At 41.5% G+C, this 230,686-nt stretch carries 199 protein-coding genes, 26 tRNA genes, 1 other RNA gene and 1 pseudogene; 93 read left to right on the forward strand and 134 right to left on the reverse strand.

Annotation, left to right across the window (positions count from 1 at the left end; genetic code table 11):
* The first annotated feature begins 494 nt into the window (after positions 1–494).
* The gene (locus tag L3V41_RS08790; RefSeq protein ID WP_237115123.1) at positions 495–1,913 is read left to right on the forward strand and encodes a sodium:alanine symporter family protein; all 1,419 of its coding nucleotides are present in this window, start codon (positions 495–497) and stop codon (positions 1,911–1,913) included.
* A gap of 194 nt (positions 1,914–2,107) precedes the next feature.
* On the opposite strand, the gene L3V41_RS08795 is transcribed toward L3V41_RS08790, so the two are convergent.
* From L3V41_RS08795 to L3V41_RS08855, 13 genes are all read right to left on the reverse strand, one after another.
* Entirely contained in the window at positions 2,108–2,377 is a 270-nt protein-coding gene (locus tag L3V41_RS08795) for a hypothetical protein (RefSeq protein ID WP_237127604.1), read from the reverse strand.
* 134 nt (positions 2,378–2,511) lie between these two features.
* Positions 2,512–2,598: transfer RNA gene (locus L3V41_RS08800), tRNA-Leu, on the reverse strand.
* A 35-nt stretch (positions 2,599–2,633) separates the two neighbouring features.
* A tRNA-Cys gene (locus tag L3V41_RS08805) sits at positions 2,634–2,707 on the reverse strand.
* Between the two features lie 18 nt (positions 2,708–2,725).
* Positions 2,726–2,801 (reverse strand) — tRNA-Gly (locus L3V41_RS08810).
* Between the two features lie 290 nt (positions 2,802–3,091).
* Positions 3,092–3,178, reverse strand: a tRNA-Leu gene (locus tag L3V41_RS08815).
* Between the two features lie 39 nt (positions 3,179–3,217).
* A tRNA-Gly gene (locus tag L3V41_RS08820) sits at positions 3,218–3,293 on the reverse strand.
* Between the two features lie 69 nt (positions 3,294–3,362).
* Positions 3,363–3,449 (reverse strand) — tRNA-Leu (locus L3V41_RS08825).
* Between the two features lie 34 nt (positions 3,450–3,483).
* Positions 3,484–3,557: transfer RNA gene (locus L3V41_RS08830), tRNA-Cys, on the reverse strand.
* 12 nt (positions 3,558–3,569) lie between these two features.
* Positions 3,570–3,645 (reverse strand) — tRNA-Gly (locus L3V41_RS08835).
* A 139-nt stretch (positions 3,646–3,784) separates the two neighbouring features.
* On the reverse strand, positions 3,785–4,330 hold the full coding sequence (pgsA, locus tag L3V41_RS08840; RefSeq protein ID WP_062570777.1) for a CDP-diacylglycerol--glycerol-3-phosphate 3-phosphatidyltransferase: 546 nt from the start codon (positions 4,328–4,330) through the stop codon (positions 3,785–3,787).
* 41 nt (positions 4,331–4,371) lie between these two features.
* The gene (gene uvrC / locus L3V41_RS08845) at positions 4,372–6,195 is read right to left on the reverse strand and encodes an excinuclease ABC subunit UvrC (RefSeq protein WP_062570776.1); all 1,824 of its coding nucleotides are present in this window, start codon (positions 6,193–6,195) and stop codon (positions 4,372–4,374) included.
* Positions 6,196–6,203: 8 nt separating this feature from the next.
* The gene (uvrY, locus tag L3V41_RS08850; protein WP_062570775.1) at positions 6,204–6,854 is read right to left on the reverse strand and encodes a UvrY/SirA/GacA family response regulator transcription factor; all 651 of its coding nucleotides are present in this window, start codon (positions 6,852–6,854) and stop codon (positions 6,204–6,206) included.
* A 107-nt stretch (positions 6,855–6,961) separates the two neighbouring features.
* Entirely contained in the window at positions 6,962–8,113 is a 1,152-nt protein-coding gene (locus L3V41_RS08855; RefSeq protein ID WP_062570812.1) for a dicarboxylate/amino acid:cation symporter, read from the reverse strand.
* Between the two features lie 410 nt (positions 8,114–8,523).
* On the opposite strand from L3V41_RS08855, the gene cysK reads away from it, so the two are divergent.
* Together cysK and L3V41_RS08865 are read left to right on the forward strand one after the other, a co-directional pair.
* Positions 8,524–9,492, forward strand: coding sequence for a cysteine synthase A (gene cysK / locus L3V41_RS08860; protein WP_062570774.1), 969 nt, complete (start codon positions 8,524–8,526; stop codon positions 9,490–9,492).
* A 148-nt stretch (positions 9,493–9,640) separates the two neighbouring features.
* A complete protein-coding gene (locus tag L3V41_RS08865) occupies positions 9,641–10,081 on the forward strand; it encodes a hypothetical protein (protein ID WP_130151447.1) in 441 nt (146 codons plus the stop codon).
* Between the two features lie 46 nt (positions 10,082–10,127).
* Here L3V41_RS08865 and L3V41_RS08870 read toward each other — a convergent pair whose 3' ends face one another.
* Complete coding sequence (locus L3V41_RS08870) at positions 10,128–12,407, reverse strand: acyl-CoA dehydrogenase (protein WP_237127605.1); 2,280 nt, start codon at positions 12,405–12,407, stop codon at positions 10,128–10,130.
* 168 nt (positions 12,408–12,575) lie between these two features.
* Between L3V41_RS08870 and L3V41_RS08875 the strand changes: the two genes are divergently transcribed.
* A complete protein-coding gene (locus tag L3V41_RS08875; protein ID WP_237115120.1) occupies positions 12,576–14,426 on the forward strand; it encodes a M2 family metallopeptidase in 1,851 nt (616 codons plus the stop codon).
* Positions 14,427–14,483: 57 nt separating this feature from the next.
* On the opposite strand, the gene L3V41_RS08880 is transcribed toward L3V41_RS08875, so the two are convergent.
* The 11 genes from L3V41_RS08880 to L3V41_RS08930 all read right to left on the reverse strand — a co-directional run bounded on the left by L3V41_RS08880 (position 14,484) and on the right by L3V41_RS08930 (position 25,032).
* Positions 14,484–15,278 carry a putative porin gene (locus L3V41_RS08880; protein ID WP_062570770.1) on the reverse strand — a complete coding sequence of 265 codons (795 nt, stop codon included), beginning with the start codon at positions 15,276–15,278 and terminating at the stop codon, positions 14,484–14,486.
* A 218-nt stretch (positions 15,279–15,496) separates the two neighbouring features.
* Complete coding sequence (locus tag L3V41_RS08885) at positions 15,497–15,871, reverse strand: PH domain-containing protein (RefSeq protein WP_062570769.1); 375 nt, start codon at positions 15,869–15,871, stop codon at positions 15,497–15,499.
* Between the two features lie 2 nt (positions 15,872–15,873).
* Entirely contained in the window at positions 15,874–16,782 is a 909-nt protein-coding gene (locus L3V41_RS08890) for an ABC transporter ATP-binding protein (protein WP_237127606.1), read from the reverse strand.
* Positions 16,779–17,597 carry an ABC transporter permease subunit gene (locus L3V41_RS08895; protein ID WP_062570767.1) on the reverse strand — a complete coding sequence of 273 codons (819 nt, stop codon included), beginning with the start codon at positions 17,595–17,597 and terminating at the stop codon, positions 16,779–16,781. The genes L3V41_RS08890 and L3V41_RS08895 overlap by 4 nt, the downstream gene beginning before the upstream one ends.
* A gap of 115 nt (positions 17,598–17,712) precedes the next feature.
* The gene (locus L3V41_RS08900) at positions 17,713–18,891 is read right to left on the reverse strand and encodes a cystathionine beta-lyase (RefSeq protein ID WP_193988671.1); all 1,179 of its coding nucleotides are present in this window, start codon (positions 18,889–18,891) and stop codon (positions 17,713–17,715) included.
* Positions 18,892–18,908: 17 nt separating this feature from the next.
* On the reverse strand, positions 18,909–19,826 hold the full coding sequence (gene nudC / locus L3V41_RS08905; RefSeq protein ID WP_062570765.1) for an NAD(+) diphosphatase: 918 nt from the start codon (positions 19,824–19,826) through the stop codon (positions 18,909–18,911).
* A gap of 113 nt (positions 19,827–19,939) precedes the next feature.
* Entirely contained in the window at positions 19,940–20,734 is a 795-nt protein-coding gene (nagB, locus tag L3V41_RS08910) for a glucosamine-6-phosphate deaminase (RefSeq protein WP_062570764.1), read from the reverse strand.
* Between the two features lie 203 nt (positions 20,735–20,937).
* Positions 20,938–22,068, reverse strand: a complete 1,131-nt coding sequence (locus tag L3V41_RS08915; protein WP_062570763.1) for a DUF5009 domain-containing protein — start codon at positions 22,066–22,068, stop codon at positions 20,938–20,940.
* A 60-nt stretch (positions 22,069–22,128) separates the two neighbouring features.
* Positions 22,129–23,241: an N-acetylglucosamine-6-phosphate deacetylase gene (gene nagA / locus L3V41_RS08920; protein WP_062570762.1), complete on the reverse strand. Its 1,113-nt coding sequence runs from the start codon at positions 23,239–23,241 to the stop codon at positions 22,129–22,131.
* Positions 23,241–24,155 (reverse strand): BadF/BadG/BcrA/BcrD ATPase family protein, encoded by a 915-nt coding sequence (locus L3V41_RS08925; protein WP_062570761.1) that lies wholly within the window; start codon positions 24,153–24,155, stop codon positions 23,241–23,243. Before L3V41_RS08925 ends, nagA begins: the two co-directional genes overlap by 1 nt.
* A 373-nt stretch (positions 24,156–24,528) precedes the next feature.
* Positions 24,529–25,032 carry an NYN domain-containing protein gene (locus L3V41_RS08930; RefSeq protein WP_062570760.1) on the reverse strand — a complete coding sequence of 168 codons (504 nt, stop codon included), beginning with the start codon at positions 25,030–25,032 and terminating at the stop codon, positions 24,529–24,531.
* Positions 25,033–25,185: 153 nt separating this feature from the next.
* Between L3V41_RS08930 and L3V41_RS08935 the strand changes: the two genes are divergently transcribed.
* Both L3V41_RS08935 and L3V41_RS08940 read left to right on the forward strand, forming a co-directional pair.
* On the forward strand, positions 25,186–25,803 hold the full coding sequence (locus L3V41_RS08935) for a hypothetical protein (RefSeq protein ID WP_193988667.1): 618 nt from the start codon (positions 25,186–25,188) through the stop codon (positions 25,801–25,803).
* Positions 25,800–26,549, forward strand: coding sequence for a DUF3307 domain-containing protein (locus L3V41_RS08940; protein WP_062570758.1), 750 nt, complete (start codon positions 25,800–25,802; stop codon positions 26,547–26,549). Before L3V41_RS08935 ends, L3V41_RS08940 begins: the two co-directional genes overlap by 4 nt.
* 1 nt (position 26,550) lies before the next feature.
* On the opposite strand, the gene L3V41_RS08945 is transcribed toward L3V41_RS08940, so the two are convergent.
* From L3V41_RS08945 to dapB, 5 genes are all read right to left on the reverse strand, one after another.
* The gene (locus tag L3V41_RS08945) at positions 26,551–27,594 is read right to left on the reverse strand and encodes a S66 peptidase family protein (RefSeq protein ID WP_062570757.1); all 1,044 of its coding nucleotides are present in this window, start codon (positions 27,592–27,594) and stop codon (positions 26,551–26,553) included.
* A gap of 119 nt (positions 27,595–27,713) precedes the next feature.
* On the reverse strand, positions 27,714–28,190 hold the full coding sequence (greA, locus tag L3V41_RS08950) for a transcription elongation factor GreA (RefSeq protein WP_062570756.1): 477 nt from the start codon (positions 28,188–28,190) through the stop codon (positions 27,714–27,716).
* Positions 28,191–28,241: 51 nt separating this feature from the next.
* Positions 28,242–31,460: a carbamoyl-phosphate synthase large subunit gene (gene carB, locus L3V41_RS08955; RefSeq protein ID WP_062570755.1), complete on the reverse strand. Its 3,219-nt coding sequence runs from the start codon at positions 31,458–31,460 to the stop codon at positions 28,242–28,244.
* A 16-nt stretch (positions 31,461–31,476) separates the two neighbouring features.
* The gene (gene carA, locus L3V41_RS08960; protein WP_055020805.1) at positions 31,477–32,613 is read right to left on the reverse strand and encodes a glutamine-hydrolyzing carbamoyl-phosphate synthase small subunit; all 1,137 of its coding nucleotides are present in this window, start codon (positions 32,611–32,613) and stop codon (positions 31,477–31,479) included.
* Between the two features lie 207 nt (positions 32,614–32,820).
* On the reverse strand, positions 32,821–33,618 hold the full coding sequence (gene dapB, locus L3V41_RS08965; RefSeq protein ID WP_237115117.1) for a 4-hydroxy-tetrahydrodipicolinate reductase: 798 nt from the start codon (positions 33,616–33,618) through the stop codon (positions 32,821–32,823).
* A 293-nt stretch (positions 33,619–33,911) separates the two neighbouring features.
* Between dapB and L3V41_RS08970 the strand changes: the two genes are divergently transcribed.
* Complete coding sequence (locus L3V41_RS08970) at positions 33,912–35,225, forward strand: Na+/H+ antiporter NhaC family protein (protein ID WP_062570753.1); 1,314 nt, start codon at positions 33,912–33,914, stop codon at positions 35,223–35,225.
* A gap of 355 nt (positions 35,226–35,580) precedes the next feature.
* Complete coding sequence (locus L3V41_RS08975) at positions 35,581–36,363, forward strand: nucleoside-binding protein (protein ID WP_193988665.1); 783 nt, start codon at positions 35,581–35,583, stop codon at positions 36,361–36,363.
* A gap of 70 nt (positions 36,364–36,433) precedes the next feature.
* Here the strand turns inward: L3V41_RS08975 and L3V41_RS08980 are convergent, their stop codons facing one another.
* The gene (locus tag L3V41_RS08980) at positions 36,434–37,231 is read right to left on the reverse strand and encodes a M48 family metallopeptidase (RefSeq protein WP_062570751.1); all 798 of its coding nucleotides are present in this window, start codon (positions 37,229–37,231) and stop codon (positions 36,434–36,436) included.
* Positions 37,232–37,423: 192 nt separating this feature from the next.
* On the opposite strand from L3V41_RS08980, the gene L3V41_RS08985 reads away from it, so the two are divergent.
* Complete coding sequence (locus L3V41_RS08985; protein WP_237127607.1) at positions 37,424–38,614, forward strand: Bcr/CflA family efflux MFS transporter; 1,191 nt, start codon at positions 37,424–37,426, stop codon at positions 38,612–38,614.
* A gap of 88 nt (positions 38,615–38,702) precedes the next feature.
* On the opposite strand, the gene grpE is transcribed toward L3V41_RS08985, so the two are convergent.
* Positions 38,703–39,311 carry a nucleotide exchange factor GrpE gene (gene grpE / locus L3V41_RS08990; protein WP_062570750.1) on the reverse strand — a complete coding sequence of 203 codons (609 nt, stop codon included), beginning with the start codon at positions 39,309–39,311 and terminating at the stop codon, positions 38,703–38,705.
* A gap of 58 nt (positions 39,312–39,369) precedes the next feature.
* Positions 39,370–40,314 (reverse strand): HrcA family transcriptional regulator, encoded by a 945-nt coding sequence (locus L3V41_RS08995; protein ID WP_193988944.1) that lies wholly within the window; start codon positions 40,312–40,314, stop codon positions 39,370–39,372.
* A 122-nt stretch (positions 40,315–40,436) separates the two neighbouring features.
* Here L3V41_RS08995 and nadK point away from each other — a divergent pair, with 122 nt between their 5' ends.
* The 4 genes from nadK (at position 40,437) to L3V41_RS09015 (ending at position 44,174) form a co-directional block, all read left to right on the forward strand.
* Entirely contained in the window at positions 40,437–41,321 is an 885-nt protein-coding gene (nadK, locus tag L3V41_RS09000; RefSeq protein WP_062570748.1) for an NAD(+) kinase, read from the forward strand.
* A gap of 95 nt (positions 41,322–41,416) precedes the next feature.
* Positions 41,417–41,974 carry a hypothetical protein gene (locus L3V41_RS09005; RefSeq protein ID WP_193988664.1) on the forward strand — a complete coding sequence of 186 codons (558 nt, stop codon included), beginning with the start codon at positions 41,417–41,419 and terminating at the stop codon, positions 41,972–41,974.
* A 73-nt stretch (positions 41,975–42,047) separates the two neighbouring features.
* Positions 42,048–43,721, forward strand: a complete 1,674-nt coding sequence (gene recN, locus L3V41_RS09010) for a DNA repair protein RecN (RefSeq protein ID WP_193988663.1) — start codon at positions 42,048–42,050, stop codon at positions 43,719–43,721.
* 54 nt (positions 43,722–43,775) lie between these two features.
* Positions 43,776–44,174 (forward strand): hypothetical protein, encoded by a 399-nt coding sequence (locus L3V41_RS09015; RefSeq protein ID WP_237115114.1) that lies wholly within the window; start codon positions 43,776–43,778, stop codon positions 44,172–44,174.
* An 87-nt stretch (positions 44,175–44,261) separates the two neighbouring features.
* On the opposite strand, the gene L3V41_RS09020 is transcribed toward L3V41_RS09015, so the two are convergent.
* Positions 44,262–45,677 (reverse strand): FAD-dependent oxidoreductase, encoded by a 1,416-nt coding sequence (locus L3V41_RS09020; RefSeq protein WP_237127608.1) that lies wholly within the window; start codon positions 45,675–45,677, stop codon positions 44,262–44,264.
* An 8-nt stretch (positions 45,678–45,685) separates the two neighbouring features.
* Positions 45,686–50,143: a glutamate synthase large subunit gene (gltB, locus tag L3V41_RS09025; RefSeq protein WP_062570743.1), complete on the reverse strand. Its 4,458-nt coding sequence runs from the start codon at positions 50,141–50,143 to the stop codon at positions 45,686–45,688.
* 680 nt (positions 50,144–50,823) lie between these two features.
* Here gltB and L3V41_RS09030 point away from each other — a divergent pair.
* The 6 genes from L3V41_RS09030 (at position 50,824) to L3V41_RS09055 (ending at position 58,027) form a co-directional block, all read left to right on the forward strand.
* Positions 50,824–52,077 carry an HlyD family efflux transporter periplasmic adaptor subunit gene (locus L3V41_RS09030; protein WP_237127609.1) on the forward strand — a complete coding sequence of 418 codons (1,254 nt, stop codon included), beginning with the start codon at positions 50,824–50,826 and terminating at the stop codon, positions 52,075–52,077.
* Between the two features lie 18 nt (positions 52,078–52,095).
* Positions 52,096–52,803, forward strand: a complete 708-nt coding sequence (locus L3V41_RS09035; RefSeq protein ID WP_062570741.1) for an ABC transporter ATP-binding protein — start codon at positions 52,096–52,098, stop codon at positions 52,801–52,803.
* Between the two features lie 2 nt (positions 52,804–52,805).
* On the forward strand, positions 52,806–54,119 hold the full coding sequence (locus tag L3V41_RS09040) for an ABC transporter permease (protein ID WP_237127610.1): 1,314 nt from the start codon (positions 52,806–52,808) through the stop codon (positions 54,117–54,119).
* Between the two features lie 10 nt (positions 54,120–54,129).
* A complete protein-coding gene (locus L3V41_RS09045) occupies positions 54,130–55,335 on the forward strand; it encodes an FtsX-like permease family protein (RefSeq protein ID WP_062570739.1) in 1,206 nt (401 codons plus the stop codon).
* Positions 55,336–55,415: 80 nt separating this feature from the next.
* Positions 55,416–56,744, forward strand: a complete 1,329-nt coding sequence (locus tag L3V41_RS09050; RefSeq protein WP_193988660.1) for a sigma-54 dependent transcriptional regulator — start codon at positions 55,416–55,418, stop codon at positions 56,742–56,744.
* Positions 56,744–58,027 carry an ATP-binding protein gene (locus tag L3V41_RS09055; RefSeq protein ID WP_062570737.1) on the forward strand — a complete coding sequence of 428 codons (1,284 nt, stop codon included), beginning with the start codon at positions 56,744–56,746 and terminating at the stop codon, positions 58,025–58,027. The genes L3V41_RS09050 and L3V41_RS09055 overlap by 1 nt, the downstream gene beginning before the upstream one ends.
* Positions 58,028–58,082: 55 nt before the next feature.
* Here the strand turns inward: L3V41_RS09055 and L3V41_RS09060 are convergent, their stop codons facing one another.
* Positions 58,083–58,421, reverse strand: coding sequence for a Grx4 family monothiol glutaredoxin (locus tag L3V41_RS09060; protein WP_062570736.1), 339 nt, complete (start codon positions 58,419–58,421; stop codon positions 58,083–58,085).
* Between the two features lie 260 nt (positions 58,422–58,681).
* On the opposite strand from L3V41_RS09060, the gene L3V41_RS09065 reads away from it, so the two are divergent.
* From L3V41_RS09065 to L3V41_RS09080, 4 genes are all read left to right on the forward strand, one after another.
* The gene (locus L3V41_RS09065) at positions 58,682–59,263 is read left to right on the forward strand and encodes a Fe-Mn family superoxide dismutase (RefSeq protein ID WP_036967613.1); all 582 of its coding nucleotides are present in this window, start codon (positions 58,682–58,684) and stop codon (positions 59,261–59,263) included.
* Between the two features lie 238 nt (positions 59,264–59,501).
* A complete protein-coding gene (locus tag L3V41_RS09070; protein ID WP_237127611.1) occupies positions 59,502–61,424 on the forward strand; it encodes a PrkA family serine protein kinase in 1,923 nt (640 codons plus the stop codon).
* A 26-nt stretch (positions 61,425–61,450) separates the two neighbouring features.
* Positions 61,451–62,737 carry a YeaH/YhbH family protein gene (locus tag L3V41_RS09075; protein WP_237127612.1) on the forward strand — a complete coding sequence of 429 codons (1,287 nt, stop codon included), beginning with the start codon at positions 61,451–61,453 and terminating at the stop codon, positions 62,735–62,737.
* Positions 62,738–62,757: 20 nt separating this feature from the next.
* Positions 62,758–64,272 carry a SpoVR family protein gene (locus tag L3V41_RS09080; protein ID WP_062570733.1) on the forward strand — a complete coding sequence of 505 codons (1,515 nt, stop codon included), beginning with the start codon at positions 62,758–62,760 and terminating at the stop codon, positions 64,270–64,272.
* Between the two features lie 35 nt (positions 64,273–64,307).
* On the opposite strand, the gene L3V41_RS09085 is transcribed toward L3V41_RS09080, so the two are convergent.
* On the reverse strand, positions 64,308–65,276 hold the full coding sequence (locus tag L3V41_RS09085) for a diguanylate cyclase (protein WP_130151412.1): 969 nt from the start codon (positions 65,274–65,276) through the stop codon (positions 64,308–64,310).
* A gap of 4 nt (positions 65,277–65,280) precedes the next feature.
* Positions 65,281–66,285: a response regulator gene (locus L3V41_RS09090; RefSeq protein WP_062570731.1), complete on the reverse strand. Its 1,005-nt coding sequence runs from the start codon at positions 66,283–66,285 to the stop codon at positions 65,281–65,283.
* Between the two features lie 205 nt (positions 66,286–66,490).
* On the opposite strand from L3V41_RS09090, the gene tpx reads away from it, so the two are divergent.
* Positions 66,491–67,072 carry a thiol peroxidase gene (gene tpx / locus L3V41_RS09095; protein ID WP_062570730.1) on the forward strand — a complete coding sequence of 194 codons (582 nt, stop codon included), beginning with the start codon at positions 66,491–66,493 and terminating at the stop codon, positions 67,070–67,072.
* A gap of 63 nt (positions 67,073–67,135) precedes the next feature.
* Here tpx and adk read toward each other — a convergent pair whose 3' ends face one another.
* From adk to L3V41_RS09140, 10 genes are all read right to left on the reverse strand, one after another.
* On the reverse strand, positions 67,136–67,780 hold the full coding sequence (gene adk, locus L3V41_RS09100; protein ID WP_058585238.1) for an adenylate kinase: 645 nt from the start codon (positions 67,778–67,780) through the stop codon (positions 67,136–67,138).
* Between the two features lie 179 nt (positions 67,781–67,959).
* Complete coding sequence (gene htpG, locus L3V41_RS09105; protein ID WP_062570729.1) at positions 67,960–69,873, reverse strand: molecular chaperone HtpG; 1,914 nt, start codon at positions 69,871–69,873, stop codon at positions 67,960–67,962.
* A gap of 152 nt (positions 69,874–70,025) precedes the next feature.
* Positions 70,026–70,634: a recombination mediator RecR gene (gene recR, locus L3V41_RS09110; protein ID WP_062570725.1), complete on the reverse strand. Its 609-nt coding sequence runs from the start codon at positions 70,632–70,634 to the stop codon at positions 70,026–70,028.
* Positions 70,635–70,644: 10 nt separating this feature from the next.
* Positions 70,645–70,971 carry a YbaB/EbfC family nucleoid-associated protein gene (locus tag L3V41_RS09115; protein WP_016707773.1) on the reverse strand — a complete coding sequence of 109 codons (327 nt, stop codon included), beginning with the start codon at positions 70,969–70,971 and terminating at the stop codon, positions 70,645–70,647.
* 60 nt (positions 70,972–71,031) lie between these two features.
* Positions 71,032–73,485: a DNA polymerase III subunit gamma/tau gene (gene dnaX, locus L3V41_RS09120; RefSeq protein ID WP_237127613.1), complete on the reverse strand. Its 2,454-nt coding sequence runs from the start codon at positions 73,483–73,485 to the stop codon at positions 71,032–71,034.
* A gap of 3 nt (positions 73,486–73,488) precedes the next feature.
* Positions 73,489–74,034 (reverse strand): adenine phosphoribosyltransferase, encoded by a 546-nt coding sequence (gene apt, locus L3V41_RS09125; RefSeq protein WP_062570723.1) that lies wholly within the window; start codon positions 74,032–74,034, stop codon positions 73,489–73,491.
* A gap of 160 nt (positions 74,035–74,194) precedes the next feature.
* The gene (locus L3V41_RS19925) at positions 74,195–74,317 is read right to left on the reverse strand and encodes a hypothetical protein (protein WP_256213662.1); all 123 of its coding nucleotides are present in this window, start codon (positions 74,315–74,317) and stop codon (positions 74,195–74,197) included.
* Positions 74,318–74,402: 85 nt separating this feature from the next.
* A complete protein-coding gene (locus L3V41_RS09130; RefSeq protein ID WP_276325285.1) occupies positions 74,403–75,161 on the reverse strand; it encodes a putative DNA-binding domain-containing protein in 759 nt (252 codons plus the stop codon).
* On the reverse strand, positions 75,154–76,002 hold the full coding sequence (locus L3V41_RS09135) for a DUF692 domain-containing protein (RefSeq protein ID WP_062570722.1): 849 nt from the start codon (positions 76,000–76,002) through the stop codon (positions 75,154–75,156). The genes L3V41_RS09130 and L3V41_RS09135 overlap by 8 nt, the downstream gene beginning before the upstream one ends.
* Before the next feature lie 54 nt (positions 76,003–76,056).
* Positions 76,057–76,545, reverse strand: a complete 489-nt coding sequence (locus tag L3V41_RS09140; RefSeq protein ID WP_062570721.1) for a hypothetical protein — start codon at positions 76,543–76,545, stop codon at positions 76,057–76,059.
* Between the two features lie 167 nt (positions 76,546–76,712).
* Here L3V41_RS09140 and L3V41_RS09145 point away from each other — a divergent pair, with 167 nt between their 5' ends.
* Both L3V41_RS09145 and L3V41_RS09150 read left to right on the forward strand, forming a co-directional pair.
* A complete protein-coding gene (locus L3V41_RS09145) occupies positions 76,713–77,690 on the forward strand; it encodes a tRNA-dihydrouridine synthase (protein WP_062570720.1) in 978 nt (325 codons plus the stop codon).
* A 52-nt stretch (positions 77,691–77,742) separates the two neighbouring features.
* Positions 77,743–78,078 (forward strand): TraR/DksA C4-type zinc finger protein, encoded by a 336-nt coding sequence (locus L3V41_RS09150; RefSeq protein ID WP_062570809.1) that lies wholly within the window; start codon positions 77,743–77,745, stop codon positions 78,076–78,078.
* Here L3V41_RS09150 and L3V41_RS09155 read toward each other — a convergent pair.
* The 10 genes from L3V41_RS09155 to pyrC form a co-directional block, all read right to left on the reverse strand.
* Positions 78,075–79,100, reverse strand: a complete 1,026-nt coding sequence (locus L3V41_RS09155) for a hypothetical protein (RefSeq protein ID WP_237127614.1) — start codon at positions 79,098–79,100, stop codon at positions 78,075–78,077. The genes L3V41_RS09150 and L3V41_RS09155 overlap by 4 nt on opposite strands.
* 56 nt (positions 79,101–79,156) lie before the next feature.
* Positions 79,157–80,416: a tetratricopeptide repeat protein gene (locus L3V41_RS09160; protein ID WP_062570718.1), complete on the reverse strand. Its 1,260-nt coding sequence runs from the start codon at positions 80,414–80,416 to the stop codon at positions 79,157–79,159.
* 11 nt (positions 80,417–80,427) lie between these two features.
* Complete coding sequence (locus L3V41_RS09165; protein ID WP_062570717.1) at positions 80,428–81,045, reverse strand: energy transducer TonB; 618 nt, start codon at positions 81,043–81,045, stop codon at positions 80,428–80,430.
* On the reverse strand, positions 81,045–81,449 hold the full coding sequence (locus L3V41_RS09170; protein WP_058585247.1) for a biopolymer transporter ExbD: 405 nt from the start codon (positions 81,447–81,449) through the stop codon (positions 81,045–81,047). The genes L3V41_RS09165 and L3V41_RS09170 overlap by 1 nt, the downstream gene beginning before the upstream one ends.
* Before the next feature lie 14 nt (positions 81,450–81,463).
* Positions 81,464–81,988, reverse strand: a complete 525-nt coding sequence (locus L3V41_RS09175; protein ID WP_062570716.1) for a MotA/TolQ/ExbB proton channel family protein — start codon at positions 81,986–81,988, stop codon at positions 81,464–81,466.
* The gene (locus tag L3V41_RS09180; RefSeq protein ID WP_062570715.1) at positions 81,988–83,352 is read right to left on the reverse strand and encodes a MotA/TolQ/ExbB proton channel family protein; all 1,365 of its coding nucleotides are present in this window, start codon (positions 83,350–83,352) and stop codon (positions 81,988–81,990) included. Before L3V41_RS09180 ends, L3V41_RS09175 begins: the two co-directional genes overlap by 1 nt.
* Positions 83,353–83,358: 6 nt before the next feature.
* The gene (locus L3V41_RS09185; RefSeq protein ID WP_062570714.1) at positions 83,359–84,129 is read right to left on the reverse strand and encodes a DUF3450 domain-containing protein; all 771 of its coding nucleotides are present in this window, start codon (positions 84,127–84,129) and stop codon (positions 83,359–83,361) included.
* Between the two features lie 473 nt (positions 84,130–84,602).
* Positions 84,603–85,217, reverse strand: coding sequence for a response regulator transcription factor (locus tag L3V41_RS09190; RefSeq protein WP_062570713.1), 615 nt, complete (start codon positions 85,215–85,217; stop codon positions 84,603–84,605).
* A gap of 398 nt (positions 85,218–85,615) precedes the next feature.
* Positions 85,616–85,825: a cold-shock protein gene (locus L3V41_RS09195; RefSeq protein WP_036967526.1), complete on the reverse strand. Its 210-nt coding sequence runs from the start codon at positions 85,823–85,825 to the stop codon at positions 85,616–85,618.
* A gap of 334 nt (positions 85,826–86,159) precedes the next feature.
* Positions 86,160–87,206, reverse strand: a complete 1,047-nt coding sequence (gene pyrC, locus L3V41_RS09200) for a dihydroorotase (RefSeq protein ID WP_062570712.1) — start codon at positions 87,204–87,206, stop codon at positions 86,160–86,162.
* Positions 87,207–87,397: 191 nt separating this feature from the next.
* Here pyrC and L3V41_RS09205 point away from each other — a divergent pair, with 191 nt between their 5' ends.
* Positions 87,398–89,767 carry an EAL domain-containing protein gene (locus L3V41_RS09205; protein ID WP_237127615.1) on the forward strand — a complete coding sequence of 790 codons (2,370 nt, stop codon included), beginning with the start codon at positions 87,398–87,400 and terminating at the stop codon, positions 89,765–89,767.
* Positions 89,768–89,804: 37 nt separating this feature from the next.
* Here L3V41_RS09205 and metE read toward each other — a convergent pair whose 3' ends face one another.
* On the reverse strand, positions 89,805–92,078 hold the full coding sequence (gene metE, locus L3V41_RS09210) for a 5-methyltetrahydropteroyltriglutamate--homocysteine S-methyltransferase (RefSeq protein WP_237127616.1): 2,274 nt from the start codon (positions 92,076–92,078) through the stop codon (positions 89,805–89,807).
* Positions 92,079–92,365: 287 nt separating this feature from the next.
* Between metE and L3V41_RS09215 the strand changes: the two genes are divergently transcribed.
* Positions 92,366–93,253 (forward strand): LysR substrate-binding domain-containing protein, encoded by an 888-nt coding sequence (locus L3V41_RS09215; protein WP_062570709.1) that lies wholly within the window; start codon positions 92,366–92,368, stop codon positions 93,251–93,253.
* 120 nt (positions 93,254–93,373) lie between these two features.
* On the opposite strand, the gene L3V41_RS09220 is transcribed toward L3V41_RS09215, so the two are convergent.
* Entirely contained in the window at positions 93,374–94,126 is a 753-nt protein-coding gene (locus L3V41_RS09220; protein ID WP_237127617.1) for a Nif3-like dinuclear metal center hexameric protein, read from the reverse strand.
* Positions 94,127–94,275: 149 nt separating this feature from the next.
* Between L3V41_RS09220 and L3V41_RS09225 the strand changes: the two genes are divergently transcribed.
* Positions 94,276–94,653, forward strand: coding sequence for a hypothetical protein (locus tag L3V41_RS09225; protein ID WP_062570707.1), 378 nt, complete (start codon positions 94,276–94,278; stop codon positions 94,651–94,653).
* 30 nt (positions 94,654–94,683) lie between these two features.
* On the opposite strand, the gene L3V41_RS09230 is transcribed toward L3V41_RS09225, so the two are convergent.
* Positions 94,684–95,160, reverse strand: coding sequence for an HPP family protein (locus L3V41_RS09230; RefSeq protein WP_062570706.1), 477 nt, complete (start codon positions 95,158–95,160; stop codon positions 94,684–94,686).
* A 100-nt stretch (positions 95,161–95,260) separates the two neighbouring features.
* Between L3V41_RS09230 and L3V41_RS09235 the strand changes: the two genes are divergently transcribed.
* Positions 95,261–95,803, forward strand: coding sequence for a TetR/AcrR family transcriptional regulator (locus L3V41_RS09235; RefSeq protein ID WP_193988647.1), 543 nt, complete (start codon positions 95,261–95,263; stop codon positions 95,801–95,803).
* 54 nt (positions 95,804–95,857) lie between these two features.
* Here the strand turns inward: L3V41_RS09235 and L3V41_RS09240 are convergent, their stop codons facing one another.
* The 7 genes from L3V41_RS09240 to L3V41_RS09270 form a co-directional block, all read right to left on the reverse strand.
* The gene (locus tag L3V41_RS09240) at positions 95,858–99,043 is read right to left on the reverse strand and encodes an amidohydrolase family protein (protein ID WP_237127618.1); all 3,186 of its coding nucleotides are present in this window, start codon (positions 99,041–99,043) and stop codon (positions 95,858–95,860) included.
* Between the two features lie 99 nt (positions 99,044–99,142).
* On the reverse strand, positions 99,143–99,967 hold the full coding sequence (locus tag L3V41_RS09245; protein ID WP_193988645.1) for a M90 family metallopeptidase: 825 nt from the start codon (positions 99,965–99,967) through the stop codon (positions 99,143–99,145).
* 114 nt (positions 99,968–100,081) lie between these two features.
* Positions 100,082–101,293: an elastinolytic metalloprotease pseudoalterin gene (locus tag L3V41_RS09250; protein WP_237127619.1), complete on the reverse strand. Its 1,212-nt coding sequence runs from the start codon at positions 101,291–101,293 to the stop codon at positions 100,082–100,084.
* Between the two features lie 193 nt (positions 101,294–101,486).
* Complete coding sequence (locus L3V41_RS09255; RefSeq protein WP_237127620.1) at positions 101,487–104,378, reverse strand: ligand-binding sensor domain-containing diguanylate cyclase; 2,892 nt, start codon at positions 104,376–104,378, stop codon at positions 101,487–101,489.
* A gap of 130 nt (positions 104,379–104,508) precedes the next feature.
* Positions 104,509–105,165 carry a CatA-like O-acetyltransferase gene (locus L3V41_RS09260; protein WP_237127621.1) on the reverse strand — a complete coding sequence of 219 codons (657 nt, stop codon included), beginning with the start codon at positions 105,163–105,165 and terminating at the stop codon, positions 104,509–104,511.
* 136 nt (positions 105,166–105,301) lie between these two features.
* Positions 105,302–106,342, reverse strand: a complete 1,041-nt coding sequence (locus L3V41_RS09265) for a Glu/Leu/Phe/Val dehydrogenase (protein ID WP_062570699.1) — start codon at positions 106,340–106,342, stop codon at positions 105,302–105,304.
* Positions 106,343–106,745: 403 nt separating this feature from the next.
* Positions 106,746–108,272, reverse strand: a complete 1,527-nt coding sequence (locus L3V41_RS09270) for a fumarate hydratase (protein ID WP_062570698.1) — start codon at positions 108,270–108,272, stop codon at positions 106,746–106,748.
* A gap of 181 nt (positions 108,273–108,453) precedes the next feature.
* On the opposite strand from L3V41_RS09270, the gene pabB reads away from it, so the two are divergent.
* From pabB to L3V41_RS09285, 3 genes are all read left to right on the forward strand, one after another.
* The gene (gene pabB / locus L3V41_RS09275) at positions 108,454–109,797 is read left to right on the forward strand and encodes an aminodeoxychorismate synthase component I (protein ID WP_237127622.1); all 1,344 of its coding nucleotides are present in this window, start codon (positions 108,454–108,456) and stop codon (positions 109,795–109,797) included.
* Positions 109,798–109,814: 17 nt separating this feature from the next.
* Positions 109,815–110,393 (forward strand): CoA pyrophosphatase, encoded by a 579-nt coding sequence (locus tag L3V41_RS09280; RefSeq protein WP_062570696.1) that lies wholly within the window; start codon positions 109,815–109,817, stop codon positions 110,391–110,393.
* 101 nt (positions 110,394–110,494) lie between these two features.
* Positions 110,495–111,871, forward strand: coding sequence for an L-serine ammonia-lyase (locus L3V41_RS09285; protein WP_237127623.1), 1,377 nt, complete (start codon positions 110,495–110,497; stop codon positions 111,869–111,871).
* 46 nt (positions 111,872–111,917) lie between these two features.
* Here L3V41_RS09285 and cysB read toward each other — a convergent pair whose 3' ends face one another.
* Positions 111,918–112,895: an HTH-type transcriptional regulator CysB gene (gene cysB, locus L3V41_RS09290; RefSeq protein WP_062570695.1), complete on the reverse strand. Its 978-nt coding sequence runs from the start codon at positions 112,893–112,895 to the stop codon at positions 111,918–111,920.
* Between the two features lie 320 nt (positions 112,896–113,215).
* Between cysB and L3V41_RS09295 the strand changes: the two genes are divergently transcribed.
* Positions 113,216–113,974 carry a hypothetical protein gene (locus tag L3V41_RS09295; protein WP_062570694.1) on the forward strand — a complete coding sequence of 253 codons (759 nt, stop codon included), beginning with the start codon at positions 113,216–113,218 and terminating at the stop codon, positions 113,972–113,974.
* 39 nt (positions 113,975–114,013) lie between these two features.
* Here L3V41_RS09295 and L3V41_RS09300 read toward each other — a convergent pair whose 3' ends face one another.
* The gene (locus tag L3V41_RS09300; protein ID WP_062570693.1) at positions 114,014–115,306 is read right to left on the reverse strand and encodes an NCS2 family permease; all 1,293 of its coding nucleotides are present in this window, start codon (positions 115,304–115,306) and stop codon (positions 114,014–114,016) included.
* A 121-nt stretch (positions 115,307–115,427) separates the two neighbouring features.
* Between L3V41_RS09300 and L3V41_RS09305 the strand changes: the two genes are divergently transcribed.
* Positions 115,428–115,892 (forward strand): sel1 repeat family protein, encoded by a 465-nt coding sequence (locus L3V41_RS09305; protein ID WP_237127624.1) that lies wholly within the window; start codon positions 115,428–115,430, stop codon positions 115,890–115,892.
* A 235-nt stretch (positions 115,893–116,127) separates the two neighbouring features.
* Here L3V41_RS09305 and L3V41_RS09310 read toward each other — a convergent pair.
* From L3V41_RS09310 to dnaQ, 9 genes are all read right to left on the reverse strand, one after another.
* Positions 116,128–116,204: transfer RNA gene (locus tag L3V41_RS09310), tRNA-Asp, on the reverse strand.
* 50 nt (positions 116,205–116,254) lie between these two features.
* A tRNA-Asp gene (locus tag L3V41_RS09315) sits at positions 116,255–116,331 on the reverse strand.
* Between the two features lie 31 nt (positions 116,332–116,362).
* Positions 116,363–116,439: transfer RNA gene (locus L3V41_RS09320), tRNA-Asp, on the reverse strand.
* Positions 116,440–116,476: 37 nt separating this feature from the next.
* Positions 116,477–116,553: transfer RNA gene (locus L3V41_RS09325), tRNA-Asp, on the reverse strand.
* Between the two features lie 31 nt (positions 116,554–116,584).
* A tRNA-Asp gene (locus L3V41_RS09330) sits at positions 116,585–116,661 on the reverse strand.
* Positions 116,662–116,702: 41 nt separating this feature from the next.
* Positions 116,703–116,779, reverse strand: a tRNA-Asp gene (locus tag L3V41_RS09335).
* A gap of 27 nt (positions 116,780–116,806) precedes the next feature.
* Positions 116,807–116,883: transfer RNA gene (locus L3V41_RS09340), tRNA-Asp, on the reverse strand.
* A 98-nt stretch (positions 116,884–116,981) separates the two neighbouring features.
* On the reverse strand, positions 116,982–118,310 hold the full coding sequence (locus tag L3V41_RS09345) for a TIGR03503 family protein (RefSeq protein ID WP_237127777.1): 1,329 nt from the start codon (positions 118,308–118,310) through the stop codon (positions 116,982–116,984).
* Between the two features lie 54 nt (positions 118,311–118,364).
* The gene (dnaQ, locus tag L3V41_RS09350) at positions 118,365–119,075 is read right to left on the reverse strand and encodes a DNA polymerase III subunit epsilon (RefSeq protein WP_193988638.1); all 711 of its coding nucleotides are present in this window, start codon (positions 119,073–119,075) and stop codon (positions 118,365–118,367) included.
* A 68-nt stretch (positions 119,076–119,143) separates the two neighbouring features.
* Here dnaQ and rnhA point away from each other — a divergent pair, with 68 nt between their 5' ends.
* Both rnhA and L3V41_RS09360 read left to right on the forward strand, forming a co-directional pair.
* Positions 119,144–119,611 (forward strand): ribonuclease HI, encoded by a 468-nt coding sequence (gene rnhA, locus L3V41_RS09355; protein ID WP_062570689.1) that lies wholly within the window; start codon positions 119,144–119,146, stop codon positions 119,609–119,611.
* Positions 119,612–119,701: 90 nt separating this feature from the next.
* Complete coding sequence (locus tag L3V41_RS09360; protein WP_237127625.1) at positions 119,702–120,565, forward strand: MBL fold metallo-hydrolase; 864 nt, start codon at positions 119,702–119,704, stop codon at positions 120,563–120,565.
* Here L3V41_RS09360 and L3V41_RS09365 read toward each other — a convergent pair.
* Positions 120,536–121,294, reverse strand: a complete 759-nt coding sequence (locus L3V41_RS09365; RefSeq protein ID WP_062570687.1) for a class I SAM-dependent methyltransferase — start codon at positions 121,292–121,294, stop codon at positions 120,536–120,538. The two genes, L3V41_RS09360 and L3V41_RS09365, sit on opposite strands and share 30 nt — an antisense overlap.
* 53 nt (positions 121,295–121,347) lie before the next feature.
* Here L3V41_RS09365 and gloB point away from each other — a divergent pair, with 53 nt between their 5' ends.
* Positions 121,348–122,121 (forward strand): hydroxyacylglutathione hydrolase, encoded by a 774-nt coding sequence (gene gloB, locus L3V41_RS09370; RefSeq protein WP_062570686.1) that lies wholly within the window; start codon positions 121,348–121,350, stop codon positions 122,119–122,121.
* Positions 122,122–122,268: 147 nt separating this feature from the next.
* Complete coding sequence (locus L3V41_RS09375) at positions 122,269–123,855, forward strand: LysM peptidoglycan-binding domain-containing protein (protein ID WP_237115095.1); 1,587 nt, start codon at positions 122,269–122,271, stop codon at positions 123,853–123,855.
* A gap of 55 nt (positions 123,856–123,910) precedes the next feature.
* On the opposite strand, the gene speB is transcribed toward L3V41_RS09375, so the two are convergent.
* The 3 genes from speB to L3V41_RS09390 form a co-directional block, all read right to left on the reverse strand.
* Positions 123,911–124,834: an agmatinase gene (speB, locus tag L3V41_RS09380; protein ID WP_063706052.1), complete on the reverse strand. Its 924-nt coding sequence runs from the start codon at positions 124,832–124,834 to the stop codon at positions 123,911–123,913.
* A 3-nt stretch (positions 124,835–124,837) separates the two neighbouring features.
* Positions 124,838–126,751: a biosynthetic arginine decarboxylase gene (gene speA, locus L3V41_RS09385; protein ID WP_193988634.1), complete on the reverse strand. Its 1,914-nt coding sequence runs from the start codon at positions 126,749–126,751 to the stop codon at positions 124,838–124,840.
* Positions 126,752–126,943: 192 nt separating this feature from the next.
* Complete coding sequence (locus L3V41_RS09390) at positions 126,944–127,405, reverse strand: GNAT family N-acetyltransferase (protein WP_062570682.1); 462 nt, start codon at positions 127,403–127,405, stop codon at positions 126,944–126,946.
* Between the two features lie 237 nt (positions 127,406–127,642).
* Between L3V41_RS09390 and cysZ the strand changes: the two genes are divergently transcribed.
* Positions 127,643–128,371 carry a sulfate transporter CysZ gene (gene cysZ / locus L3V41_RS09395; protein ID WP_062570681.1) on the forward strand — a complete coding sequence of 243 codons (729 nt, stop codon included), beginning with the start codon at positions 127,643–127,645 and terminating at the stop codon, positions 128,369–128,371.
* 30 nt (positions 128,372–128,401) lie between these two features.
* On the opposite strand, the gene L3V41_RS09400 is transcribed toward cysZ, so the two are convergent.
* The 14 genes from L3V41_RS09400 to hemA all read right to left on the reverse strand — a co-directional run bounded on the left by L3V41_RS09400 (position 128,402) and on the right by hemA (position 143,320).
* On the reverse strand, positions 128,402–128,902 hold the full coding sequence (locus tag L3V41_RS09400) for a hypothetical protein (protein ID WP_062570680.1): 501 nt from the start codon (positions 128,900–128,902) through the stop codon (positions 128,402–128,404).
* Entirely contained in the window at positions 128,899–131,934 is a 3,036-nt protein-coding gene (locus tag L3V41_RS09405; RefSeq protein ID WP_237127626.1) for an Ig-like domain-containing protein, read from the reverse strand. Before L3V41_RS09405 ends, L3V41_RS09400 begins: the two co-directional genes overlap by 4 nt.
* Positions 131,935–131,948: 14 nt before the next feature.
* Complete coding sequence (gene rlmM / locus L3V41_RS09410; RefSeq protein WP_062570678.1) at positions 131,949–133,034, reverse strand: 23S rRNA (cytidine(2498)-2'-O)-methyltransferase RlmM; 1,086 nt, start codon at positions 133,032–133,034, stop codon at positions 131,949–131,951.
* Positions 133,035–133,043: 9 nt separating this feature from the next.
* Positions 133,044–133,412 (reverse strand): DUF423 domain-containing protein, encoded by a 369-nt coding sequence (locus L3V41_RS09415; RefSeq protein WP_062570677.1) that lies wholly within the window; start codon positions 133,410–133,412, stop codon positions 133,044–133,046.
* A complete protein-coding gene (locus tag L3V41_RS09420; RefSeq protein ID WP_062570676.1) occupies positions 133,409–134,053 on the reverse strand; it encodes an alpha/beta family hydrolase in 645 nt (214 codons plus the stop codon). Before L3V41_RS09420 ends, L3V41_RS09415 begins: the two co-directional genes overlap by 4 nt.
* Before the next feature lies 1 nt (position 134,054).
* Complete coding sequence (locus L3V41_RS09425) at positions 134,055–134,951, reverse strand: transcriptional regulator GcvA (RefSeq protein ID WP_062570675.1); 897 nt, start codon at positions 134,949–134,951, stop codon at positions 134,055–134,057.
* A gap of 98 nt (positions 134,952–135,049) precedes the next feature.
* The gene (gene kdsA, locus L3V41_RS09430) at positions 135,050–135,904 is read right to left on the reverse strand and encodes a 3-deoxy-8-phosphooctulonate synthase (protein WP_237127627.1); all 855 of its coding nucleotides are present in this window, start codon (positions 135,902–135,904) and stop codon (positions 135,050–135,052) included.
* Positions 135,905–135,913: 9 nt separating this feature from the next.
* A complete protein-coding gene (locus tag L3V41_RS09435; protein WP_193988630.1) occupies positions 135,914–137,167 on the reverse strand; it encodes a DUF819 family protein in 1,254 nt (417 codons plus the stop codon).
* Positions 137,168–137,182: 15 nt separating this feature from the next.
* A complete protein-coding gene (locus L3V41_RS09440) occupies positions 137,183–138,010 on the reverse strand; it encodes a tetratricopeptide repeat protein (protein ID WP_062570672.1) in 828 nt (275 codons plus the stop codon).
* Between the two features lie 132 nt (positions 138,011–138,142).
* The gene (locus tag L3V41_RS09445; RefSeq protein ID WP_062570671.1) at positions 138,143–138,517 is read right to left on the reverse strand and encodes a SirB2 family protein; all 375 of its coding nucleotides are present in this window, start codon (positions 138,515–138,517) and stop codon (positions 138,143–138,145) included.
* Positions 138,518–138,541: 24 nt separating this feature from the next.
* Complete coding sequence (locus tag L3V41_RS09450) at positions 138,542–140,080, reverse strand: response regulator (RefSeq protein WP_193988629.1); 1,539 nt, start codon at positions 140,078–140,080, stop codon at positions 138,542–138,544.
* Between the two features lie 42 nt (positions 140,081–140,122).
* A complete protein-coding gene (gene prmC, locus L3V41_RS09455; protein WP_062570669.1) occupies positions 140,123–140,968 on the reverse strand; it encodes a peptide chain release factor N(5)-glutamine methyltransferase in 846 nt (281 codons plus the stop codon).
* A 2-nt stretch (positions 140,969–140,970) separates the two neighbouring features.
* Positions 140,971–142,056, reverse strand: a complete 1,086-nt coding sequence (prfA, locus tag L3V41_RS09460) for a peptide chain release factor 1 (RefSeq protein ID WP_237127628.1) — start codon at positions 142,054–142,056, stop codon at positions 140,971–140,973.
* Between the two features lie 7 nt (positions 142,057–142,063).
* The gene (gene hemA, locus L3V41_RS09465; RefSeq protein ID WP_062570667.1) at positions 142,064–143,320 is read right to left on the reverse strand and encodes a glutamyl-tRNA reductase; all 1,257 of its coding nucleotides are present in this window, start codon (positions 143,318–143,320) and stop codon (positions 142,064–142,066) included.
* An 83-nt stretch (positions 143,321–143,403) separates the two neighbouring features.
* Between hemA and lolB the strand changes: the two genes are divergently transcribed.
* From lolB to L3V41_RS09545, 16 genes are all read left to right on the forward strand, one after another.
* On the forward strand, positions 143,404–143,991 hold the full coding sequence (gene lolB, locus L3V41_RS09470) for a lipoprotein insertase outer membrane protein LolB (protein WP_083515373.1): 588 nt from the start codon (positions 143,404–143,406) through the stop codon (positions 143,989–143,991).
* A gap of 2 nt (positions 143,992–143,993) precedes the next feature.
* Entirely contained in the window at positions 143,994–144,860 is an 867-nt protein-coding gene (gene ispE / locus L3V41_RS09475) for a 4-(cytidine 5'-diphospho)-2-C-methyl-D-erythritol kinase (RefSeq protein WP_062570665.1), read from the forward strand.
* Between the two features lie 79 nt (positions 144,861–144,939).
* Positions 144,940–145,887 carry a ribose-phosphate pyrophosphokinase gene (locus L3V41_RS09480; RefSeq protein ID WP_062570664.1) on the forward strand — a complete coding sequence of 316 codons (948 nt, stop codon included), beginning with the start codon at positions 144,940–144,942 and terminating at the stop codon, positions 145,885–145,887.
* A gap of 150 nt (positions 145,888–146,037) precedes the next feature.
* Entirely contained in the window at positions 146,038–146,646 is a 609-nt protein-coding gene (locus L3V41_RS09485) for a 50S ribosomal protein L25/general stress protein Ctc (RefSeq protein ID WP_062570663.1), read from the forward strand.
* Positions 146,647–146,665: 19 nt separating this feature from the next.
* Positions 146,666–147,250, forward strand: a complete 585-nt coding sequence (pth, locus tag L3V41_RS09490) for an aminoacyl-tRNA hydrolase (RefSeq protein WP_062570662.1) — start codon at positions 146,666–146,668, stop codon at positions 147,248–147,250.
* Between the two features lie 34 nt (positions 147,251–147,284).
* Complete coding sequence (gene ychF, locus L3V41_RS09495; protein WP_062570661.1) at positions 147,285–148,376, forward strand: redox-regulated ATPase YchF; 1,092 nt, start codon at positions 147,285–147,287, stop codon at positions 148,374–148,376.
* Positions 148,377–148,817: 441 nt separating this feature from the next.
* Positions 148,818–148,894: transfer RNA gene (locus L3V41_RS09500), tRNA-Met, on the forward strand.
* A gap of 137 nt (positions 148,895–149,031) precedes the next feature.
* Positions 149,032–149,116 (forward strand) — tRNA-Leu (locus tag L3V41_RS09505).
* Positions 149,117–149,152: 36 nt separating this feature from the next.
* A tRNA-Gln gene (locus L3V41_RS09510) sits at positions 149,153–149,227 on the forward strand.
* Between the two features lie 4 nt (positions 149,228–149,231).
* Positions 149,232–149,308, forward strand: a tRNA-Met gene (locus L3V41_RS09515).
* 163 nt (positions 149,309–149,471) lie between these two features.
* Positions 149,472–149,556 (forward strand) — tRNA-Leu (locus L3V41_RS09520).
* Positions 149,557–149,596: 40 nt separating this feature from the next.
* Positions 149,597–149,671 (forward strand) — tRNA-Gln (locus tag L3V41_RS09525).
* A 71-nt stretch (positions 149,672–149,742) separates the two neighbouring features.
* A tRNA-Leu gene (locus tag L3V41_RS09530) sits at positions 149,743–149,827 on the forward strand.
* A 40-nt stretch (positions 149,828–149,867) separates the two neighbouring features.
* Positions 149,868–149,942: transfer RNA gene (locus L3V41_RS09535), tRNA-Gln, on the forward strand.
* Between the two features lie 67 nt (positions 149,943–150,009).
* Positions 150,010–150,094: transfer RNA gene (locus L3V41_RS09540), tRNA-Leu, on the forward strand.
* Positions 150,095–150,132: 38 nt separating this feature from the next.
* Positions 150,133–150,207, forward strand: a tRNA-Gln gene (locus tag L3V41_RS09545).
* 140 nt (positions 150,208–150,347) lie between these two features.
* Here the strand turns inward: L3V41_RS09545 and L3V41_RS09550 are convergent.
* Positions 150,348–151,517 carry an FAD-dependent oxidoreductase gene (locus tag L3V41_RS09550; protein WP_237127629.1) on the reverse strand — a complete coding sequence of 390 codons (1,170 nt, stop codon included), beginning with the start codon at positions 151,515–151,517 and terminating at the stop codon, positions 150,348–150,350.
* 258 nt (positions 151,518–151,775) lie between these two features.
* On the opposite strand from L3V41_RS09550, the gene miaB reads away from it, so the two are divergent.
* Genes miaB through lnt form a run of 5 tightly spaced genes read left to right on the forward strand, consistent with a single transcriptional unit; the run spans position 151,776 to position 157,210 of the window.
* Positions 151,776–153,221 carry a tRNA (N6-isopentenyl adenosine(37)-C2)-methylthiotransferase MiaB gene (gene miaB / locus L3V41_RS09555; protein ID WP_062570659.1) on the forward strand — a complete coding sequence of 482 codons (1,446 nt, stop codon included), beginning with the start codon at positions 151,776–151,778 and terminating at the stop codon, positions 153,219–153,221.
* Between the two features lie 49 nt (positions 153,222–153,270).
* Positions 153,271–154,323, forward strand: a complete 1,053-nt coding sequence (locus tag L3V41_RS09560; RefSeq protein ID WP_062570658.1) for a PhoH family protein — start codon at positions 153,271–153,273, stop codon at positions 154,321–154,323.
* Complete coding sequence (ybeY, locus tag L3V41_RS09565) at positions 154,320–154,775, forward strand: rRNA maturation RNase YbeY (protein ID WP_062570657.1); 456 nt, start codon at positions 154,320–154,322, stop codon at positions 154,773–154,775. The genes L3V41_RS09560 and ybeY overlap by 4 nt, the downstream gene beginning before the upstream one ends.
* Before the next feature lie 22 nt (positions 154,776–154,797).
* Positions 154,798–155,682: a CNNM family magnesium/cobalt transport protein CorC gene (gene corC / locus L3V41_RS09570; RefSeq protein WP_062570656.1), complete on the forward strand. Its 885-nt coding sequence runs from the start codon at positions 154,798–154,800 to the stop codon at positions 155,680–155,682.
* Positions 155,663–157,210, forward strand: coding sequence for an apolipoprotein N-acyltransferase (lnt, locus tag L3V41_RS09575; RefSeq protein WP_237127630.1), 1,548 nt, complete (start codon positions 155,663–155,665; stop codon positions 157,208–157,210). The genes corC and lnt overlap by 20 nt, the downstream gene beginning before the upstream one ends.
* 40 nt (positions 157,211–157,250) lie before the next feature.
* On the opposite strand, the gene L3V41_RS09580 is transcribed toward lnt, so the two are convergent.
* The 3 genes from L3V41_RS09580 to L3V41_RS09590 form a co-directional block, all read right to left on the reverse strand.
* A complete protein-coding gene (locus L3V41_RS09580) occupies positions 157,251–157,727 on the reverse strand; it encodes an FKBP-type peptidyl-prolyl cis-trans isomerase (RefSeq protein ID WP_237115086.1) in 477 nt (158 codons plus the stop codon).
* Complete coding sequence (locus tag L3V41_RS09585; protein WP_062570653.1) at positions 157,724–160,126, reverse strand: ATP-binding protein; 2,403 nt, start codon at positions 160,124–160,126, stop codon at positions 157,724–157,726. The genes L3V41_RS09580 and L3V41_RS09585 overlap by 4 nt, the downstream gene beginning before the upstream one ends.
* 69 nt (positions 160,127–160,195) lie before the next feature.
* Complete coding sequence (locus L3V41_RS09590) at positions 160,196–160,654, reverse strand: zinc ribbon-containing protein (RefSeq protein WP_062570652.1); 459 nt, start codon at positions 160,652–160,654, stop codon at positions 160,196–160,198.
* A 176-nt stretch (positions 160,655–160,830) separates the two neighbouring features.
* On the opposite strand from L3V41_RS09590, the gene leuS reads away from it, so the two are divergent.
* From leuS to lipA, 13 genes are all read left to right on the forward strand, one after another.
* Positions 160,831–163,419 carry a leucine--tRNA ligase gene (gene leuS / locus L3V41_RS09595; RefSeq protein WP_062570651.1) on the forward strand — a complete coding sequence of 863 codons (2,589 nt, stop codon included), beginning with the start codon at positions 160,831–160,833 and terminating at the stop codon, positions 163,417–163,419.
* A 1-nt stretch (position 163,420) separates the two neighbouring features.
* Positions 163,421–163,912: an LPS assembly lipoprotein LptE gene (gene lptE / locus L3V41_RS09600; protein ID WP_062570650.1), complete on the forward strand. Its 492-nt coding sequence runs from the start codon at positions 163,421–163,423 to the stop codon at positions 163,910–163,912.
* Entirely contained in the window at positions 163,912–164,952 is a 1,041-nt protein-coding gene (gene holA / locus L3V41_RS09605; protein WP_062570649.1) for a DNA polymerase III subunit delta, read from the forward strand. The genes lptE and holA overlap by 1 nt, the downstream gene beginning before the upstream one ends.
* A gap of 12 nt (positions 164,953–164,964) precedes the next feature.
* Positions 164,965–165,600 (forward strand): nicotinate-nucleotide adenylyltransferase, encoded by a 636-nt coding sequence (nadD, locus tag L3V41_RS09610; protein ID WP_062570648.1) that lies wholly within the window; start codon positions 164,965–164,967, stop codon positions 165,598–165,600.
* Between the two features lie 56 nt (positions 165,601–165,656).
* Positions 165,657–165,974: a ribosome silencing factor gene (gene rsfS, locus L3V41_RS09615; protein WP_062570647.1), complete on the forward strand. Its 318-nt coding sequence runs from the start codon at positions 165,657–165,659 to the stop codon at positions 165,972–165,974.
* A 27-nt stretch (positions 165,975–166,001) separates the two neighbouring features.
* Positions 166,002–166,472 (forward strand): 23S rRNA (pseudouridine(1915)-N(3))-methyltransferase RlmH, encoded by a 471-nt coding sequence (rlmH, locus tag L3V41_RS09620; protein WP_062570646.1) that lies wholly within the window; start codon positions 166,002–166,004, stop codon positions 166,470–166,472.
* 8 nt (positions 166,473–166,480) lie between these two features.
* A complete protein-coding gene (mrdA, locus tag L3V41_RS09625; protein WP_237127631.1) occupies positions 166,481–168,361 on the forward strand; it encodes a penicillin-binding protein 2 in 1,881 nt (626 codons plus the stop codon).
* Positions 168,358–169,464, forward strand: a complete 1,107-nt coding sequence (gene rodA / locus L3V41_RS09630) for a rod shape-determining protein RodA (RefSeq protein WP_062570644.1) — start codon at positions 168,358–168,360, stop codon at positions 169,462–169,464. Before mrdA ends, rodA begins: the two co-directional genes overlap by 4 nt.
* Complete coding sequence (locus tag L3V41_RS09635) at positions 169,464–170,231, forward strand: septal ring lytic transglycosylase RlpA family protein (protein ID WP_062570643.1); 768 nt, start codon at positions 169,464–169,466, stop codon at positions 170,229–170,231. Before rodA ends, L3V41_RS09635 begins: the two co-directional genes overlap by 1 nt.
* A 54-nt stretch (positions 170,232–170,285) precedes the next feature.
* Positions 170,286–171,446 carry a serine hydrolase gene (locus L3V41_RS09640; RefSeq protein WP_062570808.1) on the forward strand — a complete coding sequence of 387 codons (1,161 nt, stop codon included), beginning with the start codon at positions 170,286–170,288 and terminating at the stop codon, positions 171,444–171,446.
* Positions 171,447–171,628: 182 nt separating this feature from the next.
* Positions 171,629–171,907: a DUF493 family protein YbeD gene (ybeD, locus tag L3V41_RS09645; protein ID WP_062570642.1), complete on the forward strand. Its 279-nt coding sequence runs from the start codon at positions 171,629–171,631 to the stop codon at positions 171,905–171,907.
* Positions 171,908–171,926: 19 nt separating this feature from the next.
* A complete protein-coding gene (lipB, locus tag L3V41_RS09650; protein WP_083515365.1) occupies positions 171,927–172,580 on the forward strand; it encodes a lipoyl(octanoyl) transferase LipB in 654 nt (217 codons plus the stop codon).
* Positions 172,577–173,542, forward strand: coding sequence for a lipoyl synthase (gene lipA, locus L3V41_RS09655; protein ID WP_193988618.1), 966 nt, complete (start codon positions 172,577–172,579; stop codon positions 173,540–173,542). The genes lipB and lipA overlap by 4 nt, the downstream gene beginning before the upstream one ends.
* 36 nt (positions 173,543–173,578) lie before the next feature.
* Here lipA and L3V41_RS09660 read toward each other — a convergent pair whose 3' ends face one another.
* Positions 173,579–174,085, reverse strand: coding sequence for a YdcF family protein (locus tag L3V41_RS09660; RefSeq protein WP_062570640.1), 507 nt, complete (start codon positions 174,083–174,085; stop codon positions 173,579–173,581).
* 9 nt (positions 174,086–174,094) lie between these two features.
* A complete protein-coding gene (locus L3V41_RS09665) occupies positions 174,095–174,688 on the reverse strand; it encodes a TetR/AcrR family transcriptional regulator (protein ID WP_193988616.1) in 594 nt (197 codons plus the stop codon).
* Between the two features lie 400 nt (positions 174,689–175,088).
* Here L3V41_RS09665 and L3V41_RS09670 point away from each other — a divergent pair, with 400 nt between their 5' ends.
* Complete coding sequence (locus tag L3V41_RS09670) at positions 175,089–176,711, forward strand: M28 family metallopeptidase (protein ID WP_237127778.1); 1,623 nt, start codon at positions 175,089–175,091, stop codon at positions 176,709–176,711.
* A gap of 81 nt (positions 176,712–176,792) precedes the next feature.
* Here the strand turns inward: L3V41_RS09670 and L3V41_RS09675 are convergent, their stop codons facing one another.
* From L3V41_RS09675 to fabB, 6 genes are all read right to left on the reverse strand, one after another.
* The gene (locus L3V41_RS09675; RefSeq protein ID WP_062570638.1) at positions 176,793–177,224 is read right to left on the reverse strand and encodes a hypothetical protein; all 432 of its coding nucleotides are present in this window, start codon (positions 177,222–177,224) and stop codon (positions 176,793–176,795) included.
* A 129-nt stretch (positions 177,225–177,353) separates the two neighbouring features.
* Complete coding sequence (locus tag L3V41_RS09680) at positions 177,354–178,319, reverse strand: alpha/beta hydrolase (protein ID WP_062570637.1); 966 nt, start codon at positions 178,317–178,319, stop codon at positions 177,354–177,356.
* A 344-nt stretch (positions 178,320–178,663) separates the two neighbouring features.
* Positions 178,664–182,935, reverse strand: a complete 4,272-nt coding sequence (locus tag L3V41_RS09685) for a FimV/HubP family polar landmark protein (protein WP_237127632.1) — start codon at positions 182,933–182,935, stop codon at positions 178,664–178,666.
* 322 nt (positions 182,936–183,257) lie between these two features.
* Positions 183,258–184,274, reverse strand: coding sequence for an aspartate-semialdehyde dehydrogenase (locus L3V41_RS09690; RefSeq protein WP_062570635.1), 1,017 nt, complete (start codon positions 184,272–184,274; stop codon positions 183,258–183,260).
* Positions 184,275–184,305: 31 nt separating this feature from the next.
* Entirely contained in the window at positions 184,306–185,427 is a 1,122-nt protein-coding gene (locus L3V41_RS09695; protein ID WP_237115076.1) for a 4-phosphoerythronate dehydrogenase, read from the reverse strand.
* Between the two features lie 161 nt (positions 185,428–185,588).
* The gene (fabB, locus tag L3V41_RS09700; protein WP_237127633.1) at positions 185,589–186,803 is read right to left on the reverse strand and encodes a beta-ketoacyl-ACP synthase I; all 1,215 of its coding nucleotides are present in this window, start codon (positions 186,801–186,803) and stop codon (positions 185,589–185,591) included.
* 180 nt (positions 186,804–186,983) lie between these two features.
* Between fabB and mnmC the strand changes: the two genes are divergently transcribed.
* Positions 186,984–189,017, forward strand: a complete 2,034-nt coding sequence (gene mnmC, locus L3V41_RS09705) for a bifunctional tRNA (5-methylaminomethyl-2-thiouridine)(34)-methyltransferase MnmD/FAD-dependent 5-carboxymethylaminomethyl-2-thiouridine(34) oxidoreductase MnmC (protein ID WP_237127634.1) — start codon at positions 186,984–186,986, stop codon at positions 189,015–189,017.
* Between the two features lie 27 nt (positions 189,018–189,044).
* Here the strand turns inward: mnmC and L3V41_RS09710 are convergent, their stop codons facing one another.
* Positions 189,045–190,502, reverse strand: coding sequence for an OmpA family protein (locus L3V41_RS09710; RefSeq protein WP_237127635.1), 1,458 nt, complete (start codon positions 190,500–190,502; stop codon positions 189,045–189,047).
* Between the two features lie 156 nt (positions 190,503–190,658).
* Here L3V41_RS09710 and L3V41_RS09715 point away from each other — a divergent pair, with 156 nt between their 5' ends.
* A complete protein-coding gene (locus L3V41_RS09715; RefSeq protein WP_237127636.1) occupies positions 190,659–191,297 on the forward strand; it encodes an SDR family oxidoreductase in 639 nt (212 codons plus the stop codon).
* On the opposite strand, the gene L3V41_RS09720 is transcribed toward L3V41_RS09715, so the two are convergent.
* Complete coding sequence (locus L3V41_RS09720) at positions 191,290–192,054, reverse strand: sulfite exporter TauE/SafE family protein (protein ID WP_193988940.1); 765 nt, start codon at positions 192,052–192,054, stop codon at positions 191,290–191,292. The two genes, L3V41_RS09715 and L3V41_RS09720, sit on opposite strands and share 8 nt — an antisense overlap.
* A 208-nt stretch (positions 192,055–192,262) precedes the next feature.
* Here L3V41_RS09720 and L3V41_RS09725 point away from each other — a divergent pair, with 208 nt between their 5' ends.
* Entirely contained in the window at positions 192,263–192,970 is a 708-nt protein-coding gene (locus tag L3V41_RS09725; protein ID WP_237127637.1) for an enoyl-CoA hydratase/isomerase family protein, read from the forward strand.
* A gap of 87 nt (positions 192,971–193,057) precedes the next feature.
* Here L3V41_RS09725 and ssrA read toward each other — a convergent pair.
* Positions 193,058–193,415, reverse strand: a transfer-messenger RNA (tmRNA) gene (gene ssrA, locus L3V41_RS09730).
* Positions 193,416–193,692: 277 nt separating this feature from the next.
* Between ssrA and L3V41_RS09735 the strand changes: the two genes are divergently transcribed.
* Positions 193,693–195,318: a FapA family protein gene (locus L3V41_RS09735; RefSeq protein WP_062570588.1), complete on the forward strand. Its 1,626-nt coding sequence runs from the start codon at positions 193,693–193,695 to the stop codon at positions 195,316–195,318.
* Here L3V41_RS09735 and rnt read toward each other — a convergent pair.
* On the reverse strand, positions 195,302–195,973 hold the full coding sequence (rnt, locus tag L3V41_RS09740) for a ribonuclease T (RefSeq protein WP_237115056.1): 672 nt from the start codon (positions 195,971–195,973) through the stop codon (positions 195,302–195,304). The genes L3V41_RS09735 and rnt overlap by 17 nt on opposite strands.
* A gap of 216 nt (positions 195,974–196,189) precedes the next feature.
* Between rnt and L3V41_RS09745 the strand changes: the two genes are divergently transcribed.
* On the forward strand, positions 196,190–197,068 hold the full coding sequence (locus tag L3V41_RS09745; protein WP_237115243.1) for an OmpA family protein: 879 nt from the start codon (positions 196,190–196,192) through the stop codon (positions 197,066–197,068).
* A gap of 25 nt (positions 197,069–197,093) precedes the next feature.
* On the opposite strand, the gene L3V41_RS09750 is transcribed toward L3V41_RS09745, so the two are convergent.
* Positions 197,094–197,999, reverse strand: a complete 906-nt coding sequence (locus L3V41_RS09750) for a DMT family transporter (protein ID WP_237127638.1) — start codon at positions 197,997–197,999, stop codon at positions 197,094–197,096.
* A 399-nt stretch (positions 198,000–198,398) separates the two neighbouring features.
* Between L3V41_RS09750 and L3V41_RS09755 the strand changes: the two genes are divergently transcribed.
* The gene (locus L3V41_RS09755) at positions 198,399–199,601 is read left to right on the forward strand and encodes an aromatic amino acid transport family protein (RefSeq protein ID WP_193988599.1); all 1,203 of its coding nucleotides are present in this window, start codon (positions 198,399–198,401) and stop codon (positions 199,599–199,601) included.
* Positions 199,602–199,671: 70 nt separating this feature from the next.
* Here the strand turns inward: L3V41_RS09755 and ggt are convergent, their stop codons facing one another.
* Positions 199,672–201,330, reverse strand: a complete 1,659-nt coding sequence (gene ggt, locus L3V41_RS09760; RefSeq protein WP_237127639.1) for a gamma-glutamyltransferase — start codon at positions 201,328–201,330, stop codon at positions 199,672–199,674.
* A 55-nt stretch (positions 201,331–201,385) separates the two neighbouring features.
* Positions 201,386–201,949, reverse strand: a complete 564-nt coding sequence (locus L3V41_RS09765) for a GNAT family N-acetyltransferase (protein ID WP_062570583.1) — start codon at positions 201,947–201,949, stop codon at positions 201,386–201,388.
* Between the two features lie 50 nt (positions 201,950–201,999).
* Between L3V41_RS09765 and L3V41_RS09770 the strand changes: the two genes are divergently transcribed.
* The gene (locus L3V41_RS09770) at positions 202,000–202,368 is read left to right on the forward strand and encodes a hypothetical protein (protein ID WP_062570582.1); all 369 of its coding nucleotides are present in this window, start codon (positions 202,000–202,002) and stop codon (positions 202,366–202,368) included.
* Between the two features lie 46 nt (positions 202,369–202,414).
* Here L3V41_RS09770 and L3V41_RS09775 read toward each other — a convergent pair whose 3' ends face one another.
* Positions 202,415–204,637: a TonB-dependent receptor gene (locus L3V41_RS09775; RefSeq protein WP_237127640.1), complete on the reverse strand. Its 2,223-nt coding sequence runs from the start codon at positions 204,635–204,637 to the stop codon at positions 202,415–202,417.
* Positions 204,638–205,146: 509 nt separating this feature from the next.
* Between L3V41_RS09775 and L3V41_RS09780 the strand changes: the two genes are divergently transcribed.
* Positions 205,147–205,737, forward strand: coding sequence for a LuxR C-terminal-related transcriptional regulator (locus L3V41_RS09780; protein ID WP_083515360.1), 591 nt, complete (start codon positions 205,147–205,149; stop codon positions 205,735–205,737).
* Here the strand turns inward: L3V41_RS09780 and L3V41_RS09785 are convergent.
* From L3V41_RS09785 to rlmE, 14 genes and pseudogenes are all read right to left on the reverse strand, one after another.
* On the reverse strand, positions 205,718–206,566 hold the full coding sequence (locus tag L3V41_RS09785) for a hypothetical protein (RefSeq protein WP_237127641.1): 849 nt from the start codon (positions 206,564–206,566) through the stop codon (positions 205,718–205,720). The two genes, L3V41_RS09780 and L3V41_RS09785, sit on opposite strands and share 20 nt — an antisense overlap.
* Positions 206,556–208,955: a fimbria/pilus outer membrane usher protein gene (locus L3V41_RS09790; RefSeq protein ID WP_237127642.1), complete on the reverse strand. Its 2,400-nt coding sequence runs from the start codon at positions 208,953–208,955 to the stop codon at positions 206,556–206,558. Before L3V41_RS09790 ends, L3V41_RS09785 begins: the two co-directional genes overlap by 11 nt.
* Before the next feature lies 1 nt (position 208,956).
* A complete protein-coding gene (locus L3V41_RS09795; RefSeq protein WP_237127643.1) occupies positions 208,957–209,655 on the reverse strand; it encodes a hypothetical protein in 699 nt (232 codons plus the stop codon).
* Positions 209,655–210,353 carry a fimbria/pilus periplasmic chaperone gene (locus L3V41_RS09800; protein WP_062570803.1) on the reverse strand — a complete coding sequence of 233 codons (699 nt, stop codon included), beginning with the start codon at positions 210,351–210,353 and terminating at the stop codon, positions 209,655–209,657. Before L3V41_RS09800 ends, L3V41_RS09795 begins: the two co-directional genes overlap by 1 nt.
* A gap of 51 nt (positions 210,354–210,404) precedes the next feature.
* Entirely contained in the window at positions 210,405–210,881 is a 477-nt protein-coding gene (locus tag L3V41_RS09805; protein WP_062570576.1) for a hypothetical protein, read from the reverse strand.
* 46 nt (positions 210,882–210,927) lie between these two features.
* Positions 210,928–211,287, reverse strand: a complete 360-nt coding sequence (locus L3V41_RS09810) for a hypothetical protein (RefSeq protein WP_228074440.1) — start codon at positions 211,285–211,287, stop codon at positions 210,928–210,930.
* 429 nt (positions 211,288–211,716) lie between these two features.
* Positions 211,717–212,295, reverse strand: a pseudogene (locus tag L3V41_RS09815) (general glycosylation pathway protein); the annotation flags it as partial.
* 531 nt (positions 212,296–212,826) lie between these two features.
* A tRNA-Leu gene (locus tag L3V41_RS09820) sits at positions 212,827–212,911 on the reverse strand.
* Positions 212,912–212,987: 76 nt separating this feature from the next.
* The gene (secG, locus tag L3V41_RS09825) at positions 212,988–213,335 is read right to left on the reverse strand and encodes a preprotein translocase subunit SecG (RefSeq protein ID WP_062570574.1); all 348 of its coding nucleotides are present in this window, start codon (positions 213,333–213,335) and stop codon (positions 212,988–212,990) included.
* A 1-nt stretch (position 213,336) separates the two neighbouring features.
* The gene (gene tpiA / locus L3V41_RS09830) at positions 213,337–214,086 is read right to left on the reverse strand and encodes a triose-phosphate isomerase (protein ID WP_062570573.1); all 750 of its coding nucleotides are present in this window, start codon (positions 214,084–214,086) and stop codon (positions 213,337–213,339) included.
* A 69-nt stretch (positions 214,087–214,155) separates the two neighbouring features.
* A complete protein-coding gene (glmM, locus tag L3V41_RS09835) occupies positions 214,156–215,511 on the reverse strand; it encodes a phosphoglucosamine mutase (protein WP_062570572.1) in 1,356 nt (451 codons plus the stop codon).
* Complete coding sequence (gene folP, locus L3V41_RS09840) at positions 215,504–216,352, reverse strand: dihydropteroate synthase (protein ID WP_193988592.1); 849 nt, start codon at positions 216,350–216,352, stop codon at positions 215,504–215,506. The genes glmM and folP overlap by 8 nt, the downstream gene beginning before the upstream one ends.
* A 156-nt stretch (positions 216,353–216,508) precedes the next feature.
* Positions 216,509–218,458 (reverse strand): ATP-dependent zinc metalloprotease FtsH, encoded by a 1,950-nt coding sequence (gene ftsH, locus L3V41_RS09845; protein ID WP_193988591.1) that lies wholly within the window; start codon positions 218,456–218,458, stop codon positions 216,509–216,511.
* A gap of 57 nt (positions 218,459–218,515) precedes the next feature.
* Positions 218,516–219,145, reverse strand: a complete 630-nt coding sequence (gene rlmE, locus L3V41_RS09850) for a 23S rRNA (uridine(2552)-2'-O)-methyltransferase RlmE (protein ID WP_062570569.1) — start codon at positions 219,143–219,145, stop codon at positions 218,516–218,518.
* Positions 219,146–219,234: 89 nt separating this feature from the next.
* Here rlmE and yhbY point away from each other — a divergent pair, with 89 nt between their 5' ends.
* Positions 219,235–219,531 carry a ribosome assembly RNA-binding protein YhbY gene (gene yhbY / locus L3V41_RS09855; RefSeq protein WP_062570568.1) on the forward strand — a complete coding sequence of 99 codons (297 nt, stop codon included), beginning with the start codon at positions 219,235–219,237 and terminating at the stop codon, positions 219,529–219,531.
* A 67-nt stretch (positions 219,532–219,598) separates the two neighbouring features.
* On the opposite strand, the gene L3V41_RS09860 is transcribed toward yhbY, so the two are convergent.
* Complete coding sequence (locus L3V41_RS09860; protein WP_193988589.1) at positions 219,599–220,756, reverse strand: serine hydrolase domain-containing protein; 1,158 nt, start codon at positions 220,754–220,756, stop codon at positions 219,599–219,601.
* A gap of 115 nt (positions 220,757–220,871) precedes the next feature.
* Here L3V41_RS09860 and L3V41_RS09865 point away from each other — a divergent pair, with 115 nt between their 5' ends.
* The 6 genes from L3V41_RS09865 (at position 220,872) to L3V41_RS09890 (ending at position 226,620) form a co-directional block, all read left to right on the forward strand.
* Positions 220,872–221,678, forward strand: coding sequence for a hypothetical protein (locus L3V41_RS09865; RefSeq protein ID WP_062570566.1), 807 nt, complete (start codon positions 220,872–220,874; stop codon positions 221,676–221,678).
* 177 nt (positions 221,679–221,855) lie between these two features.
* Positions 221,856–222,695 (forward strand): MipA/OmpV family protein, encoded by an 840-nt coding sequence (locus L3V41_RS09870; RefSeq protein ID WP_237127644.1) that lies wholly within the window; start codon positions 221,856–221,858, stop codon positions 222,693–222,695.
* Positions 222,685–223,068: a DUF3019 domain-containing protein gene (locus L3V41_RS09875; protein ID WP_062570564.1), complete on the forward strand. Its 384-nt coding sequence runs from the start codon at positions 222,685–222,687 to the stop codon at positions 223,066–223,068. Before L3V41_RS09870 ends, L3V41_RS09875 begins: the two co-directional genes overlap by 11 nt.
* Before the next feature lie 16 nt (positions 223,069–223,084).
* Positions 223,085–223,792 (forward strand): response regulator transcription factor, encoded by a 708-nt coding sequence (locus L3V41_RS09880; RefSeq protein WP_237127645.1) that lies wholly within the window; start codon positions 223,085–223,087, stop codon positions 223,790–223,792.
* Between the two features lie 12 nt (positions 223,793–223,804).
* Positions 223,805–225,094 (forward strand): ATP-binding protein, encoded by a 1,290-nt coding sequence (locus L3V41_RS09885; protein ID WP_237127646.1) that lies wholly within the window; start codon positions 223,805–223,807, stop codon positions 225,092–225,094.
* A gap of 173 nt (positions 225,095–225,267) precedes the next feature.
* Positions 225,268–226,620, forward strand: a complete 1,353-nt coding sequence (locus L3V41_RS09890) for a sodium-dependent transporter (RefSeq protein WP_237127647.1) — start codon at positions 225,268–225,270, stop codon at positions 226,618–226,620.
* 31 nt (positions 226,621–226,651) lie between these two features.
* Here L3V41_RS09890 and L3V41_RS09895 read toward each other — a convergent pair whose 3' ends face one another.
* Positions 226,652–227,089, reverse strand: a complete 438-nt coding sequence (locus L3V41_RS09895) for a GNAT family N-acetyltransferase (RefSeq protein ID WP_062570560.1) — start codon at positions 227,087–227,089, stop codon at positions 226,652–226,654.
* Between the two features lie 68 nt (positions 227,090–227,157).
* Positions 227,158–227,901 (reverse strand): sporulation protein, encoded by a 744-nt coding sequence (locus L3V41_RS09900; protein ID WP_062570559.1) that lies wholly within the window; start codon positions 227,899–227,901, stop codon positions 227,158–227,160.
* 222 nt (positions 227,902–228,123) lie between these two features.
* Between L3V41_RS09900 and L3V41_RS09905 the strand changes: the two genes are divergently transcribed.
* From L3V41_RS09905 to L3V41_RS09915, 3 genes are all read left to right on the forward strand, one after another.
* Positions 228,124–229,695, forward strand: a complete 1,572-nt coding sequence (locus L3V41_RS09905) for a cation:proton antiporter family protein (RefSeq protein WP_193988584.1) — start codon at positions 228,124–228,126, stop codon at positions 229,693–229,695.
* Positions 229,696–229,980: 285 nt separating this feature from the next.
* The gene (locus tag L3V41_RS09910) at positions 229,981–230,262 is read left to right on the forward strand and encodes a hypothetical protein (RefSeq protein ID WP_062570557.1); all 282 of its coding nucleotides are present in this window, start codon (positions 229,981–229,983) and stop codon (positions 230,260–230,262) included.
* A 146-nt stretch (positions 230,263–230,408) separates the two neighbouring features.
* Positions 230,409–230,624 (forward strand): DUF3820 family protein, encoded by a 216-nt coding sequence (locus L3V41_RS09915; protein WP_062570556.1) that lies wholly within the window; start codon positions 230,409–230,411, stop codon positions 230,622–230,624.
* The last annotated feature ends 62 nt before the right edge of the window (positions 230,625–230,686 follow it).

Genomic DNA, 230,686 nt, shown 5'->3' on the forward strand with positions numbered 1-230,686 from the left:
ATAGTCACTCATAAGAAATTGAGACTCTAAATTTGTTTGCGTCATCTAGCGAACTAGACTCTGCTGTTAGAACTCAATCTGTACGAGTGCCCACACAGATGATTGCTTTATATTGTTAAAGAACGTTGCGACGTTGTCGCTAGGGATGCGTATAATACATCCTTAATTTTTCGAGTCAACACTTAATTTCAAACTTTCTTTTTAGACCGTTTTAAACCGAAGTTTTACTTAACTCTCTGTCACCTTGTTCAGCGCCTTTCGTTGCTGCCCGCCGTGTCAGTGGATGCGCATTATAGGGAGATGGATTTTTTACGCAAGCACTTTTCGCAGGTTTTTTTGATTATTTTTAAATTAACCAGATACCCACCAAATGCAAACAAGTTACACACAGCAAGCTGTGGATAACGTGAGTTTTTTAACAGAATAACTAAACTCTCCTCTCTTGTTATGGTAAGTTTCGCCGCAGATTCCACTCGCTCACAAGGCAAGAAAAAATGACAGATATTATAAATAGTATAAGTGGCCTTCTCTGGGGCCACATTCTGGTTTACCTATTAATAGCCGCGGGGCTATTTTTTACACTTCGACTTGGCTTTATACAATTCACCCAATTTCCTCATATGGTCAAAGTGATGTTCCAAAGTCGCAAAGGATGTGGTGAAGGTATTTCTTCATTTCAAGCATTTTGTACTTCCCTAGCAGCACGAGTTGGTACGGGTAATATGGCAGGCGTGGCCGTTGCACTTTATTTAGGTGGCGCTGGGGCTATATTTTGGATGTGGTTGATTGCGCTAATAGGAATGGCGACCAGTTTTGCCGAAAGTACACTTGCACAAGCCTATAAAACCGTCGATGAAGAGGGTAACTTTCGAGGTGGCCCTGCTTATTATATGGAATACGGTTTAGGCAAACGCTGGATGGGCGTTATTTTTTCACTTTGCTTAATTTTAGCTTTCGGTCTTGTCTTTAATGCTGTTCAATCAAACTCTATTGCAGCAGCCTTTGAAGTTGCATTTGGAGTTCCTAATTATATAGTTGGTATCTCGCTTGTTCTTGGCTCCGGTATCATTATCTTCGGCGGGTTAAGAACAATCTCTCGATTTGCAGAAATGGTTGTTCCATTCATGGCTCTAGCCTACTTCCTCGTAGCTCTTTATGTTTGTATAAGTAACTACAATTTACTACCTGATGTATTTATGCATGTAATAAATAGTGCGTTTGGCATTGAGCAAGCTGGCGCTGGTGCTATTGGTTATGGTGTAATGCAGGCCATGATCCAAGGTATTAAACGTGGTCTGTTTTCTAATGAAGCCGGTATGGGTAGTGCAGCAAACGCCGCAGCGACAGCTACACCCAACCCTCCTCACCCAGCTTCTCAAGGTTACGTACAAATGCTAGGTGTATTTGTTGATACCATCATCATATGTAGCGCGACTGCGGCACTGATTTTATTATCACAACAATTGGTACCTGATTCAGGCGTGACTGGTATTGCATTAACACAAGCAGCACTAGAGGAGCATGTTGGCAGTTGGGGCGCAACTTTTATTGCGGTGGCAATTTTGTTTTTTGCATTTACCTCTATTGTTGCAAATTATTCTTACGCTGAAACTAATTTATTATTCTTAGAACATAATCATGCAGCTGGTATGTTAGTTTTTAGATTACTTGTTCTTGGTATGGTCATGTTTGGTGCACTTGGCGAGTTGCCAATCGTGTGGACTCTTGCGGATATTTCAATGGGGCTAATGGCTATTGTAAATGTAATAGCCCTATTCATGTTGTCTGGCGTCGTCATTTGGTTAGCTAAGGATTACAACACTCAACGCAAAGCGGGTAAGTTACCTACTTTTGATCCTTCGCAAAACAAAAAACTGAATCAAACAATTCCTAAAGGCGCGTGGCGCAAATAATCTAGTTTAATAAGTACTTAATTGGGGAGCGCTTGCGCTCCCTTTTTTGTATTTGCTAACTTTTCAAAGACAGACAATATGAATGTCGTCTGCTGCTCGTTGAGTTTATCTTTAAGTTGATGTGCAAGCTGTTCTTTAATTTGCTCTTTTAATACTTATTTTTGCTCAAAGGATAATAATCACTGTGTTTGTTGCTAATAAGATTGTACGGCAGTCAGCATATCCATCACTACGTCATTATCAAAGTCGATCAACGCTGTTTTAGCATCACCAATAGCCTGTTCTGATTTATCGAAAACAGTCGAAACTTTTTCAACTAACACATTAACTTCATGAATTTTAAGTACGTCATTAATGTTCGACATATTAATTGCGATAGGAATAAGCACTAATGAAATTGCTAAGCAAACCCCAAACACTGCACCAACCCAAAACTGATTTAAGCCCCGTTTAAATTGCTCCATTATCTTTCCTTGATCCTATTTATTGAATCAGTAGAACTTAAAAAAGACTTAGGAAACTATAGAGCTATTTTGGCAATAAAAAAATAATTAGATGAGATTGTTAAAAGAAATATAAAAGAGGTATTTTATATAAATGGTGCCCGGGGCCGGACTTGAACCGGCACGTCCTTACGAACGAGGGATTTTAAATCCCTTGTGTCTACCAATTCCACCACCCGGGCATCGGGTTGCTCATATGAGCGTGTGGAGTATTATATGGAGGCGGAACCCGGAGTCGAACCGAGGTAGACGGATTTGCAATCCGCTGCATGGCCACTCTGCCATTCCGCCTTATCGCTTCCAAATAATTGGAGCGGCACACGAGGCTCGAACTCGTGACCTCAACCTTGGCAAGGTTGCGCTCTACCAACTGAGCTAGTGCCGCAAATTTTTTCTGTCAGTATTTCGTCCGTTGGTGCACAACCTTGAGGTTGCAGTAATAACGTTCTGGCAACTGAGCTAGTGCCGCAAATTTTTTCTGTCAGTATTTCGTCCGTTGGTGCACAACCTTGAGGTTGCAGTAATAACGTTCTGGCAACTGAGCTAGTGCCGCAAATTTTTTTCTGTCAGTATTTCGTCCGTTTGTGCATAACCTTGAGGTTGCGGTAATAACGTTCTGGCAACTGAGCTAGTGCCGCAAATTTTTTCTTCATCCATAAACTATTTAAGTTTAAATGGTGCCCGGGGCCGGACTTGAACCGGCACGTCCTTACGAACGAGGGATTTTAAATCCCTTGTGTCTACCAATTCCACCACCCGGGCATCGGGTTTGCTATTTAAAGCAAGTGGATAAAGCTAATATGGAGCGGCACACGAGGCTCGAACTCGTGACCTCAACCTTGGCAAGGTTGCGCTCTACCAACTGAGCTAGTGCCGCATCATATTAACTCTAAGGTTAAATCTAAAAAATTTTAAAACTACACTTGGTGTTGCAGTTAACCACAAATGGTGCCCGGGGCCGGACTTGAACCGGCACGTCCTTACGAACGAGGGATTTTAAATCCCTTGTGTCTACCAATTCCACCACCCGGGCATCGGGTTGCTCTTAGAGCGCGTGGAGTGTTGAATGGAGGCGGAACCCGGAGTCGAACCGAGGTGGACGGATTTGCAATCCGCTGCATGGCCACTCTGCCATTCCGCCAAGCTAGATAATTGGAGCGGCACACGAGGCTCGAACTCGTGACCTCAACCTTGGCAAGGTTGCGCTCTACCAACTGAGCTAGTGCCGCTTTCTTTATCTTGGGGGCTATGCCCTCTCAACACGGACGCATTCTACAGAGATTATTAAACGCGTCAATATAAAAAATGCCAGTTTTGAACTGTTTGCTTATTTTTTATCTAAAACGGTGTGTAATTAGACGTTTAGGATCAATTTTTGGTCAACTCTGACCACGCAGCCATCAAATATTGCAACATAGAACTAAGCGTTAACAGTGTCGCAATATATAAAAGCCCATAACTTAAGTAGATCATCCAAGTGTCAAATTGCCAAATTAAGCCAATAATCGCTAGCATTTGTGCGGCGGTCTTGAATTTGCCCATATTTGATACGGCCACGTTGTCGCGTTTACCCTGCTCGGCCATCCATTCACGCAGTGCAGAAATAACAATTTCACGACTGATAATAACAAGTGCAGGTATTGTCATATATAAGCTCTGATAGTGACTAGAAAGCGCTACAAGTGCTGCGCAAACCATTACTTTATCGGCAACAGGATCTAAGAAAGCACCAAAGGGTGTTGACTGATCAAGTCGACGAGCTAAGTAGCCATCAAGAATATCAGTGATTGACGCAAGCCAGAATACAAATGCCGCTGCGAAAAACGCCCATGAGAATGGCAAATAAAAAATCACCAAAAAAATAGGGATTAGAAAAAGTCTAAAGGTTGTGAGTGTGTTTGGAATATTCCACATAACTACTTGGAGATGTCTTTTTTTCTATATTCGCATGAAGGCTACGCCTTGTCATGCAAATGATTAAATATCTTCTCAGCCATTTCAGGGCTGATCCCAGGAACTTGTTTTAATTGTTCTATATTAGCAGCTTTTACCCCTTGCATGCCCCCTAAATATTTTAAAATTGATTGACGACGCTTTTGCCCTACCCCAGAAATCTCTTCGAGTAGTGATTGAGTTCGCTGTTTTTGTCTTTTATTACGGTGACCTGCAATAGCAAAACGGTGTGATTCATCACGAATATGTTGAATTAAATGAAGAGCTGGCGCATCTGAATCAAGTGGAATTGTTTTGCGTCCTCCATCTATGAGTAAAGTTTCTAACCCTGGTTTTCGGCTAGTCCCTTTTGCGACACCCACTAACAGTGGCATTTTATTATGCGGCCACGTTTCAAAATACTGTTCAGCACGAGACAGTTGACCTTTACCACCATCGATGAAAATAACATCGGGTATTTTTTCTTCGTCGACTACTTTGTTGTAGCGCTTATTTAATGCGAACTCCATGGCGGCATAGTCATCTCCACCAGTAATCCCCGTAACATTAAAACGGCGATACTCTTTATTATTAGGTCCTTGCGAATCAAACACAACACAACTAGCAACCGTGTTTTCACCCATTGTATGACTGATATCAAAACATTCCATGCGATTAATATCATCAAGACGTAGCGTTTCTTTTAATTGCGCATAGCGTTTATTAATTGAGTCTTGGGTACTTTGTTTTACACTGATGCTATTTAATGCATTTTTGTTAGCTAGCTTTAGATACTGTGCCCGCTCACCTCGATTAGCAACTTTTAAACTGACTTTACGCTCTGAAATAGCCGTAAGTGCCTCACTTAAAGGCTCACCCTCTTCAATACTAAACGGTAATATAATTTCTTTGGCGATACGCCCTGTTGCACCGGGCGCTAAATAATACTGGCCTAAGAAAGAAGTCAAAATTTCTTCTTGCCCTGAATCCTTTGGCACTTTCGGAAAGTAGGTTTTACTGCCCAGCACTTTATGGTCGCGGATCATTAATAAGTGAACTGCATTTAAACCATTCAGATGAGCAAAGCCCACAACATCCATTTCAGCATGATTACCTGAAATAGATTGTTGTTCCTGCATTTTTCTAAGTAGCATTATTTGATCGCGCACTTTTGCAGCTAATTCAAATTTCAGCTCTTTACTGGCTTGCTCCATCTTGGCAATTAAATCAGCAATAACTTCATGTGATTTACCCAGTAAGAATTTACGAACAAAATCAACTTCTTGCTTGTATTCTTCATCTGAAACTTTATTGACACAGGGTGCAGAACAACGCTTCAATTGGTATTGAAGGCAAGGACGACTTCTAGCTCGATAATAAGCATCTTCACATTGGCGAACAGGGAAGATCTTTTGCATTAACCGCAAGCTTTCGGATACGGCACCTGCACTGGGAAAAGGCCCAAAATACTCACCTTTAATTTTGCGACTACCGCGGTGAAAAGCTAAGCGTGGATGTTTATGATCAGTCAGTAAAATATATGGATATGATTTATCATCTCGCAGTAAAATATTGTAGCGAGGCTGGTATTTTTTTATTAGATTATTTTCAAGTAATAGAGCTTCGGTTTCGGTATTAGTTAGAGTGACTTCAATACCACAAATATTACTTACTAAGACACGGGTTTTACTATCAGTAACATTACTGCGGAAATAACTACTGACACGCTTTTTTAGGCTTTTAGCCTTCCCTACATAAATTACTTGCCCTTCATTATCAAGCATCCTGTAGACACCAGGTTCGCTTGATAATGTTTTAAGAAAGCGGGCAGAATCGAAATCAGACATTGAGCAAATTAATGCGAACTATCAATATCGATCATTTTATGGCGGATCGCTAAATGAGTTAGCTCTACATCACCACCCACATTGAGCTTTTCAAACATGCGGTAGCGATAACTATTCACTGTTTTTGAACTGAGGTTAAGACGGTCAGCGATATCTTGCGCTTTTTCACCTTTAGTGATCATTAACATAATCTGTAACTCACGCTCAGATAAACTCTGAAACGGGTTTTCATCTGTTCGACCACTAACCTGTGCAAGTGCAATTTGCTGTGCTATTTCTGGTGCAATATAACGTTGACCTGCATTTACAGCACGAATCGCATTCACCATTTCATCTGAGCCTGCCCCTTTGGTTAGATAACCATGAGCACCTATCTGCATCACTTTGCTAGGAAATGGGTCTTCGCAATGCACAGTAAGCACGATTATTTTTACATCTGGGCAATAACGACAGATTTTCTTCGTTGCTTCTAACCCGCCTATACCTGGCATATTCATGTCCATTAACACTATATCAGGTGAATTTTGACGGCAAAACTGTACTGCTTCTTCACCGGTTTTAGCTTCACCAACCACTTTAAAACCACGAACATCATCAAGTATACGTCTGATCCCTGTCCGTACAAGTTCATGGTCATCAACTAAAAGTACATTAATCAATGGAACACCCTCGAATAACCCAAATATATGCTTTCGCACAATTTAATGTGCCACATTAGCACAGAAACAGCGAAACGATAAATCAAATATCGTCTCGCAAATTAATTTTATGACGAGGCTTTCTCGCTAAAGCGATCAACCCACAATGCAATAATACCATCGCCTGTAACATTACAAGCAGTACCAAAGCTATCTTGCGCTAAATATAGTGCAATCATTAATGCAACAGCGCCTTCATTGAAGCCAAGCATACTGGTTAAAAGCCCCAATGCTGACATAACTGCGCCACCAGGTGCACCCGGTGCTGCAATCATGACGACACCTAACATCATAATAAATGGCAACATGCCGAATAATGATGGCACATCCATATTTGGTGACAAAAACATAACGGCTAATGCGCAAGTAACTATCGTAATAGTTGAGCCTGATAAATGGATGGTTGCACATAATGGTACAGTAAAGTTTGCAACATCTTCTTTTACATTATTTGCTTTGCTCGCACGTAATGAAACTGGGATCGTTGCAGCACTCGACATTGTCCCTAAAGCAGTAAAATAAGCTGGAAGCATATTTTTTACAAGTTCTATTGGATTACGTTTTAATAAAAGACCCGTACTAACATATAAAACTGTTAACCATAACCAGTGCATAATCAGTGCAGCAAGTAAGACAATACCAAACGTTTGTAGTGTATCAACGACTGTGCCTGCAACGGTCATTTCAGCAAAAACACCTGCAATATAAAAAGGAAGCGCAGGGATAATAACTTTTGCTAACAAGCCATCAATTACATCGCGTCCTTGGTCCGACACTTTTTTTAATGTATCAAGTTGCAGTTGACTCATGCCAATACCAAACACAAATGCTGTAGCCAAGGCTGTCATAACCCCCATAAGAGGAGGAATTTCTAAATCGATAAAGCTTCCTACTTCAGTCGCAATTTCAGCTTCGTAGGTTAAGCCACCGTCAAACAACGGGATAATCGTACTAACCAGTAAGAAAGCAAGTGTGCCCGCAATAATAGTCGAGCCATAAGCAAACCCTACTGTTTTACCAAGCAAGTGACCTGAGCCCTTTGGTAAGCCTGCAATACCTGATGCAATAAAGAATAAAATGATCAACGGTATCGTAAAGGTAATCAACTGACCTATTATTTCTTTTATTGTATAAAGGAGTTCAACACCTGTTAATGGCACATATAGTCCCACTAAGATACCAGCAACAATGCCAGCAATTAACTTTAGAATTAAATTCATAACGATCACTTCAATTTTTAGGTGGTAATCTTTTACCACGTTTTGATTTACTTTTGTTATAAAACAGCCAAATTTACGTTTGATTGCGCAATTTACCATCACAACTGACAAGAATCTAATTTGAAAATTGATCTCAGTTATAATGATTGCATTAAATACATGCCGAGTGATTACCTTTTTGAAGAAGCCGAACACATCACTCACTTAATTCTTTAAGCGTAAAAACTCCCCCGACTATGTGGCAGCTCTGATGATTTTTGGCTTATTCCTAAAAGCTATAAGCCTATTCGCTATATGTTATAGCCAAACTTTACTTTCGTTTTTTATTTGGCGAAGTAAAGTGTGACTATTACAGATCGGTAGCCTAAGCTATTTGATCACGATTGATAAATTGCTTCCAAGGGAACACTATGTCTAACATTTTTGAAGATAATTCATTAACGATTGGCAATACGCCAATTGTAAAGCTTAATCGCGTTACCTCAGGTAATGTTTTCGCTAAAGTAGAATCTCGTAACCCAAGCTTCAGTGTTAAATGCCGCATTGGCGCTTCAATGATCTGGGAAGCAGAAAAGTCAGGTGTTTTAACGAAAGAAAAAGAGTTAATCGAACCAACATCTGGTAACACAGGTATTGCTCTTGCCTTTGTTGCAGCTTCTCGTGGTTATAAATTGACACTGACTATGCCCAATACGATGAGCTTAGAGCGTCGTAAACTATTAAAAGCTTTAGGCGCCAACTTAGTCTTAACAGATGGCGCTAAAGGCATGAATGGCGCTATTGAAAAAGCAAAAGAAATTCAAGCAAGTGAGCCTGAAAAATACATTCTTTTACAACAATTCGAAAACCCAGCTAACCCGAAAATTCACTTTGAAACAACGGGTCCTGAAATCTTCGAAGCAATGGATGGTAAAATCGACATTTTCGTAGCTGGTGTAGGCACGGGCGGTACTATTACAGGTGTAAGCCGCTACCTTAAACTAGAAAAAGGTTTAAATGTTCAATCTGTTGCTGTTGAGCCAACAAACTCACCTGTTATTAGCCAAACTCTAGCAGGTGAAGAAATCAAACCAGGTCCTCACAAAATTCAAGGTATCGGTGCCGGCTTTATCCCAGGTAACTTAGACCTAGAAGTTGTTGACGCTGCTGAGCAAGTATCAAATGAAGATGCGATTGCAATGGCGCATGAGTTAATGAAAAATGAAGGTATCTTGGTAGGTATTTCATCTGGTGCAGCAGTTGTTGCGGCAAAACGACTTGCAGAAAAACCTGAAAATGCAGGTAAGAATATTGTGGTAATTTTACCAAGTGCGACAGAGCGTTATTTATCAAGCCCATTATTTGCTGAAGAATTCAGTGACAAAGAGCTTGTTCAATAAATAGCTTAATTAAGATAAAAAAGGATGCATATTGCATCCTTTTTTATTATAAAATAAAAATAAACCAACCTAAAACACCTAACCACCTTTACAAGAAAGTTATTTAGTCACACACTAAAGGCAAATTATATTTTCTAAACCATGAACAATGAAAAAAATACTTTTTATTTGTGCCCTACTAAGCAGTGTTCTACTGCTCGGATGCGGACCTGAAGATGCCCCGAAAGGTGAAAAGAATACCCCAGGAGTAACGGCGACGCTCTTCTTTGACGCTTTATATAATAAACAAGATTTAAACTTAGCGACCCAATATGCAACGCCAAAGATGGCGCGAATTATGAAATCTTATGGTACCGCTAACCAGTTTGCCCGTAATTTGGTTAATATGCAGTACGATGAAGTCGTGATCGAAGTCGACATGACGAATATGAGTTTGCGAGAGCAGTACGGTGATAAAGCCAATATCAATCTTATTTTTACTGGCTACTTCAATGGCAAAAAAATTGATGATATGCGTAGCGTTAAAATGATACGTAAAAAAGGTGATTGGTATATTGAAAAAATTAACCCCGACCCTTTTGCTAGATAAGTGAAGACAAAAAAGCCTTGCTAAGCAAGGCTTTTTAATGCGTTGATTAGAGTTCACCAGGCGCGAAATTATCCACAGCGATTGCTTGCTTACGTAGCGCATTCGCTTCACTCATACGCTCAGCGACGGTTGCATTAATTAAGTTTTTCTCAGCAGCTTCAACGATAGCATCCTCAAGCTCTAGATTACGGGAAATCGAGCCTTCTTTTTGCCATTTTCGTAATTGTTTAAAGTCTTCCTGCGTATCTATCATGGCTAAGAAAGCATTTTCCATTACACCAGTTCCCGCTTTATCGTCTACGTAGCATAAATGGGTCAATCTGTCCCTAAATACACCAGGGTTAGTCATGTGCTCACACATAGTCTGTGCTAGCTCATCACTTGGGCGATGGTAATGGTTACCCAATGGGAAAACGATACGCTTCAGTAAAAAGTTAACAATCGGGTTCGAAAAGTTTTTGAAAAAGCCGTCAAATGCTTGGCCAATACTATAAAGCGAATGTTCTACTGCATATTGAACAAACGGTAAATCGGCTTGTTGACGCCCTTCATCCTCGTAGCGTTTCAGAACGCATGAGGCAAGATATAAGTGGCTCAGCACATCGCCTAAACGCGCCGAAATCATCTCTTTGCGTTTTAACTCGCCACCTAATACCAACATAGCAACATCAGTACAAAATGCTAAGCCTCGACTCATTCGGCTCAACTGTTTGTAATAGTGACTTGTCACTCCACACACTGGAGATTTAGCAAAGTAACTGCGTGTTAAACCATGTACAAAAGCCATACCCGCATTGCTTGTTGCAAACAAAATATGCTGTAGCAGTAATGAGTCAAACTCTTTCAGTGCAAGGTCATGATCTTCCATTGCAGCGGCTGCCATTTCTTTTAAAACAAATGGGTGGCAACGAGTCGCACCTTGACCAAAAATCATCAAATTACGAGTAAGAATATTTGCCCCTTCAACGGTGATCGATACAGGGATCCCCATGTAACCATGGGCAAGATAGTTATTAGGACCTACTTGAATGCCCTTACCTGAATGAATATCCATGGCATCATTCATTACAGTGCGACCCATTTCTGTCATATGGTACTTAGCAATGGCTGTCACTACTGATGGACTCAGCTTTAAATCTATGGCGCCAGCGGTCATTAACCTTGCAGATTCAAGGGTGTATGTTAACCCACCGATACGCGCAAGCGCTTCTTGCACGCCTTCGAATTGGCCAATTGACACACCGAATTGTTGCCTTACCGTCGCATACGCCGATGTCATACGTGATGCAAGATGGCCTGTTGCAGTGCTGAGTGCCGGTAGCGAAATACCACGACCAGCGCTTAAGCATTCAACCAGCATGCGCCAACCTCGACCAGCCCCCTTTTCGCCACCAATGATCCAATCAAGCGGAATAAACACATCTTTACCATAGGTTGTGCCATTCATAAATGCCATATTGAGAGGATAATGACGCTCACCCGTTTGCACACCTTCGTGATCAGTCGGAATAAGCGCACAGGTAATACCTAACTCTTTTTTATCGCCCAACAGACCATCAGGATCGTACATCTTAAATGCAAGACCTAGCACTGTAGCAATTGGTGCAAGGGTAATGTAGCGTTTTGACCAATTAAGCTTTAAACCGATTACTTCTTCACCATTATGCATGCCCATGCAAACAACGCCAGTATCGGGAATACTACCGGCATCCGACCCTGCCTCTGGACCTGTTAACGCAAAACAAGGGACATCATCACCTTTAGCTAAGCTTGGTAACCAACGCTCTTGTTGCTCTTTAGTTCCGTAATGAAGCAGTAGCTCACCAGGGCCTAAACTGTTTGGTACCATTACGGTGACCGCAGCAGTTAAACTTTTGGTGGCAATTTTTGATACGATGGTCGAATTAGCAATGGCTGAAAATTCACGACCACCAAATTCTTCAGGAATGATTAACGCAAAAAAGCCTTCTTTCTTTAAATATTCCCAGACTTCGTTTGGTAGGTCTTTATCTTTTTGGACAATTTGATAATCATCAAGCATAGCAAGTAACGTCTCAACCTGCTTACTCATAAATGCGCGCTCTTTATCACTGAGTTCAGGTTTAGGAAAACTATGTAGTTTCTGCCAGTCAGGGTTGCCACTAAATAGCTCACCATCCCACCACACGTCGCCCGCTTCCATGGCTTCACGTTCTGTTTGTGATAAGGGTGGCAATACTTTTTTAAACATACTAAACGTTGGTCGAGTGATCAGATTAATGCGAATATCTTTTACAGCAAAAATCACAATCACAGCAACCAGTAACAGAATGATTACGGTCGTCATTATGCAATCCTTTTATTTAAATTAACTGTCTTCAAGTATGACTGATCGTGCAATAAATACAACGTAAGCCACATCTCGTAAATTGTTCTCATCTACATAGTTTGTTGTTTATCAAGACGCTGCTATTATGCAGGGGCAATAAATAACAATAAACTTCTAGGGAATGTTATGAAAAAGACTCCATTTAAACTCAGTATGAGCGCTCTCATGGTGGCCAGTGCACTTGCACTTTCAGGCTGTAATGATGACGCTACAAATACCAAAACAGCTACGGCTGAAATCAAAAAAAGTCAGGTGACACCGCAAGATGCTGCTAAATTTATCGCCGATACAGAAAAAGAGTTAAGTGCGCTTTATTTAGAAGCAAGTCGCGCTGAGTGGATTTATGCCAACTTCATCACGCACGATACTGCAGAGTTATCAGCTGAGGTTAATCGTAAGATGACCGAAGCTGTTGTTCGTCTTGCTAATGAAGCTGCAAAATTCGATAGTTTAGAACTGGATTACGATGCGCGTCGTAAGCTAGACAAGCTAAAACTAGCGCTAACTTTGCCTGCCCCACAGGATGCTGAAAAAACAGCAAAACTCTCACAGTTAGTTGCTGAACTAGGTGGTATTTATGGTAAAGGTAAGTACTGTAAAGAAGATGGTAGCTGCTTAAGCCTTGGCGAGATGACCGCGAAAATGGCGACAAGCCGCGACTACAATGAACTACTGGATTTATGGCAAGGTTGGCGCCAAGTTTCCAAACCGATGCGCCCACTTTATGAGCAGCAAGTTGCACTGACTAACGAAGGTGCTAAAGAGCTTGGCTATGCAGATACTGGTGCTATGTGGCGTAGTAAATACGATATGCCAGCGGATGATTTTGCAAAAGAGCTTGACCGTATTTGGGGTCAAGTTAAACCGCTTTATGATTCATTACATTGCCATGTTCGTGCCAAGCTCGGTGAAAAGTATGGCGAAGATAAGGTCCCTCAAGACCAACCAATTCCTGCGCATCTGTTAGGTAATATGTGGGCACAAACTTGGGGGAATATCTACGATGTAGTTGCGCCGGAAAATGCAGATCCTGGCTACGACGTAACAGAGTTATTAGCAAAACATGATTACGACGAACTGAAAATGGTGCGTGGCGCCGAGAAGTTCTTTACTTCAATGGGTTTTGCGCCATTACCAGACACTTTCTATGAACGCTCACTATTCACTAAACCACAAGATCGTGACGTACAGTGTCACGCTTCAGCATGGAATATAGATAGCAAAGATGACCTACGTATCAAGATGTGTATTCAGCGTACCGGTGAGGAATTTTCTGTTATTCACCACGAGTTAGGCCATAACTTCTACCAGCGCGCCTACAACACGCAACCTATTTATTATCAAGAAAGTGCGAACGATGGTTTCCATGAAGCCATTGGTGACACTATTGCGCTGTCTGTTACACCTGACTACTTAAAAGAAATTGGTTTATTAGACGAAGTGCCTGATGAATCAAAAGATATCGGTCTATTAATGAAAATGGCACTGGATAAAGTCGCCTTTATCCCATTTGGCTTATTAGTTGACCAATGGCGCTGGAAAGTATTCTCAGGTGAAGTAACACCCGAAAATTACAACAAAGCCTGGTGGGAACTACGTGAAAAATATCAAGGCGTTCAAGCGCCTATCGCACGTAGCGAAGCAGACTTCGATCCAGGTGCTAAGTATCACGTACCGGGTAACACCCCTTACACGCGTTATTTCTTAGCGCATATTTTACAATTCGACTTCCACAGAAGTTTATGTGAAATTGCTGGTAACAAAGAAGCGATTCATCGCTGTTCAGTGTATAACTCAAAAGAGGCTGGTGAAAAGCTGAATGCGATGTTAGCAATGGGTTCAAGTCGCCCATGGCAAGAAGCCCTTGCTACAATAACGGGGAAAGAAGAAATGGATGCAACAGCAATCTTAGATTACTTTGCGCCATTACAAAAATACCTTGATGAGCAAAATAAAGACCGTCAGTGCGGATGGTAAGATACTAAAAACTAAAAAGCCCGCATGATGCGGGCTTTTTTACAATCAAATTAATGATTAGAACTGTAAGCTTACGTTAGCAAAGTATGCATCGTAATCTGAGTCATCCCAGTTGTTACCGTAACCCGCTTTTAAGCCAACGTTTTTATTGAAGAAGTGTTGAGCACCAAAGCTGTAATCATCTTCTTTGTTAAACGTTACAAATACTGACGTTGCTTTAGAGAAATAGTAGTTAGAACCTAACTCCCATGAGCTACCGTTATCATCTGTATCAGAGATTGTACCTTCAACTGTAAGGTAGTTACCTTGTTGCAGATCTACGAAGTATTTAGCATTTACTGCGCGGTAATCAAACTCGTCATCAGCAGTTAAAGTAAAACCAATGTAATCAGTGCTGTTTAACTGGTGGTTATACTTAAGATCAAACATCACTGAGTTGTCACCGTCTTCAACGTCAACGAAAGTCGCTTTTAATAATAAGTTTGGATTGAAGAAGTAACCAGCAGAAACGTTAAATACATCTGTGCTTGAACCAAAATCTGAGTCATAGTTGTTGTAACCAGCGCCGAATACAAAATCTTCTACAAAGTACTCACCACCTAAGCCTAATACATCACCAAAATCATCGTCTGAATAAGCACCATAAACGTTAGTCGTTTTGTTGATGTACTCAAACTGGTCGTAAGGACCCATAGTGTTCTTTGGTGCAAAGTAATAAATTGAATCAACACTTACTGTGTCATTGCCATCGGTGTCCGTATACCCTAAGTGGCTGATTGATTGATAACTGTCCGCAGCAGTCGCGGCAGTTGAAAGAAGCATACTCGAAATAATAACTGCTAACTTTTTCATAAACAGATTTCCCTATAAACATTGTTTTAATTGCTACAAAACTAGCCAAATGGCTAAGTTGGGCACATGCTAACGCGAGAAAACTGAACGGGAACTTAACTAACTCCTTGTTTTTAATCAACTAATTGTAATAAATTGTCGGCAAATGTAAAGAAAAAGTTGGCCCGAATTTTCAATTCAACACCAACTATATTATAAATCACTTTATTTTCAATGCATTATAATGAAAACTCACTAATTATTCTATAAACCTCATTAATGTTATCACCTGCTTTGAAGTCTTTGCTGATCGGAGTAGGATCTGACCCTACCCAGATTTTCAGCTCTGCATCTAAATCAAAATGCCCCGCGCTTTCTTTACTAAATTTAGTAATTTTTGAGTAAGCAATACTTAGCATTTCCACTTTAGACCCCGTAACACCTTGTTTATCAATAATAATCAATCTTTTATTGGTGAAGATAAACATATCACGGATAACCTTATAGGCCTTTTGCACTGTTTCACCCGCGATAAGCGTGTTGGCAAGTAATTCTTCTAGATCATCATTATCAACTTCGCTAGCATTACCCATTAATCCACTTAGTAAACCCATAACTAACTCTCCTTATGAAAAATTTGGTTTTCGAGTGTGTGACCATTCACTAGTTGACGATACTGCCAACCTTGTTGATAACAAAACTGTAATAGATTGATATCAAATGGTTCGACAGTCTGCTCAAATTCAATGACATATTCTTTTGCCTGGCTCATATAAACATGATGCACCTGGGCAAGACTTGCAAGCTTAGCTTCTACATCATCATAACGTTGATTCAATTGTAGTGTTATATAATGCTTATTATCTTGTGTGCTAGAACGCGCTTGATGCTCACTCAATACCCCTTTATCTAGGTGTAATACTTGCGAACATAAACGCTCAAGTTCGGTTAGATCATGGGAGCTTAAAATAAATGTGGCTTCATTGCTTAAAGAGCTCACAAGCTCACGAACCTCACGCGCGTGGATAGGGTCCAGACCTGCAGTCGCCTCATCAAGCATTACAATTTCAGGTTCACCTATAAGTGCTTGCGCAATTGTGACTCGCTTACGCATCCCGTGAGAAAGATCGTCTGAGCGCTGTTTAGCCACTTCAGATAAACCCACAAGTTCCAGAACACGTGCTGTTTCTTTTTTACGAACCGTGCCACTTAAACCTTGCAGTTGACCATAAAAATTTAATTGATGCGCAATACTAAAACGCGGATCAAGCTGTGCATCTTGTGGTAATGCCGTAAGCTTACCAAATAAAGCCGCACTACCTGGGGCGTGGCCCAACACTGATAACTGCCCCGAACTTGGTAAAATATAACCGCATAACAAACTAAATAAGGTTGTTTTACCAGCACCATTAGGGCCAACAAGTGCAACTGGCGCTCCTTTATTTATTTCAAAGCTGACATTATCAAGCGCTCGCTTAGCTCCATAGTTTTTTGATAAACCTTGTGCCTGAATTAATACTGTCATAGTGAGCTCCTTGCAAAAATTCGTTCACCCACCGCAAGCAGCACAACTGTTTGTAAAACAGGTAAACCGACCCCTAACATCATGCCTGCTCTTTGTCCCGCGACTACATCGATTTGGTAGCCAGGAAATAAATAATATAGAACGTCAAGTAAAGGCAGCTGCCAAGTAAGCAAACCAATAATAATATTGCCGCCAGCAAAAAATAAAATAGCTAACACAAATGCAAGACGAGATGAGCGCGCAAACGTATTTAGAAAACTCATTAAAGCAATAAACGGCATTACAGTAATTAGCAGAAACACTAAGAGTGTCAGGCTTCTTGAAAAACCAGAAAGAAATAAACTTGGCTCACGATACGTCAACATAGCAAGCGTTGCCATCAGAGTAACAAATAACAATGCTGCTAAGATTAATAATTGCCCTAAAAAGCGGCCAATTATAATCTCTGAACGGGTTGCCCGTAGTGACAAAAAGCGTAGCGTACCACGCTGTCGGTCTCCAACAGTTTGGTCACTACATAAAAACAAGCAAAAGCAAGGGAAGCTATATAAAGCGATTAGCCAGTACATCGCTAGCTCTGATTCAGGCCAATCTAGCAACCGGCTGATACCGATAGCACCAAACGCCTGCCTAGCAAAGTCAGCAAACTCAGGGGAGCTAATCAAATTCACAGATTCAGCTATGGGATAGCGTAAAATAAGTAACCAACAAATGGCGAATGCAGCAACCGCTAGCAAACCACGTTTGGTCAAAAATAGTCGTACAAGTTCAAATTGAGCAATTTGCGCAAGACGTTTAGGGTGTAACTGCGTCACTCACAATCCTTAATGAATATTATTATTGGAATTACACTAAGGTGAAACAGCTTGAATTACCAGAAAAAAAAGAGCCGCATTGCGGCTCTTATGTAACAAAGTATAAACTTTTGAACTACAAATGGTTCTCGTAAACACCAAGAGCTTGATCTAGATCGGCTAGCAAATCTGTTACATCTTCCAAGCCTATATGCAAGCGGATCACTGGGCCTTGCGTCCAACCTGTTTCAGAGCGGAGCCCTTTCATCGTTAAATTTGCAGTAACTAAACTTTCGTATCCGCCCCAAGAAAAGCCCATTTTAAAATGCTGCAAACTATCTAAAAACGCATCTATCGCTTGTTGATTTCCTTGCTTCATTACAAACGAAAATAAGCCATTACTCCCGTCAAAGTCACGTTTAAAGAACTCATGACCAGGACAGCTCGCAAAGGCCGGATGGCGAATATGATCAACCAATGGGTGTGTTTCAAGCCATTTAGCAACTTCAATGGCGGCTTGCTCGTGCTGTTTTAAACGCACAGCCATAGTGCGTAAGCCACGTAATGCTAAATATGCATCATCAGCAGACGTACATTGGCCTAATAGATATGAGTTTTCTCTCAGTGTTGACCAGTATTTTTTGTTAGCAACCGCCACTCCCATCATTACATCGGAATGGCCAACAATATATTTAGTCGCAGCTTGGATACTAATGTCCACCCCATGCTCAAGCGGTCTAAAATGCAGACCATTACCCCAAGTATTATCTAGCATCGTCATGACACCACGCTCATTCGCTTTAGCGACCATAGCGGGTACATCTTGCACTTCCATGGTAATCGAGCCTGGTGATTCTAAAAATAATACACGGGTATTTTCTTTTATTAACTCATCAATGCCTGCACCGATACCTGGTGGGTAATAGGTTGTTTCAATTCCAAGGCCTGCTAATATTTTGTCACAAAAATCACGAGTTGGTTCGTAAGCCGTATCAACCATCAAAATATGATCGCCCGTTTTCACAAACGATAACAACGCATTGCTTATTGCAGCCGCACCCGATGGATAAAGTGCGCAACCTTCACCGCCCTCAAGTTCAGCAATGGCTTCTTGTAGTGCGAAGTGTGTGGTGGTACCACGGCGACCATAAAAAAGCGTTTTATCACCCCGTTTTTTAGCGGCTTCTTTTAACTCAGAAACCGAGTCGAAAACCACGGTTGATGCGCGCTGTACGACCGGATTCACCACGCCTTGGGTATATGCTTTTTTACGCCCTGCACTCACTATTTGAGTATTTTTATTTGTCTTTGTCATCGTTATTCCAATCTAGTTTACAGGTTGCGCCAATGCTCAACCAAGAATCGAGAAATAGAGTCTTGTCGGGTTAATTTTAGGTGACTGCCCTGTTCATGCCATTGGCCAAATTGATTAAGATCATCACGACTAAACCACCTAGCATCATCTAATTCATCTTTATCAACCTGAATGTCTTCTGACACTGCTGTTGCCATAAAACCGAACATGATTGAAGATGGAAAAGGCCAAGGTTGTGAAGCTATATACTGAATATCAGTGACAGCAATACCAGCTTCTTCCATGACTTCTCGGGCGACAGCTTGCTCGAGTGTTTCACCTGGGTCAACAAACCCCGCCAATGTTGAAAATACGCCCTCAGGCCAGCTTGCTTGACGACCGAGTAAACAGCGCTCAATCCCATCTGAAAAAGTTTTTTTCACTATCATAATGACGGCAGGATCAGTGCGAGGAAACGTTTGATGCTGACACGTTTGGTTCTCACATAGGCGAGAGTGCCCTGCTTCAACCATATTATTTTCATGGCCACATCGACCACAAAAACGATGGGTTGCATGCCAAAAACAAAGACCACGAGCAAGTGCAGCAATCGAGCCTTGCTTTAGTTCAACTTGAGGGCCTAACTTGCGTATATCAACAAACTCAGTACCATCAAGAACAGGGTCAATAAGTGAATCAGGCACATTGCTTACATCTAACGCAAAATGAGCAATTCCTTGCTCGTCAAGGCCAAGTAAAATACCTTTCGATAAATCAAGATGATCAACCTGAGATAGGCGCAAGTAACACACCTCAGGGCACCCTTTAACAAATAGACTCTGATTATTTTTAACAAGTAACCAGCGACTCTGAGAATTAATTTTCGCCTTTAGCCACTTAGGATCTTTTCGATGATTAGAGGCACGGTCCAGTGGCATTTGAGAGTAATTCAGCATGGCGTTCCTTTGAAATTATTTACCCCCTAAAACTACCATAAGCTGATGATAAACCCAATTTATAACAGGCATAAAAAAAGCCCAAATGGGCTTTTTTGCTCTCTCTCACAATTTTACAAGGTCGCTAGGTGCGCTTGTAGTTTTTGGTTCTCAGCTTCAATGTGCTGGTAGAACGCTAAATCTTCTAATTTACTTGCAGCTGCTTTATCAATGATAATGACAGCATCTTTATGCATTTGTAATGCAGAGGCTGGGCACTTTGCCATGAGCGGACCTTCAACCATTGCCTGTACCGCATCAGCTTTACTTTCACCCGTCGCTAATAGCACTACTTTTTTGGCTTCTAAGATAGTCCCAATCCCCATAGTGATTGATAAATGCGGTTGATATTCGCCTTCGTCAAAGAATCGTGCGTTATCATCAATGGTTGCTTTGGTAAGTGTTTTTACCCGAGTGCGCGAGGTAAGACCTGAAGACGGCTCGTTAAAACCTATATGACCGTTACGGCCAATACCAAGTAATTGCACATCAACCCCTCCTGATGCTGCAATTTTTTGCTCATATTCATTGCACGCAACTAACGGGTTGATTGCATCTCCAGGCGGAACATGCGTGTTATCTTTGTTAATATCAACGTGATTAAATAATTGCTCATTCATAAAGTATCGATAACTTTGCGGATGCTCACCTGTAAGACCTAAGTATTCATCTAAATTAAATGTTGTCGCTTGGCTAAATGAAATATCACCCGCTTTATTTTTTGCGATAAGCTCTTGGTATAACGCAACAGGTGTTGAGCCAGTTGCCAAGCCAAGTACTGATGCTGGTTTTTTTATAAGTTGTTTAGCAAAGATGTTAGCCCCGTAGGCTGCCACTTGTGCGGCATCATCAAGAATGACTATTTGCATATTGATTAGCTCTAATTATAAATTGAAAAAAAATGGGATCTAAAACCCGACCCCACGTGCAATCGAATCGAGTTTTAGATCAAACCACTGCCAGGATACGGTACAGTAGTTATAACCATTATGACAACGCTGTCATTATCACTTTTCGATTTGACTTTGTAAAGTAAAAGTGAATAAAAAATAACGTTTTCAATCAGCGTTAACTAAACACTGACAAAGATTTTTCTACGGTACATCCAATGCAACACAAGCATTTGTACAGCAAGTAATGCTACCACGGCTATTAATGGCTGCCATAAATCAGGAACCGCGCGAATAACACCACCAAAAACACTTTGGCTTACATAACCCCAGTTCACTAAGCTCGAGGCTAGGTAGATAATGATCGAATTAGCACCTATAATAACAAATGGATACGCAACTCGCTGCCCTGGCAATATATCAACCAAAGCATAAAACACGGCTAATAAAATGGCGCTCCACCCTACGGTCACCAATACAAAAGAGCTCGTCCATAACTCTTTATTTACCGGAAACTGTAAATCCCAGAGCCAACCCAAGCTTACGCTAACAATGCCTGAAATAAATAACACACCAGACATTTTCCATTCACCAATTTGTTGTGCTCGTGCAATAAGCTGTCCTGCAAACACCCCCATAAGTGCGTTAACAATCGCTGGCACATTAGACAACACGCCTTCAGGGTCTACAACGCGATTTTGATAACTAATCCCTGGTAGTAAATACTTATCGAACCATGCATTCCAACTTCCAGCAGCAGATAAGTCTCCGGCACTGCCTCCTGGTACAGGCACAAAGCTAAGCAGTAACCAGTAGCCAAGTAAAATAGATACCGCTGTTATGACTTGGGTTCTTAAGCTTGTATGCCAAACCAACATGGCACAGAAAAACCACGCAATGGCTATTCGAGCTAATACACTGGCGTAGCGTATCTCATCAAACGCCATCGGCATGCCTGTACCCCAGCCGTGATTATATAAAATACCTAAAAAACAAAGCAGTAATAAGCGCTTAATAGCTTTGCGATAATACACTTTACGCTCATCCCAACTTAAGTGATCAATGCGTTTTGGTGCAAGCCCCATCGCAACGCCAGATAGGAAAATAAATAGCGGGAATATTAAGTCGTAAAAAGTAAAACCGTGCCATTCACTGTGCACTGTATGTGCTTCAAATAGCTTCCAGCCTGTCCAGCCTGTTAGCACAAAAAGTGCTGCAAATATTGACTGACCACCTAAGATCCAAAACATATCCATGCCGCGTAATGCATCTAGAGAAGCTAAACGTTTTTTTGTAGGTTGTGTTGTTGTCATTTTATTACCTTTAATACAAAAAGCCCCGCGATACAACGGCGGGGTTTTTACAGGGAAGTTCTAAACTGCGTTACCTGCAATATAAGTTGCTTTTACATACTGATGCTCATCAAGTACAACAAAATCAGCATCGAAGCCATTTACCAGACGGCCCTTTTTGTTCAAACCAAGATATTGTGCAGGATACAAAGACGCCATTCTCAAGCTTTCAGCTAAACTCACATCCAATGTATTAACGGTATTGCGTACAGCACTTGCCATATCAAGCACACTGCCCGCAAGTTCGCCTGTTGTCGAATTTAAACGGTCACCGGTACGAATAACTTTTCGACCGTCAAAGAAATCAAACTCCATATCGTCAGTGCCCACAGGAGGCATTGCATCAGTTACTAACATAACTTTACCGCGTTGCTTAGTACGAATCGCTAATTTGGCTGACGATGGGTGAACATGATGACCATCAACAATTAAGCCACACCAGCTGTTATCATCCCAAAGGGCAGAGCCAACTACACCAGGCTCTCGCGAGGTAAATGCCGACATTGCATTAAATAAATGTGTAAAACCATCAGCGCCTGCGGCCAATGCTTTATTAGTCGTTGCAAAATCAGCGTTAGTGTGGCCAATACTTACTTTCACGCCACATTCAACTAATCGCGTTATATCTTCTGATCTGACATTTTCAGGTGCCAGCGTCACCATTTTTATGCCCAAGTCTTGACGTGCATAGATCGCAAACTCTTGTTCTGAAATAGGCCTTATAAACTGTTCACTATGAGTACCTTTTTTAGGTAAGGATAAATGTGGGCCTTCAAAATGAATACCTAACACACCTGGCACTGCTTGGGCAATTGCCTCTGCCGTTGCATCAGCAGCTTGCGCCATCACCTCTACTTTATCAGTAATGAGAGTTGGCATTATCGCAGTTGAACCAAATCGACCATGCGCTTTCGCAATATTGTGCAAACATTGTGGGGTTTGCTCTGCATTAAAAAATGCACCACCACCACCATTTACTTGCACATCAATAAAACCAGGCACCACGAGCCCATCTAGCTTAACCGCATCGGTACTTGCTTCAGTTAAGGTGAATACCCCATTATCTACACTAAAATAACGATCGTTTAAAAATTCTTCGCCGGTAAATAGTGACTGAGCATGAAAAATCGTCATTAAATTGCTACCTCTTGGCTTTGTTCTAACACAGACTGTTGTGCGAAATATACCGCTCCCATTTCAGGTGGTTGAATTGGGTTTTCTACAAGCTTAGCGATATCAGGGTCTAGCCATTTATTTAACGGCTCTGCTAAACCACCTATCATAGACAAACGTGGTGGTTTGTTCTCTAATAAACGGTGTGCAAGTTTACTCACATACTCTGCACCGTCTTTAACAATAGCAAGTGCCACCGCATCTTGCTCATTTGCTGCATTAAACACATAGCGAGCAAGTTTTGCATAACTACTAGATGGTTGACCTGACATTTGCTCAACAATAGCCATTGCGTTATCAGCCGAGAAATGTTCAGTAATGACTTTAGTTAAACAGGTCTTTGAGCCTAACCCATCTAAATCCAACAGCGTTGCTTTTATCGCTTCAAGTCCCATCCAAGCACCGCTGCCTTTGTCACCTAATGCAAAACCATGGCCACCAAAATTGCTGGTTTGCCCATTCACACAAGAAAAGCCACATGAGCCAGTGCCTGTGATGATGACTGCACCGTCACTGCCTTCATGAGCGCCTATACAAGCCGTATGTAAGTCAGTCGTTAAAAACATTTGTTTGAACGGGTGCTCCCACTCCATAATTTTATCGTAAAGGCTCGGCAAGTTAACACCTGCAAGGCCTAAACCTGCATAGAGTTGGTGTACCGTCTCTAACGGTAACCCAGCATCACGCAACGCTAATTGAGTTGAGACCATTATAGATTCAAGTGTGCGCTCCAAACCATGTAGTGGATTTGCCGGACCGCCTAAGCCTGTCCCTAATACGCCATGTTTTACAGAGTAAATGGTTGCTCGGCACTTTGTTCCGCCACCATCGATACCAATAAACAATTGGTCCTCACTCACACTCTTCGCCATCATTTAACGACCCCTAACCTTCGTTTAGTTTTTGTATAAATCGCACTATTTTTTCTTATCAGAATGCGAAATCATCTCAACCCATGTTGATTTAATGTTACACAATAAATGACAGCGTTGTCATTACATTTTTCATAAAAATTCGTATAACTTTCATAATTATTTCTAATTTGTTGAATTAAAAAGCTTTATTAACAGAAAAGAAATTTGAAACAGACCTAGCAATTACTTGGTATGTCTTGTTCTTATTGTTTATTTGAATTAAAAGAGCCATTCCAAGCGCATATTACTGTAACTATGAACGAGTCTAGTTCATATTAGCTTAGCCGAAATAATACTTTAGTTAAACAATTTATTTAAATAGGAATATTTATTGCTATTCTCTGCGGTTATTAAGTAACAATCCGTCGTCGATACAGTAAAAATTCTCAGCCGCATTTTTTAGTACATCAGCAGTCAAGTGTTCTGCCCCATACACATCACAAGAAATTTGATAGTTGTGTGCTAGATGCCCTAATAACAATGCAAAGTCACCATCGCCAGACAGCAACACCATTTTGTCTACTTTACGTGCATTTTCAAGCATATCAATAGTAATACCCACATCCCAATCCCCTTTTGCACTGCCATCCCGGCGCTGAATAAATGGCTTAAGTTTTACCTCAAAGCCTATTGCTCGCAAAATATTTTGAAATTGTGATTGCTTTTCATCGCCACGATAAATTGCATAGGCAATAGCACTATCAATTGTATACAGCTCCTGCATCCTTGCCCAAAAGGCGTTGTAATCGAAGTTTTTTCCATAACTTTCTTTACAGGTGTAATAAATATTCTGTACGTCGACAAAAATAGCAATTCTCGGCTTTTCAATTGTTTGCATAATACACCTTGTATAATTTATATCTTGCTACTGGAGCACGACTTACTTGTAATTCACTCAAAAGTAACCTAAATTGGTTACATGAACAACAGTAACCAAATTTGGTTACATCTGGACAAGTAACTAGTTTTAGTTACAGTAAGAGGATGCGCTATGATAGCAGTGATCACTGGGGATTTAATTAAATCACAAAGAATCCCACAACAAGAATATGATGCAATGCTATACCAACTCGATCAAAGCTTACGTTTTATTACTCAACGCTTTGAAAGTAGTTTTAGTATTTATCGTGGTGATGCTTTGCAATTACAGCTACAAACACCTGAATCTGTCTGTCATGTAGCAATACTCTTATATTTACAAATGAAAGCAGCTAACTATGAATTACGTCAAAGTATGGCCATTGGCACAGTCGAGAATCCTCGCGCCGATATTAAAACAGCCACAGGAAGTGCGTATACGTTATCCGGTCAAGGCTTAGATAATATGACTCATCAGCTATTAACAATAAAAGTGGAAAATAATCATCTCGATGAAGGATTTTTACTCAATATTGCCTTCATAGAGGTATTGCTAGAAAAAATGAGCCAAAAACAAGCGAATGCTTTATTTAATTACCTTACAGCAAGCAATAATAGTCACGCAGAACTAGCAAAAGAGCTCAATACAAGCAGAGAAAATGTGACCAAATTACTAAACCTTGCTCAGTACCAATTAGTCGAACGTTTTATCAAGTACAGCCATACAATACTCAAAGGATTGATAGCATGAGCTTTACCTTATTACTTATCGCCCTATTTTTAGCGCACTTAGTTGCTGACTTTTATCTACAGCCAATGAGCTGGGTTAATGAGCGAAACAGCCGACACTTTCGCGCGACAAAACTGTATTTGCATGTTTTAACGCACGGCATTGTTTCGTTTATCATTTTAGCTCTTTGGGAGTTTAATTATGGCTGGAGTGAGCTTGCACGTGTTGTCTACGCAACACTGCTAATTATGCTTAGTCACTTCCTCATTGATTTAGCAAAATCCTATTCCAATAAAGGGGTCATTCCTTTTCTGCTTGATCAACTTGCACATAGTATTGTGCTGGTGATGCTAGCTGTGTGGTTAACCGATTATGATGAATTTTATGCGCTTATTTGGCAAAAACTGATTGCTATAGATACGCTTTTTGTTATCTGTGCTTACATACTCGTATTAAATCCAAGCTCAGTATTTATTCGCATGATGCTTGAAAAAATAACACAAGGCTTTGCTACATCTGGCAGCATCCCTGCGGCAGGCCACAGTATAGGCCTTTTAGAGCGAGGACTGATGTTAAGCTTTATACTTATGGGGGAATACGCAGGAGTAGGATTCCTACTCGCTGCAAAGTCAATTTTTCGCTTTGGTGATTTAAAAGCGAGCGAAGAAAAACAGCTCACTGAGTATGTCATGCTTGGCACTTTATTGAGCGTTTCTGTGACATTACTCATTGGTATGAGTACTGTTTATTTAGTTAAACTCTTTTGAGTTAACTTAACACCGTGTCTATTTGAACATTCGTCGCCATACCTTCACAAAGATCTGCGGTTATGGTGGCGAATGCACCATTGATCAACGCAAGGTTTGGTGCAACATGGCCAATATCAGCATCGGTCAAAACAGGGAATAAGTTACCTTGAAATGCTAACTCAATTGCCTGATATTCATCAAAGTAACAGTCGTTATTAATTGCTGGGCTACGGCCAAATATAACGGCATTGACATCAGTAAACACATCATTAAGTTTTAAAGATAATAAACACCGTGCTAACGCCATCGGACTCAGTTCTGCATTTTCTAAATAAAGAATTAATCCCTCCGGTGCATACTGCTTTTTAAACTCATGCAATGCATAGTAATTTGAAGGCAGTAATAAGCCTAGTGTGTCAATACAGCCGCCAATCAAACGACCTGATACTTCTATTTGTCGCTTATCTTTATAGTTAATACAACGCCATTGGCTTTCAGCTGTGTAGTTGAATTTCGCATCAGGTTTAGTTGCGTAATCAATCTGATCTTGCTGATAAAAAGGCGCAGCAAGTTGCTTAAAGGATGCTGTTTCTTCAAGACCCATGGCGGTAAATAAAGCCGCTAGGTGTGGATCTTTATCATCGGGATGAATCTGCATTAAATTGGCACCATGCAGTGTAGCCCAGCCACATCGCGTAGTGAGTGCGCAAGCAAACGTACTGATATCGGAAAAACCGACTAACCACTTAGGTTTTGCGTTACTGATAGCGCTAAAATCTAACAAAGGTAAAATCTCCATGGTAAGATCCCCTCCCCAAGGCGGCATAATCGCAGCAATCGAGTCATCGGTTAAAAACTGCATCAATTCGGCCGCACGCTCCTTTGCACTATTGTGTTGTTGACGTAAGCAGTCTCCTTCAACAACATTAAAACCCTTCGCACTTAACCCTTCGAGTACAACATCTAATCTTTTATGATATGCCTTATCGACACCAGAAGAAAAAGCACAAATGGCGATGCTATCGCCTAAAGATAGCGCTTTAGGATATTGAATTTTCACCACTATTACCTCTTCTTGTAAAGAACCTAGCAGCCAACGTACCGAATAATATACCAGAAGTAAACAGGCATAAAAAAACCGCAGTATAAAACTGCGGTTTTCATCAATGCTTGGTTAAGCTACTAAATATACTCAACTTCAATGATTTCGTACTCTACTTCACCATTTGGCGTTTTAATGGTAACGGCATCATCGACCTCTTTACCAATTAAACCACGCGCGATTGGCGAATTAACAGAGATCAAGTTGTTTTTGATATCTGCTTCATCATCACCCACAATTTGGTATTTAACCTCAGCGTCAGTGTCAACATTAACGATAGTCACTGTCGTACCAAAAATAACTTTACCAGTTTTTGGCATCTTAGTTACATCGATGATTTGTACATTTGAAAGCTTTGCTTCAATTTCTTGAATACGGCCTTCGCAAAAACCTTGTTGCTCACGAGCAGCATGGTATTCTGCGTTTTCCTTCAAATCACCGTGCTCACGTGCTTCAGCGATATCAGCAACGATTTTAGGACGGGTAACTGTTTTTAATTCGTTAAGTTCTTCGCGCAGTAATGCTGCACCACGAACCGTCATCGGAATTGATTGCATATTATTCTCACTTAATCCCAAGGGCGATTGCCTCGCCCTTGGCACATTTCCTTAGTTCATTCGCTGATGTAGTTCCTGAACTGACGTCACCTTGCTACGGTCGTCTGCTTGGTTTGCAGTACAGTTAGCAAATGCCGCGTTCAGTGTCGTTGTGTAGTTAGTTTTGTGCTGTAACGCACCACGACGTAACACCTTCGAATCTTCAATCGCTTGGCGACCTTCAGTAGTGTTTACAATGTAGCTGTATTCACCATTTTTAATTCTATCAAGAATATGAGGACGGCCTTCGTATACTTTGTTCACGCGACGAACTGCAATACCCGCTTCTTCTAGCGCTTTTGCAGTGCCACCCGTTGCATCTAGCTCAAAACCTAAAGCTGTCATGGTTTTAGCTAATTCAACGATACGTGGTTTGTCACTGTTGCGTACCGATAGTAACGCGCGACCACCGCGTGGTAAAGTGTTGCTTGCACCTAATTGTGCTTTAGCGAATGCTTCGGCGAAAGTTTCACCAACACCCATTACCTCACCCGTTGAGCGCATTTCTGGGCCACGGATTGGGTCAACACCTTGGAACTTAGCAAATGGCAGAACCACTTCTTTTACGCTGTAGTAAGGAGGAATTACTTCTTTTGTAATACCTTGGCTTGCCAGCGACTGGCCCGCCATACAACGTGCCGCTACTTTAGCAAGTGCGATACCTGTCGCTTTTGAAACGAACGGTACTGTACGCGCAGCACGCGGGTTTACTTCGATTAAGTAAACTTTACCGTCTTTCACAGCAAACTGCGTATTCATCAGACCGACTACGCCAAGCTCTAGTGCCATATCAGTCACTTGCTTACGCATTATGTCTTGTACTTCAGCAGTTAGTGAGTGAGCTGGTAATGAACACGCTGAGTCTCCTGAGTGAACACCGGCTTGTTCGATATGCTCCATGATACCACCGATAATTACTTGCTCACCGTCACAGATAGCGTCAACGTCAACTTCGATTGCGTTATCTAAGAAGTGATCAAGTAGTACTGGCGCTTCATTTGACGCGGATACTGCTTCTGTCATGTAACGACGTAAATCGTCTTCATCGTAAACCACTTCCATCGCACGACCGCCTAGTACGTACGAAGGACGTACAACCAGTGGGAAGCCAATTTCAGCAGACTTAACAATCGCTTCTTCTAAAGAAGTAACCGTTGCATTCTCTGGTTGAAGAAGGTTTAAACGCTCAACAAGCTGTTGGAAACGCTCACGGTCTTCTGCACGGTCGATTGCATCTGGTGAAGTACCAATAACTGGCACGCCATTCGCTTCAAGCTCACGAGCAAGTTTCAGTGGTGTTTGACCACCGTACTGAACGATAACACCTTTTGGCTTTTCAACACGTACGATTTCTAATACATCTTCTAGCGTGATTGGCTCGAAGAATAAACGATCAGATGTGTCGTAGTCAGTTGAAACTGTTTCAGGGTTACAGTTAACCATAATTGTTTCATAGCCGTCTTCACGTAAAGCTAATGCTGCGTGAACACAACAGTAATCGAATTCGATACCTTGACCGATACGATTAGGACCACCACCGATTACCATGATTTTATCTTTGTCAGATGGATTCGCTTCACACTCTTCATCGTAAGATGAGTACATGTAAGCTGTATCTGAACTAAACTCTGCAGCACAGGTATCAACGCGCTTGTATACTGGCACGATATCTAACTGATGACGCTTCTTACGAATTTCTGCTTCAGAAACACCGGCAATTTCTGCGATACGCGCATCAGCAAATCCTTTACGCTTAAGCTTACGTAAGAACTCAGCATTTAAACCAGCCATACCTACTTCGCTGATTGTTGCTTCGTCTTTTAAGATGTCTTCGATTTGCACTAGATACCAAGGATCAATCTTCGTTAGTTCGAAAACGTCTTCAACGCTCATACCGTGACGCATTGCATCAGCAACGTACCAAATACGCTCAGCACCTGGCTCACGTAATTCACGGATGATTTTTTCTTTTGCTTTGGGATCATCAAGAGCAACAATTGGGTTAAAGCCCGTTGCGCCAACTTCAAGACCTCGTAATGCTTTATGCAATGACTCTTGTTGGTTACGACCAATTGCCATAACTTCACCCACAGATTTCATCTGTGTTGTTAGGCGGTCGTTTGAACCTGCGAATTTTTCGAAGTTAAAACGTGGGATCTTAGTAACAACGTAGTCGATTGATGGCTCGAAAGACGCTGGTGTTTTGCCACCAGTGATATCGTTTTGTAACTCGTCAAGCGTGTAGCCTACAGCTAGTTTCGCTGCGATTTTCGCAATTGGGAAACCGGTTGCTTTTGATGCAAGTGCAGATGAACGCGATACACGTGGGTTCATCTCGATGATAACCATTCGGCCATCAACTGGGTTCACACCAAACTGTACGTTTGAGCCACCTGTTTCAACACCAATTTCACGAAGTACCGCCATCGATGCATTACGCATGATTTGGTATTCTTTATCAGTCAGAGTTTGCGCTGGTGCAACCGTGATTGAGTCACCCGTGTGAACACCCATAGGGTCAAAGTTTTCGATAGAACATACGATGATACAGTTGTCGTTTTTGTCACGAACAACTTCCATTTCGTATTCTTTCCAACCGATTAATGATTCATCGATTAAAAGTTCATTTGTTGGTGATAAGTCTAAACCACGCTCACAAATTTCATCAAATTCTTCTTGGTTGTATGCAACACCACCACCGGTACCACCCATAGTGAATGATGGACGAATGATACATGGGAAACCGATGCGGCTCAGCACGTCATGCGCTTCTTCCATTGAGTGAGCGATTTCTGCACGCGGACACTCAAGGCCAATGTTTTTCATTGCTACGTCAAAACGCTCACGGTTTTCAGCTTTATCGATTGCATCAGCAGTTGCACCGATTAACTCAACACCGTGTTTTGCCAGTACGCCGTGCTTATCTAAATCAAGCGCACAGTTCAATGCTGTTTGACCACCCATAGTAGGCAGTACTGCATCAGGCTTTTCTTTTTCAATGATTTTCTCTACCACTTCCCAGTGAATTGGCTCGATGTACGTCGCATCCGCCATTTCAGGGTCAGTCATGATAGTTGCAGGGTTCGAGTTGACAAGAATTACTCGAAAGCCTTCTTCTCGTAGTGCTTTACACGCTTGTGCACCAGAGTAGTCAAATTCACAAGCTTGACCGATTACGATCGGGCCTGCGCCTAAGATAAGAATGCTTTTTATGTCGGTACGTTTTGGCATTGTTACTCCGGTTAAATTAGTTAGAACGTGCTTGCATCAGGTCGATGAAGTGGTCAAATAATGGTGCCGCATCATGTGGGCCTGGGCTTGCTTCAGGGTGACCTTGGAAGCTAAATGCAGGCTTATCTGTGCGGTGAATACCTTGTAGCGTGCCATCGAATAATGAAACGTGAGTTGCACGTAAATTCGCTGGTAATGTTGCTTCGTCAGCTGCGAAACCGTGGTTTTGCGCTGTGATCATCACAACATTGCGGTCAAGGTCTTTAACTGGGTGGTTACCACCGTGGTGACCAAACTTCATTTTCACCGTTTGTGCACCTGAGGCAAGTGCAAGTAATTGGTGACCTAAACAGATACCAAAGATTGGCGTGTCTGTTTCTAGGAAAGTTTTGATTGCTTCAATCGCGTAAGTACACGGCTCAGGGTCGCCTGGGCCATTTGATAAGAAGATACCGTCTGGGTTTAATGCCAGTACGTCTTCTGCAGATGTTTGTGCAGGAACGACGGTTAATTTACAACCACGGTCAACTAACATACGTAAGATGTTACGTTTAACACCGAAGTCATAAGCAACAACGTGGAACTTCTCGTCTGCTGCTTCTAGCGTTTTAAAGCCTGAACCTAACGTCCAGCTTGATTCGCGCCACTCAAAATTTTCCTTGGTTGAGACAACTTTTGCTAAATCCATGCCTTTTAAGCCTGGGAAGGCTTGCGCAGCTTCAAGCGCTTTATTCTCATCTAACTCGTCGCCTGCAATGATACAACCATTTTGAGCGCCTTTATCACGTAAGATACGTGTTAATTTACGAGTGTCGATGTCAGCAATACCTAAGATATTGCGTTCTTTTAAGTAATCACTTAACGATTGCTCGTTACGGAAATTACTTGCTAGCAGTGGCAAATCACGGATCACTAGGCCTTTAGCCCAGATTTGACCCGCTTCTTCGTCTTCGCTGTTAGTACCCGTATTACCGATATGTGGGTACGTCAAAGTTACGATTTGTTCCGCGTATGAAGGGTCAGTCAAAATTTCTTGATAACCAGTCATAGACGTATTGAATACTACTTCACCGACTGACATGCCGTCAGCGCCGATTGCAGTACCGCGAAACACTGTGCCGTCTTCTAGGACTAACAGAGCGGATTTAGTCAAGTTAACCTCCTAACAGTAAAAAACGGGAGTAAAGTCATTTGCTCTACTGCCCGTTTAAAGCGATTGGAAACACGCATTTATGAATTTTTGGCAAATTGGCGCTATTCTACAGTAAATTAGCTTTTAGATCTAACCTTAATTAATAAAATAGTGAAAATAAGCGTTATTAACGAAAAATTCACTGAAACTGCCAAAAAAGAAACTAAACTACTTCAAGTCAAGCACATCTTGCATGTCATAAAGTCCAGCTGGTTTATTTTTCAACCAGCCCGCAGCTCTTACTGCACCTAACGCGAAGGTCATTCTTGAACTTGCTTTATGAGTTAATTCTAGCCTTTCGCCAGAAGTTGCGAAATATGCGGTGTGTTCACCTACTATATCTCCACCCCTCATGACCGAATAACCGATTTCATTTTGCGATTTTGCGTGTTCGTCATCGCTTCTATCAAAACGCGCGACTTCATCGTGCTGCCAGCCTTTTGCCTCGGCAATCGCTTCACCAATTGCCAATGCAGTCCCTGATGGCGCATCGATTTTGTGGCGATGATGAGCCTCAAATATTTCGATATCCATGTCATCGCCAAACTTCACAGCCGCAGTCTGCACTAAGTTAAGCAGTAAATTCACACCTACGCTATAGTTGCGAGCAAAAACAATCGGAATGTGCTTCGCCGCTTCATTTAGGGCGTCAATGTCATCTTGATTAAGTCCCGTGGTACCTATGACCATGGCGATATTTTTTTCGAGCGCTGTTTTTAGGTGCTTGCGCATTCCTGCTGGTAAAGTGAAATCAATCAATACATCAGCATCTTTTACGTCTGTTTCTTTACTAAATAATACATCCACTGATGCAGCGCTGTTTAATTGATTAACCGCTATATCTATAAGTGGCGAAGTATTACGCACGTACGCGCCGGTTAATGTTGCGTCATCTTTTTTTGAGACAGCTTCTAAAAGTGCAAGTCCCATGCGGCCATTTGCGCCAAATACACCTATGCGGTTCATGTAATTACCTTATCTATTCTTCTTAGCTGGCTGGATTTTATCGAAAACTCATGTAATAGTCAGGTTAGCTTATAAAAAATACAGAGCTAATTTTAGATTTTATTAAATAACAACAATAATAACAGATAGTCTTTGCATTTAGCCATCTATACATTTAAACTTCTTCCTTTGCGCCGATTTGGTCTTTGGCTTGCGGGCGCTGTTGCACAGCATTGTCTTTTCATAATGCGGGCAACTAAATACAGCTAAAAGAAGTATTTGGCTGTGTTATTGGTTATCTAACGAGGAATATGATGCAGCCATCATTTAATAAAACAAAAGCAAAACTGTCTTTGCTGCCGCTTTTGGTGTTTGTCGGCTTATTTTTAGGCGCTGGCTTATACTTACAATCTCAAGGTGTCGATTACGCCTTCTATCAATTGCCTGCTCCAGTGGCTATTTTACCTGCCATCATGCTGGCATTTATTTTAAATAAAAATACCATCAACCACAGTGTTGAAACATTTATTAAAGGTGCTGGCCATAGCAACATCATCACTATGTGTTTGATTTATCTGCTTGCCGGTGCGTTTTCTGCCGTTGCCGGTGCAACGGGTGGTGTCGATGCAGTTGTTAATGCAGGCTTATCACTTATTCCACCTGCTTTATTACTCCCCGGGTTATTTTTAATTGCTGCGGTTGTATCGACTGCGATGGGTACTTCAATGGGGACTATCGGTGCCATTGGCCCGATTGCTTATGCAGTTGCGCAAAAAACGGGGATTGATCCATCACTGATGGCTGGTACGATTGTATCGGGTGCCATGTTTGGTGATAACTTATCAATCATCTCTGACACAACCATTGCTGCAACCCGCACGCAAGGCTGTGAAATGAAAGATAAATTCCGTGAGAACTTAAAAATCGCCTTACCCGCTGCGGCATTAACTATCGGTTTATTATTCTTCTTAACGCCTGCTGCAGAAGCTGTAGAGACGCAAGACTTCGACATTTTATTAGTGTTACCTTATGCCTTTATCTTAGTGCTAGCAGTTATGGGCTTTAATGTCTTTGTGGTGCTGTTTAGCGGTATTATCTTCGCTGCACTCATGGGCTTTACTGGCAGCTATGAAGGTGCAAGTTTTGTTAAAGATATCTATAAAGGCTTCACAGATATGCAGGAAATTTTCTTGCTATCGATGTTTATTGGTGGTCTTTCTGAGTTTATCCGCATTAATGGTGGCCTTGATTACATTGCTAACAAAATTCAAGCAATCACTAAAATCATTGCAAAGTGGCACCGTAAAGTTGCGGATCAATTAGGGATTGCTGCTCTCGTTATGACTAGTAACTTATGTATTGCCAATAATACAGTATCAATCATTGTAGCAGGCCCGATTGCGAAAAAATTAGCGGATGATGGCGACATTACAGGAAAGCGCTCAGCTAGCTTACTTGATATTTTTGCTTGCGTAACACAAGGTTCGCTACCGTATGGCGCACAAGCGCTTTTACTCGGCGCTACTTTCAAAATTAGCCCATGGCAAGTATCTACCTCATCTTACTACTGCTTTATTCTTGCTTTCACTGCGATAGCAGTCATTTGCTTACGCCGAAATAAAGCATAAGTTAAATAATTTTTCTCTCGATACGCCCAAATATGGGCGTATCTGCTATAATCCTCTTGTATATACCCAAACCACCTCAAAGTGCGAGTTTCAGTTGGAATTAAAAGCGATTTAGGCAAGGCATTGATTGCAAGTAATAGTGGTTCTATTGTTAAAATCAATAACGCAGTATAAATCGCTTTTAAACCAACCCTTTGGGCGCTTCACAGGCACTCACTCTCATCGTTGTTACTTCTTAAAAGGGACTGCCATTCTTGCAAAGTAACGCCTTGATATTAAGCGCCTGTGAAACGCTGAATTCTGCATCTTGAGGTGGCTTGGGTATATAACCCCTTTACACCATCAAAATTGAGATATGAACTTGAAAAAGATCCTTTCTTTTGCTGCGCTTTGTGCAGTAAGTACTTCGAGCTATGCCGCTAACTGGAGCTCTACACAATTACACATTAATAACGGCGATCAAAAAAACCCGTTCACACTAGCCGAATCAAATACCACTGTGGTATCGCTACAGCATGCATCAGGCTATGACTACGGCGATAACTTCTTTTTTATCGACTACAGTGATGATGGCTTACAAGACGGCTATCAAGATAAAGATTTTTATGGTGAGTGGTATTCAACCTTCAGTTTATCAAAAATATCAGGTAGTGACTTTTCCTATGGCGCAATCAGTGATGTGGGTTTAACGGCAGGTTTTAACGCTGCAGGTGACTCAAAAGTTCTAAAGTATTTACCTGGTGTAAAACTTAGCTGGCAAGCACCTGGGTTTAGTTTTTTATCTACTTTGTTTACCGCTTACATTGATGACAGTGAAGGCGCAGCACGTGGTGGTGCACCGACTGAAACAAACAGCTGGATGATTGATGTTGCATGGGGCTACCCATTTACTATCGGCTCACAAAAGTTCAACGTAACGGGCCATGTTGAATACATTGCTGAGCGTGAAAATGAATTTGGCGAAGACGTTAAAGCGTGGATATTAGCACAGCCAATCATCACGTGGGATTTAGGTCATGCAATGAGCATGAAAGAAAACACCCTACTGTTGGGCCTTGAGTGGCAATACTGGCACAACAAGTTAGGTACAAATACAACTGAATCAGTCCCACAGCTGCACGTTGAGTGGACGTTTTAATTAGCTAGCAATTACAGAATAACAAAAGCCTGCTGTAATCATTAACAGCAGGCTTTTTTAATTATTTCGATTACAGTTTACACTGAGGAGTTTTGCCTTTTGCTCTAGCCGTTTGTTGGGCTTTTAACGCATCTGGCATATGCTTTTGCAACTCTTTAATACGGTTACCAGGAGACGGGTGAGTCGACATAAACTCTGGTGTACCACTGCCCCCTGCTGCACTCATGTTTTGCCATAAAGATACCGACTGCTCAGGGTTAAAGCCCGCTTCTGCCATTAAATCTAAGCCAACAATATCCGCCTCTGATTCATGTGAGCGACTAAATGGTAGTACCACACCGTATTGCGCTCCTAATCCCAAGGCTTGCATGATTTCACCTCGATACTGCACATTACCCATATCAAGTGCTGCGCCACCGACTTGCAGGCCCGTTTGTAAAAGAGAGTTTTGCGATACACGTTCATTTGAGTGCTCAGCGATAACGTGCGCGACTTCGTGGCCAAGTACCGTCGCTAATTGATCTTGATTAGTTGCGACTTTTAATAAACCGGTATGCACACCTATGTAACCCCCTGGTAATGCAAATGCATTTGCAGAGTCCTCTTCAAATACAACCACCTCCCATGACTGGTTAGCATATTCTTGAGGTAGTACCGCAATGACATCATTGGCAATACATTTCACGTAATTATTTACACGAGGATCGGAGTTAATCGGCTGTGTTTTTTTCATTTCTGCAAAGCTTGCTTGACCCATTTGACTCATTTGCTGGTCTGAATAAAGTGCAATTTGCGTACGTCCCGTTGGAGATGTTTTACAGCCAGCTAAAATAGTCGTAGCGAGCACTGCCATAACTAACTTTTTCATACTAATCCTTCAAATACTTAGTGTAATTTTGATTAATATAGCAAAGCATTGCTTAATTTTATATGAAAATGAACAATCACCCACTCAGTTGTTATTATTTAGTTAATTCTTTTACTTAGCAGGCAAACTAAGTTCACCCCTGCGTTCGACGCTGCTACAATAGTGACCTATTAAATGATTAATGAGTATGCAATGCCTTCCCCTGACTCGATAAATAAACGCATTTTATTACCTTTACTCGCAAGTATTGTTGCTATTACACCACTGGCGATTGATTTGTATTTACCTGCAATGCTTGTTATTGCTAACGATTTACAGACCACGATGCCAAATGTGCAGATATCTCTAAGTATCTATTTGGCAGGCTATGCTTTAGGTATGTTATTTTTTGGGCCTATTGCAGATGAGCTGGGCAGGCGGCTACTTGCAAAAGTGGGGTTAGTGCTATTTGGAATAACATCATTGGCCTTAGCTTTTTGTGATGATATTGAGTTGTTTTGGACGCTCAGAGCCATACAAGCATTTACAGGTGCAGCTGCAACAGTGGTTGTTCCTGGTATTATTCGCCATATCTACCGTGAGCATACAGCCAAAGGTATGTCATATGTTTCAATGATCATGATGGTTGCACCACTTATCGCACCAACCTTGGGTTCTTTGATCATGGGAATTTCAACGTGGCAAGTGATTTTTATTGCTTTAGCGTCATACAGCTTTGCGATTTTAGCCTTAGTACAAATATACTTAATAGATATCCCCATTTTTAAAAGTCAACAACGTGGTTTTGCACTATTTTTTAATAGTTATAAAACCGTGTTTTCACGTAAAAGTGCATTAGCAGATATTGCCAGCTCGATGTTTGCTTCGTTTGCGTTCTTCTGCTTTTTAACATCAGTACCTTATGTCTACCTCGATTTTTTTAACGTTGATGAGCAGCTATTCGGTGTGCTGTTTGCGTTTAATGTCTTAGCATTAATGTTTGGTAACTTTATGAATACCCGTTTGGTACCACGCTTAGGTTCTCGTAAGCTATTATTTATCGGCCTTGGTATTGGTTTTGTTTCTGGTGGGGCATTGCTGTTATTCAGTGTGATGCATTTATCACTTTACTTTATCGTTGCGGCAATAGCGCCACTAATGATGAGTTTAGGTATTGTAGCAAGTAATGCAGACTCATTAATATTGATGCAATTTGAAGAAAAGTCAGGTACGGCAACGGCGGTGATTGGTACACTTCGATTTGGCAGTGGTGCTTTAGTCGGCCCTATCCTTGCGTTTGTTCATCCACAAAGTGCCATTCCATTTTCTGCGATGATGTTCAGTGCACTGATACTTATCTTACTCGTACAGCTGTGGCACAGAAAACGATACCAATCGACTTAAATATTTAATCATTCTAGGAGCTAAATGGTTGGTAACTTATCAAAAAAAATGCCTGTGATTAACAGGCATTTTTTATATATTTTAAAGCTTATTCAGCTTCTTTCGATACCATCACCATCGCAGGGCGAAGTAAACGACCGTTTAGTGTGTAACCTTTTTGCATCACAGCTAATACCGTATTAGGTGCAACATCGTTACTTGGCTGGATTGACATCGCTTGATGGAACTCTGGGTTAAATTGCTCGCCCTGTGGGTTGACAATTTCAACACCAAACTTAGCAACTGCGTCATTAAAGCTCTTAACTGTCATCTCAATGCCTTCAAGTACAGGCTTAAGCTCTTCATTTTCTTTATCAGAAAATTCAATTGCACGCTCTAAATTATCAATCACTGGAAGTAACTCATTAGCAAACTTCTCTAGTGCAAATTTATGTGCTTTTTCTACATCTTGAGCAGCGCGACGACGCATGTTCTCAACGTCTGCGGCAGCACGTACAACACTGTCTTTTTGATCATTAATAGTCTGTTTTGCAGCTTCAAGTTCACTATGCAGTAATGCAATTTCTGCTTCAGGGCTCATTTCTTCGCCTTCCATTTGCTCTGCTGCTTCTACAGCTGCATCAACGTCCGCTTGCATCTGTTCAAATTCTTCGTTTAATTCAACTTCTTGCTCTGGTGATTTTGTCTGCTCTGACATAGCTTAAATGCTCCAATTCTTTACAACTGCGGTAATTATGGGGATAGAATCAAAAGATTCAAGAGGCACGTGACCCGATTGACTTAAATTCTTGGATGATTGCTTCAATTTGTGCTGATTTTGGACAAATAACACAAAATCTACTTTGATATTGTTGGTTATTAAAGTACGGCACACTTAATACCATTAACTCATCACAGTCAGTGAAAGGTAATTGCTCGGTATTTAATACCGATAAGCCATTTCTGAACGCCAGCTTATCTTCAACATAGTCCAAAAACGAGACCCCGATGTTTAAGCTCGTTTGGCAATCAACTTGACGATATAAATAATTTTCCCCGACCACTATGCTGTTATCAGAACCGAGCTTCTGACTCAACTCTCGTGTCCATTGCGTTAAAGAGTCATGGCAGTTATAGGGAGCGGTATTCGCCATCGCTTGCATACGATACAAACCTTCCATAAGCGTTTGTTGACTAAACACCGTATTCAACCAAGTAGCAAATTGGTAGCGAACCGTATCGCTGGCATCTTGTGGCTTAGAAATGCATATATTGTTACTTTGTCCTGCACGGTCTATTAATAGAATAAGCCAATTAGAGCCGTCAAAATCTAACACTTCAACTCGAAATACTAACTGCGAACTGACCTGAGGTAACCCAACACAACAGCACACCTTGTAACGCTGACTTAAACCATGTGCAAGCTCAACTAACTGAGATTGTTCAGGCTGCCAATATGCTGCCACTTCTGACAATGCAAAAAACTCCGACAACCAGTAATCGAAGCCCGCATTCGTTGGCACCCGACCTGCCGATGTGTGAGGAGAATAAAGTAACCCTTCTTTTTCGAGTCTCGACATTGCATTTCGTATCGTTGCAGAACACACTGCCATGCCTTTTTGTTTTGCAATGCGCGTAGATGCTACCGGTTGGCCTTCACCATTACAGTAGAGGCTCATCACAGCTGAAAAAATTTGTTGGTCGCGAGGGTTTAATTTCATAAATTCATACATCTTATCTCTTGCCAGTTAATATCTGGGCATAGCATGTTTATTTCAAGGTATTTTCAAAGCTTTAATTTTTAATGTACTCTATCCGTATGACATCGCTAAGTGCACACAATATGGATTCTCCGTTCAAAACTATCGGCTTAATCGGCAAGCCAAACCACTCAGGTGCAGCCAACACACTACAACGCCTTCATACTTTTTTGCTCGCATTAGGTTTTGAAGTGCTTGTTGAACAACGTACAGGAAGACAACTTGAAGATGTGCCCAGTGAGCAATTAGTCAAGCTAGTCGATTTAGGCGAACGGGCAGATTTAGCCATTGTAGTAGGTGGTGATGGAAATATGCTGGGTGCGGCAAGAGTTTTAGCACGCTTTGATGTTGCTGTTATTGGCGTTAACCGTGGCAATTTAGGCTTTCTAACAGACCTCAACCCAGAAGGCTTTGAAGCCAGCTTAGAACAAGTTCTTAGTGGGCAATATATTGAAGAAAAACGCTTTCTGTTAGAAGTAGAAGTGTATCGCCACGCTGAGTTAAAAAGCGCAAATTCAGCCGTAAACGAAGCGGTGCTTCATGCTGATAAAGTCGCTCATATGATAGAGTTTGAGGCCTTTATTAATAACGATTTCGTTTTTTCACAGCGTTCAGATGGTTTAATCGTGTCAACCCCTACTGGATCGACGGCATACTCTCTTTCTGGAGGCGGGCCAATTTTAACCCCTGAGCTGAACGCAATATCACTTGTGCCTATGTTTCCTCATACTCTTTCAAGTCGCCCTTTGGTTGTTGATGCCGATAACGAAGTTCGTTTGAAACTGAGCCTTGAAAACACAGACAGTTTACAAGTTAGTTGTGACAGTCATGTGGTGCTGGCAGTATTACCTGGTGATGAAGTGGTGATAAAAAAAGCAGATAAACGTTTACGGCTAATCCACCCTAAAGACTATTCTTACTACAATGTTCTGAGAAAAAAACTGAATTGGGGAAGTCGGTTATTTTAAAACACATTTTTTGCTTTAAATAATTGCCAAGTCAAAGTGATTAGCGCAAAATATTCAGACTTAAAGCTGTAATTATTTAAGGAATCTAATCCGAAATGGGCTATATCGTTTTTCTTGCTCTACTGTTGCTGATCACCTTGCTAGGTTGTTACTGGATCATCGAAAGTAATCGTCAAAAAGCAATCGAAGCAGAAAAAAAGCGCTTCAATCAACGCGTAAAAGAAATCAACAATGACTTCAAAATCAAGTTAATTGAATTTAGTGAAGCCAAGCTCATTCGCCCTAAAAATATAGGCAGCTTACATCAAATAACAAGTAACTATTTCGTCGTGCAAGCACATAACGAAGAGAATTTGAACCAGCTCGAATATATCAGTGATCTATTTATCAATACGGTCATTGCAGAAGCAAGTCGTTTACAGAGTGAAGCTGAACACGACCAACTTGCAGACCGTTTACAGTATTTTATGGCGCAACTGCCCCGTAATGGTATCGAGTTTAATAAAACCTTTTATCAAGAAACATTCCCTTCATTGGTTGAGACTATCAAGTTCTACCCTTCTATAGAATCAATTGATGATCACCAGCAAAGTATTGCCCCCCAAGAGATTGAAGATTTAAACCGACAAGAACAGCTCACAGAATTAACCTAAAATACAAATTTAGTTTGCAAAACCCAAAAACACTGTATAAATTAACAGTTAATTAGCTGGATGGATAAACAGTATGTTAATTGGGTTAGAAATTAAAAACTTTGCCATTGTGAGTAGTTTAAGTACGGAATGGCATCATGGTATGACAGCCATTACCGGTGAAACAGGTGCCGGTAAATCAATTGCAATAGATGCACTCTCATTGTGTTTAGGTGAACGAGCCGATGCAACAGCCGTTCGCCCTGGCACTGACCGTGCAGAAATTTGTGCGCAGTTTGATATTTCAACGCTTCCTTTAGCGCAGCAATTCCTAGAGCATCATTTGTTATCGAATGCTGATGGCGAATGTCTATTACGTCGTGTGATTTGCAAAAATGGTCGTAGTAAAAGCTACATCAATGGCAGCACAGTGACTGCTGCACAACTCAAAGAGCTTGGCCAGTACTTAATATCGATTCATGGTCAACATGCCCACCAGCATCTATTAAAATCTGATCATCAACTGCATTTACTCGATGCGTATGCTGGTCACACGACATTGCTTGCTGATGTTAAAGAGCGCTACAAAGCCTATCAAGCATTATTAAAAGAGTTTAACCAGCTTGAGCAACAACAACAGCAACAAGCTGCGCAAAAGCAGTTACTTGAGTATCAAGTTGCCGAATTAGATGAGTTTGCTTTACTACCTGGTGAGTTTGAAGAAATAGAAGCCGAGCATCACAAATTAAGCCACAGCCAAACTATTTTAGAATCATGCCAGCGTGAATTACAGCATTTATATGAAGCTGATGAACAAAGTGCATGCTCACTGCTACAGCACAGTGCACAGCAATTTATTGAACTTGCAGGGTATGATGAGAGCCTCACGGGTATCGCCACGCTTTTAAATGAAGCCGCAGTGCAAGTCGAAGAAGCTAGCCGAGAGATCCGTGGTTATGTTGACATGACAGATCTAGACCCAGCCCGTTTAGACGATGTAGAAACTCGTTTAACAGGCATCATGGACTTGGCGCGTAAGCATCACATTAAGCCTGAAGAACTTGTTGAGTTCCATCAATCAATCGCAGAAGAATTAGCATCAATTAGTTATAACAGCGACCGCCTTGGCGCACTTGAAAGCGAAATTAGCGACGCGCTTGAACAATACAAGCAAGCGGCTCAATTATTAAGTGAAAGTCGCCATCGTTATGCTGATACACTTAATCAGCTAATTAGCGATAGCATGGCTAATTTATCAATGGAAAATGGCAAGTTTGCGATTGATATACAACAAACACCCGACAAAACACCTAGCGCAATGGGTTTTGACACAGTCTCGTTTTTGGTATCGACTAACCCAGGTCAACCTTTACAAGCTCTATCAAAAGTTGCATCCGGTGGTGAATTATCGCGTATTAGTTTAGCTATTCAAGTGATTATTGCAGAGCGCGTGACCACGCCAACTTTAATTTTTGATGAAGTGGATGTGGGTATTTCAGGCCCGACAGCATCCGCCGTAGGAAAGCTGCTGCGCCAACTTGGGAAATCAACCCAGGTTATATGCGTTACACATTTACCTCAAGTTGCCAGCTCTGGACATCAACAGTTTTTTGTTGCCAAAGAAATTGCTCATGGCGAAACCTTTACGCAAATGAATACACTATCAAAAGATGGCCGTATAGACGAAATTGCACGTCTACTGGGTGGCGATAATATTAGCAAAACAGCAAGAGCAAATGCGAAAGAGTTAATAAGCGCACATGCATAATTTGTTAAGAGAAGTAATGGGCGCTTAAGCGCTCATAAATTGGACATTAAAATAATGATATTTCGCAAATTAGCTATATTTGTGACAGGTTCAATAGCGATGACATCAACCCCAGTAAGTGCATCACAGTCTATGGATACAGCAAGCCCTTTTATATCTGTTTGGCTGTATTTAGTCGAAGTATTGGTGATTGCTTTGCCTATTGTTGCTTTACTTTTACTGGTATTTAGTCGCTGGAAACACTTAAAATTTAAATTACAGCTACAAGCTGTTCTAAATGTGTCTGCTTTTTTGATGATCGCATTGGGCGGTATTTTAGGCTACTTTAGCCAAGCATTATCGACCATGATTTGGCTGTTTATGGGTAGCCACCTTATTGTAGTTGGCACAGCCTATTTACTCCTAAAACGTCATAAAATGAAAGTAAGGAATGCCTTGATTGGATGTTGGTAATGACCAATAGCGTAATAAATAAAACAACTAGCCTAAAGTAAAAAAGCAAGCTAAGCGCTTGCTTTTTTACTAACTAAGACAGCTTAATTAAACCTCTAGGTAATCCATAATACCTTCAGCAGCATTACGGCCTTCAAATATAGCAGTCACGACTAAGTCTGAGCCTCGTACGATGTCACCACCAGCAAATATTTTCGGATTAGTTGTTTGATGCGTAAACTCGCCTTTTTCTGGTGCGTTAATGCCGCCCCAATGGTTTATTTCAACACCATAAGGTTCTAACCAGTCCATTTTATGAGGTTTAAAACCAAACGCCATGAGCACTTTGGTGGCTTCAATAACATGTTCAGAACCGGCAACTTCTTCAGCACGACGACGACCATTTTCATCCGGCTCACCAAGTTGTGTTTTCACCATCTTAACGCCAGCGACTTTACCATGTTCGTCAACAATAATACCTTTAGGTTGTACGTTAAAAGTAAACTCAACGCCCTCTTCACGGGCATTTTTAACTTCGCGTTTTGAACCTGGCATATTTTCTTCATCACGACGATACGCACAGGTTACTTTCGTTGCGCCTTGACGGATTGAGGTTCTTACACAGTCCATCGCAGTATCACCGCCACCAAGCACGACTACTTTTTCGTTAGCCATATCAATGTAGGCTTGCTTATCCTCAGCATAACCCATAACACGATTTGTGTTACCGATTAAGAAAGGCAATGCATCAAACACACCATCGGCGTCTTCGTTCTCAAAACCTGCTCGCATACTTTGATAAGTACCCACGCCTAAAAACACGGCATCATATTCAGCCAAAATTTCATCAAGGGTAATATCAACACCCACTTCAGTATTTAGCTTAAACTCGACACCCATTTCAGTGAAAATTTCACGACGTTTTTGCATCACTTCTTTTTCAAGTTTGAATGAAGGAATACCAAATGTAAGTAAACCACCAATTTCAGGATGACGATCAAACACCACGGGTTTTACGCCGTTACGTACTAAAATATCCGCACAGCCTAAGCCTGCTGGGCCTGCACCAATGATAGCCACTTTTTTGTCAGACCAAACGACATAAGACATGTCTGGCTTCCAGCCCATCTTAAAGGCCGTATCAGTGATGTACTTTTCGATATTACCGATAGTAACAGCACCAAACTCTTCATCAAGTGTGCATGAGCCCTCACATAAGCGGTCTTGTGGACAAACCCGGCCACACACCTCCGGTAAACTATTGGTTCGATGAGAAAGCTCAGCTGCTTCTAAAATACGACCGGTACGAATTAACTTTAACCACTGTGGGATATAGTTATGGACTGGACATTTCCATTCACAATATGGGTTACCACAATCTAAACAACGGTCCGCTTGTGAATTAACTTGTGTTTCAGAAAACGGCTCGTATATTTCTACGAAAGATTGTTTACGTGCAGAAATTGGCTTTTTGCGCGGATCTACACGTTGTACATCGATAAACTGGTATACATTTTCGCTCATACTACCCCCTACTGAGCCTGAACACGAAGCTCTGCGCTGCTGCGCGCTCGGTGTCCGAGTAAACTTTTTACATCACTAGATTTTGGCTTGACCAATTTAAACATCGGCATGTATAAATCAAAGTTAGCTAAAATCTGCTCAGCGCGGTTTGAGCCAGTCAGCTCTAGATGCTCAGCAATTAGACCACGTAAATGTTCTTGGTGAGATGCTAAGCCCTCAAGCGTAACGATTTCAACAAGCTCTGGGTTAATGCGTTTTTCAAAGTCTTTGCCTTCATCAAGAATATACGCAAAGCCCCCTGTCATACCCGCACCAAAGTTAATACCCACTTTGCCAAGTACGCAAACCACACCGCCTGTCATATACTCACAGCCGTTATCACCCACGCCTTCTACAACAGCTTGCACACCTGAGTTACGAACAGCAAAACGTTCACCTGCAGAGCCAGCAGCAAATAACTTACCGCCTGTTGCTCCATATAAACAGGTATTACCTGCAATCGTGGCCTTATGGCTTTCAAACGATGAACCGAGCGGCGGACGAATTACCAGCTTACCGCCAGCCATGCCTTTACCAACATAGTCATTGGCATCACCAACCAGGGTCATTTCTAGCCCCCCCGCATTCCATACACCGAATGATTGACCCGCTGTACCATGAAGCTCAATAGAAACTGGGTCAGCAGCCATGCCTTGGTTGCCATGTTTTGAGGCAATATAGCCTGATAACATCGCGCCTACAGAACGGTCGGTATTACAAATACGGCTTACTAATGAGGTACCCGACTTTTCGTCAATTGCTTGCTTGGCTTTTTCAAGCAAGGTTTCATTTAGCTGACCTAAGTAGTGTGAGCTATTTGGCACACTACAATACAGGGTTTCACCTGTTGGGTTGTTAGGCGCAGCAATCACAGACGACAAATCCACTTTCTTTTGTTTCTCTGTCTTGCCTTCAATCGCTTCAAGTAAATCCAAACGACCAATTAAATCTGTTAAGCGTGTTACACCTAAACTTGCCATGATTTGGCGAGCTTCTTGTGCAATAAACTTAAAGTAGTTCATCGCCATTTCTGGCAAGCCATGATAGTGCTTTTGGCGCAGTGTATCGTCTTGTGTCGCAACACCGGTCGCACAGTTGTTTAAGTGACAAATACGTAAGTATTTACAACCAAGTGCCACCATAGGACCCGTACCAAAACCAAAGCTCTCAGCACCTAAAATAGCTGCTTTGATGATGTCTAGGCCTGTTTTGAGACCACCATCTGTTTGCAGACGAATACGGTGACGTAAACCGTTTTCAACTAATGCTTGCTGTGTTTCAGCAAGGCCAAGCTCCCACGGGCTACCAGCATACTTAACAGAAGTAAGCGGGCTTGCACCTGTGCCACCGTCATAACCCGCAATGGTGATTAAATCGGCATACGCTTTAGCAACGCCCGTTGCAATCGTACCAACCCCTGGTTCAGAGACTAATTTCACAGAAATCAGTGCATCTGGATTCACTTGTTTTAAATCGAAAATAAGCTGAGCTAAATCTTCAATCGAGTAAATATCGTGATGCGGCGGAGGCGAAATCAAGGTCACACCAGGCACTGAGTAACGTAACTTTGCAATATACGGCGTTACTTTTTCACCTGGTAATTGACCACCCTCACCTGGTTTTGCACCTTGCGCAACTTTAATCTGAATTACATCAGCGCTACGTAAATAATGTGGTGTTACACCAAAACGACCTGAAGCAACTTGCTTAATACGCGAGTTTTTCTCTGTGCCGTAACGAAGTTTATCTTCACCACCTTCACCCGAGTTTGAACAACCGCCTAAACGGTTCATTGCAATCGCTAACGCTTCATGCGCTTCTGGCGATAACGCACCAATACTCATTGCTGCCGAGTCAAAACGCTTATATAGCTCAGTTGCCGGTTCAACATCATCAATACTGATACCTGCATCTGGCACTTTTACTGCCAACATGTCACGCAAATTAGTGATCGGACGATTATTTACTAAATCAGCATAGGCAACATAATCACTGTATTCACCAGAACGCACTGCTTTTTGTAGCGTTTGAATAACATCTGGGTTATACGCGTGATACTCACCGCCATGCACATATTTCAATAAACCGCCATGGCTTAACAATTTACGCTTACTAAATGCCAATTTATGAAGCTTGCGTTGATCGTCATCAAAATCAGTGAAACACGCCCCTTTAATACGACTTGCCACACCATTAAAACAGGTTTCGACGATAGCCTCAGACAAACCAACGGCTTCAAATAACATCGAGCAGCGGTATGATGCAACAGTGCTAATACCCATTTTCGACATGATTTTATAAAGACCCTTGTTTATCGCATTACGATACGCAAGCGTTACTTCACAATAAGTCTTATTGATCACCTTACTATCACTCATAGCAACCAGTGATTCATAAGCAAGGTATGGGTAAATTGCTGTTGCACCAAAGCCGAGTAATACAGCGAATTGATGAGCATCGCGAACACTGCCTGATTCAATGATAATGTTTGATTCACAGCGCAAGTTATTATCAACTAAACGTTTCTGAATAGAGCCTACCGCCATCGCAGCAGGAATAGGCAACTGTGTTTCGCTGAAGTTACGGTCGCTTAACACTAACATCACACAACCAGCAGCCGCTTTCTCTTGCGCTTCGTCACAAATACGTGTGATAGCGCTTTCAAGCCCCTCTTCTACTGTGTAAGTGATATCAATTTTGCAGTAGCTGTAATATTTATCATCAGCATTAAGTAACTGCTGCATATCTGCATACATCAAGATTGGTGTATCAAACTGCAAACGCTTAGCGTGACCAGTGGTTTCGTTAAATACGTTTTGCTCACTACCAATACAGGTTGCCAGTGACATAACGTGATTTTCACGAAGCGGGTCAATCGGTGGATTCGTTACTTGCGCAAACTTCTGTCTAAAGTAATCAAATAACGAGCGGTGACCTTCTGACAGTACGGCAAATGGAGTGTCATCACCCATTGAACCTGTCGCTTCTTGACCGTTTTCACCCATCACACGAATAACACTATCAAGCTCTTCGTTAGTGAAACCAAACATCTTTTGATATTTAAGCAATGTTTCGTCATCAAATGAACGATTACCCGCATCTTTTTCAGAGAGCTGCTCGAACGGTATTAAACGCTTAACATTTGCTTCGAGCCATGCTTTGTATGGATGACGTGACTTAAGATCTTGGTCAATTTCATCTGAATGCCAAATTTTACCTTGATGAGTATCAATAACTAACAGCTCGCCAGGGCCAACACGGCCTTTTTCAACCACTTCGTCTGGTGCATAGTCCCAAATACCCACTTCTGAGGCGAGTGTTATAAAACCATCTTGGGTGATCACATAACGCGCTGGACGTAAACCGTTGCGATCAAGGTTACAGGCTGCAAAACGACCGTCAGACATGACAATACCAGCAGGGCCATCCCATGGTTCCATATGCATTGAGTTAAAGTCGTAGAATGCACGTAGGTCTTCATCCATAGCACGGTTTTTTTGCCATGCAGGCGGTACAAGCATACGCATTGCACGGAATAAATCCATGCCACCCGCTAAGAACAACTCAAGCATATTGTCTAAGCTTGAAGAGTCAGAACCGCTTTCATTTACGAACGGTGCAGCTGATTGCAAATCAGGGATAAGTGGTGAGGCAAACTTATACGCACGGGCACGGGCCCACTGGCGGTTACCTTGAATGGTATTAATTTCACCATTGTGTGCTAAATAACGGAATGGCTGCGCTAATGGCCAACGAGGTTGTGTATTGGTAGAAAAACGTTGATGAAATACACAAATCGCACTGGTCATGCGAATGTCAGCTAAATCTAAATAAAAGTTAGGTAAGTCAACTGGCATCATTAAGCCTTTATAGACAGTGACCAAACCAGATAAGCTGGCAATATAAAAATGTTCATCGTTTTCAAGGCGCTTTTCTGCACGACGACGCGCAACATATAAACGGCGCTCTAAATCTTTCGGACGCCAGCCTTCTGGGGCGCTAACAAAAATTTGTTCAAAGCCTGGTAGTTGTTTTTTTGCAATTGGCCCTAAACATGACGCATCAGTCGGTACAACGCGCCAGCCTTGAATGCTCAAGGTTTCTTTTTCGAGTTCTTCACTCAACACATCTTTAGCTGTTTGCGCAAGTACAGGATCGGCATTCAAAAATACCATGCCTACGGCGTAGTTCTTTCCTAGGTGCCAGTCATGTTCGCTAGCAATAGCACGAAAGAAACTATCGGGTTTTTGCATTAATAAACCACAACCATCACCGGTTTTACCATCGGCAGAAATACCGCCACGGTGCTCCATACGATCAAGCCCTGTGATTGCTGTTCGGATCAAGCGGTGACTCGCTTGTCCATTGACTTGGGCTATCAAGCCAAAGCCACAATTATCTTTTTCTAATTTTGAGTCGTATAACATAGACCCCTCCCCTTGCTACAACGACCAGCCCTTTAGTCTCTTGTGACAGGGCTAGCAGACGAACAAAACTATCGCCAAATAATCTCTGAGTCAATAGAGTTTTGAATACATATTCATATTCATGAATATTTCTCATTTAAATGCACTTAGTAAATTCTATGCTAATTTTTTACATTTAGGCGTATTTTCACCGTTATTTTTTTATGACACTGGTGTCATATTTAACAACTTGTAAAAGAAAAATTTCAAAAACCACTCTTTACGTTAACGTAAACTGACAACTAAAATGAATAAATATTCACTTTTTGAATGATAATGCAGAATTTAGATATCACCTACTCACATAAACCAGACTCGCTAGGCACTTACTGTAACTCTTTAGATAACTATTTACGCTTACACTCCTAAAAGCTTGCTCTTTACGCGCACGTAAACCCACTTATTAAAAAGTGTCCGCTGCGGACACTTTTTCTGTCCGCGGACATTGAAACAACATCAATAGAATCAATAAACCTTTATAAATCAATATAATAAAAGTTGGCATATTGTTGGTATATAAAATTACATCAGCAGATTTAAGGACAGGACATGTTCACTTTTAGTTTATTTATTGCATCGCCACTCACCATGCTAGTAGTGGGTTTCATGATTATGTTAGTTGAGAACATTAAGGAACTATGATGATAAAAGATACCAGTGCTCAGGATATCTCGGTGACGAAGAAGAATAACTTTGCAAAACCAGTTGCACTAATTATCGGTGTATTATTAATTGGCTCGGTTGCTATAGGCAGTATTTTTGCGGACACCGAAGGCAGTATTTCCGTTGAGAAGGCAAGCCTACAAATCAGCAAAGTAACTCAGCAACCTCTCATTAGAGATGTCGCCGCCAGTGGCAAAATCGTTGCTGCAAATGCGCCCAAAGTATACAGCCCTGAACGCGGCTTTGTGGATTTGAAAGTAAAAGCAGGTGACAGCGTAAAAAAAGATGACGTCATCGCAATTGTAAAAAGCCCTGAGCTAACAAATGAGCTAAAACAGCAACAATCTGTACTTGCAAGGCTTGATGGTGAGCTTCAACGCAAGCAACTCGAAGCACGTAGACAAAAATTAAGCTTAACGAAAGCGCTCGACCTTGCTCAGGTTGAACTTAATGCTGCGGACCGTGAAAACCGTCGTGCCCAATTATCTATAAAGAAAAACTTAATAAGCCAAATTGATTTAGAAAAAGCAGTCGATGATTTAGCAAGAGCAAAACTTTCTTATAAACATGCTGAGCAAGAGGTTGCGCTTGCAAAAGATACCCTTGCCTTTGAGTTAAAAGCCGCAGAGCGAGATCTAGCAAGACAGCAGCTTATCGTTGATGATTTATTTCGCCAAGTAAATGACCTAACTATCATAGCCACTGTGAGCGGCATCGTGGGGAATTTACTTGTGCAACAAAAAGAGGCCGTAACTCAAAGTCAGCCATTAATGACTTTGGTGGACTTAAGTAACTTTGAAGCCGAACTTCAAGTGCCAGAAAGCTATGCCAATGAATTAGGTTTAGGGATGCAAGTCGAACTAACGCTCGGTGCTCGTCATGTGACGGGAACACTGTCAGCTATATCTCCGGAAGTAAACAACCGCGAAGTGACAACACGAGTACGATTTGATGATGAACTGGTTGGAATTCGCCAAAATCAACGTCTCACAGCCCGCATTCTCTTAGAAAATCGCGACAATGTTTTACAAGTAAAGCGCGGCGCCTTTTTACAACAAGGTGGGACGCGTGCTTATCGAATCGATGGTGATATGGCTTACTTAATCGATATAAAAACAGGCGCTAGCAGTATTAACGCTGTGGAGCTCTTAGAAGGCGTTCAAGTTGGCGATCAATTAATCATCTCTAACTACGACCGTTATAAACAAGCACCGGTACTCGTTTTACGTTAACAACAAGGAATTATAATTATGCTTAAAATGAATAACATCAATAAAGTGTATCAAACTGAAATGGTACAAACTCATGCACTTCGTGATTTTAACCTACAAGTAGATGAGGGTGAATTTATTGCAGTGACAGGCCCAAGCGGCTCAGGTAAAACCACGTTTTTAAACATTGCAGGAATGCTAGAGCCATTTAATGAGGGCCAATATCTATTAGACGGAATTGATGTCGGTAAACTCAATGACAATCAACGTGCCGACCTTCGTAATCAAAAAATCGGTTTTATTTTCCAAGGTTTCAACCTCATCCCTGACTTGAACCTATACGAAAATATCGAAGTACCCCTTCGTTACCGTGGGATTAAAGCAGCCGAGCGTAAACGTCGAATTGAGCAATGTTTAGAGCAAGTTGGTCTAGCGTCACGTGCAAAACACCTTCCTCAACAGCTCTCTGGCGGACAACAGCAACGTGTAGCTATTGCTAGAGCCCTTGCTGGTGAACCTCGTTTTTTACTTGCCGATGAGCCAACGGGTAACCTTGATAGCTTAATGGCTCGCCAAGTAATGGAACTACTTGAACAAATAAATCGTGATGGTGCAACTATTGTGATGGTTACTCACGATCCTGAACTTGCTCGCAGAGCACCTCGAAACATTCAGGTCGTTGATGGTCAACTCGCAGATCTAACCTTATATCAAGGCACTCAAAACTTAAAAGCGGCAGGGGTATAGTCATGTTCCTTCATTATTTAGATTTAAGCTGGCGTAGCTTTAAGCGCACGCCATTAGTGAGCTTTTTAATGGTGCTAGCCATTGCTATTGGTATTGGTGTCACGATGACAAGCCTCTCTGTTTATCACATGATGTCGGCGGATCCGATCCCTGAAAAAAGCAGCCAACTTTACAGCGTACAGCTTCAAATTATGGACGATGGCAGCACTTGGTGGACTAAGGACAACCTCCCCTTACAATTGACCTACCAAGACGCAGTGAATTTGAATAAAGCGGATGCAGGTGGCAAACGTGTAACTATGGTACGCACTGGTTTTTCAGTTTATTTAGACTCAGACAAAATAAAACCCTTTATAGGTCAAGCTCGCCTCACTACACCTGACTTTTTCGATATGTTTAATTTGTCATTTCTATATGGAGGTGTTTGGAGCGAGCAACAAGAGGCAAATGCCGCACCCGTTGTCGTGATCAGCAAAGAACTTAATGACAAATTATTTGCCGGCGAAAATTCGATTGGAAAAATTATCTACCTTGACGATGCCAGTTACGAGGTGGTGGGTGTTATTGATAATTGGGATATTACAACTAAGTATTACGATTTAAATAACGGCTCATTCAATAAAACAGAGCAGCTATTCCTCCCTTTTAGCCTTATGAAAGCTCGCCAGCTGGAAAACTGGGGTAACACAAATGGATGGAAACACGAAAAAACCAATACATTCAACGATAAGTTAAATTCAGAGTTAGTGTGGCTACAATTTTGGGTTGAACTTAAAACGCCTGAGGAAAAACAGGCTTACCAAGATTTCTTGATGGCTTACATGCAAGAACAGCAAAAGCTAGGTCGCTTCAATCGTAAGCAACTAGAGGCCAAGCTACGGGATGTAAATGAGTGGATGCAATACAACAATGTAGTCAGTGAAGATAATGAGATTCTTGTTGGTCTTAGCTTTATGTTTTTGGCTGTATGCCTTGCGAACATTCTTGGTTTACTGCTTGCGAAATTTTTACGAAGAGCTTCAGAGGTGGGTGTACGAAGAGCTCTTGGCGCAAGTAAACGACAAATTTTTTACCAGCACATCGTCGAAGTAGCCATGCTAGGATTTTTAGGCGGTATTTTGGGGATCATTCTTGCTCAAGTTGGCTTGTTAGGTGTGCGTCAAAGCTATAGCTATTATAAAAGCCTAGCAACCATGGATTTAAGCATGCTTTTGAGCGCTCCTGTTATAGCCATTAGTACCTGTGTTATTGCTGGACTTTACCCTGCTTGGCTGGTGTGCAAAACCAACCCTGCTATTTACCTGAAGAGCCAATAAGGAAAGTAACATGTTTGAAATTAAACCTATTTTTAACGCCTTATGCCGCTCAAAGGTTGGCGCAGTCTTATTACTTATACAAATAGCCATTACCACAGCCATTGTCAGTAATGCTGCATTTATTATCCAAGACAGAATTGGTTATTTAAGCCAACAAACCGGCTACCCTGAAGAAGATATCTTCGTATTCCATGTAATGATGTTTGGTCAAGACGTATCACTGTCTCAACAGTATGAACTCGATGAAGCCATGCTTCGCCAAATACCTGGCGTAGTCGATGCTGCGTATTCAAGTAATACACCGCTTTCAGGCAGTGGCTCATCATCAGACTTTAGTTTAAAGCCAGCGCCTGAAGAGGGTAAATCAGCGCGTACTTCTTATATGTTTATCGATGAGCATGGTCTCAATACTTATGGTGTGAAATTAATTGCAGGGCGCAACTACACAGAGGATGAGGTGATTGTCACTGACAATTACGATGAGCTCTCAAAGGTCACTGTTGTGACAAAAACCCTGCTTGATGAGTTATTCCCTGATGGCAACGGCCTTGGGCAAACCATTTATTTTGGTGATATCCCAATGAAAATCATCGGCGTGATTGATTTAATGAAAGGCCCATGGCTTAAAGATAGCCGCCCTGATAATGTCGCATTGCTCCCTTTTATTAAAGCAGGTAGTAATGCACGATTTGTAGTAAGAACTGAACCAGGCCAACGTCAATCTGTAATGAACCGTGTTGAAGAGGCCATGTTAAAAAACTACAACAAACGTGTTATTTCTCGCATTCGTGGCCTTGATGAGGACAAAGAACAATATATGGCAGAAGATACATTAATGATGCGTATGCTGATTGTACTTATTACTATCTTAGTCTTGGTGACTGCCCTGGGTATTTTTGGCCTGACTCTATTCAATATTAGTAAACGTACAAAACAGATCGGTACTCGCCGTGCACTAGGTGCAAGAAAATCTGCCATCATCAGCTACTTCTTAGTTGAAAACGCCATGATTTGTAGTGTTGGTTTAGTCATTGGCATCATTGCTGCTGTTTATTTAGGGCAGCTACTTATGCAGCACTTCTCTATTGCACAACTAGAGATTAGTTATGTACTTGGTACGGCTTTGTGTGTGTTTGTTATGAGCTTATTGGCTGTACTAGCTCCAGCAAAACGTGCGGCGAACATCTCACCGAGCATTGCAACTCGAACAATTTAGTTCTCCCAACCTATGCTACACTGGATTAACAGTGTAGCATTTACCTTGCACCTGATTAGGAAAATAACTAAAACAACAATATGGAAAAAATACTTATCGTTGATGACAACCCTGCTATCTTAGATGCGTTGTCATTATTACTCGAAATTCATAACTTTGAGGTTGTTACAGCAAGCAACCCTTTTGAGGCAACTCAGGCTGTACAGTACCAGCGTATTGCACTTGTTATTCAAGACATGAACTTTACCGCCGACACAACCTCAGGCGAAGAAGGCAAAGAACTCTTTTATGCCTTACGAGAGATTAACCCTCATTTACCGATCATTTTAATCACCGCTTGGACAGAGCTTTCCACGGCCGTTGAACTCGTCAAAGCAGGCGCTGCTGATTATTTACCAAAACCATGGGACGATACAAAGCTGCTTACCTGTGTAAATAATCTGATAGAACTGGGTAAGGCAAAACAACAAAACGAAACCTTTGCCCGCCACCAGCAAGAACGTGAAGCATCTGTACATAATGCCAATTTAGTTGGCCTAGTTTATAAAAGTACGGCCATGGAGCATATCGTCAACCTTGCCATTCAGGTTGCTAAGTCGGATATTTCGGTTTTGATCACAGGCCCTAACGGCAGTGGTAAAGAGCGGATTGCACAAATAATTCAAGCAAATTCATTATTGGCTGATAAACCTTTTATCACTGTGAATGCAGGAGCCCTACCAAGCGAACTTATAGAGGCTGAGCTATTTGGTGCAGAAGCCGGCGCGTATACCGGCATTACTAAACAACGTATTGGTCGTTTTGAAGCGGCCGATGGTGGCACCTTATTTTTAGACGAAATTGGTAACTTGCCGCTATCAGGGCAAATGAAACTATTACGCATTTTACAAACCGGCGAATTTGAACGTTTAGGTTCAACGCAAACCCGTAAAGTGAATGTTAGAGTTATTTCAGCAACCAATGAAGATTTAAGCCACGCAATTAAAACAGGTCAATTTCGTGAAGACCTCTACTACCGCTTAAATGTGATTGAGTTAAATTTACCACGCTTAGCTCATCGCCCAGATGACATTTTAGCCTTAGTTGCACACTTTTTACCTGAGCGCACACTGTCACTTAGCACTGAAAAAGCCCTCCTCGCCCATAATTGGCCTGGTAATGTGCGTGAACTTGAAAATGCTTGTAAGCGCGCAGCGGTATTGAAACCCACGGGCACCATTGAACTTGCCGATTTTGGCTTACAAGTTGAAAAAGAAAATACACTGAAGAGCAAAACGGAGCCAACAAAACAAGACATTGAACTAGCGATGCGAGAATACCAAGGTGTAATTGCTAAGGTAGCACGCCATTTTGGTCTTAGCAGACAAGCTCTATACCGTAGACTTGATAAATTTAAGATAGAATATTAATGCTTCGCTATAAAATTATTGCTTTATGCATTATGGCAGCAATTCTGCCGCTACTGGCCACTAGCTACTTTTTGGCTATACCTTGGGCAAATATAGTACTCGCTTCTTTACTTTGTGCTTTTATATCTGGCTTTCTTGCTTATAAGTTAAGTGCGCCATTAGTCAATGGCATGGCCGCCCTTGAAACTGGCTTGCTGAATTTTAAAGATGGCGAACTTGCTTCATTACTTGCATATAACGGCAAGGACGAATTGGGTCATTTATGCCACCTTTATAATCAAACCGCCAAACAACTTCGCCAAGAAAAACAATGGATTTACCAACGCGAATTAATGCTCGATAAAGTATTACAAAGCTCGCCGCAAGCGGTACTGCTGGTAAACGACCAAGACTTTATTGTATACAGCAACCACAGCGCACGCAGCCTATTTGAAAAAAAATCAGCACTTGAAGGATTAACACTCAAAAGCTTGCTTACGCACTGTTCTGAGCAGCTTACACGCGCCGTCAACAAAGGCATTGATGGATTATTCACTTTAGATAGAGTAGATCAAGAATCACAAACTTGGCATATGGCTACCGGCCGATTATTACTAAACAACCAATTTCACCAATTACTTGTCTTTAAGCAATTAACGAGAGAGCTCAGTCGTCAAGAAGTCGAAGTGTGGAAAAAGGTCATCCGCATTATTAGCCATGAACTTAATAACTCGCTTGGTCCTATGTCATCCATGCTACATAGTGCCCAACTACTCACAAAAGAAGTTGATGAGCCACGTTTAAAACGAGTGTTTACAACAATAGAAGATCGTATCAAGCACTTAAATGAATTTGTACAAGGTTATGGTAAATTTGCCAAACTGCCCACCCCGCAATTAATCACAATAAATTGGACTAACTTAATTGAGCAATTAAAAAATCAGTGGCAGGTCAATGTGACTCTTAATGAGGATGTATCAACTCAGGCCGATCATACACACCTGGAACAACTGCTGATAAATCTGTTAAAAAATGCCCATGAGTCAGGCTCAAACCCAGAAGAGGTCAGTTTAACGGTGCAACAAGAAGCTAGCGGCACCCACATCACAGTGAGTGATAAAGGCAAAGGCATGAGTGAAGCCGTAATGGCCAATGCGCTTATTCCCTTTTACTCAACCAAAGCGACAGGCAGTGGTCTAGGTTTAGCACTTTGCAGGGAAATAGTAGAGGCACACCACGGGCAAATTAGCTTACACAACCGTGAGCAAGGTGGTTTGAGCGTGCATGTTTTGCTGCCTGCTTAATAAAATTGCTATAAAAAAAAGCCGCAAATGCGGCTCTTTCCTACACTAAATTCGATTATTCAGCGTCTTCTTCTTTGTACTTTGCAGCAGTTTCTGCAATCAGTGGTTGTAATTCACCACGCTGAAACATCTCAATAATAATATCACAACCACCGATAAGCTCGCCTTCAACCCAAAGCTGTGGGAAGGTTGGCCAGTTAGCGTATGCAGGTAACTCTGCACGGATATCAGGGTTTAGTAAGATGTCAACGTAAGCAAATGGTTCACCACACGACATTAGTGCTTGTGATGCTTGAGAAGAAAAACCACAGTTAGGTAATTTTGGTGATCCTTTCATATACAAAAGGATTGGGTTTTCAGAAATTTGCTGTTTAATTTTATCGATGGTTTCCATTTACAACCTCAAAATACATTGGCTTACTACTTTGGCCTTGAAAAAGATTCACTGTGGCCTCAGATATATTACTTAGAATGGCAAACACAGCCACAATTTTAAATAGTCGTAGCAAGAGCATTGCTGTTTGCTAAAACTTGAGTAAAATACTCAACAATTATAGTAACACTATAATACCACTTGGTATAGGTGAGTACGCTGTTTAGCTTGCTATTACCTATAACTAGGTGGACTATCAACCAAGAAGATGGAGATAAAAAATGGCATTTGAACTACCGTCACTACCATACGCAATCGATGCATTAGAGCCACATATTTCAAAAGAAACGCTAGAGTTTCACCACGGTAAACACCACAACACATATGTTGTGAAACTAAATGGCCTGATCCCGGGCACAGAATTCGAAAATAAATCTCTAGAAGAAATTGTATGTTCTTCAGAAGGTGGTGTATTTAACAATGCTGCACAAATCTGGAACCACACTTTCTACTGGAACAGCCTATCTCCAAACGGTGGTGGTGAGCCTACTGGCGCTATCGCTGATGCGATCAACGCTAAATGGGGTTCTTTCGAAGCATTCAAAGACGCATTAAACGATAAAGCTGTAAACAACTTTGGTTCAAGCTGGACTTGGTTAGTTAAACTAGCTGACGGCACACTTGATATCGTAAACACATCAAATGCTGCAACTCCGTTAACTGATGAAGGTGTAACACCAATCCTTACTGTGGATCTGTGGGAACACGCTTATTACATCGATTACCGTAACGTTCGTCCAGATTACTTAAAAGGTTTCTGGGCACTTGTTAACTGGGACTTCGCGAACGCTAACTTCGCTTAATCTTCTGTAACAAACAGTAATCAAAAAAGGCGCTTCGGCGTCTTTTTTATTGCTAGTGCACGCCCTTCCTAAGCCGCAGCCAAGCCCTCACTCAAAAACCCTAATCAAGATGAGCTTTTTTCAATTAAATTCTTAATTTTCTTGCGCAAAAAGTCAAAATCCTGACTAAGCTTTAAATAACCTTTGCTTTTCTCTTAATCTAATTACACGTCATTTTAGCGGGTTTTCGGAGGTCTCTATGAGTATTTTTGAGCATTACCAATCACGATACGAAGCAGCGCAAGAAGAAGAATACAGTATTGAGGAGTTTCTCGAAATCTGTAAGAAGGATAAATCAGCTTATGCCAGCGCGCCTGAGCGGCTTTTAATGGCTATCGGTGAGCCTGAAATTATCGATACATCAACCGATGCCCGCTTAAGCAGGCTGTTTTCAAATCGCGTGGTCGCACGCTACCCTGCCTTCCACGATTTTTATGGGATGGAAGATGCAATTGAGCAAATCGTTGCGTACTTAAAACACGCAGCTCAGGGTTTAGAAGAGTGCAAGCAAGTTCTCTATCTACTTGGTCCGGTGGGTGGAGGTAAATCATCAATCGCCGAAAAGCTTAAATACTTGATGCAACAAGTACCTATCTATTCAATTAAAGGCTCGCCTGTTAACGATCATCCTCTAGCATTATTTGACCCAAATGAAGACGCTGAGCTTTTAGAAAAAGAATACGGAATTAAACCACGTTATTTAAAAACCGTAATGTCGCCATGGGCTGCAAAACGTTTAAGTGAATTTAACGGTGACATTAGCCAATTTAGAGTGGTTAAGCGCTACCCATCAATTTTAAATCAAGTCGCGATAGCTAAAACAGAGCCTGGCGATGAAAACAATCAGGACATTTCAGCACTCGTTGGTAAAGTCGATATTCGCCAACTTGAACACTTTGCACAAAATGACCCCGATGCATATGCCTACTCGGGTGCGCTTTGTTTAGCAAATCAAGGTTTAATGGAGTTTGTGGAAATGTTTAAAGCACCCATCAAGGTGCTACACCCACTACTTACTGCAACCCAAGAAGGTAACTATAATGGGACTGAAGGTATTAGTGCCCTGCCGTTTAACGGCATGATTTTAGCTCACTCAAATGAGTCTGAGTGGCAAACATTCAAAAACAATAAAAACAATGAAGCATTCCTTGACCGTGTTTACATCGTCAAAGTACCTTATTGTTTACGTGTTTCTGAAGAGGTTAAAATTTATAATAAACTGCTTGAAAACAGTGAATTACACGATGCACCATGCGCACCTGGTACATTAAAAACACTGGCGCAATTTACCACGCTTTCGCGAATGAAAGAGCCTGAAAACTCAAGTATTTATTCAAAAATGCGGGTATATGATGGCGAAAGCTTAAAAGACACCGATCCGAAAGCTAAGTCGTATCAAGAGTACCGCGACTATGCCGGTGTTGACGAGGGCATGACAGGGCTTTCTACCCGCTTTGCATTTAAGATTCTATCGCGGGTATTTAACTTTGATACCACAGAAGTGGCTGCAAACCCTGTACATCTATTTTATGTACTTGAGCAGCAAATTGAGCGTGAGCAATTTACTGCCGATGTTGAAGAACGTTACTTAAGCCACTTAAAAGGCTACCTTATTCCACAATACGTTGAGTTTATTGGCAAAGAGTTACAAACAGCCTATTTAGAATCTTACTCTGAATACGGGCAAAACATCTTTGATCGCTACGTCACTTATGCTGATTTCTGGATCCAAGATCAAGAATACCGTGACCCTGATACTGGCCAGTTATTTGACCGTGCGGCACTGAACGCAGAGCTTGAGAAAATTGAAAAACCTGCGGGTATTTCAAATCCGAAAGATTTCCGTAATGAAATAGTCAATTTCGTACTGCGTGCTCGTGCACACAACCAAGGCAAGAATCCACTTTGGACCAGTTACGAAAAACTTCGCACGGTTATCGAGAAGAAAATGTTCTCAAATACTGAAGATCTCCTACCGGTTATTTCCTTCAATGCGAAAACTTCGGCTGAAGATCAGAAAAAACACGAAGACTTTGTCAATCGTATGGTTGAGAAAGGCTATACCCAAAAACAAGTACGTTTACTTTCTGAATGGTATTTACGCGTTAGAAAATCGCAGTAAAAAACGTTTGTTTTAAGGGGGTTGTTATGGCGCATTTTATTGACCGACGCCTGAATGGAAAAAACAAAAGTACCTTGAATCGTCAACGGTTCATCAGGCGTTATAAAAAACAGATTAAAGAAGCGGTATCTGATGCCATTAATAAGCGCAGCGTCACCGATACCACCAGCGGCGAGAGTATTTCTATTCCGCAGCGTGATATTAGTGAGCCTATTTTTCATCAAGGACGTGGTGGCGACCGTGAACAGATCCACCCAGGTAATGACCAATTTTCTACGGGCGACAAAATCAAGCGCCCGCAGGGAGGCGGCCAAGGGGGTGGCAGTGGTGAAGGTGAAGCCAGTGACTCCGGTGAGGGGCAAGATGACTTTGTGTTCTCTATTTCTAAAGATGAATACTTAGACTTGTTGTTCGAAGATCTTGAACTGCCTAATCTACAACAAAATCAGCTCGATAAACTCGTACAAATGAAAACCCATCGTGCTGGTTTTTGTAATGATGGCATGCCCAGTAATATTGATATTGTTCGTTCACTGCAGGGTTCACTTGCTCGTAGAGTAGCAATGAGCGCAGGCAAAAAGCGCCACCTTGCTGAGCTTGAGGGTCAACTAGCACTGCTACAAGCAGAGGAAGAACCAGACAAGGCGGCCATTGCTTTACTTGAACGGCAAATCGAGGAGCTGCAAAGTCGTATTAAAGCAGTGCCCTTTATTGATAATTACGACTTACGTTTTCGTAACTATGAAAAACGACCACACCCTACAAGCAAAGCCGTGATGTTTTGTTTAATGGATGTGTCAGGCTCGATGGATCAAGCGACCAAAGACATGGCAAAACGCTTTTATATTTTGCTGTATCAATTTTTAACCCGTAGCTACAAAAATATAGAAGTCGTCTATATTCGCCACCACACTCAAGCCAAAGAAGTGGATGAACAGGAGTTTTTCTATTCTCAGGAAACGGGTGGCACTATAGTATCAAGTGCATTGAAACTGATGAATGAGATCATCGCCGAGCGTTATAACCCTGAAGAGTGGAACATTTACGCAGCACAAGCCTCTGATGGTGATAACTGGGCCGATGACTCGCCAAACTGTGGCGAAATTTTACGTAATAAACTGTTAAAGGCGGTGCGCTATTACGCCTATATTGAAATTACCGCCCGTGCTCATCAAAGTTTATGGCGTGAGTATCAATCTATAGCGCAAACCCACGACAATTTTGCAATGCAACATATCCGTGGCGTTGAGGACATTTACCCTATTTTCCGTGAATTATTTAAAAAGAATCGTCAGCAACAAGGCGCCGCATAGCCTTGCGAGTGAGGTAAAGTATGGCCGATAAACGTATTAGCGACGGTCCTGATTGGACATTTGACTTATTAGCAGAATATCAAACTGAGATTGAACGGGTAGCGAATATTTATAAGCTCGATACTTACCCGAATCAAATTGAGGTAATAACCGCTGAGCAGATGATGGATGCCTATTCGAGTGTGGGTATGCCGATTGGTTATAGTCACTGGTCGTATGGTAAAAAGTTCATTCAAACCGAACAAAACTATAAACGTGGGCAAATGGGCCTCGCTTATGAGATTGTAATTAACTCAGACCCGTGTATTGCCTATTTAATGGAAGAAAACACGCTACCAATGCAAGCTTTGGTGATGGCCCATGCTTGCTATGGTCACAACTCATTTTTTAAAGGCAATTACCTTTTTAAAACTTGGACTGATGCCAGTTCAATTATTGATTACTTATTATTTGCCAAAAATTATATTGCTAAGTGCGAAGAGAAATACGGTATCAACGAGGTCGAAAACCTCATCGACTCATGTCATGCCTTGATGAATTATGGTGTTGACCGCTATAAACGCCCACAACGTATTTCGCTATACGAAGAGCAAAAGCGCCAGCAAGAACGTGAAGATTACTTGCAATCTCAAGTTAATGAACTGTGGCGTACCATTCCAACCTCACAGCAAGAATCTAAAAAACGCGAACGCCGCTTCCCAGAAGAGCCGCAAGAAAACATCCTGTATTTTATAGAAAAAAATGCCCCGCTGCTTGAATCATGGCAGCGCGAAATCATTCGTATTGTGCGTAAAATTTCGCAATATTTTTACCCTCAAAAACAAACCCAAGTGATGAATGAAGGCTGGGCAACATTTTGGCATTACACCATTTTGAACCACCTATATGATGAAGGTAAGCTCACTGATGCCTTTATGCTCGAGTTCTTACAAAGCCACACCAATGTAGTGTATCAACCGCCCTACAACAGTAATTATTATTCAGGGATTAACCCTTATGCCCTTGGTTTTAACATGATGGTTGATATTCGCCGCATTTGTGAAAACCCGACCGAGGAGGATAAAAAGTGGTTTCCAGAATATGCTGGCAGTGATTGGCTGGAAACACTCCACTTTGCAATGCAAAACTTTAAAGACGAGAGCTTTATAAGCCAGTTTTTATCACCAAAAATTATTCGTGACTTTAAGCTCTTTACCATTATCGATCACGAAAAAGAACCAACGCTTAATGTCGGAGCTATTCATGATGAAATAGGTTACCACCAAGTAAGAGAGACGCTTTCAGCCCAATACAACCTAAGTAATCACGAGCCTAATATACAAATTTATAATGTTGATATAAGAGGCGATCGCTCACTCACATTGCGTTACGTGCCTCATAACAGTATCCCCCTTGCTAAATCTAAAGATGAAGTATTAAAACATCTTTATAGATTATGGGGCTTTAAGGTAAAACTAGAACAAGAGTCAGCAACTGGTGAGATCTCTGTAATAGGCGAGTGCCCAGCAAGTGATACAAGACACGCTACTGAATAGTTTGAATCTTAAAAAGACTAAAGTGCTAAACACCTTTAGTCTTTTAAATCTGAATAGGCTGTTACTTTGTTTCGACCATTTTCTTTTGAATGGTAAAGCGCGTTATCTGCCGCTTCAATCCATTTTTCATAACGATCAAATTTTTCGTCAAAACAAGCAAAACCAATGCTTACCGTTAATTTGATTTGCTGTTCTTTGTAGTAGATTGACGAGTTCTCAATTAACTCACGTAACCTTTCTGCAAATATAACGGCACCATCATAGTCGGTATCCAGTAGCGTAATGGCGAACTCTTCCCCACCGTAGCGACCTGCTAAATCGGTTTCTCGTAGGGTTTTACGCAGCAAGTCTGCAACATGGCGTAACGCTTCATCGCCCCCGCTGTGTCCGTGTTCATCATTAACGTTTTTAAAATGATCAATATCGAACATCAATAATGTACTGCAACCACCACTTCGCACAATACGCATGTATTCTTTGCGAAGTTTTTGCTCCCAAAACCCGCGGTTTGTCAGTTGTGTTAATGCATCCGTACGGCTCATTAGCTCAAGTTTTGAGTTTGCTTCTTCAAGTTCTTTTTTATTCACAGCTTCGTCGGTAACATCGTAAATAATGATACAAATATGAGAAACTTCACCTGTCGTCGTGGTTAGCGGTATAAAAGTCGCGTTTTGATACATATGATCCGCTTTGCCAGTAATAGGTCGGTAGTTCTTAAAGCGGAAAATATATGGTTGCTGTTCCCATATGGTGAATGAGCGATTATTAAGAATAAATACCGACTCGGATTTACTTCGAAACCACTTTTCATCAATTGATGGAAATAAATCGAACAGATCTCTATCTTTCACCGCACTTGGTAATAGCCCTGAATGGTTCTCCATAAAGCCATTCCAAATACACACTTTATAGTCCCTGTCGAGCACCACAAGGCCTACATCAACAGTATTAAACATATCCATTAACCAATGGAGTTCATTCATATTAAAGTCGGCTGCTGGCATAAGTTTAATCTTCTAGTAAATAAGCTACTTTATATTTTAAGGTCTTCAACGAGTCCTCGGTGAATAGCAACATCAAATCACAATTGATATTATGATTTTCAATGCCGTAGCTGATCTCGATGGCCAGCGTTCGTTGCCAGCGAGATTTATTAGCTTTGACTAAGTCAGAAACATCACAATGCTGACCTAGAACAACAGGATGGCCTTGGCTGAAGCGCATATCAAGCTGCTTAGAGAGCCCTGATAAAATAGCACCAATTAAAATGTTGCTGACATCCATTAACAATTCAAGCTCAACTTTATTGTTTAACTCGCCTTCGTAGTTCATTAATGAGGCGATTTCTTTAAAGCTTGAATCATTCAAAAGTAGCAGAGCTTCTCCTGATACTCCCCCACCAATAAAACCTTGGCAAACACCAGACGTTGAAGCATTTGCATCAATAGAGCGAAGTGCCATATCTAGCTCATTCACTTCTAATACATTCACATTAGGAATAGGCAACTTGACAAACACATTGAGTAAGCGCGCGAGTAAGTCGCCTGCCTGACCCATCGCCACATTTGTGAGTTCTTGATATATATCTCGTACATCAGGATCGACCTGCTCACCCAACTTATTTGCTAGACGCTCACGCATGGCTTTATCTTTAATGCCATGATACTCAATGATACTTGCGAGTTTTTCAGGTGAACAAGGCTTTTGAATAAAGTCGATAGCCCCTAACTCAAGGACACGTTGATGTGCATTAGGTTGAATATCGCCAGACACGACGACAGTCAGGACATGTAGCCCTTGCTCTTGAATGGCTTGTAAAACCTCATAGCCATCCATTTCAGGCATATTTAAATCCAGAAATAATATTTCTGGCTGGAGTACCTTGATTTGCTCGATGCAATGAACTCCATTTTCTGCAAATTCAATTTTGATATCCCAATCATCTGGTAAAGAGCGCGCTAATTGCCTACGCGCTAATTTTGAATCATCACACACTAATACCGATGTCGACATACACTCTCTCTAAATCCGCACTTTTTAACTAGTCACAAACACAAAAAACTAACTTTATTATTGTTATTATTAATAAAAATCGAGCTGCGTACACATGTTAATCAAACTACCCTTTATTTACAATTTTAAATTACTGTAAACCTTGGCGCTATTAACTCAGTATAATACACTGATGTAAAATGCGTTAATTTGAAGGAATGAAGTTATGATACGCCCATTGATATTTGCAATTGGCTCACTGTGTACATTTAGTTACGCAAGCGAGTTACCAGAAAACACCCTTGATGCGGGTAAAGTATCTGCTCAATCAAAACCAGTTACTTTACTAGGTCAAGGTGTTGAAGTTGGTCAACAAGCACCTAATTTTAAAGTAGTAGATGATAGCTTTACACCAGTCACCCTAAATGACTACAAAGGCAAAGCGGTACTTATTAGTGTGGTGCCAAGCCTAGATACAGGTGTGTGTAGTATTCAGACTAAACATTTTAATGAAAAAGTAGCTGCCGAATACCCTAGTATCGCGATGCTGACTTTAAGTGCTGATTTACCGTTTGCGCAAAAGCGCTTTTGTAAAGCGGAGAATATAGACAAAGTGACGGCACTTTCGGACTCTGTGTGGCGTAATTTCGGCGAGCAATATGGTTTAATTATTAAAGATATGGGTTTATTAACCCGCGCCGTATTTGTTTTAAATGACGAGCACAAAATCGTCTATAAACAACTTGTTGATAACTTATCGAAAGAGCCTGATTACAGTGGTGCAATTGAGGCTTTAAAAAAGCTTTAAAGCCTCATTGAGCAATAAAAAACCGCCAAAAGGCGGTTTTTTATTGCTCAGTTAATCCTAAGATTAACCAAGTAACTCACCAAGTTGTTGGCTTACTGTTTCAACAGCTTGTGTACCGTCTAATTTATGGTACTGCGTGTTACCTGCTTTTGCTTCAGCTTGGTAGTAATCAACTAATGGTTTAGTTTGGTCATGGTAGATACCTAAACGCTTACGCACTGTTTCTTCAGTGTCGTCATCACGAATGATTAGATCTTCACCAGTTATGTCGTCTTTACCATCAACTTTAGGTGGGTTGTAAACAACATGGTATACACGACCAGAACCTGGGTGTACGCGACGACCGCCCATACGCTCAACGATGATTTCGTCAGCAACGTCAAATTCGATAACGTGATCAACTACCACGCCATTTTCTTTCATTGCATCTGCTTGAGGAATAGTACGAGGGAAACCATCTAGTAAAAAACCTTTTTCGCAATCTGGCTTAGCAATGCGCTCTTTAACTAGACCGATGATAATTTCATCAGATACTAATTGACCTGCATCCATTACTTTTTTAGCTTCAAGACCAAGTGGTGTACCTTCTTTAATTGCTGCACGCAGCATATCGCCCGTAGAAATTTGTGGAATACCGTATTTGTCCATCAAAAACTGAGCTTGAGTACCTTTACCTGCACCCGGCGCGCCCAAAAGAATAATGCGCATATCATTGTCCTCTGTGTGATACTAATCTTAAAAATGGTCGATCAGTGGAGTTTTGTTTTTAAAGCCTGAATTCTTCCACAACTGAGGCTATACCTCAAGTAACTTATACCAATTGCCTATATTAGCAGCAATAAAAAAGGGAGCCTTGCTCCCTTTCCCAACTCATTCAGCTATAACGCTTATTTGCTTATATCTAGCATAAGTTTATTTAAGCGAGTTACAAAGCCAGCAGGGTCTTTTAAAGTACCGCGTTCTGCTAGTAACGCTTGATCAAGCAATACGTGTGACCACTGAGCAAACTTGTCTTCATCTTGTTCAACATTAAGGTGTTTAACAAGCTGATGCTCTGGGTTAAGCTCAAAAATTGGCTTTTGTTCAGGCACTGTCTGACCAACAGATTCCATTAACTTTTGCATTTGTGAGCTCATATCGTGCTCATCAGCAACAACACATGCTGGCGAGTCAGTTAGACGGTGCGTAAAGCGTACGTCTTTAACGCTATCACCTAGGGCTGTTTTAATACGCTCAACTAGGCCAGCAACTTCTTTTTCTGACTCTTCTTGCGCTTTTTTGGTTTCTTCATCATCCATGTTGCCTAAATCTAAGTCACCACGGGTGATTGACTGGAATGATTTTTCGTTGAACTCAGTTAAGTAGCTCATCATCCACTCATCAACACGGTCACTTAATAGCAATACTTCGATGCCTTTCTTACGGAAAATCTCTAAGTGCGGTGAGCTCTTCGCTGCGGCGAATGAATCAGCAACTACATAGTAGATTTTGTCTTGCTCTGGCTTCATACGCTCAATGTATTGTTCAAGCGATACATTTTGTGTGCTTTCATCAGTGTGTGTAGAAGCGAAACGCAGTAGCTTAGCAATGGCTTCTTTGTTTGCCATGTCTTCTGCAGGGCCTTCTTTTAACACCTGACCAAATTCGTTCCAGAAAGATTGATAATCTTCTTCACGGTTTTTCGCCATTCGCTCAAGCATTTTAAGTACACGCGATGTACAACCTTTACGGATTGCTTGCGTTACTTTGTTGTCTTGCAAGATTTCCCGCGACACGTTTAGTGGTAAGTCGTTTGAATCAAGTAAACCTTTCACAAAACGTAAGTAGCTTGGCATGAATTGCTCAGCGTCATCCATAATGAAAACGCGTTGTACATACAGTTTTAAACCTGATTGACGCTCACGGTTCCACAAATCGAAAGGTGCTTTTTTCGGGATGTATAACAAGCTCGTGTATTCTGTTTTACCTTCAACCTTGTTATGTGCCCAGCTTAGTGGCTCTTCCCAATCATGACCAATGTGTTTATAAAACTCTTTGTACTCTTCGTCTGTGACTTCTGACTTGTCACGAGTCCACAGTGCAGTCGCGCGGTTAATACCTTCCCACTCACCTGGCTGTGCTGGAATTTTCTCACCATCAGGCCCTTCAGATTCAGGTACTTCTGCTTTATACATTTCAACTGGAATAGAAATGTGGTCTGAGTATTTAGTTACGATGCTACGTAAACGGAATTCATCAGCAAACTCTGTTTCGTCTTCACGAAGATGAAGGATGATTTCCGTACCACGCGCAGGCTTATCAATCTCTTGTAACGTGTACTCGCCCTCGCCCGCTGACTGCCATTCAATACCTTGGCTTTCACCCGCTTTACGCGTGCGCACTGTTACTTTATCAGCCACGATAAATGCTGAGTAAAAACCGACGCCGAATTGACCAATCAATTGTGAATCTTTGCTTTGGTCACCTGTTAGGTTTTGGAAAAATTCTGCGGTGCCAGATTTTGCAATCGTACCTAATGAATTGATCACATCTTCACGGCTCATACCAATACCGTTATCAGTAATGGTTACCGTGTTTGCGTCTTTATCGGCACTGATACGTACTTTTAAATCCGCATCATTTTCGTATAAATCGCCATTTGAAAGCGCTAGAAAACGCAATTTATCTGCCGCATCTGACGCGTTTGATACCAGCTCACGTAGGAAAATCTCTTTATTAGAGTAAAGAGAGTGAATCATCAGGTTTAATAATTGTTTGACTTCTGTTTGAAAGCCTAATGTTTCTTTTTGTGCTGCAGTCATTGTGTAAATCTCCAATTAACAAAGTGTCTTATCTGCACTATGACTCTTTATATGGGGCAGGCTTTTTGAACTTCAAGGCAAAAAATTAAATTTACGGGTAAAATCGAATGTAGACACAAAAAAGCCTGCATAAAGCAGGCTTTTAATACCATTTAGTTTTGGTTTACGGCGCGTCGCCCGCTAAATGCATGCATCAGTGTCATACCATCAAGTAAGTCGAGCTCACCACCAACAGGGACACCATGAGCAATACGAGATGCACCTACTTGGTACTTATGACAAAGCTCTGCAATATAATGGGCTGTGGTTTCACCTTCAACACTTGGGTTGGTTGCGAGGATCACCTCATTAATGCCACCTTGTTGCAACCTGCTTTCAAGAATATCAAGGCCAATCTCTTTTGGTCCTATGCCATCAATTGGCGACAAGTGACCCATTAAAACAAAATAAAGCCCTTGGTATTGACCGGTTTGCTCAATAGCCAGCACATCGGTTGGTGATTCTACCACACACAATAAACCACTATCTTGACGTTTAACACTTAAACAGATATCGCACACGGGTTGCTCTGTAAAAGTACGACACGACTGACAATGTCCTACTTCATCCATAGCTTTAGTCAATGCATGACCAAGCTGCTTGCCACCTTGACGGTCTCGTTCAAGCAAATGAAAAGCAATGCGCTGTGCCGACTTAGGACCAATGCCAGGTTGGCATCTCAATGCTTCAATCAGCTGTGTTAAACTAGGCGATAGTTGCATATAGAGTCACTTAGAAAGGCATTTTCATACCTGGTGGTAATTGCATACCGCCAGTTACTTTGCTCATGCGCTCTTGTGTTTCTTCTGCAACACGGCGTACAGCATCATTACACGCTGCCGCAAGCAAATCTTCGATCATGTCTTTGTCGTCTTCCATTAGGCTTTCATCTAATTCAACACGACGTACATTGTGGTTACCAAGCATAGTTACTTTCACTAGGCCTGCACCAGCTTCACCTACTACTTCTAGGTTAGCGATTTCGTCTTGGGCTTTTTGCATGCGCTCTTGCATTTGCTGCGCTTGCTTCATCATGTTACCCATTCCACCTTTAAACATAACTGTCTCTCTTTCTAAAACTACTTTAATTGGCATGAAGATAAGGGCTATTGTAACTAATTACAATGCCTGAATACTGTTTTCATCGATTATAGCGCTAAATAACTGCTGAAATTGCACTATGTTTTCATCACTATTTATTACATCAATGGCTTGTTGATGACGACCTGCATCAATCTTTTGTTGGATCAAATACGGAGAGTCAATAACACCATCAGCAAACTCGATACTCAGTTCTACATTATGACCGTAAATTTCACTTAATGCAGCATTGAGCTTTTGCCTTAGTACTGCACTGTCTAAGTGACGCTGTGATGAGTCAACTTCAATGTGCATTTGATTATTATTCTTTGTGAAAATCGAGTGCAATGCAAATTGTCGCATTCGACCACCTAGCCCCATACGTTTTATTAAATACGCCCATTCATCTTGTTCGTGTGCAAATTTAATACTGCTGATCGGGCTTTCAAAATCATCAGGTACAGGAATACTGGCTTCTTCAATCACAGGCTCTGGCGCTTTTTGTGGGTTGATTTGCTCAAGCAACTCAGGCGCTAAGTTTTCGGTGATTGTTTGATGCTTTTCTCTAAAGTCGACTTTTTTTACTTTATTATGACTCTCCCCCGTCAGCTGGGGGCTGGGCTTTTTTACTTCAACAGCCACTTGTCGCTGCTGAGGTTGATGATTCGTAGCAACTGCGCTTTGTTGCGCTGGCGGCTCTGCTTTGGGCTTCGCTTCAGGCTGTGGTTCTGCTTTAGCATTAGTTTGCGTTGCTGCACCACTTAAACGCCCTGCACCTGAAATATTGCGGTCTTGTAAAATACGAGCAATGGCCGACTGCGCATGACTTTGCTGCTGTTGTAATTGTGCTGGTGCTGTTTGCTGTTGCTGAGGCGCAGGTACTTCATTGGCAGTAAAGCCCTGATCATAGGCGCTATTCATCACATCATCGTATTGCGCAGCAAGTGATGGGTCCATTTGCGCATCATGATCAATCATGTAATCTTGCGAAGAATACTCTGGTGATGAGTATTCAGCTGCAGGCACTTGCTCTGAGAAGCTTTGCTCTTGCTGTTGTGGCGCAGCTTTAACTTCTGCGGTCAATCCAGTTGTAGCGGATTGCTGGGGCTGCTGGTTAGCATCTAGCTGTTCTACTGCTGTTGCTTCAATTTGCTGAGCAGACTTAGGGCTTTGCGCCATCTCTGCTGTAGCAGCTTGAATAGGCTCTGCTTCAACAGGTTCAGCTTGTGTTGGCTGAGGCTTTGAAGGTACAGCCGTTGTCTTAGCAGAGCTTTGTGCTAAAAGTGCTTGCTCTGAAGCTGCTTGTTCACGTTGCGTCGATGATCTTTTCAAAATATCACGCAATGCGCCTGCACCGCTAGGTTTAACCTGCTGTTGGCTATTTGTTGGTGTTTGACTTTGCGCAAATTGCGTTGGTTGGAATGCGAGCAAACGCAGCATGATCATTTCAAAACCTAGTTTGGCATCCGGCGCCCATTGCAGATCTTTTTTACCATTCAAAAGTAGCTGGTAATAAACTTGTATCTGCTGCGCATCCGTTGTTTGCGCAACCTGTTCTATAAACTCACGATTACTCTCATCAAGTGCTGCTGCGCTGGGCACCAGCTGTACTAGCTGAATTAAATGAGTAAGTGCAATCAGATCATCAAGCAAAGCAACAAAATTAGGATTACGGCTGACTAAGTTTTTTATCTCAGCTAACAGCGCATCCCCATCTTGGCAAAGTACTGCGGCTAACATCGTTTGGCTATAGTGTATATCCATTAAACCAAGCATACTCTGTACGGCTTGATAACTTATATTGCCATTCGTTTGTGCCACCGCTTGGTCAGTTAAGCTGAGCGCATCGCGCATGCTGCCATCAGCGGCTTTCGCAAGTGCTTGTAATGATTTATCATCAAAGCTGAGTTGCTCTTGTTGTAAAACATGGGCAAGCTGCTCATGAATTTCTGATTGCGACAACGCATTTAAATTAAACTGTAAACAACGCGATAAAATCGTCACTGGTAATTTTTGTGGATCGGTCGTTGCTAATAAAAACTTCACATGCTCTGGTGGCTCTTCCAGTGTTTTTAGCAAAGCATTGAAACTATGCTTTGACAGCATGTGAACTTCATCGATTAGGTAAACTTTATACCGACCTCGGGTTGGTGCGTATTGCACGTTATCAAGAATTTCGCGGGTATCTTCTACCTTTGTGCGTGAAGCCGCATCGATTTCTAATAAATCAATATAACGGCCGGCTTCAATGTCAGTACAACTTGAACATTGCCCGCACGGCTCTGCAGAGATACCCTTATCGCAGTTGAGGCTTTTTGCGAATATACGTGCGATGGTTGTTTTACCCACCCCACGGGTTCCAGTAAAGAGATAAGCATGATGGAGTCTATTTTGTGTTAATGCATTAACCAATGCTTGCTTAACATGAGACTGCCCCACTAACTCGTGAAAGGTTTGTGGTCGCCATTTCCTTGCTAGAACCTGATAACTCATTAATTATTCGCCTTCGAATTCAACCAACTTTAAAATTTTGATGCCCATATCAGCAACACGTTGCTCACCACCCAGCTCTGGTAAAGATACAACAAACGCAGCATCGGTTGCATGACCACCCAGTTTAGCAACTAGTTTTGCTGTTGCTTCAATTGTGCCACCTGTAGCAAGTAAATCATCAACTAATAACACTTTATCACCAGCAACTATAGCATCGGTATGAAGCTCTAATGTATCTTCACCATACTCTAATTGATAGTTTTGTGAAATGACTTCACGAGGAAGTTTACCTGGCTTACGAACTGGAATAAATGGAATACCTAGTGCATATGAAAGTGGTGCACCAAAAATAAAACCACGAGATTCTGTACCAATTATTTTTGTAAAACCTTGATCTTTATACGCTGAAATAAAGCTGTCAATGGTTGCTTTAAACGCGTCTGCGTTTGCCATTAGGGTTGTTACGTCACGAAACATAATACCCGGTTTAGGGTAATCAGCAATTGTTGCAATGCTCTGTTTAATGAGCGTTGAAGTTGCTTGAGTCATAATTATACTGCTCAAAAATTTTATCTAACAAAGCTCGAGAGTATAACATCACCTTCGTAGAAAGTCGGTAGCAAGATCCAAAATTAATCCTTGAACTGTATCAACAGTAATAAAAAAGGCTGCATAATGCAGCCTAGTGTCTTAAATTTACTTGCGCAAATTAAGATAAAGCAGTGATCCAACCAAGGATAGCGTTTAGACAGCCAATGCCAGCAAATACGGCTAAAAACGCAATAAAATAAGTTGCATTGAACGGATCTTTAAAGTCTTTATCATTCGACATAGTTACTACCTTTATTTAAGCACGACACAATAAGGCGCACATGATAGTCGATGTATCCCTATCAATAAAGGCTTTTTGCGGTATTTTAGAGCAATGATTTAGTAACGATCACACCACGTTCAGCCATTGCACTTAAGGTATTAAGTGCGCCTTGGTATAACTGTTCTTGACTAAATTGAGGAGCGTGTTTAGCAACTTCTTGGCAGAGCGAATTTAAATTTATACCCGGTTTCGTTTCAATGATACTTAATAACAATGCTGTCATCGCATTTGTTGATAAAAACTGTACCTCATCATCACTATCTCGATAAACAACGAAATAACATGGCTCCGTAAGCGGGCTTTGTGGTTGGTAGTCTACACTGATTGTATGAACGGGGTACGTATAACTTAAATTACGTGCCAAACTACTTAAAAACAAACCCGCATTTGTAACCTGATTTGTTTGTAAAGCTGTTTCGTGTTCCTGCGGTTGTGCAACAGATACATCCAATTCAACCCACTCATAATGTGCCAACTCTAACATAAAATCAGGGTCTGTAGGCTGCTTTGAGTAACTTGTAGCAATAAACTCTAAAAACTCACCAGCAATATCAAGAAAATATGGAGACTTACAATTATGCTGACTAAAAAAGAGGCGAATTATATTTTGCCAATCACTTGGTGTATACAGGCTCTTTAGAACGGGAAAGGCAGAGCTTACAAAACCTTCAACATTATTGAAAAACAGATCACGATAAATCGCCATTCTACGCCCTTCAATATTTATTGGCTTTTTATTGTGTTTTGGGTCACGAATATAGGCCATAAATTGTTGCTGAACTTCTATAAAATGACTAGGCACTGTATTTCACCTTGCTTGCTGAAAGTTGTAATTTTTCAATGGTGCTTAGCTCTGTTAGCAACTCCGCCATCGGTGGAATATTAAAATCCCGCTCAAGAAGAGTTGGAAACACCCCGTGAAAAGAATACGCTTTTTCAAGCAGCTGCCAAACAGGATCAATGACAGGGGAACCATGTGTATCAACCAGCAAGTCTTCAGCTTCTGTGTAATGTCCTGCCACGTGCCCATAAGCAATTCGCTGACTTGGTAAACCTTTTAAAAATTGCTCCGCATCATAACCATGATTAATTGAGTTAACATAAATATTATTTACATCAATTAAAAGCTTACAATCAGACTCTGCTAATACGGCGTTAGTAAACTCCAGCTCTGTCATTTCTTGACCTGGCGCAGCGTAATATGAAACATTTTCTATTGCAATCTGCTGCTCAAGGATATCCTGAACTTGTTTAATACGCGCAACAACGTGTTTGATAGCTTCTTCTGTAAATGGAATAGGCATTAAATCATACATATGCCCTTCACCTGAACAATAACTTAAATGCTCACTAAAAAAGCGAATATTATGCTCTTTAAAAAAAGCCTTTAGTGATTTCACAAATTCTACATCAAGTTCAGCAGGTGAACCTATAGACAAAGATAAACCATGACAAACAAACGCGTTGCGTTCAGTTAATTGCTTAAACTGTTTTCCAAACCGACCACCCAACTTTAACCAATTTTCAGGTGCTACCTCCAGAAAATCAATTGGTTTAGGGACACCTTTTAACATTTCATCAAGCATTTCTCGGCGCAGGCCTAATCCTATTTGCCCAAATACAGATGTTGTTTCAAATGACATACTACCTCCTACTAAAAAGGGCCTAAATGGCCCTTTTAAAAGCTAAGTGAACGCTTAGTGGTTTGAACCACATTTACCTTCGCCACACTTACCTTCTTTTGCAGCTTTTTTATCGCCGCCACATTTACCTTCGCCGCACTTACCTTCTTTGCCAGCTTTTTTATCACCGCCACATTTGCCTTCGCCGCACTTACCTTCTTTGCCAGCTTTTTTATCGCCGCCACATTTACCTTCGCCGCATTTGCCTTCTTTACCAGCTTTTTTATCGCCGCCACATTTGCCTTCGCCGCATTTGCCTTCTTTGCCAGCTTTTTTATCGCCGCCACACTTGCCTTCGCCGCATTTACCCTCTTTGCCAGCTTTTTTATCGCCGCCACATTTCCCTTCGCCACACTTCCCCTCAGCAGCATCTAACTGATAACCTGCTTGCATTTGCTGAAACTCAAATGGATTTGCGTGTGCGTCACTTGCTGCGAAGCTTGACGCACCAATAACAACGGCACCTAGTGTTAAGGCGATTGAATTTTGCTTAATTGTGTTCATATGATGACTCTCTTTTTCATAACGGTTATTAGATTAGACCCGACAAATAAAAATTACTTTCATACTTTTCTAATTTAATCGACATTCTACAAATACAAATTACGATTTATCATAGTGGCAATAACAGGTAGAATACGCATCCATTTTTTGTTAAGTAAAATTTATCCATGCAATTAGTTTTAGCACCGATGGAAGGCGTTGTCGATTTTAAGATGCGACAACTCCTAACAGACTTAGGTGGATTCGATTTATGCGTCACAGAGTTTGTACGTGTCGTTGACGCAACACTACCAGAGCGTGTATTTCATCGCTACTGCCCTGAGCTAAAAACAGGTGGTTATACACGTGCTGGCACACCGGTCAGAATTCAACTATTGGGGCAAGTCGCGAATGCTTTAGCTGATAATGCAGTCAAAGCGATCCGCCTTGGCTCGCACGGGATAGACTTAAACTTTGGATGTCCGGCAAAAACGGTAAATAAAAGTAAAGGCGGCGCGGTACTTTTAAAAGATCCTGAGCACATGCATAACATTATTAAAGCGGTTAGAGAGGCCGTCGATCCTGCTCATCAGGTGAGTGCCAAAATAAGGCTAGGCTTTGATGATGATAGCAATAGCCAAGAAATTGTTGATGCCGTTGTGAGCGCGGGCGCCTCAAGCTTAGCTATTCACGCAAGAACCAAACGAGATGGCTATAACCCGCCTGCCTATTGGGAGAAAATCCCACCTTTAATAAAAGGTAAAGCAATTTCGGTTGTCGCCAATGGCGAAATTTGGCAGATTGAAGATGCTCTCTTATGTCAAACCAGAAGTCAGTGTAATGATTTAATGATAGGCCGTGGCGCATTGGCTATGCCTGACTTGGCAAAGCAAATTAAAGCCCATGTGAATGGTGAAACCTATACTCCAATGCAATGGGAGCATGTTATTTACCATATTATTCACTCTTCCATGCACCAAGATGAGAGCAAATGTGAAAAATATTTTGCTTCACGTACTAAGCAATGGCTAGGTTACTTGAAACGTCAGTACCCACAAGCAAATGCCCTTTTTGATGAAATTAGACGCTTAAAAGCCAAGGATGAAGTCGCTGATGTACTAAGAAAGTATGCCAAAGCGCCGAGTATTGATACAAATCATAATTAACGAACGCATTTTGTTTGATAATGCCAGTATTGCCCACTTGGAAGATACCGCGATGAACAATACTGAAATACAAACAAAGCTATCTGCTGAACTTGCGCAGGTAAGACAACGTTTACTTGATATGCTGGCAGATTCTGATCAAGGCTATCATCAGCAACTGCTATCGCAACTCAAGGATACCCCTCCCTCAGATTGGCTTGAACTTACAGCAAATAACTTAGGACCTGAATATCAGATACTCATCTCACGACTGGAAAAATTAGAAGCCGCCTTGTGTCAAATAGACATTGGTCAATATGGCTATTGCTGTGATTGTGAGGAAAAAATTGATGATGAGCGATTACTTACTGATCCTGCCACTCAACGCTGCAGACGCTGCGCTCCTTAGAGCGCGGTGCCTTCTTCTTTACTTACGAAAATAAAGCTCATACCCGGATATAATACAATATCCTCAATCAGCCACTCAGCTTGTGCTTGCTCGACACCTAAACGCTTCATTAAATTCACGCGCGCTTGCTGCTCACTCCACGTGTGATAATGAATGCCCAGATCTGTTTCCATCATTACCTGCCAAAAGTACTGCTCAGCGAGAGTTAGTTCGCGTTTACTTTGTCGCGGGTCGACAAATTCTAACTGCCAGTCAAGACCGTTATGTTGATGATTATCTGAAAAATAATTCATGACTAATGGCGTCGAATGCGAGTCTGACACTGGTAACACAAAATCAGTACTTACCTGTTGTTTGAGTGACATTTGTATCTCACTAAGCCAATTTAATGGAGCTTTAGTCTCACCACTAAAATAGTTCAATTTACTTTGATACCAATCTTTACCATTTGCTAAGCCAACTAAACCAAGTTTGCTGCGCGGCTGATATTGAGTTAAGTATTGATCCAGCTTATTTAGCGCGGTTTGTACACTCTCATCATTATTACCAAGATGAGATTTTACCATTTCATGTAAAAACTTTAATTCGATTTTATTAAGCTTTAGATTACTTTGTTCTGCTGTAATAAGCTGGGTTTCTACAAGCTCTAACCAACTAGCTAATGACTGCGCTGAGTAATCACCTTGCGAGCTAGCTTGACTCACAACATCCCGTTGCACAGGCCATACAAAATAACGCTCAGGATATCGCTCAGCAATGATTAAATAGTTTAATTGGGCCTGCTGCGATTCGTTTAATTGGGTGTTTTTTAAACCTTGATAAGCAAGATGACGCGCTTCTAAATAGTGCTCAGAAAAAGGCCAAACACTTGCTTTTGAGGAGTTTGCTGTGTTCAGTAATAAATAATTAATATTACGAAGTTCTTGTTGCCCTTCTTGAAACGTGTGGAATTTTGTAGATTGCTCAGAGCAAGCTACCAACAATACACTCGCAACAAGTAACAATACGATCTGTCTTAGCATTTTAAAATTCCATAAAAAAAGCCCCAGAGGGGCTTTTTAGTTTAAAACAACATCAATTAGATTTTTACACCGTTACGAGCGGCTTTATCTTTGATGAAAGTTGACCAGCTCTTCGCGAATTTACGCGTGCGCGGATCATCCATTGCTTTAACAATAGCGTTGTAAGCTTGCTTGTACTTTTCTTGGTAGTAGTAAGCTTCAGCTAAGTCAGAGTAGATTGTTCCTTTTTTATCAGAACCTAACTCTAATGCCTTATTCAAACGAATAACGGCTGCACTATAATTTTGCGACTGTAAAAGTAACGAACCAGCTTTGCGGTAAAGCTCTGCATCGTCGTCAAATTTAGCTGCTTCTTCATAGTATTTAGCTGCTTTTTCAATATCTTTTGAACGGTGGTAATTTGATGCCACAGCACTGATATTTTGCTTAGTACGCTTAACTTTTTCTTCATTAATTGCCTTTTCAAGCACCACAGCTGCTTTATAAGGAATTTCTGTTAACGAATAAAAGTTTGAAAGTACTTTGTATTCGACTTCATTTTCAAAATAGCCATTTTTATAGGCAACTTCCATGGTCGCTAGACCTTTTTGGAAGTCTTCGGTTTGTAGGTAATATTTACCTAAACCAACCCAAGCTTTTTTGTCTTCAGGCCAAACACGAACAATCTCTTCAGCTACACCAACCATATTTTTGTACTGTTTAAGTTCAAAATAGGCCGCTAACTTTAATTGGTAAGAAGCTTTAGCAGGTTCTTTTGCCAATTTGATTGCTTTGTCTGCAGCAGGAAGTACGTCTTTATACTGTTTTAACTCGTAATTTGCTTGCGCAATACGTGTATAAACTTTATCGTCTTCCTCACCTGTGAAGTCCATCCAAGCATAATACGCATCTTTTGCTTTTGCGTATTGCTCAGTACCCGCGTACATATCACCTAGTAGCTTAAGACCTTGCTCTTGATCGGCAAAGTTTAAAACATCAGGCTTTACTGCCGCTGAAATATGCTTGATCGCTAGGTCGTATTGCTCTTTCTGAGCATACATTTGACCTAAGTAGCGGTCGACTGTTGCCTTATCGAATTCATCCGAAGGATCAATTTCTTTAAGAAGTGCAATCGCTTCATCAAGCTTTTCTTCATTGTACAAGTCAAACGCTTTAATAACTTTTTTACCAACGCGCTCACCCATCACTTTAGTTTTTGCTTTTTTACGCGCTTCAATTTTCGCGTAATCTGGCGCAGCTAAAGCCGGTGCAGTGAAAGCTGCACCCGATAGTGACATAAGAATTGCAAGTGCAGTTACTTTAGATAAATTTCTCATTACTCGCCTCCTTAATTGCCTTGGTTAAGTTTAAAGTCTAATTGTACTTGAAGACCAAATTGCTTTTGTGGTTTTCCGTCAATAACTTTAGGACGGTACTTCCACTTACGCAATGCACGCTTAGCTTCGCGGTCGAAGATACGTTTAGGATCGGCATCGATTACCTCAACGTCTTCTACCCCACCCACTTCATTGATAGTGAATGAAAGTTGAACCCAACCTTCTTTACCATCACGCGCTGCTTGCGTTGGGTATTTTGGTTCAATACGAACGATAGGTGTCGCATCACCGTCACGTCCAAATGCACCTGGACCACTTAGGCCACCGGCCGTGCCACCCACATCGATACTTGGCATATTAAATGACAATGCACCAGTGTTAGGGTTGCTGTTTTCCGGCTGAGGCGGCTGCGGTTTAGGCGGCTGCTTTGGCGGTGGTGGAGGCGGAGGCGGAACACGCTTCCTCTCCTGCACCTTAGATTCAGGCGGATTCGTCATAATTTCGACTACGATCTGCTCTTTTTGTTCAGTCGCACGGTCAGCTCCACCGGAGATGAGGTACGCCATGAAGTAGAACAAGCCGAAAGTAACTGCCCCACCTGCAATCAGTGAAAACAGAAAACGAATCATTACTGATCTCCAGCTATTGAAATTCTTAGGTTATCACCCGTCGCTTTAATCTGGTCCATAACTTTAACCACTACGCCGTGTTTTGCTTCTTTATCAGCTTGCAAAATTACAACTTCTGTAGGTTGTTCTGCTAATAAACTTTCAATCTTTGCTGAAACACGTTCAACATCAACTTGTTGTTTATCAATCCAGATTGCACCGTCAGCACGAATAGCAACAAAAATGTTAGCATTTTTCTGCTTCGTAGCTTGGGCCGCTTTAGGTTTATTGACTTCGATACCAGCCTCTTTAACGAACGATGTAGTTACGATAAAGAAAATAAGCATGATAAATACGATGTCAAGCATTGGCGTCATATCAACCGCTGCTTCTTCTTCTTCACGAAAACGTTGTTTACGTGCCATATTTAATTCTCTCTCTAGTGATGAGGCATGCTATCTACAAGTTTAGCTTTCGCCATTCTCGCTCTTGCCTCAAGGCGTGAGCTGAAGAATACTCCAGATAGTGCCGCAACCATTCCAGCCATTGTTGGGATCGTTGCCATTGAAATACCTGATGCCATTAAACGTGCGTTACCAGTACCTTGGGTAGCCATGGTTTCGAAAACCGCGATCATACCCGTTACAGTACCTAATAAGCCGATTAAAGGACAAATAGCTACCAATGTCTTAATCAACAACATACGCTGATCTAATTTTTCAGACGCTTCAGAAATCCATGCTTCACGGATTCTGTGTGCGTACCAAGACGTAGTGTCTTGGCGGGCATCCCACTGAGCTACAATGTTCTTCGTCATACGAGGAAACTCAGCTAGTAGGAACCAATAGCGCTCAATCATTAAAACCCACATAAGAAAGAGTGCTATCGCGACCACGTATAAAACCTGGCCGCCTGTGCCAACAAAATCCCTGATAGATTCCCAGATCTCCATCAGGACTAGCATTAGGCTTTCTCCTTCTCCGCGTGAGCTGCGATGATACCAGCGCTTTGCTCATCAAGGACATGTAGAACCGACTTACTACGACCTGCAACAATTGAGTGAAGTAGAATAAGTGGTAGAGCTGCAATTAGACCTAACGCTGTAGTAACAAGTGCTAGAGAGATATTACCAGCCATGATCTTCGGATCACCTGTACCGAACAATGTGATTGTTTGGAACGTAAGGATCATACCGATTACCGTACCTAGTAGACCTAGTAATGGAGCGATTGCTGCCAAGATCTTGATGATGTTGATACCCGCTTCGATGCGAGGCGTTTCACGTAAGATTGCTTCGTCAAGTTTAAGCTCAAGGTTTTCAACGTCTTGATTCTTGTTGTCAGCATAAACCTTAAGAATACGACCCAGTGGGTTGTTTGTATTCGGCGTAGAAAGGTTTTTAAGCTGGCTCTTAATCTTAGTGCTAGTAAGCGCAAGATCAATGAAACGTACTACGAAGATTAGTAGACCAACAAGTAATAATACTGTGATGATGTAACCTACTTCAGCACCTTGCTCGTAGTATTCCATAAGCGATTTTTTCTGCGTGTTGATACGTAAGATTGCGCCGCGTGTAGGGTCAACAAATACGCCTGTGTAGTTATCAGCAGAAGTGTTTTCTAAATCAGAAATACCAGAAAGGATGTAGCTATCAGGTTGCTTACCTAGTGGTTGAATTGATTTAGTTTCTGGAGAGTAAATTAAATAACCGTCGTCAGTTACTAAGTTAAAGTTACCGATACGTGTTACTTTTTTCACTGTAGCTGAACCGTCAAGACCAGCAACTTCAGTTTCGAAAGTTGAAACTTTAGCTGATTCTGTCATTTCAGTTTGAAGTGCAATCCAAAGCTCTTCTAATTCACGAACAGTTGGTAGCTCTTTAGCTGCTGCAAGTGAACGAAGTACTTCAGCACGTCCTGGTTTTTCAGCAGAAACAAGTGATGCTTCGATAGTACCAATTGCATCTGCAGCTGAACGGCGTACAACACCGAACATTTCGCCCAACGTACCTTGTGCATTAAGAAGCTCTTGCTCTTTTTCTGCTAAAGTATTTTCGTTTTGCGCATATTCTTTAGATAAGCGGTCGCCACGTGCTTTTTCAGCAGCTAGCTCGCTTTTCGCTTTATTAAGTAACGCTTGCTTGTCAGCACGAGCTGAAAGGAACTCTTGTTCACGTTGCTTATTTAATTTACCTTCAGAGATACGTTCTTGCTTTACTTGCTCAAGAATTTTGTCTAAAGCACCAGTGTTTGCGTGTGCATTAAGCGCGGTACCTGCAGAAACAGATAGTACTGCTGCAACAGCAAAACCTTTAAATAGTTTCTTCATTATTGATTACTCCGCGCCAAAGATTGGTAGTTTAACAAGTTCTAATGTCGCTTGTTTACGCGCCATACGGATAACTTCTTTAACAGGTTTAAGGTATTCTTCACCTAATTCTTTCCACTGTTTTGTATTGTTATCCCACACCCACGCATGCTTAAGGTCAAAAGACTGAGCTACGTATGTGATACGACCTAAACGACCAAAGTCAACGTTGATGCTTTTGCCATCAACTTCAAGTGTACCTTGAGAAGCAGTTACTGCTGAGCTGTATGCAGCTTCAACTGTGTATGCTTCTAGCACTTGGCGGAATTTTTCAGATGTAGTCACTGACGCTGATGCCATGATGTCACGAAGTCTTTCAACACGTGCAAGACGGTTTTCAAGATTGAACGGAACGTCCGCTTTGATGAATTGCTCAAGCGTATCGATCATGCGATACATCAAAGGCACAACGTTTTGTTTCGTGTTATCGATTGTCGCGATTTGACGGTCAAACGATTCGATAGATGCGTTTTGGTCAGCGACCAAACGTGCTACGTGATCGTTGTACACTTTCATAAGCTCAGTTTCATCAACAATGCTACGGTACTCAGCGATTAGCTCTTGAGTTTGACCATAGATATTGTCAATTTTAGTTTGAGACTTAACAGCAGCCTTTTGAATTTGTTGACCTGCATCTTGCACATCTTTCAAAGGATCTGCAATCACATTGCTGCTTGCAAATGCAAATGCGCCAACCAACGCAGATGCTACAAGACTCTTTCTGATTTTAACAGACATAGTTCCCAACCAATTAAGTAATGTTACTTTTATAATTTAATTATCCTCCGAAGAGGACAACCCTGATATCTTTTAATAGATATCAACCCTCCAATAATGCTAAATGCATCTAGCTCTGTCAACTTGATGTTCGGGTTTCATCGGAAAAAATTGGTTACTCGTCGTTGAAGGGAAAATAGCCAAAACAACGAATTAACAAAAAAATAACAGAGGTGTTCGTAGTAAAGTTCTATAGCCCTTTACTGGTAAACATTGGGTCTTGTTTGTATTTTTACTTAAACATAAATGTAACATTTTGTAAAAACAGAAAAGGGCTGTTTAACTTGAAAAAAAAAATCTTTTAAATCGTCTAAAAAATCTCTTTTGAAGAATTTTTATGCACTCAGTGAGCAAAACTGGACAGCTTGCGAACAATATCAGGCTATCCACTTGGGTGGGTGTATTGATTAAACTTCATAATTTAGGTTGGATGGCTAAAAAATTGCGCGGTCTTTTACAAGCTTTGCTAATGAAATAATTGAGTCAACTTCAAGCTTTTCAAATATTTTTGCTTTATAAGTACTTACCGTTTTGTTGCTTATGAAAAGCTTTTCCCCTATATCTTTGTTCGACAATCCTTGCAATAGATAGTTCATGACAGCCAACTCTCGTTCTGTCAGTAGTTCATCGATATCTTTCTCAGAAGCAATTAGATGCTCTTGCGGGAAAAATGTATAACCTCGTAAAATCATTTCTACTGCAGCGGATATATCCTCAAGGCTTTCAGCCTTGTTTACAAACCCTTGAGCCCCCAATTTAGCAGCTGTGCGAATAATATGCTTATCGTGTTTTGCGGATAAAAAGAGCACTTTACCGGCAAAGCCATTACTTACAGCACGCTTGTAGAGGCTAAATCCATCTGAGTCTTCAAGTTCAATATCCAAAATTGCGAGTGCAATATTATTGGTTTTTAGAAACTGTAACGCTTCCTTTTGACTTGCAACAGCCTGAACTTCGTTTACGAGAGTTGATTTTGCTAGCACCATTTTAATTGCAGTAGCCACCATTGGGTGATCATCTACTAGCAAAATATCATTTCCTATGCTCATCAATTAGTAAACCTTCATTATAATTCATCAAACAACTGTCACTAAACTCAGATTTTTTCTGTTTTAAGTTTAACTAAGTTTAGCGGGTTATTTTACGATTGGTGAAATAAATGCAATCAAACGTAGAACGTTTCACGCATCGCACTATTATTCCCAATACAACAGTAAATGTATTTTTATAAAAACTGCCAATACAGCATATAATACTTTAATTATAGAAAGTAGGTTTTTAAGGAATAGTTAGCTAGTTACAGGATAAATACTGAGGAAAACTTACTTCAATAAGCCTTTAGGAGGAAATCTAATTCGGGACGTTTCTTTAGTCTTAAATGGAGAAGGAATTTTGGTGAAACAGAAACTGCCTCACCAAAATATATTCAGGTTCACATAATAATTACTTATGCTACTTCTACATTCTCAGCTTCAGGGCCTTTTTGACCTTGTTTGATGCCGAAAGATACTTGTTGGCCTTCGCTAAGCGTGCGGAAGCCTGTACCTGTAATAGCGCTGAAGTGTACAAATACATCAGGACCATTTTCTTGTTCAATGAAACCAAAGCCTTTAGCTTCGTTAAAGAACTTAACTTTACCAGTAACCGTGTTTGACATACTAAATTTTCCTGTAAGTCAATAATTAAAAATTCAGCCGTAATGGCTCTATCCTCCCTGAGTGAATGCCCAATAAACTTGGGGTAAAGTACAGGAAGAACCAATAACCAAACCGGTAACCGTACAAGCCGCACATTATCCGTAAATTCAATACGCAAAAACTCAAAGCAACTACAGACTAACACATTAATTTTATTTTAGCTCTATTAATCGAAAATTATTTTGAGGTCAACTGCCACAGCAAAAATATATGACGATAGTATTTATAAGCAATTAAAATATAATGAAAAAGCCCACTAAAAAAAGTGGGCTTTGAAGCAGGTTGCTTTATAAGCTACTTAACTAGCCAATCCATTTGCGCTTCGGCTTTGATTGGTACCACTTGTGAATCACCTAGCTTATAGCTTGCAGGCACCGTCCAACTTTCTCTTACTAGTGTAATGGTGTCTTTATTTCGCTCCAGCCCGTAAAAATCCGGACCAAAATGGCTCGCAAAGCCTTCAAGCTTGTCCAAAGCGCCCGCCTCTTCAAACGCTTCAGCATATAATTCAATGGCAGCATGAGCTGTATATGCGCCCGCACAGCCACACGCCGCTTCTTTTTTGTCTTTATAGTGCGGTGCAGAGTCTGTGCCTAAAAAGAATTTTTTACTTCCACTTGTAGCAGCTTCAATTAGCGCCTGCTGGTGAATATTTCGCTTTAAAATTGGTAAGCAATAGTAATGTGGGCGGATACCACCGGCTAACATATGATTACGGTTATAAAGCAAATGATGCGCTGTAATTGTTGCAGCTACATTCTCAGGGGCATTGTTAACAAACTCGACAGCATCTTTTGTAGTGATATGTTCAAGAACAATTCTAAGTGTCGGAAAGTCAGTGACTACATCAGCTAAGATTGTTTCTAGAAATACTTTTTCACGGTCAAAAATATCAATTGATGAATCGGTTACTTCGCCATGTATAAGTAGCAACATGCCCACTTCTTGCATAGCTTCAAGCACCGGATAAATATTTTTAATAGAGGTCACACCTGAATCTGAGTTTGTTGTCGCGCCTGCAGGGTATAATTTAGCCGCAACAATTTTACCTGTCGCTTTGGCTTTTTTAATTTCTTCAGGGGTTGTTTTATCTGTAAGGTAAAGCACCATTAAAGGCTCAAAATTACCTTGCGGACCAGCGGCTTTAATTCGCTCATAATAAGATAATGCACTGTCTGTACAGGTTGCCGGAGGAACAAGATTAGGCATAATAATCGCACGCCCCATATAACGGCTAGCATCACGAACGGTATCGGTAAGTTGATCACCATCACGCAAGTGTATGTGCCAATCGTCTGGGCGAGTGATTGTTAAAGTTTGCATCGAATTTAAATCTGACATTGCTGGTTTCCACGGCTAAAGTTAGAGGGATAGCGTAAACTATGAGTAAATAACCTCGCTTATTTACTCAAGCGCATATTCAGGTGACTAGTTTACACCAGTTAAGGTTTTTTTTAAAAATAACTTTGTGGATATATAAATAGTAGGTTAAGTTAATAAATTAACAGCTAATTTGAGTCAGTTTTCTTTTTATGTCTAACAGGTTAGATACCGCTTTTGCACTTGAGGTCAAAACAGACCAACTACGTATAATAAATCAGTTTTCATCTTCATTGATGCAGCTTGATACACTTGAAGAATTACTGGATTACGTAACATCTCAGGTTGTAAACCGTCTTGGCTTTATTGAGTGTGTTATCTATTTAGCTGATGATGAAACACGTACATTAAAAGAAGTTGCTTCAATGGGAACAGCAAGTTCTTCAGATACCTACCACATAGACAGAACTGAAATCGATTTTGATCAAGGGATCACCGGTTATGTCGCATCGTCAGGACTCCCTCTAATGGTTGGCGATGTCACTCAAGATAGTCGTTATATAGCGGATGCCCGCCCTGCTCTTTCTGAGTTATGTGTGCCCCTTGTTTATAAAGAAAAGGTCTTAGGGGTGATTGATTGCGAGCACCCACAAAAACATTACTATACAGATGCACATTTAGAGGTGCTCTCAACTGTTGCTCATTTACTGAGTGCAAAAATAAATCAAGTTCGCACCGTTGAAAATTTACAACAAACAGTAAAACAGCTAAATGATGCTCAAAAGCTTGAAAATAGTATGTTGCAAATTGCAAATTTAACCTATCAATCAAGCGAGCTAGACAGCTTTTTTGAATCGCTCCACTGTATTATTACCTCTTTACTGCGAGCTGATAACTTCTTTATTGGCCTGTATGACAAACAACTAGATGTACTTGATTTAGTCTATATTATTGAAGAAGGTGTTCGTTCAAACGCACATAAAAAGATTTCCAAAGAATTACTCAAGGACACCGCCTCGTATTACCTTTTAACAACAGACCAGTCTCTGTTATTTAATAAAGAAGAATTTGCAAAGCATATAAAGGCAGGCCATTTTAAAATGGTCGGCAGACAAGCAGAATCTTGGCTCGGTGTGCCTTTTAAGGTTAATGAGCGTATCAGTGGCGTAATTGCAGTTCAAAGCTATAGTGAATATTACCATTACAGTGAACATGATCGTGCTCTTCTGACTTATGTAAGCCGACAAATAAGTATGGCAATTGACCGTCAACTTTCGCGCCAAGAACTGGAACATAAAGCGCTGCACGACGAGCTCACAGGCTTGGCAAACCGCTCATTACTTATCGAACGAGTTAAACACGGGATCTTACGCTTGGCTCGTTCTGATGAACAAAGTCAACATGCCCTACTTTATTTAGACTTCGATCGCTTTAAGAGTATTAACGATTCGCTCGGTCATGAGGTTGGCGATCATTTTTTAGTCAAAATTTGTGAGCTAATACAAGGAACAATTAGAAATACAGATACATTCGCACGCTTGGGTGGTGACGAATTTGCTATTTTTATGGAAAACATCACTGACAAACAACAAATTGATGATGCACTTGCACGTATCCAACTGGCACTTGCAGAGCCTCTCAATATCGATGGTCACCTATTGCAAGCTTCAACGAGTATCGGTGTTGCATTTTGTACAAGTGAAAAAGACAAGGCTTATAAGTTACTGCAACATGCTGATGCAGCTATGTACGAAGCAAAATCTTCAGGTCGCGGACAAGTCAAATTTTTCAATAACACAATGCGCAAAAAATTAAAGTCACATGCAGATATTGAAAATGACTTACAACATGGCATTGAGCATAACGACTTTGAACTTTACTACCAGCCTATTTTTACTATTCAAAGTAATGAAGTTGTTGGTTTTGAAGCGCTTGTTAGATGGCATCACCCTAGCAAAGGTTTAGTGGCCCCCAATGATTTTATTCCGATCGCTGAGGACACAGGGCAGATTATTAATCTTGATTTGCACTTATTAGAACTTGCCGCAAAGCAGATATTCGCTTGGCATAAACAAGGAACACCTTTTTTACGTGTCACTGTCAATGTGTCATCTAGGCATTTTGCAAGCCTCGACTTTGTGAGTCAGATACATGACTTATATAAAAAGTATCAATTACCACTGGGCTCTTTATGTTTAGAAATAACAGAATCAGGCTTAATTGGTAACCTAGAGTTGGCAACAAAAATAATAGAAGGCCTTGCTCCGCTTGAAGTCAAACTATGTTTAGATGATTTTGGTACAGGTTACTCTGCACTTGGTTATTTACATCAACTGCCCATTCATATTTTAAAAATTGATAAAAGCTTTATTGATCATTTAAGAAAAGAGCATAACCCACTTGTTGACGCTATTCTTTCATTAGCCCAATCATTAAAACTGGATGTAGTGGCAGAGGGAATTGAAACAGAGCAACAATTAAACATTTTAAAACAAACACAATGTAAGTTTGGCCAAGGCTTTTTAAAGGCCAAACCTATGCCAGCCAGTGAAGCTGAAAAAATAATTCTAAATGGTCTTTAAAGCCTAAGAGTTACTTAGGCTTAGTATGTTTATGAGGTTAGCCTAACTCTCGGCGTAACTCTTTAGCGGCAGTAACCATATTTTGTAATGCTAAGCGTGTTTCTTCCCAACCGCGGGTTTTTAGACCGCAGTCAGGGTTGACCCAGAGCCTCTCTACTGGCACTTTTTTAGCCGCTTTGTGAATTAAGTTCTTAATCCAAGCAATATCGGGGATATTTGGGCTGTGAATATCATACACCCCTGGCCCGATATCATTCGGATAATCAAAATCCTCAAATGCTTTTAATAGCTCCATATTTGAACGAGATGTTTCTATCGTGATGACATCTGCATCCATGTCTGCAATACCCGCTATGATGTCGTTAAACTCCGCATAACACATATGAGTATGAATTTGTGTTTCATCTGCCACTTTCGATGCACAAACACGAAACGCATAAGCAGCCCAGTCCAAGTACGATTGCCAGTCACTTGATTTTAATGGCATACCTTCTCTAAAAGCGGGCTCATCAATTTGAATTATCTTTATACCAGCTTGCTCTAAATCGACAACTTCATCACGAAGCGCTAATGCTATTTGCTTAGCAATGGTAGATTTATCTAAATCATCACGGATAAATGACCAAAATAGAATAGTCACTGGACCCGTTAGCATGCCTTTCATTTTCTTCGTTGTTAGAGATTGTGCATAGCGCGTCCATTCAACTGTCATAGATTGCTCTCTCGACACATCGCCCCAAATAATCGGGGGTTTTACACAACGCGTGCCATAACTTTGTACCCACCCAAATTGGGTGAATGCAAAGCCTTGCAAAAACTCCGCAAAGTACTCAACCATATCGTTACGCTCTGCCTCACCATGCACCAAAACATCGAGCTGTAACGCTTCTTGCTCTTCAACAGCATAGCGAATTTCTGCTTCCATCTGCTGACGGTACTCAGCAGCAGGCAAAACCCCCGCTTTAAATTCTTTACGTGCTTTACGTATCGATTGAGTTTGCGGGAAAGATCCTATCGTGGTGGTCGGTAGTAAAGGTAGCCCAAGTGCGCTTTGCTGTTTGGCTATTCGAACTGAGAATGGACTAGACCGTTTAGCATCTTTGTTAGTTAGTGTACTCAGACGGTTTTGCACATCTTGATTATTAACTCTCGCTGATATTAAACGTTTCTTAACTGGCTCACTGTAATCATACAGCAACTGTGTTTGCCCTGTGTTAAGCGCATTACGCAATAGTTGTAACTCTTCGCCTTTTTGTTTGGCAAAAGCAAGCCACGATTTTATTTCCCCCTCTAATTGCTGCTCTTGGTCTAAATCGACAGGTGTATGAAGCAACGAACAAGATGGCGCAAGCCACAGGTTATCGCCTCTTTTTTTAGCTAACGCGTGCAATACAGAATACTTTTGCGTTAAATCACTGCGCCATATATTACGACCGTCAATAATACCCAGTGAAAGTACCTGTTGCTGTGTGATTAAGGTATCAAGCTTTGATATATCGACATTTCCTGCAACACAATCAAAATGCACACCGTCTACAGGGTAATTAGCTATATCGGCAACATAATCATTTACTGAGTCAAAATAACTGGCAACTAGTAACTTCACACCTTGTCCTGAAAGCGTCGCAAAACTTGTTTTAAGTGCTTTTTGCTGGCCAGAGTTTAATTCTAAGGCAAGAACAGGTTCATCTATTTGAACCCACTCAACACCCAGCTTCGCAAGCTTAGCTAATACCTGTTGATAGACAGGTAAAAGCTTTTCTAGTAATGATAACGTATCAAACGGCTTTCCTGCAGGCTTAGCCAAATGTAAATAAGTCACAGGGCCAACCAACACAGGCTTCACCTTGTGGCCTAATTGATGAGCTTCTTGCACATGCTCAAATAGTTCAGTCCAAGTCAGTGCGAATGTTTGATCTTCCGATAACTCAGGAACAATATAGTGATAATTTGTATTAAACCATTTTGTCATCTCACTTGCCGCACATTGACATCCAGTAGGCGCTTGCCCTCTAGCAATTCTAAAAAGTGTATCTAAGTCAACGTTACCTTCCTCACTACAGTGGCGCTTTGGAATTGCTCCCACCAAAAGTGATGTATTCAAAACATGATCATACCAAGCAAAGTCACCTACAGGCAGTAAGTCAATACCGGCATTAGCTTGTAGTGCCCAGTTTTCTTGTCGAATAGACTTACCTCGTTCGAGTAATACTTGCTGGTTTATTTTTCCTGCCCAATAAGATTCTATTGCGAACTTTAACTCACGTTTCTTTCCTATTCGAGGAAAGCCTAAATTATGTAATTGTGCCATACCCATTCCATTTAGCTGTTTAGATGTCTAAAACATTAGCGATGAGATAAAGCTAATTCAACTGATGCTTTCTCAGTTTCAACTTGAGGTAATTTCATGGATTTAAAAAATAATTTAAGTAAAATATAAATGACAACGCTGTCAATTTGATTAATAAAAGTATATTGTAAATATGAGGTAAAATTCCTCTGAAACTTTAGACGTCTAGACGTTGAAAAAACATAATTGTAGGCGTACTATGTCCATAATCTGAGTTTGACTCACATTTTTCATGAGATTTTTTAAAGATGATCGATATTAAACACTTAAAAACCATAGCAACCCTTAAAGAAACAGGATCTTTGGTCAATACAGCCCGAGAGTTGTTTCTAACGCAATCGGCTTTATCGCATCAAATTAAAGATCTTGAGAATAAATTAGACTGTCAACTTTTCGAGCGTAAAACGCAGCCTGTGCGCTTCACGCCACAAGGCATGCTGTTACTGGAGTTAGCAAACGAAGTTTTACCGCGTGTTGAAGCGACAAAATGCCGTTTAAAAGAAAGCCTTAATCAGCCAATTTCAAACCTGCGCTTAAGTGTCGAATGCCATGCTTGCTTTCACTGGCTATTACCGACTATAAAAGAGTTCAACAACTTTTGGCCAGATATTAAAGTCGATTATGAAAGAGGCTTTAGTTATGACGCTATTCCTGATCTAATCAATGATGAACTGGACTTAGTACTCACCTCTGATATCCGTGAGCCAGACAAATTAGAATACGCACACTTATTCGACTTTAAGTTAAAACTGATTGTTTCACCTGATCATGAACTGGCCAAAAAAGCCTATGTCACCGCACTGGATTTAAAAAACGAAACGATAATTTCTTACCCCATTCCACGTGAACGCCAAGATATCTTTAAACATTTTATCCAAAATGCACGATTCGATGGCACGCTGAAAACGGTTGACCAAGGCTTATTGATTTTCCAGTTGGTGAGTGCTGGTATGGGGGTTGCGGCTTTGCCCGATTGGTTAGTGACCCCTTATGAAAGCCAAGGGCTTATTAAATCGATTCCGTTAGGTGCGTTAGGGTTAACACGCCCGATGTATTTAGCAATGAAAAAAAATATGAAAGATAACCCTGTTTATCGCCACTTTTTAAATACCTGTAAACAAAATAACGGCCGTTAATAAAAGCTCATGTAACTGACATGGTTACATGGGCTTTTATGCTCCCTTGCTGGTTCAGTCCATTGGCCCGTGAAATATGCGCCACTGCTTTGATGCAAAGGCGCAGTAGTCTCCATAGAATCAGACAGGGTTATCGATATCAATAAAGGTGACATCAAAACCATGCTGCTCAGCTAATAACTCACCCAGAGCTTTAATGCCGTAGCGCTCTGTCGCATGGTGACCTGCTGCAAAAAAATCGATACCTTGTTCACGTGAGCTGTGAATCGTTTGCTCAGATGCCTCACCTGTCAAATAAGCATCAATATCCTGCGAGGCAGCTAAATCAATATACCCTTGTCCACCACCAGTACACCAAGCAATAGTGTCAATTTTCTCTTCTCTAACTAAGCTTGTTAACGGTGCGCGATTGAGTACTTGGGCAATTTTGTCGGCAAATTCTTCACCCGTTAATGGTGTTTTTAAACGCCCTTTTACCGGCACACTATTAGGATCAGATTCAAGCCCAGCAGTAAACTCAATATCGAGTAACTTTGCCAATTGCGCGTTATTACCAATGTCGGGGTGTATATCTAGCGGCAAATGATAGCCATATAAATTAATATCATTCTTTAAAAGCGCTGCAATACGGCGTTTTTTCATACCCGTAATTGACTGCGACTCCCCTTTCCAAAAGTAGCCGTGATGTACCAAAATTGTATCTGCATTTTCGGCTATCGCTGCATCAATCAATGCTTGGCTTGCTGTTACACCCGTTACTATTTTTTTTACCTCGCTCGCGCCTTCAACTTGTAAACCGTTGGGGCAGAAATCAGCGATTAATTCAGGCTTAAGAATGTCATTTAGTAATTGAGTAAATTGTTTGCGTTGCATATAAAACCGTTCTCCAACCCTCTATTTTGTGCAAATTTTGGCGGTTATGAGCGAAAAATGGAAGGAAAATCGCAAAAAATTGAAAAGTAAGCTGAAAATAGGTATAAATATATATTCTTAATCTGTGTTTACAACGTATAGGGTCTCTGATGAGCAAACTAGACAAAACAGAAGTGTTAAATGCCTTCGAAGCAGCATACGAAGCAGCGAATGGTAAGAAACCTGAAATTACTACAAAACCTGGTTGGTATAGCATCGATGGTGGCAAAAACTTGCGCCTAGCCGATGTTGCAGCGCTGACTGAAGAGCTTACTTCTGGTAAAACAGCTGAGCCTAAGGCAGAAGAAGCACCAAAAGCCCCAGCGAAAAAAACCAAAACTAAAACCGCTGCGCCAGCTAAAACAGCAAAAAAAGCATCATTCACTGTTGTTAAAGCAAACGATGATGGTTACAAAGCTGAAGAACTTTGGATCGTTAACCTAGCTGAAAAAGACCACGATTGTCGTTTACCACGTGGTGTTGTGTAATTTACTTACACTTAATAATTTTAAAAACCACTACTCGTTAGTGGTTTTTTTATATTCATCCAGCTGAATATTTAATAGCCATTGACTAAAATAACCAAATAGCACAATAAAAATAGTGCCAATCAATACAGGCATTACTAAGAAATCCCAACTTTGCAAAGATTGCATAATCAAAATTGGATTTGCCCCTGCCGCGGGATGTATTGTGTCTGTCAACATCATGAGACTGATTGCCAGCCCTGTGGCGATAGCAATTTCAACAGGCCCTACACCGACATAATTTACAAATACAACGCCAATTAATGCAGTCAAAAGGTGCCCTCCGATGACATTTTTCGCTTTCGCAAGCGGGCTGTGTGGCACACCAAATACCAACACCGCAGTTGCACCAAATGGTGCCATCAACCAAATACCGTAATTTCCTAATTGCTGTAAATAGGCCAACACAAAAATTGCCATACAAGCAATTACACCTGCGATAGCCGCTTTACTCACCTTATTTTCCATAACGCCTCCTAAAAGTAGACCGATTTGTCTACTCGGCAAATGGTAGACAAGTCGGTCTACTTCTGTCAAGCTATCATTAGTCGCCAATTGAGAGCTTGTTATGGATAAACGAACACATATTATTTTGACCGCCCTGTCACTTTTTTATCAAAAAGGCATTCATAGTGTGGGAATAAACGAGATTATTAGTGTCGCGGGTGTCGCTAAAAAAACCATGTACCACCATTTCGTAAGTAAAGATGAACTATTACTAGCGTGCCTTAGTGAGCGACATAACAGGTTTTTAAATTGGTTAACGCAAGCCACCAGCAAGCAAACAACTATTGAAGAATTTAAAGTCGCTTTGATCAGCTGCCATGAAGCGTGGTTTAATTCTGAGGTGACTGAATTAGGTGATTTTAATGGCTGTTTATTTATTAACACTGCAGCCGAATTTGCTGATCCTGCCAACCCAATTAATCAAGCCTGCAAAGAGCATAAAATGGCAGTGCAGCAGTTAATAAAACAGCGTTTATCAGCGTGTAATAACATGGAAAGTTCGCAGCTGGACTCGTATAGCCACTATTTGATGACACTCGTTGAGGGTATGATCTGCCAAGCAAAATTGGTAGGAATTAAACAGTTTCCTCATTTAAAACAATGAATAAACAATAAAAAAGCGGCACTATGGCCGCTTTCAGTTTAGATTTTCGCTATGTTAGATTTTTTCAAAATATAACTTTTCGCGTTTTTTTTCACCCACTTCGTTCATGGTTGCAGCATCAAATAAACGACCATTAATCATGGTGTAATCGATTTTATCTGTATCACGAATATTCGTTAGCGGGTTACCGTCAATAACGATTAAATCGGCAAGCTTACCCGCCTCAAGTGAACCGATATTTTTATCAAGGCCAATGTATTTAGCAGGATCTAAGGTTGCTGCACGAATTGCTTCAAGTGGTGTCATACCACCTTGCGCAAACATCCAAATTTCCCAATGTGCGGCTAAACCTTCACGTTGACCATGAGCACCTAGGTTCACTAAAACACCTAAGTCTTGCAGCTCTTTGGCAACACGGGCATTGTTAAAGTGATTATAGTGATGATCGGGCGCCTTAACACGACGCATTGAGCGAGGTAAAAGCTGATTCTTTGGCACAAACTTACTTAAGCGTGGGTGATTCCACACATCGGTCTTATCGTACCAATAATTTTCACCCCAAATACCACCGTATGCGACACCCAGTGTCGGTGTGTAACCTACATCACTTTGTGACCAAAGCTGGCGAATATCATCATAGATATTGGCAACAGGAATTGAGTGTTCAATACCCGTATGACCATCAACCACCATGGTTAAGTTGTGCTGCAGTAGTGAACCGCCCTCTGGCACAACCATCATTTCAAGTTCACGACCTGCCTCAATCACTTGCTGGCGCTGTTCACGGCGTGGTTGGTTATAGGATTTAACACTAAACGCGCCCACTTTCTTTAAGCGCTCAAGGTGGAATTTGGCATCTTCTAACGAATCAATATGCGACGTGTAACCTGGCATATTCGCACCATATAAAATGGTACCCGTGGAGAAAATACGAGGGCCGACAATCATGCCTGCTTTTTGCATTTCGCTTGCAGCAAAAATCTCAGTGGTGTCGTTTGATGGATCGTGAATCGTTGTTACACCTAACGCTAAACCTGCTAAGTTCTTCCAGTTTTGCTGTGGAATGATCTCATCGCTACCTTGCGAGCCATGCGCATGCGCATCAACAATCCCTGGCATAATCGTCTTGCCGGTTACATCAATTACCTCAGCACCTTTAGGAATAGCAACACTGTCTTTACTGCCAACCGCTTTAATATGCTTACCATCAGTTACAATAACGCCGTTTTCAATAACCTGCTCACCGTTCATGGTGATAATGCGCGCGCCAGTGAACGCAAAGACTGAGTTAGGCTCCGCCATGGTTTTTGTAAAACCGATGTTGTCGCCGCTTTTAACTTTAAAATCAGTCTCTGCATTTTGGTTAATATCAAATAAACCCGCTAGACTTGCATGATATAACTCAGGGCCTAAGCTCCAATAAAGTTTATCGCTTGTGCCACTCCAGCTGATGTTCTCACCCGCGCGAACAGAAAGCTGCTCAATTGGGAATTGGCTATCTTTCGGGCCAATATTAATGGTTTTGCCGCGCTCAACAAATGGCGTAACAAATACTTTAAAACGCTCTGCAAACGCTAAGTATTGACCATTCGGTGATACTCTAAACTCTGTTGCATGCTCTGATTCATAAAGTTTACGAACTTGCTTTGATTCAAGTTCAACAACACTTAATGTTGGCTTTGGCCAAGGACTCATCACATATATACGGTCGTTCGCTGCACCAAATTGCGGCTGATAACCTGATTTAGTGATAAGTGTTGAATCACCGCCTTTAGCACTTACTGAGTAAATACCAGGCTCTAATGACCATGTCGGGTTAAGGATACTGCCGCCAGACGCTTTACGATAAACAACCGTTTTACCATCTGGGCTAAATGTTGGCTCTACATATTTACCTGGTTCTTTAGTAATCGTATCGCCACGGCCACTGCGCGCAGATACAACACGGATTGAGCCCTGTTCGTTATCATCCCATGTGGTGTAAACAATCTTCTTACCATCACGTGAGAACTGCGGAAATAATTCAAAGTGATCGTCTTGCTTAGTCAAGCGCTTCACTTTGCCAGACTCTAAATCACGTTTATAAATATGACCTAGCGCTTCAAAAATAGCCGTTTCACCATCCGGTGAGATTTGTACATTGCGCAGCATTTTCACATCAAAATTGTCGCTATCAATATTTTGTGTAAAGCGCACGGCTTTTTGAATTTGCTTATTAGTTTCAACTTTAAATGGAATAGCCGAGACAGACTTATCATCGACATCTAGTTTATGGATTGACCCACCCGCCCAAAAGACCAGTTGTTCGTTATCTGGTGTCCAAGCAATTGTTGGGTATACGCCATGAATAGCCCATGTCTCTTGCATATCACGCTCAAGCTCACCATAAAGCTTTGTATGCCCACCGGTGTGCAGATCATATAAATACAAGCTAGTTTGGAAGTCATCACGCTTGATATACGCAAGCTTTTTACCATCTGGTGAAGGTGTAGGTCGAATAGCCCCGCCCATACCATCAATAATTGTTTCAATCTCACCGGTTTCACGGTCATAGCGTTTAATTTTATAAATACCCGCTACAGAGTCTTTAGAGTAATGGAATGTTTTACCCGGCGTTGCATCATGCGAGAAATACACATAACGACCATCCGGTGAGAACATTGGTTCACCTAAGTCTTTTTGGTCATTTTCGCGTGCAGTTAGCTGTACACCTTTACCACCCGCTTTGTGGTAAAGCCATACTTCACCAGCCCCTAAAGAGCGGCTTGCAGTAAAATGCTTACGCGCAACTAAGTAGTCACCATCAGGGCTCCAAGCAGGGCTATTTAACAAACGAAATGTTTCGTTCGTTACTGCTTTCTGGTTTTCACCGTTTAAATCCATAACCCATATGTTATCGCCACCACCTTGGTCTGAAGTAAACGCAATGTGCTTACCATCAGGGCTAAAGCGTGGTTGCATTTGCCATGCAATATCACTGGTTAATTGCGTTGCAGTACCACCCGACATTGGCATGGTATAAATATCGCCAAGTAGGTCAAACACCAGAGTTTTACCATCAGGGCTAATATCCACATTCATCCACGTGCCCTGCTCAACACTAATTTTAGCGTCTAGGAATTGGCCTTTTGGTGCGTCCACCTGCCATTTGTCATCATTTGATTGCTCTGCCGCCACTACTTGCCCAGTTAGAGCAAGGGAAATCGATACAGCTAGGGCTGTATGAAGCATTTTCTTCATTGAAATCTCACTTTTTATTGTTTTTGCACACTTTTAAGATTGCACCAAATAGCATAGCAAGATTCCAGTGATTCGTGTTAAACAGACGTAAATAGTCGACTAATGCCACGCAATGGGATCAAACTGATAATAGCCAACTAGCAAGTGATAAATTTCAGGATCAAATTGTCTCAGTTCAGCGGGTTTTTCTAAAAAGGTTTCGGTGATGACAGCAAAAAACTCAGCTTCATTGGTCGCGCCATAACTATGAATAACATGTGGCATACCGTAAGCTAAATGGGTTTTGAGTTGATTAAACGCGCGACTAAATACTTTTGCCCATTTTTGGTAATCTTCATTACTGGCAAGCAGCGGTGTACCTGTGGTTTTACCCGTTTCTTGGTCTAGTTGATGGGCAAATTCATGAAACACTAAATTATGACCATCGCTTGGCAGGCGATTCCCCTCTAGTACATCATGCCAGCTAAGCACTAATGTACCTCCAGGCCATGACTCTCCTTGACGAACAGCGTTGTGATAACTTACTAAACCTGCACCATCTCGCGAAGTCTCGGGCGCATAATAAGCACTAGGGTACAATAAAACTTCTCTTACATTACGGTACAAAGGCCAGGGTTTATTGAGCACTAACAAACACGCATCAGCAGCAACTATCAGCTTCATAGATTCGTTAAGTTTTAAGCCATCACAACCAATAAAACGTTTTTCATTTAAAAACCAAACGATATGTCGTTCCAGCTTTTCACGATCGGCGTCGGTCATTCTTTGGTAGATGGGCATGTACTTTAGCAACAAATTCTTTTGCTGTGAGTTAAGAGCAAAACGATGGTATTTTTTTTGCCAAAAATGATTTCTAATATCATCCCAGCGCCAATAACACACAATAAAAATAACTAAGGAAAGTAACAAAAATAGGTTAAGCATTACCATCGCCTAAAAAACGGTCTTAGTAGTTAAATGTGTGCAAACAAGAAAAGATCAATACTTGATAAATTAATTGAACATTAAAAGCCGTGTTAAACACGGCTTTTACCATCATTAACGGTATAAGGGTTGCCAAGCACAGGTTCTACGTCCATTGCGCTCAAAATAAAAGTTATTACAATTTGAATCATAGTTACTATTACCAACATCAATACGGTAATTACTGATATAACGGTTATGTAATGAAACTTGCTGACCATTTTGTAATAAAGTGAAGTGTACGTGTGGACCAGACGATTGTCCGCCTTCGCACAGTGCTTGGTTATAACTATTCGCATAACGACCTAGCAACGTTCCTGGCTGCACAGTGTCACCATTATTGTATTGTAAGTTAGACATGTGGTAATAATTAGTTGCAAAGCCACTTGAGTGCGTTACCCGTATATTACATGACGAAAAACGAGTGATGACCCCACCATGTGCGGCTTGAACCCAAGGCGTATTGCTTCCCCATCCACCAGAACCATTGTTAAAGTCTAATGAAGAATAAGGATAACCTGAGCCAGTGTTTGAATGCGCTCCACCACTATACCAATAATACCCTTGAGACCAAGGTAAGTTCATAGTAAATGTGGCTTGAACCGACTGCTCTTCCCCTGAGAAAGTGACTTGGTCTGTGTTCAAGATAAGAGACTGTTCGGGTGATAGTTGCTCGAATATATCTAAGAAGCGAGTTAAAGAATCATTTGCCTGAGCATGCAAATTATGCTGCTTACTCATCATGCTGGCAAGCGCAGCTGTAGCGGCAGTACTCACTTGTGAAGGCCTAATTAAATGCTTTATGGAGTTTGAGTTTTTATCATGCTTTACGGCTTGCTCTTGCCAGTGTTTAAAGGCATAGAAACGTTGACTTAATTTAAATACAACGTCTTTCACCTGCTCCTCAAATCCTTGCTTGTCAGAGATATTTTTAAACACGCTTTCTAATTCAACCGAAGGATCAGAGAGTCCCTCACTTTGCTGTTCAATCAGTGCCAAAATCACTTTTGGGTTAATACTATAATAGCCAGCCCAGTGTAGTATAAAAGCTTGTTTACTTTGAAGTTCAGGGGCATACGACGCGAAGTAGTTATCCCAGTCCTCATTTAATAGGTCATTATTAAATACAAATGTTTGGTCATCCATAATTAATAATGAATTAAGATTCAGTTGTTCTACTGCTTGGTCTGAAAATTCAAACGTTTCATGGTTATGCACACCGGCAAATGCTATAGAAGAAAAACCAAGTCCAGTCGTAACCGCAAGTGTTAGTAAATGTTTATTCATCTTTTTGTTCCCTTTTATAAAACCCCATACGGGGAACAAAAATGTAGATCAAAAGTGAATAAAATGTTAATTTTATATTTTTATGTAAACATTAACGTAAGTAATGTACCTTTAATAACACCACCTTGAAGCCGAAAACGTGTACAAAAATAAAACATTTTATTTTGTAATCAATAACTGATTGAGGAACTAATTATTCATTGCGGTAAATAACAACCTGATTTCGTCCTGCGGATTTGGCGCAATATAATGCCTTATCAGCTTGTGCTAAAAGCCGATCGTAATCACTTGCACTTTGGCTGTCAGCTAAACCAAAGCTAACCGTAACAGACAAACCACTGGCGATATGCGAGAAATCATAGTTTGCAATCTCAAGGCGAATCACATCACATACTCGTGCCGCCTCTTTTGCTGTTTTTTCTGGGAATAAGAGCGTAAATTCCTCGCCACCCCAGCGAGCTGCTTGACCTATATGGGTACAATTTAAAGTGAGTAAGCGTGCTATTTCACAAATTACTTTATCACCTATTAGATGAGAAAAATTGTCGTTAATTGACTTGAAATGATCAATATCCATGATCGCAATAGAGAAGAATTTATTCTCTTTTCTGAATTTATCAAAACTTTGTGACAAACAAACATCGAAAGCGCGTCGATTAGGCAACTGAGTTAACTGATCATGATTAGCCAAATGTGCAAATGCATCCGCTTGCTTTTTCAAGTCATGCATTTGTTGTTCTACTTTTTCGGTTAACTCTATTTCAATCCGTTTATAGTGGTATAAACGAAATTTATAAATACTGTAAGCTATTAGAATAAAGGCAAAAACGATTAAAAGTTTGAAGCTTGTCTTCTGCCAAAAATAAGGGGCTATTCTAAAGCGTAAAACTTGCTCATTATCTTGCCAATCGCTGTTGGGATAACCGGCACGCACTTTAAAGGTATACTCACCTGGCGCTAAATTCGTGTATTCAGTAATAGCCAAGCGCCCTCTATCAACCCACTGTTCATTGTAACCGCTCAGTTGGGTCTGATAGTTAAGTCGCTGAGGCATAATAAAGCTCAGCCCCGCATAATTAAAAGACACCCGAGAAATACCTGGCGACAGGTTAAGCACTTCATTACTTGGTGGCAATGTAACCGCTCTGCCATCCACATCAAAGCTTTCAATGACGGTGGATAATTGACGTGTACTGGCTTCTTTTAGCCGCTCAGGCGTCGCGACAGCAACACCACGGGCAGTAGCAATCCATATTTGCCCATCAGAGTGAAGTGTTGCTGCAGGTGTTGAGCCTCCATTAGCTTGAGCGCTCAGCATGCCATCACCTTCATCATAGAGTTGCATGGACACAGTATGTGGATTAACGCGGTCAGGCTCATCTAAAAATGCGACTAATTGCGCCTTGTTTACCTGAATAATACCTCTATTACTTGTCAACCAAAGTGAGTCACCTTGCTCAACTATCTGAAATAATTTATCGACAGGTAGCCCTTCTTGACGACCAAATAGTGCCATTGTGTCGTTTAGCATATTATAACGAACCAACCCTCTGTCAGTGGCTAACCACATATCGGTATCGTCTACATAAAAGCCAAACGCGTATTCAGTGCTAAAGTATTCTGGAAAAGTGATAGTGGCAAAACGGTCCTCAGACGGTGTATAAATTGACACACCGACTCCGGTACCAATCCATAATCGACCTTGAGTGTCCTCCGCCAAGGCTATAATAAAGTCACCCGCTAAACCATTTTCTGATGTATAAGAATACACTTGCCCATCTTCGCTTAACTTTGTTAAACCACTGGCAGTACCTATCCATAAATTATTTTCAGAATCAAAAAGTAACGAACGAACTTCATTGCTGATTAAACCGTTTTTTCTATTTTTTACAGGGTAAATTTTATTATTAACGACTTTCATTAAGCCGGCTGTATACGTGCCTAACCAAACATCACCTTTTTTATCTTCGGTTAAACTCAACACCGATAAAGGATCACGTTCATAAGCTTGTCTTAAAGTGCTAATTTCACCCTTCTCAATGCGGTTGAGCCCATTACTGCTTCCAACCCATACACTGCCATCGGAGTGGGAAAGAACTGTTCTGACATAATCAGATGCCAACCCCCGACTTTGACTCCAGTTGGTAAATGGCGCTTCTCGTAATCTAAACAGTCCTGCATTAGTACCAACCCAGATACTTTTTTCACGATCTTGCCAAAGAGATAAGATCCGGTTGTTAGGCAATCCATCATCCGCATCTAGGTTCTCGAGCCCTCGCTCACTTAACCTAAAAACACCTTTATTAATGGTGCCAAACCATAAGTCCCCTTTTGCATCTTCAAGCAAACTCGATATTGATTCATTGTTTAAAATATCATTTATGGAAACAAATACATCGTGTTGCTTTTTCCAGGCTCCACTCTCAGTTCCTACAACTAAATCACCTGATTGGGTAAGTAATAAAGTAAAAACGGATGTATCAGGTAAACCTGAATTTGAGCTAACTTTACTGACTTTTTTATTGATAATTTTATATAAGCCATCACTTGTTGCTGCCCAGATAACACCATCATTATCTTGTAATAATCGATACACACTTAGCTTATCTAGTAGCTGTTGTTCAGGCGCTTGTTCAGATGAGCGGTAAAGTATACCTTGCCCCTCTAAAGCGAGCCAAAGCTCTCCACTTTTTGTAATAAGGGCATGATTTACCATTGTTGATGAAGCTGGGAGTGCCTGCCAATGACCTTGCGACCTTTTCGCAATTCCTCCACGAGCACCGACTATGTACAAATCTCCGTTCTCTGTGGCAATCAAACTGCGTAGACCTGAGTCAGGTAAACCTGGAAGTTCTGTGCGGGTAAAAAGTTTAAATTCTCGTCCGTTAAAACGTGCTAAGCCTTCCCACGTTGCCACCCAAATATAACCATCTTTTGTTTGGCTAACACTATTGATACTGTTATGCGGTAGGCCAGAGCGAGTGCTCCATGTTTCAGTGAAGTAATCTGTTAATGACAGCCGTGCCGGTTTGGCTATAAGCCCAAAACTTAAAAATAACAACACACAGCAGATTACCCGCGCCATAAAATAAAACCTTGATATTTATTATCATTATTACTGTGTATAGTTTTGCAGAATAAGCGAAAATTCAACCAACTGAGCAAATACTACCTAAGTGCTAATTTTTACTCAGTTTAATCACAATTAGCAACAATCATTTACAAAAATCATTAATTTTTTCTTGCAGTAGTTTTACAAAACGTGCGACATGTAAGCCATCCATCAACGCGTGATGCACATCGATTGATAGCGGCATCTTGCCAGTTTGTAAGTCAAACTGACCAAATACAAATTTAGGAATGCCAAGACCATGACCTTCACTCACAGCATGAGAAAAACCAGTAAAATTTAACCACGGTAGCACTGATATATGGATAAGATCAGGTTGCCCTTCTGTTGCAGCAAATGCATCAGAGAAAAATGGTTTTGCTTTACTTGTTTTACCCACTGCAATGGCGTGTTTTGAGAAGTCTTCAATCGAGGCGTGTTTTTCAAAATAACTAAAGCGGAATGTTTCATCTTCTGCAAGCTCGACCACACTTCCTCTTACCGATGACAACTGCACAGGTAGAGAATCAACTATACGTTGACGCATTGGCGCATAGTCATGACATGCTTCAAGCGTTAGGTAGACATAGCTGTGAAAGAACGAATACGGCTCTGCTTTGCACTTGTTGTAAAGAGCCGCCATGTCGAGCGACACACACACATTAAAAAAAGGCAGAGAAAATTCTTTAAAGAAAGCGAAATGCTGTTTACGAGGCCAAGTATTAAGATCAATTGGGGTGACTTCACAAGATAGAGTTTTCATTAGGCGTCCTCGAGATTTAAAAACCGAGTGTACCTAGCAAGCATTACTTCGTCACCTTGATGCGATAAATAACAGAGACAAAAAAGGTGCGACTTGCGCACCTTTTTTTAACTATAAATTTAGTCGATTTACTAAATTATAAACCGTTTTCGATGATTTCTAATGCTAGTTCATCAGCAATTAAATGCGTCGATTTTTGCTCTTTTTCAGAGCGAGCAAAGATTTCAGTTAGCGTATCAAAAATGCCTTCAACGTGTTTAGTTGATGCTTCTGCACTATAACCTTCTGGTGCAGTTTCGTAGTAAACGTTGATAATACCACCTGCGTTAATTACGTAATCTGGTGCATATAAGATACCTTTTTCACGGATAATTTCTCCGTGACGAGACTCTGCTAATTGGTTATTCGCACAACCTGCAATAATTGTTGCTTTTAAACGCGGGATAGTCGTGTCATTTACCGTTGCGCCTAGTGCACATGGTGCATACACATCAACATCTAAGTCGTAGATTTCATCAATACCCACAGCCGTTGCATTGAAGTCATTTACAACACGCTCAACAGCTTGCTCGTTAATATCTGTTACAAATAACGTTGCACCCGCTTCGTGCAAATGCTTACAAAGACCGTATGCTACTGCACCTAAGCCCTGCACTGCTACTTTGATACCAGCAAGATCTTGATGACCACGTTGGTGTTGTAAAGCGGCTTTAATACCTAAGAACGTACCATAGGCTGTGAATGGTGATGGGTTACCACTTTTGCCTTCAAGGCCTAGTACATAGTTAGTTTCTTTGTTCATGATAGCCACATCATCACAGGTGATGTTTACGTCTTCAGCGGAATAGTAGCTACCACTTAAACGCTCTAATTGGCGACCAAATGCACGGAAAAGCTGCTCTGATTTAATTTCTTTTGCATTACCGATAATTACTGACTTACCGCCACCAAATGGTAAACGTGCCACAGCATTTTTATACGTCATACCTTTTGATAAACGAAGTGCATCTGTTACGGCAGCTTCATCCGTTGCGTAGTCCCACATTCTACAACCACCAACAGCTGGACCTAACTTGGTATTATGAACCGCAATAATCGCCTTAAGGCCTGATTCTTTATCTGAACAAAACACCACTTGCTCGTGGTTATCAAAGTCGACTTTATTAAATACAGCCACAGTTAAATACTCCGAAATTTTCTTACCCCAAAGGGTGTGAGCGCTGAAATTGCCGAGACTCTATCACTTCGAATGCTCCCTTGCCACTAAATGAGATGATAAAACTAAGCAAAGTTCCCACGTTGAAACAATCACTCAAAAAATAACTCTTTAAGGGAAAAATATACCTACCAAAGCAAATATTAAGCATTGTTAATTCAAAATAAACTATTTACATCAGCAACTTTATTACGTGAACGTAAAGGTAAAGTATAGCGTAAAGAAAAAGTGACAAGAAGAATGTAGCAATAAAGCCAAGAAGAATCTGCTTTTTAAAGATATGTTGAGAAAATAACTGAGACTGGTCAGAGCTGAAAAAAAACGGCGCAGGTGCGCCGTTTTTATTAAAAGCGTTGCAAGATGGTTATTTTAATTTGCCATCAAGTTCTTCAATTTTTGCTTTCCAAATAGCAGGGCCTTGCGTGTGCGCATTGGCACCTTCACTATCCACAGCAACCGTTACTGGCATATCTTCTACTTCAAACTCGTAAATTGCTTCCATACCTAAATCTTCGAATGCAACAACACGTGCTTTCTTGATTGCTTTAGATACAAGGTAAGCCGCACCACCTACCGCCATTAAGTAAATAGACTTATTGTTTTTGATTGATTCAACCGTTGCAGGGCCACGCTCAGCTTTACCAATCATACCGATGATGCCTGTGTTTTCTAACATCATATCAGTGAATTTATCCATACGCGTTGCTGTTGTTGGGCCAGCAGGACCTACCGCTTCATCACCCACTGCATCTACAGGGCCAACGTAGTAGATAAACTTGTTATCGAAATCAACGCCTTCAGGTAAACCTTCACCTGATTGGATCATATCTTGTAAACGCTTATGCGCGGCATCACGACCCGTTAAAATAGTACCAGACAGAAGTACAGTTTCACCCATCTTCCATTCTTGTGTGTCTTCTTTAGTCAGTGTGTTTAAGTCAACACGACGTGTACCTTCACCTACTTCGAACGTAACTTCTGGCCAATCTTCTAGTTTCGGTGCTTTAAGGTCAGCAGGGCCTGAACCATCTAACGTGAAGTGAACGTGACGTGTTGCTGCACAGTTAGGGATCATTACCACTGGTTTTGATGCTGCGTGAGTCGGTGCCGTTTTGATTTTTACATCAACCACAGTTGTTAAACCACCTAGGCCTTGTGCACCAATACCTAATTTATTAGCGCGTTCGAAAATATCGATACGCATTTTTTCTTCAGTTGTTTCGGCGCCGCGCTCAATAAGCTCGTGAATATCAACCGGATCCATTAATGATTCTTTCGCTAGTACCGCTGCTTTTTCAGCCGTACCACCAATACCTATACCTAGCATGCCAGGTGGACACCAGCCCGCCCCCATCGTTGGTAATGTTTTTTCAACCCATGCAGCCACATCATCAGATGGGTTAAGCATAACCATTTTCGTTTTATTTTCTGAGCCGCCGCCCTTCGCAGCTACCATTACTTCAACTTCAGCGCCTGGCACTAAGTCGATGTGAACAACTGAAGGAGTATTGTCTTTGGTGTTTTTACGCGTACCAGCTGGGTCTGCAACAATAGATGCACGTAACGGGTTGTCTGGGTTTAAGTATGCGCGACGTGTACCTTCATCAACCATTTGCTGAACAGTCATGTCTGTTTTATCCCACTTAACATCCATACCTACTTTCACGAAACAAGTAATGATACCTGTATCTTGGCACAGTGGACGTTTACCTTCAGCAGACATACGAGAGTTAATTAAAATTTGCGCGATGGCATCTTTTGCCGCTTTACTTTGCTCTTTGTTGTAAGCTTTTTCTAAGGCTTGTACGAAATCGAGAGGGTGATAAAAAGAAATGTATTGCAATGCATCTTCAATGCTATCAATGAAGTCTTGCTGACGAATTGTGCTCATTACGGGTTCCTTAAGTTTTTATCACGTAGCGCTGTACGTGATCCTGAGTAAACCGGTGACGAAGATTTACTCTACGGGTTAGTCATGGCATCACTATAAAGGAAATCATAACGCTGCCAATCAAATTTAACTTATGATACCCTCCTCGCCCGTTTCGGGCTAGTTATTCAGGGCAATGTAGATGATAAACGATGAAAATTTGTGCATTAAATTAGAATTAAGCGGTGACTGCATCGCGCTATTTAGTCATTTTGCTCATTTGCCCTATGCTGTATTGCTCGATTCAGCCAATAGCGAGCATATAAATAGCCGCTTCGATATCATTGCCATCGCGCCATTAAGGCAATTAGAGGTGCGCGAAAATACATGCTTTGTCGACGGCAAGGCTCAATCAAGTGATTGTTTTAGCTTGATGAAATCGGGTCTTGGGGAGTTTAATCACACACCAAGCTCAAATAAGCTTCCATTTACGGGTGGTTGGCTTGGCTATTTTGGCTATGATTTAGGTCGTGTGATTGAAACCATGCCAAATAATGCCGAAAACGACATTAATATGCCGCAAATGGCTGTCGGCCTTTATCCAGATGCGCTTATTTATGATAAGCAACAGCAAAGCTGGTTTTACGTCTGTCAGCCAAATCAAAATCGCTTAGCGCTGTACCAACAGCACCTAAACGAAACACCAGCAAGTGCAGAGTTCGCGCTAACAAGCGACTGGCGGTCAAATATGAGCAAAGCCAGCTACAACGAAAAGTTCGAGAAAATTCAAGCTTATTTAAAAAGCGGTGATTGTTATCAAATTAACCTTGCTCAGCGTTTTAAAGCTGAATTTTCAGGTTCAACATGGCAAGCCTATAAACAATTACGAGAAGCGAATAAAGCACCGTTTTCAAGCTATATAAATCACCCAGATGGCGCTATTTTGTCTATCTCACCTGAGCGCTTTATCTCTATAAATCAAGGTCAAATAGAAACCAAGCCCATTAAAGGAACACTCCCTCGTTTGGCTGACCCTGAACAAGACCAAGCACAAGCAACTCGTTTACAACACTCTGAAAAAGACCGTGCAGAAAACGTCATGATTGTTGACCTTTTGCGCAACGATTTAGGCAAAGTTGCTCGCCCAGGTAGTGTGACTGTGCCATCGCTATTTGCCATAGAAAGCTTTCCGGCTGTTCATCATTTAGTAAGTACTGTGCGCGCAGAATTAGCGGATGGCAAAGATGCCGTTGACCAAATTCATGCCGCGTTCCCAGGTGGTTCAATTACTGGCGCACCAAAAATTCGCGCCATGGAAATTATAGAAGAGCTCGAACCACATCGCCGTAGTGTCTATTGTGGCTCAATTGGCTATTTAAGTGCCTGTGGCAACATGGATACCAGTATCACAATTCGCACTTTAGTGTGTCATCAAGGTACAATCTATTGTTGGGCTGGCGGCGGCATTGTGGCTGATTCAAAAGTCGACTTGGAGTACCAAGAAACTTACGATAAAGTAAATAAAATACTGCCTTTATTAAAGTAAAAGTTGAAGTAACAGCCTTGAATAGTCAGCAACTAATTGCCCGTTTTAGTTTAAGTCAAACCACTGAGCGCCCAGCTACCATTCGCTTTAATGCCGAAAAGCGTGCCAGTGCCGTGATGCTGCCTCTGCTCGATGTGAATGACAAAGCGCATTTATTACTATGCAAACGACCAAGTTATTTACTTCATCACCCTGGGGAAATTTGCCTGCCCGGAGGTAAGTATGAGGAGCAAGATGAATCTTTGCTGCACACAGCCCTTCGAGAGCTTAATGAAGAGCTCAGCATTGGCAAACATCAAGTGACTGTCTATGGTAAGTTGCATCAATACGCGACCCTAACCGGTTTCACGATTGAGCCATTTGTTTGTACGCTTAGCGAAGGCACAACATGGCAAGCAGACCCTAACGAAGTTGCTGCCAGTTTTTTGATGCCCTTGTCTTATTTGAGTAATCAACAAAACTGGCAATCCCTACCTTTTGAGCGAGATGGAAAAACCATTACGTTGCAAGGCTTGATGACTCCGCACGGTCTACTGTGGGGGGCTACAGCCAGCATTATTAATAACTTTATCAAACAGCTCGCCCTACCAGTTTAATTATCCTGCTTTTAGGGTTACACAGACACGTTTAAACGTTATCATGTGGCACCGTTCAAAGGCAGGTAGTATGCCGTTAAAAGGAAAATGAGTAGCAAATTATGATCAGTGCATTCGATATGTTTAGTATTGGTATTGGCCCATCGTCATCTCACACTGTTGGCCCAATGCGCGCTTCGCGTTTATTTGTAAACGAATTAGAAGAAAAAAACTTACTTGCAAACGTTACCGATATTAAAGTTGAGCTGTTTGGCTCATTAGGTCAAACAGGAATTGGCCACGGCTCAGGTAAAGCCGTGATCTTAGGTCTTGCCGGTTACGATCCAGAAACCATTGATGCAGATTTAGTCGACGATATCCTCGCGAAAATCGAAAAAGAACAGGTTATTTATTTAAACCAAAGTCATAAAGCTAATTTCCCTAAGCAAGGTGCAATTATATTCCATCGTCGTAAAACACTACCAAAGCACTCTAATGCAATGGAAATCATTGCTAGCCAAAATGGCGAAAAGTTATTTAGTAAAGTGTATTACTCAATCGGTGGTGGTTTTATCGTCAGTGATGAAGAATTCGAAAACGAAAAACAAAAAGCACTCGAAATACGCGAAGAAAACCCTGCGCCTTATCCGTTTAATACAGCAAAAGAGCTGCTAGAACTGTGCCGTGAATCAGGCTTTAGTGTATCAACTCTTATGATGCACAACGAGAAAACCCTGCGCAGCGAAAAAGACATCAAAGATGAGCTGTTTAATATTTGGCAAGTAATGAAAGCCTGTATTGAACGTGGTATGCGCACAGAAGGTATTTTACCGGGCGGTTTAAAAGTAAAACGCCGCGCACCAAGCTTACACCTTAAATTAAATATTGAGGTAAACAATGACCCACTACGTGCGATGGACTGGGTTGATTTATTTGCTCTTGCAGTAAACGAAGAGAACGCCGCCGGTGGCCGTGTAGTTACTGCACCTACCAATGGTGCTGCGGGTATTTTACCAGCGGTATTAATGTATTATCACACTTTCATCAAAGAAGTAGACCGTGATATTGCAACACGTTATTTATTAACAGCGGCTGCAATTGGTATTTTGTATAAAAAGAATGCGTCAATTTCGGGTGCTGAAGTAGGTTGCCAAGGTGAAGTGGGCGTTGCTTGCTCTATGGCAGCTGGCGCACTAACTGAGATAATGGGTGGTAACGTTGTGCAGGTTGAAAACGCCGCTGAAATCGGTATGGAGCACAATCTAGGTCTAACCTGTGACCCTGTAGGTGGCCTAGTGCAAGTACCGTGTATTGAACGCAATGCGATGGGTTCAATTAAAGCGATTAACGCGTCACGCCTTGCAATGCGTGGTTCTGGTGAGCAAAAAGTGACCCTAGATAAAGTAATAAAAACCATGCTCGACACAGGTAATGATATGAAAACCAAATACAAAGAAACCGCGCGTGGCGGTTTAGCGGTTAATATCATTGAGTGTTAATTTACAATAACGATAAGAAAAGCCGCTAAAGCGGCTTTTTTATTGTTTATTTTACTGGTAACTCTATGTTTTCGAAAAGCTTATCAACATCTTCTTGGTTACGTAATAAACTTGCTCGCTCTACTAACTCTTTAGTTAAGTGTGGTGCAAAACGCTCGATAAAGTCATACATGTAACTGCGTAAAAAACTGCCTTTTCTAAAGCCGATTTTAGTGGTGCTCGCTTCAAATAAATGGCTAGCATCAATACATACTAAATCAGTGTCTGTTACTTGGTCTATTGCCATCGATGCGACAACGCCGACACCTAACCCTAAACGTACATAAGTTTTAATCACATCAGCATCTGTCGCAGTAAATACGATATGTGGCTCGAGCCCATGGGCATTGAATGCCTTATCTAACTCTGAGCGGCCAGTAAAACCAAATACGTAAGTAATAAGTGGGTATTTAGCAACATCAGCAACCGTAAGGTTATCAGCTTTTTGCGCAAGGGGGTGTGTTTTTGCCACGACGATACTACGATTCCAGTGATAACACGGCAGCATGACTAAATCAGAGTATAAATGAAGTGCTTCTGTGGCAATTGCAAAATCAGCATCACCACGAGCCGCAGCGTCCGAAATTTGTTGTGGTGTACCTTGATGCATGTGCAAAGACACTGCTGGGTACTTTTTCATGAAGCCTTGAATAACATTAGGTAATGCATAACGTGCTTGCGTATGCGTTGTGGCAATATTTAACTTTCCTTGATCAGGCAGAGTATGTTCATTTGCAACCGCTTTAATCCCCTCAACTTTCGATAGTATCTCGCGGGAAATATTAATTATCTCATGACCTGCACTCGTAACATGCGTTAAATGCTTACCACTTCGACCGAAAATCTGTACACCAAGCTCGTCTTCTAGCATACGAACTTGTTTTGAGATCCCTGGCTGGGATGTAAATAAGCTTTCAGCTGTCGCTGAGACATTCAGTTTATGGTTTTGGACTTCGACGATGTATCTGAGTTGTTGTAGTTTCATGGCTGCATTGTAAATGTTGTTATTCTTTATTTATAAAGGCTGCTAAGCAGGATGCCAAGTAATATTTACTCACATTATAATTTTTTTGTTTTCAATCTGACTTTTTATAGCAATTCCATCTAAGGCTAACACATCCAACGTTAACTCGATAGAGATGATTCATCTGAAAATACTCAATAAACATGCTAACTTAGTCTTGAGTTAGTAAAAAATAACTAGTTATTATAACTTTATTACACATTAGTATGCGCAAAACTACCCAGATGTAATATTTTTAATGTAAGATAAAAAAATTAGATAGTGAAAACTGAGATTTAGCTATGATCGTTTCTATCATCATTATGCTCATTGTTGCTTTGATTGTCATTGCTCTTTGGGTCAGTGCGGTTCAACAGCATAAAGAAAAACAAGAAGCTGAACGCCGAAAAGAATTAGCCAAACAAAAAAAGATTATTGAAGAAGCTGAAGATGTACTTATCAATAGTACCAATATTCCTATGTCTGAAAATCTTTTACGTATTATTCAACGTCGAGTCTACGATGCGTTAGCTTCAATGGTACAATTATCACCTACATCAAAAGAGTTAAAAAATCGCCTTAATGAATCTAAAGAACGATTAAGTGCGCCAATTGAGGCGAGTAATTCAGAGTCTTTAGTATTACCAGATAATGACAAGCAGCTAATTTCACTCATTCAGGGTATAAAAAAATTACGCTCTGTACTTCGTTCTGAGCATGGCAAAGGCAAACTTGATAGCCAAGTGTTTGTTGTTGAAGATAAACGCCTCGAGAAATTACAACTGAGGATCAACGTAGAAAGCCAAATCAAACGAGGAATTTCTGCTCGCTCAGCGAACATGATTGGCTCTGCAAGACAATATTTCGAAAAAGCCCTTGCGACGCTCTCTTCAATTACTTACAGCGACGAATACACAAACGCAAAGCGTAATGAAGTGGAAGGTTATTTAGAAGCAATTAGCACTGAATTAAAAGCGTCAAATGCAACGTCGCTGAAGAAAAAAGCAGAACAAGAACAAGACGATTTAGATGTTTTGTTTGCACCAAAGAAAAAGTGGTAAGCCACTTTTTCTTTGTGCCTTTAAGTTTTAAGTCGTATTTTAAGATAAAAACGCAAACTTAATGATAAACAATGCAGTTAAAATCCACACACTCACACTGATCTCATCTTTTTTTCCACATACAAATTTAACCGCTGTGTAAGCAATGAAACCAAGCGCAATACCGTGCGCAATCGAAAAGGTTAACGGCGTCATCAATAGTACAACACTCACTGGAATAGCATCAGTCATATCATCCCAATTAACCAGCTTTAAATTTTGCATCATCAATACTGCGACATACAAAATCGCTCCTGCGGTCGCATAAGCTGGGATCATCGCAGCAAGTGGCGCAAAGAACATCATTAATAAGAAGCAAATACCCACAACAACCGCAGTTAACCCCGTACGACCACCAACAGAGACACCTGAAACTGATTCAATATACGACGTGGTTGTTGATGTGCCTAGCATTGACCCTGCGATAGTCGCAGTGCTATCTGCACTTAATGCACGGCCTAAACGTGGCATCTTACCTTGTTCATCGGCAAGGCCCGCTTTTTGTGTAACGGCAACAAGTGTGCCCGATGTATCGAACAAATCTACAAACAAAAATGCAAAAACAACCGTTAACATTGAAATTTCAAACGCAGCGGCAAAATCAAGTTGCATAAAGGTCGGTGCGATTGACGGAGGCAAAGACATAACACCTTGATATTCAACTAAATCTAAACCTAGCGCAATGGCAGTGACTAACAAAATACTGATAAGTACACCGCTTTTCATATCGCGATATAAAAGCGCAGCAATAACAAAAAAGCTAAAAATAGCAAGTAAAGGTCCCGGAGCCGTTATATCCCCTAACTGTACAAGTGTTGCAGGACTTGCCACGATAATCCCCGCATTCTTCAAAGCAATAAGTGCTAAAAATGCCCCAATGCCCGTTGCAATTGCACGCTTTAAAACTAAAGGAATCGCATCAATAATCCACTCTCGGACTTTGAATAAACTTAAGAAAAGGAAAATACAGCCTGACATAAAAACAGCACCGAGTGCAGCTTGCCAGCTATAGCCCATCCCTAGCACAACACCATAGGTGAAAAATGCATTCAGACCCATCCCTGGCGCAAGCGCTAATGGATAATTAGCCCATAATCCCATAATAAAACAGCCAATCGCAGCAGCAATACAAGTGGCAACAAACGCGGCCCCTTGATCCATACCCGCTTCAGCTAACATCGCAGGGTTTACAAATACGATGTAGACCATGGTGATGAAAGTTGTAATACCCGCAATGGTCTCGCGGCGAATAGTGGTGTCGTTATCGTTTAATTTGAAGAGTCTGTCGAACATGTTGAACTTTAAGTTAAGATTAATTGGCTAATTTTATCATATTTTAACTTAATTAGAGGACATTTTACCTTGCAATGTTCTAAACTAATAAGGTCTTTTATTTCAAGAAAATAACTAAACTATGTCTGATAAAACACCTGTTGGCTTAGATTTAGAACAACAACTCGATAATGTACTTGCCTTCATTACTCAACCAGACACTGGTGGGGAGCCCGCAATAAGTACAGACTCTGTTAAAAATGTACTAAATAAAGCCTTGTATTACTTAAAAAATGATCAGCCCCCTTTAGCAGCCAAATGGATGCGCCTTGCAGCGATGGCAGCGAATCAAAGAGCGCAGTTTTATATGGGGCTATTTTTTATCAAAGGGCAAGGGGTGCCCCAGAGCGTTTTTCACGGTGCAGTGTGGTTAACGCTGGCAAGTAGTCAAGGCTATGAACCAGCCACAGCAGCCCTAAACGATTTGCGAAAGCACATTAGCACTCGCCGCTTACATGATGCACAAAGTTATGCTGCAACCTTATATGAACAAATCCACCAGCAACAGTTTGCTCATTTGATTCCCCGAGAATCTGACGCCAACTAACAGGCGTCAGGTTCTACAGCACATTAATGCTGTCTTGTCAGTTTACTCTCAAACATGATGAGACCAGCACCAATTACAACCAATAAGATACCGAGAAACTCAAGCCACACAGGGCCTTTGTTTAGCTCAATACGAGATACGAGATACGAGATACGAGATACGAGATACGTCGTCAGTATAAAAGAGAACACATTGAAATATAGACTTGTTTAATCATTTGCTTGAGGAAAACAAATGGCGGAGTGGACGGGACTCGAACCCGCGACCCCCGGCGTGACAGGCCGGTATTCTAACCAACTGAACTACCACTCCGCAGTGGTATGTGCATGGGGTAATGCACTTAATTTGTTTATGATATCAAATGGCGGAGTGGACGGGACTCGAACCCGCGACCCCCGGCGTGACAGGCCGGTATTCTAACCAACTGAACTACCACTCCGCAGAGATATCATTGCTATTACTTAATTTGTTGGCGGAGTGGACGGGACTCGAACCCGCGACCCCCGGCGTGACAGGCCGGTATTCTAACCAACTGAACTACCACTCCGCGATACAAATTTTGTAATAAAACAGCGTTTAAATAGTGGCGGAGTGGACGGGACTCGAACCCGCGACCCCCGGCGTGACAGGCCGGTATTCTAACCAACTGAACTACCACTCCGCAGTATCTAAATGCTATTTATTTTTCCTATTGGCGGAGTGGACGGGACTCGAACCCGCGACCCCCGGCGTGACAGGCCGGTATTCTAACCAACTGAACTACCACTCCGCAAAGGAAAATGTTTTACAACCATAAGTTGTGTAAGTAATTGGCGGAGTGGACGGGACTCGAACCCGCGACCCCCGGCGTGACAGGCCGGTATTCTAACCAACTGAACTACCACTCCAGCGCATACTTACAAATTGTCGAAAATTGGCGGAGTGGACGGGACTCGAACCCGCGACCCCCGGCGTGACAGGCCGGTATTCTAACCAACTGAACTACCACTCCACATTTTCGTTGCTGAGAGAGTCTCCCCTGACAGCGGCGTGAATAATACGAATCACCCTCTGGTTCGTCAAGGGCTTTTTTGTTTTTTTACAGGTTTTTTAGTCATCTGACATCGAAAGGTTTAAAATTTCACCTGATTTATCATTTTTTGAGCCATTTTTGCCAACTTCTTTTTCACCGGCTGCCTGTTCGTCATTACTCGTTTGGTTTTTTTTCTTTAAAAATGGTAAAGAAAATTTAAATTTAAGCGGTTTCTTTTGTACAAAAACTCGAATTGCTAGCCAGCCTAACAACAAGACGGTTAAATTTCCAACAACAATTAACGTTATCATCAACATCGTTGATGCTCTTTGTTCTTCTTCGAGGATTCGTTGTTGCTCTGCTTGTGCTTCTAAATCAATTTCAGGGCGAACAATTTCTGGTACAACTTCAATTGGCCTATCAATCTCAAATTTATAGGTGGGCAATGTAGCCATAAATTCTCGATCATTTATATTGCTACCAAATACTGATAGCTCAACACTGTATCGCCCCCAGTCATAATTTTTAATCGTGAGCTGTCGAGTTTGAGACGGCTTTGCGTCCATTGAGAACATCTGCTCTTCATTATTTGGGTAATAGATTTTTCCTTGAAGCAATACCGTTTCAGGTTTAATTAGCTCAGGATTGAGGGTTATAGTGAGCAAATGGTCATCCGTTTCTTGCTCAGCAAGCGCAATGTCGTAGCTAAATGGCGGTTCATGAATAACAATAGGTTTCTGTACTACGGTACGTTTAAAAATAGGTGTTTCTATATATAGTTCTGGTTGCCATTCTCCAGCCGGGAAAGATAACTGAAATTCACCCGTAAAGACGCCATCAAGAGGCCGCTCATCAAAGCCGCGTCCATCATCTTTAAAGTCGGTTATACTTTGCGTCCCCGCTCCAAAGTTTGCATAGTCACTATTATTTGTACTTACAAAATCGACGTGCAGGCTAATAACATCCCTGAATTGCCCGACTTCTATTGGCTCGCCATCATTGAGTACACGTCCTGTCAGTTTTATTGTTTCACCACGAAACAGCATCGGAGGAAGAGGATCAACGCTTAATTCAATTTCCCCCAACACAATAATACGACTATCAGGTAAAATACTACCAACAACCTGCCAAGGTCCTGGCATTGGTTTTGAAATGGTGATTAGGTCATAGGTCATCTCATCATGCCACTCCAAATCATCATTGTTCAATGATTCGTTAACGTGGTACTTACTACCATCAGGCCTAACTAAGACAACTGCAGGGGTTCCTCTTTTACGAAAGAAGAGTAAAGTAATCTTTTCGACTTTATGATCAATGCGAAAACGATTTTCTAGCAGGGGGATCTCATTTTGAATCCCATCCCGTTCAAGTGGCGTAATTTTATCTTGTTCCGCGCTTATGCCCATTAGGGGCAGTACACATAGCAATCCCGCTAGAAATTGTTTTTTCATTTTATTACCCTATTCTGCCCGCCATAAACACTCACCACCTTTAGCGACCAAGTCTAAACGCTGTTCATGAGCGGCATGCTCTTGCTCTGTAGCTTTTAATACAACTAAAGGGGCTCTGTCAGCACTTAAACGTCGAATCCCTCCAGTTTGTTGCTCAGACCCTTCATCTTTATTCTGATTTAAATTTAACTTAACTTGACCCCCTGTCATTGCTAAGTAAACATCCGCTAGGATCTCAGAATCCAGTAGTGCGCCGTGTAAGGTACGTTTTGAGTTATCGATATCATAACGACGACAAAGTGCATCAAGGTTATTCTTTTGACCTGGGTGCAAGTCACGCGCCATTTTCAAAGTATCCAGTACACTACATACATCGGCAGTATTTGGAAAACCTTGATTTAACAATGCAAACTCATTGTCCATATGGCCGATATCGAACGCTGCGTTATGAATCACAAGTTCCGCACCACGAATATACTCTAAAAACTCATGGGCAATTTGGTGGTACAAGGGTTTATCACGCAAAAATTCATTGGTAATACCGTGAACGTCAATCGCTTCTTCTTCAATTTCACGTTGTGGATTAATGTATACATGAAAGTTGTTGCCAGTTAGGCGGCGATTAACAAGCTCAACACAACCAATTTCAATAATGCGGTGGCCTTGTTTTGGGTCAATACCCGTGGTTTCTGTATCTAAAACTATTTGTCTATGTGCCATATCGTCTTAAGCCTGACTCTGGTATCGTTCTATCATCACTTTATTGTACACAATATCAAGGTAAAACAGTGCAGAAAACCGTAGAGATTTACACCGATGGATCATGTTTGGGTAATCCAGGGCCTGGGGGGTATGGCATCGTGATGCGATATAATGGTCACGAAAAGCAATTAAGTAAAGGCTATACCTTAACAACCAATAATCGGATGGAAATGCTCGCAGCCATAGTCGCACTTGAAACTCTCACCCGCCCTTGTCATGTCATTCTGACCACCGATAGCCAATATGTAAAACAAGGTATTGAATCATGGGTCGAAAACTGGAAAAAGCGCGGCTGGAAAACCGCAGCTAAAAAACCTGTGAAGAATGTCGATTTATGGAAACGACTCGATACAGCATGCCAACAGCACAGCGTAGAATGGCGCTGGGTAAAAGGCCATAGCGGCAATAAGTATAATGAAATTGTTGACGACCTTGCCCGCGAAGCTGCTGGCAGCAATGAATTACTTGAAGACACAGGTTACGACGGTAATTAAAAATGCCTTAAAATAAACTTTGCGCAGGCCGTTTTATATTTTTGTTATATGATATAAGATTTAGCTATAACATATAACTAAGGACTTTTTATGGCTTTGCGCATTCACTCTTTTTTTCATCTACAAAGCGCTACTCTGTGTTACTTAGTCAGTTGTGAAAGCACTAAAGATTGCATGCTGATTGATGCACCCGCTGATTTTGATATGCCAAGTGGTGAGTTAAGTTTTGCTACAGCCAATGAGATCATCAGCTACATAAAGACTGAGCAACTCACATTACAGTGGCTACTTGAAACTCATGCCCATGCAGACCATATCACCGCCGCAAGTTATATAAAGCAGCAATTACAAGACACACATCCATGCAAACTTGGCACTGGCGAAGGGATCACACAAGTTCAAAAGCACTTTAGCCAACTTTATAATTTAGATATGCCATGCAATGGCGAACCTTTTGATACCTTATTTGCTGATAAAGCACAATTTCGGTTAGGTGAATACACGGTAGATGTGATTGCCACGCCTGGCCACACCCCTGATAGTGTGTGTTACCACATTGATGGCAATGTATTTGTCGGAGACACCTTCTTTATGCCAGACAGCGGCACAGCCCGCTGCGACTTCCCAGGTGGCAGTGCCGCTGAGCTATATGATTCACTACAACGAATTTTAGCCTTACCTGACGATACCCTACTTTGGATGTGTCATGACTACCAACCAGAGGGTCGCCCCCTTGCGAACAAAACTACAGTGAAAGAACAGCGTGAGCAAAATATTCATTTAAAAGGAGATAAGCAAAGCTTTATTGCGACTCGTGAAGGCCGCGATGCAACCTTGACCGTACCAAAGCTGTTGCACCCTTCTATTCAATTAAATATTCGTGCAGGTCAGTACCCAAATAAAGCGGATAGTAAACAGCGCTATTTAGCTATCCCGCTCACAGTGCTGCTTTGATGTTTGTCTTAGCCCCGCTCCTTTTACTGGCGAAAATTGGGGCCTTGCATGCCATTTAGGTTTTATTGGTGTAAGCGGAGCCACACGTTTTCGAGCCACCAGCATATAAACACTGCCCATTGGTTTTAAATATTGTTGTCCAAAACTGCGCCACGCAGCAAAGCGCGATAGGCGGTTACCTCTGGCAAGAGAAGAATGGATAAAACGCTCATCAGAAATAATCTCAAAACCTAAAAGATTCAGCCAATCTTTTACACGAGACGGCGTAAAAAAGCGCCCTGTCCAAGGGAGCTTTTGGCGACTAAAGGGCAATAACTGCGCCAACCCACACAAGCTAAACGGGTTAAAGCCTGTGATCACAATATAGCCACCTGGGATCAATGTACGATGTGCTTCGCGTAAGATATGGTGCGGATCAGAATGATATTCTAAGCAGTGCGATAATATGCAGGCATCAACACTGTGCTCATAAAAAGGTAACTCGTCCACATCGGCAATAACCCCAGTAAATAAGCCCTGCTCTGCGACGCAAACTTGATGCTTAATAGGGCTTTCACTGGTTGCTATTTCACCACTTAAATTACCAAGCTTTAACATGTGATAACCGAACATGCGTGGCAGCCACGGAACTAGCTTACGCTCTATTTCAGCACGTAAATAGTCACCATGAGGGAACTGCTGCCATGAGTAAGGCTTAGGACCTTCTTGAAAACTAAGGGCTGGTTTCATTTTCTGAGCTCGTTATACTGTATCTTAACTGTCACTTTATAGAGCAATTAAACATGGTGCAAGTCAAAGCAATTAAAGCCTTTTCTGATAATTATATTTGGTGTATCACAAATGAAAGTGAACAAACAGCATGGGTGGTTGACCCAGGTCAAGCTGAGCCTGTTTTAAACTATCTAAGTGAACAAAACTTAACACTCGCAGGGATTTTAATTACCCACCACCATTATGACCACACTGACGGCGTGGCTGCGCTGGTAAAAGCATACCCGAGCATTCCCGTTTATGGTCCTAAGCACAGTCCGTTCAAGGGCATTAATCATGGTGTGTTAGAAGCAGATAAAGTCACCGTATATAATTACACCTTTACCGTACTTGCAACTCCTGGCCACACTCTGGATCACATTTGTTACTTACATGATGAGCTAAGCTTTACTGGCGATACGCTGTTTAGTGCAGGTTGTGGGCGGTTATTTGAAGGTAGTGCCGAGCAAATGTGGCACTCTTTATGTAAATTAAGAGCCCTGCCGGATGAATGTAAAATCTACTGCACTCATGAATACACGCAAGCCAACTTAGCCTTTGCAAAAGCCGTTGAACCAAACAATGAATACCTACTCAACTACAGTGATAAAGTAGATTCGCTGCGCGCCAACGGTGAAATAAGCTTACCAACTAAGTTAAGTGTAGAAAAACAAATAAACCCATTCTTACGTAGCCACTTGCCTAATATCACTGATGAGCTTCCCAATGAGCTAAAAAATAATTTGAATCTTGATGAACCTTGGCAACGCTTTGCAGGTCTCAGGGCTTGGAAAGATAATTTTTAAAAAAACAAGCATGACTTTAGTTACAATTTTGTAGATTGAGATCAGCATCTTGCAACAATAAGCTGACATAAACTGGTCATAAAGTGGCAATATGTTCTCAGAGCAGGTAATATTCGCCGAGTTTTTTTACCTGATGTATGGGTATATATGTATAGATCTCCTCTAGTTTTTACACTCGCGCTGGCTTTAAGTGGTTGTCAACTAACAACTTCTGATACTGCACAACCTAACATTGCTAATAATGATGTTGAGCAGCAACTGGGTGGTGCCAGTCCAAGTGATGTCAATGATGCATTGATGATCAACGCACAATACCAACAGTTAACTGATATTGATGCGCCACCACCAGTTTTTGACGATGTATGGGAACGTATTCGTTATCAGCTATCTATTGATGTGCCACAAAACCGTCCTGTAGTTGCTGAGCGTAATTACTATGCACGTCATCAAGCATACCTTGACCGCATCGCAAAACGCGCAGAGCCATACCTTTACTTCATTGTGGAAGAAGTTGAAAAGCGTGAAATGCCAATTGAAATAGCGCTTTTACCCATTGTTGAAAGTGCCTTTGACCCCTTTGGTTATTCACACCGCAGTGCCTCTGGTATCTGGCAATTTATGCCACAAACCGGTGAGCGTTTCGATCTAAAACAAAACTGGTGGTACGACGGTCGTCGTGACATTGTGCAATCGACGCGTGCAGCGCTTGATTACTTATCATATTTACACAAAACCTTAGAAGGTGATTGGCTAAATGCCATTGCCGCCTATAACTCAGGTGAAGGTCGTTTACTTCGTGCTATTAAAAAGAACCGCAAAAAACACTTACCCACAGATTTTTGGTCATTAGACCTGCCACGAGAAACCACGTCGTATGTACCAAAGCTCTTGGCTCTGTCTGATCTTGTAAAGCGTAGTGACGAATTTGGTGTGAAGTGGCAACCGATTATCAACGCGCAAGTAGTTGAAGCCGTTAATATCGGTAGCCAAATTGATTTAGCACTTGCCGCTGATATGGCTGATATTAGCTTAACTGAGCTGTACCGCTTAAACCCAGGCTTTAATCGCTGGGCGACGGATCCAAACGGTCCACACTTTTTATTACTGCCATCAGATAAAGTTGAGTCTTTTACTGAGAAACTAGCAAAAACAGAGCAAAAAGATCGCCTACGTTGGCAGCAATATGTGGTTGCCCGTGGTGATAGTTTATCAGTGATAGCGAAAAAGTTTTCAACGAGCGCAAGCGCGATAAAAACGCTGAATAAACTTTCATCAAATACTATTCGTGTTGGCCAGCAGTTACTTGTGCCACTCAGTGACGGTGAAATCAATAGTCAGCACTTACCTAAGTCTGTGCGAATGGCTGCGAATAAAGCGACACGTAAAAAACTTAGCCATAAAGTCGCCAGTGGCGATACCTTATGGGATATCAGCCGCGAGTACGATGTGACCATTGCAGAGCTTGCAACATGGAATAAACTGAAAAAAGACGCTGTATTGCGTGTTGGTCAAAAGCTCACTGTGTATAAACAGGAAAAATCACAACTTGCTACTACACAAATCAAAGAGCGCACCATTACCTATAAAGTGCGTCGCGGTGATTCGTTAGCACGCATTGCTGCCAAGTTTAATGTGTCTGTAGAAGATATTGTTAAATGGAACTCATTAGCAGGGCAAAAATACATTCAACCTGGGCAAAAGCTTAAACTCAAGGTTGATGTGCGAAGCGCTTAATTGCTTCATCCAATATAAAAAAAGAGCGCCTAATGGCGCTCTTTGTCTCTCTCATTTAGTATTTATGCTTTAAAGCCCATAAGTGTAATAGCTCATTGGCAATGGTCGCTGCAGCAATCGCTGTAAGTTCACTTTGATCATACGATGGTGATACTTCAACTACATCCATACCGACCATATTAATGCCTTTCAATGCACGAAGTACTTTAAGTACTTTATCGCTGGTTAAGCCACCACACACTGGTGTACCTGTCCCTGGCGCGAATGCTGGATCAAGGCAGTCAATATCAAAGGTTAAATACACAGGTAAGTCACCCACGCGTGCTTTGATTTGCTCTGCGATATCTTGTGCAGGTAAATCATTGGCTGCCATTGCATCAATCACCGCAAACTCGTGTTTGCTCTGATCAAAATCAGTACGAATACCGATTTGAATGCTGTGATCAACATCAATCAATCCTTCCATCGGCGCATGATAAAACATGGTGCCGTGATCATAACGTGAGCCATTGCTGTAAGTGTCTGTATGCGCGTCAAAATGAACTAATGCCATTTTACCGTGTTGCTTAGCATGGGCACGTAGTAGTGGCAAAGTCACAAAGTGGTCGCCACCTAAACCCAATAATGTTTTACCTTGGCGAAGAATTTGCTCAGCCGCTAATTCTAATTGCGCGGTAAAATACTCTGGGTCGCCTACTGGGTAAGTAAAATCACCGGCATCTGCTAATTTCAAACGCTCGAACAACGGGAACGTCCACGGGTACTTGGTTTCTTCCCATGCGAGGTGCACTGAGGCACGGCGAATTGCATCTGGCCCTAAACGTGCACCTGGACGACCTGAGGTTGCCAAATCAAATGGTAAACCTAACACCACCACATCCGCATCGATTGCTGTGATGTTTTGCACCATCGGCTGACGTAAAAACGTCATGCCGTTTGAGTATAACGAATGATCTGTGTGGTCAAACAATGTCGACATTGCTTATAACTCTTCTAAATAAGTGTAACCATTTAAGCCAGTTTGCAGCTCATCTAATACGCTTTGCTGCTCTGTTTCTGGCAATTTTGCCGCCACCAGCTGGGCGTAAGATTGCTGGAAGCTTTCTACATCTAAATGTACGTAACGCATCATGTCTGCAACGGTATCACCTTCGTTAATTTCAGTGATTTGCGCCTGACCTTGCTCATCCATTTTTATAATTGCACTGTGTGTGTCACCAAATAGGTTGTGCATATCTCCTAAAATTTCTTGGTAAGCACCGACTAAGAAAAAGCCCATTAAATAAGGTTTTTCTTCGCTAAATGCTGGCACAGGTAATGTGCTTTCAATGCCTTGACCGTCTACATAGTGCTCCATCGCACCGTCTGAGTCGCAAGTAATATCAAGTAACACGGCGCGTTTCTGTGGTGCTTGCGTTAAACCACTTAATGGTAGAACAGGAAACACTTGGTCAATACCCCATGCATCCGGTAATGACTGAAACAGTGAAAAGTTCACAAAAAACTTATCTGCTAAACGCGCATTTAATTCATCAATAATCGGGCGATGAAAACGGTTTTTGTTATCCATATGTTTGTTAAGTTCATAACATACACGTAAGTTAACTTGCTCCGCCCATGCTCGCTCTGTTAAATCAAGTAAACCAAGTGCAAACTGATTATGTGCTTCGGCTAAATCGCCTTGGCTATCGTGATAAATTTCAATTAATGCACGGTCGTCATTGTCATCACTTAACTGCTGCCATGATGTCCACATATTTTTTAATAACAGAGGTGCATCAGCGGCTGGCGCTTGAATGTCTTCTGGTACATAGCTTTCAGTGCCAATCACATTCGAAATCAATACAGCATGGTGCGCTGTTAACGCCCGACCTGATTCAGAAATAATGCGTGGCATTGGCTGCTCATATAACTTACAGGTATCACCAATGGTGTATACGATGTTATTAGCGTATTCACTTAGGCTGTAGTTCATTGAGTTATGAGACTGGCTGCGTGTACCGTCATAATCTACTGCTAAACCACCACCCACATCTAAGCAATCAATTTGTGCGCCTAATTTACGTAACTCACAGTAAAAACGCGCAGCTTCACTGACACCTAAGCGGACATCGCGGATGTTGGCCATTTGCGAGCCAAGGTGAAAGTGTACAAGCTGGATCAAATCGAGTTGATCAGACGCTTTTAAGCGATTAACTACACTCAATACTTGCGATGCCGATAAGCCAAATTTTGATTTTTCGCCACCACTTGCTTGCCACTTGCCCTTACCTTGCGACGCTAAACGTACGCGAATACCAATGCGCGGTTTTACGTTTAACTCTTTTGCTTGGCTAAGCACCATGTCAAGCTCAGACAGTTTTTCAAGAACAATGTAAACCTTGTGGCCTAGCTTTTCGCCAATCAGTGCTAAGCGAATGTATTCTTGGTCTTTGTAGCCATTACATACAATCACCGCACTGGTTTTTTCAGCCATTGCTAATACAGTTAATAGCTCAGGTTTACTGCCGGCTTCTAAGCCCAATTGTTTCTTTTCAATACCAGCTTGGCTTGCAACAATTTCTTCAACAACTTCACGTTGTTGGTTTACTTTAATTGGGTAAACAAGCAAATAGTCTTTCGGATAACCATAATTTTCAATTGCCGTGTTAAATGCCTGGCATAAGCTATGTACACGATGATGTAAAATTTGTGGAAAACGAACCAGCGCAGGCAAGCTTAAGCCTTTGTCTTGTAATTGCTGTGCGATATCGATTAGTGCAATGGTTTGCTCTGGGGCATGGGCCTTTGGCGCAACATACACATCACCTTGATCATTAATACCAAAGAAACCTTGGCTCCAATGACGAACATTGTAACTCGTGCGAGCTTGTTCTAGTGATGTTGTCTCTTTCATCTATCTTTCTCTTTTATTTTAGTAGTGCCGAAATCGGCAAGGGTTGTTGCCGCGCATTAAAAGAAAAATAGTGATTCAAGTCCAACAAGAATTTTTACTCGTAACGAGTGATTTTTGATGTGTAAATTAAATGGCAAACCCACTTAAGGTAAGCCTTAGCAGTGGGTTAAAATGATAAGTAGCAGTAAAGAATTATTGATTAAGGCCTAATTCCATAAATAAACTTTGTGGATTTTCGCTGTAATTACCAAATGGACCACATCGACTAAAGCCTAAGTTTTCATACAAATTAATTGATTCTGTTTGTTTAGGGCCTGTTTCAAGTCGAATAAGTGGAATTTGTTGCTCACCGGCATGATGCAATAAAATTTGCATAATACGGCGGGATAAGCCCTTTCCTCGATAGCTTGGTTTTACGTATAAACGACGAATCTCACCATATGGCGGATTTCCCTCTTGCATCACAATTGCGCCACACGCCACAATACCATCATCATTTTTTAACCCTATCGCATATACATTTGGCTCAGCGAGCTCTTCAACGCTTAACGATTGAGCTGTGGCGACTGGATATAAAGAGTTTATAAGTCGGTCTATATCGGAAAACACGTTTACTACGTCAGGATCATGTGGATTTAAATCGACTAACTGCATAAAACTCCCATTTTCAAGATGTCGTTTTTGTTAATTATGTTAACAATAGTATAGGATCCTCAGCGGATCCTCTAGTGCTGTTTTCATTATTCGTTTTTATAGGTACTTTCAGACCCCGCACCGTACCGCTTAGTTCAACACAGCATAACTTAAAAACACTTTGTTACGGAAAAGAGCTGTTCAAACACGTTGAAAATCTTATACTGCTGACAATAAGTAATTATGTGAGGTTATCTCGTGCAGTTTACTCAAGGTATGGAATACTTTTTTTCTGGCTTTAAACTTATTAGCCAAAAAGGGCTAAAACGTTTTGTACTTATTCCTTTATTAATCAATATTGTGCTCTTTGGTAGTTCATTATTTTTTTTATATGGCTGGCTAACTGACGGCTTCGCTTATATGAATTCACTACTTCCAGAATGGCTAAGTTGGTTAGAGTGGTTAATGTGGCCGATTGCCGTATTGGTTATTTTATTTAGTTACAGCATGCTCTTTACCGTGATTACTAACTTTATTGCTGCGCCATTTAATGGTGTACTCAGTGAAAAAGTCGAGCTGTATTTAACGGGTCAAAAAGTCAATGATGATGGCATTTTAGATACCATGAAAGATGTGCCACGCATGCTTGGCCGAGAATGGACAAAGCTTTGCTATTATCTACCAAGAGCGATAGGGTTTTTCATTTTACTATGGCTTTTACCTGTTATCGGCCAATTGCTTTGGATACTTTTTACTTGCTGGATGTACGCGGTTCAGTACGAAGATTATGCATTCGACAATCATAAAGTAAGCTTTAAAGAGATGAAGGATGATTTAAAAGAAAAGCAAACACTCTCTTACGGCTTTGGCTTAGCGGTCATGATTCTGACCGCCATTCCTTTTGTTAACTTAATTGTTATGCCTGTCGCTGTGTGCGGTGGCACGCGCTTGTGGGTGGAAAATTACCGCAGCAAATATCGCCATTAATCCGCATTAAAAAGCCAGTGGGTATGAAACCTACTGGCTTTTTAAAACACTGTAATGCAACTTTACAGATAAAGGCTCTGACAGCGCAAAATCAGCCCGTGGCTCTTCAAACTTTGTTATTACTGCCTCATAACGACTCCGCCCCATAGTCACCTCAAAAGGCTGCTCAAGCTTAGTGATAATTTTAATGTCAGCGTGCTTATTTTCTAACTGTATTAAGCCATCTTCTCGACTACGAACCAACAAAAATTGGGCCCCCATTTCAAAAACGAGTCTCGCTTTATGGGCTTTTCTGTTCTGCGCTCGCCACTGTCCTTGCTGATAGATAGTACTTAGCTCTGTAACACCGTCAGGCTCGTAGAGTCGCTCTTTTTTTATCTCACACGTATCACAACCTTTAATACGCTCAGCCTGCCAGTTAACTGGATAACCGTTATAATTCAAGCGTGTTGTCATCTGCCAGTGCGAATTATTTGCAGGACCACACGCTTGCAAACTCACCAAGATAATTGCAAAAATTAGCCTCTTCATTGCTCAGCAGCCGCTTTTCGCACAGCTTGAATTTCATCGAGTATAAATAATGGCGGCGCTTCTTCTTTAATAATCCGCTGACGAATAGATGTGTTTGCGTTATTCACAGTGTTTAACTCTGTGAAATCTAAACCAAATCGATTACCAGAAAAATAACTGTAAAAACGAAGATCTATTAATGACCACTCATCAACATCGTTTAATACACTCGTGCTTGCATCGTCATTGGTATCCTGACTAAGTGTTTCTGTCAGGTTAAGATTACAATTATAATCGACAGCAACAGAGCCTGGGTAACCCAAACCATTTGCTTCCTCGATGGAGGTTTCATCCAAAGGTGCACCTAAACCATGCGAAAAAGACATAACAAAACTCTCAGGTGAACCCAATGGACCGTTTACCAACTCAGACGTTTCTACACCACAATTTGGGTTTGTTCTGTATCGGCTTGAGTAGTAGCGATCTCCTTCGTTATTGCCGATGGTTGGCAAGCCCCGAAGTTGGTATAAGTAGTTCATAATACTTAAATGGTTTGGCTTGTAGTTAATACTGTTATTGCCACCATGCTCTAAACCAAGGTTATGTCCGAGTTCATGCATTATCGTTGAAGCTTGATAGTTGTAAGTCAGATTACGTGAAGCTTCATTATCAAGTGATAGGCCCCAGTTACCAAATGTTATCATTAAATCGTTGCCATTTACTTCAGCCAGCCCCGCAGGACCAACACTTCCATCCTCATTAAGGCTACTTGCCATCAACATATAATGAAAAATCGGTTTGCGGCGCATATCAAAATTAGCCATTTTATAATGGAACAAACCTTCTACACCTGCATTGAAATTATAAGGCGTATAGGGGCGGAATATAACTTGTTCACCGCCACCTAAATCATAATTTTCAACTGACATACCTGTTGCTTGGTGATACAAGTCCCCAACATCAAAGTGAACAACAATATTCTCAGCAGCAAATGACGAGATAACTTTTTCAAGGGCTATCCTTTGCGGAATAATGCCTGCATCACTACTGTCCATATAGTCTACTTCAACAAAAAGATCTTTTTGATTAACTCTCGCTCCCCAATCATATAGTGGAAGTCCCGCAAAGCTTGAGCCAGGCAGCTCCGCGCAATCGGGTATACCGTCTTGATCAAGGTCGTCTTCACAGGTTAAATCATTAGCACCAGCAGGTGTTGTGAAGAGGCTATAAATCCAATCTGAAGGGGTATCTGTATCGGTACTGTCTTTATCACGCTTAATACTTGAGCCTGTTATATTATTTATACTTGGGGCTGCGCCAGTTGACCAATGCGCTGGCGAAGTAGGCTCTGTGGTATCATTGCCAAATCTGACAAAATCGATGGTGGTTGTTTCATCACCCGAAAGAAGTTCAATAAAACCATTCACAAACCAATATGGGCGAATCGTAGAGCCCGCTTCACCAATAAATGCGATGTATTTATTTTGCTCTGCTGCATCATAGAAAAGTTCGTCGCCAAAGCGACTATGGATAATCGCATACTCACCAACCTCTATTAATTGATTAGGTAGGTTAAAAACGGTTGATGAGGTTATGCTTCCATCACTCGAATTTCGGCTCTTTGTTCTAACCTTATAATCGGCTAAATTGATGTCACTGCCAGTGCCATTGTAGACTTCAAACCAAGGAGCATCGGTTCCAAAGCGAATTGCAACCACCTCCGTAATTACTAAGTCACCACTGCCAGTGCTAAATTCAGTTATTTCTTGCGCATTGATGGCAGTATCATCAAAATTGACTAAATCTTCTGTTACTCGCAATTTATACGTTCTATTTTGCTGTAGTGCTGGTGAAAACGTCACGCCATTAAAATAGGTATTGGTATCTGACTCTGGACCGGACAAATTCAAAGAGGAAATTGCCAAGCAAGAACTAAAATCATCATCCGATAATTGCAACGAGCCTACACACCCCCCTGCCGTTTCATTCACTGATAAGCTGCTGGTTTTCATCACATCAGAAAAATCAATCGATAAACTTGCGTTTACGCTCACAGCTTGGCTGTTATTTTGCGGATTAACATTGATAATTGTCGCAGCAGTGCTATCTATAATTGCTACATTGATCGTTGCTTGTGTCGTGGCAATGCCATCCGACACACTCACGCTAATGGGTGCCTGCGAAATACGGTTAATCGCAGGTGTATATTGGTAAGTAAAACTCGCTGCATCAACAACTGTTATCGTAGCACCATCAAGGTCTGATGCAAAACTCACCGTCAGCTCGTCATTATCTGGATCTTGAACGTTAAGTGTGAACTCACTGCTTTGGTTAAACTCTGAGACAAAGTTAGTATCGTTAAGGATTGGTGCTTTATTAACATTCACAATCATAAAAGTGACCGACAGCTCAGACGATGCTCCCCTATCATCCGTTGCTGTAACTAAAAACTCCACTTCACTCGTACTGGGTACTTCAGGTGCTGTAAAATTGATTATCTGGCCATTTTGTGTAAAGTTAATAACAGGGCCACGCAGCTGCTGCCATTCAATCGATACAATACTGCCGTCACTATCTTCAGCACTTACTTGGATTGATGCTTCACTCAATTCAGTAATATCAGCTATCGGTTCACTACTAATTACAGGTGCCGCATTGGTATCATTTTGAATATTAATCGTATAATTTGCCGAGGCTGAGGCCCCATCATTATCAGTTACCATCACCTGAAAAGTAATCGTCGTATCACTTTCAACATCTGGCGCAGTAAAGTTAAGTACAGCAGCATTAAAAGTGAAAATGCTAGTTGGGCCTTGTATTTGCGACCAACTGTAATTTGCAATAGTGCCATCTGAGTCTGTGGCTGTTGCGCTAAGGGAACTTATTTGCCCTTCTTGGAGGTTTTGCTCTCCCGAAATTGAAACCTGAGGAGATTGATTGGTTGTGGGAGCTGGGGTAGTTGGCGTATCACTATCACCACCGCCGCCCCCGCAGGCTGTTAAGAAAATGGGAAATAAAGCATACAAGCAGAGCGTTAATCGTTTATTACCCATTTTCTGTCCTCTCTTTAACTGTATAAGCTTTGCGGCACCTTTATGACATTTAAATGTACAGTCACTTCTTCACGATCGTGATACAGATGCTTCGCTTGGAGTTCATAACTTACGCCGTATTTTTCAAGCTCTTCTTTAATCAACTTCAAGCATTCATAGACACTGTCAAAGCGCTTTTTCATTGGTAATTTCAGATTAAAAATAAGCTCTTTTGCGTAGGCATTTACCGCCCAATCAATCATAAGATTAGTAACTTTTACTGGCTTTTCCACCATATCGCAAACTAACCAGCTAATATTCCGCTTTTCGGGACGATACTTAAAACCATCAACACGGAAATGCTTAACTTGTCCCGTTTCCATTAGTTCATCATTCATTGGCCCATTATCGATAGCACTCACAAACATGCCGCGACGTACCAATTGATAAGTCCAACCACCTGGGCAAGCACCTAAATCAACACCTCGCATCCCCGCTTGCACACGATCCTCAGCTTCATGAGGTGGAATAAATACATTAAACGCTTCATCTAACTTGAGTGTAGAACGGCTTGGTGCATCACTTGGCATACGTAAACGTGGTATCCCCATAAAAAAGGGCGAGTTATTGAATGTATATGAATAACCAACGTAAGCAGAATCATTTGTTAAAAACGCAACATGCATAACGGGCTTTTTATCTGCCAACTGGCGTGTCACCTTCGAGCGCTTTTCAAGTGTTTTTTTAAGGGGAGTAGATATCTTCTTACAAAATTTAGATAGCTCTTTCCCCTCATTGGTATCGGGTGTTTCTACGCGTAAGTCTCCACATTCAGGAAAATCAACGGCAGCATCAACAATAGCACTAACACGATCTTCAAGTGGCATATTATCCACTAAGATGCCAGTAAACCATTGACGCGCGAAAACCATATTTTTGAAATCTACTTTTTTAATGATTTCATCGCCGTGGCTCGCATCAAAACATTCGTAAACAACAATCCCTGTATTTGGTTTCGTTTTTACGTAACCTGCAAATCCTTGTTCAGCAGCTTGAAAAGTAATTTCAGCAGCGGCATCATTTTCAAAACCACTGCGACAATAAATAACTACACTCGACATAGATAACCCTTAAAACTTATATCGTGCGGCTTGAACTAACAAAATAGCCCAACCAATAATAAAACAAACGCCGCCAATCGGGGTGATAGGGCCCAGCCATTTCATGCCCGTTAATGCGAGTAAATACAAACTACCGCTAAATAACACTGTACCCGCGATAAAAAAGCCACCAGCCCAATTTAAGTTGATGCCCCACTTTATTAATATCGCAATGGCAATTAAAGCAAGACCATGGACCATTTGATACTCAGCAGCCGTTTTAAAAATCCCAGTTGCGTATTCTGAAACACGGCTTTTTAAACCATGCGCAGCAAAGGCACCAAGCATCACCGAAAGCATGCAAAATAAGCTGCCAATCATTAAATAGAGTTTGATCATTGCTCATCTCCTGCCACTAAATTCATAATAAACTGTGCTGCATAATCCGCAGCTAGTTGTAAGTTTTCTTGTTCTGTAATACCACTTTTTTTACGTGGCTTTAATGAGTGGTCGCCATCTTTGAGAAATTTGATTTCTGGCGGGTTAACCACTTCAAGCTCAGCGAGTTCTTGCTGGTTACCAAACGTGTCTCGCTCCCCCTGCAGCACTAAAAACGGACATGGTACATCTGCAAAATGGTCTGTGCGACGTTTTTCAGGTTTACCCGGTGGGTGAAACGGATACCCAAAAGCCACAACACCAGCGACTTTTGGAATGTTCTGTTCAGTGCACAACATTGAAGCCATTCTGCCCCCCATCGATTTGCCGCCAATAAATAGCGGCAATTCAGACTGACGCTCAGCTAAAACTTCTGCAAAATATGCAAGCAGCTTGGGGGCTCGATCTGGCGGTCTGCGTTTGCCAGTCTCTTTGGCAATTTGCATGTATTGGAAATCAAATAACGCCACATCAATACCTTGCTGACTAATGAGCTTCGCCATTGTTTGCATAAACTCGCTATCGCTGCCTGCACCGGCACCATGAGCAAATATAAATTGTGCACAGGCTCTATTACCTGTGCTTTTAAACCACTGCAACATGTTAATACTCTTGTTCTTGTTCAACTAGACTCAGCATCCAATCTTTAAATGAAACTATTTTGCCTAGCTCTGTTTGAGACTCTCTTATAACTAAATAGTAGGCATTTTTACTGACCATAGCGTGACTAAATGGAATAACCAAACGCCCTGCATCAATATCAGGTTTAGCAAGCACGCTATTACCTATTGCCACACCTTGACCATGAACCGCTGCCTGTAAAACCATTGATGAATGACTAAAGATCGGGCCCTGATTAACTTGCACATTACGCACACCCGCCGTTTTCATCCACGTTTTCCAATTTTTACGAGTCGTATCATGAAGCAATGTGTGATTCGCCAAATCACTTGGTTGATCAAGTGGTTTAGGACCGGTTAACAGCAAAGGGCTACATAGAGGCACAAGGTATTCAGTATGAAGCTTATAAGTTTGCACCCCACTCCAATGGCCACGGCCATAGTAGATGGCAATATCGACATCATCCGACAGAGAATTCTCGTCCTGATCCTGTGCTTTAATCCGTACATCTATCTCAGGATGTAACTCATTAAATAAACTAAGCCTTGGTACCAACCATTGAATTGCAAAACTTGGTGTCAAACTTACCGTTAAAGAGCCTTTAGCTCCTCTTGCTAGTAGTTTTTCTGTAGCATCAATTAGTTGAGTAAAAATCTCTTTAATATCTAAAAAGTAGCCCTGGCCTTCTTCGGTTAAGAGTAAAGAGCGATTTTTACGCAGGAAGAGTTTTAAACCCAAATGTTCTTCAAGGGTTTTAATTTGATGACTAACGGCAGCTTGGGTTACATAAAGCTCTTCCGCAGCTTTGGTGAAGCTTAAGTGGCGTGCAGCAGCTTCGAATGCTTTTAATGCATTTAATGGAGGTAAACGACGAGACATAAACACCAAGCTTAGAATTAGTTTTTCTTATGCATCGATTATAGCGACACAAATAAAAAAAGGCGACCATAGTCGCCTTCTCATCAACTAATTAAATATTACAGATCATTGGCACTGGTATCTAATGGTGCAAAGCTTTTAATAAGCTCATCCACAGCTTTCATTTGTGTTAAGTAGCCTTCTAGCTTACTTAATGCAAGTGCACAAGGGCCATCACATTTTGCTTCATTTGGATTAGGGTGCGCTTCAATGAAAAGACCCGCAAGGCCTAGTGCCATGCCACTACGCGCAAGCTCTGCCGCCTGAGCACGACGCCCATCCGCCGAGTCAGCACGACCACCTGGGCGTTGCAATGCATGCGTAGCATCAAAAATAACTGGTGCCATTGGCTTCATATCATCCATACCTAGCATATCAACCACTAGGTTGTTATAACCGAAGCTAGTGCCGCGCTCGCATAATACAACATTGTTATTACCTGCATCATTAAATTTCTTAATGATATGGCGCATTTCGTGCGGTGCTAAAAACTGTGGTTTTTTCACATTGATAATGGCACCTGTTTTTGCCATAGCAACTACTAGGTCAGTTTGGCGGGCAAGGAATGCTGGCAACTGAATAATATCAACCACCTCAGCAACTGGTGCTGCTTGATGTGGTTCGTGTACATCAGTAATAAGTGGCACATTAAAAGTAGATTTAATCTCTTCAAAGATTTTTAAGCCCTCTTCCATACCTGGACCACGATATGAATTAATTGACGAGCGATTCGCTTTATCAAAAGAGGCTTTAAATACATATGGAATGTTCAGCTTTGAAGTTACTTCAACATAATGCTCCGCAATACGCATTGCTAAATCACGTGATTCAAGTACATTCATACCACCAAACAACACAAATGGTTTGTTGTTTGCTAATTCAATCTCGTTAATTTTAATTAACTGGTTGTTCATTTCTATTCCTTAAGGTGAAACAGCTTGTAGCATTAAACCACAAATATAAGCCATGTAAGTACCTACACCATAGCCCAAAACCGCAAGTAACACACCAACCGGTGCCAGCGATGGATGGAACGCAGAGGCAACCACAGGTGCTGATGCAGCACCACCAACATTAGCTTGTGAACCCACAGCCATATAAAACAGCGGTGCTTTGATTAATTTAGCCACAATCAACATCAAGCTTGCATGTGTTAGCATCCAAATCACACCTAGTACAAAGTACATAGGCGAGTCGAAAATAGCGGTAATATTCATATGTAAGCCAATCGAAGCCACAAGAATATATAAAAAGCTTGATGCAACCTTTGAGGCGCCAAATGCTTCAATATGGCGTACTTTAGTAAACGATAAACTAATCCCGATAGTGGTCGAGATCACGATTAACCAAAAGAACTTGCTATTTAAACTATACTCCTGTGCCCAAGGGAAGTTAGCACCGAAGTACGGGCCTAAAAAGTCAGCACAAAAATGCGCAAGACCTGTAATACCAAAGGCTATGGCAATAATCGTCATATAATCATTGAGCGTTGGCATACGTGCATGCTCAGCGTGATACTTTTCTACGCGCTCTTTTAGATCTTCAATTGCACGGGTATCAGCCCCTGTTTTAGCATCAATCGCTTTATGATTAGCCGCCATGAGTAGTAATACAGCCATCCATAAGTTCGCCACAATGACATCAACAGTTACCATAGCCGAGAATATATCACCGCCTACTTCGAACATCTCTTTCATAGAGGCTTGGTTAGCACCGCCACCAATCCAGCTGCCCGCAATGGTTGTCATGCCACGCCATACGGCATCAGGACCATGTCCGCCAACCGCTTCAGGATAAACGGCGCTCATCACTAAAATGGCAAGAGGTCCGCCAATAACGATACCCATGGTCCCCGTTAAAAACATGATCAACGCTTTCGGGCCTAAGTTTAAGATAGCCTTTAAGTCGATACTGATGGTTAATAAAATTAAACAGGCTGGAAGTAAATAGCGGGATGCCACGTAGTAAACGTTTGATGAATGACCATCAACAATTCCAAAGGTATTTAATAATGATGGCAAAAAGTAGCAAAGCAGTAAAGCGGGGACGTATTTATAAAATTTTTGGCATGCTGCATTGTTACTATGCGAGGTTCTAAAAACAAACCCTAAAATAACGGCGAGTAAACCAAGTACGACTGCGTCATTGGTAATTAGCGCACTGTGGGCGTCAGTCATAAGTGTTCCTTAAAACTAGTGGTGTGTATTATTGTTGTCTTCTATTTCAGCAATCTGGTGCTGAATAATATCGATAGCGGGATCATCTGGGCATTCATTAACAAAATACTGTAGATCATCTCTGGCCATTTTAGGGCAATCTAACTGATTAAGTAGATAGCCACGGTCACGACGCTCATAAGGATCATCGCCTAATAATTCCATCAGCATGTCAACGCAGTGTAGCGCATGACCAAATTTACTTTCGCTAATGAATGACCATTTTTGCTGAGCTAAGTAAAGCTTATATATCTCTTCATCAAACACCAGTTCAAGCGGCTCTTGCTCATCGCCATTCTCTTCACTGGCATTTTCAGGAATGATATACCAACTTTGCTGCCCTGTGCTTGGCTCTATGAGATACCCTTCTTCATCACTTATGGCAACATGCACCTGCACTTCACCTTGACTTAAGGTCACTGAAGCATCCAAGTTAGCATGTTGTAATAAGTGACACAGTAAAATAGCCAATGTTGTTTGCGTACCACTGCGCATCGTAACCGTATAGCTAAAGCTATTTAAGGTGTATTCGGGTACTTTCAAGCTAGAAGCACTGAAAAGCCATTGTTGATAAAAGATATCCAAGAGTTTATCTAAGCGTTCATGAGGCTCTTTATGTTCAACACAAAGTACTGAAACCGTATGCTCAAATTCATTGAGTAGTTCATAACAAGCAGTTAGATCTACTTGTGTATCCCACTTTAATTCAGCATCAATACAACGATAAAGCACTTTAGAAGAAAATGCATCGTAGGCCTCATCTTGATAGGATTCATTTTGATCTTCAAACCAAGGGGTGGTCATTTATACTGCAACATCTCTTTCAAAAACGAGGTGCTAGTTTACCTACTTTTGCCCTAAGTTACCAATACTGAACGATGAGATATAAAAAAGCGGTACGACGGCACTCGCCATCAAAATACCGCTCAGAGATTCTTAGAGAAGAAGTGCAGTTTTAGCCGAAGCTAAATAACCAATTGCTAATAAAATGAAGGTGGTTATAGCAAGCAATACCACTTTCGCAGTCTGTGCGCTTTGCTTTGCAGCCACAACACCTAGTACGATATAAGCAATAACAAGTATAATTTTTTCTAATAACCATGATTGCTCTAATGGGTTAAATCCTGCCATCACGATTAACGCAACTGCAGAAACAAGCAGCAATGTATCAATGCTATGACTTCCAATGAACACCACTTTATTTTTTGCAAGTGCGCCCGTTTTTAAACGTGAAAAAGAACGAACGTAAAATAGTACAATACTCAACACGGCAAATAACATGTGAGTATGTTTTACTGCTAAATAATCCATATGCCCCAATACTACTTTGTTTAATTAATCTGGATAACGTACGAGTACGTCTTCTATTTCTTTAACGCGTTGATTAAACACTTCTATTAACTTAGGGTCAAATTGTTTGCCCTGTTGTGCATTAATTTCCTTTACAACATCTTCAAGTGACCACGCCTCTTTGTAGCAGCGTTTATGACGTAGTGCATCATACACATCGGCTAATGCGGCAATACGCCCAGCAATAGGAATCTCTTCACCTTTCAAGCCCTTAGGGTAACCTGTTCCATCCCAACGTTCATGATGAGATAGCGCAATTATGGCCCCAGTATTAACGATGTCACGATTCGAGCCCTTTAGGATTAAATGACCTTTTTCAGCATGTTGCTGCATAATAGCCCACTCTTCGTCTGTTAGCGGGCCAGGTTTATTTAAAATGGCATCAGGAATACCTACTTTACCCACATCATGCAGCGGTGCAGCTAAGCGAATAAGTTCAGCTTCGCGTTTAGATAATCCATATCCCATCGCCAGCTCATAACAGATATGCGAAACACGTTTTACATGGTTACCCGTTTCAGTTGAACGCTGCTCTAGAGCTTCACTGAGTCTAAACACAAGCTCTTGTTGTGTCGCCTCAATTTCAGCTTGAAGCTGTACATTCTCATACGCCAATTGAACATTTTGCGAAAAAATTTCAATCAAATGGCGTTGTGTATCAGTTAAATGTTTAGGGATACCCGAGATAAACAACATAGAATTATGGTTAAACTCACTGCTGCAATAGGCAAATAAATAATTATCACGATAGACAATCGTTTTATCTCTTAGAGCTTGTTGGCAGGCATTGAGCTGTTCATCATTGAGCACTTCTTCAATTGCTTTACCTTCGCTGCGCTCAAACTCCCCCCGACCGGAAAAAACCACCAGTTTTTTTTGATTATCAAGAGGGTTACTCGCAACTAAGCTTGTCGCATACATAGCTTGCTCAACAGTGCCTAACAAAGATGTAAGTTGCTGCATTACACCTTCAATAAAGTGCTCTAGCGAATGGGTAGAAAAAATATCGCGTGATGCTTTAATTATTTTTTCGAGACCCTGACGTGATTGCTCAATCGATAAAATATCGCGATAAGAGCGTAAGCTTGACATCACCACCGTAAACAATTTTTGTGCGGTCAGCTCAGTTTTCGATTTGTAATCATTAATATCATAATTAACAATAACTTGTCGTTCAGGTGCTTGGCCTGGTTGACCCGTTCTCAAGATAATACGAATATGATTATTCTTCGCAGTTTCACGGATATATTTAGCGACTTTAAGCCCCGCATCATCCGTTTCCATAACAACATCAAGTAAAACTATAGCTGCATCAGGGTGCTGTTCAATAACTTGCTTGGCTTCTTCTCCTGAATAGGCACTGATAAACTCAAGGCGTTTGTCTTGGAATTCAAAGTCACTGAGCGCAAGCTTTGTTACGGCATGTACTTCTGGCTCATCATCAACAACGATGACTTTCCAACTACCTTGAACCACCTCACTGACTTCATCAAGTGCTTCATCCGAAAACAAAAATTCATCCATTGTTTGGGATCCTCAAAGGCTATGTGTGCCCAGCAAAGCTTATTATTTATGAGCCCACTGCGCTAACGTTACACGGTCATTACCGCCAAGATCTTTTACTGTAAGTATATGGCTATACGACATTTGTGCAAAAAATTCTTGGACTTTCACACTTTGTTGGTAACCATGTTCAATTAAAAGATAGCCATTTGTTGTCAAATAGTCACGCGCGATAGTAATAATTTGTTTAATATCAGCCATGCCGTCGTCATCGGCTACTAATGCTGATAATGGCTCAAAACGCACATCACCTTGGCTTAAGTGCTCATCATCGTGTTCGATATAGGGGGGGTTGCTGACAATTAGGTCAAACTTTTCTTTTTTAACCGCACTAAACCAATTGCTCAAAGCAAAAGTGGCATTGTTAATATCGAGTCGCTGTTGGTTTTCTTGGGCTAATGCGACGGCATCAGCCACTCTATCTATCCCTGTCACCTGCCAATTTGGCATTTCGCTGGCCAGCGCAAGTGCTATAGCGCCTGTACCTGTGCCCAAATCAAGTACGTTTGCATCAGCGGGCAGCTCAAGACCTAAAGCGTATTCAACTAACGTTTCGGTATCAGGTCGTGGAATCAAGGTTGTTGGGTTTACCTTAAGTGGAAGGCTCCAAAATTCACGAAAACCGACAATATGCGCGACAGGTTCACCCTTTAAGCGGCGTTGGCATGCCTGTTCAAAATCGAGCTGTTGCTGTTCGGTAAGGTGTTTTTCTGGCCAAGTGAATAAGTAACTACGCGGTTTATTCAGGATGGATAATAACAGGACTTGGGCGTCTAATTTCGCACTGTCGCTGCTAGGCGTTAGTAACGCCGTCGCAGCAACCAGTGCTTGCTCTATGCTTTGTGGCACGATTATTCATCGCCCATCGCAGCGAGTAAGTCAGCTTGATGTTCTTGCATAAGTGGTTCGATTACACTGCCTAAATCACCTGCAACCACTTCATTCAAACGATAGATAGTTAAGTTAATACGGTGATCGGTAATACGGCCTTGCGGGTAGTTATAAGTACGAATGCGCTCAGAACGGTCACCACTACCAACTAAGTTACGACGCTCAGATGCCTCTGCAGCTTGGCGTTTTTCGTCTTCAGCTTGTTGCAAGCGAGCGCCAAGTACTGACATCGCTTTAGCACGGTTTTTATGCTGTGAACGTTCATCCTGACACTCTACAACCACACCTGTTGGAATATGTGTGATACGGATTGCTGAGTCAGTTTTATTGACGTGCTGACCACCGGCACCCGATGCACGAAAGGTATCCACTTTAATATCCGCGGGGTTAATCTCAATTGCTTCCGCTTCAGGAATCTCGGCCATGACTGCTACAGTACAGGCTGATGTGTGAACACGGCCTTGCGATTCAGTCTCTGGTACACGTTGTACACGGTGTGCACCTGATTCAAATTTAAGCTGACCATATACACCTTCACCCGAGATATGCGCAATTACTTCTTTATAACCGCCATGCTCACCTTCGTTAGTACTTACTACTTCTACTTTCCACTTTTTGGTTTCAGCGTAGCGGCTGTACATACGGAATAAGTCACCAGCGAAGATAGCGGCTTCGTCACCACCGGTACCCGCACGAACCTCTAGGTAGACATTATTATTGTCTTTAGGGTCCTTTGGCAGCATCAGAATTTGGATTTCGTCTTCTAATGCCGTTATTTGTGCTTTTGCTTCTTTATATTCTTCTTGCGCCATTTCACGCATATCAGGGTCTGAATCTTTTAGCATTTCTTCAGCTGTCGCTACATCATCCTGTGCTTGCTGATACGCTAAAAACGCTTTAACAATTTCTTCTAACTCTGAATACTCTTTAGATAAGGTACGAAAGCGATTTTGATCGCTGATCACAGAGGGGTCGCTTAGTAGCGCTTGCACTTCCTCATAACGCTCAACTAAGGTTTCTAATTTTCTATAAACAGACTCTTTCATTTAACGACTATTCCTGATCAATACCTAACATTTTCTTTAATTGACTTAACTCAGCAGCTTCGCCATTTTTTGCTGCATCTTGAATGGCACGGGTAGGTGCGTGCATCAAGCGGTTGGTCAGTTTATTTGCCAACTCGAGTATCACTTTTTCTGCCTCTTTACCTGTTTGCAACTGGCTAAGCGCCTTTTCAACAAGTTCAGATTTTATATCTTGGACGTCATTACGATAATGACGAATTAAATCCACTGAATCCAGTGAACGCAGCCACATAACGAACTCATTCGTACGTGCACTGATAATGTCTTGTGCCTGTTCGGCAGCTTGCTCACGAGCCGCGATATTCTCGCTTACTATGGCTTGTAAGTCATCAACTGAATATAAATAAGCGGCATCAAGCTCACCTACTTGGCTTTCAATGTCACGTGGAACCGCAATATCAATAAATAGCATAGGTTTGTGGCGGCGCATTTTTAGGGCTTGCTCCACGACACCCTTACCAATAATTGGTAACGTGCTGGCGGTGGAACTTATAACAATATCTGCATCATGTAACCGCTCCGGTAGCTGAGCCAACGCGATCACATCTGCATTAACTTCGCTCGCTAAGCTCTTCGCTCGTTCAATGGTGCGGTTCGCTACGGTTATTTTTTGCGGGTCATTTTGATATAAATGCTTTGCAACAAGCTCTATAGTTTCACCCGCACCAATAAGCAGTACATTGGTTTTATCGAGTTTGCCGTAAATATGTTTGGCTAGATTAACAGCGGCATAGGCAACCGAAACTGCACTGGCACCAATGTCCGTTTCAGTTCGAACTTGTTTCGCTACCGAAAAGGTTTTTTGGAACAAACGATCGAAGGTTACGCCAATAGCATCGTGTGTTTTCGCGTTATGGTAAGCTTGTTTAATTTGCCCCAGAATTTGCGGCTCACCGAGCACCAAAGAATCAAGACCACACGACACTCGCATTAAATGGTTAATCGCTTTATCACCTTCGTAGTAATAAGTATTATTGCTCAGTTCATGTTCATCCAAACCATGAAAACCTGCTAACCAACGTAACAAGGTTTGGGAATTACGCTCAGCAAGGCTACAATAGATTTCGGTTCTGTTGCAGGTCGAAACAATAACCGCTTCATTAAAATGCGCATGACCGCTTAATTGCTGTAACGCCTCAGCCATTTGCTCAGGTGAAAACGCGACTTTTTCACGTAATTCTACGGATGCGGTTTTGTGATTTATACCAAGTGCTACGATGGTCATATGTACCAAATATTGCTAAGCCCAGCTGTAAAGGCGTTAATTTTACCAAAAATCAGCGGAATATGGAAAGTAAGGAACGTCATTTGATTAAACAATATTTGATTTTATTCATGTTTTTTTTATTTATCAGCGGTTGTGCGCAAAAAATGTCAACCGTTGATTACATTTATCCTGACTGGAAAAGCCGTTTAGAACAACAAGCTCAGTGGCAAGTACAGGGAAAAATGGCATTTATTAGCACAGAGCAGCGCCAATCTGCTAATTTAAACTGGCAACATGATGAGCTATACAGTGACATGGTACTCACCAGTTTTATTGGCACTCGTATTTTGTCTTTAAAACAAAATGCCCAAGGGGCCGAACTTGAATATGACGGTGATGTTTATACCGATCGCGATGCGGCTATGTTGTTATACCGTTTAACTGGCTTTTCGATTCCATTAGATAACGCCGCAAAGTGGCTAAAAGGCACTGTCGAAAACGACCAAGCCAGTTATGATGAGCAAGGCCGATTAAAAAATCTGATTTGGCAAGCACACAATGGCCAACAGTGGCAAATAACCTATTCAGATTACATTAAACAAGATGGCTATTGGCTTCCTGTTAAGCTAAGCCTCAAAAACCAAAAAATCCGTATAAAAATTCAACTTAATGATTGGCAGTTAAATTAATCATGACGCAAGTATCAACCGCCCCGCTAACGTTAATAGCGCCTGCAAAACTTAATTTATTTCTTCATATAAATGCGCGCCGTGATGACGGCTACCATGAGTTAGAAACCTTATTTACCTTTTTAGAGTTTGGTGATGACTTAACATTTACTGTTAACAACGAGCCAAACATTACAGTAACCGGTGATACAGACGGTATTGAGCTTGCAGATAACCTTATATATAAAGCAGCCCGTTTATTACAACAACACTGTGATTGCCAACAAGGCGCTATAATAAAGCTATTAAAACGTTTGCCAATGGGCGGCGGTGTTGGGGGTGGCTCTTCCGATGCCGCAACAACTTTGCTCGCGCTTAATAAATTATGGAACTGTCATTTATCTTTACACGAGTTAGCAAATTTAGGCGTGACCTTAGGCGCTGATGTCCCTGTGTTTATTAATGGCCACACCGCCATTGCGCACGGCATTGGTGAGCAACTTCATAACGTCGAGTTACCAAAGCGTTGGTATTGTGTGATCCACCCTGGGGAGCATGTAAGCACCGCAAAAATTTTTACTCACCCCGATTTAAAACGCGATACACCGAAACTAAAAGCAGACTGGCAAACAGAAAATTTACGCAATGATTGTGAGCCTTTAGTTAAAAAGCTCTGCCCCGAGGTTGAAAAAGCCCTGCAGTGGTTGCTAAAATACGCCCCGTCAAAGATGACTGGTACAGGCGCTTGCTGCTTTGCTGAGTTTTCAACCGAGGCACAAGCACAGCAAGTTTTAGCCGAATTACCAGAAAAATGGACGGGTTTTGTTGCAAGTAGTGCTACAATTTCTCCTGCTCATACAGCTTTAAATGCTCACTTTGAAATGAAGTAACGTACAAGTAAATGTTAACCTGCTTTGGTGCCTACCATAGCCTGTTAGTCCCAAAATTCAGTGCCTGAGGAACCCTACCGTGCCTGACATGAAGCTCTTCGCTGGTAACGCAACACCTGAGCTAGCTCAAAAAGTTGCAAAACGTTTGTATATTGAATTAGGCGATGCTGTTGTTGGCCGTTTTAGTGACGGTGAGATCAGTGTTCAAATTAATGAAAATGTTCGTGGTTCTGACGTTTTCATTGTTCAATCAACCTGTAACCCCACTAACGATAACCTGATGGAACTTATCGTTATGGTTGATGCCCTACGTCGTGCGTCTGCTGGACGTATTACCGCAGTTATTCCTTATTTTGGTTATTCGCGTCAGGACCGCCGTGTGCGCTCTGCTCGTGTACCAATCACAGCTAAAGTAGTTGCAGATTTCTTATCAAGTGTTGGTGTTGACCGCGTATTAACTGTTGACCTACACGCAGAACAAATCCAAGGTTTCTTCGACGTACCGGTTGATAACGTGTTCGGTAGCCCTGTGCTATTAGAAGACATGAAAGAGCGCGACTTCGAAGACGTCGTGGTTGTTTCTCCTGATATCGGTGGTGTTGTTCGTGCTCGTGCAATCGCGAAGCTATTAAATGACACTGACCTTGCTATCATCGATAAGCGTCGCCCACAAGCAAACGTATCACAAGTAATGCATATTATTGGTGACGTTGAAGGTCGTGACTGCATCATCGTTGATGACATGATTGATACAGGCGGTACATTATGTAAAGCAGCAGCTGCGCTTAAAGAGCATGGTGCAAAACGTGTTTTTGCTTATGCAACCCACCCAGTTCTTTCAGGTAATGCAGCACAGAACATTCGTGAATCAGTTATTGACGAAGTGATTGTTACTGACTCAATACCACTTACTGACGAGCTTAAAGCACTTGATAATATCAAAGTACTTACGCTTGCAGATATGCTTGCTGAAACAATTCGTCGTATCAGCAACGAAGAATCAATCTCTGCGATGTTTGAGCATTAATCAACAGCGCATGATATTGAAAAAAGCACCATTTGGTGCTTTTTTTGTAGCCGTTATTTATTTTCCCTAAAAGGGGTGGTATGATAGCGCGCCTTTTGGCTAGGGACCTTGGTCGCAAAGGCCCTACGACTATTAATTATTGGAGACATTATGTCAACTTATACATACAATGCAGAATTACGTACAGAAACAGGTACTGGTGCGAGCCGCCGCCTACGCCGTGAAGATAAAGTTCCTGCAATCCTTTACGGTGCTGACAAAGAAGCTGCATCTATCGTTCTTGCACACAAAGATATGATCAAAGCGCAAGAAGACGAAGGTTTCTACACGCACATCCTTACTTTAAACATCGGTGGCGAGTCAGTTGAAGCTATCCTTAAAGATATTCAACGTCACCCGTTCAAGCCTAAGATCACTCACTTAGACTTCCAACGTGTAGATGCTTCTCACAAACTTCACACTAAAGTGCCAGTACACTTCATCGGTGAAGAGAAAGTAACTAAAGCAGGTAACACTGTTGTTCACCAATTAACTGAAATCGAAATCACGTGTCTTCCTAAGTCACTTCCTGAGTTCGTTGAAGTTAACGTTGCAGACTTAGTAGCTGGTGATTCAATCCACCTTTCTGACCTTAAACTTCCTTCAGGTGTTTCATCTGTTGAGCTTGCTAAAGGTGCAGATCACGATCAGTCAGTTGTTACTGTTAAAGCTAACAAAGCTGCTCCTGCTGAAGAAGCTTCAGAAGACGCTGCAGAATAATTTTTAAGGTGTACACACCTTGAATTCTATTCAAATGCTTGTGGGCCTGGCTAATCCAGGCCCCGAATACGCAAACACACGCCATAATGCAGGTGCTTGGTTCATCGAAGAACTCGCTGCACGTTACAACTGCACTCTCAAACATGATCCTAAATATCACGGCCTCACTGGCAAAGTGATTATTCAAGGCCAAGAATTTAAACTACTGATCCCTACAACTTATATGAATTTAAGTGGTAAGTCGGTGAGTAGTCTCGCTAATTTCTTTAAAATTCCTGTTGAAAACATTCTCGTTGCTCACGACGAAATGGACTTAGAACCAGGCATTGCTAAACTAAAAAAAGGTGGCGGCCACGGTGGTCACAATGGTTTAAAAGACATTATTGCGAAAATGGCAAACCAAAAAGATTTTATGCGCCTTCGTATTGGCATTGGACACCCTGGTCACCGAGAAATGGTAACAGGTTGGGTGCTAGGCAAAGCTGCGAAAGACGATCAAGAAAAAATGGATGCCGCAATCGACGAAGCAGTTCGTTGCATGGAAATTCTTGCAAAAGATGGTGTGTTAAAAGCACAAAACAGACTACATTCATTTAAACCTTAATCCGTTTTAATGAAATTACACAAGGTATCTTACTATGGGTTTTAAATGTGGCATCGTTGGCTTGCCAAACGTTGGTAAATCAACATTATTTAATGCACTAACTAAAGCGGGAATCGAAGCCGCTAACTTCCCTTTCTGTACTATTGAACCAAATACGGGTGTGGTGCCAGTTCCTGATGCGCGCTTAAATGCGCTTGCTGAAATCGTCAATCCACAACGCATTTTACCAACAACGATGGAGTTCGTTGATATTGCAGGCCTTGTAAAAGGCGCTTCAAAAGGTGAAGGTCTAGGTAATCAGTTCCTTGCGAATATTCGTGAAACAGATGCAATTGGTCATGTTGTTCGTTGTTTTGAAGACGAAAATATCGTCCATGTTGCTGGTACTATCGATCCAGCTGACGATATTGATGTTATTAACACCGAATTAGTACTTGCAGATATGGATAGCGCAGATAAAGCGCTTGTTCGTAATGCCAAGAAAGCAAAAGGCGGCGATAAAGACGCGAAAGAGCAAAACGCTGTACTTGAGAAAGTAAAAGCGCATCTGGATGAAGGTTTAACATTACGTTCTTTAGAACTCACTAAAGAAGAAAAAGCGGCAATTAAAACGCTTAACTTTTTAACAATCAAACCAACGATGTACATTGCGAATGTAGCAGAAGATGGTTTTGAAAATAACCCTTACCTAGATAAAGTACGTGAAATTGCCGCAGCTGAAGACGCGGTTGTTATTCCTGTTTGTGCTGCTATTGAATCTGAGTTATCTGAACTAGAAGAAGAAGATAAATTAGAATTTATGGCTGACCTAGGTTTAGAAGAGCCAGGCCTTAACTTAGTGATCCGTGGTGGTTACGAGCTACTTAAATTACAGACTTACTTTACAGCAGGTGTAAAAGAAGTACGCGCATGGACCATTCCAGTAGGTGCCACGGCACCACAAGCTGCTGGTAAAATCCACACAGACTTTGAACGTGGCTTTATCCGTGCTCAAACAATCGCTTTTGACGATTACATTGAGTTCAAAGGCGAAAGCGGTGCAAAAGAAGCAGGTAAAATGCGTCAAGAAGGTAAAGAGTACATCGTTAAAGACGGTGATGTCATGAACTTCTTATTTAACGTATAAGTTCTTAAGCAACTCTATTTAAAAGGCTCGTTATTACGAGCCTTTTTTATTTTCTGGGTTTACATCACGATACGCATGCAATTTTTAGCACTGCAATAGCGCCATTTTATCTCACTACTCTTCTACTCTGTATAGCTGTAAATGCATTTATGAGTTAGAAAAACTCTCAAAAAAATAGTTTTTAAATTTATAAACTTAATTTTTGTATGAAAATCAAACAGATTAAAAATGAGCTTTTATTTACAATAATACGTAACATACTTTTAGTGTTGTCTTTGACCGACAAAAAAACAGCAATTTAAGTAAAATTTAACCTGTTAGCTTAATTTTAATGCAAACAAACCCTGTTAAGTGTTTTTTTGCAAAAAAGGTGTTGACGGATTTAGGTCATATCAGCATAATACGCCCCGCACTCAGCGATGAAGTGTTAACAAAAAAGATGGCTAAGTAGCTCAGTTGGTTAGAGCACATCACTCATAATGATGGGGTCACAGGTTCAAATCCCGTCTTAGCCACCATTCTTTTTGTTGCTCAATGAAGAGTTAAAAATAACTACCAGTACTTTAAGTACGAATAATGCGACAGTAGTGGAATTGGCCGATGTCTTGATTAAGACGCTGGATTTAGGTTCCTTTACTGCAAACGCAGAAGGTATGCGGGAGTGGCGGAATTGGTAGACGCGCTGGATTTAGGTTCCAGTAACTTCGGTTGTGAGAGTTCAAGTCTCTCCTTCCGCACCATGTTCTTGATAAGAACTAAAACTATCAAGCTTTTGTTGGGATATCGCCAAGCGGTAAGGCAGCAGGTTTTGATCCTGCCATTCCCAGGTTCAAATCCTGGTATCCCAGCCACAATGGCTAAGTAGCTCAGTTGGTTAGAGCACATCACTCATAATGATGGGGTCACAGGTTCAAATCCCGTCTTAGCCACCATTCTTTCTTTAGAATGGCTCTGCAGGAGTTAAACTGCACTCAATGAAGAGTTTAAAATAACTACCAGTACTTTATGTACGAATGATGCGGGAGTGGCGGAATTGGCCGATGTCTTGATTAAGACGCTGGATTTAGGTTCCTTTACTACGAACGCGAAAGATGTGCGGGAGTGGCGGAATTGGTAGACGCGCTGGATTTAGGTTCCAGTAACTTCGGTTGTGAGAGTTCAAGTCTCTCCTTCCGCACCATGTTCTTGATAAGAACCAAAATTATCAACTTATTCTTTGTTGGGATATCGCCAAGCGGTAAGGCAGCAGGTTTTGATCCTGCCATTCCCAGGTTCAAATCCTGGTATCCCAGCCACTTTCTCAAAGTGACAAAGAATACTCAATGAAGAGTCTAAAATAACTACCAGTACTTTATGTACGAATGATGCGGGAGTGGCGGAATTGGTAGACGCGCTGGATTTAGGTTCCAGTAACTTCGGTTGTGAGAGTTCAAGTCTCTCCTTCCGCACCATGTTCTTGATAAGAACCAAAACTATCAACTTATTCTTTGTTGGGATATCGCCAAGCGGTAAGGCAGCAGGTTTTGATCCTGCCATTCCCAGGTTCAAATCCTGGTATCCCAGCCACTTTCTCTACCAAGAGAGTGTTGAAGAATATCTCTAGCTAAGAGTTAAAAATAGCAAATCCTATGATGCGGGAGTGGCGGAATTGGTAGACGCGCTGGATTTAGGTTCCAGTAACTTCGGTTGTGAGAGTTCAAGTCTCTCCTTCCGCACCATGTTCTTAAGTAGAACTAAAACTCTTCAAGTTTAGCGTTGGGATATCGCCAAGCGGTAAGGCAGCAGGTTTTGATCCTGCCATTCCCAGGTTCAAATCCTGGTATCCCAGCCAACTACTTCCCTTTCTAATTTCTAATTTCTAATTTCTAATTTCTAATTTCTAATTTTTCCAAAATTTAATTCATTTTTATTTAGCACAAAAAAAACGGGCTAATTTTCATTAACCCGTGTTTAGTCTCTATCACTATGTGGTTAACTTAATGTCCCGCTGATCGCATACTTTAAAACCCAGTTCTTTGCAGGTCCTGTGTTATTAGCAAGCTTTAAGAACTTACTGCGCACCCAACTCAGTGGTTTTATCTCGTTTGAAAAACCAAAGTAACAGGCATCCATCATACTCATCATTAGCAAATTAGCATGACGGCGTTTTTTCTCGTAGCGTTTGAGTAACGCTTGCTGACCAACATCAGGTTGATCTGCCAAAATATCTGCCAGTGCTACAACATCTTGAAAGCCTAAGTTCACACCTTGTCCAGCGAGCGGGTTAATTGTGTGCGCCGAGTCACCGACTAAAACTAAACGGCCGTGCGAATAATCATTGGCATGTTGGCGTGCAAGTGGAAAAACAGCCTGCTCAAGCAACTCAAAGTCGCCCGGTAGTTCAGGGAAATGCGCAATGAGCGTTGCTTTAAGTTGCTCATTCGACAATTTTTGCCACTGCTTTAAAACCGCAGCATCGTGATAACAAATTAAATTAGCATAAGGCGCCTGCATCGGTAAAAACGCCACGGGTCCGGTTGGCGTAAATTGTTGCCACGTTTTTACTTGCTGCGGGGCATCTAATTTAATTAACACACCCATGCAGTGCTGAGCATATTGCCAACCCGTTACACCCAAGCCAGCTTTAGTTCGCAATTGTGACTGTCCACCATCTGCTGCAACAACTAAATCGGCAGTATATTGAGTATCGCCATACTGTAAGGTGATTGAATCAGCCGTGTGAGTAATATTCGTAATGGCTGATAATTGCTCTATCACTTCGATGTCGTACTTGGCGAATTGCTGCCAAAGACTGGCTTGAATTAAATTATTTTCGATTAAATGACCTAAATGCGTTTCGCCAATCTCATGGCAATCAAACAATAAATTTTCGCCTTGTTGCTGGTAGGCCTCTAGTTGTTGATAAGGCGCAATGCGATTTTGTCTTAGTAACGGCATGGCACCAAGGTCATCGAGTAAATTCTCTGAAAAACGATTAATAGCCGAAATGCGAATATCAACCCTATCTGAGCTAAGAATATGATCTGCATCGATAAGGTGCTTTTCAATAACGGTGACATCCCTCCCCTGTTTAGCCAGTTTTATCGCTATAGCAGCACCGACCATGCCACCACCGACAACAATTACCTTATTTTTATTCATTTAATATTCGCTCATTTGGCTATTTAAATACGCAGCAAATTGTAACGTAATTCAATAATCAGTGTCAGTGCATTTACTGCTTAAGAATTTCAAAACAGTGACTTGTTTGATTTCACACCACAAAGATAAAAACTATACTTGGATCTGTGCGGGTATCCAGCTAAAATACGCGTCCTTTAAGTCGGCATACTTGCCACTTAATCCTGTTTCTAACACATTTTTGTGTCACTACCGAATTGAAAACGAGGCTATATTTCAATGAGTAAAAAGCTGCATATTAAAACCTGGGGTTGTCAGATGAACGAGTACGACTCTCAGAAGATGGCTGATCTACTAGATGCGACTAACGGCTATCAGTTAACTGAAGAAGCTGAAGATGCTGACGTGATCTTACTCAATACCTGTTCAATCCGTGAAAAAGCACAAGAAAAAGTATTCCATCAGCTTGGCCGTTGGAAACTATTAAAAGATGATAAGCCTGAATTAATCATTGGTGTTGGTGGCTGTGTTGCATCGCAAGAGGGTGATTCAATTCGTCAACGTGCGCCGTTTGTTGATGTAATATTTGGCCCACAAACATTACACCGCTTACCAGAAATGATTAAGCAAGTACAAAGTGGCGACAGCAGCTCGGTAGTTGATGTTTCATTCCCAGAGATTGAGAAGTTTGACCGCCTACCTGAACCAAAAGCGGAAGGCCCTACTGCGTTTGTATCTATTATGGAAGGTTGTTCTAAATACTGTACATTCTGCGTAGTACCTTATACGCGAGGTGAAGAAGTAAGCCGTCCACTTGATGACGTATTACTTGAAGTTGCACAACTTGCAGAGCAAGGTGTTCGCGAAGTGAACCTACTTGGTCAAAACGTAAATGCCTATCGCGGTGAAACTCACGACGGTGAAATTTGTTACTTCTCTGATCTATTACGTTATGTGGCAGCGATTGACGGTATTGACCGTATTCGTTACACCACTTCACACCCTGTAGAATTTACGCCAGATATCATTGACGCCTATGCTGATGTACCTGAACTTGTTGATCACCTGCACTTACCAGTGCAAAGTGGTTCAGACCGTATTTTAAACCTTATGAAACGTGGCCATACTGCACTCGAGTACAAATCAACGATTCGTAAGTTACGTAAAATTCGCCCTAATCTAAGTATGTCATCAGATTTCATCATTGGTTTCCCAGGCGAAAGTAAAGCTGACTTTGAAGCAACCATGAACCTTATCAATGATATCGGTTTTGATATGAGCTTTAGCTTTATCTACAGTGCGCGCCCTGGTACGCCTGCTGCTGATTTACCTGATGATGTATCAGAGCAAGAGAAAAAAGAACGTTTATACCTGTTACAAAATCGTATTACGCAAATGGCGCAGCAAATCAGCCGCCAAATGTTTGATACCGAACAACGTATTTTAGTTGAAGGTCCTTCTAAGAAGAACCCAATGGAATTACGTGGCCGTACAGAAAACAACCGAGTTGTAAATTTTGAAGGCCCACACTCTGTGATCGGTCAATTCGTTGATGTACGTATTACTGAAGCATTGCCAAATTCTTTACGTGGTGAATTAATTCGTACAGAATCAGAGATGAACTTACGCCGTGACGTGGCGCCATCATCTATTTTAAGTAAGGCAGCCGAGGCTGAAGCTGCACAAGCCCCTAACGAAATTGGCGTTGCTACTTTCGTCCCGTAGGGGAAAATTTGGTGCAGGCATGGCCTGCACCCATCAATAGGAAGCTATTTTGAGTAATCAATTAAAAACTTTAGAGATTTATTTAGAACCCGCCGACAATAAACGCCTTTCATCTTTATGTGGTCCGTTTGACGAAAATATCAAGCAAATTGAGCGCCGATTAGGTGTAGAAATTGCTCATCGCGATAATTTTTTCCGAGTCACTGGTAAGCTTCACTGTGCTGCAGCGAGTGTAGAAATCTTAAAAAACCTTTATGTTGATACTCAACCTGTACGTGGTCAAATTGGTGAGATAGAACCTGAAGCGGTTCATTTAGCAATTAGCGAATCAAATGCCCTCGAGCAAGATGAAAATCCAGGCGTTTATGGCAAAGACATGGTGATTAAAACTCGCCGTGGCGTAATTAAACCGCGAAACGACAACCAAGGCGTGTACATTGCAAATATTTTGCATCACGACATTACCTTTGGTATTGGCCCTGCTGGTACAGGTAAAACTTACCTCGCCGTTGCAGCCGCTGTTGATGCCCTTGAGCGCCAAGAAATTCGTCGTATTCTACTTACGCGCCCTGCCGTTGAAGCAGGTGAAAAACTCGGTTTCTTACCAGGTGATTTGAGTCAAAAAATCGACCCTTATTTGCGCCCTCTTTACGATGCATTATTTGAAATGCTTGGTTTTGAGCGCGTTGAAAAGCTCATTGAAAAGAACATCATAGAGGTTGCCCCACTTGCATATATGCGTGGTCGTACATTGAATGATGCCTTTATCATTCTAGATGAAAGCCAAAACACCACAGCAGAACAAATGAAAATGTTCTTAACCCGTATTGGTTTTAATTCGAAAGCGGTAATTACTGGTGATATCACCCAGGTCGATTTACCGCGCGGTGCGCGCTCAGGCTTACGCCATGCAATTGAGGTACTCAATGGTGTTGAAGCAATTAGTTTTAACTTCTTCCAATCTCATGATGTTGTGCGTCACCCTGTCGTAGCTCGTATTGTAGAAGCCTACGAGCGTAATGATGAAGCTGAGCGTTTAAAGCGAGCTGAAAAGCAACGCATTAAAGAATCACAAGCAAACCAACAAGAAGCAAACTCGTGACCGAATTAGACCTACAAATAGCCTGTGAGTTTGACAACTTACCCAGCTTTGAACAATTCCAGCTTTGGGCTGATAAAGCCCTTAGCAATTATCGTGAAGACGCTGAACTGACTATTGTGATAAGTGATGAGGCACAAAGTCAACAGCTTAATAATGACTACCGTGGTAAAGACAAGCCGACTAATGTCTTATCGTTTCCGTTTGAAGCACCACCTGGCATTGAGTTACCTTTAGTCGGTGACTTAATCATTTGTCCGGCGATTGTTTTAGCCGAGTCAATTGAACAAGAAAAGGCCTTTCACGACCATTTTGCCCATATGGTGATTCATGGATGCTTGCATTTACTTGGATTTGACCATATAAAGGACGAAGATGCACTTGAAATGGAAAGCATAGAAAAGCAGTTACTTGCCGATCTGAACATCGCTGACCCATATCGAGACGATATTTAAATTAACGGAGCAATTAGACGCAATGAGCGACGACAACTCGCAAACTAGCCAGGGTTCTTCTGGCAAAACTTGGTTGGGCCGTATAGCCCAAATGTTGCAAGGGGAACCCCAGAATAGAGAAGAGCTGGTAGAAGTAATTGCCGATGCGCAAGAACGCGACCTTATCGACCCTGAAACAAAGGATATGATTGAAGGGGTACTGGGTGTATCAGAGCTAAAAGTGCGCGATATAATGATACCGCGCTCACAAATGGTCACCCTAGAAGTCGATACACCTCTAGAACAGCTATTACCTATGATGGTCGATTCTACGCACTCACGCTTTCCTGTCGTATGCGAAGATAAAGACCATGTTGAAGGTATTTTATTAGCTAAAGACCTATTACCATTGATCATCAACAAAGATGAGCAACTACCTTCTTTACGTGATTATTTACGACCAGCCGTTGTGGTGCCAGAGAGTAAACGTGTTGACACGCTCCTTAACGAGTTTCGTCAACAGCGTTACCACATGGCCATTGTAATCGATGAATATGGCGGTGTATCTGGTCTTGTGACTATTGAAGATATTCTCGAAATCATTGTTGGTGAAATTGAAGATGAGCACGATGAAAGCGAAGACCAACAAGATATTCGTCAAGTTGCAAAGCATGTTTATGCCGTGCAAGCACTTACACCGGTCGACGACTTTAACGAATACTTTAAAACAGGTTACAGTACCTCAGATGCAGATACTATTGGTGGTACTGTATTGCATGCGTTTGGCCATATGCCGAGCCGTGGTGAAACCATTGATATTGATGGTTTACAGTTTAAAGTCACCAATGCGGACAATCGTCGCATCTTGCAATTGCAAGTAACTATTCCTAAGGCTGATGATAACGACAGTGAAGAAACTGCTAACTAACCTAAGCCTTCTTGCAAAAGATAAAAAAGCCTGGCTCGCACTTATTGCGGGCCTCTTTTTGACCCTTAGCTACGCCCCCTTTAATCTTTGGTATATTGCTTTTATATCACTCGGTGCCCTTCTCTACTGCATTAACCCCCTTGCAAGTGGTAAGACCGCAGCAAAGCAAAGTGCCAAATATGGCTTTATCTTTGGTTTGGGCTGGTTTGGTGCAGGTATTAGCTGGGTGCATGTTTCTATAGCGACTTTTGGCGGCATGCCACTGATTGCCTCTATTTCGCTTATGGTTTTACTGTGCGCATATTTAGCCCTGTATCCTGCATTAGCCGCTTGGCTCGCTACACGTCTTGCTAACGGCCCCTATAGCTTTATTTGTTGGTTACTTGCTACCGTTGCTATTACAGAACATTTACGCGGTACTTTGCTGACCGGCTTTCCTTGGCTGAGCTTTGGTTACACCCAAACAGACAGCCCGCTGAATTTTTTAGCACCCGTGATTGGTGAGTTTGGTATCACGCTTATTTGCGTATTCATTGCCTTTTCGCTCTATCGTTTGATAAGCAAAGATATTAAATCGTTGATTATTTCTGTCGTAGTACTTACAGGCTTATATTTTATCGCAAATGGCAGCCCTACAAAGTATCAAGACAAAACAATCAAAACAGTTCTCGTACAAGGTAATATTAAACAGCACTTACGCTTTGAGCCGTCAGAGTTTTGGAATACCATGAGTAAATACCAAGACATGACCCGCCTGCATTGGAATGCTGATTTAATAGTTTGGCCTGAAGCCGCTGTTCCAGAGCTCGAAGCATTGGCCAGTGAGTATTTAACGGGTCTTGATAGCGCTGCCACATTTAATAATACGGCACTTATTACAGGTATCGTTGATTACCAATACGACACCCGTAATATTTTCAATACCCTAATTGTACTTGGTAAAAAAGAGCTGGAAGATAGCGAAGGCCACTATCAGTATTTAGCTAAAAACCGCTATCAAAAGCATCAGTTATTGCCGATTGGTGAATTTGTGCCATTTCAAGAATTACTGCGCCCAATCGCGCCATTGTTTGATTTGCCTATGTCATCTTTTACCCGCGGCGATGAAGTGCAAAACAATTTACGGGCAAATGGCTTAAATATTTTACCTGCAATCTGTTATGAGATTGCTTTTGCTAGTTTAGTTCGTGGCAATTACCGCAGTGAATCTGATATTTTATTCACGGTTAGTAACGATGCGTGGTTTGGTGACTCACATGGCCCGCATCAGCATATGCAAATAGCGCGTATGCGTTCCCTTGAATTACAGCGCCCGCTGATTCGAGTGACGAATAATGGTATTAGCGCTGTTTACGACCCCATCGCTAAATCACAATTAGCTATGCCGCAATTTAAAGCCGATGTACTCGAGGCAACAATTACGCTCATCAAAGGCGATAGTATTTATAGCCAATACGGCAATTTGCCAGTATGGGTTGTGGTGATATTACTCAGTGCTGCTGGCGTGATTGTAAGATTCAAAAAGTAACCATTAAAAAAGGCTTCATGATGAAGCCTTTTTTTGTGTTTTAAGATTCTATCTTTATCAACTCGACATCAAATATCAGTAATGAGCCAGCTGGAATACTACCAACGCGCTTACGCCCGTAAGCAAGCTGCGGCGGAATATAAAAGGTGAATTTATCCCCTTCGCTCATTAACTGTAACCCCTCAGTCCAACCGGCAATCACTTGGTTTAAACCAAAGCTAATTGGCGAGTTACGTACTACTGAACTATCAAATACGCTGCCATCCATAAGCGTGCCATGGTAATGCACTTTAACTTTGCTAGTCGCATTGGGTTTTTCGTCATTCCCTGCACTTTGCTCTATTTTGTATTGCAAACCTGAAGCTGTTTCGTGTACATCATCAGCTTGACTATTGGTTGCTAAAAAATCAGCAGCGAGTTTTTCATTTTCAAGGGCTTGCAGCTTAGCCTTTTTGCTATTTTTAAAAATTAAGAAACAAAAAATACCAATAATCAGTAAAAGTATTAAATTAATCATTCTGCGTCCTTCTCATCATCATTATCGCCATTAACGATATCTGCAATATTTGCCAGTCTTGCAAGTGCTAATGCATTGATAGAGCCATCAGGGTAGCCTTGCTCGGTCATTTCGCCAGCTTCTTTTTCCATTAATAGACTCAACGCTTGATCTACTGTTTCAACGGCATAAATATTAAAACGACCTTTTTCGACAGCGTCGAGCACTTCATTATCAAGCACTAAATTCACTTGGTTTGATTTAGGGATGATCACCCCTTGCTCGCCAGTTAAGCCTCGCATTTTACATAACTTAAAGAAGCCCTCTATTTTCTCGTTTACACCACCAATTGATTGCACATCCCCGTGTTGGTTGATAGAGCCAGTTAATGCAATTGATTGGCTAATAGGTAGATTCGTTATTGCTGATATAAGCGCACACAACTCCGCCAGTGACGCGCTATCACCGTCGATATAGCCATAACTTTGTTCGATTGCGATATTAGCACTGAGCGTCAAACTAAATTGCTGAGCGTATTTATTACCTAAGTAACCGGTTAATAGCATCACCCCTTTGGAGTGAATTGCTTTACCCAGTTCTGCTTCGCGTTCAACGTCAATCACGCCATCAGCACCTGCATAAACAGTGGCTGTAATGCGTGCTGGTGTACCAAATGAAGTATCACCAATGTGCAGCACAGTTAAACCATTCACTTTACCCACAGCATGACCTTCAGTGGCAATTAAAATTTGCCCCTCTTTGATGTCACTTAGCATGGTCTCAGAGATTTGCCCTGTGCGGTATTGCTTGCCAACAATCGCCTCATCAATATGATGAGCATCTATTACAGTTTGGCCATCCTGCTTTGCATAGAAGCTTGCTTCTGCCACTAATTCTAGTACATCAGCAAAACGCGCAGAGAGCTTGTTATGATGCTCTGCTTGGCGGTAGCTAAACTTAAGCAAACGCGCCATAGCGGCTTCGTTTGTCGTGCAATGTAATGTTTGCTGACAGTATTCAGTCACCTTGGTAATGAACTGATATTGCAGTTTATCGCTACTTGGCAAGTAATAATCAAAGTCAGCCAGTACACGAAACAGCTCAGCAAACTCTTCGTCATACTCACCAATGGTGTAATAAAGGTCTCGTGAGCCTAAAAGCACTATTTTTACATCAAGAGGAATAAGCTGCGGGCGTAACGTAAAGCTACTTCCTACTGAGCTGTCTTGATAGGGTAAGTCGTTTTTGATTTGATGCGTTTTTAAAGACAGTTTAAGTCCATCCCATACTTGTGGGTTAGCCATGACTTTCTCGGCATCCATAATCAAATAGCCACCATTCGCACGGTGCAGTGCTCCTGGTTGGATTGAACGGTAACTGGTGATAAGCGAACCTTGTGAGGTTGCATATTCAATTTTGCCGAAAATATTGCCAAAGGTTGGATTCGGTTCATACACCACAGGGGCAGCATCACCTTCTTTGTACTCCACCAGAATGTTTGGCGCAAAGAAGTCAGTTAGCATGCCTTTACGGTCAAAGTCTTCTTTGTTTTCATCGTTGTCATCATCGTCAAGCCACTCAAGTACAGCATCGATGATTTCTTCGCGAATGTCTTTTAAGTAACGCAGAACACCAATATGTGTAGCATATTTATGCTCAAGTGCTTTAATCAAGGGTTTAGTAGCAAGCTCTGCGGTTGATTTTTTTAAGTTACGTAATTTTTCTGAGGATTCACGTTTCCAGCGTGGTAGCTCAATTAGCGCTTCTATTAACGCATCTTCAAGCTTTTCAATGACCTCATAAAACTCGTCTCGAAGTGGTTCATCAAGGGATGAAAATTCTGTATCACTGAGCTGTTTGCCATTAACTAAAGGCGCAAAACCAACAACGCCGTTTTCTTCAATCAACGCCACACTTTGCTCAAGGGCTGCAATTTCCACGGCAGTGATTGCGGCATCGTAAGTATCGGTAAATTCACGGTCGATTGATTTCTTCTTGCGCTGATAACCTGGATTGTCAAATGCAGCAGGAAAAGTATCAAGTACTTCATCAATAAATGAATCTATATCATCAGCTAATTGCTTGCTCTGCCCTGCTTGCATAAACATTGCTATTGGTTCGCGATGATCATCATAATTATTAACATACAGCCACTCGTTAGGCGTTGGGCGCTCTTTAGAATGAGTTGTTAATTTGTCTTTAACGAGAGTAAAGCGGCCAAGTGCGGCTTCCCCCATCACATACACATTGTAACCAGGTAACTCCATACCTAATGAAAAATCAAGCGCACTTTGAGCTCGTTGTTGACCAATAAACGTGAGTGTTTCTGGATAAGGGTTTTTCATGCAAGTGGCTACATGATTGTCGGCAATTTCAGGTGCCAATGCGCTAACAGGTAGAGGGATCAGTTTTTTTGTCATTCTAACTTCTTATTTCCCAGCGTTAGCTGGGCATTATAGGTAACGCCCAGCCCAAGCCTGCGTCACTGATTAAGGTTGTAATGCCTTACGGCTAAAGTAAATACCACCACACTCAATACACGGGGTAATTTGCGTAGCGTGGTAAACATCGTAACTATGCTGGCAATTTTTACATACTAATGTGCCCATGGCTATCCATTCTCCCTGCTGATAGACGCCATTGTGTTTAAAATCTTGATTTAGTGCATGCCATTCAAGTTGTGTTTTGTCTTCGATATGCGATAACTCGTACCAAAGGGACTCTTTTAATTCCATCCAAGCTAAAGAATCATAGTGTTGATCATTTTCTTTGATGTGATCGATATCGCGCTTTAAATAGTCACGATATTGATGAAGCTTTTCTTGTCCTAAGTCTTTGAGTGCTTGCTCTGATTCAACAAACTTATCCATCGCATCTTTTAGCTCGTTGTCTTTAACATCCTTCAGCCATTCGCTTAAGTCTTTAAGCCATGATTTATAATCTGCCATCGTTTACTCCTTCAAAAATGATGAAAAATCAGTACTTACTATAGTCAAGTATAGGTTAACCTGCCCTGAAAGTGAGAATTTCATAAAAGCCCTTATTTGCCGCTGTGATTAGCGTGTATTTTGAGTTATCCTTATCGACAATTTTTTATTAATCTGCAAGAAGTCTGGAATCGTAGATGCAAGAGCAATATAACCCGCAAGACATAGAGTCAAAAGTACAAGCCTACTGGGAAGAAAACCAAGTATTCAAAGTCACTGAAGATGAGAGCAAAGAAAAGTATTACTGCCTATCTATGTTCCCATACCCAAGCGGCCGACTCCACATGGGTCACGTTCGTAACTACACCATTGGTGACGTAGTATCTCGCTTCCAACGCTTGCAAGGTAAAAACGTAATGCAACCTATGGGTTGGGATGCGTTTGGCCTACCCGCTGAAAATGCAGCAATCAAAAACAACACCGCACCTGCAAAGTGGACGTATGAAAACATCGATTACATGCGTGACCAATTAAAGCAATTGGGCTTTGGTTATGATTGGGATCGTGAAATCGCTACATGCCACCCAGAATACTACAAGTGGGAACAATGGTTCTTCACCAAGCTTTACGAAAAAGGCTTAGTATACAAAAAGATGTCAACAGTAAACTGGGATCCAGTTGACCAAACAGTACTTGCGAACGAACAAGTAATTGATGGTCGAGGTTGGCGTTCTGGTGCCATTGTTGAGCAAAAAGAAATTCCACAATGGTTCATCAAAATCACTGATTATGCACAAGAGCTATTAGACGATTTAGACAAACTTGAGCACTGGCCTGAGCAAGTTAAAACCATGCAGCGTAACTGGATTGGTCGTTCTGAAGGTTTAGAAATCGAATTCAAGCGTGCTGATAACGACGATACATTCAGTGTTTATACAACGCGCCCTGATACCTTTATGGGTGTGACATATGTTGCTGTTGCAGCCGGTCACCCAATTGCACAAGAAGCAGCTAAAAACAGTGACGCTGTAGCAATGTTTGTTGATGAGTGTAAAAACACGAAAATCGCTGAAGCAGACATGGCTACCATGGACAAAAAAGGCATTGCAACGGGCTTTTATGCGATTCACCCATTAACGGGTAAGCAAGTACCTATTTGGGTTGCTAACTTTGTATTAATGGATTACGGCTCAGGCGCTGTAATGGCTGTTCCTGCACACGACCAACGTGACTTTGAATTCGCATCAGCTTATGGCCTTGAGATCAACCAAGTTATCGCACCAGCAGCTGGCTCTGAAGAAACAGTTGATTTAGACAACCAAGCATTTACTGAAAAAGGCGTGTTAGTTAACTCTGGTGAGTTTGATGGTCTTGAGTTTGAAGCGGCGTTTAATGCCGTTGCAGATAAACTAGAAGCGCTAGGTGTAGGTGAGCGTAAAGTTAACTTCCGTCTACGTGACTGGGGTGTTAGCCGTCAACGTTACTGGGGTTCTCCAATCCCAATGCTTAGCGACGAAAATGGTGATGAGCTTGCTGCAACTGAAGACATGCTACCAGTTCGCTTACCTGAAGACGTGGTAATGAATGGTGTGACTTCACCAATCAAAGCTGACCCTGAGTGGGCAAAAACAACTGTAAATGGCGCGCCTGCATTCCACGAAACAGATACCTTCGATACCTTTATGGAATCATCATGGTACTACGCGCGTTACTGTAGCCCACGTTTTGACGAAGGCATGATTGAGCCTGGTGCTGCAAATTACTGGTTACCAGTAAACCAATACATCGGAGGTATTGAGCATGCGATCTTGCACTTACTTTACTCGCGTTTCTTCCACAAGTTATTACGTGACTTTGGCTTAGTAAACTCAGATGAGCCATTTGAGCGCTTACTATGTCAAGGCATGGTATTAGCTGATACTTTCTATCGTAAAGATGAGAAAGGCGGTGATATCTGGATTTCACCAACAGACGTACAAACTGAAACAGACGACAAAGGTCGTGTTGTTAAAGCGTGGCACAAAGAAGATGGCGAGCCGGTATTCTCTGCAGGCATGAGCAAAATGTCGAAATCGAAAAATAACGGTATCGACCCGCAACAAGTTATTGCCCAGTACGGTGCAGATACAGTGCGTTTATTCATGATGTTCACTGCGCCACCAGAGCAAACCCTAGAATGGTCTGACTCAGGTGTTGAAGGTGCAATGCGTTTCTTAAAACGTATTTGGAAATACGCCGTTGATGTAGAAACGGTGGGCTATCAAGCACTTGATAAATCTGCATTAAATAGCGACCAAAAAGTACTTCGTCGTGAACTACATAAAGCCATTGCGAAAGTCACTGATGACGTTGAACGTCGTCAAACATTCAACACAGCTATCGCCGCAATCATGGAAATCTCGAACAAGTTGCTTAAAGCACCACTTGCTGATAAGCAAGATGTGGCAATTGCTAACGAAGCGCTTGAGGCATTGCTTATCATGCTTGCGCCTATCACGCCGCATATGTGTCACCAATTATGGCAAGACCTTGGCAAAGAAGGCGACATTTTAGACGCGGCATGGCCTACCGTTGATGAATCTGCACTTGTTGAAGATGAGAAACTCATCATTGTACAAGTGAACGGCAAACTACGTGCTAAGTTAACAGTGCCTGCCGATGCAACCAAAGAGCAAGTTGAAGCCCTAGCATTTGCTGAAGAGAACGTAACTAAGTTCACAGATGGCGTAACAGTTCGTAAGGTTATTTACGTACCTGGTAAGCTGCTTAACGTGGTTGCCAACTAAGATGGCAACGCTTCACGCACTTAAAAACAGACTAGCCCTTGTGCTAGTCTGTGTATTACTAACAAGTTGCGGTTTTCATTTAAAGAAAGCCTCAAACTTACCTGACGATTTAAACGTCATTTCACTGGTGGGTGATGATGAGAAATCGGCCTTATTCGAGCTAGTCGAAAAAGAGTTGATTGCCAGTAAGGTTGAACTTCAGCATAGCGATCGACTATTGCCGGAGCTAACAATTCATAGAGATCGCTTAGAGCGTCAGATCTTATCGTTATTCGACAATGGTCAAGTTGCAGAATATGAATTAGCCTACAGTGTTAGTTACACACTTAAACGACCTGGTCAGCCAGCTATTAACCAAAACTTCGAGCTGTATCGTAATTACCAAGACGACCCTGATAATGCGCTTGCAAAGGCCAAAGAGCTTGACTTGTTATTAAGCGAAATTCGTAAGCAAGCAAGTCGTCGAATTGTACGAGAGTTGTCACAACTGTAATGCGTTGCTATGCAAACCAGCTACCTAGCCAGTTAAAAAAAGGCCTTGCGCCTTTTTACATGGTGTTTGGTGAAGAGCCCTATCAAATTACACAGTGCGTCATGCAAATTCGTCAAGCAGCTAAACAGCAAGGCTTTGATGAAGTTATTAAATTTACACTAATGCCAGGCTTTGATTGGCAAGAAATCATTGCCCAATATCAAAGTATGTCGTTATTTAGTGCGCGTACTTTAATCGAGTTTGACTTAAACGAGCAAAAACCTGGTACGCAAGGTAGCCAAATATTTAAACAGCTCGTAGAGCTTGTCAATCCAGACACTATTTTAGTGTTAAAAGGTGCTAAAGCCAGTCAAGACATTCAACGTAGCGCGTGGTTTAAAGCACTTGATAAACAAGGTGTATTTGTACCTTGCTACCCACTAACAGGGAATCACTTGAGTCGCTGGCTTGATGACCAATGCGACAGTTTAAACCTAAATCTGCACAACAATGCAAAACAAAGCTTAATTGATGCCACTGAAGGTAACCTGCTTGCTTGTCATCAAGAACTTGAAAAACTATCGCTACTGTATGGTAGTGATTTAGTTGATCAACAAGCGGTGATGCAAGGACTACTTAATCAATCTAAGTTTGATATTTTCGATTTAAGCAATGCTCTTTTACAAGGTCAGTCTGAACAAGTCGTTAAAATTATGAGTAAACTTGCTGATGACAACACGGAAGCCATGAGTATCTTTTGGGCTATTAATAAAGAAGCAGCAAGTTTGTTGGCAATGCAACACGGGCGCTTAAATGGTGCCAATATGGCTGATTTATACAAACAGTTTAATATTTGGAAAAACCAACAAGCAACGACTCAACAAGCCCTAAACCGCCTTAATATTAAAGCCCTTGAACAAATCACTAAACACCTAGCGCAGTTTGATGCCGCTTATAAGCAAGGGAATCTAGTTGCACCTTATCAAGCATTAACACATATATGTTTAGTGTTTTGTCAGCCTGTCGAAATGGCACTACCTTGCCATCCAGCATTCGACTAAGCGTGGTGATTGATGATTGCTATTTTTGGTGGCACATTTGACCCAATCCATCTAGGTCATATTAATATGGCTGAGCAATGTGTTCAGCAATGCGGCTTAAATACGCTTTATTTTATGCCCTGCGCAATACCTGCCCACAAAGCTAAGCCAGGTATAAGCGATGAGCACCGCATTAATATGCTCAAACTCGCGATTGAAAACAATCCACATTTTGCCATTGATTACCGAGAACTTAATCGAGAAGGTGCGTCCTATTCACTGTTGAGCTTGCAAGAGCTGCGTGCAGAAAACCCCTCTACACCGATTATGTTTTTAATTGGCATGGATTCATTCAATAACTTAGATAAATGGTTTAAATGGCAAGAAATTGTCAAGCTATGTCATATTGTGGTGTATCAACGCCCAGGGCAATCCTGCCAAGTAATGGGTGAACTGGCTGATTATAAAACACATGCTGAAACGGGTGACCTTCACCAACTAGCGCATAATCCTGCTGGTAAGCTGTTCTTTTTAAATGGCTTACAAGTTGATGCCGCATCCAGTAAAATCAGAAAAAAACTACTTTTAGATGATGACATCACGGAACTTTTACCACACAGCGTCGGTCAATATATCGCGCAGCATCATCTTTACCAAACAGATGAATAAATAGCGGTTGCGTGATAAAATAACAAATTACGATAATTTAATTTTGAGAAAACACTTTGGATTCTAAACAACTACTCGCCTTTGCCCTTGATAAAATCGACGATATGAAAGCTCGTGATGTGGTACAACTCGATGTTCGTGGTAAATCTGATATTACTGACTATATGTTAGTGTGCTCTGGTAACTCTAAGCGTCACGTACAATCAATTGCCGATCACGTTGCCAAAGAGGCGCGTCATGCGGGTGAAGAGCCGCTTGGTTATGAAGGCCAAAACGAAGGCGAATGGGTACTTGTTGACCTAGGTGATGTTGTTGTACACGTAATGCAAGATCAAACACGTGACTTCTATGATCTAGAGAAACTTTGGGGTTAACCCTTAGCAAGAACATAGGTACGCATTTTGAAGATACAATTGATTGCTGTTGGCACAAAAATGCCAGCATGGGTTGAAACCGGATTTACAGAGTATCAACGCCGTTTTCCGCGTGATATGCCACTTGAACTTGTTGAGATACCAGCAGGAAAGCGTGGTAAAAATGCGGATATCAAACGTATTTTACAACTCGAAGGTGAAAAAACCTTGGCGGCTATTCCAAAGGGTAACCGTATTGTTACTTTGGAAGTAACCGGTAAACCAATGGATACGCATCAACTCGCTAAGAGTATGGAGAAGTGGCAACTTGATGGACGTGATGTTAGCTTGTTAATTGGCGGCCCTGAAGGCTTAGCACCTGAATGTATCGCAGCCTCTGAACAAAAGTGGTCACTATCAAACCTAACACTACCGCACCCTTTAGTGCGTATTATTGTTGCCGAAAGCCTTTACCGTGGCTGGAGCTTGAATAACAACCACCCTTATCATCGCGAGTAGTAAAACCAATGCGAAAACACAGACCCACGATTCGAGACCACTCGGCTGAAGCAAACTTATTTGCTCGCCGAGCATTTGTGGGTTTTGTGTTTGTTACCCTGCTAATTGGTGTCTTATTATCAAATTTATATAACATACAGGTCATTGATCACCAAGATTACCAAACTCGTTCGAACGATAATCGTATTAAAGTCATTCCGATTGCGCCCAACCGTGGCCTTATCTATGACCGAAATGGAGTATTACTGGCAGAAAACAAACCAGTTTACAATCTTGAGGTGATCCCTGAAGATGTCGACGACCTCGATAAAGCGCTCACAGCTGTTCAACAGATTATCGATATCAGTGAACAACAAAAAGCTGACTTTTTAGATGATATAAAGCATAACCGTCGCTTTAAAAGCCAAGTACTCAAATCACGATTAAATGAAACCGAAGTAGCAAAGTTTTCGGTAAATCAGCATAAATTCCCAGGGTTTAGTATTGAAGCTCGCCTAGCTCGCTACTACCCATATGGTGACACATTAACTCATGCCCTAGGTTATGTTGCTAAGCTTAATAAAAAAGAGCTTACAAAACTCGAAGCGGAGGATCAGGCGACTAACTACCGTGCCACCCATGATATCGGTAAGCTGGGTATCGAAAAGTATTATGAAGAACTTCTGCATGGCATGGTTGGCTCACAACGTGTTGAAGTAAATAACCGTGGTCGAGTAATTCGTACTTTAAGCCTTACCCCTCCAGAGCCTGGCCATGATTTAGTGCTTACCCTCGATATAGGTTTACAACAAATTGCCCAGCATGCCTTAAAAGATATGCGTGGTGCGGTTGTTGTGCTTGATGCCAAAGATGGCGGAGTATTGGCGCTATACTCAAATCCAAGCTACGACCCTAACTTGTTTGTTCATGGTATCAGTAGCAAAGATTACAAAGAATTACTAAACCCTGATCGACCACTTATAAATCGTACAACACAAGGCCGATATGCCCCTGCATCAACAGTGAAGCCGCACATGGCTATTTTAGCATTGGAAGAAGGGCTGGTTACCGAGCAAACACAAATTTGGGATCCCGGCTTTTTTCAAATACCTAATGTTGAGCACAAATGGCGTGACTGGAGGCGTTGGGGCCATGGTCATGTCGATGTTTACAAAGCCATTGAAGAGTCATGTGATACCTACTTTTACGATGTAGCTTATCGACTAGGCATCACTAAAATCAGTGACTTTATGACTCAGTTTGGCTTTGGCGAGCTCTCTGGTATTGATATTCATGAAGAAACAACGGCAATTATGCCATCCAAAGAATGGAAAGAAGCCCGTTTCAGAGAATCGTGGTGGCGAGGCGATACAATCTCAGTGGGTATCGGACAAGGATATTGGACCGCCACTCCGATGCAAATAGCCAATGCAACTAACATTTTGGTGAACCGTGGTTTGGACCACCCTCCTCACCTTGTGCAAGTAGCCAAAAAAGAAAACGAAGTAACGCAAATCAATAATGAAGAAAAGCCTCCCGTAGTACTTAAAAATCCACATCACTGGCAAATTGCACTTGATGCGATGCACAACACGGTGCATAAAGTCACAGGGACAGCCCATAAAGCATTTAAAGGGGCGACCTATGACCCTGCTGGTAAAACGGGAACTGCGCAAGTTGTTAGTATTGCGCAAGGTGAACGTTATGATGCTAAATCATTAAAAGAGCGACAACGCGACAACGCGATTTATATTGGCTTTGCACCTTATAATGACCCGCAGATTGTTGTTTCTGTGGTCGTAGAAAATACTGGTGGTGGTAGTACAGTTGGTGCACCAATCGCCCGCCAGTTAATGGATTACTACTTTTCAGCTAACCCTATTCAAACAGCTCAAAGTGATGCGCTATGATCCCATTAAATAAAAAGCGCTCTATTTGGCAGCGCCTTCACCTCGATTTACCACTGCTCATTGCCCTAATGGCTATGATGGTAGCGAGTCTTGCTATTGTGTACAGCGCCAGTGGCCAAGATTCAGCAATGATGGTTCGCCATGCAACTCGCATGTTTGGCGCTGTGCTAGGTATGTTTATTCTTGCTCAATTTTCACCTAACACATTAAAAAGCATGGTTATACCCCTTTACTGTGTGGGGCTTTTGATGCTGGTTGGTGTTTTGCTATTCGGCGTTAGCTCAAAAGGAGCTCAACGTTGGCTTGATTTGGGCGTAACTCGATTTCAACCGTCTGAATTAATGAAAATAGCCGTTCCTATGATGGTTGCATGGTATATCGGGCGTAACCACTTACCACCGAGAGTCATCCACCTGATTATTGGCTTTGCAATCGTGATGGTACCAACCGTCTTAATAAAAGAGCAACCTGACTTAGGTACCTCGATTTTAATCGCCAGTTCTGGCATCTTTGTGTTGTTTTTGTCTGGTTTAAGTTGGCGCTTGATTGGTTTTTTTAGTGCAACCATCGCGCTCGCAGCATGGCCATTTTGGCATTATGGAATGCACGACTACCAACGCCAGCGGGTACTCACGTTTTTAGATCCTGAAAGTGACCCTCTTGGTTCTGGCTACCACATAATTCAGTCAAAAATAGCCATTGGTTCTGGTGGTATAGAAGGAAAAGGTTGGTTGCAAGGTACACAATCACAACTCGAATTTTTACCAGAAAGGCACACTGACTTTATTTTTTCAGTACTCAGTGAAGAGTTTGGTCTTTTTGGCGTGTGCTTACTGCTTTGCATGTACCTATTTATCATAGGTCGCGGACTCTATATTGCTGTTAATGCTCAAGATGCATTTGGTAAACTTCTAGCTGGAGCACTCACGTTAACCTTTTTTGTTTATGTATTTGTAAATATTGGCATGGTATCGGGCTTACTTCCTGTTGTGGGTGTTCCCTTACCATTAATTAGTTACGGTGGCACATCGATGGTAACCCTGATGGCCGGATTTGGCATCATTATGTCCATCGCTACCGATAAAAGGATGCTTTTAAAATAATGATAAACCGAGTAAATCTTCTATTTATTGTTTTAATGTGTGTGTTACTTACAGCATGTAGCTCCTCTTCACAACGAGGCAGGTATGCAATGGAACATGATGCTGCTCCGCTGCGTAAACCTACAGAGCTTGAAATGCAAGATGCCGTCGTCACACCAGTTGTAAAAAGTGCAAGTGCGGGTCGTCCTTATGAAGTGCTTGGTAAACGCTACACACCGATGCTTGATGAAACCGGTTATTCTGAGGAAGGCATTGCCTCTTGGTACGGTCGAAAATTTCATAATTATCACACCTCTAACGGCGAAATATACGATATGTTTGCTATGTCTGCCGCTCATAAAACACTGCCTTTACCCAGTTTTGCCCGTGTGACTAATCTAGATAATGGTAAATCTGTCATCGTTCGAGTAAATGACCGCGGCCCTTTTCATGATGACAGGCTAATTGACCTGTCTTATGCAGCCGCTTACAAGCTAGGCTATTACACAAAAGGTACAGCGCGTGTTAAGGTTGAAGCAATTACACTTGCCGATTCTGCCCCACGTTTAAGTTACATACAGGTTGCTGCAGGCAGTACACTTGCTAACGTCGAAGCTCTCGCGTTTCAATTGCGTCAGCAATACCATGTACCAACAAATATTGTTGAAAAAGACGGAATTTATCGTTTGCGACTCGGTCCAATCAAAGATGCTGCTGAAGCACACACTGTCTTGAACAAATTAAAACAAAACCAATTTCAGAACGCGTTCTTGCTTTACAGTGAGTAAGACCTTTAGAATAGGTTAACGCGACATGTTTAACTTTAACCATTAATGAGTATGATGAAATCTATAAAATATAAAATCTTAAGTGGCGTTTGTGGCCTTGTTTGCACTGCTAGCGTTTTCTCTGCAACAGCCCAAATCATCCCTGCCCCACCTCAAGTTAATGCGAAAGGTTACTTCTTGGTTGATTTCACCACCGGTAAAGTGATCGCAGAAGGCGAAGCCGATACCAAATTGGCGCCTGCAAGTTTAACCAAAATGATGACCAGTTATGTAATTGGTACTGAAATTAAAGCAGGTAACATATCACCTACCGATATGGTTACAGTGAGTGAAAAAGCGTGGGCAAAGAACTTCCCTGAATCATCAAAAATGTTTATCGAAGTAGGTAAACAGATCAGTGTTGATGACCTTAACCATGGCATCATCATTCAATCTGGTAACGATGCCTGTGTGGCAATGGCCGAGCATATTGCTGGCAGTGAAAGTGCATTTGCTGATTTAATGAATGCTCATGCTGAAAAATTAGGTATGACTAATAGCCACTTTATCAACAGCCACGGTTTAGATACAACTGAGCATTTCACAACTCCACGCGATATGGCGACACTGGGCGCTGCACTTATTCGTGACGTGCCTGATGAATACGAAGTGTATGCTAAAAAATCATTCACTTATAATGGCATTAAACAATATAACCGTAACTCATTGTTATGGGATGAGAGCATGAATGTTGATGGCATCAAAACAGGCCACACATCAGAAGCGGGTTATAGTTTAGTCAGCTCTGCGACTAAAGACGATATGCGCTTAATTGCAGTAATTATGGGCGCAGAAAGTGAGCGCGCACGTAAAGTTGAAAGTAAAAAACTACTTAACTACGGCTTTCGCTTTTTCGAAACAATTACACCGTACAAAGCTGGCGATAGCTTCGCTGAGCAACGTATTTGGATGGGTAACAAAGAAAATGTATCTTTGGGCATTTTAGAAGATACACCGATTACGATCCCTCGTGGTCAACGTAAAAATTTAAAAGCAAACTTTGAGCTTGATAAAACCTTAGAAGCACCGCTTGAAAAAGGGACAAAAGTAGGTACTTTATTTTTACAGCTTGAAGGTGAAGAAATCGCGCAATATCCACTAGTTACACTAGAGGAAGTAGCAGAAGGTAGCTTCTTTAGCAAAATTTATGATTACCTACGTTTACAAATAATGTAATAACGAATAAAAGATTATAAACGCCTTGCATCGCAAGGCGTTTTTTTTTGCCTGAAAAATGATAGAATGCGCCCCATATCAGTCGCGCTGGGTCGAGTGCGTCATAACCTAGTTTGCTTAACGCCAAGAAATGGCCGAGAAAATCTCTATTAAGCACACTCACTGTTTGAGGAGTCACCGTCGTGGTTCAACCTGTTAAAAATACTAAGTTTGATGAGTATTTAGACTTCCCTTGCCCATTTACATTTAAAATCATGGGCTTAGCAAATGTAAACTTGACAGATCAAGTCTTAGAAAAGCTGCAACCTATTGCACCGGGTGATTACGCACCTAAAGTAAAGCCAAGCAGCAAAGGTAATTACGAATCAGTAACGCTTGTTGCAACGGTCACAAGCAAAGAGCACATTGAAGAAATCTATAACGTGATCAGCAACATCGATGACGTACGTCATATGCTATAGGCTGATTACGGAGTAAGTCGTGAGCGAAAGAGAATTAATCGTTCGTCAGTTAGGTCGTCAGCGTTACATGCCTATTTGGCAAAAAATGCAATCTTTTACTGATACTCGTGATGAACATACCGCGGATGAAATCTGGTTAGTAGAACACGAACCAGTATTTACACAAGGCCAAGCTGGTAAAGCAGAACACTTGCTAAACACGGGTGATATTGAAGTTATTCAAGTGGATCGTGGTGGCCAAGTTACCTATCACGGACCAGGCCAACAAATGATGTACGTGCTGTTTAATTTACGTCGTTTAAATATTGGTGTGCGTGAACTCGTCACTTGGTTAGAAGAGTGTATTATAGATACGCTTAAAGATTATGATATTGATGCTTACGCCAAAGCCGATGCACCGGGTGTCTACGTAAACGATAGTAAAGTAGCCTCACTTGGTCTTCGTGTCCGTCGCGGCTGCTCTTTTCACGGTTTAGCACTGAATGTAAACATGGATTTAGCGCCTTTTTTACGGATCAATCCATGCGGCTATGCAGGTATGAACATGGTGCAAACAACTGACCTAAATGGCCCACAAAACCTCGAGCAAGCAGGTGCAGGGCTTGTAAAACACATGATTAAAAAGCTTAATGCTACTGTGGTTAAGCACACTGAAGGGTTTGAAAACGAATGAATAAACCAGTCAAAATGGAACCAGGCGTAAAACTGCGTGATGCAGAGAAAATGGCACTGATCCCAGTTAAAGTTTTACCAACTGAAAAAAACGAGATGTTGCGTAAGCCAGAATGGCTAAAAATTCGCTTACCAAAATCAACCGAACGTATTGATGGCATTAAACAAGCTATGCGTAAGCATGGTTTACACTCAGTATGTGAAGAAGCATCGTGCCCTAACCTATCTGAATGTTTCAACCACGGTACTGCGACCTTTATGATTCTAGGTGCAATTTGTACACGTCGCTGTCCATTCTGTGATGTTGCCCACGGCCGTCCATTAAAGCCAGATGCTGCAGAGCCAGAGAAACTGGCACTGACTATCAAAGATATGAAGCTAAGCTACGTTGTAATCACATCAGTTGATCGTGATGATTTACGCGATGGTGGTGCACAACACTTTGCTGATTGTATCCGCGAGATTCGCAAGCATAACCCTGCGATCACAATTGAAATCCTTGTGCCTGATTTCCGTGGCCGTATGGACCGTGCGCTTGATATCTTAATTGAAACACCCCCTGATGTATTTAATCATAACCTAGAGACTGCACCGCGTTTATACAAGCTTGCTCGTCCAGGGGCTGACTATAAATGGTCACTAGAGCTATTACGCCGTTTTAAAGAAGCACACCCTAATGTGAAAACGAAATCTGGCTTGATGGTAGGTTTAGGTGAAGAAATTAGCGAAATTGAAGAAGTGCTACGCGACCTTCGCGAAAATAACGTTGATATGCTAACTGTAGGTCAATACCTACAACCATCTAAACACCACCTAGCAGTAAAGCGTTACGTGCCGCCAGCAGAGTTTGATGCCTTAAAAGACTATGCAGATGAGATTGGCTTTACGCATGCTGCCTGCGGCCCGTTTGTTCGCTCAAGCTATCATGCTGACCAACAAGCAGCTGGTAAAGAAGTAAAATAATACGCCAATATATAAAACTAAAAAAGCCGCGATATTTTATAATTCGCGGTTTTTTAGTTGCTTAATATTCTCTTCTTCTCTGAGCATTGCAGACTGCTCATGAGCGTATAGTTTAACAAGTTCAGCTTCAGAGATGGGCGTTATAGCCGACACAGTCTGCAAAATCATAGAAGGAAACACGTGCTTAAAAACATACCCAACACGCTCAATGTGAAACTCTGAACTGACTAAAATTAACTTTTGAATGCCCGCTGCTTCTAAAATAGGTTTTGCAAGTGTCGCATCTTCTAACGTAAACCGGCTGGGTGCATTATCTAAAAAAACTTTTTCAGCAACCCCTAAGCTCATTAAATATCGCTGCGTTAAATAACCATGTGGGTGAGCACTGAGATTAAAACTACCGTACCCCCCAGTACATAAAATATAGCTATCTGGGTTATTTAAATACACCTCGAATGCTTTATCACAACGACTTTTTGCAATTACCGATAAGCTGCCATCCGCGTCATTAGGTGCACCGAGTACGACAATCCCTGTTTTCATTTGCAGTCCTTAAACTTGGTATCGGGCTAAAAACATTTTAACCGTTTGCCTAATGATCTCTGTGTTAGCTTTACTGTCTTGTTGCTCAAACCCATAAAGTAACGGATAAAAAATTAATGACTTTAATTGGTAGACAAACTGTTTAGCTGCAAACTCTGCATCTTCAACTTGTAGTTTTTGAGCAAGCGTGGCTTGTTCTAAAAACGTCACTAAATCTTGCATACACCCCATACTATTGTTAGCAAGTGATTTGGCCAAGTCAGGTTGCTGTAACATCTGCATAAAGGCAACTTTTGCTACTTTTAAAAACGCCTTAGAAGTTAATAAAGCAACTTCTTGTTCGGCTATTTGTGTAAGCTGCTCATTGACGGGTTTATCGCTATTAAAGAGCACAGCATTGTCTTTACGTACTTTTTCAAACATAAAGACTAAAATAGCCTGAAACAACACATCCTTATTCTCAAAGTGGTTGTAAACCGTTCGCTTCGAAACCCCAGCTACACTCGCTACCTGATCCATACTGGTATGCTCAAACCCTTGTTGAAAAAAAAGAGTTTCTGCAGCATTTAAAATATCTAATCGCTTTCTTTGTGATAATTTCATCGACCCCTCCGATTACCTAGCCAGTGTAACGCAAAAACAAAAATTGCACTATATGGTTTACTTTTGATGTAAACCATGAAAACGACACTAAACAGTGTAACTTTAGTGGCAATATAAAATTTCTAACATAGCTAGCAATCGCCACTCAGCACAATTAACAGGCGGCAAGTTTCACAATAGCGCTCAAGTTGAAAGACCTCGCTTTAAGAAAACACGAGGTATCTTAAAACGATTCATTTCTGGAAAGAAGATTGATGCAGAGCCCAATAGTAGTAAAATTGAAAGGATGAAAAGTGCATGACTACCCCTTTATCCTGAATAATTAGTTATTGAAAGCGTCTTTGTGGACAGCCTCACTCCCTGCTAATATAGTGAGGATATGTTCAATAAACCAGACAAAATGATGATAACCCACTTAAAATACGCAAGCCTAGCCTTTGCAATTGGTTTAGCGGGCTGCTCAGAGCCTGCATCAAATACCAGTGAAAGCGTAATAAACAATGAAACTGTGAGCATTGATAATGTACGTTCACATATTAAAACACTTGCTTCTGATGAATTTTTAGGTCGTGGACCACTCACTGAAGGCGAAACACTAACAATTAACTACCTAGCAAATGAATACAAAAAGCTTGGCCTTACAGGTAGCTACAAAGGCGAGTTTTTGCAACCTGTTACTATGGCCAAACTCACGCCTGATCAAAACATGACATTGAAAGTGGGTGATTTAAGCTTTAATGCGGGTAGTGATTTTACCGCCCGTACGCAGCAAATTAACCCTGAGATAGACATCGATGGTTCTGATGTTGTGTTTGTTGGCTACGGTATTAAAGCGCCAGAATACAACTGGAATGACTTTGCTGATATTGATGTCAAAGGCAAAACAATCATAGTACTTGTTAATGATCCAGGTTTTGCTACTCAAGATGAGACACTATTCACTGGTAATGCGATGACCTATTATGGTCGTTGGACTTACAAATACGAAGAAGGCGCACGTCAAGGTGCAAAAGCTGTTTTCATCGTCCACGAAACAGCCCCTGCTGCTTACCCTTGGGGCGTTGTAGAAAGCTCTAATACCGGCAGTAAATATACCTTAATCGACCAAGATAAAAATGCCTCAGACGTTCCTGTTATGGGTTGGATTGATGAACAAGCTGCCAATGAAATATTCGCGCAAGCAGGTTTTGATTATCAAACTGAAAAAGCTAACGCATTAAAAGCAGACTTTCGACCCGTTGATTTAAAAGCTAAGGCCGAACTGACGCTTAAAAGTGATATTTCACAAGCAAAATCTCATAATGTGGTTGCTACACTCACTGGTAGTCAAACCCCTGAAGAGTACATTGTTATTGGTGCACATTGGGATCATTTTGGTACCAAGCAAACTGATGATGGTCTGAAGATTTACAATGGTGCTGTTGATAATGCATCTGGGAGCGCAGCGACAATTGAAATTGCTCGCATTCTTAGTGAAATGCACAAGAAAAAGCCATTTAAACGCTCTATTATCTTCGCCAACTTCACCGCAGAAGAAACTGGCTTAATTGGCTCTGAGCAGTTTGCTACCGGTGAGATTGTGCCTACAAAACACATGGTGGCACTACTAAACATTGATGGCATGAATGTGCTTGATGGCGTTGATTACATTTTACAATACGGCAAAGGCATGTCTGAAATGGAAGACTACCTAGCTGATGCAGCCAAAGCACAAGGCCGCCACGTCAAAATGGACCCAAGACCACAAAACGGTCTGTTTTTCCGCTCAGACCACTTCTCTTTAGCTAAACAAGGTGTGCCTAGCTTGTTGTTTATGAGCCTAGGTGATACTGATCCAGACTACATTGCTCATAAATACCATAAAGAAGCAGATGACTATTCGCCACAATGGTCAATGGGTGGCGTTGAGCAAGATATTGAACTGATTGTTGATATTGCTGCCAAGCTTGCCAATAACGGTGATTGGCCAAAGTGGAAAGCTGATTCTGACTTCAAAGCTCGCCGTTTAGAAGATAGGAAATAATTAAGCATTCGCTGAATGACGCTAACTCGAACAATCAGACTCGATGAATGAAATTGAATTTGATTGTTCGAATTTTTTGCCTTATTCATTTAATTTTTCACCTGCAGGGGGCGCTTTAAAATCTTCTATCGATAAATAACCGATTTCCTTATGGGTATTTAGCCGCTCTTCGCTCATCTCATTGGGAAATACCAACGATGGATCCTTACTAATATCCGAAGTAAAAAACATTTTGTAATAATAAAGCTTGCCCTTTTTATATTCCTTTATCACAGTGAAATGGCTTTTTTCCAGCTCTGTTCCAATTGAAGTTGCCGCAGCAATTATAGAGAACGCACCTTGAGCATCCGTATCAATAATATCAACCTCTAAAATAGAAAAATTTGAGCCTCTTTCTATTTCTTCAATCGTCATCTTAAACCCCTTTTGATCGTAGGCTTTATAGTAGAGCTCGTCTCCTTTAGCGCTTAGGTTCATCGACAAAAATAATACGAGAGTTATTAGATATTTCATTACATCTTCCTTAATACAACTTCCTTTATTCAGGGCGTCTCCGCCTCTAGCTAAACTCTGAAGCGGCGCCTAACACCTGCCGGAATTGGTTTGTTAAATATCACTCAGCAAACGATATGCTAAAAATGCTTAACTATGCTTTTTTATAAAGTCGAGCACGGCATTATTAAATAATTCAGGTTGTTCCCACTGAACAGCATGCCCAGCCTCTGGGACGATAAGCGTTTCACTATGAGGAACTTCTCGAGCAGCTGCTCGCATCATAGAAGGCGGTTGATATAAATCAGCTCCCCCTGTAATAAAAAAGGTAGGTATATTAGCGTTTCTAATTTTTTCCCATGTGATTTTACTCTTAGCTTCTTGCCCATGCCAAACTCCATCCCCTCTCGATTTTTTGGCCATTTCAACCCATTCTCTAACGCCATCAGGGTGGGCCCAGCGGTAAGAAGCTCCAAGCTCTTTAAATTCGGGCGGCAAGTCAGAAAAAGCTTTAGGCAGAATAAAGTCTAACCGTTCATCTATATTTTTATCCCATAAGCCGAATAAGCTGCAAACGATTGTCATACTGAGTAGTTTTTCAGGGTAAGAAACAACATAATCCGAAACGGCGAAGCCTCCTGCGGCCAAACCCAGAATATGAAATTTCTCTATGCTTAAAAACTCAACTAATGCATTAAGATCATCAGCATAATTGCCTGTATCATCTTTTGAGCCAGCGGGTGAGCCAAAATAACCTCTCCTAGAGTAGGCAACTGTTCTAAAGCCAGCTTTTGCAAAAACAGGTTGTTGATAAGGCCAAGTTAATGCACTCCCCCTACCTGGGTGTGAGAGAATAATAACAGGACCCTCGCCACCTGTGTCCCAATAATAAAGTCCAGCTCCTCCTGAAAGAGGTAAGACACCTTCGGTTGCAGGAACCTGTTTTGGTATAGGTAAATATTTAGGCTCTATTTTACTTGCATTAACAGGTGTGCCATTTGTTTGCGCCTGAGCATTTCCAACAACAGTACCAGCGACTGCAATGGTTGCCATTGCGGTCGCTTTTTTTAATAAGTCTCTTCGGCTGTTACTGATTTTTCCTACTTGTTTTTTCATTCTGCTTCCCTGAACACACATTAAATCACAGTAATTATTAATGCTTACCTGCCAGTAGGTGTCATTAAATAAATACCAAGCTTATGCCATAACACTAAGCCAAATTTCCAATTACTTAAGGCCGAAAAATAGCACTAACTTTTTAATTTTAACAAGTTAGCAGCATTATTTATGAATGACAATTAGATTCTGTACTGTAATAAGCAAGTGATGAACTAGGCAAAAGTCAATTTTTTCAGCATATGAAGCACGATGAGTTTGGATATAAAAAGACCCCCAGTAATTGGATTATCCAACGAGTGGGGGTCACTTCAAATAGCTCGGTTTTCTAGTCAAAAATGACTTTACCCGTTAAGCTTCGCCTTTAGCGACTGTGCCTCTGCTTGCACTTCATCTGGGCCGTTGTTGATGACATCTTCAATAGCCTGTAAAGCTGAATCAAAATCGTCAATTTCAATATATGCTCTTGCTAAATCAAGCTTGGCAGAATAACCACCGCTCTCTGCATCAACGTCTGTAGGGTTATCACCTGCTAGTAAGTCATCAAAGTCACTTAAGCCGACATCCATATCCACATCGTCATAAGGCTCGTAATCAAGCGCTTCATCATCACTTTGCTCTAGCAATGAATCAATATCCACAAACTCATCACTGGCCGTAGTCTCTGTTGAAGTGCTGTCAGGTTCTGTAGCTTCTAGCTCATCATTATTTAAGTCGTCAATTTGTAGGTCTTCATTTAGAAGCGCATTAAAATCAACATCAAATTCACTGGCATCGGCAACATGGCTATCATCAGGTTCGGCAAGTTCATTCAATAACGCATCAAAGTCTGTTTGCGTAAGATCAGCCATGAAATCATCGTCGATATCATCATCTGAAATATCACTGAAGTCATCCGTTGAAGCTGGCTCTTTATCAGCTAGTGTCTGCTCCTGTTCGTGCTCAGTACCTAAGTCAAGTAGGTTATCATCTTCTTGTGTGTTCTCGTCATCAGAGTCGAGTAAGTCATCTTCTGTAAACTCATTGTCGATGAGAATCTCATCGTCAAAGTCATCGTCTAGCTGATCGACACTCGCCGTGGCAAGAGAGTCTGCTAAGTCTTGCTCTGCTTGACTCGGGGTTAACTCTGTTTCATTGGTTGTTTCGTCGGCAATCTCGTCTGCTTCTAATTCATCAAATTCAAGCTCTGGATACTCTTCCAACTCTTGGCTTGGGGTAACCATATCTTGTGATAATGGCTCATCGTCAGCGTCTAAATCAACGTCATCGACAGGCTCTTCTTCAGCGAGCGGATCATCGCCAAGATCGATTTCTACTTCTTCAAAATCTTCATTTGGTTCATCTATTGACCAGTCAGGTGCTGCGACATACTCTTCCTCTTCACCAATTTCGCTAAGAAGCTCATCAACACTCTTTAATGATGGATCATCATATTCATCTAAGCTATCGTCATCATCTAGCAAGTCATCACTGTTTTCACTAAAGTCAGTGTTGATAGCTTCATCAATATCAACTTCGTCAATGTCTGCATCATCGTTTAACTCCGATGCAAGCTCCTCTACGCGGGCATCATCAATTGCTTGTTCTGCATCAGCAAGATCTTCGAGTGAGTCAGTGAGATTTTCATCATGCTCAGATAAGGGCTCTGAATCAGAGAGTTCTGAAATTTGTGCTTGCGTATCTTGCTTTAATTCATTTGCCTCTTGTATTAGCTCATCAATATCATCAAGTGCTAATTCGTCATCACCATTGAGTGAATCATCTAATTCATCCTCATCGATAAGCGACCCAATATCATCGACATCGAGTACATCATCAATGTCGTCTTCATCAACAAGTGCATCCGCATCTGGCTCAACGTGTGCTGGCTCATCCGCTTGCTCTTCTGCGGCTTCGTCGATAAGTGAGTCAATATCTTCAACATCGAGTGCATCATCAATGTCGTCTTCATCAACAAATGTATCCGCATCTGGCTCATCCGCTTGCTCTTCTGCGGCTTCATCGATAAGTGAGTCAATGTCATCGACATCAAGCTCGTCTTCATCAACAAGTGCATCCGCATCTGGCTCATCTGCTTGCTCTTCTGCGGCTTCATCGGTGAGTGAGTCAATGTCATCGACATCAAGTGCATCATCAATCTCATTTTCATCAACAAGTGCATCCGCGTCTGGCTCAACGTATGCAGGCTCATCGCTTTGTTCTTCTGCAGCTTCATCGATAAGTGAGTCAATATCATCGACATCGAGTGCATCATCAATCTCGTCTTCATCAACAAGTGCATCCGCATCTGGCTCAACCTGTGCTGGCTCATCCGCTTGCTCTTCTGTAGCTTCATCGGTGAGTGAGTCAATATCATCTAAATCAAAGTCGTCCTCAATGTCATCTTCATCAACGAGTGAATCAGCGTCTGGCTCCACGTGTGCTGGCTCATCCGCTTGCTCTTGTGCGGTTTCATCGATGAGTGAGTCAATATCATCGACATCGAGTGCATCATCAATCTCGTCTTCATCAACAAGTGCATCCGCGTCTGGCTCAACCTGTGTTGGCTCATCGTTTTGATCTTCTGCGGCTTCGTCGATAAGTGAGTCAATGTCATCTAAATCAAAGCCTTCCTCAATATCATCTTCATCAACGAGTGCATCCGCGTCTGGTTCAACTGGAGCTTGTTTATCGTTTTGCTCTTCTGCGGCTTCGTCGATAAGAGAGTCGATATCATCTAGATCAAAGTCGTCCTCTATTTCATCTTCATCAACGAGTGCATCCGCGTCTGGCTCAACTGAAGCTTGTTCATCGTTTTGATCTTGTGCGGCTTCGTCGATAAGTGAGTCAATGTCATCTAGGTCAAAGTCGTCCTCTATTTCATCTTCATCAACGAGTGCATCAGCGTCTGGTTCAACTGGAGCTTGTTCATCGTTTTGCTCTTCTGCGGCTTCGTCGATAAGTGAGTCAATATCATCTAGGTCAAAGGCATCCTCTGCTTCATCTACATCAACAAGATCACCTTCTTCAACAGGTGCTGGTTCAGAGTCGTCTGTTTGTGCTTCATCGATTAAACTATCTATATCGAAATCGTCTTCATCGATCAGTTCCGCATCAGGCTCAGTTGAAGGTTCGTCGAGTAGATCATCAATATCATCGTTATCAATACTTGCTTGTGTATCATCTGCTGCGTCTTGTTGCTCATCAATCAAGCTATCGATATCAAAGTCTTCTTCGGCAAGTTCTTCACTTAAGGCGGCCATTTCATCATTTGAAGAGCTTGATTCAAGCGAATCATCAAGGCTGTCATCGTTTTCAAATAAATTATCAATATCATCGGCGCTTAAAATATCACCAGAAGTGTCTGCACCTGATGCTTCGCTATCGAGATCAATTTCATCGCCTAAGCCGTCATCATCAGATTGGTCAAAGTCTTGCTGTAAGAATGAATCAAGTTCATCATCTTCAATCGCTTGTTCTGGCGTATCATCATTAAAGACAATATCGTCACTCAAGAGTCCTTCAAGCTCGTCTTGATTTAAAACATTGTCATCGTCTTCATCAAAGGCATCATCTATGCTGTCATCAAAAATAATGTCATCATCAGGCAGCATATCTTGCTCTAAATCGTCATCATCTAGACGAACACTGAGATCATCGCTATCTTGCTCAGGCTCAGGTACAAGGGGATCAGAGTCAATTATAGGATCTAGCTCTTCTTCGGAAGAGAAGCTTGGGCTCTGCGGCAAAAACTCATCGTCATCTGTCGACTCTGGTTCACTGCGGTTGCGTTTTTTCAAAAACATAATCACGCCGCCAATAACCAGTAATGCAGGAATAAACATTAATGCGCCCAGAACAAATGGGTTGCTCAAAAGAGACGAAAAGTTAATCCCACTGTCCTGTTCAATCTTTTTTGCTCTTTGCTGCTCAATTATTTCGTTTTGCTTATCAATCAGCTCTTTAAGTTGCTTTTGAATTTCGCTATCTTGGCCAAGCTGATTACGAACAGTTTCAAGCTCTTTAGAAATACCCGTAAGTTGGTTTTTTAACTTATTGTTCTCTTCTAAAATCTCTTCAACATTTTCTACAGAGGACTTAAATTGCTTTTGCAACTCAACCAGTTGCGTACCCTGCTCAGCTTTAATGGTGTTAATTTCTTGCTTTAACTCTTGTTTAGCTTCATCAACATCAACTTTACGGGCTTGCGTTACTTTCTTTTGAGATTCATTAATTTGTGCTGTCGTTAACGTGCCATTTTTCTTTCTCTCCCATAATTCATCGTCTTGCTCAGAACGTGCTTTTGCAAGCGTTGCGTTAACAGCTCGCATTTCCGCAATTGTAGGGATTTTAAGATAGGCGCCATCACGCATGTGATTAAGGTTTTGATCAAGAAACGATGATGGATTTTTCTCATACAGAGCCTGCATGACTTGATAGATACTCACTGAGTTATCAGGGCGAACTTTAGCCGCAATACGCCATAAAGTATCGGTCGGCTTAATTGGACCAATTGAGCGCCCCTGCGCACCATAATCGACACCTTTGGGGCCTTTAAGAGTGGTGCCTTCATTAGAGTAAGTTGGTGTTATCACCAATGCAGACGCTAATAAAAAGAGTGTAGCTAAACCGCGCATGCTGATCCTTTCGTGTTTTAAATGTTAACGCAGCAACTGTCGTTGCTTAAACATTGAGTAATTCTTGCAGAATTGAATTCTTAATTATGTTTTCTTGCAAACTCTATTCCAGCTGCAAACTATAAACCAGTTGGGCTACAATATCTATTGCAACACATTGATAGTAAATAGCTTAAATAATCGCGGCTGAGATATATTTTTATTGTTATGGTTAAGTTTATACGCTTTTACGGCGTATGCGGCAATAATTTGGCAGTGAATTCACAAAAAAAGCGGCAACTCGCCGCTTTCTCCGTTTTTAATTCAGCCTAAATCATCAGATTTAAAGATAGTTTGCAATTAGCTCTTCTGCAATTTGCACACTATTTGTGGCTGCGCCTTTACGAGTGTTATCACTCACAACCCACATATTTAGTCCGTGCGGATGAGAAATATCTGCACGCAGACGACCTACGTAAACAGTATCGTTGCCGCTTGCATCAGAGACCGCTGTTGGGTAATCGGCTAAATCATCAATAAGCTCAACCCCCTCGGCATCATGTAGTAACTGTTTTACATGTTCTAAATCAACCGGCATACGCGTTTCAATGTTAATTGCTTCACTGTGGCCAAAAAATACTGGCACACGCACACACGTAGGGTTAACAACAACACTGCTATCACCAAGGATTTTCTGTGTTTCGTTTACCATTTTCATTTCTTCACGCGTGTAGCCATTGTCTTCAAAACTATCGATTTGAGGAATAACGTTAAACGCAATCTGTTTAGGAAAAACAGCATTATCCATAGGGCGTGCATTCATTAAGTTTGCTGTTTGTTTTGCCAGCTCATCAACCGCTTCTTTACCTGCACCTGACACGGCTTGGTAGGTAGACACATTGATACGATCAATACCGTAGGCATCATAAATTGGTTTCAATGCCACTAGCATTTGAATGGTCGAGCAATTTGGGTTGGCAATAATATTACGGTTTCTAAAATCAGCTAAGCTTGATGCGTTCACTTCAGGAATAACAAGGGGTACATCAAAATCGTTTCTAAAGTGCGATGTGTTATCGATAACAACACACCCTGCTTCTGCAGCTATTGGTGCATACTTTTCAGAGACACTGCCACCAGCTGAGAATAAACCAATGTGTGCTTGGCTAAAGTCAAACCCCTCTACATCAAGTACTTCAATCGCTTCACCGCGAAATTGAATTTCTTCACCTGCGCTACGGCTGCTTGCAAGTAAAAATAATTGGTCAACTGGGAACTTACGATCTTCTAACGTATCGATAATTTGGCGACCTACTAAACCTGTGGCACCTAAAACTGCAACATTAAATTTTTGCGACATGTGTTTTCCTCATGAGAATAAAGCTAATGCTCTATTCATTAATTCTAAATCCCAGTGCAGCTAATGTAGCTTCACACGCACTGTTTGCGGCCACCGACAAAGTATTAAACTCACGTCGTGGCGGATAATTTTTACGTAAACTATCAAAACCCTCACTACTAAGCTTGCTGCGCAAGATACCATCATCACGACGCACATCATAAATTAAATGCACCAGTCGGCCGATATCATCCAAGCAAAATGTTTCGCCTAGTGTGACGGCATGACAAATAGGTTCTGGTAGAAAATCTTCTAACGATTTAAGTGCAGCAACCCCTTCTAGTTCACAGACTTTTTGGTAAAGCATTTGCGTACCGCGCGCTTTTCCTTCCTGTGTATGCCCTGCAATGTGTACGCTGGCAAAGCGCACGTGATCAAGCAGAGGGGTCAATATAGTGGGTTCGTTTTCCCATACATCAAGTACACAGTCTAATTTTGCACCTTGCTCAAACACGTCAAGTAACGCTTGATTATCAATCACATCGCCACGGCTTGCATTAATAATGGTCATACCTGGCTTAAGTGCGCTCAGGCGTGCTTTATCTAGCATATGCAACGTTTTATGTGGGCCGTGTTTCACTAAAGGAACATGAAAACTAACAATATCGGCATTAGCTAATAGAGTGTCTAAATCAGTATGGTTGGGGAGTTCACCTGCTTCGTGCTTTGGCGGATCACATAATAGAAGTGTCATTCCTAACTGACTTAGCTTATCGCGTAAACAACTACCAATGCTGCCAACACCTACAATTCCAAGAGTTTTACCTTGCAAAGAGCTGGCATTTTCTTGGCTTAAAGCATATAGGCTACTAATTACGTACTCTGCAACCGCCACGGCATTACAACCAGGTGCACTGCTAAAGGCAATATTTCGCTCAGCAAGTAATTCAGTATCAATATGATCAACACCTATGGTTGCTGTACCCACAAATTTTAATTTATCTGCTTGAGTTAATAAGGCTTTATCTACGTTTGTAACAGAACGCGTTAAAAGTATATCAACCCCTTTAAGTTGCTCAGGCTTTAGGTTACGGCCATCAAATCGCTCAACATCACCAAAATCAGCAAAGTACTGCTCAACCAATGGCATATTTTGATCTGCAAGAATTTTCATCTGTGTGTCCGAGAAGCAGAAAAGTGGCGCTATTGTAACTAAATAATCAGCTTTCGGATAGTTAACAGCTCTGAGGATTTTGCCGTTATCTATAAAAAACTTACGTGCTTAAAAACAAAAAAGCCGAGCAAAAGCTCGGCTTTCATACAAACAAGATAAAATTAACCTTTGTATTTGCTCATAACAAGCGTGGCGTTCGTTCCACCAAAACCAAAACTGTTAGACATAACAGTATTTAATTCTACATCTTGACGCTCTGTCACGATGTTTAAGCCTTTTGCTTGTTCATCTAACTCATCAATATTAATTGAAGGTGCTACAAAGTTATTTTCAAGCATAAGTAGTGAGAAAATCGCTTCATGAACACCGGCCGCACCTAATGCGTGACCAGTCATTGCTTTGGTTGCACTGATCATTGGAGAGTTACCACCAAATACTTCTTGGATTGCGCCTAACTCTTTTACATCACCTACAGGTGTTGAAGTACCGTGTGTATTTAAATAATCAATACCGCCTTCGATACCTTGCATCGCTTGCTTCATACAACGTACAGCACCTTCACCTGATGGTGCTACCATGTCGTAACCATCAGACGTTGCACCATAACCTGTGATCTCTGCATAGATGTGCGCACCACGAGCAAGCGCATGTTCAAGTTCTTCAACAACAACGATACCGCCACCGCCAGAGATAACAAAGCCATCACGGTTTGCATCGTACGTACGCGATGCTTTTTCTGGTGTTTCGTTGTATTTCGTTGACAATGCACCCATTGCATCGAATTCCATTGCCAGTGTCCAGTGCAGTTCTTCACCGCCACCTGCAAAAATAACGTCTTGCTTACCTAGTTGAATTTGTTCAACCGCATGACCAATACAGTGTGCAGATGTCGCACATGCAGAGCTAATTGAATAGTTAACACCTTTAATTTTAAATGGTGTTGCCAGACACGCCGAGGTGGTGCTCGCCATTGTACGTGGAACCATGTACGGGCCTACACGTTTTACACCTTTTTCACGTAGGATGTCTGCGGCTTCTACTTGCCATTTAGATGAACCACCACCTGAACCCACTAATAAACCTGTGCGCTCGTTCGAAACTTGCTCTTCGTTAAGGCCAGCATCTGCAATTGCTTGTGCCATTGAGATATAGGCATATGCAGCCGCATCGCCCATAAAACGCATTGCTTTACGATCAACAAATTCTTTAACATCAATATCGATTTTGCCAGATACGTTACTACGTAGGTTGTAATCAGCAAATTCTTGGTTGAACGCAATACCACTGCGACCCTGTTTTAATGATTCTAATACTTCTTCTTTGTTGTTACCGATGCTTGATACAACACCGATGCCCGTAATAACGGCTCTTCTCATGGGTAATTACCTTAGCTATATACTAAATTATGTTCTATTTTACGCTGAAATTACTCTCGAAGTGGTCAGCTTTCTAGCGTACACATGTACTCTGAATGTGTAGCTTATAAATAACGCCAGACTATTTCAAAGAAAACACGTAAAATAATGAAAAAAAATTCGTTGTTATTTAGTTAAGTCATGATCAAAAACGCAAATATTCATTTTAATCACCTTGGTACACCCGTCGCCGATGAATTTGGCGATGTTTATTTCTCCAATGACGATGGCTTAGCTGAATCGCATTATGTGTTTTATCAACAAAACAATATCTCGCAACGATTACAAAATCATGACCGCAACCACTTTGTGATTGCCGAAACGGGCTTTGGTACAGGGCTTAACTTTTTAAACACATGGCAGCATTTTGCTGCTCACCTTGATAGGCAGCATGCAGAGCAAGAAGTTCAAAATCAACACGACCTTAATCTAAATAACTCCGTTAAACGCTTACATTTTATCTCGTTTGAAAAATATCCAATTAAACGTGATGATCTTGCTGATGCACTCAAGGCATGGCCTACACTAGCCCTTTATAGTGAACAACTTATTGCAAACTACCCTATCAATTTAGCGGGATGTCACAGGCTCGAGTTTGCTAATGGCCGTGTTGTACTTGATCTCTACTTTGGCGATGTACAAGACAGCATTGATGCTATGAGCTATACAAGTGAAGGCATCATTGATGCTTGGTACCTCGATGGCTTTGCCCCCAGTAAAAACCCCGATATGTGGCAACAGAGCCTATTTAATAAAATGCGCACTATTTCGCGCAGTAAAGCCACCCTTGCCACCTTCACCGCAGCAGGATTTGTAAGACGAGGTTTAATAGAGGCTGGCTTTACTATAGGCAAAGCGAAGGGCTATGGTAAAAAACGTGAAATGCTCATTGGCGAATTAGTAAAGCCAAATGAGCAACAATCTGCTCCTGCTTATTTTTCTCACCAGACGAGCAAGTTAAACAATGTGGCTGTGATTGGCGGCGGTATAGCCAGTAGCAGCGTACTATATTCACTGGCTAAAAGAGGGATTACTACCTCATTATTTTGTCAAGATGAAGCGCTTGCTATGGGCGCTTCACATAATGTTCAGGGCGCTGTTTACCCGCACCTACAAGCCAAAAACTCACCGCATAGCGAAATGTTTGCCCATAGCTTTTTATATGCTATGCGCCTTTATCAGCAATTACTTGATGCTGGCTTTGACTACCCTCACCAATGGTGTGGTGTGTTACAACATGCAGTAAAACAAGGCCTTGCCGATAAGCATCAAAACCTTGCCAATAAAGAGCTCTGGCCAACTGAACTAATGCGTAATGTTAGCGCCTGCGAAGGTGATGAAATTGCTGGTGTTGACACAGGCTATTCAGGTGTATTTTTTGAAAAAGGCGGCTGGGTCAACCCACCTGCACTGGTAACAGCACTATTTAATGCGGCCAACTCACTAAGCACGATTAACAGTCATTTTAATTGCCATATTAAACAGCTCGAAAAAACCGCCGCAGGTTGGCTTTTACATACACAAGAGCAAACATTTGGCCCATTTAGTGATGTGATTAATTGTGCGGGTGAGCACAGCGACCAATTTAGCCAAACTCAAGCATTACCCGTTGTAGGCGTTCGAGGGCAAGTTTCCCATGTTCAAGCTAGTACGTCATCGAAGCGCTTAAAAACCGTACTCTGTCACAAAGGCTATTTTACACCTGAATATCAAGGCCATCACTGCATGGGAGCGACATTTGAAAAAAACTCGAAAAGCCGCGAAGTAAAACAGCAAGACAACCAAACAAACCGCGAGCAATTACTTAGCTTTTACCCAAGCAGCGAGTTTGCCAACTCCTTAGGTGAGATAACCGCAGCAAAAGCCGCGGTAAGATGTACCTTTATTGATCATCTGCCCATGGCTGGTGAATGGGCAGACCAAAGTGACTATACCAGCGCTTTTGCTAATTTAAGGTTAGGTAAACGCTATCAATACCTAACCTTAGAAAAACCTCAGCAAGGGCTGCATATACTCACAGGATTTGGGGCAAGAGGACTCTGTAGCGCTCCTTTATGTGCCGAGCATTTAATTGCCTGCTTGAATGATGAACCAAGACCATTTAGCGAGCGAGTAAGCCAAGCGATTCACCCTGCTCGCTTTATAGTGCGTGACCTTATTCGCAATAAAATTTAACAAGGGGCTTACAAGCCCCTGCCATGTTTAATTCGTTAATCGTTCAACAAGCTCTACTCGCCTATTAAGCTGACGACCTAAGTCGTTTTTGTTCGTTGCGGCAGGTGCATAGGGCCCTACACCGTAGCCTGTTAAACGCGATTCTTTGATACCGTATTGAGCCACAAGTGCTTTAACAACGGCTTTGGCACGCTTGGATGACAGCGTTAAGTTATACTCAGGGCTGCCTTTATCATCGGTGTGACCAACCACGTACAGGTTTAAACGTTTATTTTTATTTAAAACATCAGCAATCACTTTTAATGATTCCGCTGACTCAGGCTTGATATCTGCTTTGTCGTAATCAAAGAAAATACCATAAATAGCCGCTTTCCCTTTTTGCTCTAGTTGTTTTAATACCTGATCGGGGTTGGTTTTAACTAGACCCTCTTGTAATGGCTCTGTTCGAATGACAACAAGTTGAACACGCGTGTTACCTTGGTAGTTACCAACAAAAAAACCGACATACGTTGTTTGATTCTCGACTGTACTTTTCATTAGCTGATAACGGGGCTGACGGTGATAGTTGTACACCTGTTTTATTGCTATGTGATCGCCGAGCGCTTGTATTGCTTTTCTGTCCTTGCCACAGGTTTGGTGCTCACAACTAAACACCGTTTCAAACCCTTCTTTTATCAATGCAGATACATAATTGTGGTAAATTTTAAGTGTTGATACTTGCCTAATTACATAGGTAATGCGGGTAATATCCCCTGTCACTTTTTCAACGGGTAATTGTTTAGTATTTGTATCGAATGCACCAACTGGCAACGAAAACTCTTCATAGTCAATCTGTTCATATGATTCGATATAACTACCAGGGTAACGGCTTAATAATGGGTGGTCTTTAGAGCCTCTTTCATCATCTTTTGCTGCTTTAGCTACGTTGTTATTTTGCTGTTTTGCAAAGCCAGCTGCATCCGCTTTAATTAACCCTGTTTCAATCTCTTTTACTGCCACGGAAGAAACCATAACACGGGTTTTATTCTGATATTGACCAGCAAAAACCGTCACTGCAAAGTCTGGGGCTTCACCTTTCGTTGCATAAATATAATAAGGTTTACGGTGGTAATTATACGGGTTGAAATAGCTCACTGTGTCAGCAAAATCGCTGCTTGTACCACATAATTCAAGTTCACATGAGTAAGCTATTTTAAAGCCATCTGCTACGAGCGCTGCTTTATAGTTTTCAATCACTTTAAGGGTAGCCACATTCTTAATTTCATATAAATTATGACTAACATCACCAATATGCTCAGTATAACTAAAGCGATTTGCTGTTTTTTGGGTCATATCAAATTGGCTCACCAATTTAGTTTGCTCGCCTGCTAAATTAATTGAGCTTTCAAGTTCACTGTTTGGGTAAGGTGAAATAAGGGGCTTTGCCGAGATTGAATAGCTAAAAATGGCCGTTAGTAATACTAAGGCTTTTGAAAATGTTTTCACTTAGAGTCCTTTTTAAAATATCCATGTGCCTAGTTTAGACTATGCCAAAATTCACTTTTTAATTCAAAGTTTGATTTACCCCCTTTAAAAATAAATAGATACCCCAAGGTCTTTAGTTAACGACGAAAATTACCCAATAGATAGAAGGAGTTTGAAATGAAAACCTTAATCATAGGTGCAAGTGGGCAAATCGGTAAAATGACCACTCAAAAAATGCTGAGCGAAGGCAATGATGTGGTGGCACTGGTTCGTGATAAAAACAAGCTAGCCGATATTGAGCACAATAATTTAACCATTGTTGAACAAGACCTTGAAAACGACTTTAGTCGTGCTTTTGAGGGAATAGAGCAAGTGATTTTCAGCGCCGGCTCAGGTGGCGCAACGGGTGCAGACAAAACACTACTCATTGATTTATGGGCCGCAGTTAAAGCTATAAATTATGCAGTAGATGCCAAAGTGAACCATTTTATTATGGTGAGCTCAATTGGCGCAGATGCACCAGACAACATCGAAAGCAGCATTAAGCCCTATTTAGTAGCTAAGCATATGGCTGATCAACACCTCATACAAAGTGGGCTAAATCACACCATTATAAGACCAGGTACGTTACTGGATGATAAGGCCACAGGAGTGTTCACAACAACCCGACCAGCGACACGTCAAGATGCTGTTATTAATCGCGAAGACGTTGCCGACGCGTTAGTCTATATTGCGACGAAAGAGTCTAAAAACTCACAGGTTTTTGAGCTATTTAATGGCGATAAACCATTAAACGAATTACCTGCTTTTAATTAAGTGCGTAGCTTATTCCTTGCCAAGCAAGTTGCAGGGAAAGCACAGTTAACACTAAACGAAAAATCTTTTTAAATTTGTCGGATGAAATGCGGTGCAATAATTTTAGGCCAAGCCATGTGCCTATTGCACCGCTTAAAATCATTAATATCACCAAAGGTAGCCATTGCCAAAATGCAAAGCCCACTGCACCGTATAAAATCGCTTTTAGCGTGTGCTGAACCGTCATACAGCTTGAAAAAGTGGCTGTAAACTTAAGCTTGTCGTAATTATTCACGTATAAGCAGCTACCAACCAATGGGCCACTTGCCCCCACGAACATCGAAGTAAAGCTTGTCCAAAGCCCTGCAAACACTCGCCATAGTTTTGATGTTTCTCTCAGTTTTGGGGTTACGCCCCAAAGTAAATACAACACAAACACAGCCACAACAATCTTCATTAGCTCTAGCGGGATCGATGTCACAATAGACGATGCCACTAATGCGCCCAGTACACCGCCTAATGAAAAGTATATAAACATCGCCGCATCAATATGCTTAAAGGTAAACAAAAAGCGATTGGCGTTAGAACCAAGCTGCACTAACCCATGTACAGGGATCACCACCCCCATAGGTAGCATTGACGCCATAATCACTAGCAACATTAACCCACCACCCGCACCAAACGCAGCGGAGATCATCGATGTAAAGCCGGCTACAACAATCAATACAATTGTGCTGATCGGACTTAATAACTCACCACCTAATAATTCCCAACTCATTAATTCCATTACGTCGCTTTATCATGTTATTTGATTCAAAACTAACATGCTCGGCAAAGTTAAACGACTGTTTAAACACCTCTTTAGACTAAAGGGTAATCAGTTTAAAAGCATGCAACTGGTCGGACTAGAGGTTTATTTTCATCTGCTGATGGTATATAACTAAGCACACTCAAAGATAAAATAGAAAGCATCCTGCATGGAATTAATGAACGTCAAAACACAAGGCTCTGTAGCCATACTCACCATGGCCGCAGGTGAAAATCGTCACAACCCTGCTTTTGCAAAGGCATTTTTAAACTGCCTAAATGACATTGAAGCCAACCCTGCACACAAAGCACTGGTTATTACTTCAAATGATGAAAAATCATGGAGCCTAGGCATAGACACAGACTGGCTAATGCCCGCTTTAAAAGCGCAAAAGCTAGACGAAGTGAGTGATTTTATGCATGCAATGGACGCAGTATTTAAGCGTTTATTACTATTTCCGATGCCAGTAATTGCCGCCATCAATGGGCATGCGTTTGGCAACGGCGCTATTTTAGCCTGCGCGTGTGATTTTAGATTTATGCAAAGCAACCGTGGTTTTTTCTGCTTCCCTGAAGTAGATTTATCAATTCCGTTTTTACCAGGCATGCTAGCCTTTATTAAAAAAGCCATTCCACACTATCGCTTTAACGAAATGATGCTCACAGGCCGCCGAGTAACCGCAGGCGAACTTGCTACGGATCATGTTATCGAACAAGCCTGCGCAGACAGCGACAGCTTATTTAATACCGCCCTTGAATTTGCCAGCCAATTCGATAAAAAACGCGCTATTTTTGCCGAGCACAAAAAGCGCCTACACAAACAAATAATCGACACCATTGATATTGAAAATAAACCCATCATCGATGCTGTGCAGTTAGTTGTGTGATGTTTATAAGTAGAGCCTCTAAACCATTAATTTTAGAGGATTTTATGTAATAAAAAAGGCCGCTCTGAGAGCAGCCTTTTTCATATTTGGTGGAGCTGGGGGGATTTGAACCCCCGTCCGAAAAGCCTCGACCTTTGGTACTACATGCTTAGTATCGTCTTTTAGTTAACCTTTACAGCTCGGACGAACACGATCTGCAAAGGCGAGGCCGCTTAGTTTTAGCGCTTCAACCCCGGCCAGGGTTTCCATCGCGATCTTGTGTAGGGTGACACTTCAGAACCGGGCCCACAAGAATGCGCCGGAGAAGTGCTAGCGGGCTATTATGCCGCTAGAGCGTAGTTATCGTCGTTTGCGATTACTTTAGATTGCGGCTTTTTTACGAGGCCAACCGCACCTCGACATGCACCTCGGGCGTCTTGAATTCCGTCGAATCCTAATCAGCCCCTGAATTTGATATCTCATTCAGAGTGTAGGTGCAGTATAACTGAGTAATCTGTTTATACTCAAGGCATTAATCAGGATATTTTTGCTAGGTAGCTTTGAATGATGAAAAATCCAACAGGAAAAGTCAGTTTTTATACAAAATTTCACATTTGACGCATACAAGTTCTTAACATAATACTAAAGTTGTGCTCAAATAGGCCTGTTGTTACCTCATATAAAAAAATAATTCCGTAGCAACGAACAATAATAATAACAGGCCTTTTTTCAGGACTCCCCAAATGTCGATGTTTACGTTCGATGAGCAAAGTGGATATGTCTCTTTGCTTGAGCACCCGCGTGATGCTGGTTTTCCGGTGACCAGTTCGCAGCTTTTAGAGCTGTTCGAACAATCTTCTTATGCTGAGTTTGAGCTAATAGACGCAAATATAGGCAAATTATTCACACCAAGTAGCCAACATAACACTCAATCACTTGTCATTGCCAAAGCGGTAGACGCGTCAATATCAATTAGTGTTGATGAAAAGAATATGGTTGCAGAAGCCAGTTTAACAACGGCCAAAGGTGGAAAAATAATCAGCATGGACGATGCCCAAGCCGCTTTGGCCGATGCAGGTGTAGAAAAGGGGGTAAGCCTACGTGCTCTTGATACCTTTTTGGGGCAGCAATTTAAGCAACCTGCAGGTGCACATTACAGTGCAATTGTTGCCCATGGTCGTATGCCTAAAGATGGCAACGATGCAAAATTCGTTCGGCTATGCCCTACCGCACAAGATAGAGTATTGAGCCCACAAGCTAAGTCTGGTGGAAAGGTCGATATGCGTGATTTAGGCGCCATTATTACAGTAAACCCTGGTACGCCGCTTATGCAGCGTATCCCAGCGACCGCTGGTGAGAATGGTTTCACTGTTTGTGGTGATGTGTTACCAGCCTCTGCGGGTAAAGACTTCCCGCTTGAGCCCTTTGAAGGCACCCGTATTGACCCTATCAACAGTAATATGTTGATTGCTGACTCTAAAGGTGTGCCTGTTGCGCTTCCTCGTGGTATGCGCGTCGATGATGTTTTATGTTTTCATCATGTTGATGTTAGCACAGGTCACGTTGATTTTGATGGCAGCGTCATCATAAGTGGTGACGTTAAAGATGGTATGCGTGTTAAAGCGACGGGCGATATCACCGTATTGGGCTTTGTGGAGTCAGCCACCATTGAGAGTAAAAGCGAAATCACTATTATGTTAGGGGCAATAGGTCGCAAGCGCGAAAATAACGAAGCCTTTACGTGCAATATTGAGGCTACACGCACAATTTCAATTGGTTACGCGCAATACTGTCATATAAAAAGTTCTCAAGATCTGTTTATCGAACGTCAAGCATTGCATTGCGATTTAAGTGCTCGCAGGCTTATTCGTGTTGGTAAGGCAAATAACCCGCGCGGTAAAATTATTGGTGGTAACATTTTAGATGCTATGCGTATTGAAACAGGTGAACTGGGCGCGCCCTCGGGTACAAAAACCCGTGTTTTCATCGCTCAGTATTGGCATGACTTAAAGCAAAAACAGCAACAAATCAGTGATTTTGAAAAGTTATTGGCAACTAAGGCTAGTGCCCTTCAACAAGCTCGTAAAAAAGCCAACAAAATACCTGATGCCGCTCAACGCGAACACTACATCAATAAAATAACGGCAAGTGAGCAACAAATTAAAATAAAAACGGCCAATACAAAGAAAAAGAAACAATTGGTAAAGCTGAAAATTGCTCGCTTACTGGCCACAAGTCGTTTAAAGGTCAATGAGCTTATGCACCCAGGTGTCGAGTTAAAAATAGCCCAGGAGAGTAAACAGTTTTCACGTATTTACCCACCTAGTTTGATGCGCTATTTAGAAGGTAAAATTACTCAGACGTTTTAGTCTCTTGTTCGGCCGTATCGGCTTGTTCTGATAACGGCCAACCACCTAGTTGTTGCCAGCGGTTGACGATTAAACAAAATAACTCTGCGGTACGCTCTGTATCGTAAAGAGCTGAGTGAGCTTGTTTATTGTCAAACTCAATACCCGCTGCACGGCATGCTTTCGCTAACACAGTTTGACCCAGTGCTAACCCCGCCAATGAGGTCGTATCAAAGCTCACAAATGGATGAAATGGGGTGCGCTTAATTTTACATCGCTCAGTAGCAGCATTTAAAAAGCCATGGTCAAATGCCGCATTATGCGCAACAACAACTGAACGCTGGCAACCCGCGGCCTTCTGCGCCTTACGAACAGCTTTACAAATTTCTTTTATTGCTTCTTCTTCAGGCACAGCACCACGTAATGCAGAAAATGGCTCAATACCATTAAATTCGATAGCAGCTTGTTCAATGTTTGCTCCTTCAAAAGGCGCAACATGAAAGTGTAAGGTATGGTCAATACTTAATACGCCATCGTCATCCATCTTTAAAATCGAAGCGGCGATTTCTAATAGCGCATCGGTGTCTTTATTAAAACCTGCCGTTTCAACATCGATAACAACGGGAAAAAAGCCACGAAAGCGTTTTGCGAAAAGAGTTTGTTCAGTATTTTCCATAGTCTTCTTGGTTTGCCTGTGTAAGCTGGTTATTATGTCAAAAACCAAGGGGGCTCTGCTAGAGCAAATATGATGAAATAGCAGATTCTCACCGCGTTTTTAGGCACAGTACTTGCTTTATACTTACCGATTCCCCTCATTAAGTCAGCTTTTGGGGTGTTAAAGCAACAAAATGCCAAATAGTTGGCATTGATGATCAGTTGGAGAATACCTGTGATGAAGCCTTCATTACTTTCTTTAAATTTAGGCCTTTTAACCTTGCTCGCCAGTGTGCATGCTACTGGTGCTATGCGTGAGTATGCAGCAACTGCCGATACCTCAAACTGGCAAATGGTTAAAACGTCGCGCCTTGAATGCCAACTAAATCATGAAGTTCCCTATTATGGCGAAGCCATTTTCAGTACAGCTGCCAGTAAAAATAAAGATGTAAATTTTAATCTTGATATGGTGGTACGCCCAGATAATTACAGTATTGCAGGTTTAAAAGCAGTTCCGCCTCGTTGGCGAGCAGGATTGCCTGCCCGCGATATTGCAAATATGAAGCTGTTGCGTAAATTTGATGGCGAGCTGGGAAATAAAACAGCATGGGAAATGCTAACAGAGCTTGAAAAAGGCTACCAACCTACCTTTTACTACCAAGATTGGCAAAATACTGCCGACAAAATTGCCGTTGGCCTATCAAGTGTTAACTTTAAGCAAGCTTATTGGGCGTTTTTACAATGCCGCGATTCTATGTTGCCATACAGCTTTGAAGATATTTCGTTCACGGTTATGAACTACGAACCAAATACCAGTAAGCTAACTAAAGCCTCACAAAAACGATTAGAGAAAATTGCCGAGTACCTAAAACACGATACCGGCATTGCTTCTATTTCAATTTCATCATACACAGACAGTTATGGCGGTCGTTGGAACAACCTTGAGCTGTCTAAAAAGCGTGCCAAAGCGATTAAAGAGTACATTGTTGCTTTGGGTATCGATGAAAGCAAAGTCGATACCGAAGGCTATGGCGAAAAACGTCATGTTGCCAGTAATGACAACATTTTAGACCGTAATAAAAACCGTCGTTTAGTTATTCAAATCGCAAAAATGTGATAGCCGTTATTCGGCTATCACTCTCCTAACCCAAGCCTACTGGCTTTAAACGCTTAATGCGTTTTAGCCACTTATCTCCAAACTGAAAACAAGCAAGGCTCAACATAATAATGGTTGCACCGACAATAAGTGCGTGATCTATTGTTTCGTTATTGAGTATTCCACCAATGGCAATTGCAAAGCTAGGCGTAATAAGGGTGGTTAGTGCCACCGTACTTGCGTTTAACTTTTGCAATACATGAAAATAAGCTAATGCGCCAATGAGCGACCCAAAGACACCCAAATACATAATTGAATACAACGATTTTGCGCTCCACATATGGCTATTAAACTGCCCATCAACAACTAACCATGTAATAAAAAACAAAGGGGTTACAAAAACTAAAGCACCAAACGTTGTCGCCATCGGATGAATCGCTATTTTAACCCGCTTGATCATTACACCACTTAAGCTAAAAAAGCATACCGCCATGAATACATATAACAGACCACTTAACTGCTCTACACCCCCCTGAATGTGACGCTGACTGACTAAAAACAGCCCTATTAATGCACACCCTAAGGAGGCGAGTTTTATGCCACTGAATTTAGGTTCGTTAAGGATTTTTTGGGCTAGTAGCCCAGATAAAATAGGCGCCAAACCAAACATCAAAGAAATTAACCCAGATGGAACAGTTTTAGCTGCCATGTAGCTAAGTAGCATACCGCCAAAAATACCGATACTCGAATAGCCATACAAAAATAACGCACGACGGTGCCAAGGCACACGAATATTAGCCACGGCAACCACGAAAGCAGCCAACACTAACCCCACCAGCATTCGTAATAGAACCGCTAAGGTAGGAGCAACAGTTTCACTACTCCAAACAATACCCAATGGAGTTGTAGACCAAATAACCACCATGAAAAAATATGAGGCTTTTACTGACACACGCTTATTCCTATAAGAGGCGAAAAAAGCGGAAGAAAATTAGAGAGAATAACCAACCGCTTTGAACGCGGTTAGTAATATTTACTTTATTAACCGCAGAGCACAACTGACCACACGACTGACATTAGCAGGTGCGTATTACAATTATTTGGTCGGTTATTTAGCTGCATTATAATAATTAAAAGTAAATTGAAGAACATTAAGAATCCGACTAAATAATGGTTTTGTCAATACGTGTTGATAAACTTTATCGAATAAAATTCAGCCACTAACTCACACTAGGTTTGCACTTGTAAATCATAAGTTACATTTAATTTCTTTGATTTATAACAAAACTATTTAAGTTTTATGAAACAAGTTATATCTTGCTTGCCTCTCACGAAGTTTAAGGGGCAAGAAGTGCTTAAAAATAAAACAATCGGCAGCATGTTAATTGTTGCTGGCACCACCATAGGTGCAGGGATGCTGGCATTGCCCATCGCCTCCGCAGGGCTTGGTTTTACAACAGCGTTATCACTCATACTCATTACATGGGCTTTAATGACCTACACCGCACTACTTATGCTTGAGTTGCATCAGTATGCCGACAGAGACGCCACACTCAATACACTCGCAAAGTCTTGGCTGGGCAAGCGAGGACAGTGGGTGGCTAATTTTTCAGTGATGTTCTTATTTTATGCGTTATGTGCCGCGTATATCGCAGGCGGCGGTGCGCAACTACAAGAGAAACTCAACAATGGTCTATCAATGTCTTTAGCACCACAAGTTGGCTCGGTCGTATTAGCGATTGTGATTGGCACGGTTGTCACGCTTGGCACCAGTAAGGTCGATAAGCTTAATCGCGTGCTTTTTACCATCAAAGTATGTGTGTTAGCGAGCTTATTTTATATGCTTACCCCTTATGTTCATGGTCAGCATTTACTCGAAATGCCGCTTGAGCAAGGACTGATTCTATCGGCCATTCCTGTGGTATTTACCTCATTCGGTTTTCATGGCTCTATTCCGTCCATTGTGAAATACGTAGGCTTAGATATTAAAACACTGCGTAAAGTAATGATTGCAGGTGCTGCTCTGCCTCTTGTTATTTATATTTTCTGGCAACTTTTAAGCCAAGGAATGATGAGTCAAAGCGATTTATTGCAAAGTCAGGGATTGCCAGGGTTTGTAAGCAGTGTTGCAAGCATCGCACACAGCCCTCATGTAGCAACGGCTGTTAACATTTTTGCAGACTTAGCACTGGCGACCTCTTTTCTTGGGGTAAGCTTAGGTCTATTTGATTTTTTTGCAGACACCTTCAAAAAAGGTGACGGCAGTAAAGATAGAATTAAAACCGCATTAATTACCTTTTTACCGCCTTTGGGGTTTGCCTTATTTTATCCTCAAGGTTTTATTATGGCGCTAGGCTATGCCGCCATTGCATTAGTGATCTTAGCCGTATTTTTACCTGTTGCTATGGTTTATAAACAACGTTGCAGTCACTCTAATACGGGTTATCAAGTTAAGGGCGGAAATATAGGTTTAGTGTTAGCTGCATTATTTGGTGTATTGATTATCAGTGCTCAAGGCGCACAAATGGCGGGACTTATTCCAGCTATTGGTTAAGCAAGTCAAGCTCAAGTAAAAAAGCACCCGAGGGTGCTTTTTTACTGTTTGCTGCAAACCATGAAACAAGCTAAAACACCATGGCCTTACCGCGACCAGATGCTTCAGAGGCAGCATCTAGCTTACCTTCTTTGTTAATAATGACATGCATATCACCAAAACGGCGTTCATTGAGTGTATAGCCCATTTTCTCAAGCGCTTTTACTACACTTGGCTCAAAACCGCTATGATGTCTAATGACATTTTTTGGCCATAATTGATGATGGAATCGCGGGCTATTTACGACTTGCTCTGCGGGCATATTAAACTCAACAGCATTTAAAATAGACTCGTAAACTGAACTAATAATAGTTGTACCACCAGGAGAGCCTGTGACCATTTTAACTTTGTTATCTTTTAATAGCATTGTTGGTGTCATTGAGCTTAGCATACGTTTATGAGGCTGGATCTCGTTTGCTTCTCCGCCTAGAGCACCAAACACATTCATCACCCCAGGTTTGGCGCTAAAGTCGTCCATTTCGTCATTCAAAATAAACCCGGCCCCTGAGACAACAACACCGCTACCAAAACTTAAATTTATTGTCGTGGTATTCGCAACCGCATTTCCCCACTTGTCCATAATAGAAAAATGCGTGGTTTGCTCACTTTCATGAAGCCCTGGTTTGATATTCTCGGTCGTGGAAATTGCATCAGGGCGAATGGTACTTGCACGTTTTGCAAGGTAACTATCGGCTAATAAAGCTGTTTTTGGTACATCATAAAAGTCAGGATCACCTAAGTACTCTGCACGGTCAGCAAACACACGTTTACCTACCTCAGAAAGTATGTGTACATAAGTGGTTGAGTTATGCGCAAGCGGCTCTTTAGGTTTGGCAAGGTCATACATTTTCAACCATTGCAAAATAGCAATACCACCAGAACTTGGTGGCGGCGACGTTAATACTTCAAAGTCACGCCATTTGCCTTTTATAGGTGTGCGAGACTTTGCTTGATACGCTTTTAAATCTTGCTCGGTAATGATCCCGCCATGTTGCTTCATAAAGCTTGCAATAATTTTAGCTGTTTCTCCCTCATAAAAGCCGGCTTTACCTTGGTCACGAATGCGCTTTAAAGTTGCCGCTAATTCTGGTTGTTTAAAAAGCTTATCGGCTTTTGCATCGGCAAAATAATCAGCAAAATTAACCTTAACCGATTTTTTCGCCATGCGTGCAATATAGCGCTCGATACTCCCTGCCAGCTTTGGATGGACAATAAACCCGCCTTCAGCGAGCTTTAGTGCAGGCTCAACTAAGGTTTTCCATTCTAGTGTGCCATGCTTCTGGTGTGCTAACCACATACCCGCCACACTACCGGGAACGCCACTTGCGTGAATACCATACACAGACATGTTATCAATCACATTACCTTTTTCATCAAGATACATATCACGATGAGCCCCAGCAGGGGCTGTTTCACGGTAGTCGATAAAGTCCCCTTTGCCCTCTTTTTGGATCAGCATAAAACCGCCGCCGCCAATATTTCCTGCCTCTGGTAGAGTAACAGCTAGTACAAACTGAGCAGCAATGGCGGCATCTACGGCATTTCCCCCTTGCTCTAAAATGGCGCGTGCAGTATCACTGCTGTAGCTGTCAGGCATGGCAACCGCTGCTTGCTTAGCAAACAACGATGTGTGAAAAAACAACACGGTAGCTACACATAACCCAGCCGCATACTTAGTTAAATTTGGCATGACACTTCCTTTTTTGATTTTATTTTAAGCATTAATACATGCCAGAGCATGCAAATCAATGAGTTGCGCTCAAAGGCGCTAATTGCTCTTTTGAGCACGAATAAAGCACTGCGGGTAACTCGCCGTGCTCATCACTATGTTGGTATTCTTTTACAAAACTAAGGCCCAGTTTTTTCATTACGTTTATTGAACCTAGGTTATCCTTTAATGCTGTTGCAGACAGGGATTTGACCTCTTTAAACTGGCTTACTGAGTGTGCAACAGCAAGTGCAGCTTCTGATGCGTAACCTTTGCCCCAGCTTATTTGTTTAAATCGCCAACCAATCTCTAGGTCACTATAATCAGGCTGTTCAAAAAAGCCCATGGGTCTCACTAGCACCCACCCTATAAACGTATTACTTTGAGTGATATTCACTTGCCACAACCCCCATCCTTTTTGTTCATTACGATAGGCATTCAAACGCGGAATAAATACGTCTTTGATCGATTGCAGCGAGGAGGTCTTGCCTCGTGTTAAGTACTTCATAACATCAGGGTCGTTATCAAGCTCATAAAGTAGCTGGGCATCATTTTCATCCATTAACCTAAAACTCAGACGCTTTGTTCTAGCTATGTTCATTTTTAATTGCTTATACTTATTTGAATGTTCATGAACCATTAGAGGAAAATATGAATAAATTAGCAAGCTTAGTTTTATTAGGTTGTGTAGCCTTAACAGGTTGCGAAGATGCCAACGAAGCTAAAAAGGACGCTGCCGAAGCAAAAGAAGAAGTAAAACAAGCACTAAACGATGCGTGGGATGAAGTAAAAGATACCACCAATGAGTTTAATGATGAATCTTTACAAGAGCTTCTGGAAGAAAGTAAAAAGATGGGATTAAACATGTATGATGATGGTAAAGAAATTGCCATCGACGCATGGATTGAGAGCAAAGAAGCTGCTGGCGAGCTATCAGAAAAAACCAAGCAAAAAGCAAGAGAACTTGCTGAAGAGCTTAGAGAAGCACGTGAAAAACGTGAGCAAGAAAGTAATAATTAATAAAAAAGGGTAAGCAACTGCTTACCCTTTTACTTTACTGGTTAGACTATAGTTCAAAGTCTTTTTTGAATTTAAGACCAAACTCACTACGGTCATTGCTACGCATCACACCGACAAAGCCCGATTGCTGCAATCGACCTACATCATAAACTTCATTCAATACGTTTTCGCCATACAAGGTTACTTCAAAGTCACCGTATGGGTTTAAGTAAGAAATATTGAAACCTACAAGTTCACGTGACTCAATGTGTTCGCTTTGATTAAACACAGATTGACCCTGCATATCGCTGCGATATGAGTAATTCGCGTTAATAGCCAATGTACCGCCATTGCTTAAATCCATGAAGTAAGAAGGCGCAAGCATCACGGTCCATCGAGGAGTCAAAGCTGGAGAGTCACCTTTACCGATCCCCATTACGCCATCATCCACTTCTGTGATCTCTGAATCAAGATAACCAATGGCACTGCGCAGAGTAAAATCATCAGTTATGGCTATGGTTGTTTCTAGTTCAATACCCTGTGCTTTAGACTCACCGGCATTTTCAACAATCGTGACAAATCCGCCACCGGCTGTTGGATCTGAAAATGGTAGCGCTAAATCTGTGTAATCAGTTACAAATACAGCTAGCATCATTGAGATATTTTCGTGTACTTGTCCTTTTAGACCCACTTCATAGTTAATTGCTTTGGTTTCATCAAATGATACAAATTGATCTGGGCCGCCAAATGGACGAGGAGGAAAACCGCCTGTTTGATAGCCTTTTTGAATTTGACCATACAAGTTCATGTCATTTGACAGCTGATACGAGGCGTTGATATCCCATGTTACAGCATCAAAATCTGCGCTCACGAACTTACGTGATGGGAATGAAGGGAAAAGTGCATCAGCCTCTTTTTTATCTTTTGAATAACGAAGACCACCCCCTACTGTCAGCTCATTAGTCAGATCATAGCTTGCATTGATGTACGCTGCATACGAGTTTGTTTCTTGGTTAATATCAAAAAAGCCATAGTCGCCAAATGATGGAGTAACTCCGTCATTTAATAACCCATTAGGCGTGTTAAATGGACTAAATACAAATGGACCAGAGCTGGTGAAGCCGTCTTCATTAAAGAAATATAAACCTGAAACGAAGTCCATATTGTCGAAACTACCATTCAACTGAATTTCAAATGAGTACTGATCTGCACCACCTTCTTCAGGAAACTCTGATAAGTTGAGTGCGACAGCGTCATCATCAAGGCCCCCTTCGTACTCTGACGTACGATAACTTGTAATAAACTTAGCGGTATAAGTATTGTTGATATCCCAATCAGCAATAAGTGACGTACCCCAACCAGAATAAGCGGTTGACTCGATACCTGCTACAGTCGTTGCCAAATCATCCGGATCGCTTGGTAGCATGTCTGCTGTCAATAACGGGAAATCGCCGTTAAATGGATCGCTTGCATCCAGCGGGCTTGTAAGCTCAATAGTGTAAGGTGATTGGCCTGACTCGTTATCAACCCCATCTAAAGAGAAAGTTAACGATAAGTCATTGCTAGCCTGCCACTTAAGTGCCATACGGCCACTTAACTCTTGCTCTTCCCCGATCTCTTTTTCTGGATTGGCAAGATTAATAGCTTCACCAACACCATCACGCTGTTTATATGACACACTTGCCGACATACTAAGTGTATCAGTTAAGCTGTTGTTGAAATAAACATCACCTGCCAAACGACCACGGCTACCTACTTTAGCTGTTGTTGTAATGGTACCTTCATCACCTGGTTGCTTAGTAATAATGTTTACCGCGCCACCAAGCGTGTTGCGCCCATATAACGTACCTTGTGGGCCACGTAACACTTCAACACGATCAACATTAGGTAGTGACAGGTTTGAGCCCATTTGACGACCTAAATAAACACCGTCGAGGTAAACACCGACACCAGGATCTGTGGTGATCACATGATCTTGCAAACCTATGCCACGGATAAATACAGAAGCATGTGCTGCATTACCGACACCATAACGCGTAATATTCAAATTTGGCACATACTTACCAATGTCTTCCAAATTACTCATATTCGCTTTATCAATAAGGTTTTCACCTATTGACGTAACCGCTGTGGGTGATTCAAAAATACTTTCGGTACGCTTACGCGCTGTTACTTCTATTTTTTCGAAAGCATCTTGTTTAGCGGTGGTTTTTTCTTGTTCAGCTAGTGCTGATGTAGATAAGGCGGCGAATATCGCGACACTTATTTGTGAGAGATGACGTAATTTCATTTAAACTCCAAAGGATACCGTGTGTGTTTTTTGCCTGTGAATTTTAGGCATAAAAAAAGATGCTTAGCGTTAAGCATCTTTCCCTTGGAGGGATATTATATGTCAGTTTTGTGAAAACATGTATAATTTTTTTAAAATTAATGAAAAAGTGTATAAAAAAACCTCTTTTTGTTTCATGTTCAGATGAAGCAACTAAACATAACGCATTAGAAAACTAAACTAAAATAAACGCTTATATGAATAGATTTCATGAATAGTGTATAGACAAAATATCACCAACATTAATAATAGAGTAATTGCTTAACAGTTCAAGGTTTTAAGGCAGTCTTTGAAGAAATAAAGGAATATTTTACCTCTCGATTTAGAAAAAAATTTATATTTTTATTACTAAAAATGTCTAAAACAGCTAAACACCAGTACTTTTTAACTATCGCAATGTCTCAATCTAATAGTTGAAAACCATTCATTAAAACTATATTTTTACGGTAATTAATAATACTGGTGTGGATATGGATAATCTCGTTAATAGAAAAAACAACAAGTCTTACTCTGTGTGTTCTCTATCTTATTGTGTTGCTGATGAAAGTGAAACATTACTTATAAATTTTGACTCCCTCAATATACTTACAACACAAGAAATGATAGCTCAATTTATGAACGCACGTGGTTACACTAATCTAGTGATTTTTAATATTCCTTACGATGCTGATGTAACCTCCCTCAAAGAGTGGCCAAAATTAAAAGGTTTATTTTATCAAGGTACTGAGGAACATATTTTCAAACAAGGCCTAGAAGCGATTGGAAAAGGGGATTTATGGTTTCCACGAACAGTGTCTGACACGTGGATGAGGGAATTACTTGCATCTGAAGAAAAAACGACTTTGCAATCTAATAACCTCACTTTTAAAGAGATTAAAGTTCTTAATTTACTTTGGGGTGGTGCAAGCTCCCCACAAATTGCAGATTCGTTGTTCATCAGTGAAGCAACTGTGCGTGTTCATTTACATAAAATCTACCAAAAGATAAATGTTAAAAATAAGCAAAAAGCCCTGCAATGGTGCGAAAAGAACTTAAGTAAATTTAGTAGTTCAGCGGACTAATTTGGAACCTAACTGTATCGGAATAATGACCTGCAGCTTGATTTTGAAATTGGGCCAACTTTATTTTTAGAGGTAATAAAAAAACAGTTTGATCCGAAAACGAAAATGTTTTTACTGAGCGCTGTTTAAGATCGATATTTCTTCCATTCATTATCAAGGAATAGTCAATAGCAAAGCGACTTTGGTAGAGAGTGTGTATTAACTTCCCTTTATTCTCGGAATCAACTTTTATAGCGACATCTGCGTTTGTAACCACTTTCAGTGTGGGTAACATCGTGTATTCTTTATTCGCAACTAACTCTCCAAGATTAACAACGTTATGTGAACTACTGAAACCTAACAATGATAAGGACACATTGGCAGGTATGTTCACGTCAACGTTGAGTTCGTAATCATCCAACACCTCATTATTTTCATTCATTAATTGTAATGTTAGCCGATCACGATACTGACCTGCTTTGACGGGTGTACCAGCCGCTATAGTAAGCGCAAAGCTAGTTTGACCGTCTTCAACGGCTAATCTGCTTACTTGACCACTCAATAGCGAACTTGAAGAGGCAATATGATAAGGAATATGTTGATGTTGCCCGATAAATTGGAAGTTATTTTCACTACTTAGAGCCACATAAAGTGTGCAATCATCAGTGGCTGTCGTATAAAGTGTGAGCTGTTTTTCTGCGTCCGTTCGTTGTAAGGAATGATACCCAGAGAGATTATCAACACCTTGCTGAATACTTTCTATTGTCGCATCACATGTTGCCCAACTGGATAAAGGCATGAGCAAGAAAATTAGTATCGATTTTTTAGCTAAACGCATTTTACTGAACATAAATAACCCCTTTTCTTTGTAATTGTTGACCCTTTATCACGTCGATTAAAAGCGTTTTGTGAGTGACGCTTTTCAAAGAAATCTGGTACTGACAAGGTTTAAGACCTGTTAAAGCAAAACGTCCGCTTTTACTGGTAAAGAATGTAAGAGGCTTTGCTGCTTCTTCATCAATACATTTTGCAGTACCCACTTGTAATGCCAAAGGCTCGTTTTCAGTTGTTTTCAGCGTTGCAATGATAGAAATATTTGCATCGGTGCCAACGGTCACAACATGGCCGCTCTTGTATGAAGGATAAAATGTGATTGCACCCGCCCCAATATCATAGCCAGGTGCTAAATCATCAACATCTAGGGTTACTGTGGAATTATCGTAAGCGTTGATATCACTCAGTAATATTGTATTAAAGTCAGCATTACTTGCTCTGTACTGCGATTCTGTTCTACCTAAACTGATCTTTTTGCCGGATAAACTACTATGGGCAGATACTAAGGCAAAACTATCTTCAATTGGCTTTCCAACAGTCCAACTTGTATTTGCAAATGCAAGACTTGCTGCACCACTTAAGCGGCTTTGATGATAGGCTGTACGCGAGTTTAACTGTTTGTAATACGTTCCGTGATCAAAGCTTGCTAGAAAACGGTTAGCATTGTATTGGGTATTTAGATCAAAAATAGCTTCGTTTAGCTCATTCCTTTCAAGTCCAGAGCGAACGCTCAATGCGCCTACATATCGTTGATTACCATCTTGATTAAACTCAAAGCGAGTCTTATCACGTTTAGATTGATGGCTAAGCTTCACCCGTCGCGTATTTGAAAACTTATAAGTAATAGAGGCACTAACCCCCCATTGCGACTGTGCATTTATATCTTCCCACTGCCCGCCAAGTGAATAACGCCATTGATGGTTAAATAGCTCTGAAGAGAGCACAAGACCTGCTGATTTATCGAACTGTGCTTGATCATGACGTCGTGAAAACGTGGAGTACAAGGATGTTTGCATTCTCATTTCGGACACAATATTAAGGTTAGCTTGAATAAAATGCTCTCTTTGGCTTAACCCGTCACTTTGTAATCCAGAAAAACTTTGCCTACGATAATCTCGATTTGTGTATTCATAGCCCAATGTAAAGTCTACGCCATTATATGATGGGTCATTAAACGTGCTATAAACTAGGCGATAGGCATAGCCATCATTTAAACTTAAGGTATTTTCAAAAGCTAATTGACCTAGTGGTGTGGCATAGATTTGTTTTAAACCAATTTGCTGAGCATCTTCATTACCTTGTGCTGACATACCTATAGTCCAACTTGGCGTCACGCCATAATCTAAATACGAAGACAGTAGTGGTTTTTCCCAAGCATAAGTTAATTTATCTCGTAGTGAGCTTGGAAAACCTAAATGGACCTCATATTCCAGTTGCCCTTGTGCAAACAAATCTAGACCTGTGGTCACTGTAAAATTAACCAGTCGAACCACACCTGCGCTATCCGTTATTCGCAGCACAATATTGTTATTACCTTCGTCAAGAGGGATATCGTTCAATGAGTAAATACCTGCAGCTAAATTCAAACGTTGTACTAAACGATCATCCACAAGCACGTCAACTGATGAGGGAGACTCAAGCGTAAAGCTTTGTGATGCACTTGGCCGAATCGGCCTGTCAGAAACAAGAGAGAAATCATGAGCAAGCGATAGCCCTAGCATTCTAGTAGTGGATTGAAAATAACTTCCAGAACTATAGTTATCACCAATAGAAACGCGCATCCCTTGCTCAGGTAAGTCATGAATTAAACGTGTCCCAAGACGTTTAAAGTTACTTTTTTTATCATTTGACTCATATTCGGCTTCGTTCTCTAGTACCCAACTGTGGAAGTTTATAACTCCTTCGGGTCTTACAGTCAGTTGCCTTTGCGTTAAATCTCGTTCTTTATCTAGTTGATACAAATAGCTTGAGCGTAGATTTAAATAGCCGCTCACGGAGGCTGGTTTTGTGGGTTTTAAGCCTTGACGATAGGACATCACACTTAGGCTTTTAGGCTTTGTCATTAAAAGTGGCACAGTTATATCTAAACTAAAATCGAGCATAGAGAACGCCACTTCAATGCCTATCTTTTCTAACTTATCAACATCAATAAGCTGCTGTGAGTTAGCTTGGTTGGCAATATTTTCTAGGCTTTGCGCGAATAACATTGGCGCAAAATGTGGCTCAATCTCAGGCCACTTCAAAACTAACTTATCCTTTGGTGTAACAATCAATGTAATGCTGCCAATCGCGTTTTTATTAATCCGTGTATCAACCGTTAATTCAATAGGCTCTGATGTGGGGTTGATCTGCCCATATATAGGTGCAGCCAAAACGAAGAAAACAAAGCAAATATAGGCACGCATGTTACTTTTTCAAAGTGACTGTAGGAGAAGTTAAATCGACATGTCCTTCTTTTAATATTGGAATAGAAACATGAGAGATGGCAGAAGGCGCAAAGAAAACATCGTAGCCCAATGCTTTTAGTTGCTGTTTATCAAAAGTTAGTTGCGGCTTATCCTTGGAACTAATAATGATTTCATACTCACTTAAACGTGAGGCCCCATCGCCAACATTACGAACATCAAAACTACATTGTTTTTCAAGACAGTCGATATTCTCAACGACTAAATTAGCCTCAAACGCTTGTTGATGCACGTGCACAATCATATTCACGTTTAATAACATTGTTAACTGCGACACCTCGCTTGTTTGCCCAGACACAACTTGTTCAACCAAAGTAACTTGATATGTTTTATCTGTTTTAGGGCTATCACCGTTCCAGCGAAACTGAATGCGTTGCTGTTCATTTTTCTTAAGGTAAATCGTGGGTGGAAACACCCAGATCGGTGGCTCGTCAAGATAATGGAATTGAGGCTGCTGCTTTGAAAAGTCAACCTCGTACACTTCTATTTCAAACGCTAAATCACGGTTTAACGTATTCCTTACCCTGCTATATGCTGGTTGCGAGGTCATCGTTGGATCTAAAGTAAGCACCATGGGGGTGACTTCTATAGCAAAACAAGATAGCGACATAAATAAATAAGCAACCAAACACCAGCGCATTAGAATAGCACCTCTAACTGACTATTTTGCGGTGAAAACTTAGCCGGCACTTTTATAGTTACCTCACGCTCAGAGTGCGGTAATAATAGCTTGCCACTCAAGGCTTTACTGAGCTCTTCACCTTCTAATAAAAGCTGCTCTTCTTGATTTTTAAAAAGCCACTTTGCTTGGGAAAGGCGTATAAATTTGTCACCTTCATTTTCAAGTAATATTTTCCAAACACCCGCTTGTTGCAACTGCTTTTCTTTAACTAATAACTTAGCCGTTGCTTGTTCTGGTACGACATTAAACAGTGTTCTAAAACTTACCGACATACCAACACCAGATTGTTTAATTTCATTAATATCGACAGGAACTTGATCAACAGCTATACGATACGACTTTGATACTGATATAGCGGGATCACCAATATAGCGAACCAATACAGATTGAGTTTTTCCAGGCTGAACGATTGTCGTCATAGGAATAATCAAAAAATCTTCCTCGTTAAGCTTCAGCTCTTCATCGCCCGCCTTGTTGATTTCTAAATCAAACGCTGTGAGCTCAATAGTTAATGGTTCATTTGAATTATTCATAACCCGAATTCTTTGCTGTGAATTTGAACCTGAAGGCTTTAACTCAGCAACCATGGGCTGAACTTGGAATGCATAACTATGTAATGACCAAAAACAAGTCAAAAATATGATTAAAAAGCGCATATGATCTCCCATAAAAAAGAGCAGTATAAGCTGCTCTTTTTTTCATCAAGTTTAGTTAGCTGTAATAGCTAACATTAACGTATCAGCATAAGTACCAGAGAAAACTGGGTTTTGCGTAATAGTTAACTCGATTGTGCCTGCAACACCACCGGCAGCTAGAGCAAAAGAACCTGGCTGGCTTTGCTCAACGCTTTGGTCGTTATGACCATTTTCAGCAACAAGTGTAAAAGCGAATGGGTTCGCATTTAATTCAGCTGTGTACCCTACCCCTTGGTCTTCGCGGTCTGCGTTTTGTAAGTGACCTTCGGCTGTCGTTAAAGACATTGTTGCGCCGTCAGCATCGTTACACTGCAAATCAAAGCCAATTGTTTTTGTTTGATCTTTTGCTAATGCAGGAAAATAGGTTGTTGTGTTTACATTGCTAACTTCACAAATTGACTCAACTGCACCACCAACGTTTAGGTTTTCCGCTAAAGCAGTACCAGAAGTAAGAACAGCGATTGCTGAAAGTGTGATTAATTTTTTCATTAGTTTATTCCTTATCCATGTTATTTAAGCATTATTTCTTAATGACTTACCAAATTCCGCCAGAACTGGCAGCTGGGGTCATTTCTATACGCAAGATATCCTTATACTCACCTGCATATATAAGTGGCTCTGTTAACTCTAACTGTAAATTCATCGTCTTCTTAAACAAGATTTGGTCAATATTCAGAGTGTGTGAATCGACAAGATTTCGCGCTAAAAATGATTCACTTAGCGATAGCCCTGCAACTGACAAGCTTACCCTGTACCCGTTGACTTTCCTGCCCTGTAAATGAAGTAATCCGCCATGCTCAGAGTGCAATGACATCCTCATTGGTGAGTTACAGTTAATAACTAACTCAGTGCTAACCAAACCATTATGTGGAAACTGCAAATCATTTTCTTGCATTGTAAAACCGCACTTTGCTTTTATGTATCCTTCCAATGTTAAACTCACATCATCGGAGGCTACACTGTAAAAAGTGCTGAAAATGAAAAGAACTAACATGCATTTTTTCATCATTCACCCATATCCTTTGAGCAGGTTTGTTAACACGGAAGAAGTCTAAAGGAGTTTTTCTAGAAAGGTTGTTGCTATTTGCTTAGCTTATTTATGAGCTCCAAAAAAATAGACAGAGGCTGTTTATCAATAGAGGCTAAACAAACGCTAATTTCATACCCACAGAGGCTAAGCCCAACACCTCATTCATCTAACATTCAGCTTAAAATTCAGGTAATATTCAGCTTCTTCTATTAGAAATAAGGCTATAAATGGGCTTTAAACAAATACCACGACAAATCAGTTAGTTTGTATAAACAAAAATAAACTTCATAACAATTAATGACTGTATCTAAGCCCGTTTACAACCAAAAATTCCACTCTTATTGCTTTGTATTGAGGCGTTGAACCTTGCATTAATACATCTTCTGGCTTTGCGCCTAAGTAGACATAGAGCGCCAATGTTAATAATAAACCGACAACTGCGAACATCATTAGAACCGCAGGTATTACGTACTCAACTTGTCCTAGAGCAGCCTTAAACATAGTAAGTAATGCCTCTATTGAGACTGCAATCAAAATCGTGTGATTGTTCATCTGGTTGAGCTGTAGCGAAAAATAGCTTTATGCATGAGGATCTCTTCCTCCAAAATAGTTTTCCCAAAATCAAAAATAGCTAAAAAAGCTAAGGTGACAAAGATAATGATAGTGAAAGGCTGAATTGGATCTGATTGACTTTGTCTTCCTAGCAAAAGAGAAAACATGTCAGCAAACAGCTTAAAGAGTAAGTAAATCACTAGGCCGGATAGACAACTAACAATCAAGCTATAACCGACCTTAAAATAAGGTGTCATATTTGCGCTTTGTATCTCCGATGATGAACTCAACCAATTCAGTTAGGCTCACATCTACAACTAGAAGTAATTATCTTGCTAATCAGCGTGTATTGTCTTCACGATTGATATGCATAAATGCTTTGTAGCAGTTGAAATATATGGGAGGTAAAATGTGTATCTACGTTGGTAACTGCAACCAAAAGTAAGGGCGTACGCTCAGGTCTTGTTCTGCGTATCCCTCTATCGCACTTAAATAAATCACTATCGTCATGTTATACCAATTCGCTTAATTAAGTGGTCTATTTTGAGGCAATAAAACCTCGTTGATAGCAAGGCAAAAATTTCGTTATTTAGTTGTTCTAAATCAGAAATTTTTAACGCCGGTAGCGACAGGTTAATCCCTCAAAATGATTAAGTATTATTGCGGATTGGTATTATTCACCTATCAGTAAAATACTAACCGAGAGTACAAAAAAGGAAAGTCCAAATAGAATTTTTCTTTTTCAATGAATATAAACACAGGAAAAGCTTTTGCCACATAAATGCACAAGACGAGTAGAGAGAGTGAAAAAACGAAAAAAGCCGTTACTGTTAAGTAACGGCTTTTCAAATTTGGTGCGGATGGGGGGACTTGAACCCCCACGGCCTAAGCCACCACCCCCTCAAGATGGCGTGTCTACCAATTCCACCACATCCGCATACAATTTTTGTATGTTGTTAAGCGTTATTATTACTTGAGGAAAGTAACTGCTTAACCTAATTTAGCAACGCTAATTAGTTTGGTACGTCAGAGCTTTTCTCTTCAGTAACAGGCACATCATCTTGTGCTGGTGTTACTGTTTCAACAGCTGGCGCAGCTTCTAGGTTTTCCCATTCGTCAGTCTTTTTAATTTGACCGGCTGTAAGGTTACCTAAAACAATACTTAACACAAAGAATACTGTGGCAAGAATTGTCGTTGTTTTAGTCATAAAGTTACCAGCACCAGATGAACCAAACACAGTAGCAGAAGCGCCTGCACCGAATGATGAGCCCATGTCTGCGCCTTTACCTTGTTGGATTAAAACCATACCAACAAGTGCTAAAGCAACGATTAAATAAACTACTAATAAAATTTCGTACATCTTATACGGTCCCTTTTGCACTCTCACAGATTGCAGTGAATGAGTCTGCTTTTAGACTTGCGCCGCCAATAAGGCCGCCATCTATATCTGGTTGTGCAAATAATAATTCGCTATTTTTTTCATTCACGCTACCACCATATAAGATGGTTAGCTGCGCGGCTAAATCGCTATCTAGTGAAGCGACTTTTTCGCGGATAAATTTATGCACAGCTTGAGCTTGCTCAGGTGAAGCAGTTTTACCTGTACCAATGGCCCAAACGGGCTCGTATGCTACCACAGAATTCTTCAGTGCTGCTACACCTAATTTATCAATTACAGCATCAATTTGTGCTGCAACCACTAATTCGGTTTCATTTGCTTCGCGTTGTTGCTCACTTTCACCAACACATAATATAGGTGTTAAGCCTACTTCTTGCGCACGAGCGAATTTTTCTGCAACAATTTGGTCTGACTCACCGTAAATGCTTCGACGTTCTGAGTGACCAACCAATGTGTATGTGGCGCCTAAATCTTTTATAAGCTGCGCATCGACTTCACCTGTAAATGCACCTGCTTGATTCTCAGATACAGTCTGTGAGCCAACAAGCACATCACGTTGTAGCAAACTACTCATCAATGGGAATGGTGGAAAAACCACAATATCCAGTTCATCCGATTGAACGTTTTTAATTGCCTGAGATAACTGTTCAACGAGCTCTAATGAACCGTTCATTTTCCAATTACCTGCAACCATTGGCTTACGTGTTGCCATAATTCCACTCCACATTAGAAAGCGGGCAAGATACTAACTCGACTTGCCCAAAGTTACAAGAGGTTATTGTTATACCTCGGTTTGTTTGCTCACAGATTCGACAACTTGAGCGATTTTCTGTGCATTATCGAGTACAATTTTCTCTTGGTCAGCTTCGACCATAACACGCACAACGGGTTCAGTGCCTGACTTACGAAGTAATACACGTCCAGTGTTACCAAGTTTTTCTTCAACCTCAGCCACACAGTCAATCACCGCCTGAGCTTGAGTAGGATCGGTTCCTTGAGGGTAACGAACATTAATCATTTTCATTGGGTATTTTGTGAAACCCGCACCTAGGTCTTGTAATGTTTTATTTTGCGCGACCATTGCTGCAAGCACTTGTAAGCTCGAAATAATGCCATCGCCTGTACTAATTAAATCAAGGTTCAATACATGGCCTGAACTTTCGCCACCTATTTTCCACCCTTTCTCTTGTAACAGCTCCATTACATAACGATCACCAACTTTGCTTCTGGCAAAATCAATACCGCGTGACTTAAGTGCATTTTCAAGCCCCATATTAGACATGACAGTACCAACAACACCACCACCTAGCATGTCATCATTTGCAGCTTGGCAAGCAATAATATAAACAATATCATCACCGTCAAATACACGGCCGTTATGGTCCACCATCATGACACGGTCGCCATCACCATCATAGGCAATCCCTACATCAGCATTGTGTTCAAGCACTTTGCGTTTGAGTGTCTCAACATGAGTGGCACCACATTCAAGGTTAATATTTACTCCATTCGGCTCGCATGCATGACAAATCACTTCTGCACCTAGTTCTCTCATCACCGATGGTGCAATGTGGTAGGTAGCACCGTTGGCACAATCGAGGACTATTTTTAAACCTTCAAGTGATAATCCTTGCGGGAATTGGCTCTTACAGAACTCAATATAACGACCATCGGCCGTTTCTAAGCGGCGTGCTTTTCCGAGTTTATCGGATGCAACACACGTCATCGGCTCATCCATCATGGCTTCAATTTCTAGCTCCACATCATCAGGGAGTTTTAAACCTCGACTTGAAAAGAATTTAATACCATTATCATGATAAGGGTTATGAGAAGCACTAATAACAATACCCGCTTCAGCACGGAACGTTTGTGTAAGGTATGCAACCGCTGGAGTCGGCATCGGCCCGAGTAGAACCACATCAATACCTGCGGCAATTAAGCCTGCCTCAAGAGACGTTTCTAACATATAACCTGAGATGCGCGTATCTTTACCAATGATCACTTTTTTGGTGCCAATCTTTGATAAAACTCGTCCTGCAGCCCAACCTAGCTTTAGGGCAAACTCAGGTGTGATTGGATATTCCCCAACCATACCGCGTACACCATCCGTGCCAAAATATTTTCTTGTTTTACTCATTTAAAAATCCTTTATTACACGCCTGCCAAACGGTTAAGGCATCTACAGTTTCTAATACATCATGAACACGGATGATCTTTGCGCCATTTTGCGCGGCAATAAGTGCGCCGGCAAGGCTACCTGCTAGGCGTTCATCTGTGTCTCTATTTAGTAAATTACCTATCATAGACTTTCGAGATAAGCCCGCTAAAACAGGTAGTTTGAATTGATTAAAATCATCGAATTTGTCGAGGATTTGATAGTTATGTGCCAATGATTTTCCAAACCCAAAACCTGGATCTAGTATAATTCGCTCTCGCTGAATACCCGCTTGCTCACACGCTTCAATACGCGCAGCAAAAAAGCTGTTTATATCAGCAAACAAGTCATCATATTGCGGGGCCACTTGCATTGTGCGAGGCTGCCCTTGCATGTGCATTAAGCACACTGCCACATCTGGATACTGAGCAAGCACCTCAATGGCACCAGGCTCTTGAAGAGCACGTACATCATTTATAATATCTGCGCCTGCTTCAATAGCTTGGCGCATAACTTCACTTTTGCTGGTATCAATTGAAATAACACAATCACTGTGTTCACGAAGCGCTTTTACAAGTGGAATAACTCTCGCTAACTCATCCTCTAACGAAACATCTGGTGCGCCAGGACGGGTTGACTCACCACCAATATCAATAATTAAGGCACCGTGCTCTAGTAATCTGCTAGCTTGATTGACAGCGCTGTCTAATTGACAATAGCTGCCGCCGTCTGAAAATGAATCGGGTGTGACATTTAAAATTCCCATCACAACTGGGGAATCGAGGTGTAAAGTGCGACCTCGGGGTAAATTAAGAACGGTCATTTATCACCTTTACGACATGTATAGCAATGGCTAAAAATGTTTTCAGTAAACAGTTATACCTCTTCGCTAATGAAGTCTGATTGCGGGTCGGTATTTTAAAATTTGTCTACAAAAAAGCCCCGGCATTCGGGGCTTTTGCTTGTACTATTTTAACGATTATTCCGCTTTATCATCAAGGCTTGTTTCATCCTTTTTAGCTGAATCATCATTTTTCGGCTCTTCTGAGGCTGGCTCAGCCGGCTTTTCTGTACTTTTCTTCTCTTCTGGTCTGCGATCATGCATATCACGCGGTTCGCGGACTGGCTTACGCGCCATGAGATCGTCTATTTGACCTGCATCAATGGTTTCATATTTCATCAATGCATCTTTCATCGCATGTAAGATATCAATATTATCTTTTAAGATTTGTTCAGCGCGTTCATAGTTACGATCAGAGAACAAGCGCACTTCACTATCAATAACCTTTGCTGTTTCATCCGACATGCTCATCGAGCGGCTTCCGCCACCACCCATGTACATTTCGTTTTGGTCTTCAGCGTAAAGTAATGGACCAAGCTTTTCACTCAAGCCCCACTGCGTCACCATTTTACGAGCGATGTCCGTGGCACGTTCGATGTCGTTACTTGCACCTGTCGTCACTTTATCTTCACCGTATATAAGTGCCTCAGCAATACGACCACCATACAAGCTCGAAATCATTGACTCTAAAAGCTCTTTAGAGTGGCTAACACGGTCTTGCTCAGGTAGGTACATTGTTACACCCAATGCACGACCACGAGGGATAATAGACACTTTATAGACTGGATCGTGTTCAGGCACCATACGACCAACAATCGCGTGACCCGCTTCATGGTAAGCAGTCATTTCTTTCTCTTGCTCACTCATCACCATGGTCTTGCGTTCTGCGCCCATCATGATTTTGTCTTTGGCGGCATCGAATTCAGCCATGCTGACAACACGCTTGTTACCACGCGCTGCATATAATGCAGCTTCGTTTACTAAGTTAGCAAGGTCAGCCCCCGAGAAACCAGGTGTACCGCGTGCAATAACTGCTGCTTCTACGTTGTCACCCAATGGTACTTTGCGCATATGCACTTTAAGAATTTGCTCACGACCACGAATATCAGGTAACCCAACCACGACTTGACGGTCAAAACGACCAGGACGTAATAATGCAGGGTCAAGAACATCAGGACGGTTAGTCGCGGCAATAACGATAATACCTTCATTACCTTCAAAGCCGTCCATTTCTACGAGCATTTGGTTGAGTGTTTGCTCACGCTCATCGTGACCACCACCCATGCCAGCGCCACGTTTACGACCTACTGCATCGATTTCATCAATAAAGATGATACAAGGCGCTGCTTTTTTAGCTTGCTCGAACATGTCACGTACACGTGATGCACCCACACCAACGAACATTTCTACGAAATCAGAACCTGAGATTGTGAAAAACGGCACTTTGGCTTCACCTGCAACGGCTTTGGCAAGTAACGTTTTACCCGTACCAGGTGGACCTACCATGAGCACACCTTTAGGAATGCTACCACCTAATTTTTGGAATTTAGATGGATCACGTAAGAAATCAACAAGCTCAGTAACGTCCTCTTTTGCTTCATCACAGCCAGCAACATCAGCAAAGGTTGTTTTAACTTGGTCTTCGCTCATTAGGCGCGCTTTACTCTTACCGAAAGACATCGCACCTTTACCGCCACCACCTTGCATTTGACGCATGAAGAATATCCATACACCAATTAGCAGCAGCATTGGGAACCAAGAGATTAAAATGCTGGCGAGGAAAGATTGCTCTTCAGGTTTTACACCCTTTACATTCACATTGCTTTTCAAAAGATCATTTAAAATATCTTTATCGTACATCGGCATGATAGTTTGAAAGCGCTCACCATTGGTTTTGGTGCCGGTAATCGTACCTGAGCTACTTTCAATAGAAACCTCTTGAATAGCGCCGCTACGTGCATCGCTAACAAACTGGGTATAACTTGTTTGGCGATCAGCTTGATCGCCACCATTAAAGCTCTGAAAGACTGACATTAGCACAACAGCAATGACCAGCCAGAGTATTAGATTTTTCGCCATATCGCTCAAGGGGTTAACCTCTTGTATCCAATTAATATAAATTCAACTTAACGCAGCACAACTGTACTACAGTTTGTATCCCGTCGCCACTATATAAACTTCCCGAGAACGGGCACGCGATGCATCAGGCTTTCTGATCTTGACCGCTTTAAAGCTATTACGTACGTCCTGTAAGTATTGATCAAACCCTTCACCTTGGAAAACTTTCACACAAAAAGCACCATTTTTCTTCAAAACTTGGTGACACATATCTAATGCAAGCTCAACTAGATACATGCTTCCGGCCTGATCAACCGATGTATTACCACTCATATTGGGGGCCATGTCAGAAAATACAACATCCACATTTTTCCCATCAATGCGCGTTAATAGCGCATCTAATACCGCTTCTTCTCGAAAGTCACCTTGCAAAAAGTCTACGCCTGCTAACGAATCCATTGGCAAGATGTCACAGGCAACAACTTGGCCTTTATCACCCACCTTTTCAGCAAGATACTGTGACCAACTTCCTGGAGCAGCACCTAAATCAACCACGGTCATGGCTGGTTTAATTAATTTATCTTTATTTTGAATTTCATCTAATTTGAATACCGCACGAGAGCGCCAACCTTTCTTCTGCGCTTCGTGAACATAAGGATCGTCAAAATGTTCCTTCAGCCATCGCTTAGAACTAGCTGAATGTTTTTTATTTGCCATAAAATTAATACGTAACTAATTAGTAATATTCTCTAGATGGCGTTAGAATACCCTTAATTCAAGCCATATTCAGCAAAATTTGTAACATCATGAAATTATCGAACAAACAAAAGCAGTTTTTAAAAGGTCAAGCACACAGTTTAAAGCCTGTGGTATTACTTGGCGCAAACGGTTTAACCGAAGGCGTTTTAGTTGAAATTGAAAGCGCCCTAGATATCCACGAGCTTATTAAAGTAAAAGTACCAACGGATGAACGTGAAACAAAAGTATTAATTTTCGATGCAATTGTTCGCGAGACCGGTGCTGTAAAACTTCAAACAATTGGCCATACCATTGTTCTTTACCGTCAAAGTGAAGAGAAAAAGATTCAATTACCTCGCGGTTAAGATTGAAAGCCAATTCTATAAAAAAGCCAGCTTGCTGGCTTTTTTAATGCCTAGACTAAATATATAACTAGCTCGACTCACTTTCTCGCGCATATTTCAGTGTGCGATTTATAAATTCGGTTGTTAGCTCATTAATTAACCCTGTTTCCGCATTAAGTACTAGACTAAAACCAATATTTAAATGTGGAAAAACGACTAAGTCACTGCGGTAGCCTTGTACCCAACCACTATGGTAAAAAAGTACTTCTCCATCGTAATCATATACTCGCCAACCAAGGCCGTAATAGGCATCTTTTACATGCCCTCGCCATACCCGACGCCGTGTTTCTTTTTTTGTATGGGTGTATGGTCGCGTTTGTTTTATAAGCGCATCCAGCGGCAAAACATCAGGGTACTGGCCTAGCTGCGCATTTAACCAAATAGCCATATCACTAGCGCTGGCATTAACCCCCGCAGCGGCTGCTACCTTGTAGTAATTCTTTTTTAAGCGAGAGGTGTACCAACGCTTTCTTCCTCTTACATGAGGATGAGCATAATTATTGTCACGCACCATACCTTCGTAGCCTACGCTCGCATCCGTCATTTTTAATGGTGCAAAAATATATTCAGCTATCCAATGGGCATAATCCATTTGAGTTGTTTTATAAATAATTGAATCAATGAGACTGAACATCACATTTTGATAGCCATAACACTCACCCGGTTTGCAAATAGGTTCAACAGTTAGAAGCTGTTTAACAATGTCTGGGTAACTCATTCTTGATTCTATTAAATTGTCGTAAGCATTTGGCACTAAACCGCTTGAATGGCTCAGAATATGATAAATTTTTAAATCATCTTTATAGACAGTATTATTAAATTCAGGAATGAACTTACTGATCGGATCGTCAATATTGAACTCTCCCTGAGTCGCAAGCTTTGATGTCAATGACCCTGCAAATGTTTTAGAAACTGAAGCCAAGCGAAATCGTGTGTGTTTATCTACTTTTCGCCCTTTTGATATTTTAGTTCGGCCAATGCCTTGGACAAAGTCTTCCTCACCCACTTTAACAATTGCCAAAGAGCCACCGGGAATTCCTTTGGCTCTTAACTTTCCTCTTAGGTATTTATTGTACTCGCTAACGAAGGGCTGCCAATTTGAGTCACTACCTGAAGCATACCCACTGAAAAGAAGGAGAAAAAAAGAAGAAAATAGAAAGATTATAAAAGTGAGCGTGTACTTCATTCGTTATTGTTTTAGTCTGTTTCGGAAGTTTCTCATTACATAATATCATGAACTTTTGCTTCGACTAACGTACAATACGCACAATATTAACTTTTTTATGGGTAGACTTTTCTTTATGCGCTTACTTGTAGTACTGCTTTTTACAATTATTTCAGCTGGTTGCGCCCTTAAACCAGAGCCAGCGCCTTTACTAGCGATGCCAGAAAAACCGTCGCTTAAAAGCCAACGTTTTCAAATTGAATATAAAACTGAACATGCAGCCCCAAAAGTTAAATCGGTACAACTCCCTGCGCATACAGTAAATGCAAACCAAACCGTTGCAATCGTTGCTGATAAAACAAGCGTAACTGACACTTTATATGCGCAATTAACAGAAGCATTAAATGAAAAACAATTAAAAGTTGTCCAAAATGGCCAAGCAGATTACACATTGTCTATCCACCAGCTTGATTTAGAGCTTGTTGACGATACCGAATACCAATTAGTGATACCTGAAAAACCATTGCCACTTTTTGACCAAGTAGCAGAGCAATTCCCAACTCAACAATGTGCCACCATTCAAGCACAGGTAAGTATGCGCCTAACCCATAAAAAAACAGGCGATGTTGTCTGGTTTGCGAAGTCATCTATAGACAGTGCTAGCTTTCACCGTGAGCCGCTCATCTATAGCTTTGAGCAACAGCAATTGATCAAGAACGAACTAGAAGTTGCCAGCTTTGTTAATGAACATAATACGGAACAAGCGCGTATGTCGCGTATAAATAATACCGATATTGTGATACCTCAGTATCAAACAATTTCTCGCATGAGTGCTTTAACAAAAGAGCAAGGCCCATGTAACCGTACTGAAATCAGTGCTCTTACGCCTATGATGCAGTATTATCTCACCAGTATCTTAATCGATAAAATTAAAGTTCAATAAAAAGGTTGGTGTTTGCACTTAACAAAAGTGCAAACACCTACTTATCTCTTCAAGCTACACTTCCCTAACACCTTTACGACTCGACTACACTTTTTTACAGATTTTGGGAACTCCTTAACAATATACTAATTGCGTATATAATGATGACTTCACTTATTTGTAACAAGGACAACACACTTGCAAACCAGCCGCGCCATATTATTTTTTTGCTTATCTTTATTGGCAACATCTTCTTATGCAAGTAATCGTTACTACGCTGATAATACGTTAGAACCCAGCCAAGGTTTTGCATGGGATTGGGGAGTTGGGGCTGGCTATTATATCGAAGACTCTTATTTAGTCGGTATGGACTCTTACAATGATGGCTTTGAACCAGACATTCACCTTGCTCTTTCTTATGAACACTTTTACCTTGATTATGATCAAAGCCAATTAAGTGGTGGGCTGACCATTGGCTACAGCGTGGTTGATAAGTTCGAATGGGGACTTGACCTAGTTGGTACAAATATTCAATCTGGCTTCGATGAAACCGGCTTAGCTTTTTACGAAGAAGACGTAATTGAAGAGCTTGCCGGTATTAAAAGCAGAAATTATGACTTTGATGTTGGACTGCGCTTATCAAGACGCTTTGATAATTCGCAGATCTCCTTTGAGTATTTACATGATATGTCAGGCGCCCATAATGGCTGGGTAATGAACAGCTTCTTTAGTCAGATAATTCCTTGGCGTAATTGGGAGTTTCGCTCAGGTATCGGGCTAAGTGCTTATTCTGAAGACTTTACTAACTATTACTTCGGTATTACTCCTTCTGAAGCTAATTCAAACAGACCTGTTTACACCCCGAGCACATCCTACAGTCTTATCTTTGAGTTTCATGCTGAATACCCAATAAACCAAAACTGGGTATTTTTAACTGGCTGGCTATCAACATGGTTTTCTGATGATATTCATCACAGTCCTATTGTCTCCCAAGAATATCAGCACAAAGCCAAGGTAGGCCTGCGCTATGTTTTTTAAATACTATTTTTTATTAGCGCTCCCTATAATCAGCGTCAAAGCGCAAGAACAACCTAAAGAAGAGACAAGCCTAGTATCACTACCTGATACCTGTGTTGCCCTTCGTGAAGGACGAAATTGCTATGCTGATGTGGAAATATCTTGGCACCAGCCAAAGGGTAATTACTGCTTACGTGATGGTCAAAGTAAACATATTATGCAGTGTTGGCTTATGCAAAAAACGGGCTTTTTTCGCTATCAGTTTGACTCTGCAATAACGGTCAACTTTGAATTGGTCAATAGTAACAATGGCAAGGTCGTTGACACCACTGAAATACAAGTGCAGTGGGTGTACCAAAATCGCCAAAAGAAACGCCGTTGGCGACTGTTTTAACTGTTTGGAGTAAAAAATGGAACATTATGGCACGATTCTGCTAGTAGAAGATGATATTTCACTGGCTAAGTGGGTCGCAGAATACTTAACTGAGCAAGGCTATAAAACAACAATTTGTCAACGTGGTGACCAAGTCATTGAGCAAGTCAGAGCGACACTACCGGACTTAGTTTTATTAGATATCATGCTGCCTGGTCAAGATGGTATTAGTGTGTGTCGAGAGTTAAGACAGTTTTACCAAGCGCCTATTATTATGCTCACAGCCAGAGACGATGAAATGGACGAAGTAATTGGCCTTGAAGTCGGTGCAAGTGATTACATGATGAAACCTGTACGACCACGAGCACTCTTAGCCCGCATAAAAACGGCCTTACGTGCAAATACAGATAACAAAGAGTCGCGCTTAGAAAATCCCAACATAACTGTTGGCAAACTTACTATAGACACCGAATCACGCACTGTTTTTTTTGCCGATCAAGAAGTGCATATTTCAAGTGCGGAATACCTATTGCTGCATTACTTGGCCAGTAATGCAGGTCAGGTTGTGTCGCGCGATGCCGTGTTCAAAGCAACAAAAGGCAGAGAATATGATGGGTTAGACAGAAGTGTCGATGTGCTTATTTCGTCACTACGCAAAAAATTTAATGATGATCCCCAACACCCTGAAAAAATTAAAACAATCTGGGGACGTGGCTACTTGCTCGTCGCGACAGCGTGGCAATAGATGATATAACGCGTGAAAAAGTTTTATATTTCATTACTGGGCAGTGCACTGCTATCAATAATCATATTGGGCTGGTTAATTGACGCATTTAGTCAGCAAACCCATCAGCCGCAAGATACTTTTCATAGCCAAACCCAAATGATTAAAGGGTTTACTAAACAGTTGTCGGTACTGCCTGCGGATAAACGCGAGAATGCAATCAAGCAGCTAGAGCAAGATTTCAACGTGCAACTAGAGTATCGCTCAACTCAAGCATTAGCACTTCCTCACTCTCTGCTTTCGCAAATTACAATGCCTACAGGCTTAATACTCGAAGATCAACAAGGATACTACTTACTCTACAGCGAGCAGGCACTTGGCTCACACCATCTTAAAATGCGTCTAGAGAAAGCGCATTTACATGAGCAAGGGAATGATGTTCTCCTTACCCTACTCTTCTATGCTGGGTTATGTGTTTTTATGGGCTTTATTATTGCTCCACTTGCAAAACGTCTCAGCATCCTTAATGATGCCGCGCAACGCTTCGCTAAAGGTGATTTAGCTACCCGCATTAAACCATCTCATTTTACCTATATTAAAGATGTCGAGCTCACCTTTAATCGCATGGCGAATCAAATTGAGAAACTACTTGATGAAAACAAGCTAATGGCGTCGAGTTTATCGCACGATATAAGAACCCCTGTTGCGTGCTTACGCTTCGGTTTAGAAGCCGCGCAAGATTGTACTAATGAGGAAAAACGTCTTGAGTACTTATCTCGAATGGAGCAAGATTTAGATCAAATGGAGTCAATGCTAAAAAGTTATCTTGCTTTTGCTACCTTAGAGCAAAAAGCAAATAAACTAACCTTTAGCGAATCTGACTTAGAAAGCTACTTACTCAGCTTGATTCAACAAGTTCACCCCAAGCTTGAGCAACGTTCATTACGCATCAGTCACGACATAAAACAAGGACATATATGTGCCGACTTAGATTGGTTAGCACGTGCGATTGTAAACCTATTAAGTAATGCATGTGACTTTGCACGCTGCGAAATAGTTTTATCAGCCTCCTACAACCAAGGCTTCGTTACTATTAAAGTAGAAGATGATGGCCCAGGAGTGCATAAAAAAAACTGGGGGAAAATATTCAGTCCGTTCTTTCAAGAACAAAGTCACCGAAATCGTGACGGTGAAAGCTATGGCTTAGGCCTCGCGATTGTTGCAAAAGTGGCTGATTGGCATCATGGCACTGTCAGCGTATCAAAAAGCCTGTCTCTTGGTGGCGCATGCTTTACCCTCAGTATTCAAAATAAAAGCCTTTGAATATGTTTCAATTGTGTTAATTGTTACGTATTGTATTAGCTAATTGAACGAAATATATGCTGGCAGCAGATTCGAGGCGATTACAAGTAAAAATGCCCACTATTAACCCTTTTTATTTAGTGTTAATTGAAGTAGATTGTCAGCGCCGTCACAAATAGAGAAGTAACAATAATATGAGCGCATCACGTGGGGAGTTCAGCTCCCGCTTTGGATTTATTATGGCCGCAGCAGGCTCCGCTGTTGGCTTAGGAAATATTTGGGGTTTCCCTACACAAACAGCAAGTAATGGCGGCGCAGCATTTTTAGTTGCTTACTTAGTACTTGCATTTTGCCTAGCTTACCCAGCATTAATGGCAGAGCTTGTTATAGGCCGTCATGGGCAAGCCAATGCTGTCAGTTCCCTTAGAAAAGTGACAAACCAGCCATGGCAGAAAAAATTTGCTTTTGTAGTCGGCTTTGGCGGTATTATTTGTGCTGGTTTAATTTTAAGCTTTTATGCCATCGTAGCGGGCTGGATGCTCAGTGCAACATTAGAGCCCGTAGCACAATTAACTGCTCAAGAGCCTGCAATTACTTGGTTAAGTGAGCAGTCACTATCAAGAAACCTAATTTTTACTGCTGCGTTTATTATTTTGACCGTTGCTATTATTTCTAAAGGTGTTGAAAACGGCATTGAGAAATGGTCAAAGCGCCTGATGCCTGCTCTATTAGGCATTTTGTTTATGCTTATCATTTATGTGATGACCCAAGATGGCGCAGTTGAAGGTTTAAAAGCCTACTTAGTGCCTGACTTTTCATCTATTTTAAACCCAGAGCTGCTAGTTAATGCCCTTGGACAAGCATTTTTCTCGCTATCTTTGGGCACCAGTGTGATGATCATCTATGGTTCATACATTAGCAAAAAAGAGAATCTCGTGTCCTTGGGTGCTTATGTTACTTTGATCGATGTGTTTATTGCCTTTGTAGCCGGTTTATTGATTATTCCTGCGATGTATGTTGCACAGGCACAAGGCGTACAGATTTTCTCTGCTGAAGGCGTACTACTGTCTGAAGATACGTTAGTGTTTCAAGTGCTGCCCGCACTTTTCACCAGCATGGGTGATGTGGGTATTTTCGTTGGCTTTGCCTTTTTTGCTTTAATGAGTATTGCAGCGTTAACTTCATCTATTTCAATGCTGGAGGCACCCGTCTCTTATGCGGTTGAGCGCTTTGCTCTAAAACGCGTGCAGGCGACATGGTTAATTGGCGGTATTATTGCCCTTGTCAGCTTTACGATCGTTTTTAACTTAGGCACATTGTTTGGCTTTGTGATCACACTAACCACTAAGATTGGCCAACCAATTTTAGGATTAATGTGTTGTATATTTGTCGGTTGGATTTGGCACCGTGCATCTTTATTAAAAGAAATTCAACAAGGCTGCCCAGAAGCTGCAAACAGCTTTTTCTGGAAAGTGTGGCCATGGTATATCAAATTCATTTGTCCATTGGCTATTGCACTGGTATTCGCCAACTCGCTGTTAAGCTAAGCGCTTACTTGAAGTGGCCCTTTGCTTTGGGCTACTTCAAACACATATCCTGATGTGGAATGCCGTCTTCTAAGTAATCATCACCGACATTTTTAAAGCCAAACTGTTGATAAAAGCCCGTTAAATAACATTGAGCGCCTATCAAAATAGCTTTCTCTGGCCAGCGTTGCTGACATGTCTCTATAGCCATTTGCACAAGTTTGCTTGCCAACCCTTGTCCCCTAAATTGCTTAGCAACAAGTACACGACCAAATGCACTGAACTGCTCATTTTTGTCATAACACCGAGCGTAGGCAGCTAGCTGTTGTTCTTTGAACACAAAGAGATGCTGAGTCAGGTCATGGTTATCAACCTCGTCAATCTCTGGATAAGCACAGGTTTGCTCTACAACAAACACCTCAACCCGTGCTCGTAAAATCGCGAATAACTCATCTTTACTGAGTTCAGCGTAACTCTTAACAGAAAACATAAGATTCCTTTTGCAAGACAAAAAACCCAGCCGTAGCTGGGTTTAAAGTGTACCTATTCGATTAAGCCCTAAGCGAATAACCGCTCTAATTGGTCACATAATTGCGACAGGTTTACGTGATCATGTTCTATCGTTAAATCAACATAACCATCCCCTCTAAAAGCACGGTCTAATTCAATTAACACATGCGTTTTATGAGCTTCAGGCACAAACGACAGCTCAACTTCTTGTAAACCAAAAAGGCTTCGGCTATCTGGACGATACTCAAGTTCCTGATAACAACCTGAGTGAGATTGAAACGTAGGTGCGCGTAGGTAACCCTTTTCAACATCTGCCTTGACTAGGTTAAAACCTAATTTATCCATTGCGTGCATAAACGTGCTAACAGCATCATTCGGATAAATATGTAATGAGTCACGATCCGTTGGATCAAGCGCCATATCAATATCAAGACCCGTTTCTAACCAAACATGTGATTGATTATAGCCAGCGTTAATTTCCGTGATTGGGGTCTCTGAATGTAAGCGTGCTTCAAACGGAATATGCCTCTCTTCGCCCGCTGCAATCGTGCCGACATCCGTGATACGCCATTTTTCGATCACATGATTTGTAAAATACTCACCATCTTCACCTTCAACTTTAACACGCGTCATTAATGCTAAGTCTAAGCCAGTAATATCTTGCTCTACATCGCCGCCTTTAATAACGATAACTGCATTAAATTTTTGGCCTGGTTGTAAGTGCTCTGTTTCCAGTACAGTGTCCACCTTTGCTGCACCAATACCTACTGATGCAAGGATTTTCTTAAACATCTTTTCTCCTTAAGCCGTCTCTTTTCTAGTTGGCTTAAATTCCTTTGTTGTTGCATCTTAACCACAATTAAAAGCTAATGTCAGCGAAAAAATGATGCTTTTAGCGCATTAATCAATAAATAGTGCGTAAGTGTTCATTTTTTAGACTCTTTATATTCGATATTGTTTTCCATTAGTGAATATTTCGCTACACTCCTAACAAATGAAGTCAAAAGAAGAATTATGGAACTTATATACTTTGCTACGGCGTTCGTGTGCGGCTTTGCTGTCTATCAGCTAAAGCTTCCTCCTTTAATTGGTTTTTTATTAGCAGGGTTTGCCCTCAACTTATATGGCTATAAAACCACTGAATTACTCAACACACTAGCGAGCTTAGGCGTAACCTTACTGCTGTTTAGTATTGGTTTAAAATTAAAAGTTTCTAACCTTATAAAACCACAAGTATGGGCACCAGCGTCAATGCATATTGTACTGAGCAGCACCCTCTTTAGCGGTTTTATGCTGTTGCTTGGCGCATTCGCACTTCCTCTTTTCAGCGAACTGACTTGGCAAAGTGCACTCTTGGTTGGTTTTGCATTTAGCTTTTCGAGTACTGTGTTTGCCGTTAAAGTCCTTGAAGAACGCGGAGAAATGTCTAGTCTACATGGCAAAATTGCAATAGGTATCTTGGTAATGCAGGATATATTCGCAGTTATTTTCTTAGCGATTAGTACAGGTAAAGCACCTAATATTTGGGCATTAGCATTATTAATAGGGCTTCCGGTTCTGCGCCCTATTATGTTTTGGATTTTAAATCGCTCTAAGCATGGTGAATTACTGCCTTTATTTGGCTTTTTCTTTGCGCTGGTTTTAGGTTATCAAGCCTTTGAATTTGCTGGACTCAAAGGCGATTTAGGCGCGCTTATCATAGGGATGATGTTTGCTCCCCATAAAAAAGCGGGTGAGCTATCAAAATCATTACTAAATCTGAAAGATATCTTGCTTGTTGGCTTCTTCCTAAACATAGGTTTAAACGCGGAGCTTACCGCGCATGCTGTATTGGTTGCGATGGTGATTATTTTAGTGTTACCAATTAAAGTTGCGCTCTATTATGTTTTAACTAACGCCTTCAAATTACGTGCACGTACTTCACTGCTTAGCGCATTTAGCCTTGCTAACTATAGTGAGTTTGGTTTAATCGTTTGTGCCGTTGCTGCTAGCAGTAATATGATCACCTCCGAATGGCTCGCGGTTATGGCGATTGCCGTATCAATTACTTTTATTTTGGCATCTCCTTTAAATAAACGCTCTAACGAAATTTATGTCAAGATTGAGCACTGGCTACTTAAATTTGAAAGTAATAGCCGCTTAACCGAAGAGTTACCGGTGAACTTAAACGATACCAAAATCGTTATTTTTGGTATGGGCCGTATTGGTACAGGGGCGTACGAAACAATTAGTCAAACACATCCAAACCTCGTTGCTGGCATTGATATTAAACCTGATGTGGTGGATAAGCACATTAAACGAGGACGCCGCGTTCTTTTAGCTGACGCCACAGACCCTGACTTTTGGCAACGGGTAAATCACTCTCATGTTGGCATGGTTATGCTTGCGATGCCAAAGCACATGCAGAATATTTTTGCCCTAGAGCAGCTAAAAGCGTCTGGATACCAAGGCCAAGTAACGGCTATTGCAAATTACCCTGACCAGCAAAAAGAGTTAGAAGATATGGGTGTAGATTCTACCTATAACTTTTATCTAGAAGCGGGGAGCGGCTTTGCCGAGCACGTAAAACAAAAACTTTTCTCATAATGTAAAAAAAATAATTCTCAGGGCCTATATTTGGTACTGAGAATTATTTTCATTATATTCAGCGACTTGCTATTGCTATTTTTAGTACACTTCAATAGGCGTACCTAAAGCAGGTCAAGCTTATTTACAAAGCTTTACATCCAGATTAGCCATCCAATCAAAAAAAAGAGTAAACTCGCCATATGATACTTTGCTAAGTATCTATTTTTAGCACGAAAAAGTTTATTAATCCTGTTTACGATTTCGTTTGTGCGATTACTGTTAAGCTAATTGAGGTTGTTTAAGATGAAAGATAAGTTTACCAGTGCGTTAAAAGTAAACGCAGATGATGCTTGTTCAGGGAAACTTATTGACATACAACGTCGACTGGATGAGTTACAGCAAAATGGCATGAGCGCAACAGACATTAGAACTGTATTGTTTAATAAAATGCTCGATGTTTATCAAGTGCCACATGATCACTTTCTTCGAGAGGGTAAAACCCCCGCTCGAATTGATGACCCAAGTATTGTTAGTAGATTAAAAGAACTTGGTTTTTCGAAAAAAAGTCGTCACCAATTACATTAACTTTATTTCGTCATTAACGAAATAAACGCTACGCTATTGTGGGGGCCTACCTCCCTCACTAAATAGGCTGTTTCTTGCCCGTCACAGCCTATTTTCTCTCTCCTTTTTACCGTATCATTTAGCTTTAACAATTGTTTGAGATAAAGATGGATACAGCTCAACTTAAACAAGCCATTAATACGAAAATGCCATTCGGCAAGTACGCTGGACGCCCTCTTTTACTATTGCCTGAACCTTATTTAGTGTGGTTTAAGCAACAGGGCTTTCCAGCAGGTCAGCTTGGCGCTCAGCTGGCAATGATGTATGAAGTAAAACTAAACGGGTTAGAGCAAATGTTGATGCCCCTTTTAGACAATAAATAATTTTATTTTTGAGAACTTTTTTGCTGACTGGCGGTCTATTAATTTGCTACTTGTTTATTTTT

It is taken from the genome of Pseudoalteromonas sp. L21 (genome assembly GCF_021728035.1).
GTDB lineage: Bacteria > Pseudomonadota > Gammaproteobacteria > Enterobacterales > Alteromonadaceae > Pseudoalteromonas > Pseudoalteromonas arabiensis.

Excerpts from the sequence above, each read along its gene's own strand:
- L3V41_RS08790 (WP_237115123.1), top strand. The coding sequence starts at position 495 with ATGACAGATATTATAAATAGTATAAGTGGCCTTCTCTGGGGCCACATT.
- L3V41_RS08795 (WP_237127604.1), bottom strand. The coding sequence starts at position 2,377 with ATGGAGCAATTTAAACGGGGCTTAAATCAGTTTTGGGTTGGTGCAGTG.
- pgsA (WP_062570777.1), bottom strand. The coding sequence starts at position 4,330 with ATGTGGAATATTCCAAACACACTCACAACCTTTAGACTTTTTCTAATC.
- uvrC (WP_062570776.1), bottom strand. The coding sequence starts at position 6,195 with ATGTCTGATTTCGATTCTGCCCGCTTTCTTAAAACATTATCAAGCGAA.
- L3V41_RS08855 (WP_062570812.1), bottom strand. The coding sequence starts at position 8,113 with ATGAATTTAATTCTAAAGTTAATTGCTGGCATTGTTGCTGGTATCTTA.
- cysK (WP_062570774.1), top strand. The coding sequence starts at position 8,524 with ATGTCTAACATTTTTGAAGATAATTCATTAACGATTGGCAATACGCCA.
- L3V41_RS08865 (WP_130151447.1), top strand. The coding sequence starts at position 9,641 with ATGAAAAAAATACTTTTTATTTGTGCCCTACTAAGCAGTGTTCTACTG.
- L3V41_RS08870 (WP_237127605.1), bottom strand. The coding sequence starts at position 12,407 with ATGACGACCGTAATCATTCTGTTACTGGTTGCTGTGATTGTGATTTTT.
- L3V41_RS08875 (WP_237115120.1), top strand. The coding sequence starts at position 12,576 with ATGAAAAAGACTCCATTTAAACTCAGTATGAGCGCTCTCATGGTGGCC.
- L3V41_RS08880 (WP_062570770.1), bottom strand. The coding sequence starts at position 15,278 with ATGAAAAAGTTAGCAGTTATTATTTCGAGTATGCTTCTTTCAACTGCC.
- L3V41_RS08885 (WP_062570769.1), bottom strand. The coding sequence starts at position 15,871 with ATGGGTTTACTAAGTGGATTAATGGGTAATGCTAGCGAAGTTGATAAT.
- L3V41_RS08890 (WP_237127606.1), bottom strand. The coding sequence starts at position 16,782 with ATGACAGTATTAATTCAGGCACAAGGTTTATCAAAAAACTATGGAGCT.
- L3V41_RS08900 (WP_193988671.1), bottom strand. The coding sequence starts at position 18,891 with ATGACAAAGACAAATAAAAATACTCAAATAGTGAGTGCAGGGCGTAAA.
- nudC (WP_062570765.1), bottom strand. The coding sequence starts at position 19,826 with ATGCTGAATTACTCTCAAATGCCACTGGACCGTGCCTCTAATCATCGA.
- nagB (WP_062570764.1), bottom strand. The coding sequence starts at position 20,734 with ATGCAAATAGTCATTCTTGATGATGCCGCACAAGTGGCAGCCTACGGG.
- L3V41_RS08915 (WP_062570763.1), bottom strand. The coding sequence starts at position 22,068 with ATGACAACAACACAACCTACAAAAAAACGTTTAGCTTCTCTAGATGCA.
- nagA (WP_062570762.1), bottom strand. The coding sequence starts at position 23,241 with ATGACGATTTTTCATGCTCAGTCACTATTTACCGGCGAAGAATTTTTA.
- L3V41_RS08925 (WP_062570761.1), bottom strand. The coding sequence starts at position 24,155 with ATGATGGCGAAGAGTGTGAGTGAGGACCAATTGTTTATTGGTATCGAT.
- L3V41_RS08930 (WP_062570760.1), bottom strand. The coding sequence starts at position 25,032 with ATGCAAACAATTGAAAAGCCGAGAATTGCTATTTTTGTCGACGTACAG.
- L3V41_RS08935 (WP_193988667.1), top strand. The coding sequence starts at position 25,186 with ATGATAGCAGTGATCACTGGGGATTTAATTAAATCACAAAGAATCCCA.
- L3V41_RS08940 (WP_062570758.1), top strand. The coding sequence starts at position 25,800 with ATGAGCTTTACCTTATTACTTATCGCCCTATTTTTAGCGCACTTAGTT.
- greA (WP_062570756.1), bottom strand. The coding sequence starts at position 28,190 with ATGCAATCAATTCCGATGACGGTTCGTGGTGCAGCATTACTGCGCGAA.
- carB (WP_062570755.1), bottom strand. The coding sequence starts at position 31,460 with ATGCCAAAACGTACCGACATAAAAAGCATTCTTATCTTAGGCGCAGGC.
- dapB (WP_237115117.1), bottom strand. The coding sequence starts at position 33,618 with ATGAACCGCATAGGTGTATTTGGCGCAAATGGCCGCATGGGACTTGCA.
- L3V41_RS08970 (WP_062570753.1), top strand. The coding sequence starts at position 33,912 with ATGCAGCCATCATTTAATAAAACAAAAGCAAAACTGTCTTTGCTGCCG.
- L3V41_RS08975 (WP_193988665.1), top strand. The coding sequence starts at position 35,581 with ATGAACTTGAAAAAGATCCTTTCTTTTGCTGCGCTTTGTGCAGTAAGT.
- L3V41_RS08980 (WP_062570751.1), bottom strand. The coding sequence starts at position 37,231 with ATGAAAAAGTTAGTTATGGCAGTGCTCGCTACGACTATTTTAGCTGGC.
- L3V41_RS08985 (WP_237127607.1), top strand. The coding sequence starts at position 37,424 with ATGCCTTCCCCTGACTCGATAAATAAACGCATTTTATTACCTTTACTC.
- grpE (WP_062570750.1), bottom strand. The coding sequence starts at position 39,311 with ATGTCAGAGCAGACAAAATCACCAGAGCAAGAAGTTGAATTAAACGAA.
- L3V41_RS08995 (WP_193988944.1), bottom strand. The coding sequence starts at position 40,314 with ATGAAATTAAACCCTCGCGACCAACAAATTTTTTCAGCTGTGATGAGC.
- nadK (WP_062570748.1), top strand. The coding sequence starts at position 40,437 with ATGGATTCTCCGTTCAAAACTATCGGCTTAATCGGCAAGCCAAACCAC.
- L3V41_RS09005 (WP_193988664.1), top strand. The coding sequence starts at position 41,417 with ATGGGCTATATCGTTTTTCTTGCTCTACTGTTGCTGATCACCTTGCTA.
- recN (WP_193988663.1), top strand. The coding sequence starts at position 42,048 with ATGTTAATTGGGTTAGAAATTAAAAACTTTGCCATTGTGAGTAGTTTA.
- L3V41_RS09015 (WP_237115114.1), top strand. The coding sequence starts at position 43,776 with ATGATATTTCGCAAATTAGCTATATTTGTGACAGGTTCAATAGCGATG.
- L3V41_RS09020 (WP_237127608.1), bottom strand. The coding sequence starts at position 45,677 with ATGAGCGAAAATGTATACCAGTTTATCGATGTACAACGTGTAGATCCG.
- gltB (WP_062570743.1), bottom strand. The coding sequence starts at position 50,143 with ATGTTATACGACTCAAAATTAGAAAAAGATAATTGTGGCTTTGGCTTG.
- L3V41_RS09030 (WP_237127609.1), top strand. The coding sequence starts at position 50,824 with ATGATAAAAGATACCAGTGCTCAGGATATCTCGGTGACGAAGAAGAAT.
- L3V41_RS09035 (WP_062570741.1), top strand. The coding sequence starts at position 52,096 with ATGCTTAAAATGAATAACATCAATAAAGTGTATCAAACTGAAATGGTA.
- L3V41_RS09040 (WP_237127610.1), top strand. The coding sequence starts at position 52,806 with ATGTTCCTTCATTATTTAGATTTAAGCTGGCGTAGCTTTAAGCGCACG.
- L3V41_RS09045 (WP_062570739.1), top strand. The coding sequence starts at position 54,130 with ATGTTTGAAATTAAACCTATTTTTAACGCCTTATGCCGCTCAAAGGTT.
- L3V41_RS09050 (WP_193988660.1), top strand. The coding sequence starts at position 55,416 with ATGGAAAAAATACTTATCGTTGATGACAACCCTGCTATCTTAGATGCG.
- L3V41_RS09055 (WP_062570737.1), top strand. The coding sequence starts at position 56,744 with ATGCTTCGCTATAAAATTATTGCTTTATGCATTATGGCAGCAATTCTG.
- L3V41_RS09060 (WP_062570736.1), bottom strand. The coding sequence starts at position 58,421 with ATGGAAACCATCGATAAAATTAAACAGCAAATTTCTGAAAACCCAATC.
- L3V41_RS09065 (WP_036967613.1), top strand. The coding sequence starts at position 58,682 with ATGGCATTTGAACTACCGTCACTACCATACGCAATCGATGCATTAGAG.
- L3V41_RS09070 (WP_237127611.1), top strand. The coding sequence starts at position 59,502 with ATGAGTATTTTTGAGCATTACCAATCACGATACGAAGCAGCGCAAGAA.
- L3V41_RS09075 (WP_237127612.1), top strand. The coding sequence starts at position 61,451 with ATGGCGCATTTTATTGACCGACGCCTGAATGGAAAAAACAAAAGTACC.
- L3V41_RS09080 (WP_062570733.1), top strand. The coding sequence starts at position 62,758 with ATGGCCGATAAACGTATTAGCGACGGTCCTGATTGGACATTTGACTTA.
- L3V41_RS09085 (WP_130151412.1), bottom strand. The coding sequence starts at position 65,276 with ATGCCAGCAGCCGACTTTAATATGAATGAACTCCATTGGTTAATGGAT.
- L3V41_RS09090 (WP_062570731.1), bottom strand. The coding sequence starts at position 66,285 with ATGTCGACATCGGTATTAGTGTGTGATGATTCAAAATTAGCGCGTAGG.
- tpx (WP_062570730.1), top strand. The coding sequence starts at position 66,491 with ATGATACGCCCATTGATATTTGCAATTGGCTCACTGTGTACATTTAGT.
- adk (WP_058585238.1), bottom strand. The coding sequence starts at position 67,780 with ATGCGCATTATTCTTTTGGGCGCGCCGGGTGCAGGTAAAGGTACTCAA.
- htpG (WP_062570729.1), bottom strand. The coding sequence starts at position 69,873 with ATGACTGCAGCACAAAAAGAAACATTAGGCTTTCAAACAGAAGTCAAA.
- recR (WP_062570725.1), bottom strand. The coding sequence starts at position 70,634 with ATGCAACTATCGCCTAGTTTAACACAGCTGATTGAAGCATTGAGATGC.
- L3V41_RS09115 (WP_016707773.1), bottom strand. The coding sequence starts at position 70,971 with ATGTTTAAAGGTGGAATGGGTAACATGATGAAGCAAGCGCAGCAAATG.
- dnaX (WP_237127613.1), bottom strand. The coding sequence starts at position 73,485 with ATGAGTTATCAGGTTCTAGCAAGGAAATGGCGACCACAAACCTTTCAC.
- apt (WP_062570723.1), bottom strand. The coding sequence starts at position 74,034 with ATGACTCAAGCAACTTCAACGCTCATTAAACAGAGCATTGCAACAATT.
- L3V41_RS19925 (WP_256213662.1), bottom strand. The coding sequence starts at position 74,317 with ATGTCGAATGATAAAGACTTTAAAGATCCGTTCAATGCAACTTATTTT.
- L3V41_RS09135 (WP_062570722.1), bottom strand. The coding sequence starts at position 76,002 with ATGTCATTTGAAACAACATCTGTATTTGGGCAAATAGGATTAGGCCTG.
- L3V41_RS09140 (WP_062570721.1), bottom strand. The coding sequence starts at position 76,545 with ATGAACACAATTAAGCAAAATTCAATCGCCTTAACACTAGGTGCCGTT.
- L3V41_RS09145 (WP_062570720.1), top strand. The coding sequence starts at position 76,713 with ATGCAATTAGTTTTAGCACCGATGGAAGGCGTTGTCGATTTTAAGATG.
- L3V41_RS09150 (WP_062570809.1), top strand. The coding sequence starts at position 77,743 with ATGAACAATACTGAAATACAAACAAAGCTATCTGCTGAACTTGCGCAG.
- L3V41_RS09155 (WP_237127614.1), bottom strand. The coding sequence starts at position 79,100 with ATGCTAAGACAGATCGTATTGTTACTTGTTGCGAGTGTATTGTTGGTA.
- L3V41_RS09160 (WP_062570718.1), bottom strand. The coding sequence starts at position 80,416 with ATGAGAAATTTATCTAAAGTAACTGCACTTGCAATTCTTATGTCACTA.
- L3V41_RS09165 (WP_062570717.1), bottom strand. The coding sequence starts at position 81,045 with ATGATTCGTTTTCTGTTTTCACTGATTGCAGGTGGGGCAGTTACTTTC.
- L3V41_RS09170 (WP_058585247.1), bottom strand. The coding sequence starts at position 81,449 with ATGGCACGTAAACAACGTTTTCGTGAAGAAGAAGAAGCAGCGGTTGAT.
- L3V41_RS09175 (WP_062570716.1), bottom strand. The coding sequence starts at position 81,988 with ATGCTAGTCCTGATGGAGATCTGGGAATCTATCAGGGATTTTGTTGGC.
- L3V41_RS09180 (WP_062570715.1), bottom strand. The coding sequence starts at position 83,352 with ATGAAGAAACTATTTAAAGGTTTTGCTGTTGCAGCAGTACTATCTGTT.
- L3V41_RS09185 (WP_062570714.1), bottom strand. The coding sequence starts at position 84,129 with ATGTCTGTTAAAATCAGAAAGAGTCTTGTAGCATCTGCGTTGGTTGGC.
- L3V41_RS09190 (WP_062570713.1), bottom strand. The coding sequence starts at position 85,217 with ATGAGCATAGGAAATGATATTTTGCTAGTAGATGATCACCCAATGGTG.
- L3V41_RS09195 (WP_036967526.1), bottom strand. The coding sequence starts at position 85,825 with ATGTCAAACACGGTTACTGGTAAAGTTAAGTTCTTTAACGAAGCTAAA.
- pyrC (WP_062570712.1), bottom strand. The coding sequence starts at position 87,206 with ATGTCAGATTTAAATTCGATGCAAACTTTAACAATCACTCGCCCAGAC.
- L3V41_RS09205 (WP_237127615.1), top strand. The coding sequence starts at position 87,398 with ATGTCTAACAGGTTAGATACCGCTTTTGCACTTGAGGTCAAAACAGAC.
- metE (WP_237127616.1), bottom strand. The coding sequence starts at position 92,078 with ATGGCACAATTACATAATTTAGGCTTTCCTCGAATAGGAAAGAAACGT.
- L3V41_RS09215 (WP_062570709.1), top strand. The coding sequence starts at position 92,366 with ATGATCGATATTAAACACTTAAAAACCATAGCAACCCTTAAAGAAACA.
- L3V41_RS09220 (WP_237127617.1), bottom strand. The coding sequence starts at position 94,126 with ATGCAACGCAAACAATTTACTCAATTACTAAATGACATTCTTAAGCCT.
- L3V41_RS09225 (WP_062570707.1), top strand. The coding sequence starts at position 94,276 with ATGAGCAAACTAGACAAAACAGAAGTGTTAAATGCCTTCGAAGCAGCA.
- L3V41_RS09230 (WP_062570706.1), bottom strand. The coding sequence starts at position 95,160 with ATGGAAAATAAGGTGAGTAAAGCGGCTATCGCAGGTGTAATTGCTTGT.
- L3V41_RS09235 (WP_193988647.1), top strand. The coding sequence starts at position 95,261 with ATGGATAAACGAACACATATTATTTTGACCGCCCTGTCACTTTTTTAT.
- L3V41_RS09240 (WP_237127618.1), bottom strand. The coding sequence starts at position 99,043 with ATGAAGAAAATGCTTCATACAGCCCTAGCTGTATCGATTTCCCTTGCT.
- L3V41_RS09245 (WP_193988645.1), bottom strand. The coding sequence starts at position 99,967 with ATGCTTAACCTATTTTTGTTACTTTCCTTAGTTATTTTTATTGTGTGT.
- L3V41_RS09250 (WP_237127619.1), bottom strand. The coding sequence starts at position 101,293 with ATGAATAAACATTTACTAACACTTGCGGTTACGACTGGACTTGGTTTT.
- L3V41_RS09255 (WP_237127620.1), bottom strand. The coding sequence starts at position 104,378 with ATGGCGCGGGTAATCTGCTGTGTGTTGTTATTTTTAAGTTTTGGGCTT.
- L3V41_RS09260 (WP_237127621.1), bottom strand. The coding sequence starts at position 105,165 with ATGAAAACTCTATCTTGTGAAGTCACCCCAATTGATCTTAATACTTGG.
- L3V41_RS09270 (WP_062570698.1), bottom strand. The coding sequence starts at position 108,272 with ATGAGCACAATTCGTCAGCAAGACTTCATTGATAGCATTGAAGATGCA.
- pabB (WP_237127622.1), top strand. The coding sequence starts at position 108,454 with ATGATAAACGATGAAAATTTGTGCATTAAATTAGAATTAAGCGGTGAC.
- L3V41_RS09285 (WP_237127623.1), top strand. The coding sequence starts at position 110,495 with ATGATCAGTGCATTCGATATGTTTAGTATTGGTATTGGCCCATCGTCA.
- cysB (WP_062570695.1), bottom strand. The coding sequence starts at position 112,895 with ATGAAACTACAACAACTCAGATACATCGTCGAAGTCCAAAACCATAAA.
- L3V41_RS09295 (WP_062570694.1), top strand. The coding sequence starts at position 113,216 with ATGATCGTTTCTATCATCATTATGCTCATTGTTGCTTTGATTGTCATT.
- L3V41_RS09300 (WP_062570693.1), bottom strand. The coding sequence starts at position 115,306 with ATGTTCGACAGACTCTTCAAATTAAACGATAACGACACCACTATTCGC.
- L3V41_RS09305 (WP_237127624.1), top strand. The coding sequence starts at position 115,428 with ATGTCTGATAAAACACCTGTTGGCTTAGATTTAGAACAACAACTCGAT.
- L3V41_RS09345 (WP_237127777.1), bottom strand. The coding sequence starts at position 118,310 with ATGGGCATAAGCGCGGAACAAGATAAAATTACGCCACTTGAACGGGAT.
- dnaQ (WP_193988638.1), bottom strand. The coding sequence starts at position 119,075 with ATGGCACATAGACAAATAGTTTTAGATACAGAAACCACGGGTATTGAC.
- L3V41_RS09360 (WP_237127625.1), top strand. The coding sequence starts at position 119,702 with ATGGCTTTGCGCATTCACTCTTTTTTTCATCTACAAAGCGCTACTCTG.
- L3V41_RS09365 (WP_062570687.1), bottom strand. The coding sequence starts at position 121,294 with ATGAAACCAGCCCTTAGTTTTCAAGAAGGTCCTAAGCCTTACTCATGG.
- gloB (WP_062570686.1), top strand. The coding sequence starts at position 121,348 with ATGGTGCAAGTCAAAGCAATTAAAGCCTTTTCTGATAATTATATTTGG.
- L3V41_RS09375 (WP_237115095.1), top strand. The coding sequence starts at position 122,269 with ATGTATAGATCTCCTCTAGTTTTTACACTCGCGCTGGCTTTAAGTGGT.
- speB (WP_063706052.1), bottom strand. The coding sequence starts at position 124,834 with ATGTCGACATTGTTTGACCACACAGATCATTCGTTATACTCAAACGGC.
- speA (WP_193988634.1), bottom strand. The coding sequence starts at position 126,751 with ATGAAAGAGACAACATCACTAGAACAAGCTCGCACGAGTTACAATGTT.
- L3V41_RS09390 (WP_062570682.1), bottom strand. The coding sequence starts at position 127,405 with ATGCAGTTAGTCGATTTAAATCCACATGATCCTGACGTAGTAAACGTG.
- L3V41_RS09400 (WP_062570680.1), bottom strand. The coding sequence starts at position 128,902 with ATGAAGAGGCTAATTTTTGCAATTATCTTGGTGAGTTTGCAAGCGTGT.
- L3V41_RS09405 (WP_237127626.1), bottom strand. The coding sequence starts at position 131,934 with ATGGGTAATAAACGATTAACGCTCTGCTTGTATGCTTTATTTCCCATT.
- rlmM (WP_062570678.1), bottom strand. The coding sequence starts at position 133,034 with ATGTCGAGTGTAGTTATTTATTGTCGCAGTGGTTTTGAAAATGATGCC.
- L3V41_RS09415 (WP_062570677.1), bottom strand. The coding sequence starts at position 133,412 with ATGATCAAACTCTATTTAATGATTGGCAGCTTATTTTGCATGCTTTCG.
- L3V41_RS09420 (WP_062570676.1), bottom strand. The coding sequence starts at position 134,053 with ATGTTGCAGTGGTTTAAAAGCACAGGTAATAGAGCCTGTGCACAATTT.
- L3V41_RS09425 (WP_062570675.1), bottom strand. The coding sequence starts at position 134,951 with ATGTCTCGTCGTTTACCTCCATTAAATGCATTAAAAGCATTCGAAGCT.
- kdsA (WP_237127627.1), bottom strand. The coding sequence starts at position 135,904 with ATGAACAACCAGTTAATTAAAATTAACGAGATTGAATTAGCAAACAAC.
- L3V41_RS09435 (WP_193988630.1), bottom strand. The coding sequence starts at position 137,167 with ATGACTGACGCCCACAGTGCGCTAATTACCAATGACGCAGTCGTACTT.
- L3V41_RS09440 (WP_062570672.1), bottom strand. The coding sequence starts at position 138,010 with ATGACCACCCCTTGGTTTGAAGATCAAAATGAATCCTATCAAGATGAG.
- L3V41_RS09445 (WP_062570671.1), bottom strand. The coding sequence starts at position 138,517 with ATGGATTATTTAGCAGTAAAACATACTCACATGTTATTTGCCGTGTTG.
- L3V41_RS09450 (WP_193988629.1), bottom strand. The coding sequence starts at position 140,080 with ATGGATGAATTTTTGTTTTCGGATGAAGCACTTGATGAAGTCAGTGAG.
- prfA (WP_237127628.1), bottom strand. The coding sequence starts at position 142,056 with ATGAAAGAGTCTGTTTATAGAAAATTAGAAACCTTAGTTGAGCGTTAT.
- hemA (WP_062570667.1), bottom strand. The coding sequence starts at position 143,320 with ATGACCATCGTAGCACTTGGTATAAATCACAAAACCGCATCCGTAGAA.
- ispE (WP_062570665.1), top strand. The coding sequence starts at position 143,994 with ATGACGCAAGTATCAACCGCCCCGCTAACGTTAATAGCGCCTGCAAAA.
- L3V41_RS09485 (WP_062570663.1), top strand. The coding sequence starts at position 146,038 with ATGTCAACTTATACATACAATGCAGAATTACGTACAGAAACAGGTACT.
- ychF (WP_062570661.1), top strand. The coding sequence starts at position 147,285 with ATGGGTTTTAAATGTGGCATCGTTGGCTTGCCAAACGTTGGTAAATCA.
- L3V41_RS09550 (WP_237127629.1), bottom strand. The coding sequence starts at position 151,517 with ATGAATAAAAATAAGGTAATTGTTGTCGGTGGTGGCATGGTCGGTGCT.
- miaB (WP_062570659.1), top strand. The coding sequence starts at position 151,776 with ATGAGTAAAAAGCTGCATATTAAAACCTGGGGTTGTCAGATGAACGAG.
- corC (WP_062570656.1), top strand. The coding sequence starts at position 154,798 with ATGAGCGACGACAACTCGCAAACTAGCCAGGGTTCTTCTGGCAAAACT.
- L3V41_RS09580 (WP_237115086.1), bottom strand. The coding sequence starts at position 157,727 with ATGATTAATTTAATACTTTTACTGATTATTGGTATTTTTTGTTTCTTA.
- L3V41_RS09585 (WP_062570653.1), bottom strand. The coding sequence starts at position 160,126 with ATGACAAAAAAACTGATCCCTCTACCTGTTAGCGCATTGGCACCTGAA.
- L3V41_RS09590 (WP_062570652.1), bottom strand. The coding sequence starts at position 160,654 with ATGGCAGATTATAAATCATGGCTTAAAGACTTAAGCGAATGGCTGAAG.
- leuS (WP_062570651.1), top strand. The coding sequence starts at position 160,831 with ATGCAAGAGCAATATAACCCGCAAGACATAGAGTCAAAAGTACAAGCC.
- lptE (WP_062570650.1), top strand. The coding sequence starts at position 163,421 with ATGGCAACGCTTCACGCACTTAAAAACAGACTAGCCCTTGTGCTAGTC.
- holA (WP_062570649.1), top strand. The coding sequence starts at position 163,912 with ATGCGTTGCTATGCAAACCAGCTACCTAGCCAGTTAAAAAAAGGCCTT.
- nadD (WP_062570648.1), top strand. The coding sequence starts at position 164,965 with ATGATTGCTATTTTTGGTGGCACATTTGACCCAATCCATCTAGGTCAT.
- mrdA (WP_237127631.1), top strand. The coding sequence starts at position 166,481 with ATGCGAAAACACAGACCCACGATTCGAGACCACTCGGCTGAAGCAAAC.
- rodA (WP_062570644.1), top strand. The coding sequence starts at position 168,358 with ATGATCCCATTAAATAAAAAGCGCTCTATTTGGCAGCGCCTTCACCTC.
- L3V41_RS09635 (WP_062570643.1), top strand. The coding sequence starts at position 169,464 with ATGATAAACCGAGTAAATCTTCTATTTATTGTTTTAATGTGTGTGTTA.
- L3V41_RS09640 (WP_062570808.1), top strand. The coding sequence starts at position 170,286 with ATGAAATCTATAAAATATAAAATCTTAAGTGGCGTTTGTGGCCTTGTT.
- lipA (WP_193988618.1), top strand. The coding sequence starts at position 172,577 with ATGAATAAACCAGTCAAAATGGAACCAGGCGTAAAACTGCGTGATGCA.
- L3V41_RS09660 (WP_062570640.1), bottom strand. The coding sequence starts at position 174,085 with ATGAAAACAGGGATTGTCGTACTCGGTGCACCTAATGACGCGGATGGC.
- L3V41_RS09665 (WP_193988616.1), bottom strand. The coding sequence starts at position 174,688 with ATGAAATTATCACAAAGAAAGCGATTAGATATTTTAAATGCTGCAGAA.
- L3V41_RS09670 (WP_237127778.1), top strand. The coding sequence starts at position 175,089 with ATGATGATAACCCACTTAAAATACGCAAGCCTAGCCTTTGCAATTGGT.
- L3V41_RS09675 (WP_062570638.1), bottom strand. The coding sequence starts at position 177,224 with ATGAAATATCTAATAACTCTCGTATTATTTTTGTCGATGAACCTAAGC.
- L3V41_RS09680 (WP_062570637.1), bottom strand. The coding sequence starts at position 178,319 with ATGAAAAAACAAGTAGGAAAAATCAGTAACAGCCGAAGAGACTTATTA.
- L3V41_RS09685 (WP_237127632.1), bottom strand. The coding sequence starts at position 182,935 with ATGCGCGGTTTAGCTACACTCTTTTTATTAGCGTCTGCATTGGTGATA.
- L3V41_RS09690 (WP_062570635.1), bottom strand. The coding sequence starts at position 184,274 with ATGTCGCAAAAATTTAATGTTGCAGTTTTAGGTGCCACAGGTTTAGTA.
- L3V41_RS09695 (WP_237115076.1), bottom strand. The coding sequence starts at position 185,427 with ATGAAAATTCTTGCAGATCAAAATATGCCATTGGTTGAGCAGTACTTT.
- fabB (WP_237127633.1), bottom strand. The coding sequence starts at position 186,803 with ATGAGAAGAGCCGTTATTACGGGCATCGGTGTTGTATCAAGCATCGGT.
- mnmC (WP_237127634.1), top strand. The coding sequence starts at position 186,984 with ATGATCAAAAACGCAAATATTCATTTTAATCACCTTGGTACACCCGTC.
- L3V41_RS09715 (WP_237127636.1), top strand. The coding sequence starts at position 190,659 with ATGAAAACCTTAATCATAGGTGCAAGTGGGCAAATCGGTAAAATGACC.
- L3V41_RS09720 (WP_193988940.1), bottom strand. The coding sequence starts at position 192,054 with ATGAGTTGGGAATTATTAGGTGGTGAGTTATTAAGTCCGATCAGCACA.
- L3V41_RS09725 (WP_237127637.1), top strand. The coding sequence starts at position 192,263 with ATGAACGTCAAAACACAAGGCTCTGTAGCCATACTCACCATGGCCGCA.
- L3V41_RS09735 (WP_062570588.1), top strand. The coding sequence starts at position 193,693 with ATGTCGATGTTTACGTTCGATGAGCAAAGTGGATATGTCTCTTTGCTT.
- rnt (WP_237115056.1), bottom strand. The coding sequence starts at position 195,973 with ATGGAAAATACTGAACAAACTCTTTTCGCAAAACGCTTTCGTGGCTTT.
- L3V41_RS09745 (WP_237115243.1), top strand. The coding sequence starts at position 196,190 with ATGAAGCCTTCATTACTTTCTTTAAATTTAGGCCTTTTAACCTTGCTC.
- ggt (WP_237127639.1), bottom strand. The coding sequence starts at position 201,330 with ATGCCAAATTTAACTAAGTATGCGGCTGGGTTATGTGTAGCTACCGTG.
- L3V41_RS09765 (WP_062570583.1), bottom strand. The coding sequence starts at position 201,949 with ATGAACATAGCTAGAACAAAGCGTCTGAGTTTTAGGTTAATGGATGAA.
- L3V41_RS09770 (WP_062570582.1), top strand. The coding sequence starts at position 202,000 with ATGAATAAATTAGCAAGCTTAGTTTTATTAGGTTGTGTAGCCTTAACA.
- L3V41_RS09775 (WP_237127640.1), bottom strand. The coding sequence starts at position 204,637 with ATGAAATTACGTCATCTCTCACAAATAAGTGTCGCGATATTCGCCGCC.
- L3V41_RS09780 (WP_083515360.1), top strand. The coding sequence starts at position 205,147 with ATGGATAATCTCGTTAATAGAAAAAACAACAAGTCTTACTCTGTGTGT.
- L3V41_RS09785 (WP_237127641.1), bottom strand. The coding sequence starts at position 206,566 with ATGTTCAGTAAAATGCGTTTAGCTAAAAAATCGATACTAATTTTCTTG.
- L3V41_RS09790 (WP_237127642.1), bottom strand. The coding sequence starts at position 208,955 with ATGCGTGCCTATATTTGCTTTGTTTTCTTCGTTTTGGCTGCACCTATA.
- L3V41_RS09795 (WP_237127643.1), bottom strand. The coding sequence starts at position 209,655 with ATGCGCTGGTGTTTGGTTGCTTATTTATTTATGTCGCTATCTTGTTTT.
- L3V41_RS09800 (WP_062570803.1), bottom strand. The coding sequence starts at position 210,353 with ATGCGCTTTTTAATCATATTTTTGACTTGTTTTTGGTCATTACATAGT.
- L3V41_RS09805 (WP_062570576.1), bottom strand. The coding sequence starts at position 210,881 with ATGAAAAAATTAATCACACTTTCAGCAATCGCTGTTCTTACTTCTGGT.
- L3V41_RS09810 (WP_228074440.1), bottom strand. The coding sequence starts at position 211,287 with ATGCAAGAAAATGATTTGCAGTTTCCACATAATGGTTTGGTTAGCACT.
- secG (WP_062570574.1), bottom strand. The coding sequence starts at position 213,335 with ATGTACGAAATTTTATTAGTAGTTTATTTAATCGTTGCTTTAGCACTT.
- tpiA (WP_062570573.1), bottom strand. The coding sequence starts at position 214,086 with ATGGCAACACGTAAGCCAATGGTTGCAGGTAATTGGAAAATGAACGGT.
- glmM (WP_062570572.1), bottom strand. The coding sequence starts at position 215,511 with ATGAGTAAAACAAGAAAATATTTTGGCACGGATGGTGTACGCGGTATG.
- folP (WP_193988592.1), bottom strand. The coding sequence starts at position 216,352 with ATGACCGTTCTTAATTTACCCCGAGGTCGCACTTTACACCTCGATTCC.
- rlmE (WP_062570569.1), bottom strand. The coding sequence starts at position 219,145 with ATGGCAAATAAAAAACATTCAGCTAGTTCTAAGCGATGGCTGAAGGAA.
- yhbY (WP_062570568.1), top strand. The coding sequence starts at position 219,235 with ATGAAATTATCGAACAAACAAAAGCAGTTTTTAAAAGGTCAAGCACAC.
- L3V41_RS09860 (WP_193988589.1), bottom strand. The coding sequence starts at position 220,756 with ATGAAGTACACGCTCACTTTTATAATCTTTCTATTTTCTTCTTTTTTT.
- L3V41_RS09865 (WP_062570566.1), top strand. The coding sequence starts at position 220,872 with ATGCGCTTACTTGTAGTACTGCTTTTTACAATTATTTCAGCTGGTTGC.
- L3V41_RS09875 (WP_062570564.1), top strand. The coding sequence starts at position 222,685 with ATGTTTTTTAAATACTATTTTTTATTAGCGCTCCCTATAATCAGCGTC.
- L3V41_RS09880 (WP_237127645.1), top strand. The coding sequence starts at position 223,085 with ATGGAACATTATGGCACGATTCTGCTAGTAGAAGATGATATTTCACTG.
- L3V41_RS09890 (WP_237127647.1), top strand. The coding sequence starts at position 225,268 with ATGAGCGCATCACGTGGGGAGTTCAGCTCCCGCTTTGGATTTATTATG.
- L3V41_RS09895 (WP_062570560.1), bottom strand. The coding sequence starts at position 227,089 with ATGTTTTCTGTTAAGAGTTACGCTGAACTCAGTAAAGATGAGTTATTC.
- L3V41_RS09900 (WP_062570559.1), bottom strand. The coding sequence starts at position 227,901 with ATGTTTAAGAAAATCCTTGCATCAGTAGGTATTGGTGCAGCAAAGGTG.
- L3V41_RS09905 (WP_193988584.1), top strand. The coding sequence starts at position 228,124 with ATGGAACTTATATACTTTGCTACGGCGTTCGTGTGCGGCTTTGCTGTC.
- L3V41_RS09910 (WP_062570557.1), top strand. The coding sequence starts at position 229,981 with ATGAAAGATAAGTTTACCAGTGCGTTAAAAGTAAACGCAGATGATGCT.
- L3V41_RS09915 (WP_062570556.1), top strand. The coding sequence starts at position 230,409 with ATGGATACAGCTCAACTTAAACAAGCCATTAATACGAAAATGCCATTC.